This window comes from Candidatus Palauibacter sp. (assembly GCF_965222475.1).
Classification (GTDB): domain Bacteria; phylum Gemmatimonadota; class Gemmatimonadetes; order Palauibacterales; family Palauibacteraceae; genus Palauibacter.
This window is the reverse complement of record NZ_CBDCUB010000003.1, coordinates 1-204,152: the sequence shown is the minus strand read 5'-3', so window position 1 is coordinate 204,152 and position 204,152 is coordinate 1. Positions and strand designations below refer to the sequence as shown.

Here is a 204,152-nt window from a genome sequence, read left to right as displayed (position 1 = left end):
GGGGCGCTGCGGTTCTACCCGGACGAGGAGTACGGCTACGAGTACCCGGAGATGTACAACCGGATCTTCGGCGAGGATTACGTCCCGCCGGACTACATCAAGCAGGCGGCCGAGTACGCCGCGAAACACCCGTTGTACGTCTCGGCGCGCATGATCTGCGTGAACGACACCTACGCGTTCCAGGATGACATGGAGGTCTCGCTCGACCCCTTCATCGACATCATCGGACGCCATTTCAAACAACCGAAGGAGGGTCTGGGGTACGACAACAGCCCGGTCGCGCACATGTGGCGCTCGATCGAGATGCCCTGGGCGCCTCTGTAGTACGACCCATTCGAGGAGTCGCGGGCTCACCGGCTCGGGCCCGCGGGCGAAGTGACGACGGAGCCGGATCGTGGCAACGACCAAACCGCAGGAGACAAGTATGCTGAAACGCGCATTGACCATTCTCGCCTTCCTGGCGACACCCGCTGCGGCCCACGCCCAGGGTTCAATCGAGGGCCGGGTGACCAACGCCCAGAGCGGGGCGGGGCTCAGCAACGCGCGGGTCGCGATCCCCGCCCTCGACATCTCGGTCGGTTCGGGCCCCGGAGGTGCGTACATGATTCCCGATGTCCCGGGCGGCGACCACGTGGTCGAGGTCCGGCTCATCGGATTCGCGGTGCAGACCCAAACGGTCACGGTCGCCAGCGGACAGGCTGCCACCCTCGACTTCGAGCTCAGCCTGTCGGCGATCAACCTCGGCGAGCTGGTGGTGGTCGGAAGCCGCGCGCAGCCGCGAACGGTGACCGAGTCCATGGTCCCGGTGGACGTGATCCCGGTGTCCGAGATCACCAGCCAGGCGGAGACGAACATCGACTTCCTGCTCCGCACCGTGGTCCCGTCCTACAACGTCCGCGTCGAGCCCATCAGCGACGCGGCCACGATCACGCGCCCGGCCAACCTTCGGGGTCTCGCGTCCGATCACACCATGGTGCTGATCAACGGGAAGCGGCGTCACCGCGGATCGATCATCACGTGGCTCGGGGCCGGTCTCTCGGATGGCGCCCAGGGCGTCGACATCGGCTCCATTCCCGGCATCGCGCTGCGGCAGGTGGAGGTCCTCCGCGACGGCGCCTCGGCCCAGTACGGCTCGGACGCCATCGCCGGGGTGATGAACTTCATCCTCAAGGACGACCGCGACGGCGGCATGATCGAGGTGAAGAGCGGCAGCTACTATGAAGGCGACGGAGACATGCTCACCGTCTCCGGCAACGTCGGGGTCCCCCTGGGGGCCACCGGCTTCGCCAACCTCAGCGTCGAGTACGGAAACCAGGATCCGACCGACCGGGCCATCCAGCGCGCCGACGCGATCGGACTCCGCTCCGCCGGCAACCTCGCCGTGCGAACGCCCACGGCCCAGATCTGGGGGTCGCCCGAGGTCAACGACGACCTCAAGGTATGGCTCAACACCGGTTATACGTTCAGCGATGACGAGCAGTTCTACGCGTTCGGGAACCTCTCCACCAAGGAGGTGGACGGCGGGTTCTTCTTCCGCAATCCGAACACGCGCGGCGGCGTGTTCAGCGGTGACAGGGGCGAGACGCTCCTCATCGGCGATGTGCTCGACGCGAGGGACGGCGTGAACGACGGGTCGGCGAACTGCCCCGTGGTCCGCATCACCAACAACGTGCCGGATCCCGTGGCGCTGGGGCAGGTCTTCGCCGATCCGAACTGCTTCTCCTTCCAGGAGCTGTTCCCCGGCGGCTTCACGCCCCAGTTCGGCGGCAACGTCACCGACTGGGCTGTCGTCAGCGGTGTCAAGGGCAGCAACGGCCGCGGCTTTTCCTGGGACGCAAGCGCCAGCTTCGGCAGTCACACCTCAGATTTCTTCATCTACAACACGGTGAATGCGGCGCTCGGACCGGAGACGCCCACCCACTTCGACCCGGGTCTCTACACGCAGGAGGAGTTCAACCTCAACTTCGACGTCGCGTACGAGGCGAGCGATCAGGTGCACCTCGCGGGCGGGCTCGAGCGCCGTGACGAGCGCTTCGTCATCGGACAGGGGCAGGACGAGTCGTGGAGGATCGGCCCCTACGCCCAGCAGGGCTTCAGTTCGTCCTCCAACGGCTTCCCCGGCTTCAGCCCGATCGCCGCGGGAGACTGGGACCGCCAGAACGTGGCCGTCTACGGTGATGTTCACCTGGGCGGCAGCGACGACCCGTGGACGATCGGAGCCGCGTTGCGCTGGGAGGACTTCTCCGACTTCGGAAGCCAGGTGACCGGAAAGGTCTCGGCCCGCCTCGAGGTCAGCGACCAGCTCGCTCTCCGCGCCGGTGGAAGCACGGGCTTCCGCGCGCCGACGCCGGGGCAGCAGAACGCCTTCAACGTTTCCACGGTCTTCGACGCGACGATCGGCGACCTCGTGAACCGGGGCACGATCCCCTCCACCTCCGGCGTCGCGGCGCTTCGAGGCGGGGAGCAGCTGTCGCCCGAGAGGGCGTTCAGCCTGACCGCGGGGACCGTGTTCGATGCGGACGCGTTCAAGCTGACGATGGACTACTACCGGATCTCGATCTCGGACCGCTTCGCGCAGACGAAGACGTTCTCGCTCGAGGACGATGAGGTCACACGGCTGCTGTCCGAAGGCATCACCAGCGCCGCCAACCTCGCCGAGTTCCGGTTCTTCACGAACGACTTCAGCACGAGGACGCAGGGGCTCGACATCGTGGCGAACTACACGCCGCCGTCGATGGGCGGCAACACGAGCTTCAGCGCGCTCTTCAACTACAACGGCACGACGGTCACCGAGCACGATCCCGACGTCATCGACCAGGACCGGCTGGATCAGCTCGAGCTGTCCGTCCCCTCGTGGCGGGGGTCGCTCAACGTGATGCACACGCTGGGCGGGGTGCGCGCCCTCGTGCGGGGCACCTGGTACGATTCGTGGGTGGATGTCGGAGGCGTGGTGATCGGTGGTGTCGAGGGCGTCGCCTTCCCCGGGCGGTTCCTCGTCGACATGGAGTTGTCGGCGGACCTCACGGAGGACGCGTCACTCACCATCGGCGCGAACAACCTGTTCGACGCGTATCCGTCCACGCAGACGCCGGACGAGGCCGACGACGTGGGCCTCCTCTATCCGGAGAGCTCGCCGTTCGGCTTCAACGGCGGCTACTACTACGTTCGCGTGAACTATCGGTGGTCGTGGCTGACGGGGTGAGCTCGGAAGCGTAGCCACTGGCACCGGGCAGGACCCGAGGTCGCCGGTAGTCGAGGCGGACCCCGGAAGGTAGGATCGACCCCGGCGGGAGGCAGTTCGCCCCCGCCGGGGTTGCCCGTTACATGAGAGACTCGCTCGCACAATACGCAACGCGCGACACCACAACGCCGCCTGCGGCCCGGAAGGAAATCCGTGAACAACCTTCGGAAGTTCTACATCGACGGGGCGTGGGTCGAACCGTCCACCGCCGAGACACTGGACGTCATCAATCCGGCCACCGAGGAGGTGATCGGGGCCATCGCGATGGGAAGGCAGGCCGACGTTGACGCCGCGGTGTCGGCCGCGAGCGTCGCCTTCGACACTTTCTCGCGGACGAGCCGGGAAGAGCGGGTCGCGCTCCTCGAGCGCATCTGCGAGGGCTACGCTGCCCGTTCGGCGGACCTGGCGGCCACCGTCAGCGCGGAGATGGGCGCGCCGATGAGCCTCGCCGTGCAGGCCCAGGTGCCCTCCGGTCTGGCGCACCTGAGGACGATGGGGAAGATCCTCGCGAACTTCGAGTTCGAGACCGACCTCGGCTCGTCGTTGCTGGTGCGGGAGCCGGTCGGAGTGTGCGCCTTCATCACCCCGTGGAACTGGCCGCTGAACCAGATCGCCTGCAAGGTGGCACCGGCGCTGGCGGCGGGGTGCACGATGGTGCTCAAGCCATCGGAGGTCGCGCCGCTCAACGCGCTGATCTTCGCGGAAATCCTGCATGCGGCCGGCGTGCCGCCGGGGGTCTTCAACCTCGTGAACGGAGCAGGTCCGGTCGTGGGCGCGGCGCTTTCGGCGCACCCGGATGTCGACATGGTCTCCTTCACGGGCTCCACGCGGGCCGGCGTGGAGGTCGCCCGGAACGCGGCGCCGACCGTGAAGCGCGTCGCACAGGAACTCGGCGGCAAATCGGCGAACATCATCCTGGATGACGCGGACTTCGGGCGGGCCGTGTCGCGGGGCGTGTTCGCCGTGTGCAACAACACCGGCCAGTCGTGTAACGCGCCGACGCGGATGCTCGTTCCCCACGCGCGCATGAACGAGGCCGCGGAGATCGCGGCCGCGGCGGCGAAGAAGGTCGTGGTCGGCGATCCCGCGGTCGAAGGCACCGGGATCGGCCCGGCCGTGTCCGAAGTGCAGTTCGACAAGATTCAGCGGCTGATCGAGACGGGGATCGACGAAGGTGCACGGCTCGCCGTGGGCGGGCCCGGGCGGCCGGAGGGGCTGGAGCGAGGGTACTACGTCCGGCCGACGGTCTTTTCGCATGCGAGCAACGACATGGTCGTCGCGCGCGAGGAGATCTTCGGCCCGGTCCTCGTGCTCATCGGATATGAGGACGATGATGACGCGGTGCGTATCGCCAACGATACGCCGTATGGTCTCGCCGGCTACGTGTCGGCGGGGGATCCGGAACGCGGACGGGCGGTCGCGCGCCGCATCCGGTCGGGCCAGGTGAATCTGAACGGGGCGCGCCCGGACTTCCGGGTCCCCTTCGGCGGCTACAAGCAGTCCGGCAACGGCCGCGAGTGGGGCCGTCACGGGCTCGAGGAGTTTCTGGAAGTGAAGGCGATCCTCGGCTACCACGAGGGGGTGAGGTGAGCACGCTGCTTTCTTCGGCGTCCGTCCCTTCGGCGGACGAGGCGGCCAGGGCCGGCGTGGCAGGCGCGCCGAGCGGATTCCACACTGGGTGGGAGGCGAGCCGCGATCCGGGGCTTCCGGCCGGACTTCGCCGGTGTTCAACCCCGCCACCGGCCACCGGACCGGTGAACTGCCCCTGGCCAGCGTCGCAGAGGTCGACGAAGCGATTGCGGCGGCGGCCGCCGCGTTCGAGAACTGGCGGGGCGTCAGCGTCGCCCGACGCACGAAGCTCATGTTCGCATACCGCAATCAGGTCGCCGAACACGCCGAGGAGATCGCCCGGCGGCTCACGGCGGAGCATGGAAAAGTGCTGGCCGACGCGATGGGCGAGGTCGCCCGCGGCCTGGAGAACATCGAGTACGCGTGCGGACTCGCGGAGCACTTGAAGGGGACCTACAACGAGCAGGCCTCAACGGGCGTGGATGTGTATTCCGTGCGGAGGCCGCTCGGCGTCGTGGCGGGGATCACGCCGTTCAACTTCCCGGCCATGGTGCCGCTGTGGATGTTCCCCAACGCGATCGCGTGCGGGAACACGTTCGTGCTGAAACCGTCACCTCGCGATCCCGGCGCAGCCAACTTCATCGCGGAACTCTTCCACGAGGCCGGCTTTCCACCGGGCGTCCTCAACGTCGTGCACGGCGACCATGTGGCCGTGAACCGTCTGCTCAAGCACCCCGACGTGCAGGCGGTGAGCTTCGTGGGTTCGACTCCGGTCGCGCGACATGTGTACGAGACGGCCTCCGCGCACGGCAAGCGCGTGCAGGCGTTGGGCGGCGCCAAGAACCACATGGTCGTCCTCCCGGACGCCGACATCGACCTGGCCGCGGATTCCGCCGTATCCGCCGCGTACGGGTCGGCAGGGGAGCGCTGCATGGCGATCTCCGTCGCGGTCGCGGTCGGCGACAGCGCCGATCCGCTCGTCGACGCGATCCGGGTGCGCATGGAGAAACTGCGCATCGGCCCGGGCGACGATCCCGCCTCGGAGATGGGCCCGCTCATCACGGCCGAGCACCGCGACCGCGTCGCGGACTACGTCCGCCAGGGCGCCGAGGCCGGGGCGCGCGTCGTCCTGGACGGTCGGCAGGCACAGTTCGACGGGGACGGCTTCTTCCTCGGCGTCACGTTGCTCGACCACGTCACGCCCGACATGACGGTCTACCGAGACGAGATCTTCGGGCCCGTCCTCTGTGTCGTGCGGGCAGGCACGTACCACGAGGCCGTCGACCTGCTCCGGGACAACCCGTGGGGGAACGGCGCGGCGATCTTCACGCGCGACGGAGGGGCGGCGCGCCGGTTCCAGGAGGATGCGGACGCCGGGATGGTCGGCCTCAACGTCCCGATCCCCGTCCCCGTGGGATACCACTCCTTCGGCGGCTGGAAGGAGTCCGCGTTCGGGGCGCACGCCATCTACGGCCCCGAGGGCGTCCACTTCTACACGAAACCCAAGGTGATGACGACGCGCTGGCCCGACCCCGCCGGCAGCCGCGTCGATCTCGGCTTCCCGACGAACCGCTGAGGCCCGTCCCAGCGGGGCACCGGACGGCCCCGGTACGCCGCACTCCCCGGCGGCGGTCGCGTCCACGGTGAGTTCAGCGGCAGCGCCATACTTGCGGAAAATCCGTAATATACGTAATATGTGGCATGTCAAATAGGCAGGACTTCCCACCGCATGTGCGCAGGGTAAGCGCGACCGAGGCCGCAAAAAACTTCGGGTCGATCTTGACGGAGGTCCGTGAGCGGGCCGCCGAGTACGTCGTCGAGCACCGCGGCAAAGCCGTCGCCCGGATCAGCCCTGAGGAAGACCGAACGCTGACCTTGAGGGAGTTCGCGGAGATCGCCAGACAGGGAATCATCCCGTCTCCCGGTGAGGAATACCTGCGCGACGTGGAGGAAGGCATCGCCCGCTTCAATCGCGCGGAGGTGCCGGTAGATCCTTGGGAACGCTGATCGACACAAGCATCCTCGTGGCGATCGAGCGGGGTCAACTTGAGGCTGATGCCATCCTCGGCTTCCGCGATCCCGGGACATTCGGGGCCATCGCGGCAATCACGGCGGCGGAACTCCTGTACGGCGTGTACCGGTCAAGTGGGGCCCGGCGGGTCAGAACGGAACGGTATTGCCAAGGGTGGCTCGCGTTGTTTCCGGTCGTTCCGTTCGATCTTGAGGTGGCTCGCGTCCACGCGATCCTGACGCAGCAGCTTGGCCGCCAGGGCACTCCCATCGGCGCACACGACCTGGTCATCGCGGCCACGGCGGTCAGCGGCAGCTACCGAGTCGCCACACGGGACCGGCGGAGCTTTGACCGGATCGATGGACTGGAGGTCGAGTACTGGTAGACCGCCGCGTGGTCTCAAGCCCATGCGCCCACTTCCTCGAGGAACGCCTTCCGGCTGCGCGAGGCGGCGCACACCGGAGCGTCCCGGGACGGCCACGAGGGGTCAGCCGCCCCCGCTCTCGGCTCGGATGATCACGCCCGGGACTTCGAGGTTTCCACTGTCGTCGACGGCCCGGCTCATGATCGAGATCTCGCCGCCCATTGCGGCCGGGTTGTACTCGTAACTCCAGTCGGTTCGGCCACGAGCCGGGTGCCACGTCGTCCCGCCGTCGAGCGACACTTCGACGGCCGCGACCACGCCGCCGCCCGTATCCGACGCCGTCCCCGTGACCGTGACCATGCCGCTCTCCGCATCGGGCTCCGACGGCAGGTTGAACGACGACATGGGCGGGACGAGGTCCGTCGAAGCCGTGGCGGGCACGAGATCCGGCTGCATCGCGGCGGGCTGCACGCCCATGTCCGCGAACAGATTCATCGTCGCCTGCTGCAGGACGAGGTCCGGGCCGTGCGGATCGACGCCGACCCGCGTGTCCGCGCCGTTCTGACGCTCCGGCGGGACGCCCGTCTCGGTGTCGTGGTGCGCGTCGAGGCCCCACGACCACTGCAGCGTCCCCGAGCCGAACACGAGCGCGCCGCTCTCGTGCCGGTACAGCACCGCGTGGTGCGTGGCCGTGCCCGTCTCGCACCCTCGCCCAGGGTGGACGCAGTAGAGCGTGTTGTCGATCGGCGTCGCGGCCACCTGGAACAGCCCCGGCGGCCGGAACCCGTTGTCGATGTCCGAGTCCCACTCGTGGCCCAGGATCCCCTTGATCGACACGTAGCGCTCACCCGGCTGCAGCCGCGCGACCTCCGTATTGCGCCAGAACCTGAGGTCGCCGAACTCCGCGTCGACGATGATGGGGTCGTTCCGCCACGCGTTCACGGTGAACAGCGTCCCCGTGAGCGCGTTCTCCGGCCACGGGCCCTCGGCGTTGATCGAGCGGTGGTCCCGGAACTCTCCCGTCCACTCGACCGGATCGAGCCGCCGGTGATCCTGCGAATCCTTGTAGGTGACGAGCGTCCGATGCGGCTCGCCGGACCCGTCGATGCTCGCCTCCCAGCGCACCTTCCAGTAGACCTCGTTCGAGCTGAAGAAGGCGAGGTGCATCCCGGCCGCCCGGGCCGCCTCCACGTTTCGCCGCTGCTGTCCCGTCCAGTATTCGTCGTGTCCGACCGAGAGGAAGACCCTGTGCTCGAGCAGTTCCTCGCCGCGCCGGTCCGTGTCGATGCCCGAGGAATAGCTCACGTCGTACCCGTTTCGCTCCAGCCAGCGGACCATCGGGTACTCGGAGTTGAAGACCATGTTCACGGCCCGATAGTGACGCGTCTCGAAGGGCCGGTTGTAGCTCACCTTCGGCGCGCGCGGCGGTCCTCCGTGGAGCCGGACCCGTTCCTGGTTGAGCCGTCCGTACACGCTGTGCCCGCCGTACCGGTTGTATGCCTGCCAAGTGAGGTCCGACGTCTGGAACAGCATGTCGGACTCGCCGTCATCGTCCCGCACCACGAAGTAGATGTGGCTGGCGCGCGGCTCGCGCAGTCCGTTCCGCATCACCGCCCGGAATCCCGGGGTCTCCCACAGCGAGTCCTCCCCGGTCGGGGGGAGCGGTGTCGCCCGGAACTGGTCGTTCTTCACCCAGCCATCGATCGGGTCCTCGCGCACGAGCCGGGCGAAGTAGATGCCCGAGGTCGCGTCGGCGGGCGCCTGCCAGGAGGCCGAGACCGCCCAGTTGCCACAGTCGACGAGCGGCGCGGGCCACGTCTCCATCCCGCCCCCTTCGGCCAGCACGGGGATCGGACCCCGGATGCACTCGGGCTGCATCTGGGGCAGCGCCGCGGCCGGCTCGAACGAGTCCACCCGGCGCGCGCCCATGCCGCCGTAGTAGCCCATCCGGTAGATGTCGATCCGGTAGTCGTCCGAATCCGTGTCGATCTTGAACTCGATCGTCTCCCCCCGGTTGATCGCGATGTCCGTGCCGAAGCCCTGGATGCTGGGATCGCCGTAGCTGTTGATGTCCCACTCGGTCGGCGGATGCCCCTCGAGACAGTTCTCCGCCACGATCTCGTTGGCGGGGGCGGCGCACGGATCGCCCGCCGACGTGCCGAAGGACTCACAGCCCCCCGCGACCAGGAGGGTCGCGGCCGGGAAGACGAAGAAGAAGGGACGGACAAGCGGGCGCGGCTCGGTCATGGCGACAGCTCCGGGTCGGAGTCGGCATGCGGACGGCCGACCCTCCGGCCGTCCCGTCCCCGAAACATGACCCAGCCTTCAGATGTCTACAACGGCGACGGAGAGTCGGGGCCTCAGCCGCCCCCGCCCGGCGTCTCCAGATTGCCGCTGTCGTCCACGGCGCGGCTGAGGATCGTGGCCCCGTCTCCCGACGCGCTGGGGTCGAACGCGTAGCTCCAGTCCGTCCGGCCGCGGGCCGGGTGCCATGTCCGTCCGTCATCGAGTGACACTTCCACGGAGGCAACCACGCCGCCGCCGGTATCCGCCGCCGTCCCGGTGATCGTCATCATGCCGCTCTCCGGATCGGGCCCCGAGGGCGCCTCGAACGAGGAGGTCGGCGGAACGTCATCCGTCGAAGCCGTCGCCGGCACCAGGTCCGGCTGCAGCGTGGCGGGCTGCACGCCCATGTCCGCGAACAGGTTCAGCGTCGCCTGCTGCAACACCAGATCCGGACCGTTCGGATCCACGCCGACCCTGGTGTCCATGCCGTTCTGGCGTTCGGGCGGGACGCCGGTCTCGGTGTCGTGGTGGGCGTCGAGACCCCACGGCCACTGCAGCGTGCCGGAGCCGAAGACGAGCGCGCCGCTCTCATGCCGGTACAGGACCGCGTTGTGCGTCGCCGACCCCGTCTCGCACCCCCGCCCCGGGTGCACGCAGTACTGCAGGTTGTCGATCGTCGTCGCGGAGACCTGGAACAGCCCCGGCGGGCGGAATCCGTTGTCGATGTCCGAGTCCCACTCGTGACCGAGGATCCCCTTGATCGACACGTACCGCTCACCGGGCTGCAGCCGCGCGACCTCCGTGTTGCGCCAGAACCTCAGATCGGCGAACTCGGCGTCCACGATGAGGGGGTCGTTCCGCCACGCGTTCACCGTGAACAGCGTCCCGGTGAGCGCGTTCTCGGGCCACGGACCCTCCGGGTTGATCGAACGATGATCGCGGAACAGTCCCGTCCACTCGACCGGATCGAGCTTCCGGTGGTCCTGTGTCTCCTTGTAGGTCACAAACGTCCGGTACGGCGTCTCGGCCCCGTCGATGCTGGCCTCCCAGCGCACCTTCCAGAAGACCTCGTTCGAACTGAAGAAGGCGAGGTGCACGCCGGCCGCGCGGGCCGCCTCCACGTTGCGGCGCTGCTGGCCCGTCCAGTACTCGTCGTGTCCGACCGAGAGGAAGACCCTGTGCTCGAGCACTTCCTCGCCACGCCGGTCCGTGTCGACCCCGGACGTGTAACTCACGTCGTAGCCGTTCCGCTCGAGCCAGCGGACCATGGGGTACTCGGAGTTGAAGACCATGTTCACGGCGCGGTAGTGCCGCGTCTCGAAGGGCCGGTTGTAGCTCACCTTCGGCGCGCGCGGGGGCCCCCCGTGGAGCCGGATCCGCTCGGGATTCAGGCGCCCGTACACGCTGTGGCCCCCGTAGCGGTTGTACGCCTGCCAGTTGAGATCCGAGGTCTGGAAGAGCATGTCGGATTCGCCGTCGTCGTCGCGCACGACGAAGTAGATGTGGCTGGCGCGCGGCTCGCGGAGCGCGTTACGCATCACCGCGTGGAAGCCCGGCGCCTCCCACAGGGAGTCCTCGCCGGTGGGCGGGATCGGGGTGGGTTCGAACTCATCGTTCTTCACCCAGCCCTCGACCGGCTCCTGGCGAACGAGCCGGGCGAAGTAGATCCCCGAGGTCGCGTCCTCGGGGGCCTGCCACGAAGCCGACACCGCCCAGTTGCCGCAGTCGACGAGTGGCGCGGGCCACGTCTCGATCCCGCCCCCCTCGGCGAGCACCGGGATGGGGCCGCGGAGGCACTCGGGCTGGATCTGGGGCAGGGCCGCGGACGGCTCGAACGAGTCGACGCGGCGGGCACCCATGCCGCCGTAGTAGCCCATGCGGTAGACGTCGATCCGGTAGTCGTCCGAATCCGTGTCGATCTTGAACTCGATCGCCTCCCCCCGGTTGATCGCGATGTCCGTGCCGAACCCCTGGATGCTCGGGTCCCCGTAGCCGTTGACGTCCCACTCCGTGGGCGGGTGCCCCTCGAGACAGTTCTCGGCCACGATCTCGTTGGCGGGGCTGGCGCAGGGGTCGGCGGCGGTGCCTCCCGGCTGGCAGGCGGCGACCAGACCGGCGGCGGTTCCCGCGAGCCATGCCCGGGCGCGATGCGGGGGGCGGGCGGCGGTGGGGGGGGCGGGCGGCTGGATCATGGCGGCATCTCCCGGCCAAGGGTCGTTGGGACGCGCGCGTCCGAGCGGTGCGGACGCGCCTGTGGAACGTATGCCCAGGCCAACGGGTCCGGTACGCCCCCGTCGACCGCGCAGCTTGCCTTGCCAACCGTCTGGGGGGGTGTTGTTGTGTGCATCGGTTGATGCGCAGGCGCAGCGAGGCCGTCAATGCGCCGCACGGCATGGCACAAGGCGGCGAAGAAGGGAGGAGCAGATGAGAGCACGTTGGTGGGGCGCAGGCGTGCCGGTGACCGCAGTCTTGGGCGGGGCTCCGGTGCCCGTCGTCGATTTGTGCCTGAGGAAATGCGTCTAGACCGCTGCCTCGCGGCGCGCCGCGGCAATCGACGCGCACGGGGCGGGGAACCCTGGAAGGGCATGGTCGTCGCCTCGGCGATCCTGTGGCCGTGCACCGTCTCCGCCCAGGACGTGATTCAGATCTCGACGGAACCGCCCGCGTGTGCCGTTGTACTCGATGAAGCGGTCCGCTTGGGCGACATCGATGACCCGGGCACGGTCGGCCCCGCCGGCCAGATCACGCAGCTTGCATCTGGGGACTTTCTCGTCGCGCATTGGGACAACGGCGCGCGGATCATGGTCTACGGTGCGGACGGCCGCTACCGGGAGAGCATCGGTCGAAGGGGGGAGGGCCCGGGCGAGTTCTCGGATCCGGGCATCGGCAAGCTCCGCCCCGCGCCCGGGGGCGGCGCATTCATCCTGGATCCCGGTACGCGTCGCATCACGCATTTGGCCGCCGACTGGAGCCTGCTCGGGACGACGCAGATCGGCGCGATTTTCCCCCTTGACTTCGTCCCACTCGCCTCCGGTCGCGGCTTCGTGGTCGGCGGGTGGGGGCGCGCCGAAGATGGGCGGTTCGGGGCGGTTGCCGAGCATCTTGATGCGGAGGGAGCGGTTCGGGAGACCATTGCGGTGGTTCCCACGGATCGCGAGCTGATCAACCACTTCTTCGCGCCCGCGGCCCGGGACGACGAAGGGAGGGTGTGGCGTTCCTTGCCGGTCGAGTACGCCGTCGAGGCGTGGGATCCGGCGGCTCCCGACCGTTTCCTGCGCCTCGAGGGACAACGCGAGTGGTTTAGGCCATGGCCCCCGGCGGACGGATACCCGCTAGAGGCGCCTCCGTTCTCCGTCATTCAGGGGTTGCGGCACAGGGACGGATTGCTGTGGCTCGCGACGTCGGTGGCCGACGACGGCTGGAGGGAGGCTGTCGCCAACCCCGTGCAGGGCGTGCCCATCGATGGGAATCGGCGGCGCGATACGGTCGTCGAGGTGGTCGATCCCGCCACGGGGGAGCTGGTGGCGCGGTCCGTGCTCGACGATTGGTTGTGGTGGACGGGGGACGGCGGATACCTCTACGCGGCGCGCGACGAAGGCCTGGTCTCGAAGGCCGCGCTCTTCACCGTGCGCCTGGAGGGCGAGGACTGCCCCTAGCCGGCCCGAACGCCAGCGACTCGGCGTAGACCCGGCCAAATCGGTCGGTGGCCTCCACGCGCACCTCCGCCACGCCCGGGTCGACGGTCGCGTAGAACATGTGGTTCGTGACGCGGGGCTCGACCCACGGCCGGTGTGCGGGCAGGTCGTCGCCCGAGTGAAGTGCGACGCTCAACGGGTCGCGTCCCGGCCGCCGCGCCATGAGCCCTCGCGGCTGGCCGTCCTCGAACCAGCGCACCGTCCACTGGGGATCCCAGTCCCAGACGTTGGCCACGATCTCTTCCGGCGCGGCGGGATCAGCGCCTGGAGCGTAGAGGCGCATCTGGTGCGACGCCGGGAACCCCGTGGCCTTGTAGCGCCACGTGATCTCCTCGCCCGCCGCCTCGTACACGCAGTAGCCGTTGGGCGCGCCGTCGTGGCAGATCGGTCCGCTCCACCACGCTCCGCAGACCGCGCCCGCCACGTGCTCGTGCGTCCCGCTCTCGAACACGTGCTCCAGTTCGTGCGTGTGCCCCGTGAGGATGTGCGCCCGGAAGGGTTCGAGCAGCCGGTACAGCGCTTCCCGGTTCATGATTGCCACGGGTGCCTCCGGCGAGTTCCGCCCCTGGCGCGCGTGATAGCTGCCGAGGGCCGGGATGTGCGTGGCCACGACGACGGCCCCCCCCGGCTCGACCCGGCTCAGGTCCGCCCGCAGCCAGGTCAGCGCGTCGGCATCGAGGTAGCCGAGATAGCCGCTCCCGTGCCAGAAGACATCGTCGAGGACCACGTAGTGCACGGTCCCGCGGTCGAAGGAGTAGTACCGCGGCCCGAAGTGACGGGAGAAGGTGTCCGTCGAGGCCTCGTCCGTAGGACTCTCCATGTCCAGGTCGTGGTTCCCGATCACCTGGAAGAAAGGCACGCCGATGCGCCGCACCGCCCGCTCGTACTCGGGATACAGCTCGAGGTGGTCGAACATGATGTCACCGTCCGCGATCCCGACGATCGGCGCGTCGCCGAGTTCTTCAACGGTACCCTGGAGGTCCGGTATGGAGCGCTCGTGGAACCAGCCCATCTCCTCCTCGGTCTCGGTCTGGATGTCGCCGAGCAGAAGCACCGCGTGGCGGTCATCGGACACGCCGAGCGGTTCGAGGTCGAACGCGACCGACATCTCGCTGCGCGAGGGATCGATGGGCCGGTAGAAGCGGGCCGTGCCCGAAGGGTTCGTCGGCACCTGGTAGCCCCCCGGGACTCGCGCCCAGACAAAGCCGCGATCCGTGGAGGTCACCAGCTCGAAACGGCCATCGGAGTCCGAATCCACGACCTGGAGTCCGTCGGAGACGGCGACGCGTCCGAGACCCCGCCCGCCGGCGCGGACGATGCCCTGAACCCGCACAGGCGACGCGACGGTGGGCGCGATCCCGGGGCGCTGCGGGAGCGGATCGTAGGGAGCGGCCAGAAGGCGGTCGGCCAGGGCCACCCACCCGGTCGCCGCCAGGGTCCCGGCTCTCACGAACGTTCGCCGGGTCAGCATCCGCACGTGCTCGTCCGTCTCGATCATCTCGTCCTCCCAAGGGGCTGCGGGGCTCGCCCGAACGCCGTGCGCACGGTATCGGGTCCGGGTCACGCACGATTCAACGACCGGTCAGGCCCGCGCAACAAGCGGTTCCGGCCCGCGGCGGCCGGATCCTGTCGTCTGGCGGTTGAGGCGCCGTATAGACTTTTCCGTGCTCACGCCCGTACTTCTTCTCGTCCTCATCTACTACGCGGAGCGGGAGCTGCGGGCCTATGCGGAACAGGGGATCGCCAAGGCGTTCGACTGCGCGATGGACTTCGCGGTCCAGGCGGCTTGCGTTCACGCTCGCGGTGCCGTCGCCCGCGGTTCGGGCCGTCAGCCTCGTGGCGGCCGCGTTCGCGTTCGCGATCGTATTGCTCGCCGCCGCGCCGCTCTCCGGTCAGGCGGTAGCTGACACTGCGGCCGCGGGCGACACCGTGGCGGCCGGCGCGACCCTGGCGGTGGGCGAGACCATGGAGTTCGGCGTCCAGTTCGGCCCCGTTCAACTCGGGAGCAACCAACTGACCGTCGCGGATAGAGAGACGGTTGCCGGGGAGGACATCTACCGCCTCGAGGTTGATTTCGGGGCCCCCATTCCGTTCTTCAGGATCCACGACCGGCAGACAAGCTGGGTGATGCTGGCGCCGCTTCGCTCCCTGCGCTTCGACCGGTTCATCCAGGAGGGACGAAGGCGCACCAGTTGGCGGGTCCACCTCGATGAGCCCGGGCGGCGGCTGCGTGTCGAACACCTCGGCGGTCAGGTCGCGGATCCGGCGGACCCCGATGCGTCCGATCCACCGCGCGAAGTCATGCTCCCCGAAGCCCCGCTCGACGACGTCGCGATCCTGTACGAAATGAGGCGCCGGATCGCGTCGGGAGAGACCTCTTTCCGCATGGACCGCTACTACCTGGCCGAGGACAGCCCCGCCGTGTTCGAGTTTGAACGCCGGGATCGGACGCGAGTCCCCGCGGGACGGTTCGACGTCTACATCCTGCGGGCGGTGATCCCGGGCATGTCGATGTTCAAGCCGGAGTCGGACGCCCGGATCCACGTGGCCGTCGACCCCCCCCACCCCATCGTCATGGTCACGACCGAGACCCTGCACGGACGCCTCACGCTGTACCTGAGGGATTTCCGTCCCGGCGACGCGTCGGCGGATCCCCCCTCCTGAAACGAGCGACGCTTCGCGGCCGGCCGCATCCAGACGTAGGCGCATCCCGCCGCACCTGGCGCGCCTGCCGCACCTGGCGCGCCTGCCGCACCTCGCGCTCCGTAATCGCGAACCGCACCACCGGCGATTCCTCGAGCGTCCGGGCGATGTCGTCCGCCTCCAGCCCCAGCGCCTCCAGCCGCCCCGGGTCGAGGTACATCTGGTTCTCGGAGCCCTCGTAGAACGCCACCACGCCCGGCCCGCCGGGGTCGACACGTTCGTTCAGCCACGCCGTCACGTCGCCGTAGGTGGCCCACAGGTCGTCGCTCGCGGGGGTGTCGGGCATCCCGTGGTCCGCCGTCACGACCAAAGCCAGGCCGCCGGGCCCTGCCTTCGCCTCGAGCGCTTCCACGATCCGGCCCAGCCACCGGTCCAGTTCCGCCAGCGTCGCCTCCATCTCCGGCGAGAAGGGGCCGTACTTGTGGGACACGTAGTCCGTGCCCTTGAGGTTGGCGAGGAAGAGGTCCGTGACATCGTCCTCACCGAAGGCGCTTCCTTCGATGAGGGCGACCGCCGCCTCTCCCTCGAATCCCGAGAAAAGGGCCGAACGCCGGGCCTCGCCGTAGCTGTCGAGTTCGTGGCCGAGCCAAAGCCGGTCGACGGCGTCGAGTCGCGGACCGAAGTGGAGTTCGCGGGCCGCCGGCGGAAGCCGAAAACACGCCTCGTTCGTAGTCCAGCCGCCGCTGCCGGAGTCGTAGAAGGCCAGCCACACGGAGTGGCCGCCGAGGATGCACTTCCCGTGGCCCGCCAGCGCCACCGCAGGGTAGTCCGTACCCCCCTGGACGACGATCTCCGCCCGCCCGCGCGTCGCCACTCCCCAGCGGTCCGCGACCGCAAGCGCCATGAGGTTGTGAGGAGAGGCACCCTCGTACGCGACCGTCGCCTGGCCCGTCCGGCGGTCGTACAGCGTGTTGCCCACGATCCCGTGTACCGCCGGGTCCGTGCCGGTCGAGAGCGTCGTGTGCGCGGTCGAGGTGTTCGTGGGGACGTAGTCGACTCGGGACTCCGCAAACCGGGCGGCGCCCGCCGCGAGCCGGGTCAAGTTGGGGAGAAGGCCGGCGTAGCGGTCGAGGTAGTCCGCCCGCATCGCATCCAGCACCAGCACGGCCACGAGCCCCGGGCGGGCTCTCGCGTCGCCCTGCCCGCCGTCGGCTTCGTTCCCGGCGTCCGAGAACGCGGCGCGCAGCGGATGTCCGGTCACGTCGGCTCGCGGCGGCAGCCCGAGCAGCGTGGTCAGCGTTGCCCCGATGTCCTGGTGCGAGGCCGGCCCCCGATGCGTGCGGGGCTCGAAGACGCCCGGGCCGTACAACAGGAGCGGCACCGCGGTGTCATGCGACCACGGGCTGCCGTGCATGTACCGGTAGTCGGGGCCCGGCGACGTGATGATGGCTCCCGGATCGGGGATCACGGCGATATCTCCCACGCGGCCCGGGAAATATGCGCGGGCCAGCGCCCGCACGATCGCCTCGCGCCCCGGCTCTCCTCGCGCGACGCGCTCCCCGGGGGTGTCCGCGCGGCAACCATCCTCCCCGCACCCCGCAGAGACGAGCCCGAGGGCCGCCGCCACGCCGAAGAGGACAGGGGCGCATGGGCGCGGACGCATCAGCGGCGAACCCCGGCGCAGGTCGTTTGCGGTCCGGCTCCCGTCAGCTGAAGTCGCGGCCGAGGATCACCGAGACGATGATCGCGCCAACCGCGAGCGGCGCCACCCAGCGGATGAAGAAACGCCACGCCCCGTACCGGAACCAGCGGGGCTCCGTGCCGTCCAGCAGTTCCCGTTCCGTCGCGTTCCTGGTCATGAACCAGCCCGCCGCGAGCGTGATCGCGAAGCCGCCGGTCGGGAGCATCCAGTTGGAGACGAAGTGGTCGACGGTCGAGAACCAGCCGATCTTGCCCGCGAAGATCTCCAGCGTGGCGAGGAAGGGCGTGCCCGTGAACGAGAGCGCCGCGAAGATCGTGAACACGAAGATCGCCGCCCCGCAGAGGATCGTGGCCTTGTGCCGCGGGACGCGTCGCTCGTCGATCATGTAGCTCGAGACCACCTCGAGCAGCGAGATCGTCGAGGTCAGCGCCGCCAGCGCCACCAGCACGTAGAACAGCGGCCCCAGCACGACGCCGAACGGCACCGCGGTGTAGAACAGCTCCGGCAGCGAGATGAAGAGCATCCCTACCGGCGAACCGCTCACCTGGTCGCTCATCCCCGCTACCGAAAAGATGACGGAGAACATGATCACCGTCGCCACGAGCGCGATCAGTGTGTCGAGCCCCACGATCGCCGCCGACGCCTTCACGATCGACTGCTTTCGCGAGATGTAGGATCCGTACGTGATCATCGCCCCCATCCCGAGGGAGAGGGTGAAGAAGGAGTGCCCGAGCGCCTCGAGGACGCCGCTCGTTTCCAGCTCCCCGAAGTTGGCGCGGAAGATGAAGCGCAGCGCCTCTCCCGACCCGCTCATCCCCAGCGCGCTTACGAGAAGGAGAAGCAGAATCCCGAACAGGATGGGGAGGAAGATGCGGGCGATACGTTCGATCCCCTTGCTCACCCCGAAGTAGACGACCGCGATCGTTGCGATGCTGAAGCCCAGCGACAGCATGAGCTGAAGGCCGGCGTTCCCCACCTGCTCGTTGAACAGGTCGCCCGCCGCCATCCCGGCGGGGTAGCCGCCGAACGACCAGCCGATGGACTGGGCGAAGTAGTAGAGCGACCAGCCCGCGATGACCGTGTAGTAGCTGAGGAGGATGAAGCCGGCGAGCACCCCCCAGCCGCCGACGATCCCCCACCAGGGTCCCGCCGCCTCCTTGAGCGCCCCGACCGCGCTCTTCTGGCTGCGGCGCCCAATGAGCAGCTCCGCCATCATGATCGGCAGGCCGACCGCGACGATGCAGATCAGATAGACGAGGACGAAGGCCCCGCCGTTGTTCTGCCAGGTGATGAACGGGAACTTCCACAGGTTGCCGAGGCCGATCGCACTGCCGGTCGCGGCGAGCACGAGGCCGGCGCTGGAACTCCAGTTATCGCGGGGTTGATTCATGGGACATGTCCGGTCGGGCGTGGTCGAATCAGGGGGTCTGCGCCCCGGCGGCGACGTGCGCACCTATTGTACCTTGCCCCGATGATGGGCCACCAGACCACGAGCGTTGCGGACGTCATCCGTGACATCCCCAAGGCCGAGTTGCACATCCACGTCGAGGGCTCGCTGGAGCCCGGGATGATGTTCGACCTCGCCCGCCGCAACGGCGTATCTCTCCCCTACCGGAGCGTCGACGAGGTCCGTCAAGCCTACTCCTTCGCCAACCTCCAGGAGTTCCTCGACCTCTACTACGAGGGCATGAACGTGCTCCGAACGGAGGAGGACTTCTTCGCGCTCGCCGACGCCTATCTGCGACGGGCAGCCGCGGACGGGGTCGTCCACGTCGAGATGTTCTTCGACCCGCAGGCGCACACGGGACGGGGCGTGCCGCTGGGGACGCTGATGGACGGCCTCGAGCGGGCCATCGCTCGCTCCCGGGAGCGGGGCGTGAGCGTCTCCCTCATCCTCTGTTTCCTGCGCCACCTGACGGAGAGGGAAGCGTTCGAGACGCTGGAGGAGGCCGAACCGTACCTGGACCGGCTGCTGGGCGTGGGTCTGGACTCGAGCGAGGTGGGTCACCCACCCTCGAAGTTCGCGCGCGTGTTCGAGGCCGCCCGCGACCTCGGACTCCGTCTCGTCGCCCACGCCGGGGAGGAGGGTCCGCCGGAATACGTGTGGGAGGCGCTGGACGTCCTCGGCGTGGAACGGATCGACCACGGCAACCGCGCCCTGGAGGACGAAGCCCTCGTCGCCCGCCTGCGCGACGACCGCATCCCCCTCACCGTATGCCCGCTCTCGAACCTGGCCCTCCGCGTCGTCGACGACCTCGCCGCCCACCCGATCAGGCGCATGCTCGACCTGGGCCTCCTCGCCACGGTGAACTCGGACGACCCGGCCTACTTCCGCGGCTACATCAACGAGAACTTCCGCAGCGTCGCGGAGGCGCTGGACCTTTCGACTGCGGAAATCGAGCGACTGGCCCGCAACTCCCTCGCAGCATCGTTCACGGCGCCCCTCGCGTAGCTTCTCGGTCTCCCGCCAAGACCGGTGCCGGGACGGTCCCCACGAGAGCAGTTGGGCTCAGCGGCCTTTCGGGAAGGTCATCGCGGGCCGAACAGAAGCTCCAGCTTGTTCACGACCTCGCCCAGCACGGCGGGAGGGGCCTGACAGGCGAACTCAGCTTGCCGGGCCCGCCAGTCCAGACTCTTGACCTGATCGGCCAGAACCACGCCCGTCACGCGGGCCGTGGCTGGAAGGCCGACTTCAAAGGGGTAACCCTTTACCCTGGAGGTGATCGGACAGAGCAGCGCCAGACCGGCTTTGCGGTTGTACGCGCGAGGACTGAGCACGAGAGCGGGACGACGGCCGGCCTGTTCGTGTCCAGCCTGGGGATTGAAGGCGAGCCATACAATCTCGCCGCTGTCGGGGACATGCGGATTCCCTACCAAACCTCATCGCCCACGGCCGAACCCGTATCCACCTCCGAATGCAGGGTTTCCGGCGTGATCCGGTCCAGGATTGTCTCCAGGTCATAGGCTTTCCTGCGCATGACAAGCCGATCACCGCGGGGGATCATCTCTATGCGGGAGCCCTCTCGGACGCCCCATTGCTCCGCGACGGGTTTGGGAATCCGGACAGCAAGACTGCTGCCCCACTTGGCAATATGTGAACGGGCACCCACCGGCTCCTCCCATGTTCAAGATCTACAATAGATATCCGATGACGCGGTCCGGGTGTCAACGTCGAGCTTGACGTAGAGTGCGTTCATGGCAACCGTCGGGCTCGAATCTTCACCCCGAGGCCAACCATCGACTCGTCCGAATTCTGAATCGTGCCTCATCTTCTTCGACCCGCAGGCGCACACCGGGCGCGGCGTGCCGCTGGGGGCGCTGATGGACGGCCTCGAACGGATCGACCATGGGAACCGGGCGCTCGAGGACAAAGCGCTGGTCGCCCGGCTGCGCGAGGACCGCATCCCGCTCACCGTGTGCCCGCTGTCGAACCTCGAACTCCGCGTCGTTGAGGACCGTAAAGCGCACTCGATCAAGCGCATGCTCGACCTGGGCCTCCTCGCCACGGTGAACTCGGACGACCCGGCCTATTTCGGCGGCTACATCAACGAGAACTTCCGCCAGGTGGCCAACGCCGTTGGCCTCTCGATCGAGGACATCGCGGCCCTCGCCCGCAACTCCCTTGAGGCCTCGTTCACGGACCACCCGAGATTCTAAAGGAGCAGCCGATCTTGATCTGGAACTTGTGCACCCTGAAGGACTACGTCAGTCTCATGTGTGGAAGACAGACCCGAGTCACTCGCGACGAGGTCCGGTGTCGTTGAACGACGTGGAACACCTCGAACGAGCGCCCATCGCCGAGGCAATTCTCGACTGGCGAGTGGAACCGGCGGATGGGATCACCGTTGATGCCTTCGCCGAAGCCGCGTCCTGCCTTGCCGACGAACTTCCCAGGAAGACGGTCGGCACGCGAGTCGAAGGGGTTTTCGAAGTTCGAGAGGGCGAGCTTCTTCCATCGGATCCGCCGGAAGCTGTACGGTACGGCTTCCTGCTTGGCAGCGCCGACGGAAAGCGCGCGGCGCAGTTTCGAGTGGACGGCTTCTCGGCCCACCAACTTCGTCCGTATCCTGGGTGGGGTGACCTCTCGTCCGCAGCTCTCAACTGGTGGTTGCTTTATGCCGAGCTCGCGTTGCCCAAACGTGTTGTGCGGCTGGCCGCCCGCTACATCAACCGCTTCACGCTTCCATCGTACACCGAGGATCTTGAAGAATGGCTTGCGGCGCCGCCCCCGATCCCGCAGGACCTGCCTCAGGTGTTGTCACAATTCCTCACACGCGTGACGATTCACGAAGCAGAAACCGGCAACGCGGCGCACGTCACGCAGACCATGGAACACAACCCTGATACCGAGTCGGTTGTTCTGATTCTTGACATCGAAGCGTTTCGAGCCATCTCGGCCCCGGCAGATTCTGACAGGATCGCGGAAACTCTCGCCTCGTTGCGGGTCTTAAAGAACCGGATTTTCTTCGAAAGTGTGACTCCACGCACCCTGGAGTTGTTCCGATGACGACAACCATGTCTGCCTATGCTGTTGCTTCAAGCGGACCTGAGCCCCTGTCCCCCGGGATCGGGGCCGAGGCTTGGGCCGTGAACAGGAGCCTTGGCGAATGGCGCGACACGCGAATGGCCAGCCTCACTCTATCCAGGTTTAGGGCGTGGCTTGATTTGACGGAAGTCCATACGGAGTGCGCGATGCAAGGCTGGGATGGTGAGGAGGCCGAGCCGGTGTCGTCGGCGACGATTGCGCGGGCGCAGGTGTTTCTTTTGACGCTGCCCTCCGGCATCCCCGATCCAGAGGTTGGGGCCGACCCGGACGGCGAGGTGTCCTTCGGCTGGTTCACCGCGCCGGACTGGGGGGTAGCTGTGGCGTTGAGCGCCGACGGTCGCTTGAGCTACGCAGCCATGTTCGGGGCGAATCGGGCTCACGGGACTGAACGATTTCGGCAGGAGATCCCACGGCCGCTCCTTCAGATCTTCCGGCGGTTGTTTGGCTGAAGCAACGTTCGATGAGCCGCTTTCGGAAGCGGAACCGCTGGCCAAGTTCCTTTATGTCCGGAAGGGCCATTTCCGCATCGATCCCCCGGAACCTACATGGCGTGCCTTCCTCCCAAGGAAGGGAGAGCAGGAAGTGTCGGTTTTCCGTACCACCGGTCTCCGGGAAGCCGAAGTTTGGGATCTCGCCGCGACCCACGTTAGGCCGAACCCCAAGGCACAAGCCATCGTGAAACCGCGGGACGTCGTCGCCAGCGGATTGCGCGTTGATCCGGACAACATCCCTCCGCGACCCGCGAACATCGCAGGCTGGCCTTCGACGAAGGATGCCCAGATGAACCATGCGCTGGACTTGGCGAATCGAGGAACCGTGGTGCTGGGGCCGGGCCTGTAGCGCATGCTCGGCCCGGCTCCTCGCGACGGTGGTATCCCGACGCGACCTCACCCAGCGCGCCGAGGCCGTCAGCCTCTCAAGCGGCGGAATTGAAATGCTCGCCCGTAACTCGTTGCAAACGATCTCCGACTCCACCGCCGAGCAGCTTGGGCCTGCCGTTAGTCGGCACAACTCCAACGCGGCCAGTCGTCCCCCCTGCTCTTGTTATTTCGCCAGTGAAGCGGTTGGAGGTTCGAGACATCGTCGCTCCCACCTTTCGAAACGGGCTTGATGTGATCGATCTCCCAGCCCCGTGCGGAAGTCCCGCCGTACTCATTACGGTCCATCACGGTGCCGCAGCGGTCTCGCCGATAGCGGTCACCGTAACCCGGAATCGGTTTACCCCTCCGCCAGACCGACGTCACGACCACCGCGCAGTCGTAAGAGTCGAGCCAGCCGTCATTGAGCGGGTGCACTGCGAGATTCACGTCCGAGCCCTTCTCCCCGGTGCGGATCACTTCGGCCGTGCGTTGGCTTCCGACCGGGTTCACGAGCGGGGCCAGCACCGGATGGCTTAGGAAGTGCCCAAAATACACCTCTACCTCAGCACCTTCTCGAACAGCGCGACCAGATCCAGCCATTTCGATGACGAACCCTTGAGGGCTCCGTAGTACAGATTGAAGCCGTGGCCGTTGACGGCCGGGTCGACCGAGCTTGACGTGGGGCGCGCCGATGACGACCGTCGGGCGTGAATTCAATCCCGACCAAACGACCATCGCTTCGTCCCGGCCCAGACGCGTGCCGCTGACCCTGGTTCGAGCGCCGGCCGCGGCCCCCCTCTGGGAGGCGTGCGTCGACCGATTCCTCGCGGGCGCCGCCCCGCCGACTGGTTCTGAAGAAGGGCAGACCGCGTGGATCTGGCTCAACCACCGGAACCTGCGGGATCTCCTCTACGAAGCGGCGCAGGAACGCGGCCATCCGGGGTGGCTCGACCCGCCCGTCAGCCAATTCGGAGAACTGGCCGCGCGGCTCGATATCCGGGAGAGGTCGGTCGGACTCCTCACGCGGCGCCGCCTGGTGAGCCGGCACGCGGCCCGGCTCGGGCGCCGGATTCTGGGTCGGAAGCCCGGCCGCGGCGACGGGGTCATCCGCGGACACATGCTCGACGCGCTGCTGGGAGACCTGCTGCCGGAGGGTGTCCCCCCGGACGACCTCGAAGAGGCGCTGGGCCGGATGGGTGGTGACGACTTCGCCGTGAAGCGCAACGCGTGGGCGGTGGGGGTCTATCGCGCGTACCTGGACTCGCTCCGCGAAAGGGGCGTCACGGACCCACGCGCGGTGAACGCCGTCATCGCGGAACGGATCGAGGCCGGCGGGCTGCCGGGGGCGCTCGGGGGCGCCCGTGAACTCCACGTGTACGGCATCGCGAGCCCGCGAACCCGGCGCCGCATTTTGGCGGCGCTCGCGACACAGGAGGAGGTGGAGGTCTACCTCTACCTCCCGCTGGAGTCCGAACCCGATCCGTACTTCGACGCCCTCGCCGCCCGCACGGAAGTGATCGGAGGTCCCGACGACGGAAGCGGCGCCGGGCCGCTGCAAGTGCAGCCGGTGCCGGATGCGGCGCGGGAGATGGACTGGGTGGCGCGGCAGGTCAAGGGAATCGTTGCCACCGGGACGGCCGAACCGCATCAGGTCGCCGTCGTGGCGCGATCCGGCCGCGACAACACGCACCGCGCATTCCGGGCCCTGATTCGGGCCGGCGTGCCCGCCAGCGCCCGCGTTCGGACGCCGCTCGTCGAGATCCCGGCGCTCAAGGCTCTCCTCCTCCTCCTGCGCGGGGCGGCGCGGAACTGGGACTACCGGTCTCTGCGCGCCGTACTCGAGCATCCGTACTTCAACACAAGAGTGGACCTCAGGGGCATCGACTGGGTCGCGGCCACCCGGCGGGTCGTGGGGCTCGAGGCGTGGGGGGAAGGCCTCGAACAGCTGCGGGCGCTCGTAGAGCAGAAAGCGCGCGAGATCCGGGGAAAGGGACTCTTCGCCGACCGGGTCGAGAAGGACATCGAGGGGTTCGACGTCATGCGCGAGACGCTCGAGCCCCTCGGCCAGGCGCGCCCGGAAGCCGACTGGATCGACCTCACGCTCGACCTTCTCAGAGAGGATCGCGGCGTCTTCAGACTGAGGCGCCGGGTGTGCGACCCCGTCGAGGAACGATGGGAGGTCGTGCGCTCCGACCAGCGCGGGATGCTCCTCCTCGAACGCCTCCTGGGCGAGTGGCGGGGCCTCGACCACGTCGCCGACCCCGTCGAGCCGGCGGCGTGGCACGCGCTCCTGCGCAAGCTCCTGCAGGCGAACGAACTCGTCCTCTCCACCCCGGGGCAGAAGGGCGTACAGGTCCTTGAGGCGCATGACGCGGCGCTCGTTCCCTTCGCCCACACCTTCGTCGTGAACGCGAACGACCGTGAGTTCCCGCGGCTGGCCGGATCCACGGGTGTGTTCAGCGATGCCGAGCGTCGCCAGCTTGCGGCGCTCGGGCTTCCGGTCGCCTACCGGGACGAGACGCTGCGTCGCGAACGCGGGCTGTGGCGCGCCGTCACGCAGCAGGCGGGCCCGGTATGGATCAGCTACCGGACGACCGACGCCGGCGGTACGCCCCTGCTCCCCTCCCTCATGGTCCCGCGGCACGACCCCGACGTGGAACTGCCGCGCGTTCGCCGGCCGTCCGACGACAGAGAGCCGATCACGCCGGCGGAGGCGGACCGGCGTGCCGCCTTCGCCCTGCACGAGTCTCTGGCCCGGCCGGGCCCGGCGGACTCGGAGGAGCAGATCCGCGTTGCTCCCGCCCGCCCGGAACGGATCGCGCGGGCCATCGTGGCGGCCGCGGCCGAAGTCCACCGCGGCCCCGGACTCGACCGCTACCCGGGATTCCTCCTGTCCGCGCACGAATCGAGCGGCGTACCCGACAGGCACCCCGCGCTGCGGCCGAACCCCTGGAACGGTCACCTCCGCGATCCGGACGTACTCGCGAAGTTGGCCGACCGCTTCGCTGATGACTACCGGTGGTCCGCAGGCCAGCTCGAGACCTACGCGCGGGCGCCCTTCGCCTTCCTCATCCAGCGCGTGCTGTGGCTCGAATCCATGGACGAGGCCGAGGAGGAAACCACACCCCTCGCCTTCGGGAAGGTGGCGCACGAGATCCTCGAGCGCTTCTACGACGAGTTCAAGGACGATCTTCCGGTCTCTCTCTCGGACATCGTCGAGAGCCGTCTCGCCGAGATCTGCCACGAGGCCTGCGCCGAACGCGAGGGCAAGGGAGAGTGGCTCGGCGTTGCCTCCCTCTGGGAACAGACCCGGGAGGGCATCATGGCTGCCGTGCACGACTACGTGGCCTGGGAACTCGAGTACATGGCGGAGAAGGGCGAGCGTCCCCTTCTCACCGAGGTGGGCTTCGGCTTCGACGACGAACGCACCTTCCTCGAGGGCGAAGACGTGCGCGGCAAGCCGGCCCGCCTGCGCCTCTGCGGCCGCATCGACCGCGTGGACCGGAGTGTGCACGGGACCGGGGTCCACCATGTGCTCGACTACAAGAGCTACGGGACGCCGGGCGCGCCGAGCTTCGACGACGCGACCGCCCTCCAGGGTGTGCTGTACGCGCAGGTGATGGCGGATCGCGGCTACGACATGGGCTCCTGCCGCTATCGGTCGATCAGGAGTCCGGGGAAGCCGCTTAACGGTGGTCTCGTCAAGTTCGGTTCGACGAGGTACACTCGCGCTCTCGCGCTCGCCCTTTCCATCCCCGGCCGCGTGCGGCGCGGCTGCTTCGAGGCTGTCGCCTCGCGGAAGGGCCGGTGGGTTAACTGGGATCCGCCGACCGAGGTCCGCCGCAGCGGCGCACAACTGGACGAAGGCCATCGCTTCGATGACTTCGGCGCACCTGCAGGGGAGGGCGCCGGTGGCTGAGATCCGGTGGACCCCCGAACAGGTGCGTGCGATCCGGTCCGAGGACGACACGCTGCTCGTCGCGAACGCGGGCACGGGCAAGACGACGACGGTCGTCGGCAAGATCATGTGGCGGCTGGGGCTCCCCTTCGGCGTCAGCGGGGAGACGGGTCAGCCGATCGAGCCGCCGGCCCGCCCCTGCCGACTGGACGAGATCGCCGCCATTACGTTCACGGAGAAGGCGGCCTACGACCTCAAGCGGCAGCTACGGGCGCGCATCGAGGCGTCCCCGCGAGCGGACGCGCTGCGGTGGGAGATCGACCGGGCCTCGGTCGGCACCATCCACTCCTTCTGCGGCGAACTCCTGCGGGAACACGCGTTGCGTCTGGGAATCGATCCCACCTTCGAGATCCTGGATGAGGACGCGGCGTGGGCCGAGCAGGACGAACTCATCAAGACGCTCTTCCTCGAGAGACTGGCCGAGGAGGATCCCGCCGCGCAGGCGATCCTGAGGCGGATGAAGCTCACGGGCTGGGAACGCCAGAAGGGCGCCATCGACCACGTCCGGACGGTGCTGCGCGACCTCCGCTGGCGGGAGGAGCGGTACCGCAAGTGGCTCTGGCACGAGCCGCCGCCATCGGAGACCCTCGATCTTTTTTCCGCCGAGCGTCCTCCCTCGGTGTTCGACCTCCCCGCCCTGAAGGCCGTGTGTGAGGAGAGCGACGAGAAGGACGAGGTAGCGCTCGCCATCTGCTCGCACCTCGTCGAGCTGGCGCTCGAAGCCCGAAGGCGCTGGGACGCGTGGCTGGAGGAGGAGAACCAGCGCGACTTCGACAGTCTCGTCCTGGGTGCGGCCGAACTGCTGCGCGGTGAGTCCGGGGACGCGGCCCTCGCCGCCATCCGCGACCGCTACCGCATGCTCATCATCGACGAGTTCCAGGACACCGACTTCACGCAGCGCGACATCGCCTTCGGCATCGCGCGCGGCGTGGATCGCCCCCAACTCTTCCTCGTGGGCGATCCGAAGCAGAGCATCTACCGCTTCCGGGGGGCGGACATCTCGGTGTGGAACGCCGTCGCCGCCGACTTCGCCGAAGAGGGTGAGGTCCTGGAGCTTCCACGGAACTTCCGCAGCGCACCTCCCATCGTCGACTTCGTGAACGTCATCAGCGGCGCCGCGATGAAGGAGACGGGGACCTCGCTCGCGGAGGAGCGGTCCGCGAGCCGGATCGACTACGCGGAGCTGGTGGCGGGGATCCCCGACCACGAACAGACGCGGGTGGAGTGGATCGGCGTTGAGGGCGGGAAGGTGGCGGAACGGCGCGAGGCGGAAGCCGCCCAGGTCGCGTCGCAGATCCTCGAGTCGGTCGGCCACGTCGAGATCAGGGATCCCGACACGGGCGAGCTGCGCCCCCTGGCCTGCCGCGACATCGCGCTCCTCTACCGCTCCCGCGCGGGACTCACGCACTTCGAGACGGCGCTCAAGCGCTACGGCATCCCCTACTCCGTCTCCGGCATGACGCACCTCGGCGAACGCCAGGAGATCCTCGATGTCCTCAACGCGCTCCGGCTCGTGCAGAACGAACGGGACGACCTGCGCGCCTTCGGCTACCTTCGCTCGCCCTTCGTCGGGCTCCGGGATGAGACGATCGCCCGCATCCGCATGCTGCAGCGGGGCGGACCGCTCCTCCGCCAGGCGAAGCGGTGGCTGGACGAGGGGACATGGCCGGAGTCGCCCGATCACGCGCGACTTGCCGGGATCGAGCGGCGGGCGCTTGAGGAGGGTCTCGCGGTGCTCGACGAGCTGCGGCAACTCGCGCCGAGGCTCGCGCTCGACGAAGTCATCGAGGAACTGCTCGAGCGCACAGGATACCGGCTGCACGTGCTGCTGATGGAGGGCGCGGAGGAGATTCTCGGAAACCTCCAGAGTCTCATCCACTTCGCGGAATCCCACCGCGCGCACGACGTCTCGACCTTCTTCCAGGTATGGGATCGGTCGACGAACCGCGACATCGGGATCCCGCAGGCCCCGCTTTATTCGAAGGAGGACGATGTCGTCACGCTGTCGACGATCCATCAGGCGAAGGGGCTGGAATGGCCCGTCGTCTTCCTGGTCGGGGTCGAGCGCCCACTCTGGAGGCAGCCTTCGAACGAGTACTGGGCGGATCCCGAACTCGGCCCGTTCTTCTGCCTGAAGACGTCCGACCGCGGGGTGCGCGGCGAGCAGATCCTGCGCCGCGAAGCACTCGAGTCGGCAGCGGAGGAGGCCCGCCTCCTGTATGTGGCGGCGACGCGGGCCCGGGATCGGCTCGTCATCGTGGGTCCGCCGGGTGGGGAGAAGGGGTACGACAAGTGGCTCGCGTCCGGAGGAATCGAGACCCGGAGCGACGTCACGGTGCGCGCGGCGCCGCGGACCGGTCGCCCGCCGACGCTGGAATGGCTGGATCGATATGAGGTCGCGGAGCCTTCGGCGCTGATCGACGCCCTCCCCGAACCCACGCTGCGCTGGACCCGTTCGGCGACCGAACTCATGCTCCGGGACGAGGACCCGGAGGAGTGGGCCCGCCGCTACCGGCACGGTGTGCAGGCTCCGTGGCACTTCGCGCCCGAGGCGTCCGGAGGGGAGGCGGGACTCCCGGCCATGGTCCGCGGGCAGATCATCCACGGCGTGCTCGAACGGCTGGAGGCGGAGGCGGAGATCGCCCGCGTCGTCGAGGAGACGATCGGTTCGCTGGACGAGCCCGAACTCGAAGCCATGCTTCGCCCCGGCACGGAGTATCGGGAACAACTCGAGGAGGAGATCCGGCGCGTGGCCGCGAGCGAGGAGTGGGGCTGGTACACGGAGGGCGATCTCGGCCGCGACTACTGGAAGGAACTCACCTTCATCCATCTCCAGGGTCCGCGCGACTGGAGGTTCGGCGCCTTCGACCTGTACCGGCGTCTGACGGGCGCCGCCCCCGAGCGCCTGGCCCGCGCCCTGGACCTGGGCGAGCGGCTGGACGCGCTGGTGATCGACTTCAAGACGCATCCGATCACGGCCGCGCAGGCCCCGCAGGTGGCCCGCGACTACAGGATCCAGGCCGACGTCTACCGCGCCGCGGCCGAGAGCATGGCCGGCCGTACCGCCGTCGGCCTGCATTTCACGGGGCCCAACGGGCTCGTCCCGATGCGCAAGACGCCGGATCCGACCTGACCAGCTTGGTGTGTCGCGGACGGCTGAGGGTGCGGGGAATCGTGGAACCGCCACACCGGTGATGGTTTTCGGCGCTTGGCGCTCATCTGTGAAGTGGTTCTGCAAATCTGTGAAGCTACCTTTTTGACGTCTACAGATAGTTTGTGAAAGCCGTATCCGGTTGTGGACGCTCCAGGCAGCAGTTCGCACCGGAGACCGGGCCCCTGTCGCGTCGGCACCGCGTGCGGAACAACCTGCCGGGTACGAGGCGGTTCTGCCCGCTGGTTCGACGGACCCCTCAACTTGAGCGCTATGTGAACATGCGCCTGGGGGAGCGTGCTCGAGAAGTGATTGGACGTACCCACCCGGATGTCGTCCGTCGCGCCGCGGCCTTTCTGCTCCTCGAAGACAGCTAGGCGTCGTTTCAGATCGAAGGTGAGCGTCCAACGCTGGATCGGGGGCTCCGTTGGGGCCGAGCGATCGGCGAGGCCGGCCAGCGAGACCTTGCGGTCGATGAACTGGTGCGTCTGCAGGAACTCGTGATCGGTGACTCGAGGTTCGTCGAGCTCGGACTCCGGACCGAGGGCGGGTGGATCGGCGAGCACGACCGGGGGACGCGTGATCCGATTCCGGAACATATCAGCGCACGTCCGGACGACTTGGCCGATCTGATGCGGGGGGTGGTCGAGTATGGTCGGCGGACAGCACAGTTGGCCGTCGATCCGGTCGTATCGGCGGCTGTTCTGTCTTTCGGGTTCGTATACATCCATCCGTTCGAATTCGAAGACGGGAACGGCCGCCTTCACCGCTGGCTGATTCATCACGTGCTGGCCCGTGCCGGGTACAACCCGCCGCATGTCGTGTTTCCCGTGAGTGTCCCCATGCTGAGGCGGATCTCGGAGTACCGTGAGGTTCTCCGCAGCTACTCCTCGCAGGCCCTGCCCCTGGTCGAGTGGCGCGCCACTACACGGCACCACGTCGAGGTCCTGAACGAAACGGTCGACTTCTACCGGTTCTTCGACGCCACGGCTCACGCCGAGTTTCTATATGGGTGTGTCGAGGAGACCGTGATGCGGGATCTCCCCCGGGAAGTCGCATATGTGGAAGGGTATGACGAGTTCTCGCGGCGCGTGCAGGAGGAAGTCGCGGACATGCCGGAGCGGACGATTGATCTCCTGTCGAGGTTCCTCCGGCAGAACCGCGGCAGGCTGTCCAAGCGGGCGCGCACCCGAGAGTTCGAGCGATTGACTCCGAAGGAAGTGGAACGGGTGGAGGCGCTCCATGCGAGTTGTTTCCCACCGGAAGCCCCCAAGGGGGAAGGTGATCGCAACACTGCGGACCCATAGCCGCCGCTGGCGGAAGCTTGCCGAATCGATTGTGAATGGAAGCTCAACGGGCGTCTGCTTCCGCGCCCGTCACCAGGGGGAGTCGAGCCGATGACCGAGAAACTGGAGCGCTGGTTCAGGCTGTCGGAGCGCGGTTCCGACGTTCGGACGGAGGTGACGGCGGGGGTCACGACGTTCCTGACCATGGTCTACATCGCCTTCGTCAATCCGCAGATTCTCTCCGAGGCCGGCATGCCGTTCGGCGCCGTGTTCGTCGCGACCTGTCTCGCGGCGGCGTTCGCCACGCTGGTCATGGGGCTGTACGCCAACTACCCGATCGCGCTGGCTCCGGGGATGGGGCTGAACGCCTTCTTCACGTACGGCGTCGTGCTCGGAATGGGCTACGAGTGGCAGGTCGCGCTCGGGGCCGTGTTCGTCTCCGGCGTGCTGTTCGTCACGTTGAGCCTGCTGCCGGTGCGGCGCTGGATCATCGATGCGATCCCGCGGGGGCAGAAGCTGGCCATCTCGGCCGGCATCGGCTTCTTCCTCGGCGTGATCGCGCTGCGGAACGCCGGCATCATCGAGGGGAGCCCGGCGACGCTCGTCACGGTCGGGGAACTGACGGCGCCGGCGGCCGTGCTCGCCCTGCTCGGCTTCAGCGCGATCGCGGCGCTTTCGGCGCGGCGGGTTCCGGGCGCAGCGATCATCGGGATGCTCGGCGTGACGGTGGTCGGCCTCATTCTGGGCGTCTCGGAATGGCACGGCGTGGCGTCGCTTCCGCCCGACCCGACGCCCACGCTGCTCGCGCTCGACATCGGCGCGGCGCTGCAGTTGGGCATGATTGCCGTGATCCTGACATTCCTGATCGTCGATCTCTTCGAAACGGCCGGCACGCTGATCGGTGTCGCGCAGCAGGCCGACCTCCTCGACGAGGACGGCCGACTGCCGCGCATCCATCGGGCGCTTATGGCCGACTCGACGGGGACGGTGGCGGGCACGCTGCTGGGGACCTCGTCGGTCACGAGCTACATCGAGAGCGCCGCCGGCGTCGGGGCGGGCGGCCGCACCGGTCTGACCGCCGTCGTCGTGTCCGGCCTGTTTCTCCTCTGCCTCTTCCTCGCGCCGCTGGCAGAGTCCATCCCCCCCTTCGCGACGGCCGCGGCCATCCTGTACGTCGCCTGCCTCATGGCCCGCGCCCTGAAGGACGTGGAATGGGACGACATCACGGAGTCCGCGGCGGCGGTCGTGACCGCGATCGCCATCCCGCTCACCCATTCGATCGCGGACGGGATCGGGCTCGGCTTCATCACCTACGTGGCGATCAAGGTGCTGGCGGGCCTTTGGCGCGACTGCTCGCCGATGCTGCTCGTGGTGGCGCTCGTGTTCGCCGCGAAGTTCATCTGGCTGTAGCTCGGACCGTCCGCCCGGTTCGGGGCCAGCTCACCTCGCTCACATTCTGCATGGTCACGGACTTCGCTGCCCGCGGCACCACAGCCACTTTTGCCGACGCAGCGCGTGAGCAGAGCTCTTGCAAGCCCCCCCCCAAATAGGGTGGTGCGGTTCCGGTTTGTGCTCTATAATGAATGAATCCAATCCAAGACTTGCGAAGCGTGAGCCGCCGACCACCAGCGGTGGGGAACGCACAGGCACAGAGGAGGGCAGCATGAGCAGGCGAGGCGATATCACGAACGAAGCACGACCGATGGACGATGCCGCTGCGGAGTCGATCGTCGGGGGCACCGGTGGTTCGCAGGCGGCCACGCACGGGTGCCGGACTGAAGGATGCACTTGCGTCATCGCAAGCGATGGTTCCATTGAGTGTTCGTGCTCAGGTCATGCGCACAACTATGGCTAGTAAGGCGGTGCCGGCGGGAAACTCCCTCCCCTTTGCGTGTCCCGCCACCATCCAGGCTTAACAGCGATGCCGCTCAGCGAGGGAGAGAGAAATGACGCAAGAGATTGGCCGAGGCCAAGAGTTGGAGACCATGGAAGAGACCAGATCGAGCCAGGATGTGCAGGCCATGGACGACGCCGAAGCCGAGGGCATTGTCGGTGGAACGGGGACCGGCTCCGTCTGCGTGTGCGGCTGCGACACGACGAACGGTGGGGACCACACCGGCGGTTGCGAAATCACGCACGGGCACTACACGGGATAGGCAGCAGACTGCATCGCCCTGAACTCGGCCGTGGCGGACGAAATCGGTCGCTGCACCAGAGGACCTGACCAAGCCGTCACGTAGTGGAGCTCCTCGCGAGTTCCGGCTGCCAACCGTTGAATCGCGCAACGCCAGTTCATCCATTTGGGCGCAGGCCTCGGTGCGAAACCCGAGATCCGCGCCCTGACGCGTCATGATCCAATCCTCTTCGGCAGAGCGCATTCAGCCACCGGACGGGCGATGAGCGAGAGGTCGGGGAAAGGGTCGTCCGGCAACGCCCGAACCGAGCGTCTCGGGACACCCGAGCATCTCGACCGGGTGCTCTATGTGACGACACCCAGAGCGTGGCTCGCTCTCGGAGCCCTTGTGGCCATTCTGACCGCCGCGGTGGTCTGGTCCATCGTCGGGCAACTTTCTACCTATGTCCGGGCCGAAGGCATCATCCTCAGCCGTAGCGGCATGGTGCTCGACGTCGTTTCCTCCCGGGGCGGCCGGCTCAACCGCATCGGGGTGGCTACCGGAGACCGGGTCGAGGTCGAAGATGTTGTGGCGGAGACCTTCGATCCCGAGGTCATGGAACGGTACACCGGCGCGCTCGCGGCTGCGGATGAGCGGCTGCGCGCCCTCCGTGACCGGGAAGCCGAAGCTGCTGCGGAGAACGTCCTCTTCGAGCAGAACGTGGCCGATCAGCGCGAGCGTCTTGGGGCCCTTCAGGAGGCTGCCGAGGAGATGGTCGCGCGGGCCCGCGAACGCCTGCGGAACTTCCGGGAACTGGCGGAACGAGGGATCGTCACGCAAACCGCCGTCGAGAACAGCGCGCAAAGCCTCGATGCTGCCCAGAGCAGCCTGTTCGAGGTCATGCGCAGGCGCGATCAACTGGAAGCGGACGAACTCCGCCGCCGCAGCCAGATCAACGAGAGCATCACGAGTGCGCAGGTCCAGCACATGGAGGCGCAACGCCAGGTCAACGAGCTCGCGGCCGTGATCGAGACCTGGAAGATTCGCTCGACGGTTTCGGGCCGCGTCACCGAGATCAAGACCCAGGTCGGCGCGACCCTCGGGGCCGGCCAGGCGGTGCTCAGCGTCGAGAGCGGGGAGACCGGTCTCGATGTCCTGATGTACGTGTCACCCGCCGACGGGAAACGCGTCGAGGCGGGAATGGCGGTGCTCGTCTCTCCGAGTACGGTCCGGCGCGAGGAGTACGGCGCGATGACCGGGACGGTCGAGAGCCTCTCGGAGTTCCCGGCCAGCCTCGAAGGCATCGTCGCGGTGCTCCAGAATCAGGATCTCGCCGCCTCCTTCTCGAGCAACGGGCCGCCCTACCCCGGCCGGGTGGTGCTTGACCCCGACGGGTCTACCGCGAGCGGCTTCGCCTGGACTTCGTCGCGCGGCGTCGCGGTGGACATCACCCCCGGCACCCTCGCATCGGTCGAGATCCGGGTCGAGAGCCAGCCCCCCATTGCGCTCGCCATGCCGTGGTTGAGGGAACTGCTCTCGATGTGAAACGCCGTCACGAGCTTCGCCCCAACCTCAAGGGGTCCGGGCGCCGACGGGTTCCGCCCCTGCTGCAGATGGAGTCGACGGAGTGTGGCGCCGCCTGCCTGGGGATGGTCCTCGCGTATCACGGCAGGTGGGTGCCTCTCGAAACGCTGCGAGTGCGGTGCGGCGTCTCCCGCGACGGGGCCAACGCGGCCAGCATGATGGGTGCGGCCCGCTCCTACGGCCTGTCCGCGCAAGGCTACCGCGCCGGGCGCGAGAAGCTGTTCGACATACCGTTCCCAATGATCGCCTTCTGGAACTACAACCATTTCGTGGTCCTGGAGGGGATCAGGGGTGACCGCGTCTACATCAACGACCCGGGCCACGGCCCGCGACGGATCTCCCTCGAGGAATTCGACGAAGCATACTCGGGCGCGTGCTTCGCGTTCGCGCCGGGCAAGGATTTTCGTCCCGGCGGCGACCCGCCGGACCTCCTGCGCGGTCTGAAGGCGCGCCTCGGGCAGGCGCTGCGACCTCTTGCATTCGCCGCGATCGCGACCCTGGCGATGATCGTCCCGGGTCTGGCGCTTCCGGCGATGCTCAAGGCGTTCATCGATGAAGTGCTGATCCGTCAGGACGGGAGCTGGGTGGTCCCGCTCCTGCTCGGACTGGGGGCGGTCGCCCTGATCCAGGGAGCGCTGACCTGGTTGCAACGTATCCTGTTCGCCCGAATGGAGACGAAGCTCTCCATCGTCGCGACGGCCCGCTTTTTCTGGCACGTGGCGTCGTTGCCGCTGCTCTTCTTCAGTCAGCGCTACGCGGGTGACATCGCGAGCCGCGTCGGATCGAATGACGCGGTCGCGAGGCTGATCTCGGGGGAACTCGCGATCAACTTGGTGAACGTGCTGACGATGGTGATCTACGGCTCCGTCATGCTCTCGTACGACGCGGGGCTGACGATGATCGCCCTGATCGTGGCCGCGCTGCATGTCCTCGTGCTCAAGCTCTCCGGCGGTGCCCGGGAAGCGGCGAACCGTCGGTTGCTGCGGGAAAACGGGAGGCTCGCGGGCGCTTCGATCAACGGCATCCAGATCATCGAGACGCTTAAGTCCAACGCTGGCGAAGGCGACTTCTTCGCTCGCTGGTCCGGGATCCAGGCAAATGCCCTGAGCGCCCAGCAGCATCTCGGAATCGTGGCGGCCGTGGCCGGAATGGCGGCGATGCTGATCTCCCAGCTGTCGGGTGTGGCCATCCTCGGATTCGGAGGACTGCGCGTAGCCGACGGGGCTTTGACCATCGGCGGCTTGGTCGCCTTCCAGAGTCTGGCGGCCAGTTTCGCCCAGCCCGTGCGGGGCCTGGTGCAGTTCGGAGCCAACCTGCAGCGCATCAAGGGGGACATCGCCCGGCTGGACGATGTCCTGAACTACGTTGCGGACGAACGCACGCGGGCAGGCTTGCAGGAACGCGAGCCGGAAACCGCTGCCCCCCCGCCGCGCGGCTCTATCGAACTTGAGGGGATCACCTTCGGATACAACGTGACGGATCCGCCTCTGATCGAGGACTTCAGCCTGTCGATACCGCCCGGGCGACGCGTGGCACTCGTGGGCGGATCCGGGAGCGGCAAGTCCACGATCGCCAGATTAGTCTGTGGCCTGCTGAAGCCGTCATCCGGCAACGTGCGGATCGACGGAGAGCCCCTCGACGACATCTCTCCGGCGCGGCTCGCCGAAATCGTCTCGCATGTGGACCAGGAGGTCGCTCTCTTCGAGGGGAGTGTGCGCGACAACGTCGCGCTGTGGGATCCCACCATGGAAGAGCGCAATATCGTCCAGGCGCTGCGCGACGCTTCCATCCACGACCTGTTCGCGTCGCAGCCGCTGCGGTATGACACGCCCGTCGACGAAGGCGGACGCAACTTCAGCGGCGGACAGCGCCAGCGGCTCGAACTCGCGCGCGCCCTCGCCCGCAATCCGGCCGTGCTGATTCTCGACGAGGCGACCGCGGCGCTCGATCCCGTAACCGAACTCGAGATCGACGACAGCCTGCGGCGGCGCGGCTGCACATGCCTGATCGTCGCTCACCGGCTCAGCACAATCCGCGATGCGGACGAGATCGTGGTCCTCGAGGGCGGCCGTATCGTCCAGCGCGGCACGCACGAGACGCTCATCGCTGAGGACGGCCTCTATCGCACGCTCGTAATGACGGATTGATATGATGACCGACGTCTCTGTCATCGAGCGGATCCGCGGTGTCCGCAGCGAAACCGGAGCGAACCGACCGTTCGCGATCGACGATCCCGAGCGGGTTCACTACGTGGAGCGCGGGCACCTCGATCTCTTCGTCGTCGAATCGAGCGACGGCGAGGTGGTCGGGCGACGGCGCTTCGCTGCCCGGATTCGCTCGGGCGAGATGGCCTTCGGCACCAGCCCGCTCGTCGTGTCGGACGAGCCGCAGCGTGCGCTCGGTCTGCTGGCCGTGCCCTCGCAGGACGCCGTGATCATCGAAGGTGAACGCGCCGGCGTCGGATCGGGGAGTTTCGATCTGGCGACGACGGACTGGGTCGACCGGTGGATCTCACACCTGTCGGATTTCCTGGTGCGCGATCTGCCCCCGCAGCCCGATGCCCTCCTGCTCGAAGCCGACCCGGACGTGCCATATGCGGCGGGTTCCGTCCTGACCGCGCAGCATCTGGACGTGGTCTGGGTCTCCGCCAACACGCCGATGCGCCTTCTCGGGCGTCACGACTTGATCGTGACGATCTCGGAGCCGCTGTTTCCGGTCTCGGAGCGGACCTGGCTCGAACTCGACAGCGATGCGAAGGTCTCGGCCGTCTATACGCCGACTGCACTCGTCATGGAGAGACTGTGGCCGGCGTTCGATCACTTCGGCGCGCAGGTGCTCGAATTCGCCCTCCTCACGGAGTTCGAGGAAGCGGAGACACTGATTGCGCGCCGCCGCCAAACGCGCGAAGCCCAGCGGGCGTCGGTAGGCGCGGCACTCCGCGGCCTCGGGCGGGTGCTCCGTGCCACGAGTGAAGACGTCCGGGCCCGGGCGGAAGGCCGTTCGCCTCTACAGCACGCGGTGCACCTGGTCGCCGAGTCGCTTGGTGTAACGCTTGAGATCCCGCGCATCGCGGGAGACGGCACGGCCGACGCCAGCCCCAGGGAGACGATCGAACTCCTGGCCCGACGGTCGCGCATGCAGACCCGGTGGCTGAGGCTCACGCCGGGCTGGTGGAGACGAGCGGGTCCCTCGATGGTCGGCTTCTTCGTCGGCGACGACGGGAACGCGGACGAGACGCGCCCGCTCGCCCTTCTCTCCGACGACCGCGGTACCTATCGGGCCGTGAACCCCGAGACGGGGGCGAGCTTCGTCGTCAGCAGGAGGACCGCGAGCGAGATCGCGCCCGACTCGCTGGGGCTCTACGCGCCGCTCCCGATCCGGATAGAAGGCATCAGAGACGTGCTTCGATTCTCGCTGCACGGCCGGGGACGGGACTTCCGGACCCTGATCGCGCTCGGGGCGCTTGGTGGGCTCAGTGCGCTGCTGACGCCGATCCTCACGGGACAGATCCTCGTCGAGATCATCCCGCGAGGCGACATCTCGCTGTGGCTCGTTACATTTGGCGCACTCGTGATGGTCGCCCTCGGCAGCGCAGTGTTCGAAATCGTGCGCGGGCTGGCATCTCTGCGCATCGAGACCCGCACGGACGAGCGCCTGCAGGCTGCGATCTGGAGTCGCCTCGTCTCCTTGCCGGCGCCTTTCTTCCGCCGGTTCACGGCTGGCGACCTGGCAAGCCGGGCCAACGGCGTCGCAGCCATCCGCCAGGCGCTCACGGGAGCCGCGGTGCAGGCCGCAATGGGCGCCATCTTCTCGGTGTTCAGCCTCGCACTGCTGTTCTACTACAGCGGCTTGCTCGCGCTGCTCGTCACCGGCCTGCTGCTGCTGCTGGCGACCGGGAACTGGTTGCTCTCGCTGGGCCAGCTTCGTCATGACCGAAAGGCCTATCGGGCCCAGGGCGAACTCAGCGGGTTCGTGTTTCAGGTCATCTCGGGTCTCGCCAAGCTCCGCGTGGCACACGCGGAAAGCTACGCGCTCGCCCACTGGGCCCGGCTCTACGGTCAGCAGAAGGGCGAAGGCCTGGCCGCACGGCACTGGGCGGCGGGGCAGCAAGTCCTGGGCGGGCTCTTCCAGTCGATTTCGCTGATCGTGATCTTCGCAGTCATCCAGCGCATGCTATCGCAAGGCACGTCATTCGACCTCGTCGATTTCCTGAGCTTCAACGCCGCCTTCGGGCAGCTCGCGGGGGCGGTGACCGCCATCTCCGGAGCTGTAACCACTGTCGTCGGGATCATTCCGCTCGTCGAACGCGTGCGACCCATTCTCGATGCCGAGCCGGAGCCCGCCCGCGGCATTGACCCGGGCGAACTCAAAGGCGACATCGAATTCGAGAACGTGACGTTCCGATACCAGCCGGACCGGCCGAACGCGGTCGACGGTGTTTCCTTCAAGGTCCGGCAGGGCGACTACGTGGCGTTCGTGGGTCCTTCCGGCTGCGGGAAGTCGACCCTCTATCGTCTGCTGGTGGGCTTCGAGGCGCCGGACTCGGGAACGGTGTTCCTGGACGGTCACAACCTGACCAGCCTGGATCTGGCCCGGGTCCGAGGGCGTATGGGCGTCGTCCTGCAGCACGGGCAGATCGTGGCCGGCACCATATACGAGAACATCGCGGGGGTGTCTCCGCTCGGCACGGAGGAGGCCTGGGCTGCGGCTCGCGACGCGGCGTTGGAAGACGATATCCGGGCCATGGCGATGGGTATGCGTACCGTACTCTCGGAGGGCGGCACCGGCCTCTCGGTGGGACAGAAGCAGCGGCTCCTCATCGCCCGCGCGCTCGCGCGCAAGCCTCGCGTGCTGCTGTTCGACGAGGCCACCAGCGCCCTCGACAATCGCGCCCAGGCGATGGTGCAGGAGTCGCTGCGGAAGCGTGGCGTCACGCGTCTCGTGATTGCGCACCGGCTCAGTTCGATTCGCGATGTCGACAGGATCTTCGTCATGGATGCGGGACGCGTCATCGAGAGCGGCACGCATGACCAACTCCTCAAGCGCGATGGCATGTTCGCCGCCCTGTCCCGCCGCCAGCTGGTCGAAGCGTAGGGGTCCAGCAGAGAGGAGGTGCGAGGCTGGCGTGACAAGGTGTTCTTCGCGAACGTTGCTTCGCCACTAACCAGTTCCACGGGCCGGCGGGCGACTCGCCCGACGGCGTAACTCCAGAGATCACGTTGCGCCCCAGAACCTCCAGACCTTCCGGATTCCTCGCGCCCCCGCCCCCTCCGCATGCCGTTGGGCGCCGCGTAGTCGGCCGTGCCGTGGTCGGGCTGACCGTCTCCCAGCTGGCCGCGGCGGGGCTCTTTCTGACAACGCCGGGGGCTGCGGCCGGACAGACCGAGTTCCACCTTCAGATGGGCAGCCTGGTGAACCCCTTCGCGGAAACCAGCGACGGGACGATCGTCGTCACGTTCCAGAACGCCGCGCAGTGGGCCTGGGGGGACCATTTCCTCTTCTTCGACTACGCCGCGGACGGGGGGAACGACGAGTTCAACGAAAAGGACCTGTACGGAGAGTGGTATCCCACGCTCAGCCTCGGAAAGATCACCGGGAGCCGGGTGGGGTTCGGGCCGATCCGCGACTTCGCCCTGCTGGGCGGCGTGAACTACGGCGCGCAGTCGAAGGTGCTCAAGTACACGCCGGGGTTCCGGGCGTCGTGGGACATCCCGGGGTTCATCTTCCTCAACACGGACTTCGCCCGCATGGTCGACGCGAGCAGCGGGCTCGGCGGCGGTGGCGCCCCGAGCACGAGCGACGGATTCATGTTCGACGTGAACTGGCTCGCCACCTGGGAGATGCTGGGGCAGGCGTTCACCTTCACGGGCCACGCGGAGTACATCAGCGGGGTGACGACCGAAGAGGGCAACGACGACCGCGGCTGGATCCTCGCGCAGCCGCAGCTGACGCTGGACGTCGGCCGGGCGCTGGGTGGCGGCGGCGGCCGGCTCATGACCGGGATCGAATACCAGTACTGGCGCAACAAGCTGGGGACGGACGTGACGGAAAGCGCGGTCCAGTTCCTCGTCGTATGGCGACTCTGAGGTCCGGCTCCGTCTTACCGGCGAGGAGCCGGCGGCTCGGGCGCACCCTGCTCGCGAGTTCGTTGCTCGCCGCCGCGGCGGTTGTCACCGGAGATCCTGTCCGGCTTTCGGCCCAGACACCGGAGCAGCGATACACCGACTGGGCGCGGCCGGGGTTCCGTCCGCAGGAGTACGAATTCCGCCGCAACCGGATCATCGACGGCCTGCGCGCGACGGGGGGCGGTCTCCTCCTCGTCCCCTCCTCGGATGGTCTCACGCACGGGGAGACGTTCCGGCAGCTCGAGGACTTCTGGTACCTGACCGGTCTGGAGGTCGTCCAGTCGATGCTCGTGCTGGACGCGGAGCGCGGCCTCTCGACCCTCTTCATGCCGCAGCGGGATCCGCGTTTCGAGAACCCCGGGCGGCCGAACGACTTTCCGGGCCGTCCCCTCCTCGACGACTATCCGCTTCGCGGCTTCGGCGGGGCCGACGTCTACCGGGACATCGCCGAACTCGACCGTTTCCTTCGCGAGCGGCTGGGCGCGGGTGCTCTTCTGCGGGTCAACGCCGGGGCGTCGGGTCCCGTGCCGGATCCCGTCGTGCCGCTGATCGGGAGTCTCGACCCCACGGCCTCTCTCATCCGGCGTTTGCGGGACGACCATCCCGAAGTCGAGATCGTCAACGCCTTCGACATCATCGCCCGGCTCCGGATGGTGAAGTCGCCTGCCGAGATCATGCGGATGCGGCGCGCGGCCGCCGCGACGATGGCCGGGATCCGGGCCGCCGCGTCCCTCGTGCGGCCGGGGATCGACGAGCGCTCCCTCCAGGGCGAGTTCGAGCGCGCCTGCCGGGACGCAGGCGCCCAGTCCATCCCCTTCACCCCCATCGTCAAGTCGGGTCCCAACAGCCTGTGGCCGTGGCGGGTGCTGGCGGCCCACTACGACCGCCGCAACCGCGCCCTGCAGGACGGCGACCTCGTGATCCTCGACGTGGGGTGCGAGGTCAACGGCTACGTGAGCGACGTCGGCCGCACCTTCCCGGCCAACGGGGCGTTCACCGAGGTCCAGCGGGAGAAACTCCTCGTGAGCACGCGGGCGGCGGAGGCCATCATCGCCGCCGTGCGCCCAGGCGTCACGCTGCGCGAACTCACCGAGGCGGCCTACGACGCGATCCCGGACGAGGAGGAGCCGTACATGCAGACCCCCTCCTTCTTCGGTCACCATATCGGGCTTTCGTCGGGAGATCCCGCGCTCCTCGACGAACCGCTCGCGCCCGGGATGGTCTTCACCGTCGAACCGTGGTACTACAACCACGACCTCGGCGTCTCGGTGTTCGTGGAAGAGGTCGTCCTCGTCACCGAGGACGGCGCCGAGGTCCTGACCGCCGCGCTCCCCCGCGACCCGGAGGCCCTGGAGGCGCTGGTCCCCTAGGGCTAATCGTCGGCGGCAGGCAATCGCGTACCCTATCCCGGAGGTTCCTCCGTCCCCTCTCTCAGCACGCCGAGATAGGTGTCGTAGGCGAAGATCTTGCCCCGCTGTCGCCCCGTGACCTCGCTAACGAACCCCAACCCCTGGAGCAACTTCAACGCGGCTGCGACCGTCGGACCGGAGAGACCCGTTCGCTCGGCGAGTCCGTTGATGCTGTCGACGGGGCGTTCCACCAGCGCCCGATGCACCCGCAGAGCCGAACTTGCTCGTCGTCCCTCCTGGATCCGGGCACGGTTGGCCGCAACCAGGTCAAGTGCGGATCGGGCGGTCGCAACGGCACCCTCCGCCACTTCGTGCACGCCTTCGAGAAAGAAGCGCAGCCACGCCTCCCAGTCCCCCGTGTGTCGCACTTCGTTGAGAAGCTCGTAGTAGGTGTTCCGATGCCGCTTGAAGTAGAGGCTGAGATATAGCAGAGGTTCACGCAGGAGCCCCGCATCACACAACATTAGAGTGATCAGGAGGCGACCCAACCGTCCGTTTCCGTCAAGAAAGGGGTGTATCGTCTCGAACTGCACATGGGTGAGCCCCGCCCTGACGAGCGCCGGCAGGTCGTCGTCCGTCGCGTGGATGAACCGCTCGAGCGCGGCCATGCACTCTTCCACACGATTCGGCGGCGGAGGAACGAAAGCCGCGTTGCCGGGACGCGAGCCCTCGATCCAGTTCTGCGATCGCCGGAACTCACCAGGCATCATTGCTGCCCCGCGACCGCTCGCGAGTAGCTTGGTGTGCATCTCTCGCATGAGGCGATTCGAGAGCGGGAAGTCGTCGCGCAGACGCCGAATCCCGTGATACAATGCAGCTACGTAATTTGATGTCTCTACGACATCGTCCCGTAGAACACCGGGTACCCCTCCCGCTTCGTGCAGCATGAGGTCGGAAAGGGAAGACTGCGTGCCTTCGATCTGGGAGGAGAGCACGGCTTCCTTCCGCACGTATCCGTACACGAAGTGGGCGGTATCCGGAAGAAGCTCGGTCACCGCATCGAGTCGCCCCAGCGCGGCGGCCGCCGCCTCGAACGGTTGCCGCAGCCCCTCCCGAAGGTCGATGTCCGGCGAGGGTGGCAGAGCCATGGGGGTGAAGGCCCGCACGGTCTCCCCGCCGGCTACGGTAACGTCGTAGGTGCCTGTCGCTTCGCGTCTCATTTTCGTGATCCCAACGGGTTCTGGTCTTCCTCGATTTGCGTTGAGTTGCTCCAATAATCTTGAGGCAGCTTCCGTTTAGCAAGATTTTTCGCCGTTCGCTTTCCTTGCGTCTCGGCTAACGAAGAAACTTTTGCTTACGCCCTCTCGGCGCGCCGCTAAGAAAGTGAAGCGGGGTTTCTTTTCCTTGCGTCTCGGCTAACGAAGAACTCTTGCCTGCCCCCCTCTACGTCGCGCCACCAGCAAGCGCGCAGCAGCCTCGGAGTCGCTGCCGCGCGGTTGCACGAAACCGGGTGCCGGGCGCATGCTAGCGACATGAGAACGGCGAGGGGTTGACCGGCTTTGCCGGCAAGCGGCGTCGTGTCCAGAAGGCGCGATCCGCCGGGGGCGGTCCCGTGCTGGTGGTCGCGGCGCTCGGTGCCGTGGTGGCGGGCTGCGTCGGCGAGGCGTGGCCCGATCCGCCTCCGGTCGAACCCGACATCCTGATGATCGAGTACGAGGAATGGCGCGACGGGCGCCGAAACAACCTCGCGAACCCCAACGCGGGCGTCATCAGTTGGGACGGGCTCTTCGCGCTTGCCGAGGGTGCGAACACGTTCGGCTCCGACCCGTCGCTGGCCATCGTTTTGCCCGAAGAAGACGCGCCTCCCCTGGCCGGAACCCTGCACCTCGAGGGCGGGGCGGTTCGTCTCGTCCCGGAGGCCGAAAGCGGCCTGCGTGTGAGGGACCGGGAGTCCGGTGCGGCCGGTGAGTCGGTCACGGAACCGATCCCGTTGCCGGACGACCGGAGCGAGGGGACGATCCGGCTGGCGCTGGGGTCGCTCGGGATGCGGGTCCACGCGGAACCGGGGACGGAGCGGCTCTGGCTGCGGGTCTGGGACACCGACGCCCCACGCCTCGAGACCTTCGAGCTTCCCGAGTACTTCCCGGTTGGGAACGAGTGGCGGGTGACGGCACGCTTCGAGCCCTATCGGGAGCCGCGCACCGTGTCGCTGGCCGACGTGAGGGGCGGGACCCTCGAGAACAGCGCCCCCGGGGACCTGGTCTTCCGGGCGAACGGCGGCGAGCATCGCCTGATGGCCTTCGCTACGGCGTCGAGCAGCTCCTACTTCATCAGCCTGTGGGACTCGACCGCCGTCACCGACACCTATCAGGCGGGCCGCTATATGCGCGCGCCGCTCCCGGATGACGACGGCTGGACGACGATCGACTTCAACCGGGCCTACAACGCGCCCTGCGCCTTCACCCCCCACTCGGTGTGCAGCCTGCCGCCTCCCGAGAACTACCTCCGCTTCCCCGTGACCGCTGGCGAGAAGCGGCCGTAACCGCCGGCGACAAAGCGGCGGTAACCGACGCCGATGTGCTACTCCCAGATCTGACGGACGACTACTACGACGCCTTCAAGCATTTCGGGGCGCCGGTTGGCGGCCCGTTCCGGTGCCGATGGCTCCGGGATCTACCATTCTAAGAGGCAATATATAGCCGTGTATCGTCGCTTTTGGCCATTAGTCGGCAAGATATGGCCTCTTGATATTTCGTCGGTTTAGCGACAATATGGGGCCCGGACCAACGGAGGCTTGCGAGCATGGGAGCTAAATCCTGGCTGCTGGCGTGACGCATGAAAGTCTGACATCCCGTGCGCTGCGAACCGAACTGGGGCGTCGCCTGGCGAAGCTGCGCCTTGCGAGGAACGTGACGCAGCGGATGCTGGCCGAAGACGCCGGAATAGGACTGCGCACGCTTCGCCGCATCGAGGCCGGCCAGCCGTGCAGTCTGGACAGCCTGCTGCGCCTCGCGATTGCCCTTGGCTTGGGGGAGGGTCTGTTGAGCGCCGTGCCGCCGGGAGAGATCCGACCCATTGAACGCATGGACTCCGGCGGCCGGGAACGGCTCCGCGCTCGCCCCCGGAAGGGCGCGTCGCCGGAAGAGCCCTGGTCGTGGGCCGAAGACTTGAATGACTGACGCCAACGTGAACCTGTGGGGCCGCCGAATCGGCGCGGTGTCCTGGGATGCAGGGCGGAGAGTCGGCGTGTTCCAGTACGATCCCGCGTTCGTGTCGGCCGGCATCGAGGTCTCTCCGATGGCGATGCCCGTGCGCGAAACTCCGTATGCCTTCCCCGCGCTCGGGGAGTCGTTCAAAGGCTTGCCCGGCCTGCTTGCGGACGCGTTGCCGGACAGTTTCGGCAACCGGCTGATCGATGTCTGGCTGGCGGAGACCGAACGCCGCCTCGAGGACTTCAGTCCGGTGGACCGGCTCTGCTACATCGGCAAGCGCGGCGTCGGGGCGCTGGAGTTCGAACCGGCGCTACGAAGCGGGAACCGGGGCGAGGTTGAGATCGCCCAACTGGTCGATCTCGCCAACCGGATTCTCGACGAACGGGGCCGACTCTCGGGCAGGCTCGACGGCGGTGACGACGGCGGAACGCTCGAGGACATCTTCAACGTGGGGACCTCCGCAGGCGGCGCACGGGCGAAGGCTGTGCTCGCCTGGAATCCGGAGACGGGCGAGTTCCGGTCCGGCCAGGTGGACGCGGAGGCCGGGTTCGAGAACTGGATCCTGAAGTTCGACGGCGTCGCCAACAACCGCGACCGGGAACTGGCGGATCCGCTCGGTTACGGACGGATCGAGTACGCGTATCACCTGATGGCGCGCGAAGCCGGGATCGAAATGTCGGAATGCCGCCTGCATCACGAAGGCGGCCGGAGCCACTTCATGACGCGCCGCTTCGACCGCGACGCGAAGGGACGGAAGATCCACATGCAGTCCCTCGCGGCGCTCCGGCACTTCGACTACAACGTGCCGGGCGCGTATGCGTACGAGCAGGCGGTGGAGACGATCCGCAGGCTCGGGTTCGGCATGGCGGTGGTCGAGGAGCAGTACCGCCGGGCGGTCTTCAACATCGTCGCGCGGAATCAGGACGATCACGTGAAGAACATCGCGTTTCTGATGAACCGTGGCGGGAAGTGGCGACTGTCGCCGGCATACGACGTGGCGTACGCCTACAACCCGCACGGCCTGTGGACAGGCCAACACCAGATGAGCATGGTCGGCAAGCGCAACGGTTTCGAACGCGCCGACCTGCTGAAATTCGCGGAGACCTCCGGGCTCAAGATTCCAGCTGCGAGCCGCGTCGTCGACCGGGTACTCGCCGCGGTCGGTAGCTGGCCGCGTTTCGCATCCGAGGCGGGAGTCGAGGATCCGCATGCCCGGCGGGTCGGGAAGACGCATCGTCTTGTACTGCGGTGACGGGAGCTGACTCGGGTCGCGCCAAACCCGGATCGTTCGCAACCGGGTTCCTTCCGGCCCCTCAAGCTGACGGCAGTTCCTTCTCCATCTCCTCCGCGGCCATGAGGGAGAGGGCGCAGAAGGTGAGCGTCCCGTTCGCGCAGCCGCTGGAGACGATGGTCGGGGCCCCCGCCACGAACAGGTTCTCGTGGTCGTGGGTTCGCCCCCAGCGATCCACCACGCTCGTGCCCGGATCGTCGCCCATTCTGCACCCGCCGCCGGGATGCTCCCACAACTCGGATGGCGCCCCGGTGCTCCTCATGGCGCCCCCCGCCGCCCGGGCCAGCTCCTCGAAGCGGCCTGTGATCGTGTCGTACGTATGGCGCTCCAGGTCGATGCTGGCCTGAGCCGGGCGGAAGTCGATCCGGGGCATCGGGTCGCCCAGCTCGTTCGTGGATCCGGGTTTCAGAGTCAGGCGACTCTCGCGGTCCGGGAGCAGGTCGTAGTAGGCCCGGATGCGCGCGGTGGACTCGGACTCGGTGCGAGCCCGCCAGTCGGCCATGATCTCGTCGCCCCACATGAGCCGCCCGTCCTCGTCCATGAGCCTCCCGGTGCGGCCGACGGCCGACTCCCACAGCCGAAGGTCGTGGCGCACGTAGCGGTCCAGCGGCCCCGGACTGGCGAAGCGGTGGGACAGGAGGCTGTTGTAGACGAAGATGCCGGGATAGAGGCGCATGGGCAGGTTGATGAAACCGCTGATGTACCAGTGTCCCGTCATGTACCGCCCCACGTTTCCGGTGCGGTTGGCGAGCCCGTCCGGGAAGCGGCCGTTGGCCGAGAGCAGGAGCAGGTGGGAACTCCAGGCGTGGCCGGCGGCGATCACAAAGGTTCCCGCGCGGAACTCGACTGGCTCATCGGGCGCGTCCCGGTCGACCGCTTCGGCGAAGGCGATCCGGTCCGAATCCGGCTCGAGGGACAGGCGCCGGACCAGGGTGCGGGTGACCAGGTCGATGCGCCCGTCCGCCATCAGCCGGTCGAAGGCGAAGTCGGGCGTGTACTTGGCTCCCGTCGGGCAGACGGAGCAGGTGTCACACCGCCGGCAGACGTTGCGCCCCTGATAGGGCTCGGTGTTGCGCGCCCAGGGCTGCGTCCAGAACGGGATATCCGTCTTCTCGGTCCACTCCCGCATGCGCGCGAGGTTGTACGACAGCGGCAGCGGAGGCATGGGGTAGGGCTTCGACCGCGGGTCGCATTCGTGGGGACCCTGCTCGCCCGCCACGCCGATCCGCTCCTCGGCCTCCTGGTAGTACGGCTCCACGTCGTCCCACGAGATGGGCCAGTCGAAGCCGACCCCGTACAGGGACTTGAGACGGAAATCCTCCGGGGAATAGCGCGGGGTCGCGCCGCCCCAGTGCATCGCCGATCCGCCCACGACCATGGAACTGTACATGGCGCCCGTGCCGGTCTGGCCGGGGATATGGTCGTTCGGATAGGGGTTTTCGCCGTACGCCAGCATCCGCGCCCGGGTCTCACGCCGTTCCTGGAGGGACGCCGTCCGCTCTCCCGCCTCGACCACGGTGATGGTTGCCGTGGTCCGCTCTGCGAGCCGTTCCGCCACCATGGCGGCGCTGATCCCGCCGCCGATGATGCAGACGTCGCTCTCGACGACGCGCGTCACGGTCCGGCTCCCGGCGCGGGGGGCTCGTCTTCGGCCCCGTCCAAGGTCCGGCACCGCACTTTCCTGATGGCCCGCCCGTAGCACAGGTCGGTCGCGGTCGGTGAGTCGAAGAAGTGCGCCATGAGAGCCAGCGCGACGTGGTCCGCATTCCCGGGCGCTCCCAAGGCGGTCCCGGCTTGCCCGAGCGGCCGCGCGAGCAGCTTTCGGCGGCCGGGCACGTCAAGCTCCGACAGGGACACCCCGTGGCGGCGCGTGCACTCCTTCTCGAGCCCCTGAAGCTGCGCCGCCCACCCCGGTCTCGGATCCGGCCCCGAATACCGGATCTCCGGCACCAGATACGGGTGGCCGAGTTCGGCGACGGGTTCCAGTCCTTCGGACCACCGCTCGAAGGCGGCTACGGCTCGTTCGCGACCGTCGCTGCCCAGTTCGCCGGGGAGAACGGCTTCGGCGACGGCTCGGAGAGTCTCGGCCGGGAGGGCGGAGGTGTCCCCGTCAATCTCCCCCGCCGCCTCGCGGCCCGCCCCGGGAGCACAGCCGGTCAGAGACACGGCGGCCACCGTCGCCGCAGACTGCTTCAGGAATGACCTGCGAGATTCCGCCATGGCCGACCGGCCTTCCGGAGGTTGGGCTGCCCGAGTCTTCAACAGAGCGTAGACGTGAAACCCGAACCGTCGCAAGACGCTACTATTGTGCCTTGCACGAACCGGCTCAGTGCAGGAGGACATCGATTTGAGATCCGCCGTCTCGAAAACCTCGGTGCGGACCATCTCCTTCAAGCCGAACTTCGCGAAGGACCTGCGGCGGCTTCCGAACACCCAGGTCGGGCGGGTCATGAACAAGGTCTCGACTCTCGCGATCCACGCCGAGCCCGACGCGAAGGTTCGAAAGCGGATGAAGGGCGAGTGGGCCGGGTTTCATCGCCTCCGAAGCGGCGACTACCGAGTCATCTACGCCTTCGACGAGACGTCCGTCAGTCTCTATTCCGTGCGCCTCCGTTCCGACGACACGTATGACTCGATCCCCGCCACGGAGACCTTCTCTCACGGAACCTTCCCTCCAGTTGGCCAGTCCGCGGCCGACGCCGCGCCGATCCGGCGCTGGATGCAGCCGGCGGAGCCTCGGGAGGAGGTCACACGGCTTCCCGAGTCCGTGACGGAGGCCCTGCTCAAAGCCCTGGACGTGCCACCGCAATATCACGAGCGGCTGACGCGAGTCGGAACACAGGAGGCGCTCCTCGGGTGTCCGGGGGTGCCGGCTGAGCACCTGTTGGCCCTCGACGCGCACATGTTCGAGAAGCCGATCGCTCTGGTCGACGCGGAACCCAGCTACGTGACGCCCGGTGGGGTGGACGACCTGCTCCGGTACGCGCAGGGAGAACTCGTCCCGTTCCTGCTCAAGCTCAGTCCGGAACAGGAAAGACACGTCGCGTGGACGCCGGACGCGGCCGGCCCGACCCTCCTGAAAGGCGGACCGGGGACGGGGAAGACGACGGTCGCCCTCTACCGCGCGCGGGAGATGATCCGGGCCCTGAGGGAACTGGGCCACTCCGAGCCCCGCATCCTGTTCGCGACGTTCACGAAGGCGCTGGGGACGTTCGCCAGGGAGCTGCTGGAGTCACTGCTCGGCGACGACGCGCAGCTAGTGGACGTGCGGACCGTGGACAGCCTCGCATGGCAGGTGCTCACGGAGTCGGGCGCGCTCCTGCGCCGGCCCGAGCCGGGGGAGAAGACGGAGATACGGCGCCGCATCGTACGGGATCTTGCCACGCCGGGAGTCGCCTTCCTGTTCACCGAGATCGAGGTCGTGATCCAGGGGAGGGGCGTTCGCACTCTGGCGGAGTACCTGGCGGAGCCCCGGCCCGGTCGGCGCGTGCCGCTGGACGAGGCGTCCCGGCGGGTCGTGTGGACGGCGCACGAGGCGTACGAAAAAGCGCTCGCCGAGGCAGGGTGCCGAACGTGGCAGCAGGCGCGGGCTACCGCCGCGACCCTCGTGGCGTCCGGCAAGAGCCCGGTGCGGCCCTACGACGCCGTGATCGTAGACGAACTGCAGGATCTCGGGGCGTCGGCGATCCGTCTGCTGATCGAGTTGTGCGCAGAGCCGAACCGTCTCTTCGCCGCGGCGGACGAAAACCAGTCCATATATACGGCGAGCTTCTCATGGGACGACGTGCTCACGCACCGGACCGTCGCGGGCGTCGGGGGCCACGTCGAGACCCTGACCGCCACGCACCGCTCGACGGAACAGATCATCGAGGGCGCGCGCGACTACCTCGCGGCCGGTCTCGCCGAAGACCTCGCTCCCGACCCGCAGCGGTATGTCCACTCGGGCCCGCTGCCGATCGTCCGGACTCTGGACGATGTCGACGAGGAGGCCGGCCTCCTGGCCCGGTATCTGCGCGGAGCCACGCGCCATCTCCATTTCACCGTGGGGTCGAGCGCCGTCCTGGTGCCCCATTCGAACGAGGGACGGAGGATCGCCGAGGCGCTCGAGAACCGCGGTGTCCCGGCCGTGTTCCAGAACTCCCGCAACTTCGAGTTCGACGACAACACGGTGCAGGTCCTCCCGCTGCGTGCGGCGAAGGGGCTGGAGTTTCCGGTGGTGGCGGTGGCGGGCTTCATCGGGTCCACCTACCCGGATCTCCCGAGCGGGGTGGACGACGACGCGCAGACCGACCTCCTCGTCCGTGAGCGGCGCACCCTCTTCGTCGCCGCCACGCGCGCCATGCGGGCCCTGCTCGTGATCACGCCGAAGGGGGATGACTCCGTGCTCTTCGATGGGTTCGACTCGAAACTCTGGAACACGGACTGACGCCGCACCTCTCTTTGCTTCTGAAAGCGGGAGACCTTCGGCAAAACTGGCGCACAGGTCGTACGCGGCGCATCCTTCAGCCCTCCGGGGCGCCTCACGTCCCGCCAGTATCGAGGGGCCGTAGCTCAGTTGGGAGAGCGCCTGCTTTGCAAGCAGGAGGTCGTCGGTTCGAATCCGATCGGCTCCATCCCCCACCGCCGGACCGCCGGTTCAGCGGGCCTCGATGAAGAGGTCTGCGATCTCGTAGATCATGTCCCCGAAGACCAGCGCGCCGCCCTGCGGATAGCCGAGGTCCGCGATGTTCGCGGCGACGGCGACGGCCACCCCGTCGTCCGGGTAGATCACCAGAAGCGCGTTGCCGCCGATCGCGCCGCCGGCGTGTCCTACCGCGCGCCGCCCACCCACCCGCGACGGCGGGAAGAGGCGCCAGCCGATCCCCACACCGATTTCCTCGCCGGTGGCCGTGCGCTGGGGCGTCCACAGCAGATCCAGCGTCTCCTGCCGGAAGAGACCCGGCTCGAGGTGGCCGTGGGCGAAGCGGAGCAGGTCCTCCGTCGTGGAGAGGAAGCCGCCCCCGGCCCACTTGTGGGAGTTGTCGATGTGGCGGGCGTTGATGAGGCGGCCGTCCGACGCGCGGTCGTAGGGGCGCGCGCGGTTCACGACCAGGCTGTCCGTGTGGTCTCCGCCCGTGTGAAGCATTCCGAGCGGCCGGAAGACCTCCTCGTCCAGGTATTGCAGGAACCCCCGCTCCGAAGCCGCCGCAATCACCGCGCTGATGAGGTTGAACCCGTAGCTCGAATAGGACCATTCGGTCCCGGGAGCGGCGACGAGCGGGTCGTCGCGGAAGAGGTCGAGCGCCTCGAACACCGTCTCGTAGCGCCGCGTGAGGTAGTACTCCGCCTCGATGTCCACATAGTGCCGGATCCCGCCCATGTGTCCGGCGAGGAGACGCGTCGTGATCTCGCCTTCCGGCTTGCGGGGGAAGGAGGGGACGTACGCCTGCACGGGCGCGTCCAGATCGAGTTCGCCCCGCTGGTGAAGGAGCGCGACGCCGGCCGCGGTGAGGATCTTGGAGACGCTACCGATCCGAAAGCGGGTGAGCGGGGTGGCGGGGCTCCGAAGCTCGAGGTCCGCGTGGCCCATCCCCTCGGACCACACGACCCGGCGGTCCACAGAGACGGAGATGGAGAGGCCGGGGATGGACATCGCCCGCCGCAGCGAGTCGAGCTTCCCGCGCGAGGCCGCGATGACGTCCGCCCAGCGGCCCTGGTCCGTGCGGGCAAGGGGCAACTCCTGGCCCGCGACGTCGGCCGTCACGTGGCTCAGCGCCGCCATGATGCCCAGCGCCAGCCCCGCGTACCGTCCCCTCCACGCGCTCACTCTCACAGGTCGGATGCTGGCTCGCCCCACGCATCCGCGCCAGCCCTGCACCGCCCGTTCTGCAGTCCGGGTGACGGGAAGGTGGTCAACAGGCTCATACAGTGGGACTGGCGGCGTCGGAGGTGCTGGAATCCTGCGCATCTCTCGCTGCCGCGATCTCGGGGCGACTTCCGGGAATCACTAGAGCGACGCGGCGAGAACCTCAAGCTGATCGATGGCCCTGCCCCAACCCTTGCGAAAGCCCATCCGCTCGTGCTCCTTGAGCGCCGCTTCGTCCCAATGCATGGCGCGAGCGGTGTAGCGGGTCCTCCCTTTGCCCGCATCTTCGAAGAGCGTCGTGAGTCAGTTCATGGCACGCGGGAGACGCTTCACGACTACGGTCTGGACATCGAGTTCGTCCCGCTCGATGAAGGCCGCCAGCCGTCCGGGCCCGAACGCGTCGGGAAGCTGCGTCGCTCCGGCGCGGTAGCTGCCGAGGTAGCGGCCATCCGGTGCGAGGATGTCGATGGGGCCGTCGCTGACAGGCTCGTCGCCCCGGCGCTGGACCCATATGCGGCCGCTCCAACTCGTGCGCAGGTCTCGCACCACCGGGATCTCTTCAGCGAACTCCAGCGTTTCGATCCGCTCGCGCGCACGGGCTCCACCGCCGGTCCCGGATACCGTCATTCTGTCCCCGGACCGGGAGACCGAACTTTCCGGACGACCTTCGAGATCCCTCAACCTGCGGTCCTTTTCCGCCCTCATCACGCGTTCCGTGACGGGCTCGGGTGAGAGAGGCCGGGTCAGTATCGCACTGATTCGGCCATCCTGCTCCGCGATCTTGATCGCGTACGCCGACGAGTCCGAAAATGCGATACGTCCGCCGGGGAGCACACCCGCGAAGAGCTCCGGTTCAAACCCTCTCCGGGGGCCCCTGCTCATGATCTTTTGCGGGCCGCCAGCAAAGGGGCGTTCGGTCAGCTTGGTCCACGCGGGGCCCCAGACCTCGGCCGCGGTCTCCACTGCTGCCTCGTCACCCGTGAGGAAGATTCGCTCGATCGTGCGTGTGTCGGGAAAGACCATTATGGAATCGCGCAGCACGGACTGAAAGACAGCGCCTAGCATCTTTGCACCCCTGACCACGGATTCGCCACCGGTCTCCGGGTACATCTCTCGGACCTGTGCAAAACCGCCCATGCGCACCATCCGCTCGAGATTCCCGCCGGGGTCGAAGAGGTGGTACGCGCGATGTCCCATGTCCGCGATCACGACCCTGCCATCGGACATGACCACCATGTCCATGGCCGACTGGAATTCGCCCGGCCCTTCGCCTTTGCGGCCGAATTCGCGAACGAAATCTCCGTCCGAACCGACGACGACGACGCGCGCCGCCAGGCGATCGAACAGGTAGAGGTTCCCGGCATCGTCGAACCCCACCCGGCCGATCGTGCCGAACTCCTCCCACGCTTCTCCAAGCGCGGAGCCGACGCGGTAGACCTCCTCGAAATCGGCCTCCAGCCAGCGGTCTTCTCCCGGGAGTTCGATCACCTGCTGGGCTCCCGCGATCCCGGGCGCCGCCGAGATCGCCATCGTCGCCAGGAGCGCAGGGGCGATTCCGGCCGCTCCTGAACGGATACGTCGCGTCGCAGGATTCAAACCGGCGGGCATGGGGCACCATCCTTTCCGGCCGCCTCGGCGTACGCCTTCACGGCATCGAGATCCGCTGCAATCGCCTTGGCCACGACTCCCTTCATGAGCGGCGTGACGAGTTTGGCGACAAGCCTGTAGGGCCTCGCCTCCATCACCATGACCAGCCGCGTCCCTCGGCCATCCGGGCCCGGCTCGACGGTGAATGTCGTGTCCCAGACCGTGCCACCCTGGTCGGATACCAGGCGAACACGCTCGTCCTGAACGTATTCGGTCACCTCCAGCTCCGTGGTTGCCCTTCTGCTCCCCATGAGCCGCGTCTCCCGGAAGCGGGCACCCACGCCCCACTTTGCCTCTGACAGGAACTCCACACGCTCGATGTGCGGCACTGCCTCGGAAAAGTTGGAGATGTCGGCGACGGTCGAGAAAACCACTCCGACCGGAGCGTCAACGGTACGCCTGAGTTCGGTGCGCGTCATGGTGAGAGGTTGTCTGGTCCATGGTAGATCACCCTGCTTGCTTCCTTCGGACCGACACCATAGGTATCGCCCCCGCTCATCATACCCGTCTCCCCAGCCGACAAGCCACCTTGCGATGACCGCGGCCTACTTCACGCCCCACACCTTCAGCTTCCTGAGCGATCTGGCCGCCAACAACAACCGGGAGTGGTTTCTCGCCAACAAATCACGATACGAGGCGGACGTCAAAGAGCCGGCGCTCCGTTTCATCTCCGATTTCTCCATGCCCCTCGAGGGAATGAGCCCCCACTTTCGCGCCGACCCGAGGGCGAATGGCGGCTCGCTCTTCCGGATCTACCGCGACACCCGCTTCTCCAGGAACAAGACCCCATACAAGACCGCCACCGGCATCCAGTTCCGACACGAGGCGGGCAGGGACGCCCATGCTCCCGGCTTCTACCTGCACATCCAGCCTGGAGATTGCTTCATGGGTTGCGGCTCCTGGCGCCCCGGCGGGCCGGCGCTCCGGCAGATCCGCGAGTCCATCGACGAGGATCCGCAAGCCTGGAAGCGGGCGTCGCGCGGCGCCGGTTTTCGCACGACCTTCGAGCTCTCGGGCGACTCGCTCATCCGGGCCCCGCAGGGCTTCAGCGTGGATCATCCGCTGATCGAGGACCTGCGGCGCAAGGACTTCATCGCGGTGGTGCAACTGAGCGAAGATGACCTGATGTCGGACGACTTCCTGGACAGGTTTACCGCCCTGTGCCGCACGGCCGCGCCCTTCCAGCGATGGCTGTGCCGAGCGACCGGTGTGTCGTACTGAGGGCGTTGGCCGGGCTGCCGGACCGTAGCACCGCCCTCACGGGATCGTGGGGTTCGGGTATCGGGGGACTCTCGTCAGCCCCGGGATCCCGAACGCGCGCGACATGCCGACCACGATCTCGACGTTGGCGTTCCCCTCGTCCCATTCGTCGAGCCTTGTGGCGAGGCCGAGGTCGAGGACACTCCAGTTGCTGACCTGGAGGCGGGTACCGATCTCGGCCCAGACCCGCGCTCGACCCGCGGAAACCGGAGCCTCCACGTAAAGGTCGGCCAGGATCGCGCGGCTGAACAATCCCAGGGGGTAGTCCGCGCCGAGGCCGAAGCGCCAGTAGTCGCCGCCGTCGGCCGCGCCGGCGAGCCGGTAGCCGCCGTTTCCGTGCAGGCGGAGTCGACCCAGTGAGCGCGTGGCGATCCCTGCCACACCGAGCTGCCAGTCGTCGTGGCCGATGGCGCCCGCGCCCGGCGTGCTTGCGTCGAGGCGCAGGCCCAGCGCGGGGAGCGAGACGGTTTCCCGGGCCACTCCATAAAGCAAATGAACGGAAGCGGCTTCAATCCCGCCGCCCGTGCCGTCCCCATCCGGGCGCTCGATGCCCCCTTCGATCTCGACGCCCACCTGTCCGTTGCGGAACAGCCCGGTCTTGAACTCGATCAGGCCGAGCAGGCCGCGGTCGCCTTCGCCGAGGGAGCCGCGCACACCGCTCTGAAACTCCCACTCGCGGAACTTGATCGGGTGCGCATCCTCGACATGGATCGGCCGGTCGAGTTCGGCGGCGCGAAAGTCCTCCTGAGCGGCAACTGTCCCAGGGAGGGCGGCGGCTCCCGGTCCCAGCGCGATGCCCAGCGCGACGACCCGCGCGGCGGCCCTCACCGGTCACCTCCGTTCCGGGCGCCCACTGGCAGGTCGCGTCTCGGTGCGGGGAGGGGTCGCATGAACTCGCCCATCGGTGCCATCCGCGCCTCGGGGTGCCCCTGCGGCAGCCACTCGCCCGTCGGAAGTTCCGTAGGCACGCGCATCGCGTGCGGGCTCATGCGGTGGTCCCCGCCCATCGGCATCCCGGGCGCTTCCACCGTGTCCTGGCCCGCGTACATCATCTGACCGCGCAATCGCTCGATCTCCGCCGCCTTCTCCGGCCGGGAATACGAGGGATCGGCCATGATGTCGTTCACGACATCGTGCATCATGTGGAGGTTGTCGAAGATGTGCGCGGCGGCCGGGAACATGCGCGAGAACCGCGGCGCGACCTCTCCCGTCAGCGGCATGACGTGTGGAAGTTCGGCGAGCACGGAATCGGTGAAGACATCGATGACCCGGTCGAGTTCCATGCCGCGCCGCTCGGCGTCCGGCTCCATCAGCGCCTCGTACACGGCCGCGTGGTGCCAGTGGTAGGCCCACAGGATCCCGTTGATGTCCGGATACGCCGCGTAGAAGTTGCCGGCCCACTCCCCGCCGCCCTCCATGAAGCGGTGTCCGTAGCCGCGAGTGGAAAACGCGGCCTCCGGCTCCGACAGGTAGTAGGCGATGGCTCGTTCTCCAGCGGCCCGTTTGTCGGCGATCCGGTCGTCCGTGAGGATGTCGTACAGCTGGGAGTGCAACATGTGCGTCCAGTCCATCGCCTGGGCGGTCTCGAACGCGAGGCGCGTCCAACCCGGCGCGATGATCTGCGCGGGCGGCTCGAACCTGGGCGGATCCGCGATGTACGCCCGGACCTGCGCCTCGAACTCGGACATTTGCCTCGGCGTGTCCTCCCCCGGGCTCATCAGGATCTCGTACGCGGCGAAGTGCGTGAAATGGGCGGCGTAGAACGATCGCGCCGCCTCTTCGTGCGTGTCGTAGAACGCGAAGTTGTAGGGTGCGGCCAAGCGGTAGACGCCATTGCGCTGCGCCGACCCGCAGGCGGCTGCGGAGGCCGCGGCGAACGCGGCGAGCCCGAGGATCCCTGCTGGATGCCGGGCGAAACTTACGGATGGCATGCGATGCCCCCTCGTCTGAACGGGTGGCACCCGGCCGCGGCACGTCTGCGTGACGGCGGTCGGAGTGCCTCTGCGGCTACGTCCGTTCAGATGGTTCTCGGAGGGGGTGTGTCCGGAGAGGCGCGCGACAAGATCGGGGCCGCGCTGCCCTGAAGCGCGGGATCCCAAGCCTGCGAGAAGGCGCGGAAGCCCGGCCCGGCCTCGGCGAGCGAAGTCTGCAGCACGACGGTGCAGCCCATCAGCGAGTGGCAGTCGCCCGCGGCGTCCGATCCGTTAGTGGGTGCGTCCGCGAACGCAGCGACCATCCCTGCGTGATGATCTTCGGGGTGCTCGTGCGATCCCGCCTCGCAGAGCGGGGCGCGCGCATACGGCAGGACGACCGCAACCAAGATTAGGTAGTTGGCAAACCGGCGCATGGTCTCAGTCTATCCAGCCCAGCCCACTGTGTCGATTCGTTCATGTGGCCGCCGGTTCCAGACGGGCGGCGAGCAGGCGGTGGAAGTGGTGCACCGCCGGCTCCTGACGCGAGGAGTAGCGGCCGTAGCGGTACGGGCGCGACTTCGTGCCGATCTGGACGACGTCGACGATCTGGACGACGTCGACGATCTGCTCGTCCTCGCGTTCCACACGGTCGATGCGCGCCGCCTCCCCGGTGTGCGGGCGGTCCTGGTCGAGCACGTAGCCGAAGTAGCTGTGCGTCACAAGGACGTTGGTGACCGGTAGCTCCACGAGACGCCGGAAGGGAGTACGGCGTCCAATGCGCGTGTGCCGCCGCCCATCTGCCGACGCCCGGCACCGCCCGAGGGAGCAACCTGAGGCGCCCGGGGGTTCCTGGGAGTCCCTGTGAAGCGTTAAGCCAATTGAAGATTGAACTTTCAATTGGCTTAAGCCGATGCAGGGGCGCTGACTCCTCCCACGAGTGCTTGAGATCTCGCACCGTTGCTCAGGCGGGCCGCGGCCAGCCATGCCCGTTGTGACACTGGTGTGAGGTCCTTGCCGGAAACTCTCTTCCTACTCGCGAGCGCCGCGATGTCCCCTCCGTACCAGCGTGACGACTCCGGCCACTCGAACGTCTGGCACGGCTCTGCGTCTGGCCCACCTGCAGGCGCTGCCCCGAGGGAAGAGTTCGATCTCCGACCCGCGCGGCACAGAACGGTTGTCTTGCTGCCGCCGCTGCTCCGGGACCAGCTTCCTGCAGGCTGCCAGGCTCATCTCAAGGAGGTTCCCGTGTCGAAGTCACGCCACACCCCCGTCCTCGTTTCCGCCCTCGTCGTCGCTGTAGCCGCAAGTCTCTGCCCCGAAAGCGGGGGTGGGCTGCTCGCGCAGGAGGCCGATCCGGGCGGGCCCCGGAGTCGCGTCCAGGATGCCGGTGCGTGGGATGTCACGGGTGCGTACGGCGAGACGCGCGAGATCGACTTCACGACCCGCGAGGGGACCTGGATGTCGGTCGATGTCGCCCCCGACGGCGGCTGGGTCGTGTTCGACCTCCTCGGGCACGTGTACCGCGTGTCGGCGGAAGGAGGCGAAGCCGTCGCCCTTACGCAGAACAGCGGCGTGGCGATCAACTTCCACCCCCGCATCTCGCCCGATGGCGCTTTGATCGCCTTCGTGTCGGACCGTGGAGGCCAGAACAACCTCTGGGTGATGGACGCCGACGGCGGAAACCCCCGGCCCGTGTTCGAGGATATGGACGTGCGCGTGGTCGAGCCCGCGTGGACGCCGGATAGCCGCTACATCGTGGTACGCCGCTACGAACTGGACGGCGCGCGGGCGCGCGGGATCTGGATGTACCACCGGGACGGCGGGGCAGGCGTGGAACTCGTGGGGGACGAGGTCGAGAACCCCTCTTGGCCTTCGGTCTCCGCGGATGGCCGCTCCCTGTACTTCCACATCAGTACGCCGGGGCAGGGGGTGGCCTTCGCCGATCCTGGGTTCGATGGGTTCGACGACCACGCGGGGCCGCCGGCCGCCGAGCGCGACGCCCTCCAGGGAGCGTACAACCTGCGCCGCATGGACCTGCGGAGCGGCGACATCATCTCTATCACGCACGGGGAGCCGTCCCGTCAGTACAGGCTCTCGAGCGGAGGCGCGTGGGCGCCCGAAGTGTCGCCGGATGGGCGCTGGCTCGCCTTCGCGCGGCGGATTCCGGACGGCACGATCGTGTGGAAGGGGCACGAGTACGGCCCGCGCACGGCACTCTGGCTGCGCGACCTCCGCACCGGCGCGGAACGCGTGATCATGGACCCGATCGAGCGCGACATGGTCGAGGACACGAACACGCTGCGCGTCCTGCCCGGCTACGCGTGGTCTCGCGACGGGCGGTCCATCGTCCTCGCCCAGGGCGGGAAGATCCGCCGCCTGGACGTCGAGAGCGGGGAAGTGGAGACGATCCCCTTCGAGGCGCGCGTCCACCGGGTGATCTCGGAGCAGGCATACGCCCCCATCGACATCCATGAGGGCGAGTTCCGCGCTCGCTTCACGCGCTGGCAGGTCGGTTCGCCCGATGGCCGCCGGCTGGCCTTCCAGGCGGTGGGCAAGGTGTGGGTCATGGACGTTCCCGCGGGAACGCCGCGCCGGCTGACGCCGGACTCGTTCACCGATTTCGAGTACTCCCCGGCGTGGTCGCCCGACGGCGAGTGGATCGCGTTCACGAGCGTCGACGAAGCGGGCGCGGGCCATGTGTGGAAGGCCCGGGTCGGGGACGGCGGCGCGGAACCGGTTCAGTTGTCGGAGGAATACGGGGAATACAGCCAGACGGTGTGGAGCACGGACGGCGAGCGGATCTTGGTCGTCCGCGGCTCGGGCGTGACCGCCCGCACCCGCACCTACGCGCACGGCCCCTGGTTCGACATCGTCCTCCTCCCGGCCAATGGGGGTCCTGCGGCCGAGGTGACCCGCGTTTCCGGACCCACCCTCTCCACGCGCACACAATTCGTGCGCCCATCGTTCGGGCCGGACGGCAGGATCTTCTATCCCCAATTGGGAATGGAACGCGGCGAGGCCTCCACGCTGGTCTCGGTGCGCCGCGACGGGAGCGACCGGCGGGAGCACGCAAGCTTCCCGTTCGCGGATGAGATCGTGATCTCTCCCGCCGGAGACTGGATCGCCTTCAACGAGGGGGACAACGTCTACCTGACCCCGTTCCCCGAGTCGGGGACAGGGGGCGGGACGGTCGAGATCGACAAGAAGAAGGGGACGCTGCCAGTCCGCCGCCTGAGCCGAACGGGGGGGCTCTTCCCGTCGTGGCGGGACGCGCGTACGGTCCAGTTCGGGAGCGGCCCGACGTACATCGCGTACGACGTCGACGCGGAGCGGGCCGACACGGTAGAGGTCGACCTGCGCGTGCAGCGGGACTTCGCCGCGGGGACGATCGCCCTCACCGATGCCCGGATCATCACGCTCGAGGATCGCCAGGTGATCGGGTCCGGGACCGTGCTCGTAAGCGACGGGCGGATCGCCTGCGTCGGCGAGTGCGACACCTCGCGGGCGGACCGCGTCACGTCGCTGGCGGGGAAGACGATCATCCCCGGTTTCATCGACATGCACTCGCACTTCTTCCGCGAGTACCGCGGCATCATCCCCATGAAGGCGTTCGAGGCGGCAGTCCCGCTCGCCTACGGCGTCACGAGCAACATGGACAACTCGATGTGGTCGCAGGACGTCTTCCCGGCGGCCGAACTCATCGAAGCCGGGATGCTGATCGGCCCCCGCACGTACAGCACCGGCGACCCGCTCTACCTCGGCGACGCCGCACGCCAGAACGACATCACTTCGTACGAAGTGGCGGAGGAGGAGATCGAGCGGCTCCAGTCGTGGGGCGCGGTCTCCATCAAGCAGTACCTGCAGCCGCGGCGCGACCAGCGGCAGTGGGTCTCGGACATCGCACGCCGCCGCGGCCTCATGGTGACCTCGCAGGGGAACGACCTGCTGCACAACCTGACCAAGATCATGGACGGCCAGACGGCGTGGGAGCACTCGCTGACCTACGCGCCGATCTACGGGGATGTGGCGAAGTTCTTCGGCCGGGCGGAGGCGGTGTACTCCCCCACCTTCAACACGCGGGCCGGGCCCTGGAGCGACGAATACTGGTTCGGCGAGAGCGACGTGTGGCTGAGCGAGAAGCTCCGTGCCTGGATGCCGTGGCAGCAACTCGTGGGCCACACGCGGCGGCGGGCGCTGCGCCCGAAGACGGACTACATCTTCCCCATCGTCGCGCAGGGTCTGGCCGACATCATGGCCGAGGGCGGCCGGGGCGCGATCGGCGGGCACGGCCAGCAGCACGGCATCTGCTCCCACTGGGAGGTGTGGATGGCGGCCACCGCCCTCGGGCCCATGGGTGCGCTCGAACTCGCGAGCGTAGAGGGGGCCTATTTCCTCGGAGCGGAGGACGACCTGGGGACGATCTCGGTGGGGAAGCTCGCCGACCTCATGGTGCTGAACTCGAACCCGCTCGACGACATCCGCAACACGGAAGACATCGCCTACGTGATGAAGGACGGGCGGCTCTATGTGGGCGAGACGCTGGACGAGGTGTGGCCGCGGCAGCGGCCGTACGGCGCGCGGCCGTGGGTGAACCCGGACGCGCTCAGGATCGGCCCGGTGCCGGTCGAGGTCTGGGACTCCCGAGGCTCCGGACGCTAGTCACGGCCGGGCATGAAGAACGCGTCGTTGTCCGTGATGACCGGTCCGCGGCCGATGTAGCGCGTGAGGTCCGAACCGACCATCGAGACATATCCCGCGATCGTCTCCGGCGATCCGAGGTCTCGCACCACGGTCGGGTTGGCGGCCGCGCGCGCGAGGATCGACTGCATCACCACCGCCGTCATCGGTTCCCGCGTCGCGACCACGTACGTGTGCGTCGACCCCGTAGACCACAGCACCATCTGCGGGAAGATATCCCAGACGGTGCGCAGGATGTCCCGGTAGTCGCTCTCCCGGACGCCGTGGATGGGTATCCACTGCATGAACACCCCGTCCTCGGCGAGCCGACTCTCGATCAACCGGTAGAACTCGCTCGTGAACAGCGCCCACGAGCTCGCGTTCGCGGGATGCGTCGCGTCCACCGAGATGATGTCGTAGCGATCCTCCGTCCGAAGGAGGAAGTTGCGCCCGTCCTCCACGTGCAGGCGGAGCCTGTCGCTCTCGAGGACGCTGTAGTTCTCCTCCGCATAGACGGCCGCGGCCTCGATCATCTCCGGCGAGAGGTCGACGGCGTCGATCACAGGGATCGCGTGCGTGTCCATGGTGCCCGTCGCGATCCCGTTCCCGAAGCTCAGCACGAGCGCGTTGCGGGCCCCCGGCCGGATGAGCGGCGGCAGGTGACCCAGCAACCGGAAGGCCGCCATGCTCTGCCGGTCGGTCGGCACTTCGTCGCGGCCGTTGACGAAGGAGATCTTCAAGTCGTCCTCGGGGACCTCGAGTACGGCGACCGTCGTCTCGACGCCCTCCTTGTAGAAGATGAGGCGGTCGGCCTCCTCGTAGTACGAGCCGAGGTAGTAGCCGGTCGGCAGGACGGCCACCCCCAGGATGAGGGCGGCGGCCGCCCCCGCCGGCGCCCAGCGGAGAATGCGCCCCGCGCCGCGATCGAGCAGGATCCCGCCCGCCCCGATCAGGAGGTTCAGCGCCGCCAGCGCCACCGTCGTGTTGCGGAGGCCGAGGAGGGGCACGAGCAGGAACCCCGTCCCGATCGAGCCCACGATGGCGCCCACCGTATTGAGCGCGTTCACGCGTCCGATGCGCAGGCCCACGGATTCCGCGCGCTCGCGCGTGTAGAGACTGCCCACGACGGGGAACATCGCCCCCAGCAGGAGAGTGGGCGGAAAGATGGTGACGAAGGCGATGAGAAACTCGTACGGGACGGTGTAGCCGCCGAGCCTCTCCTGGAAGTGGAAGGACGGGAGCCGCGCGAACACATACAGGATGAGGATGGCCAGCAGCCCGACCGCCAGCTGGAGGGCTCCGAAGTCTCGCAGCGCCGCCCGTCGCCGCCGCAGGATCCAGCTGCCCCCCGCGCTTCCGAGAGCCAGCCCGGCCAGAAAGACCGTCAGCATGAGAGCGAACGAATAGGCCGCGTGCGACGTGTGGATGTAGAGGATTCGGGCCCACACGACTTCGTAGCCGAGGGCGATGAAGCCGGACAGGCCGTAGGCCACCGCGATGTACCTGAGCGCCCGCGCCGAAATCGGAGGTCCCGGGCGCCCCCGCGTGGCGTCCGGATCTCCGGCTCCCGCCTCAGCCCCGCCCGGTGCCGGCTCGGCGGCCGCCGTCCCCGCTCGCGCGAGCCGGGGGAGGGCGAGGGCGCCCGCGGCGACGAGGAGGTTGATCGCCACCCCGAGGAAGATCGTCTCCAGAGCCCCCAGGTAGCGGAGGAACACGAGCCCCGTTAGGACGCACCCTGCCGCGGCGCCCGCCGTGTTGACGAGGTAGAGCCACCCCACGTCGCTCCCGATCCGGCCTCCGTGCGTCGCGTAGACGCGACTCATGACCGGGAGCGTGGCCCCGATCAGGAACGTCGCCGGCGTGAGCACGGCCAGCGAGAAGACGAGCCGGATCAGCGTGAGCCAGAAACCTCCGGCCGGGAGGGCGTTGCTGAGCCCGGGATATGCACCGTGCAGCGCGCCGAGCAGGAACGGCGACAGCGCGGCCAGGACGGCGATCCCCACTTCCAGCAGCGCATAGGTGCCCAGCGGCCGCGCGTGGGCGTCGATCCGCCGGCCCATGACGTAGCTGCCCAGTGCGAGGCCGATCATGTACGCGCCGATGACCGCGCTGTAGGCGTAGACGCTGACCCCGAACGTGAAGATGGACTGCCGCACCCATGCGATCTGGTACACCAGCCCGCTGATCCCCGACAGGAAGAAGAGGACGAGAAGCGACGCCCGCCGCACGGAGCTATCCAGCTCCGGGTCCCGATAGCGGGTCGGTCATCAGCTTGCAATCCGAACCCATCACGTACCCGATGGCACCTATGACGTCAGCCATCCGGGGCTGGCTGAGTATACCCGCATACGAAGTCGGTTGGGCCATGTCGAAGCGGCGAATTACCGAAAGACCTTCCGCCTGCGCCACGCACGACTTGCGAAGTCCAAACGAGCCCTGCTGGAAAAAAACGCAGTTTCTCAAGACCTGCCTCTCCGAGAGCTTCTTGGACGTTAGGGGCACGGCTAAGCAGTAACGGCCTCTATTGAACTGTTCTTGAGATACGATTATGAACGGACGCCGCTTGCGCGATGCGTCCAGGACATCATGTATTTCGCCAGGCAGAATCTTGTTCAAAACGGGTTTTCCGCACACCATTCGGCACGAGCCGCCGCCGCCAAATCAGCCCACGACTCCTCCTCATCGCAGGCCTCCACACGATTGTCCTGATCGGGATCCGTGATTCCCGATCGGTTCCAGGTGCACAACCACTTCCCATGGCTCGGTAGCCAGTGTCCAGTTGCTTCGCCTGCGGATGGACTGTTGCTCGCAGGCGGCAAGCTGTCGACTGGGGCCGCACGCATGTACTTCGTCGCATAGCTCACAATCCCACCCTTGCTTAGATCTTGTCGAGGTGAGGAAGGACAACCGATTCTGTGTAATCGATGGTGTTGCTTAGGTACTCGCTGGGGGGAGACCGGAAGCTACGAATCCGGCTGGGATCGATGCTTACTGCCCCCTCGGAAGAGAGTGTGACCTGAGGCCACTGTGACATCACTTCGACGTACAGCGAGCGCGGATCTTCGCGGAGAACTTCTACCGATACGTCCCGCTTCGGATTCGAGAGTTCATCGCCCTGAGCAAACTGCGCAGCGGCGGTCTCGTATTTCAGAGATACGAAGGACAGCCGGTCGTGGTGGAAACGCGGATCGCTCCTGGAAAGACGAAGCACATCTCTGCTCAGAAACGACACTGCCGAGCCGTCCGGCGCATGTGCCTGCCCACGAATCCGAGCCTCTGCCAAGACTCGCTGCCACGAGTCGCCCAATGCAGTGAACGCAGCCTCACATGCCCAATCGAAATCCTCGAAGACGACATCGTTTGACGTCGGCCAGCTACATCCGAGGAACAGGCGCACCGGATCGTCCCGGGTTTTTCGGTCGATCTTGATCGTTAGACTCTTGCGTTCATCCTCACGCGCCAAGCTTATCGAGAACAATCTCTCACCGCTCCGCTGCCGCTCACCGGGTTGGTATTGGAATGAGACGTCGTCGACACCAAGAGCCTCGCACACGGCCGAGTGAATGCTCATCCCGATCTGCCGCGTGAGGTTCCTGGGCGGACCAATCAGAAAGGCGAAGCTCAGGCCTCGAGTTTGGTACGAGTTCTTCAGCATGCAAGGCGACTAGTCGGGATGTGACCCAATGGCCGACGACGGTTTCGTCCGGCCACACGAGGCGCCGAAGGTAGTCTCGTCCGGCAGGTTCGTCCAACGCGGAGATGCCCGGAAGCGTGTTGCAACCCGGCGTGGAGATCGTGATCGAAGTCGATCTTGACGCACCGGCGTGCGGACGCACCGGCCGGTGTTACGACGGGCTGTCGACCGGGCTCACCAGCTGATCGATTTCGACGTGTGGACGTGATCGGGCATCTTGTAGCTCAACCCTTCGTCGTCGTACACGGAGATCTGGAGAAGCTGGGTGAAGTTGTGTGCCCGTACCCGCTGGATACCTGCCAGCGTTCGCAGGAAGCGCTGCTTCGACCGATATTGGAGCAGTGTTCCTCTCTCCCAGAAGGACCGCTTTGGAAAGTCGAATGCGGTAGCGAGTCTCTCTCCTATGAGCGCCCGCGAAAGGCGGTATGCCAAACCCACCAGTTGCTGCTGCTCTTGCGGATCCTGAACATTCGCAACGCTCGGAATCGCCTTGATCAGCATGTTCGCCACGGTGATCGAATCGATGTCCGCCTCCGGTTCGCACATATAGCTGGTCTTGTAGATCCTATTTGCATCCTCGGCGGAGGTATAGAGGATGGTTTCCGGGATGCCCATGACGTATCCGGCGTAACGCCAGACCTGGAGAATGCTCCGTTGTTCTTCTTCGTTGAACTTCGCGCCCAGCATCAGCGAGTATTCAATCAGGCGCTGAGAAAAGACGGAAATCGCGAAGCCAAGGTGCGCCGCGCTTACCGGCGTACCCCAGGCGTCGTGGTCCCATTCCTCGGACTTGTTGAGCAAACCCCTTATCCGGGTATGCACGAAACGAATGCGCGCGGACAGCTTCCACCCGTCGCCTTCTCGCTGCAGGCCGCCGGGGAAGAAGATGTCCATCATGTGGCGGTTGTTCTGCTGCAGTCGCCGTCGGGTTGACGCCACCCGCCCGGTGATGTTGAACGACTTGGCGATCAGCGTGGAAAAGCCCTCCACGAGCACCCCGGTGACGAATGCGGCGAGCATGAGGTGCACATTCCCATGGAAGGCACGGATGCCGGGACGGAGGGCCTCGTAGTCGAGCCAGGGCGGCTCCTCGAGGTTCTTGAAGAAATTGCGCAGGGGCTCCGGCGCGGTCTTGAGAACGTCATCGCGCCCCTCGATGCCGGCGCCGATGAAGCGGTGCAGTTCCCCGGGAGGTATGGAGGAGAGTTCCTCCATGATCGGATCCAGTTCAGGATCGCCGATGCGCGTGTGCTTGACGTAGTTGTCAACAGCCTCGGGATCGGTTGCCCGAGCTGTCCCGTAGCCCTCCGCGTACGCCGTCGGAACGTTCACTGGATCCCTACCTCCTGAAAACTCTCCTTCAGGCTCGCCTAAGCCTCTGAGCGACACAACATTCCAACATAGCACCCGCCCGCCCGCCCGTGCCAACGCTGGGCGGATCCGGCGCCGAGCCGGGTGGCCGCGTTGGCTCCGCCGCGACAGTTTGCGCGGGTCCCGTCCACCTGCGATCGAGGAGTCTCCGATGCGAACCAGGCTGACTACCCTGCTTACCGCCTCGCTGGCCGCGGCTTCCGCCGTCCCGGCCACCGCTGCCGCGGCGGCTACGGCCCAGGAGGTGACGGCGATCCGGGCCGGCCGTCTCATCGACGGATCCGGGGCGGCGGCGCGTGACGACCAGGTCATCATCGTCCGGGGCGAACGGATCGAAGCGGTGGGCGACGCGTCGGCGGTCTCGATCCCGGCCGACGCGCGGGTCGTCGACCTCAGCGGACACACCGTGATGCCCGGCATCGTCGACGCGCACGCCCACCTTTCGATACGGCCCGACATCCGCACTCTCCAGGGGCAGCTCGAGGGGATGGAGCAGCATGACGCGCTGCAGATGGCGCGCATCGTGCGGAACATCCGCGTCCAGCTCATGTCCGGCGTCACCAGCGTCTACGTAGTGGGCGAAGTTCACTACAACGACATCCAGGCCTCGCGGGCGGTGGCCGAAGGCGTCCTCCCCGGGCCCCGGATCTATCCCAGCGGCAACTTCATCTCGACGACGGCGGGCCACGGCCCGGCCGAGTACCGCACGACCAACGGGCCGTGGGAGATGCGCACCTTCGTCCGTCAGAACTACGAGATGGGCGCGCATCATATGAAGCTCACGATCACGGACCGCGCGCGGGTGGGCCCCAACAACGGCACCCCGTACGCGCCCGGCGAGAGCAACTACACCAAAGAGGAGATCGACGCGGCCGTGAACGAGCTGCACCGCCTGGGGATCGAGGCCACGGCGCACGCCAACGGCGAGTCGATCCGGCTGGCCGTCGAGGCGGGCGTGAACTCGATCCAGCACGGGGGCAACCTCGACGAGGACCTGATGGACCTCATGTTGAGTCACGACGTGGGGTTCGTGAACACCTACACCATCGGATACCAGAGCGTCTTCAACGAGTGGGGCTTCCTCGACAATGAGGCGGAGAACATCCGCGACTGGCTGGAGCGCGGGCGCCAGGTGCACGGGCGGGCGCTGACCGAGAATGAGAGTCGCGCGCAGCGACGTGTCGACCGCCTGGGACAGCTCATCCGATCGAAGGAGAAGGGGGTCAAGGTCGGGGTCGGGACCGACAGCATGCACGGGTACATGCCGCTCGAGATGGAGAACCTCGTCGCGGCCGGGTTCACGCCGCTCGAGGCGATCACCGCGGCCACCGGCCTGAACGCGGAGATCGTGGGGCTCGAGGATGAGGTGGGGACGATCGCGGCGGGCCTGTTCGCCGACATCATCGCGATCGACGGCCGGCCGGACGAGGACATCCGCGACATGGGCAACGTCGCCTTCATCATGGTCGGCGGGCGCGACCAGACCGGCCTCAGCTTCCGGTAGCCCGGTCTGACGCGAGTGGCTTGGAAGACCTGACCCGGGGGTCGATCCCCCGACACATCGTTCGGTTGGCCATCCCGATCGCGATCGGGATGGTCTTCCAGACGCTCTACTATCTGGTCGACGTGTACTTCGTCGGCCGGATCGGCGAAGCGGCGGTGGCGGGTCTGACCTCGGGCGGCAACGCCTGGTTCCTCGTCATGGCCCTCACGCAGGTGCTCGGCGTGGGCACCATGGCGCTCATCGCGAACGCCAGCGGCCGCAAGGATCGCGCCGACGCGAACCTCATCTTCAATCAGAGCCTGGGTCTGGCCGCACTCCTGGCCGCAATCACGCTGGTCGGCGGCTACACCCTGACGGACTGGTACATGGAGACGCTGGCGGCTGACGCCGAGACCGTCGCGGAAGGCAGCCTCTATCTCCGCTGGTGCCTTCCGGGGCTCGCGCTGCAGTTCGCGCTCGTGTCGATGGGGTCCGCGCTCCGAGGCACCGGAATCGTGAAGCCGACCATCTTCGTGCAGGTGTTCAGCGTCGCGCTCAACGCGGTGCTGGCTCCCTTCATGATCGCCGGCTGGGTGACCGGGCAGCCGCTGGGCGTGCTGGGCGCCGGGCTCTCCACCACGATTTCCATCACGGTCGGCGTGCTGATGATGCTCGCTTACTTCCTTCGTCTCGAACGCTTCGTTCGCTTCGACTTCGCCCGCGTCCGGCCCTGCCCCGAGGCGTGGTGGCGCATCCTGCGCGTAGGACTTCCGCCCGGCGGGGAGTTCGCCCTCATGTTCGTCTATATGGCCGTCATCTACTGGTGCATCCGGGGGTTCGGGGCGGAGGCGCAGGCCGGTTTCGGCATCGGCAGCCGGGTGATGCAGGCCGTTTTCCTGCCCGCGATGGCGATCGCGTTCGCGACGGCGCCGGTGGCCGGACAGAACGTGGGGGCCGGCCAGCCCGGTCGCGTGCGGGAGACGTTCCGCTGGTCGGCGATGGCCGGGGGCGCGATCATGCTCACGCTGACCCTGCTCTATCAGATCGCGCCCGCCACGCTGGTCGGCGCCTTCTCCGGGGATGGCGCCGTGATCGGGGTGGGCGGCGAGTTCCTCCGCATCATCTCGTGGAACTTCGTGGCCACGGGACTGATCTTCACCTGCAACGGCATCTTCCAGGCGCTGGGCAACACCGTGCCGTCACTCGTGGCGAGCGGGATGCGCATCGTCACCTTCGCGATCCCGGCCGTGTGGCTCGCCGGCCGACCGTGGTTCGAACTTCACCACCTCTGGTACCTGTCCGTCGCGACCATCGGGTTCCAGGCCCTCGTCAGCTGGATCCTCCTGCGCCGCGAACTCGCCCGAAAGCTGGCCTGAGCCTCGATGCCGGGCACCGTAGACCGTAAGATCCGTTAAACGAAGGACGACATCCCCGATGAGAACCGTGTGACTGAAGACAGCCGCCTGAAGAGTCGCGGGGGCCCCATCGGCTTCATGGCGAAGAACAGCATCGCGGCGAACGTCGTCATGCTGTTTCTCGTCCTTGCCGGACTCAGCGCGGCCCGCAATCTGGTCCAGGAAGTTCTGCCCGAATTCTCGCTGGATCGCGTTCAGATCGTCGTCCCCTATCCCGGCGCCACGCCCGGGGAGGTGGAGGAGTCCATCGTCCGCAGGATCGAGGAACAGATCCGGGCGGTCGAAGGCCTGAGGCGGATCGAATCCACCGCTTCCGAGGGACTTGCGTCGGTGACCGTGGAGTTCAAGGCGGGCACGGACATCGGCCGAGCCCTCAACGAAGTCAAGGCGGAGGTCGACCGGATTCCGACTTTCCCGGCCGCTGCGGAACGCCCCGAAGTGCGGGAGATCACGAGTCGGCAGAGCGTCCTCCGCCTCCTCGTGTACGGCGATGTCCCGGAACGTACGCTGAAGGAACTGGCGCACGGCATCGAAGAGGGGCTCTCGTCTCTTCCGGAGGTGTCCCTGGCCGAGACCAGCGGCGCCCGCCCGTACGAGATCTCCATCGAGGTGCCGCTGCGCCGACTCCGAGCCCTTGGCCTCACTCTGGACGACGTCGCGTTCGCCGTGCGGCAGAGTTCGCTGGAACTGTCCGCCGGCAAGGTATCCACGGGTGGCGAGGAAATCCTCGTTCGCACGCTGGGACAGAACTACGACCAGGCGGACTTCGAGGACATCATCGTCCTCGCTCGGTCCGACGGCACGGCGGTTCGGCTGGGCGACATTGCAACCGTACGTGACGGTTTTGCGGACACCGACCTGGACGTGCGCTACAACGGACAGCGCGCGGTGCGCGTCGATGTCTACCGGACGTCGGGCGAACAGGTGCTGGACATCGTCGCGGCCATCAAGAACTACCTCGCGGCCGACGTGGTGCCGAGCCTCCCCGAAGGCGTCTCCGTCGAACTGTGGAAAGATGATTCGGAGCAGGTCAGCGGGCGTCTCGGCCTCATGATCAAGAACGCCCTGCTCGGACTGCTTCTGGTCTTCGGGGCGCTGGCGCTGTTTCTCGAGATCCGGCTGGCCATGTGGGTGGCCGTGGGGCTGGCCGTCTCGTTTCTCGGCACGTTCCTGGTGATGGGATTCCTGAACATATCGATCAATATGTTCTCCATGATGGCGCTCGTCCTCGCCCTGGGCATCGTCGTGGACGATGCGATCGTGGTCGGAGAGAGCGTCTTTGCCGAACGGGAGCGGGGCGCTCGCGGGCTGGAGGCCGCCATCCGGGGGACGCGGCGCGTCAGCGGTCCGGTCATCTTCTCGGTGCTCACGACCATCACGGCCTTCGCCGCGTTGCTCAACGCACCCGGCCCGCAGGGGCAGCTCGGCCGGGGCATCCCGCTGGTGGTCATCACGGTGCTCCTGATTTCGCTGCTGGAATCGCTGTTCGTGCTACCGAACCACCTGTCCCATCTGGCCGCGCCCGGTGAGAGGCCGCAAACGGCCGCATACCAACTGCTGGACCGGATTCGGCGAGCCGTGGACCGCCTCGTGAAACGGATCGCGGATGGCCCGCTCGACCGCGGGCTGCGGATCGCGACCGCCCGCCCCTCCATCGTCCTCGCGTCCGCGGGCGGGCTAATGGTCCTCTCGTTGGGCGTCCTGGCATCGGGCATCGTCCCCAACCAGTTCCTTACTCCGATCGAAGGCGAAGTCGTCTCGGCGAATGTGGAGATGCCGGTGGGTACGCCGGCCGAACGCACCGCCCGGGTGGTCGCGGAACTCGATGCGGCGGGACGCCGGACGGTGGCGCGCATGGCGGAGGATCGGGGCGAAGACGCCGAGCCGCTGGAGTTCGGCGTGGCCGTCACGGTGGGGGAACTGGCGACGCTCTATGATCCGCTGGGAGGGGATGCGGTGGAGGCCCCGCGGGGTCACCTGGGGACCGTACAGTTCAAGCTTCGCGCCTGGGACAGGCACGGCATCGCCTCTTCCGCCTTCGAGCGAGCCTGGCGGGATGAAGTCGGAACTCTCGCGGAAGCGAAGTCCCTCTCGATCTCGTCGAACGTGCTGGGCCTGGGCCTGCCGGTCCACTTCGAGCTTTCCCATCCGGATCCGGAACGCCTGGAGGCCATCACGGACGAATTTACCGCCGACCTGGCCGCGATCGACGGAGCATTCGACGTTCGGAGCAACCTCGACGACGGGTTCAGGGAGCTGCAACTGGAGCTCAAGCCGAGGGCCCGTTCCCTGAACCTGACCCTCGATCATTTCGCGACCCAGGTACGGTCGGCCTTCTTCGGGGCGGAAGCGCTGAGGGTCCCGCGCGGCCGCGAGGACATGCGGGTATATGTGCGGCTCCCCGAGGAAGAGCGTAACTCCGCGACGGATGTGGAGAGGTACCTGGTGCGGACGCCCGGTGGCGAGGTGCCGCTGGGGCAGGTCGCGTCTGCGGGGTTCGCCCGCTCGTCCGCCGCCATCCACCGCGTCGACGGTCGACGCGCCGTTACGGTCACCGCCGATGTGGACCCCGGGAGCGCCACGAGCCAGCAGGTGAACGCCAGTCTGGACAGCGATGTCCTGCCCCGGCTGACCGCCCGGAACCCGGGACTCGTTTACACCTACGGCGGCCAGAGAAAAGACCAGGAAGAGGCGATCGCCGTGCTGGGCAGGTCGCTCGTTCTGGCCCTCCTCATCATGTACGGCCTGATGGCGATCCCGTTCGGTTCGTATTCCCAGCCCCTCATCATCATGACCGCCGTTCCGCTGGGTGCGATCGGCGCGCTGGGGGGACACATGCTGCTTGGCCTCAGTTGGGGCCTCTGGTCGCTGTACGGGCTGATCGGCGTCTTCGGCGTGGTCGTGAACGATTCGCTCATGATGATCAGGTTCATAAACGACCTGAAGGCCTCGGGCCTGGGGCCGGCGGAGGCGATCATCTCCGGAGCAAAGGAGAGATTCCGGGCGATCATGCTTACGTCGATCACGACGTTCCTGGGTGTGTCCCCGCTGGTGTTCGAGACCAGTACGCACGCTCAACATCTCGTGCCGCTGGCGACCTCGGTCGGGTTCGGCGTCCTCTTCGCCACCCTCCTCCTGATGCTGGTCGTGCCGGCGCTGGTCATGTCGCAGTACAACCTGGCCGGTTGGAGAGAAAGCCGCCGACCGGGGCGCGCCTAACCCCCTACGCGCCTCGTTCGGCGAGGCGCCGGCAGTACCGGTCGATCCAGCGATTCGAGAAGCCCAACACCCTGGCGCGGCGGGTGATGGTCACGACCTCGCGGCGGGTCATCTTCGTCTCGCGGTCCAGCACCTCGGGGTTGGCCCGGCTGATCGCCAGAGTGCGGACGGCGAAGAGGAGCGGAAGCAGGCAGAAGAGGCGCACGCGGTGATGCCGCCTCGGGATCATGCGCATGTAGGCGCGCGCCGCGGCCAGGTGGCCGTCGGCCTTGCTGACGAGCCGGCCGAGAACCTTCATCGCCGCGTCGTGGTTGGCGGGTTCGAACAGTTCGCCGGCGTCCATGCCCGCATCGGGGAGGAAGGAGGCGGGCACGTACACCCACCCGCGGTCGCGGTCTTCGTGCAGCCCCCGAATCACGTTCACAGTCTGCAGCGCCAGGCCGAACTCGCGCCCCAGCGCCATCATGCGCTCCCGCTCGCTACCCAACCCGGAGAGCCGGAGCACGAACAGTTCGGTCAGCAGGTGCCCCACGCGTCCGGCCACCTCGTGCATGTAGTCGTCCAGATCCGACTCTGTATGGAAGACCGGCCCCCGAAGCGTCCAGCGGGCCATCCCGGCGCTCGATCTACGAACGTGGCGCACCAGGATTTCGCGCGCGGCGGGCGCCAGCCGGTCCAGTCCGTCGAGCACGCTCAGGGCGTGGCGGGCCACCAGGGCGTCGGGTGTGTCCTCCCCGGCCTCCCCAAGGCGCTGGATCAGGGCTTCGCGGTCCCCACCACCGTCGAGGACGCGCCTCCATTCTTCCAGCAGGGCGACCTTCTCATCCTCGCCGAGTTCCTCGTTGTCCTCGAGATAGTCGGATACGCGAAGGAGCAGGTAGGCGACGGTGATCTCGCCACGAACCGGGTCGGGAAGGAGCTCGATCCCCACCGCGAAGGTGCGGCTGGACCGCACGAGAAGCTCACGAAGAGTGGCCATGGCCGGGTTGTTCAGGACACGGCCCGGGCCGCGACAGGATCGGACTTGATCAGGAGCAGGCGGCTGTTCGCGGGATAGAGCCACTCCGCACCCCGTTCCGTAACCACCGCGTCATCCTCGAGCGGCACCCGCAGCTTCGCGCCGCCCCATTCGGGGATCGCCGTGTACGCGAACAGTTCGATCGAGAGCAGGTTCGACGGCACGACCTCGAACGTGAGACGCCGCGGGTTCCAGGTTGCGATCGAGGGGCCGATTCCGTGGCCGAGGTTGCCGACCGAATGATGTCCCTCCCACGTGACGTCCGTCAGCGGGCCGTCGGTCGGCTCGTTGAACGGAATGGGATTGAACCCGGCCCCCCGCAGCGCGGCCCCGATCCGATCCATGTTCTCGCGGGCCGTGATCCCGGGCCGGATCGCGCGTCGCGATACCGCTCGCGCGGCCATCGCCTGGTCGAAAGCGTTCTGCACGCCCGGCATGGCTTCGGTTTCGCCCGGCCGCAGAACGTAGGCGACGCGCTTCATGTCCGTGCAGAAGTTGAGGTGACAGACGCCCCAGTCGATCATCATCACGTCGCCGCCCTGGATGATGCGGTCGCTCGACACCGCCTCGATTCCGTCGGGTCCCGTGATGTAGATCGACGGGAAGCCGAAGGACGAGCCGAGTCCACGCTCGAGAAGCCGGTCCATGAGCCACCAGGCGACGTCCTTGAGGGAGGTGACGCCGGGCGTGATGACCTCGTTCGAGAGCGCACGCTCGGCGAGTTCCCTGGAGATCTCGCCCGCCTCCGCGAAGCCCGCGATCTCGGAGGCGACCCGCCGCGCCCTGAAATCGGACACGAGCTTCTCGGCGGAAACGAACCGCGACGCCCAGGGTTCGCCCAGCGTCTCTGCCAGATGGTGGTAGCTCGTGTAGGAGAGCCCGTCCGCCGCCCCGATGTTCTCTCCCATGTTGAGGCCGATCCGCTCCGGGTCGCGTTCGGCGACGAACGCCCGCAGGTCGAAGTTGCCCGTGACGATGTCGTAGGCCCCGTTCCCGGCCAGGAGGTAGCCGCTGATCCCGAGCGCGGCGCGCTCGATCCGGTCCCCGCCCCGGTCCGTGAAGATGTAGTAGCCGATCGGGTTCACGTAGCCGACGCCGAGGTCCGGCGTGAGCGGGTCGTCGAGGCCTTCCTTGCGGACGGTGATCCACATGTCGATCCCGTTCTCCCGCATCACCTCGGGCAGCACGACGTCGAACTTCTCGCGCCGCATCTGGCCCATCCGCTCCCACCGCCGCCGGGCCTCCTGTGCCTCCAACGGGACGGGAGGCAGGAGAAGCAGCAGTACCGCCCAGAGCCCGGCGCGCGCGATCCGACCCTTCAGCCTGACGTGCGACATGAACCCTCCCGGTTGTTCCTAGAGATCCCTCGGCCAGAGCTGTGGCTGCCCGTCGAGGGATACCGCTCCAAAATCGCGGAGGTCGATGGTCACGATGGCCCGGGCGCGGAGCCGCTCGGCTACGGCCATGACCGCACCGTCCACCAGCCCCAGGCGCAGGGAGCGGTAGGTTGCGTGCAGGTCCGCTGCCCGCCGCAGATCAGCGAGTCGCCCCCACTCGATCATGAACCTGCCTTCCGCCAGGTCCTCTCGCAGCGCGGCGGCTACGACAGCCCCCAGTCTGGCTTCTACGATGTAGTCCAGTTCCGGGAGGATGGCCCAAGGCAGAATCCATTCCCCGGGCCGGTTTTCGTAGGCGTTGCGGATTGTTTCGTGGTCCCGGGCCCCGCGGTCGAGGAGTCCTACGATCGCGCTGGTGTCGGCGACGATCACGGTCCGTCGCCGTCGCCTTCGTGCGGTTCCCTCTCCGCTTCACAGGCGTCCCCGGCAGGGTCGTCCTCCCCGAACCCGTCCAGGTATTCCTCGTACCGCTCGGCCAGATCAGGCATACCGCTGTCGCCCATGCCGATGCTGCGCGGCAACCGGGCGCGTACCTTGCGGGTGGCATACTCCGCCACCGCCTCCCGGATCAGTTCGGCCGCGGAGCGGTTCTCGGCGTCCGCGATCGATTTCAGCTTGCCGTAGTCGGTCGCGCGCAGGTAGACCGTCGTCTTGATCTTGTCCATGCAGCATATGGTATATGGTTGACAGCTATGCGGCAACCCGCTCGCCCGAGGCGGGTTTGTAGCTCCGCTTCGCGGCTCTTCCCCTGCATCTGCTCAACGCTGCCGGTCAGCCCACGGGTTGACGACTTCGATACCGGTGTTGCGAAAGTCTCGCTCATTCCGCGTGACCAGGGCGAGGCCGTGACGTACCGCCGTACCGGCCAGCATGGCGTCCGGCAGATGATCGTCGAGCGGTTCTCCCCGCCGCCGCTTCGCTTCCATGATGCGGGCGCAGGCCCGAGCGTCGGCCAGAGTCCAGTCGAGGATCCGTCCGCGGAAGAGTTCGTCCAGGACGCCCTGGAACCGCTCGGACAGATCCTCCCGTCGGCGGCCAGCCTCCATGCGGCCGATTCCGTTGAGGACCTCCCACACCGTGATGGATGCCAGACCGATTCCCTGGGGGGAGATTCCGTCGAGGAACCCGGCCACTCGCGGTTCGGGAGCCGGCCGCATCATATCGGAGACGACGTTGGTATCAATGAGCCACCCGAGCGGCCGGGTCACGCTTCGCCCGTTCGCTCGTCCTCGAACGCGAACGCCTTGTATCCGTGACGAGGCAGCGGCGGCAACTCGACCCCGTACTCCGGCCCGAAGTGCCGCTCGAACACCTCCGAGGGCCTCGTCCCGCCTTCCGTCTTTTCCCGCTTCTCACGAATCAGGCGGCGGACGAACTCCTCCATCGAAATGCCGGTGTAGCGTGCCTCGCGCCGAAGCCAGGCCTTGTCCCCCGGGTCGATATCCCGGACGGTAATCGTGCTTCCCACAATGCTCCACTCTCCGCGACAGCGTTCCAGCACGAGAAAACTAGTGCTAGCAGTCATTGCTTGCAAGCGGCACGAAGTCCAGCGTCTGCTCAACCGATCGACTGGCACCGGGGGGGCGGCCGGGACATTATCGGGCATGCCTGTTCTAGCGCGACGCCTCGCCGATCTGGGGACCGAGAACGCGTTCAAGGTCAACGATGACATCCGGGTCTGTCTCGACCGCGGGATGGATGTCATCCGCTTCAACATCGGCGCCCCGGATTTTCGCAGCGCGCCCCACCTGAACCGGGTCGCCGTGGCCGAACTCGAGGCGGGGAACTCGGGGTACTGCGACGCGGCCGGGCTCCCGTCCTTCCGCGAGGCGATCGCGCGACACGTCTCGAGGACGCGCGGGATCGAAGTGGGACCGGACCGAGTCGTGGTCACCCCCGGGGCCAAGCCTCCGATCGGGTACACCTTCCAGACGTACGTCGACCGGGGCGACGAGGTCGTCTATCCTAGTCCCGGGTTCCCGATCTACGAGTCGTGGGCGACTTTCGTGGGGGCGCGCCCGGTCCCGCTCCATCTCTCCGGGGAACAGGGGTTCGGGTTCACGGCGGACGACCTCGCGGCGCTCCTCACCGAGCGCACCCGGCTCATCATCCTCTGCTCACCATCGAATCCGACCGGGGGCGTGCTTTCGGCCGAAGATCTTGCGGGAATCGCGGAGGTGGTCCGCGAACGCTGCCACCCGGATGTGCGGATCTATTCCGACGAGATCTACGAACACATCCTCTTCGACGGAGCGGAGCACCACAGCATCGCCTCGCAGCCGGGGATGGCGGAGCGGACGGTGATCGCGAGCGGCCACTCGAAGGGGTTCGCCATGACCGGGTGGCGGCTCGGATGGGCCGTCCTGCCGACGGGTGAAGAAGCCGAGGTCTTCAAGCAGCTGAACATCAACATCATGTCGTGCGTGCCGCCCTTCCTGCAGGAAGGGGGACGGGCCGCGTACGAGGACCCGGCCACGGCCGGCGTCGTGGCGCACATGGTGGGAGAGTTCGAGCGGAGGCGGGACTTCATCGTGCCCGCGCTCAACGCGATCGACGGCCTGCGCTGCCGACTGCCCAAGGGTGCCTTCTACGTCTTCCCCAACGTATCCGGCATGTGTCGGCGGCTGGGCGTGTTCGAGGCGCACGAGGCGATGCCCGCGGAACCGCGGGCGCGGACGACTCCCTCGGGCATGCTCCAGATGTTCCTCCTCTACCGGTACGGCGTCGCGACGATGGACCGGGCCTCCTTCTGCCGCATCGGCTCCGAGGGCCAGCACTTCCTGCGCATCTCGATCGCGAACGGCATGGAGGACATCGAGCGCGGCGTCGCGCGGATCGAGCGGGCCGCCGACGACCCGGACGGATTCCGGGATTTCGTCGAGACCGAGCGTCTGTGGGACTGAACCCGGAGAGGGAGCGGACCGCGGGATCCACCGCCGCACGGGCCGCGGTTCCCCTGCTGCTCGCGGCCTTGGCAAGCGGAGCGGGCCCGGGAGGGGGCGCGGCACAGTCCCACCCGGCGGGCCACGGCGCGCTCCTGCTCGAAGCTCCGGCCAGCGTGGAGGCCGCCGCCTACGGGAACTCACCCTACCTGCTCGGCGGCGGCGCGGACCTCCTCTTCTACGCGCCCGCCCTCATCTCCCGCGTGGACGGCATGGCCGCCGGTCTGCATCGCTACGGCTCGGAGGGCACGCTCGCGACGATCGCCGGGAAGGGCGCCGTCGGGCTTGGCGACTTCGCGGTCGGTCTCCGGTATCTGCGGTACAGCGGCCGCGGGATCGCTCCGGGCCCGGATCTTCAGGGCGCGGCTGTCACGCCGGACGGCTCCCCCGTGACCGAATTCGCCGCCTCGCTCGGCTACGCGCGCGAGCTGTTCGGCGTTTTCGGCGCGGGCATCGTCGCCAAGTACCTGGAGCTTCAGTTCGCGCGCGGGATGGACCGGGCCGTCGTGCTGGATCTGGGCGTCGCGCGCGAGTTCGGGCCCACCATGGTCAGCCTCGCGGCCCGCAACCTGGGATCCGACCTGGAGCTTCACGGACGGGGGGTCAGGATCCCGACCCAGCTGGCGCTCGGCGTCTCCACCGAGCGGTTCGAGGTCGGCGAGCTGGACATGTTCCTCACCAGCCAGCTCCTCCGCCGCAGGGACGGCGAAATCATCCCGGCCGGGGGCGTCGAACTCTCATACTGGCCCGTTCAGGGATACACCTTCCGCCTCCGCGCCGGGCTCCAGCGCGTGGTCGAGGACGAACGGAGCCCGTTCACCTTCGGTTTCGCCTTCACCGGAGACGCCCTCACGGTCGAATACGCCTTCCAGGCCTTCGACGTGGACGGAAACGCCCACCGCTTCGGCCTCAGCTTCCGCTGATCTTGCCGTCCCGCGACTGATCCGGAGCCGACGGCCATCCGTCCGATAACATGACAAATCTTACACTCGATGTTGGATTTGCATGGCTATGATGCGGTTCCGTGAGGGGCGTCAGGTTGGGTCTTCGCCCATGTAGAAGGCGGCCACCCGATCGGCCGCGGCGCGGGCGGCTTCTTCGTCGGCGCCCAGGGCGATCGACGCCTCACACCAGGCATCGCTGCTTCGGCGAGTGAAATCCCCCCCTTCGGCGGAGGCGAGCCACTCCGCCGCCGTATCCGGGACGACTGCGGGGTCTGAAGAGAAGTGCTGATCGAGGCCGTACATGGCCTGGTCCCAGCCGATACCGACCGCGCCCGGCCCGAACTCCTCCCAGAACTCCGGCGGGAACTGTGCGAGATGTTCGAGACGCACCTCGGTGCGGCCTTCCGACATTTCCGAGAGCGTCACGGTCACCCTACTGACGTCTCCGTGCATGCGCCACGTCAGGACGAAGTGCTCCGGCGGCTCACATTCCGTGATCTCGCCCCCGGCGTTTCCTTCGAACTGGTACCTCCCGCCCGGGCGCAGTTCTCCGGAAATCGGCAGGAACCACTGCGGAATCCGAGCCGCGTTCGTCAGTGCGTTCCAGAGATCGTCTCGGTCCGCGCCGTACACCCTCGCCGCAACCAGCGCGTGGACGGGTCGGCCCTCATGCTCGCGTTGGCTCAGTTCACGCCTGACCGAGCCGACCTTCCCGGCGTTGTCATGACTCATGCTGATTCCGTGGTGAGAGCGGTGTCGTCAGCTGCCGGGCCATCGGTCGGAGAATCCGATGTCGTCCACGACGACGGTGCCGGCGGCGGTGCGCTCGAAGAGGAGGCGGATCTCGCGGGGGCGGGCCGGATCGAAGGCGGGATTGGCCTCCACCAGGTCGTCGAGCGGGATGGAGAAGGACTGGAGCACGAGTTCCCACTGATTGTCGAAGGACTCGGCGTCGTTGCGGCGCCGCACCACCGTCTCGAGGGGCCTCCGGATCGGCCCGTAGTCCGACAGCCGCACGCTCGCGGACTCGCCGTCGGCGTCTGTGACCACGACCGAAAGATCCACCGGCTCCTCGTCCTCCTCCCCCTCCTCGCGCGCGCCGTCGTCCCGTTCCCGGCCGGCCCGCGCCGCGTCGTCGCCCTGCCCCTGGTCTTCGTCTCCGGGTCTTCGCGGGCCCGGCCGGCCCTCCACGGCCGCGAGCTGCAGGTCCAGGCGGGATGTCGCGCTCAGTCCCCACTCCGCCCCGAGGGCGTCGGGCAGCGAGATGGCGTAGCTCGCCGGCGTCCCGAGCGCGTCCCCGTCCCCGGCCGCGCGGTTGTTCCAGCCCAGCCAGAGGGCGTTGTTCTGCTGCGAACTCGACGTCGTGGGCCGGTTCTGCGACCGGAGGTCCAGCAGATCCTCGCGCCACACGCCGAGCGAGTCACCCCGCAGCTTCACGCCGTGCGCGGTCCCCGTCGTGACGTCGATGTCCTCCTCGAAGGTGGCGAGCGGCCGGAAACTGCTCGATTCGAACTGCGTGATGTACATCGTCTCCGGCAGCCAGCCCCCGATCGCGCGGTGGTCCAGGAACATCGGCATGTAGTCCGGATTGTCGCGCAGCGTCGTCTCGAGGAAGGCCGAGATATGGATCCTCGCGAACTCCCGCTGCGCTTCGCCGTCTATGAGTCCCCGCAGATCGAGCCGCCGCGCGCTTCGGGGCCCGTTGTCCTTGTTCCCCCACACCGTGTTCCATTGGCCGTGATTGGCCCGGTACATGTAGATCGCGGTCTTGAAGTAGTCCGCGCCGTCGGTGAACTCGAGCCGGTTGAACAGCCGCAGTCCGTGGAAGCTCGTGACGTCCCCGTCGTGCGAACCGTGGAACACCATGTAGTTGACGTTCTCGACCGGCACGAGCCGGCCCGTGGGCAGGTACTGACCGTCCACCGGGGCGATCGCGATGATCCCGCGGATCCCGTGATTGAAGTCGAATTCCAGCGAGGCGTCGTCCGGATAGCGAGACAGCCGGTTGAAGGCCGCCGCGTGTCCCACCGCTTCGCCCCCGCGCGAATGTCCGATGAGGGCGATGCGGTCGAAGTCGAGCCTGCCGAAGAAGGGGGTGGAATCGTCCGCCGCGAACCCCTTGAACGCATCGATGTGCTTGAGGAGAAACCAGCCGCGCCCGTCGTTCTCGTTCCGGATGCTTCCGTTGATGAAGTTCATGTCGACGGACGCGAACACATAGCCGCGGCTCGCCAGCAGCTCTCCGAGGTACCCGTAACCGGGGTCGGAGAAGTCCTTCATGTTGTGGTTCCCGTGCACGATGAGGACGAGGGGGAAGGGACGATCGTCCTGGCCCTCGCCCTCGGGATACCAGACGCGGCCGTTGATGGGGAACTCCTTCGGCGTGAAGCCCCAATAGCCGTTGCGCTCCTTCGCCGTCGCGCCGAGCGACACGAGCTTGGAGGCGTCCACGGTCTCCGTCACGATGGAGACGGAATCCCGGAACTCGGGCCGGCGCCTGTCGGTCCCGCTCCCGTAGTAGAGCCGCCGCACCTCGTAGGGGCCCGGAGTCGCCGGGTGCTCGGCCTGCAGCCTTTGATCGGCCAGGACCGAGGCGTGGTCCGAGGGCGTCAGCCGGAGCGGACCGTAGCATCCCGCTGTCGCGACTGCGGTGACGACCGTCAGTACGGCCGCCGCCGCGAGGAGTGGTCGCGTCTTCAACCGCCGAGGTCCTCCGACTGCGGGTCCGGCTCCCGCTCCCCGCCCTCCGGCGCCTCGAGGGAGAACCTGAACTGCTCGGCCAGTTCCGGATCGTTCTCGATCTCCAGCACGCGCTTGGCGATGTACTCGCCGAGGACCGGACCCTGCTTGAAGGACTCGGCGGTTCCGAGGCCGGCGAGCCACACGTTGTCGAAGTCGGGGTGCTTGTCGACGAGGAAGTTGCGGCTGGGACCGAAGCAGTAGTGGCAGGCGCGCGTCTCGTTGACCGCGGCCCCGATCATGTCGGGGAAGTAGCGCTCGAGGACCTGGCGGGGGCGTTCGTGCGCCTCGGGCGGCACCCAGCGGTCGCTCGTGTCCGGATCGTCTCCCGTCTGCCCGCCCGTACGCACGCGGAAGCCGCGGTGGTCCGGGCCGAGAGCGGGCCAGCCGGTACACCCCGGCACCCCGTAGCTCGGCATGTTGGGGAACATGAAGCGCTGGTCCGGCACCGCGAAGTAGAACACGTTGCCGATCGGGATGCGGACGCGGTCGCCGAACAGTTCCGGGAACGTCTTCCCGATCCAGGGGCCGACCGCGAACACGAACGTCGACGCCGCCAGCGCCTCCTCCCCGCCCAGCGTCACGTCGTTGAGCTGGCGACCGTCCGATTCTCCGAGAGCGGCCCGCGCGATTCGGATCTCGCCGCCTTCCATCTCGAACCGCTTGGCCACCGACTCGATCGCCCGCCGCGCCCGGACCACGCCCGCGTTGGGTTCGTAGAGTCCCAGCGAGACCCCCTCCTCCGTCCGGATCCACGGCCAGCGGTAGTCGATCTCCTCCACGTCGAGCAACTCGTAGTCGACGCCGAGCCGATCCCACTGGGCCATCGTGTCCTCGAGATACGGGATCATCTCCTCGCGCAGGATGAGATCGCCCGACTGGTAGAAGACACGCGGGAGGAGGAGTTCCCGACCCTCCTCATCCCATTGGATCCAGCGCCGGATGGCCTCGTTGGCCCACCGGTTCCAGACGAAGCCCGAGGGGCGGCCGCCGTACGAGGAGCGCACCCCGCGCGTCTCCCCGCCGGAGGTGGAGCGAGAGTTGCCGGGGCCGTACGCGTCGAGCACGGTGACGGTGGCGCCGAGCCGAACGAGGTTGAGCGCGGTCCAGATGCCGAAGTTGCCCGCCCCGATCACGACCACGTCGGGGGCCTGGCCGCCGCGTCTGCGGAGGGGTGTGGCGCGGGGCGCCGGGACCGAGCCCTCGAACAGGGGGGCGCCCGCCAGCGAAGAGGCGTTGCCGAGCGACAGCCCGGCCGCGCCGGCGGTGGCCGCCCTCAGAAAGTCGCGTCGATCGATCGCCAAGTGCGCCGTCCCTTCCCGAAGCGGATCCAGGGCGTCAAAGCTGTCTCACGCGACGCGCCCCGTGCAAGCGCTATCGTCCTGCCCCGCGACGCTCGAAGTCCGCATCCATGAGAAGCCAGGTGTGCGGATCGAGGACGACGTCGCGCGGCTCCGCCTCGACCGGGATCGTGAACCGGTTGCGACGTGCGTCGACCTCGACCACCTCGATGCGGGGCGGCTCGGCGGCTCCGTGTACGCCGCGCTCGCCCGGCGCGTCCGGCGGGAGGTGGATCCCGATCTGGAAAGGCGTCCGAAACGTGTAGGCGTCGTCCTGCACCTGATCGATCTCGACGTGGATCGCCCCGGCCTCGGCGTCGTAGCTCCAGCCGCCCTCGACCTTCAGCCACCCGCCTCGATACAGCCACTGGTCGAAGAACTCGCGCAGATCGAGGCCCGAAGCCTCTTCCATCGCCCGCCGGAAATCCGCCGTGGTCGCGTTCCGGTCCCGGAACTCCCGGTAGTAGTCCTGGATCCCGGCCCGGAACGCGTCCTCGCCGACCACCCCGCGCAGCATGTGCAGCGTCCATGACCCCTTCTGGTACGTCCCGGCCCCGCTCGTGACCCGGCTCATGTCGGCCAGGTTGTCGTGGACGATCCGATAGTCGGGGTTCTCGGCCATGAAGGCGCGGATCCCGTCCCGGCTCACCTTCAGTCGTTCGACGAACTCGTCCCGCCCGTACTGGTGTTCGATGAAGAGGAGGGTGAAGTAGGTCGCGAAGCCCTCGCTGAGCCACACGTCGTCCCAGTCGTATTCGGTGACCGCGTTCCCGAACCACTGGTGGGCCACCTCGTGGATGATGACGTTCCGCCAGCGGATCGAGCGCTCGCCCGTGACCGAGTCGTCGCCGTAGAAGATCGCCGTCGCCGCCTCCATCCCGCCGCCCACGCTGTTCGACTGCACGTTGGCGAGTTTCTCGTACGAATACGGTCCCACCCGGTCGCCGTAGAACTCCATCGCCTGCTTCGTGGGGACCGCGAAATCATGGAAACCCGCGTCACGGTCCTGCGCGTAGACCCACGTCTGGATCGGCACCCCGTTGTGGTGGTCCACGGTCTGCACCGCGAAGCGGGCCACGCCGAGCACGTAGAGCCAGGTCGCGATCGGGACCGACTGCTTCCAGTGCGTGCGCCGGGTGCCGGCCGGGAGATCCGTCTCCTCGATGAGGAGCCCGTTGGAGATGACCTGGTAGTGGGCCGGCGCCGTGACGATCAGTTCGTTCGTGGCCTTGTCGTACGGATGGTCGATCGTCGGCAGCCAGTTGCGCGCCCTGTCGGGCCAGTTGTCGCTGAAGAAGGTCCGGTCTCCGTGCTTGTTCGGACCGATGATGAGGCCGGTGGCCGGCACCCCCTCGTAGGCGACCGTGATCCGACGCCGCTCGCCGGCCTCCGTCGGGCGCGCGAGCGAGATGAACAGCGCGTCGTCCGCGTGCTCGAACTCGAGCGCACCATCCGTCCCGGTCACGGCCCCGGCACGCATGCCCGTGCCATCGGGCCGCTCCTCGATCAGGTCGAGGCGCACTTGCTCGATCCCCGCCTCCAGGAACCGGAGGTCGATCGTCGCCTCGCCCGAGATCGTGTCCGTCTCGTCGCTCAGCGTGAGCGCGAACGCGTAGTTGAGCGCGTCGATGGCTGGGTTCTTCGGATAGGTGTCCGGCGCCCGCTCGGATGGCATCGTGCCCCGCGCGGCGCTCGGCATCGACCCGGTGTCCGGCAGTACGTGCGGCCGTATCCCGCCGGTGCCCGCCGCGAGCGGCGCGATCAGTAGTAGGGAAGCGATGTGTTTCATGGGTACTCCGGCGGCTATGGCGTCGGTTCACGTTCCGGCGCCGCCATCGCACGACGCCCGCCCGCGTTCCACTTCCCCGGAGAATGCGCCGAACCCTTACCCGCTTCAACCCGCTCCGCCTAACTTGGGGGCCGCCAACGGACCAAAGTTCGGAGAAATGAATGAGTGTTCAGACGAGCCTCTCGTTTTCCTCCCCCGTGCAGGACCTCCTCGACGGTCTACTGACGGCTCATACCGAGGCGGAGGTTCACGCCTGTCTGGATCAGCGGGGGTACACATGCGATGAGCACTGGGCACCATACGGAGGTGTGGAAAACAACGGCGGACAGTTCCTGAACCAGCAGGCGAGTGCCAGGGGCGCGCTCGTCGAGAAGGTGGTCAACAGCATAGACGCAGTGCTGATGGCCGGAGCCCACGAACGCGGAGACCTGCCGGGTTCGCCGCCCGCTTCCATGTTCGCGGCCGCCGAACGGTACTTCGGCGTGCCCGGCGGGCGCCTCGCCGAGATCACCGCGACCGACCGCGGCCGGCTCGCGCGAAAATCGGTTCAGGTCGTCTTCTCGGGCCGAAAGCTCCCCGGAAGGCCGACCATCACGATCACCGACCGCGGAGAGGGCCAGGCTCCGGACGACTTTCCCCGCACCTTCACGTCCCTGGCGGCCAGCAACAAGCTGCACATTCCGTTCGTTCAGGGGAAATTCAACATGGGCTCGACGGGCGCCGTCCCGTTCTGCGGCAAAGAGCACAACTACCAACTCATCGTTTCCCGGCGCCACCCCGCCGCGCCCGGCGACTCCGAAGCGTGGGGGTTCACCGTAGTGCGGCGCCTGCGCCCGCGGGCCGACGAGCGTCTGTCCCGGTTCCAGTACCTCGCCCCCGGCGGGAGGATTCTTCGCGTCGAGACCGACGCCCTGCCCATCTGGGCCGCGGCGACCCGCGGCCCCCGGCGTATCGAGTGGGGCTCGCTGGTACGCCTTTATGAGTACGATCTGCCGGAGAAGTCGAAGGCGACGCTGGATTTCACGCGCATGCTCAACCGTCGGCTGTACCGTACTCCGGTGCCCATTCAGGTCGTCGAGACCCGCTCGTTCAAGATCGACCGGGAAGCCATTGTTTCGGGGCTCGACACTCGACTCGCGGTGGACGCCGCCGACGTGGTGGAAAACGGCTTCCCGGTCGAGGACGAACTGACGCTTCGGGGCGGCCCCGCGGTCCGCGTCTCGCTTATCCCGTTCAAGGAAAACGCGAATACGGCACACTGGGTGCGCGCCTCGGAGGCCGTGATCTTCACGGTCAACGGGCAGGCGCACGCCTTTGAACCGCGGGATTTCCTGCGTCGGCGGGGGGCGCGCGGCGTCGGGTTCCAGTATCTGGCGCGAAGTCTTCTCGTCGCCGTGGATTGCTCCGCGCTGCCGTCCGGTCTCATCGAACAACTGTTCATGGGATCGCGCGACCGGATGCGCGACATCGACGAGAAGCGGGAGCTGCTCGAGGAGTTGGCGGGTCACCTGCGCGGGCACGAGGGGCTGCGGACGCTGAACTATCGGCGGCGGGTGACCGCGATCCGGCGCTCCGCCGAGAGCAGCGAGAAGACCGACGAACTGTTCCGGCGCATGATCGATTCGTCGGCCGCCCTCGCCGCCATCCTCCGCGGCGCGGGAAACATCCCGGCCCCCGTGCGGGCCAACGGGCGCAGGGGCGCGGCGTTCGAGGGCCGGCGCTTCCCGACCTACCTCCGGTGGCGAAAGGGCGGCTCCTTTCTGCGGAAACGTTGTCCGGCGAACTCCTGGTGCGACATTCAGCTGGAGACCGATGCGGAGAACACGTTCCTGTCGCGCCCGGTCGAACGCGGAGAGTGTATCGTCGCGCCGGAAGGCTGGATGAAGAGCCGCAAGCTGTGGGACGGGCGGCTCTCCATCCGGCTCCAGCCTCCGGAAGGCACGCCCGCCGGCACCGTCCTCCCGCTGCGCGTGAAGTTCACGTGGCCCGCGTGCCTGCGGCCGTTGGAGGCGCACGGCGAACTGACCGTCGATCCGCCCCGGGAGGTCGCCCCGAACTCTCCGGGTCAGAAACCGAAGCCCGGAAAGAGTTCCGTGCAGCCGCCCGAGATACGCGAGGTTAGGCGGGACGGTTGGAGCGACCACGGTTTCGGCGAAAGATCGGTGGCCCGGGTCGACTCGGAGGAGGGCAGGACCATCGTGTTCGTCAACATGGACAACCGCAGTCTCACCGGCTGCTGCTACGCGGAGCCGGCGAGGGCGGAGGAACTGCGGGAGATGTACAAGCTGGCCACCGCGGCCATGGCCGTGTCGCTGGAGCGCGCCGTTCAGGAAGAGGAGGTCGGCCAGGCGGACGCAGATCAGGCGTTCGAGGCGATCGGAGATGTTCTTGTCCCCGCCGTCGACTTCGCCGGCCGCATCGCCTACGCCGACGGATCGTGATAAGGCACGGCTCAGGGTCCGCGACCAACCCGGGGCGCGACGCCGCTCCGCCGCACCTCCTGGCTTGGCCGGGGGCCGCCGGTTCAGGGTCCGGTTGGCTTGACGCTTGTAGGGAACGCGACCATCGTTTGCCACATGGCTTTCCGGTTCGACGAGACAAAAACAACGCAGGCAGCCGCCCGGCTGCTCGACCACGGCGGCGGTCGCATGAGCGTCCTCAAGCTCGTCAAGCTGCTCTATCTCACGGATCGCACGGCCCTGCTGGAATGGGGCCGCCCGCTCACGTTCGATACGTACTTCTCCCTGCCCCAGGGACCGATTCTCAGCGCGACGCTCGACAAGATCAACGAACCGGTTGCGCCCGAGGGCCCTTCCTGTTGCCACACGGTCATCTCCGAACGAAGTGGCGACCATGTCCGGCTCCTGGGGCCCGACGCTCCCCCGCAAACCGAGCTGTCGCCGGCTGACGAGGAATTGATCGATCGGATCTGGGATGAGTTCGGGGCGCTGAGCGGTTGGGATCTGCGCGACTACTCGCACAGTCTTCCGGAATGGCAGGATCCCGAGGGATCGCGGCGACCCATCCACCTGCGGGACATCCTGATGAGCGAAGGCTTTTCGAGGGATACGGCTCTGGAAATCAAGCGCACGATGGAGATGGAGGCTGAGTCGGCCTTCGCCGATCGCTACGGTGCGTGAATGTTCTCGGCGCCTGATCGAAGTGGGAGGCTCACAATGCTGACTCGCCGATTCGTCGCTCTACTTGCCGTGGCGTTAACCGTTTGGGCGCCGCCATCGCCGGGCCTCGCGCAGGAGACGGTGGCGATCGTCGGGACGACGGTCATCGACGGGAACGGCGGCGACCCGCTGCCGGAAACGACCGTGGTGGTAGAAGGAGCCCGGATCATCGCCGTTGGCCCCAGTGCCGCGATCACCGTGCCCGATGGCGCGCGGGTCATAGACGGGGCGGGGAAGTACGTCACCCCCGGCTTCGTCGACACGAACGTGCACACGAGCCTCTACGGCGCCGGCTTCGGGAAGCACCGGAAGGAGAATGCCGTCTTCTACTGGGAGCGCGGGGCGGAGATCGCCCTCGAGGCCGCGCAGATGCACCTCAAGCACGGCGTGACGCACCTGCGCGACAGCTACGGCCAGCTCCCGCAACTCATCGAGGTGCGTGACGCGATCGCGGACGGGCGGGAAGTGGGTCCCCGGATGCAGGTCGCCGGCAACATCGTCGGCTGGGGCGGCGCCTTCTCCGTCACGTTCTCCCTGATCGCCGACTCGGATCTGTCGCTGTGGGAGGAGCAGTTCTCCGACCACCTCGCGCAGGGTGCCGGCGAGGACCTCATGGACATGTATCCGGAGGAACTCCGCGTTGCGATCAACGACTATCTCGACAAGGGCGTCGACTTCGTGAAGTACGGGGGCAGCAGTCACTGGTCCTACCCCACGATGATCGGCTTCTCTCCCGAGGCTCAACGCGTGATCGTGGAGGAGACCCACCGGCGCGGACTCGTCGCCGAGACGCACGGCACCAACCCGGAAAGCCTGCGCCTCGCCGTCGAAGCGGGCATCGACCTCATCCAGCACCCCGAACTCCTGGCTGGCCGTCCGTATTCCGAGGCGTTGCTGGCGCAGATCCGGGAGCGGAGCGTGATCTGCTCGATGCTGGTGAACACGATCACGGGTGAGGCGTGGGAAAAGCACCTGGCCGATGTCGCGGCCGCCGAGGCGCGTCTGGCCGACCCCGGGAACTCAGCGGAGTGGGGGCGCCTGCGACGGCCCGTCAAGCGGGAGAAGACGTCGTTCGAACTGCGCCGGGAGCGCAACGCCCTGGGCCACGGCAACGCCATGCGCCGCCAGAACGCGAAGAGCCTCATCGACGCCGGCTGCATCGTCACCCTCGGCACGGACAACTTCCCGGCCGCCGACGTCCAGTTCCTGCGCGAACCGAAGCCGATCTGGCAGGAGCCGGGCATCGGCACGCTGATGGCGATCGAAGGCCTCGTCGAACTCGGCATGACGCCGTCGGAGGCGATCGTGGCTGGAACCCGCAATGGCGCCCTCGCCGCCCGCGGCCTCGACGATTTCGGAACGATCGAGGTCGGCAAGTTCGCGGACCTCGTCCTCCTGGACGCGAACCCGCTGGAGGACATCAAGAACATCCGCCAGCAGACGATGGTCATGAAGGAGGGGAAGGTGATCGACGTAGACGCTCTCCCCGCCCGGCCGGTCATGTTCGTTCCTTAGCGCGCGGGGGCGGACTGCGGCACCTGGTATGCAGGGATGAAGACGACGCTCGACATCGACGACGAATTGCTCGCCCGTGCTCGGCGCCACGCCGCGAACACCGGCCAGTCGCTCCGGAACGTGATCGCAGACGGACTCCGAAGCGTGCTCCCTTCAGATCCGCCGTCACCGGACTCAGAAGAGTACCAGCTCCCCGATCTCAGCTACGGCGATCCCTCCGCCGAATACCCGCTACCCGCAGATTTCGGGCGGGATTCCGCTGAGGAATTCGCAAGCCGATTCCTGGAGCACGGCTTGGGGCTGAGCGGGGAGCGGATCCCGTTGTCGCCCGAAGGATTCACTCGTGTGGTTGAAATGGTGGAGCAGCCTCCCGAGCCGACACGTGAGTTGAGAGAACTGATGGAGGATGCCGGCGAGGACGCTCCCGCCGATTGATCAGTCAGCGGCTACGGGAGCGGGACCGTCGAAGGGCCTCCGCTTCCGGTGAATGGCGCGCCAGGAAGGTGCGGCCCGAGTAGCTTCCGCAGCGTCGCCATCACTTCACCGTGCGGCGAGGGACCGGGTCCAGCGTCCGGCTTGGGTGCGAACGGAACTGCACCGACGCCCTCCAACCGGCGGGGCAAATCCGTCGGCCGGATCACCGGTCTCGAGTTCGAGGCGTCAAAGAAACGGAACTCCGTGCCGGGGTACAGGATCCACACGGAGCGGGCGTTCGGAATCGCGTCCCGGTAGGTGTGCATCTTGTAGAGGTCGCCGCGCGTGAACACGCCCTTCCGCTCCTCGGCGTCGGCCCGCCGCTCTTCCCCCTTCCCCGTAACGAGCCCCGCGTCGGAGAGTCTCCGCACGCTGAACTTCGCGTCGAACAGGTGAAGATCGGCATTCGATCTGCCGGGCAGATAGAGCGCGATGTCCGGGCGCAGCCGTACCGAGTAGGAATCTCTCGACGGAGAGAAAGTCCGGTTGTAGGCCAGGCGAACGCCGGAGGCCCACTCGAAGGTTTGGTTCCAGCCCAGAGAGACCTGAAACGAGTCGCTGCGGGCCGGTCGCGCGCTTCGAATCGGCGGTCCGAGGAGGGCGCGCACGAGGTCCGCGAGGCGGAAGAAGGTCCACAGTTCGTAGAGGGTGGCGATGTCCTTGAGTTCGAGCAGATTCCGCAGCTCCCGGCTGTCCAGCGGGATCCGGGGCGCGAGCCGGATCCTGGCGAAGTGCCGGAGCACATGCCTGTAGCCGCGCCGCCGCTGGAGGACCGTGGAGGAAAACGGGATCCGCACCATCCTTCCGACTTCGTCCCACATCGAATGGCGTGCGATGGGCATCAGTGCCGCGCCCAGCCGGTCGCAGTCGTCGATCAGATTCTTCTCGAACACGCTGCGCCCGCCTTCGACCGCCGCCCGGGTCCGGCCGATGATCCCTTGGGCCTGGCCGATGAAGGCCTTAACAAACCGATTCTCCGGCGTGTCGATCGTGGCTCGGATCCGGCGCTCAGAGACCGCTTCGGGAAGCTGCCCACCGAGGCGCGAGGCGAGTGCCGCCCCCGGTACGGATAGGGACGCCGCCCGCACCGGCGTCCCGGTCCGTGTCACAAGGTCCAGCAACGTGGGCGAATCCACCCTGGTGAGCGCTTCGATTCGGACCTCTCGCCGCTCCGTTCGCCAGCGCCGGTACGGCGTGCGCTGAATGAGTTCCAGAGCGGGGATCAACCGCGTGTCCGCCGGCGCATCCTCCGAGAGGATGTAGCGCAGGTAGACGAACGCGTGGTAGAGAACGTGATCGGGAGGCGCCGCCCCGCTGTCGTACTGCGCCGACCCCGGGTCCCGGGCCGAGAACGGCAGGCTGGTGGCGAGCGCCGTCAGATCCGCGAGAAGCGCTTCGAAATCTCGGCGTCCGAATTTGCCGCTGTACAACTCCACGCGTCCGACGTGAGGCAATTCGAGGATTCCGACGGAGTTGACCAGGCTCAGGACGAGCGCGCCGCCTCCGGCCCGGTTCCAGGTCGAGGTGGGCAAGACCGCTCCAATCTCGGCGAGCTGCTTGCGCGGGCCCTCGACCACCCAAGGCCGCTCGCTCTGCAACCGAATGCACCCGTCTGGATCCGGCTCCGGGTCTTCCGATCCCCATCCGCGGACACGGACGGCCGCATCTGCTTCTCCGACCTTGGGGCGGGTCCCTTCGGATGGAGCGATCACTCGATGAACGAAGTGAAGCCTCGCTGCTCCAGCCGCCTCAGCATGCGCCAGATCTTGGCCCCGGTCCGTGGAAACGCCGGAGCCCGGCCGTGCCCGCGAGTGGCAACCGCCCCGTCTGATCCGGGTCCGGCGTCCGCTGTCTTGGACCCACCGGTATCGGACTCCGACGCTCCGGGCCCGCCCAGTCCGGACTCGTCGCTCGGCGTCAGACGACCGTCCACAACGCTCCAGCCGTCCAGTCTGACGGCATCGCTCCTCCGGCGGCCGCGATCCCGCCCGTGCACGGCGAAGTCGAACAAGCGCTTGAGCAGATCCTCCAATTCCTGCTGGGTGCCATGGAACTTCGGGAGGACCTTCTGGAGCAATGCGAGGTCGAACGCTGCGGCGGCGGCATTGTCCTTATCCGCCGACTGTTCCCTCGCGAGGTTGACGAAGCGAGCGATTTCGTTCGCCACCCGGTAACCGAAATGACGGTGTTCTCTCTCCAGGATGCCGTGGAGCTCAGCGAGCGTTTTGTAGAAGCGGCCCCCAGCCAGCTCGGTGAACTTCAACCATTCATCGCGCCCCGGCTTCGTGTAGGGCTTGAGACGCAACCTTTCGTCATCCGCGCTCAGATCCAAACCGGATCGCTCCTCGGAACCCTCGCCCGCCGTGTAGCCTTCAAGGTTCACGCGGTCGAACTCGATCGTGAACGCCCGATCGAGCACCTTCGGGCTGAACATGTACGTCGTCTCATCGACATTCACCGTGCCGGTAAAGAAGACGTTGCCTGGGACCCTCAACTTCCGCGGTACCTGGGTGCCGGATTTCGTCTCGCCAGCCTCGATCTTCTGGCTGTCGTGAAGGGGTATGGCTTCGCCCGACTCGAGCGCCGACAGGAAGTCCGAGAAGTAGTGCTCCACCCGGGCGAGGTTCATCTCGTCCAGCACGACGAAGAATGGATGGGCGTCGCGTTCCTCTCTCTTGGCCCTCATCTCTTCCTCTTGCGCATCGAGAAGAAGAGAAAGGAAGGGGGTGGTCGAATACTCGTTCGTGAGCGGGTTGAGGTATCCCAGCAATCCCCGGTTATCCATCCAGTCCGGTCGCACCGGCACCACGACGCTGTTTTCTAGTTCCCGCTCCTCCACCCCACTAGTCTCCGGCGGTTGGGACTCGATCTGCTGTTGGTCAGATTGTTCCTCGGTTTCACCGACCCCGAGGAGATGGAACGGAACCCGGATCGTGTAGCTCCGCCCTTTGCCGAATCGGTGCTGCCCGCCTCTCTCGATACTTGGCAGCTGATTCAGACCGTTCGCCCAATTGTGCGCGAAGATGGTATCGGCCATCTGTTCTCTCATTAAGGGCGACTTGTAGCCGATGTAGACCGCCTTCTCGAGCGGCCGCACATGGATGCCCTGGGGTCGGAGCACCCTGTCGTGGTCCAGCCCCGGCGTGCTGAGCACTTCCTTCACGGATAGCTGTGTGCGTGTCGTGCCTTTCTCGATCCACACTCGACCTCCGGCGATTTTCCGAAGGATCTCCTCTCCCTCGGCGTCCGGCTGGCTTGTTTCCCGAAAGCGGACGGCATGGTCCGGCCTGCCCCATCCTTTTGGTTTTCGCGTCCGGTGGCCACCAATCGTCACCCGGAAGGCGAGAGCGACGGCCAGCGCGATCCGTGTTTTTCCCGTCCCCGAGATCCCCGTCAAAATGGCGAACCGCTTTGTCTGCAAAGCCAGCAAGTAGTTGGCGACGACCTCCCGCGGAAACTGGAGCCCCTCACGCCGGAGCAAGTCCGCCAGCTCTTCGAAACGGAGCCCCGACGGGGATGGGGGAGGTGAAGATTCCTCACCATCGCCGTTCTGCCCGTCCGCATCTTCGAGTCGATTGAAGGCGGGGCTGTAATAGAACGCTTGGCGCACCTCCGGACCCCACTCGCGACCGTATCGACGTGGCAATTCGGTCAAAGCGCGCTCGAAGGCCCAGAAACGCTCGCCCAGCGTTGCTTCTTCCGCCAACGGGGGCATGTGCCCGGTCGTCTGGAGCTTGTGCTCCTTCTGCGGCATCGGCAGAACGGCGGACCACTTCTCCGGGTCTTGAATGAAAAGCAGTGCGCTTGGAACAGTCAGCCCTTCTGAAATGAAGATGTTGACGTTATGGCCGGCGGTCCACATAGCATCGACGTTCTCAGCTGGCGTTCCGCCCGCATGGAGCAGCTGAGTTAGCCCCGCCCTCAGATCGGGCAAATCCCGCTGGAGTTTCTTGAACATCGCCGTTTCCGGATTCTTCGGCAAAGGAATACCGAGCCTGAAGACTTTGCCATGACCGCTCACCTCGTTGAAGAAACCAAAGAAAGTCTCGGCAGACAGCGACCGCAGCCTGTCTCCGTTCCCAAAGATCTCGCCGAACCGCTTGCGGGCCCCCTCGATAAGCTTCGCCTTGGCGATCAGAAAAGCGGCGGACTCGTCTTTCTCGAACTGCTCGATCGCCGTGCGGACGTCACGATTGCACTCGAACCCCTCCTCCTCATTGCGTTTCCGCGCCTCTGCCTGCCTTTGCTCCTCGTCATGCGCGACCCAGCCGAAGCTCTGTACGTCGATCATGTGGCGTGGGCCGTACTCCGCCAGAGCTTCGCGCAACTCACGGTAGGCATCGCGGATGCGGGCGTAGTCGTCTCCGGCGGGTTTGGCGTCAAACTGGATGTCCCAGCCGCCGAGCTTCAGGAAGTTCCTGGTGGCCCTGGGTTTGACAAAAATCTCGTTCTCGGTGTCGAGGAAGAAGAGAAAATATGTGGGAAGCGTCCATCGATTCATTGAATCGAGGTCTTGCGACGACACCCAATGCACGTACCGATCAAGGCGAGTCGGAGTATCACCATCGCCGTAAAGGAGGTCGAAGAAAGCCTTGCAGAAGCTGGGCCGATCCAGATCATCATGATGGAGCAGGCTCAGGTCGCCGATCTGAGCCTTCGGCTGCCAAAGAAGATTGTTGTCGCTACCGACGGATATGAGTTGATCGATGAAGCCATCGGCATCTCGGGCGTCGAGCAGCTTGGACAGGGTCTCCTCAGACAAGACATCCTGAGCCTTCTCCCGAGTGGCGAGCTTGTAGCCGACCTCGTCGAGTCGGCCTCCGTTGAAGCGTGGATCCTCAAATCCGTTCCATCCCGGAAACCGCGATCGGACGAAGGCCACGAGACGATGGGCTTTAGCGTCGGCAGAGTTCGAGAGCCACGAAGGGGCGTGTGCCTCAAGAGCTTCGCGCATAACGGGCTCCAGGCGATATCGCCATCCCCCGTCGGCCTTGGTGATCCGCAGGATCATCGAAATGCCGGGTTCGTGGGTCGCTCCGTACCCGGGCGTTCCGTTGATTCGGTGCCCCAGCGCTCCGAGTACGCCGCTCAACTCTGATGCGTCTCGACGGCCCATCGTTGAGACAAGCTCCGGCGTCGTGGCTCCTTTCGATCCTGCCCTGAGCAGCGCTTCATAGAGCTGGCGCTGTCCCGCCGGTACAACTCTTCGAGTTAGCAACCGGAGGCAGTCGCCAATCGTTGGACCGTCTACCGACGTTTGCTCGGACATGTGTTCTCGCTATCGCGACTGGAGTGTGGGATCTGTGGAGTGAGGACACCGTCAGTGTGCGGTGCTCGTCGCGGTTCGCCTTCTGCAACCGATACGAAGAGGCGCTCTGAAGTGACCCCCCAAAGTTGGACACCCGATCTCCGGGTTTATTGTGCTGCTCAGCCCTCGCGGTAGAAGTCCTCGATGATTCTCAGGGGTGGCCGGTCTCCGAGGGAGGAGTGACGGCGCACCCGATTGTAGTAGTTGATCCGGTCCCGCACGACGGCCGCGAGCTCCTCGAGCGAGCCGGCGTCGAGGATCAGCGACCGGTTCTCCACCTTGAACCGGCCGAAGAAGCTCTCCATCTCCGGGTTGTCCCGAGGCCCGCGGAGGGCATGGGAGAGTCGCGCGCCCGCCGACAGCAGCCGGCCGGTCCACGCGTAACCGGTGAACACGGGGTCCCGGTCGTGGTGGACGACGACTCCCCCAAGCGAACTCCGGAGGCGGGCCAGGGTCCGCTCCGCGGCCGTCCAGGCCGAGAGCGCCAGGTCGGAGTTGGCCGACGCTCCAACGGCGAAGCCCGGCACGTACTTCGCCCGGTGATCGAGGATCGGGATCAGCCACGCCTTCCGGGTCCCGCCGGCGTAGACGAGCTCGGTGAAGTCCGTGTAGAAGACCTCCAGCGGCCCGATCTCCACCTTCGGCCGTCTCGACAGCAGGTTGGCGTGCGGACCCGCGGCGTCTATGGTCCGCCGGACCGCGCTCGGCTTCGGGCGCCTAACCGTGCGCCTCAAGGGCAGGTCCCACAGCCGGTGCAGCCGCGCCACCACCTTCCGGTTCACCCGGTATCCGTATGTCTCCCTGAGTTCCACCGCGGCCCGCCGGTACCCGTACTCCGGGTGCGCCTCGGCGATCGCCTTCAGCGGCGCCCCGGGTGCGCGTACTTCTCCGCGTACCCGACCCTCGTCCGGGTGTGGTGGTGCCACGTCGAGCGCGCCAACTCCACCGCCCGCAGCGACGGCCCCAGGCCGTACGCCTCGCGCGTGCCGGAGACCAGGGCCACCTTCGCCTCCACGCTCAGCCGCTCCGGCCCAAGAAGTTTCTTAGCAGCGCGATCTCCACCTCCTTCTTGCCCAGGAGTTGCTCCAGGTCCCGGATCCGGCGCTCGCACTCGTTCACCGCCGTGTCCCCGGCGAAGACCTCCGGCGCCCGCTCCACGAAGCGCCGCTTCCAGAGCTGTACCGAGTTCGGGTGCACTCCGTACGCCTTGGCCACCTGGCCGGGCGTCTTCCCGCCCGTCAGGACCTCCAGCACCACCTGCGCCTTCAGCTTGGGCGTGTACCGCCGCCGTGCCATGACAACCTCCTTCCGGTCTGCCAGGCTCTACCCTGCGCAGCACCGCGCCCGGAGGTCAAACGTCACAAAGGGGGGGTGTCCAAGATCTGGGGGTCATATCCCTCGGTCACCTGAGAAGGCTACGGAACCTTGCCATGCTCCAGAACTCCGGCAAGCGCGTTGCTTGAGCGGGCGGGGGTGGCGGGCGACGGACGTGCCCGGTAGAGTCTCGCGCATGGATCTCGGACTGAAGGGGAAGGTCGCGGTCGTCACCGGCGGGAGCCGGGGGATCGGCCTCTACACGGCGCGGGCGCTGGGGGCCGAGGGTGCGCGGCTGGCGCTGTGCGCGCGCAACCGGGATCCGCTCGAGTCGGCGGCCGAATCCCTGCGGGCGGAAGGTGTCGCGGACGTTCTCACGGTGGCCTGCGATATCGCCGAGGAGGACGGAGCGGCGCGGCTCGTGGACGCGGCCGCCCACCGCTACGGCGCGCTGGATGTCCTCGTGAACAACGTCGGCGGCAACCGGCGTGGGAAGTTCGAGGAGACGAGCGACGAGGACTGGCTGGACATCCTTCAACTCAACGTCCTGTCCGGGTTTCGGGCCAGCCGGCTGGCGATCCCCCACATGCGCGCGGCGGGCGGCGGGTCGATCGTCTTCGTGTCGTCGGTCTTCGGACGCGAGAAGGGCGGCCCGGGACTGTCGATCTACAACACGACGAAGACGGCGCTGATCTCGGCTGCGGGGATCATGGCGCTGGAACTGGCCAAAGACGCCATCCGCGTGAACTGCGTCGCGCCCGGCTCCATCCAGTTCCCCGGCGGAAGCTGGGATAAACGCGTGAAGTCGGACCCGGAGGGGATGCGGGAGTTCGTAAAGGCAAACCTGCCGCTGGGACGGTTCGGACGCGCCGACGAGGTTGCGGACGTCGTGACGTTCCTCGCCTCGGAGCGCGCGAGTCTCATCACCGGCGCCTGCATCGCCGTGGACGGCTCCCAGGGACGATCCCTCGTGTGACTCCCACTGCCTGAACCGGCCCGCGCCCAGGCGCCGCCGGAGACGCGCCCGCGGCGAAGACGGCGCCCCTGCCGCTGGAAGCGGCATCCTGCTTGATACCACATTGATTTCCGCCGCGAGGTTGGTGCGAACACGGAACGCGGTTGGTCAGGCCGCGTCGCACAACCTCGGCCGGAGCCGGGAAGATGGGATTGGACGTGTCTGGAATCATTACCCTGATGCTCACCGTCATCGGCGTGGGCGGAACGATCGGTGGCCTCACCTTCGCCGCCATCCGCAAGCTCAGCGCCGAGATGAAGGAATTCCGCGCCGAACTGGGCGGCGTCCGCGACGAACTTCGGGGTGAGATCACAGGCGTCCGTGACGAACTTTGGGGCGAGATCACCGGTGTCCGTGACAAGCTTGATCGGGAGGTCGCGGGCCTGCGCACCGAGATCATTTCCGTCCGCACCGAGCTCCGGGGTGAGATTGCGGGTGTGCGCACCGAACTCCGCGCAGTCGAGGGCCGACTGGGTCGTCGAATCGACGCCGTCCGCGAGGAACTCGTTGAGACCCGCGTCGCTGTGACCGATCGGGTGGCCCGCCTCGAGGACAAGGTGTTCGGAGTTCCTCTGCCGGATGCGGCCGCCGACACCGCCTGACCTGCTAGACGAAGCGCACCAGCTTCACATCGAGTTCGCGAGTCGGTCCCTTCGGCGCCTTCCACTGGATGAGGATCGGGCTCTGATACGTGCCCCACGGGATCTCGCCCTTGCCGTCCCCGTCCCGGTCGATCACGGGCAGGCTGATCCCCCGCCGCAGTCCCTGGAAGCGGGACACAGGGAGCGCCAGCGTCCGGCTCAGGACGCGGGCGATCACGGATTCGTCGACCCCGATCCGTTTCAGGACCCGGTTCATTATGTGGACCGCCTCCACCGTGGCGGAATCGATGACCGGTCCCGGAGAGCTTCGCAGCACGGTGGTGCCCACCTTCGCGACGTGGAGCGCCTTCCCGGACAGCCGCAGCGCCTTCCCCGGGAGTCGCAGCGCCTTCCCGGGGAGCGACAGCGGCCTGCTCAGAACCTCCCTGCCCTGATCGGCCATGAATCGCAGGGGGCTGAGCAGGGCACCGCGGAGGTCGCTGTCCATCAGAAGCGGCTCGTACTCGTTCACGGTGAGGCTGGCGCCCGCTTCCTGGGGTGCCAACGAGACATCGAGCCGTCCGAACGAGACGCCGTGTTCCTCGACGAGAGCCTGGAGCCGATCCACGAACCCGAATTCCTGCTCCCTGAGGTCGATCGCATCGATGCCGCGCGAGGGGACCTCCACCGTCAGCTGGGCTCGGGCCAGGACTTCCTCCTCGCCGTAGCCCACGATCGTCGTCCGACGCTGACGGGTGCCGCCCCTGTGCACGCCGTCGAGGTCCACGAACCACACCGGCTGGTCCTTCTCGTGGTCGTAGGAGGCCGCGCTCTGGAGTCCCGCGCCGATGAATGTCAGGTGGGAGTCCGCGTTCTCCGGCTCGGTGGCCCGCTGCTCGTCCGACAGTTCGGTGCGGAGGTCGAGTTCATCGTGGACGTAACCGGCCTTGGGCGGAAAGATATCGTGGAAGACCCGGATGAACTCCTGCAGCTTCGCCTGATCGTGGTCGAGGCGCTGCGCGAGCCGCTGGTCCAGGAATCCCGCCGTCGTATGGTCGGAGACGTAGAGCGCCTTGGGATAGCGGGCGAACTCCGACCCGAACTCCTCGGCCAGCTTCGCGCGGACATCGATGAAGTCCGTGCGGAAGGCTGGTTTTATCCAGAGCGTGGCCTTGAACGGCGGGCCGGCCGATTCAGCTGCCACGTTCAACGATCGCCTCTCTCAGATGGGGCGCCAGAGCCAGCCGTGCCGGTCCTCGATCCGCCCGGTCTGAATCCCGTACAGTTCCGCCTTGAGGCGCGCGGCGACCGAATCGGGGCGCGTCGGAAGCAGGACGTCGGTCCCGTCGAGGCCGAGCCGGTCGATCGGCTGCACCGTAGCGGCGGTCCCCGAACCGAACGCCTCCTCGATCGTGCCGGCGGCGTGCGCGTCCAGGAGGTCGTCCACCGAGATCCGTCGCACCTCGCACGGGATCCCGAGATCGGCGCAGAGCTGGATCAGGGAGTCGCGCGTGACGCCGGGGAGGATCGTCCCCTCGAGCGGCGGCGTGATCGCCGTCCCGTCGATGACGAACCACATGTTCATGACGCCGCACTCCTCGACGAACCGTCCTTCGTGCCCGTCGAGCCAGATCACGTTGTCGTATCCCTGCTCCTGCGCGTGCACGGAGGCCAGCATCGTGGGGCCGTAGTTGGCCGCGGGCTTGTGGGCGCCGGTCCCGCCGGGGAATGCGCGCACGAACTTCCGCGTCGCCACGAGACTGACCGTTTGCGATCCGGTGAAGTAGAGCCCGACCGGCGTGGTCATGAGGACGAAGCGGAACGATCGGCCCGGGGTGACGTTCAGGGTCGGATCGGTGCCGAAGTAGCTGGGACGTATGTAGAGCGCCCCCTGGCCGGCGTCCGGCAGCCACGCGCAGTCGACGTCGAGCAATTCCCGCAGCGCGTCGAAGAACAGCTCCTTCGGGAGTTCCGGCATCACGAACCGGGCCGCCGTGCGATTGAACCGCTTCTGGTTCATGTCCGGCCGGAAGACGGCGAGATCGCCCTCCGGCGTCTTGTGCGCCTTGAAGCCCTCGAACATCGAGACGGCGTACTGGAGCGCCTTCGAACTCGGGTAGATCTCCATCGGGCCGTAAGGTCGGATCTCCGAGCCCGTCCACTCGCCGTCGAGGTGGTCGGCCACGAACATGTGGTCCGACCAGATCGACCCGAAGGGAAGGTTGTCGAAGTCCACGGAAGGGCGTCTCGAGTGCTCGACGCGCGTGATGGGGAAGGCAGTGGTGATCGTCGCCATTCATCGTCTCTCATAGCTGGTGATTCGCGCCCCCGGCGCGGCCCTCGGGGCACCCGCACCGACCGCGTACATCCCGCATAGCCTAGCGCGGATTCGCGCGCGCGGCTACTCGGGACCCGAACAATCTGTTAGTCTGAGCGGAGGTGCAGGCCGAAGAGACTGGAGGTACGCCATGTCCCGCCACATCCGCCGCGTTTTTGCCCTGCCGTTGTTCGCTCTCGCCGTAATCCTCGCGGGGCCGGGGGAGGTCGGAGCCCAGGCCACCGCGATCGTGGGCGCGACCCTCATCGACGGGAACGGCGGCTCCCCCATGGCCGATGCGACCGTCGTGGTGGAGGGCGACCGCATCACCGCCGTCGGTCCCCGCGCGGAGGTAGAAGTGCCCCCGGGCGCGCAGGTGATCGACGGGGCCGGCAAGTTCGTCACACCCGGCTTCGTCGACACCAACGTCCACATCTCGCTCTACGGGGGCGGCAACAAGGACCGGAAGGAAAGCTCGGTCTTCTACCGGACGATGGGTCCCGAACTCACCCTCGAGGCCGCGCAGATGCACCTCAAGTTCGGCGTCACCCACCTCCGGGACAGTTACGGCGCGCTGCCCGAACTCCAGCAGGTGCGCGAGGCCATCGCTGCGGGCGAGGCGGTCGGGCCGCGGCTTCAGGTGGCCGGCAACATCGTCGGCTGGGGCGGCCCCTACTCGATCACTTTCGCGCTCATTCCCGAGGACGACCTCTCGCTCTACGAGGAGCAGTTCTCCGATCACATCGCGCAGGGGGCGGGCGAGGATCTGATGGACCTCTACCCGGAGGAACTGCGGACGAGGATCCGCGAGTACCTCGACAAGGGCGTGGACTTTCTCAAGTACGGCGGGACGAGTCACTGGTCGTTCCCCACCCTCATCGGCTTCTCTCCCGAAGCACAGCGCGTGATCGTGGAGGAGACGCACGCGCGCGGCCTCATCGCCGAGACGCATTCCACGAACCCCGAGGGGCTCCGGCTCTCCGTCGAGGCCGGGATCGACCTCATCCAGCACCCCGAGGTCCTCGCCAGCCGGGAGATTTCCGACGCCCTCGTGAAGCAGATCGTGGACCGCGGCATCGTGTGCTCGATGCTGGTGAACACCTTCACGGGTCCCGCCTGGGAGAACCACCTCGCGAACAGGAAGGCCGCGGAGGAGCGCCTCGCGCGCGAGGCGGAGGGAGCCCGGGCGCGGGAGTGGGGGCGGCTGCGGCGTCCCGCCGAGCGGGAGAAGACGAGCTACCGGATCCGCCGTGAACAGCGCGCCGTGGGCCACGGCAACGAGATGAGGCGCCTGAACGCGAAGAAACTCATCGACGGCGGCTGCATCACCTCGCTGGGGACCGACAACTACGCGGGGGTCGCGCCGGAATACGGCCGCACGCCCAAGCCGATATGGCAGGAGCCCGGCATCGGGACACTGCTCGCGATCGAAGGCCTCGTGGAGATGGGCATGACCCCCGGGGACGCGATCGTGGCCGGGACCCGCAACGGAGCCATCGCGTCCGGCGCGCTCGACGAGTTCGGGACGATCGAAGTCGGCAAGCTGGCCGACCTCCTCGTGCTCGACGCCGATCCGCTGGCCGACATCACGAACATCCGGAGACAGTCGGTGGTCATGGCCGCCGGAAACCTCATCGACGCCGACGCCCTGCCGACCGAACCGGTCTACTTCAAGCGATGAGCAGCACCGGTACGCCGAGGGGCGCGACCCGCACCGAACAACACACCCCGACACAGGAGGGCCGGATGTCCTCGACCTCTCGTAACTTCGCGACCGCTCTCGCCTCGGTCGCCCTGGCCGGCGTCGCCCTGGCGCCTGGTGCTCTGGCCGCGCAGGAGACGAAGCCCGCGCTGGACCATGAAGACACCTACCGCTGGAACTCGATCGGCGGGCGCACGATCTCTGCGGACGGCGAGTGGCTGGCCTACGCGCTCCAGCCCTGGGATGGCGACCCCACGCTGGTGATCACGCGCACCGACGGCTCGGCCGAGCGCCGCTTCCGCGGCAGTAGCCCCTCCTTCACGCGGGACTCCCGTCATCTCGCGTTCCGCGTCCCGCCGCTGCAGGCGGTCGTCGATTCGCTCCGGCTGGAAGGGAAGAGCGGGGACGACCTCCCGGGCGACTCGCTCGCCGTCGTGACGCTGGCCGCGGCCTTCGGAGCCGAGGGCGATGACACCGGAGTCACGCGCGCCGGTCCCATCGAGTCCTTCCGGATTCCGGAGGATGGGGGCGCCTTCGTGGCCTATCTCCTCTCCGAGAACCCCGAGGCTGAAGAAGACGAGGAAGAGGACGCCGAGCCCGAAGCCGAGGAGGGTGAGGAAGAGGCGGAGGGAGAAGAGGAAGAGGAGCGCTCCGCCGAGTACGAGAAGCGGCATGAGAAGGACGACGGGACGCCCCTCGTCCTCATGAGTCTCGATACGGGGTCGGAGCACACCTTCGCTGACGTCGTGGCCTACGAAGTCGCGGACTCGGGTACGGGCGTCGCGTATGTGACGTCGACCGAGGACGAGGGCGGAGACGGCGTCCACCTCGTGGATCCGGCGAGCGGAGAGGGCGTGGAAGTGCTCTCCGGCGAAGGCCGCTACGCGCAGCTCGCCTTCGATGAGTCGGGCGAGCGGTTCGCCTTCCTGAGCAACCGCGACGAGTGGGAGATGGACCAGCCCTCCTTCGCCCTGTATCGCTTCGAGGGCGGGTCGCTCGCGCGCCTGGCCGATCGGGAGACGAGCGGCGTGCCCGATGGCTGGTGGGTGAGCGAGAACGGCGCGGTCTCGATCGGTGAGGACGGCGAGCGGGTGTTCTTCGGCACGGCGCCGCGCCCCGAGCCGGAACCGGACGATGAGATCCTGGATGACGACCGCGTGAACGTCGACATCTGGAACTGGCGGGACGACTACCTGCAGCCGATGCAGCTCGTGCAGGCGAACCGTGAGCGGAACCGGTCCTATCTGGCCGTCGTGCACGAAGGTCGCGACGGCGTCGTGCAGCTGGGCACCGCGAACGTTCCCGAGGTGGAGCGGACCGAGACGGGCATGAGCGATTACGTCCTGGCCACGACCGACATGCCGCACCGGCAGGAGATCTCGTGGGACGGCCGGTACGAGGATGCGTACGCCGTCGACGTGGTGACCGGGGAGCGGCGGATGGTCGTGGGGCGGGTCCGTGGCTTCGGCGGCGCCAGCCTCTCGCCCGATGGCAGCTATGCCTACTGGTGGGACGAGGCGGAGCGCGACTGGAAGGCGGCGCCCATGAACGGGAGCGCGCCCGCGCGCAGCCTCACGGGTCACCTGCCGGTCGCGTTCTACAACGAACTCGACGATCACCCGCAGGGACCGCCGCCCTACGGCGGCGCGATGTGGGTCGAGGGGGATGCGGCCATGCTCGTGTACGATCGGAACGATGTGTGGCGCGTCGACCCCAGCGGCGAGGAAGCCGCCGTACGTCTCACCGACGGCAGGGGAGCCGACCTCCGGTACCGCGTCCAGCGAGTCTCGGAGGGCGGTGGCGGCAACTTCTTCGGCTTCGGCGGTGGAGGCGGGGCCGGCGAGGGCCTCGAGGAAGGAGAGGTTCTCTTCTCCGTCTTCGATCTCGGCACGAAGGCCTCCGGCTACGCCCGCGGCCGGACGGACGAGGCGGGTCGGGTCGAGGAACTGATCATGGGCGACGTACGCTACGGGTCGCCGGCGAAGGCCGAGGACGCGGACCGCTACGTGTGGACGCGCCAGACGTTTGTCGAGTTCCCCGACGTGTGGGTCGGCGACGCCGACTTCGAGAACGCCCGCAGGCTGACCGACGCGAACCCGCAGCAGGCGGACTACCGCTGGGGGAGCGCCGAACTCGTCCACTGGATGTCGAACGACCGCACGCCGCTCGACGGGATCCTGATCAAGCCGGACGGCTTCGACCCGTCACGGCGGTATCCCCTGATGGTCTACTTCTACGAGCGCATGTCGGACGGACTGCACAGTTACCAGACGCCGCTGCCGAACCGGGCCTCCGTACGCTTTTCCTTCTACGCAAGCCGCGGCTACGTCGTGTTCATCCCGGACATCCCGTACGAGATCGGGTATCCCGGCGAGAGCGCGCTCGATGCCGTCGTGCCCGGCGTGCTGTCGCTGATCGAACAGGGCTTCATCGATCCGGACCGCGTCGGAGTGCAGGGCCACTCGTGGGGCGGCTACCAGATCGCCTACATGATCACGAAGACGAACATCTTCGCCGCGGCGGAGGCCGGGGCGCCGGTGTCCAACATGACGAGCGCCTACGGGGGCATCCGCTGGCAGAGCGGCATGAGCCGCATGTTTCAGTACGAGCGCACGCAGAGCCGCATCGGGGGCACGCTGTGGGACGAGCGCGACCGTTACGTCCACAACTCGCCCCTCTTCTTCGCGGACAAGATCCAGACGCCGCTCCTCATGCTCCACAACGACGAGGACGGCGCCGTGCCGTGGTACCAGGGGATCGAGATGTTCGTCGCCATGCGGCGGCTGGAGCTGCCCGTGTTCATGCTCAACTACAACGGCGAGGGCCACGGCCTCGGACGCCAGCCGAACCAGGAGGACTGGGCGATCCGCATGCAGCAGTTCTTCGACCACTACCTGGTCGATGCCCCGGCCCCGCGCTGGATGGCGGAGGGCGTCCCGGCCGTCGTGAAGGGCCGCGACCTCGGCCTCGAACTCATCGGCAAGCCGGTGTCCGAAGAAGGCGGCGTCTCAGGCGAGCGCGGCGCCACTGGAAGATGATGGTCCTGAGACAGTTCAAGGGGTCTGCCAGCATCTCCTCCGGGTCGCACGGAAGTCTCCGTCGCGCGGTATGCGCCTCGGCGGTTCTCCTGATCGTGACGAACACCTCGCCCGCGCTGGGGGCGGTGATGCCACACTCCCCGCAGGAAGTGAGCGTCGACACCCTCGAGGGTGGCCGCATCTTCGTGTCAAACCCGCGCCCCGGGCGTGGTGGGGGACCCGACGAGTGGCGCCTCGTCGAGGAACTCCGGCTCGGCCAAGTGGACGGGACCGGACCTGAAGTCTTCGGGGATGTGCACGACGTCGCCGTGGACGAAAAGGGCCACATCTACGTGCTGGATTACGGTTCGAAGGAGGTCCGCGTCTTCGACCGCGAGGGTCGGCATCTGCGAAACATGGCCCGCGACGGAGAGGGACCCGGCGAGTTCCGCTACTCCGGGTTCTCCCCCGTGTACCGTATCATCTGGCAACCTCCGAACCGGCTCTGGATCGCCGACCTCTATCAGCAGCTGAGTTTCGATTCCCTCGGCAATGAACTCACCCGAGTCGGCCAGCCCTTCGGCCCCGGCATGCCGATCAGCAGCCGCGCGATCCGGGACGGCCGGCGTCGCGGCACGATCGTCGCTGCCGACGGGTCGGGCTTCATCTATCAGCAGGTTAGCGTCAGCGACCGCACGACTGCGGGCGATGAGACCGTTTCGCACAGCCGCACGTACGGTGTGCGCATGCCCATATACCCCGAGCATTCCAACCCGGTGCCGCCACGGGACTCGCTCTTGCTCGACAGTCGCATCATCACGAGCACGACGCAGAGTCGAGCGAGCAGCGATGCCAACATTTCGATCGGCGGCATGGTCAAGATCTCTATTCCGCGGCGAGTGTGGGCGTTCGCGGGCGGTGAAACCGTCTGGGTGGCGAACAGGGCCGCCTATCGCTTCCACGAGGTCACGTTCGCCGGAGACACGATCCGCACCGTCGAGCTTGGCAACCCGCCGCCACCCCCGCCGGACGATTCCGACGAGTCGGAATTCGAGCCCCTCGTGGCGGGTCTGGACGTGTCGCCCGAGGGCTGGCTGTGGGTGCTGCGCCACCGCGACGATCCGGGTGACGACCCGATCTGGGATCTGTTCGACAACTGCGGCCGCTACCGAGGCGAGGTCTCCTCGTCAGCGAGGGTCGCGACCGTCCGGTTTGCGGGCGAGACGGTGGATCCCATCGATGTAGGCGGGGGCGGCGTCGTCCATGGGCACGCCCGCGACGCCCTGGATGTGAGCTACGTGCTCCGCATGCGGCTCAAGAGTGCAGGCGGAACGCCGGTCGTGTCGGAGGACTGCCGTGTCCGGCCCTCTCCTCCGTGACTGCACCGTCGGGCCCACGAGGAGCGATGCGATGTCGACATCGTGGATTAGTCACTGGGAACCAAAACGCGCCCGACATGGTCAGTGACCATGGTGACCAAGTACGGGTGAACATGTGACCAAGTACGGGTGACCAAGTACGGCTCCGCCTGACCGCTCGCCAGCGAGCCACCGGCAGGGCTATTCTCCGGGAGGACGGTGGATTGGGCTGAGAAGGAGGGAGGAGCAGTTGGTGACGTCGGCGCGGCGAGCGCTGGAGCTGTTCACGGGCGCGGGCGGGCTCGCCCTCGGAACCCACGCAGCGGGTTTTCGGCATGCGGCGCTGCTGGATTGGAACCGCGAAGCGTGCGCCACGCTCCGCGAGAACATCCGACGCGACACCGTTACCGGAGTGTCGGATTGGACGGTCGTTGAAGGCGATGTCCGCAGTTGTGACTACGCCTCGTTCGGTCCCGTCCGGCTGGTCGCGGGCGGTCCGCCGTGCCAACCCTTCAGTATCGGCGGCAAACACCGGGGGATGGACGACGGGCGGGACATGATTCCGGAGTTCATCCGCGCCATCCGCGAGGTCCAACCCGACGCGTTCATCTTCGAGAACGTGAAGGGGCTGACCCGTACCGCTTTCCGGAACTATCTCTCCTACATTGAGTTGCGGCTTCAGCATCCCGAGGTTGTCGCGCGCCTTGGCGACACTTGGGAGGATCATCTCGCGCGGCTTGAGGACGTGCATACGCGCGGCGACCGCGACGGGCTTCACTACCGAATCGTACGTCGTCTGCTGAACGCGGCCGACTACGGAGTACCGCAGACTCGAGAACGCGTGTTCATCGTGGGCTTCCGGCGAGATCTCGATGCCGACTGGCATTTTCCGGAACCGACCCACTCGCGCGAGCGGCTCCACTACGACCAGTGGGTGTCGGGGAAATACTGGGAAGAGCGCGAGTTGGAGGCACCCAACCCTCCCGCCCGTCTGGCCGGCGCCATCGGTCGGCTTCCTACGCTATTCCCGCCCGAGAAGAAACCTTGGGCCACGCTGCGGGACGCCATCGCGGGCCTGCCGCGGCCGAGGGAGCCCGGAGAGCAGCCCGGCGCGCTGTTCCACCGGCTGCAGCCGGGTGCGAGGGCTTACCCGGGACACACGGGCAGTCCGCTCGACCTGCCCGCCAAGACGCTGAAAGCGGGGGTCCACGGCGTGCCGGGCGGCGAGAACATGATCGCGTTCCCGAGCGGGCGCGTACGCTATCTGACCGTGCGAGAGGCGGCCAGGCTGCAGACGTTCCCTGATGCTTGGCGATTTACGGGCAGTTGGACCGAGACCATGAGGCAACTTGGAAACGCCGTGCCCATGCGGCTCGCCGCGATCCTCGCACGGAGCGTTGCCGCCCGCCTGAATGAGGGCGATGGCTGAACCTGCGGTCTACGATCCCCCTCGACTACGGCAACCTCACCGTCAATCTGGTCCGGGAGCTCATGAGTCGCCCGCCCGTGGGTCTGCCCCTGCCGGACCGGTTCCCCGGACCCGGCGTATACGCGCTGTTCTACGACGGTGACTACGGGCCCTATGCAACGCTACGGTCCGCCGATGCCACGCAACCGATCTACGTCGGGAAGGCAGTGCCCCCGGGCGCTCGAACGGGCCGTAGCGCCCCGGACGAATCCGCGCCGGTGCTCCACCGCCGCATTGCAGAACATGTACGGTCGCTCGAAGCCGCCGAGAATCTCAGCCTCGCGGACTTCACGTGCCGCCACCTAGTTGTCGTTCCACTATGGATCACGATGGCCGAACGTTTCCTGATCGAACACTACCAACCGTGCTGGAACGTCTGCATTGAAGGGTTTGGGCTGCATGACCCCGGCAGCGGGAGACATGCGGGTCGACGTTCGTGGTGGGATACGCTCCACCCGGGCCGCACGTGGGCGGACAATCTGCAGCCGAGAGAAAACGCAGACGCGGAAGCGCGACTTAACGCATTCACCGAGGGCCGAGAGGTTATCCCAGAAACGCCCTGACCCTTTTGGCCAGCGGGTCGAGGTCCTTCGTCTCGCACTCCCAGATGACGAGCACTCCCCAGCCGGTGCGTTGCAGCGTGGCTTCGTTGAGGCGGTCGCGCCGGGCGTTGCCGTTGAGCTTGTCGCGCCAGAAGTCGCGGGTCTCGGGCGACTTCGGAATGCGATTCTTCGAACACCCCTCGTGCCGGTGCCAGAAACAACCGTGCACGAAGATCACCTTGCGACGTGGCCGGAACACGAGATCGGGGCGGCCGGGAAGGTCCTTCGCGTGAAGCCGATAACGGTAGCCCAGACCGTGGACGAGCCGTCGCACTCTCATTTCCGGCTTGGTGTCCTTGGAGCGGATTCGGCTCATCAGTTCGCTGCGTTCGCGAACCGTGAGCGTGTCCAGGCTGCTTCCTTCCATGCGATTGTCCCGGCATCCCGCCACGCGGCGGCGGCAGACTTTGTTCGCGTGGATGATGCCGGATCGATCCCGTCCGAGCCAGAGCGGCGGCGCGTGCGAACCGGGAGCACGCCGCGCCTCGGATTGTCAGACGGGGCGGGCAGCGAACACCTTCAGGATTCATGGCGACATCACGGGCGTTTCACAGACGGATCGGCCAACGGGTGCGGAGGTTGCGTTTTCCGCACCCGCTGACCCTGCTGACGGCGGTAGTTCTCGCGGCTGCAGCGCTGTCGTACGTCTTGCCGGCGGGGGAGTACGACCGGCGGGACGATCCGGAGACCGGGCGCAGCATCGTCGTGCCGGGGACCTATCAAGAGGTCGAAGCCAACCGCATCGGGGTCTTCGATGCGATCGTGGCCATCCCGCGGGGGATGGCGGGCCGCGCCGATGTCGTGTTCCTGATCTTCCTCATCGGCGGGGCCTTCGCGGTGTTCGACGCGACGGGGGCGCTCCGGCGCGGCATCGCCTGGCTCGTCGAGCGGCTGCAGGGCCGCGAGATCCTCGCGATCCCCGTGGTCTCGCTCGCCTTCGCGGCGGGCGGTGTAACGGAGAATCTCCAGGAAGAGATCATCCCGCTCGTTCCGGCGCTCATGCTGCTCACCCGGCGCCTCGGCTACTCGCCCATGGTGGGAGTCGCCGTGAGCGCGGGTTCCGCCTTCGTGGGGTCCGCCTTCAGTCCCATCAATCCCTTCCAGGTCCTGACCGCGCAGGAGGTGGCGGACGTGGCGCCGCTTTCGGGCAGCGGGTTCCGACTGGTCTTCCTGGCCATCGCCCTCGGTCTCTGGATCTGGTGGACGATGGGTTACGCGGCCCGGACCCGGGTTGAGGCCGAGACGGTGGAGGCGGCGGGATCGGAGGCCACGCCGGGATGGAGGGACTTGACCATCTTCGGCATCGTCGCCTCCACTTTCGGTGTCCTCGTGTGGGGCCTGCTGTCGCTGGGGTGGGATTTCGATCACATGTCCGCGCTCTTCTTCGTCATGGGTGTGGTGGTCGGGATCGTCGGGCGGCTGGGCATCACGGGGACGGCCGAGGCGTATGCGCAGGGCTTCAAGTCGATGGGGTACGCGGCGCTTCTCATCGGCTTCGCCAACGCGATCTACGTCGTCATGGACGACGCGCGGATCATCGACACGATCGTGCGCGGGCTGTTCGTCCCGCTCGCCGAGCTGCCGCTCGCGCTCTCGGCCATCGGCATGTCGGCCGCACAGGGGGTGCTGCACTTCGCCGTGCCCAGCGTGAGCGGCCAGGCGGTGCTCACGCTTCCGGTGCTCGTGCCGCTGTCGGACCTGCTCGGGCTCTCGCGGCAGATCACGATCCTCGCCTACCAGTACGGGGCGGGGCTGTGCGAGTTGATCACGCCGACGAACGGCGCGCTGATGGCGATCCTGGCGGCGAGCGGCGTCCGCTACGAGGCGTGGCTGCGCTTCGTCGTCCCGCGCTACCTCATGCTGATGGGGCTCGGGGCCGTGGCGCTGGTGATCGCCATCGCGATCGGGTACAGCTGACGGTCCCCGCGTTCCCGCGGGAACGTTCCCCTCCGCATCTCCAGGTCCGGCCACGTGCCCGTTGAGGGCCGGTTCATACCGCTCTGCATCCTTGGCTTGCGACGGCAGGCGCCGCCCTCAGCCCGATGCCGCCCGCGTCCGTTTCCGGAAACCGCCCCGACCGCGCTAGCTTGAATCAGGGAGGAGGAAGGCTTGACTCTGATGAAGACCCCAGGGCCGCGATGAGCGACGTCGCCCTTGCGGTAGTTACCGCCGCCGGAACCGCTGTCGGAACCGGCGCCTCCGTAATCCTCGTGCTCTGGCGGATCCTTCGAGCCCTTCGTACGGACATGACGACGGGGATCGCCGGCGTGCGCACGGACATGGCGACGGGGATCGCCGGCGTGCGCACGGACATGACGACGGGGATCGCCGGCGTGCGCGCGGACATGGCGACGGGGATCGCCGGCGTGCGCGCGGAGATGAAGGCCGAGATCGGTGGGGTCCGTTCGGACATGAAGACCGAGAGCCGCAGCCTCCGTTCGGACTTGAAGGCGGCGATCGACGGCGTCCGTACGGACATGACGGCGGCGATCGACGGCGTCCGCTCCGACATGAAGGCGGCGATCGGCCAGCTCCGGAACAACGATCTGAAGCATGTGGAGACCCGAATAGAGCGAGTCGACCAGCGGCTCACCGCCGCCATCGGCGAGGTCCGCGAGGAGGTGCGCGGGCTCCGCTCGGACATGACGGCCGAGATCGTGGGGCTCCGCTCGGATATGACGACGGCGGTCAGCGACATCCGCTCGGACATGCGCACGAATCAGCAGCAGGTTCTGGAAGCGATCCGCGCTATCCGGAACCCGCGCTGACACGCCCCTCGCGTTCCCGCGGGAACGTCGCCGTCAGAAACCGCCTCGGTCAGCTTCACAGACAGGGGAGATGCCAAGCCACCGCGTTGCCCAGCCCGCGGGACCGGCGGCGGTCCAGGCTTCGCCCGCTAGCCAGTCCATGGCCGGCTGCCCGATTGGAGCGCCCGGCGGCGCGTTCGGCGTCCCCGGCATCTCGTACGGCGACGACGGCTTGTCGAGGAAGCGCTCGATGTCGCGGTCGATCAGGTGCACGAAGGCGGCGTCCCTCTCCGGCGGCGGGTTCGCCGCCATCTCGGCTCGCAGCTCCACCAGCCGATGCGTGGCGATGGCCCGTACATGCGGCATCGGGGCCCCTTCCGCCAGCGCCATGATTCGGTCCACGAGCACGCGGTAGGCCGCGAGCCGCAGTTCCGTGTGGTACGGCGTCTCGTTCGCCGCGGGCCGAACTCCGTCGACGAGCGCTATCAGAACTTCGTCGAGCCCCGGCAACTCCGGGTCGAGCGCGTGCTGTTCCACCAATCGGGCGGCCCGCGCCGGCTGCAGCACCCGGGAGATCGTATGGTCCGCCGCGACGACTGCGGGCGTGACCGCATCGAAGGCCGGCCCCGTGTAGCGCGGGAACGTCTCCCGGGAGCGACCGAAGCCGGGCGGCCGGGGCGGCAGCAGATCGAGCACCCCCGCCGGAATCGCGAGTTCTGCCGGCCGCAGCGTCGCCGCCAACGCAGCGAGGGCAGCCCGTTGCGCATCGCCCGACACCCGCCGCATGGGCGTCCGCCCGTCGCCGCGGAACGCGTAGATGTATTCCAGCCCCCCGAGCATCGAGGCGGCCGCATCCACCTGATAGCGGTGGTGCATGTAGAGCGGGACCAGCGCCTCCTCGACGGTGACGATCGGCCTGCCGGCGCGGATCGCCGCCTCCCCGAATCGGTCCAGCGCGTGCCGCCGCACCTCCATCATCCGGTCGAGTTCCGCCGCCGCGTCCACCCCGTTCGACCACTGGTCGGCGCGCGCGTGGATCCCGATGTCCTGATTCGTGAAGTAGATGATGTCCTCGTCCCACGCCTCGTCGAGGATCCGCCGCAGCTCGGCGGTTTCGTCGGTCCCGGGCGGGAAGTCCGAGTAACCGTACGTGATCGCGACCTTGTCCCATTCCCCGATGTCCACGTCATAGACCTCGGAGTAGTCGAGCCGTCCATCGTTCCCCAGGGTCACCAGCGGATGGGGATAGTCCAGGACCGAGATCCGGCCGCGGCTGCTGTCGTAGTAGTTGTGGCCGAGGCCGAGCGTGTGCCCCACTTCGTGCGCCGACAGTTGCCGAATCCGCGCCAGCGCCCACTCGGCGATGGCCCCCGGCACCTCGTCGCCGTTCGCGTAGGGGGAGAGCAGACCCTCGGCGATCAGGTAGTCCTGCCGCCAGCGGAGCGACCCGAGCGTCACGACGCCCTTGAGGATCTCGCCCGTGCGCGGGTCCGTGACCGACCCCCCGGTGCTCCAGCCGCGCGTGGAGCGATGCACCCAGTTGATCACGTTGTACCGCACGTCGTGCGAACTCACGCCCTCCGGCAGCATCTCCACCTGAAACCCATCGCGGAACCCGGCCGCCTCGAAGGCCTGGTTCCACCAGCGGGCCCCCTCGAGCAGCGCGGTTCGGATCGGCTCGGGCGCCCCCGCGTCGAGATAGTAGACGATGGGCTCGACCGGATCACTCGCGGCCGCCGATGGATCCCGCTTCTCGAGCCGGTGCCGCCGGATGAACCGCTGCCGCATGTCCTCGCCCAGCGGCGCGGAGTAGTCCGCGAAGCTCATGGCGCCGAAACCGGCCCTCGGATCGAACGCCCGTGGCGTGTATTCGCCCAACTCGGGGAGCTGCACGAAGGAATGATGCAGCCGGATCGTCGCGGCCTCGCCGGTCGAGGCCACGTTTCCGACACCCTCGAACGCTCCGCCCCCGCCCCCGAAACCGCCGAAGCCTCCGCCCCCGGCCCCCGGCTGGCGGACGAAGGTGAGGGAGGCCTCGATCTCGGTGTTCTCCGGGAACCCCATCGTCATCGGGAGGTGGACCGCGCTCCGGCTCGCATCGAACCGGTACGTCCCCGGCCGTAGCCGCTGGGCCCAGTTGATCATGTCCCGGACGACGAAGTCCGTCGCATCGACGAGGACGCGCCCGTCCGTCTCCGCCGCCGCAGTGAAGCCCCACAGCGTGGAGGGCGCGAACGCGTCCGTCACCGCCTGTACCTCGCGCGGGTTCGGGCTGCTTGCCCTGAAGTCGAGGTTGGGCTGGATCAGCAGCACCTTGGGCCCCACCCGCTGGAAGCGCACGAGGCGCGAGCCGGCGAGCGCCCCCCGGTCGAGTCCGATGTCGTTCGAACCCAGCCCCGAGGCGAGCCCCGTCATGTGGAGGATGTCGGTCTCCCAGCGGGAGATCTCCAGCCACAGCTTGCCGCTCGACGCCTCCCAATACATGGGGACGAAGCCGTCGATGGCCCGCATCGAAGCCGTCTTTTCCTCGATCGACGGGAGCTCGCCCCCGGAGTCCTGCGCGGCCGTCGACGCGGGGATGAGGAAGAGAAGAAACGCGATCAGACGCAGCCGGAAACAGGTCACGGAGTACACAAACGCCTCCTGGCGACGGGAACTGGACGACTCCCCCGGAACTTCGAGGGAAAGGACCTACACATTACGATGGCGGACCGTTACCGGTCGATTGCCGCCGTCACCTCACCGATGATGTCCGACATGTAGGCGCCGTGGTCGCCCGGGCTCGGCCCCAGCCGGACGATCACGAGATCCCGGGACGGGATGATGGCCGTGTACTGTCCCATGGCCCCTGCCGCCCAGTACGCGTCCTCCGGGGCTCTCGGAAACGCGCCGCCGCGATTCACCCAGAACAGCCCGCCGTAGTTGCGGAGTGCGGCGCCCGGGGCGGGCGTGCTTACGAAGTCGACCCAGCCCTCCGGGAGGATGCGGTCGGATCCGCCATCGGGCGTCGGCCATACCCCGTCCCACAGGTGGAGGAGGCCGAACCGCGCCCAGTCCCAGGCGCTCCCGTAGTCGTAGCCGGTGATGATGAAGTTGCCCCAGGCGTCCGTCTCGAGGACGTAGTTCCTCGCCCCGATGCGGTCGAACAGGATGCGCTGCGGGTAGGTGAGCCAGTCCTCTCCGCGCGCCTCGACCGCCTGTCGCACGATGCGGATCGCGGTGAGAGGGTCGGAGTTCCGGTACCGGAAGATCGCGCCCGGAAGCGTGTCCATCGGCTGGTCGATGGCGTGCTCGAACACGTCGATGCCCTCGAAGTAGATCCGGGAGTGTTCGTGAGCGTGCGTCCAGCGGAGTTCCGGATCCGAGCCCAGGTTCAGGAAATCGAGCCCGGAACTCATGTTCAGGAGGTCGCGGATGCGGATCTCCCGGCGCGGGTCGTCGACTCCCTGCCATTCGGGCACCGGCGCGGGATCGTCCAGTCCGACATCGAGATGGCCGGCCTGGATCGCCGCCCCGACGAGGGCGCTCGCGATGCTCTTGCCCTGGGACCACGAGATCTGCGGCGTGTTACGCGTGAACCCGGGGGCGTAACGCTCGCCGAGGATCTTCCCGGCGTAGACGACCACCAGCGCGCGGGTGTTGTGTTCGCTCTGGGCCATCGCCCAGTCGAGAGCCGCTCCCAGCGCGGCCATGTCGGCCTCCGAGGGCGGCGGGTCGTGATATGCGGCCACGTCGCCCGTGGGCCACGCGGTCACCGCGGGATCCGGGCTGAGCCGCTCGACGACCCGCGGCTCGAAGGTCACATCCTCCAGTCCGGCCGGCAGAATCGTGCAGCCCTGGTCGCCGTTGTACTCGGCGTACTGCGTGCGGAGTCCGTCTCCCGAGACGGAGGCGGTCCGCGTCTCGAAGTCCACGGCGTACTCGAAATCGTCCTGCCAGTCGAACCGGTCGAAGGGCCGGATGTCCTGCGCCACGACCTCCTCGACAGACCGCTCGTAGTCCCGGCCCCACCACGAAGACGCCGGCGCAGAGGTGGTGCGCGGCCATCCCGGCGGCGTGTCCGCGTATGTGGGCCTCGTCTTCCTCCGTCTGAGCCGGCTCCGGCGCACAGCCCGGCGCCAGGAGGGCAGTCGCCGCTGCGACCATGGTGACATGCCGGGGACGAACTCCCATGCGAACGCTCATGCGAACTCCCATTTCGCGACGAGAAAGCGGGCTGGCAGCCCGTGGCTAGCGATCGATCGCATCCGTCACCTCGCCGATGATGTCGGACAGATACGCGCTGATGTCGCCGGGACTCGGCCCGAGCCGCACGATCACGAGGTCCCGGGACGGGATGATCACCGTGTACTGTCCCATGAACCCGGCGGACCAGAAGGCGTCCTCCGGCGCGCGCGGGAGCGAGCCGCCGCGGTTGAGCCAGAAGAGTCCGCCGTAGTTGAGGAGGTCGGCCCCCGGCGCGGGCGCGCTGACGAAGTCGACCCAGCCCTCGGGGAGGATGCGGTCGCTGCCGCCGTCCGGCGTCGGCCACACCCCGTCCCACAGGTGGAGGAGGCCGAACCGGGCCCAGTCCCAGGCGCTCCCGTAATCGTAGCCGCTGATGATGAAGTTGCCCCAGGCGTCCGTCTCGAGGACGAAGTTCCGCGCCCCGATCCGGTCGAACAGGATGCGTTGCGGATAGGTGAGCCAGTCCTCCCCGCGCGCCTCCACCGCCTGCCGGACGATGCGGTTGGCCGTGAGAGGGTCGGAATTCCGGTAGCGGAAGATCTCCCCCGGAGCGCGGTCCATCGGTTGATCGATGGCGTGCTCGAACACGTCGATGCCCTCGAAGTAGATGCGGCGGTGTTCGTCCGTGTGCGTCCACGACAGCGAGTCTCGCCAGCCCAGGTTCACGAAGTCGAGCCCCGAACTCATGTTCAGGATGTCGCGGATGCGGATCTCCCGGCGGGGGTCTTCAGGTCCCTGCCATTCGGGGACTGGCGCCGGGTCGTCGAGTCCGGCCTCGAGGTGTCCGGCCTGGATTGCCGCCCCGACCAGCGCGCTCGCGACGCTCTTGCCCTGGGACCATGAAATCTGCGGCGTATTGCGCGCGAAGCCGGGCGCGTAGCGCTCGCCGAGGATCTTCCCGGCGTAGATGACGACCAGCGCGCGCGTGTTGTGCTCGCTCTGGGCCATCGTCCAGTCGAGCGCCGCCTCCAGCGCGTCCATGTCGACCTCCGCGGGCGGCGGGTCGTGGTACGCGCCCACATCGCCGGTGGGCCAGGCTGTCACCTCGGGATCCGGGCTGCGTCGCTCGACGACCTGCGGCTCGTACGCGACATCCTCGAATCCGGCCGGAAGGACCGTGCAGCCCTGGTCCCCATTGTACTCGGCGGATCGGGTCCCGAATCCATCTCCCGACACCGAGGCCGTCCGTGTCTCGAAGTTCACGGCATACTCGAAGTCGTCCTGCCATTTGAAGATGTCGAAGCGCCGAATATCCTGTGCCACGACCTCCTCGACCGGGCGTTCGTAGTCGCGGCCGACGACGAACACGCCCGAACAGATGTGGTGGGCGGCCATCCCGGCGATGTGGCCGCGCACATGGGCCGCATCCGAGGCGCCGGACTCCCCGACTTCGGCCGCGTCGGACCCCGCGGGCTCGACCCCCTCCTCCGGCCCACAGGCGGACGAGAGGAGGACGGTCGCGAGGACGGACAGACCCCGGGATGGTTGACGAGCGCGCATGCGAACCCCCATTCGGTTGCTCCGCTTGATCCGGCCGGTCCGGTCCGGCACTTCGGTCCGGCACTCAGTGCCGGCCACCCGTAGCTGAGCGCCTCGCAAGCCCCCGGCGCAAGGGTCCTAACGCTTGCGGGGCCGCGAGTGTCGTGTGGAAAGAGGCCACGCGCGGCGCGTCACGATGCGCGAGCGCATGAGCTCGGGAACGCATGCACGAATTAAAGGTCCGAAGGGAGAAGCTCGATGAAGAAGATGCTTGGGACGTTCGCCGTCGTGTTGATCGCCGCCGCCGCCGCGGCGCCGCTGGAGGCGCAGGCTCAGCGGGGAGGCCGTGGCTTCGGCATGAGCCTCGACGACCGGATGACGGCGCTCACGGAGCGGCTCGAACTCGACGAGGAGCAGGTCGTGAAGGTCCGCGAGATCCTCCAGGCGCAGATGGATAGCCGCCGCGAGCGCTTCCAGGGGGTGCGGGGTTCGATGGACCGGGACGCCATGATGGCGAGGATCCAGGAGATGCGGGAGGAGACGGAAACCAGGCTCGCCGAGGTGCTGAGCGACGAGCAGATGGAGAAGTACCGGGAGTATGTGGCCGAGCAGCGGCAGCGGCGCGGCCCGCCGCCCTTCTGATCGGCGTCCGGGCGGCTACCTCGAGGCCGGCGCCCGCACGGTCGCCGGTCTCGGGCCGCCCTTCGGCGCCCGCCCGCGCTGGACCAGCACGACCGCCGCGACGATGATCACCGTCCCCGCCAGCATCGGCAGCGTGAGCGCTTCGTCCGCCAGCCACCACCCCAGGAACAACGCTACCACCGGATTGACGTAGGCGTACGTCCCGGCCGCCGCGGGCCGGACGTTCCGCAGGAGCCACATGTAGGCCGAGAACGCGATGATCGACCCGAACATCGTCAGGTAGAGCAACGACCACCACGACCGGGCCGAGATGTCGGCGAGAGACAGGCGGCCGAACTCCCCGGCGACGAGGGCGATCAACAGGAGCACCGCGCCGCCCGCGGTCATCGTCAGCCCCGTTCCGTAGAGCGGAGGCGACGGAAGGGCCGCCCGCCGGTTGTACATGGAGCCGACGGCCCAGCTCAGCGAGGCGACGAGGATGACGATGGTGCCCAGCAGGACCTGGTCCGAGGACGCGCCGCCGACCCCGATCTCCGCGTTCGAACCGGTGACGAGGACGACGACGCCCGCGAGACCGAGGAGCAGCCCCAGGATCTCGAGGGGACGCGCCACCTCCCGGTCCGGCCCCCGCCGCGCGATCGCGACGAGCCACAGCGGCACCGTCGCCACGAGGAGGGCGGTCAGCCCCGAGGGCACGTACAGCTCGGCCCAGCACACGAGCCCGTTGCCGCCGACGACCATGAACACGCCCGAGATCGTCGCGGCCTTCCACTCCGCCGGCTTCGGGGCGGGCGCGCCCCGCACGCGCGACACGACCGTGAGGATGAGGCCCGCCGTCAGAAACCGGGCGCCGCCCAGGATGAACGGCGGGATCGTCTCCACCCCGAAGCGGATCGCCAGATAGGTCGATCCCCAGACCAGGTACACCGCCGCGAACGCGAGCAGCGGATCCCGGGTCGAAGCGTTACGGGCGTTCAAGGAAGAACTCGCGCGTGTGTGGCATATGCGTGGGAGAGCGGTCCCTTGAAGAGGAACTCTGCCTCTCTGGAGCGCCGAAAGATTGTCAGAAAGCCACTCTTCTGCGGGTGATCCAAAAGGAGCCCGAAGCGGTCAAGCGCGCGCTCCTCTCAGCGGAGCCGGGATAGCGCCCGGTCGCGGGCGCGCGTGAACGCGTAGATGGCGAGGCCGACGGCTATCAGGCCGAGTCCCAGCCCCGCCTCCAGGGGGCGCTCGATGAGGATGTAGGTCAGCGTCCACCCCGTGACCGTCACGAAGACCAGCGGCGTGACCGGATACCCCCACGCCCGGTAGGGCGGGCCGGCTTCGGGCCCGGTTCCCGCTCGTGACCCGTCGCCCGCTTCCCTATCGGGGGCCGCCGGCGATCCTCGCCGCCGGAGCACGAACACGCCCGCCGCGGCGATCAATGTGTTCAGGCCCATCGTGAACCCCGAGAAGACGAGGATCGTCTCGAACGACTCCGTCAGGATGAAGGCGAGACTGATCGCGCCCTGCGTGTAGATCGCCACGGCCGGAATCCCCCGGGCGTTCAGCCTCCTGAGGAGGCGGAATGTCGGATAGTCTCCTCCGATCGCGTGCAGAACCCGTGGGCCCGCCAGCACCATGGCGCTCACGGTGGAGACCAGCAGCAGGGCGAGCGTGATTCCCATGATGTCCGCGCCCCGCGGCCCGAAGATGTGCGTCGCCGCGATGTACCCGACCTCGAGCCGCCCCACCAGTTCCTCGGCGGGCGCGGCGCGCAGGAAGACGTAGTTGAGGCCGACGTACAGCACCATCACGAGCAGCGTCCCGGCCCCGAGCGCGCGCGGAAGGATTCGGCGCGGGTCACGGAGTTCGCGGGTCACGTAGGTCGCGGCGTTCCAGCCCGAGTAGGAGTAGGAGACGAAGATCAGCGACACCGCGAACCCGCCCGACAGGATGCTCGACACTCCGGCCGCCGAGGGCAGGATGTCGAGCGGCTGCGACTCGGTGACCAGCGATACCCCTGCCGCGCAGAAAGCTATGATGAGTGCGACCTTTAGCGTGGTCGTCCAGCGCTGGAAGCCGCCCGACGTCCGGTGCGTGCTCGCGTGCACGAACGACAGGACCACGACCAGCCCCACGGCCAGCCACCGCGCCGGCAGCGCCGGGAAGACCGACGACAGGTAGGTGCCGAACGTGATCGCGGCGAGCGCGGTCGGGGCCGCGAACCCGATCGTGGCCGAGATCCACCCGGAGACGAAGCCGGCCGCCGGGTGGTAGATGTGGGACAGGAAGGCATACTCACCGCCCGACCGCCGGATGGTGGAGCCGAGTTCGGCGTAGGTGAGCGCCCCGCACACGGCCGCCACCCCGCCCACGATCCACAGCATCAGCAGCGCGAAGCCCGACCGGAGGTCCTCGAGCTGGAACCCGAGACTGGTGAAGACGCCGGTCCCCACCATGTTCGCGACGACGACCGCGATCGCCGTGTGCAGCCCGAAGCCGGCCCTGGGCTCCTTCAGGGGACGGGCTCGGCCAGCCCCGCCTCGCTCACGAGGAGGAGGAGGCCGGCCTGGATGGCAAGGTGACCGTCGCGGTTGATCCACCATTCGCCGGGCGAATGGGCCCCGCTCCCGATGCCGCCGCTCCCGATCGTCACCGCCGGAATCCCGAGCGCGATCGGAATGTTGGAGTCCGTCGAGGAACGGGCGAGCTGCGGCTCTCCGCCGAACAGGCGCACGACTTCGCTGGCCCGTTGAACCAGCGGGTGGTCGTCCGCGACCTCACCCGAGGGCCGGTCCCCGATCTGGTCCAGGTCGAGTTCGATCTCGGGCCCGTCGCGGCGCAACGCGTTCTCCTCGGCCAGCGCCCGCCGCATCGCGTCCCGGAAGGCGGCGTCGATGCGCGCGAGGCTCTCCTCGCTCACGGAACGCATGTCCACTTCCATCCACGCTTCGAACGGGATCGCGTTGACCGAGGTCCCGCCCCCGATCCGCCCCACGTTGTAGCTCGTGCGCGGCCCCGGCCGTGTGAGGGTGTCCGCCACATCCTGGAAGTGGCGGATTGCGCGGCCGAGCGCGTGGGCCGGGTTCGCGAGCCCGAACGCCCCCCACGAGTGGCCGCCGGGTCCCCGGAACGTGACGCGGAAGCGATGGGAACCGAGTCCCTTGTTCACGATTCTCCCCAGCCCGCTCCCGTCCACGTCGATCCAGGTGTGGATCGGGTCCGCCCCCTCCCGGAACAGGTACTTCATCCCGCGCAGGTCGCCGAGTCCCTCCTCCCCGACCGTCCCGATGAAGCGGACGTCCGCCTCGGTCTCGATCCCGCTCGCCTCGAGCGCCCGGAGGACGGTGAGCACCGCCATGAGGCCGCGCGTGTCGTCGCCGACCCCCGGCGCGAAGAGCGTGTCCCCGCGCTGCGTGACCGTCACATCGACGTCCTCCGGGAACACCGTATCCAGGTGTCCCGAGAGGGCGACGGTCCTCCGCCCTCCGCCCGCTGTCGACCCTCGCGCGCCGCCCCGGCCGAAGCGGATCGCGACGGCGTTGCCCTCCTCGTCGATGAACACCGAGTCGGCCCCGGCCCCGCGAAGCCACTCCGCGTAGACCCGCGCGCGCGCCTCCTCCATGAACGGGGGCGCCGGTATCTGGGTGAGTTCGATCAGTTCTCGGATCGTCCTCGGATCGACGCCCTCGATGAAGCCGAGGGCCCGCTGCACCGCGGGATGTTCGGCGAGGCTCCGGACCTCTTCGGCAGGCGTCTGGGCGATCAGACCGGCCGGGGCGGCCGCGAGGAGGGTGCCGCCGGCGAGTGCCGCGGCGATGGACGCGCGGAAGGTTGGGGCGATCGGTACGTGCATGACGTGTGGGTCTCCAGGATTCGGACCTTCGCAGCGGCTGCGATCCGCCGCTCAAGGCGCAAGATGTCGGCTTCCGCGAAGGTATCCGGCGCTGCGCCCCACGCCAGAGCGGGTCCGCGCCGGCCGCCTCCCCCCCGCCGTCGCGGCCGGGGATCAGCTCCCGAAGCGGGCCAGGATCCAGTCCGAGATCGTGTCGAGGAAGCCGTCCACGAAGGCCTTCTCGAGCATGGCGTATTCCGTGTTCGAGCCCGTCGTCGCGGCCTGGAAGAGGTGATTCGCGCGCGGGAGAACTTCGATCGTCGCGTCCGGGTTGCCGGACAGCGCCTCGGCCATCGGTCCCCGGTTCTGCCCGGGGAGCACCTGGAGGTCCAGTTCGCCGAACAGCGCCAGAACCGGAACCCGCGTCTCCCGGAGAGCCTCGGCCGGATCGTAGGTGAGGAAGTACCGGAACCAGGGGGACTGGAGGGCGTTGATCTGCTGGTCGATCTGCATCTGCACGTAGCCGTCGACGTCGGAGATCGGCGCGCGCTGCGCCTCGGAGAGCCGGTCGATCGCTGCCCGGATCTGCGCCGCGAACTCCTCGCGGTGCGCGTCCAGATCCTCGCCCGCCTCCATCGCCGAGAACAGCCGTCGCTGGAACCCGGTCGTCCACACGATGTCCTCTTCGCGCGCCCCGGCGGCCCGGGAGAGAGCAGCGGCCTGCTCGTAGATGATTTCGGCCCCGGGGACGCTCGTGCCTGCGAGCAACACGGCGAAGCGGACCGCGTCCGAGCGCGAGGCGGCGATCGGGGCCACCGACGCGCCTTCGCTGTGGCCCACGAGGCCGATCCGCCCGGGATCGATGTCCGCGTGTTCGGACAGACGGGCGATCCCGGCCAGCGCGTCCCCTGCGAAGTCGGAGGTCGTGGACTGCGCGACGTTCCCCGTGGAGCCGCCGACCCCCCGGTCGTCGTAGCGCAGGACCGCGATCCCGCGGCGCGTGAGATGGTCGGCGATGACCCGGAAGAGGGGGAAACCGACGAGTTCCTCGTCACGGTTCTGCGGTCCCGACCCCGTAATCATGACCACGGCAGGGAACGGCCCCGTCCCCTCGGGCAGAGTTAGCGTGCCCTCCAGGTGGATCTCGCCGTTCTCGAACGAGACCTCCTCCTCGCGGTAGGGGACGGGCTCCACCGGCTCCGGCTCCACCGCCACCGCCCGCTCGATGGCGAACGTCCCTATGGCGACGCCCTGCGTGAAATCGCCCTCGATCCTGTCCCCTTCGAGCGTCCCATCCCAGACGGCGAGTCCGATCGAGGCCCGAAGTTCGAAGTGCACGCGGCCGTCGTCGTATGACACGGCGGTGAGCGGCAAACCGAGGGCGCTCTGGACGGGGATGTCCATCGTCGCCGCCAGCGCTTCGTCCGCCGTCTCGAACGTGACCGAGAACGGAAGCTCACCCGTCGGCAGGACGACGGACCCGGCCCACCTGCCCTCGACGCCGGTGTTCGGTTCCTGCGCCAGCGCCGGCGTAGAGAGTGCGCACCCGGCGGCCGTCCACAGGCCCAGCGTCCCGGGGATGGCGAGGCCCTCGAAACGGCGGCGGGTCGTTCTTCCGACGGTCATGGCTGGTCCGTCTCGACCTTGACCGCAGAGCCGTAGACGACGATCTCGGCCGTTCCTCCCATCACGTAGGAGGTCGAGAAGCGCACGCAGAGGACCGCGTTCGCCCCGAGGTTGGCCGCCTCACGTTCCATGCGGTCGATCGCCTGTTCGCGCGACTCGGCCATCATCTTCGTGTACTCCTGGATTTCGCCTCCGACCACGCTCTTCAGGCCCGCCAGGATGTCTCGGCCCAGGTGGCGCGCCCGAATCGTGCTCCCGCGGACGAGCCCGAACTCCTCCACGATCCGGTGTCCGGAAAGGTCGTTTCGAGAAGAAATGATCATCGGACCACATCCTTGTAGGGGTCACTCTTCCGCATGAACAGGCGCTCGCGAACCACCGACACGAAGAGGATCACGAGACCGGCCAGGAGCGCGAGCATGCCCCAACGAATATAGACGGGCATCGTGGTGTCTCGAATCACCTCGCTCACGAGGGTCCACAGCCCCCACGTCCCCACCGTGATGGTTCCCAGCGAGACCAGGACCCAGCCGAGGCCGCGTTCGAGGCGCCGGTAGACGTGCTCCCAGTAGCTGTCCCAGGTCTCCCCGGGGGGTTTCAACGGAGTCATGGTGTCGGTGACCTCCTTCAGGCGCTGAAACGTCTCCAGTTCATCGCGAAGATCCGGGTCGGCCTCGAGCGCCGACTCGAGTTCGAGCCGCGCCTTCCCCGAGATCTCCCGGTCCACTTCGGCCATCATGAGATGGCGCACTCGCTCTTCGGGCGGCATCCCGTTCCCTTCCTCCATCGTCTCATCCATCGTCGCGTGCCTCCCGCCCGTCGGACCGGGCCCACGCGGTCTCGATCTCCCGCGCCAGGGACCGCCGCGCCCGGTAGAGGCGCGACATCACGGTTCCGATCGGGATCCCCAGCAGTTCAGCGATCTCCCGGTAGCGCAGCCCCTCGAACTCGCGCAACACGAGCGCCTCGCGCTCCCGCTCCGCAAGTCGCTCGATGGCCGCCGCCACCCGTCTCCTGAGTTCCGCGCGCTCGAGCGCCCGTTCGGGACTGAGCGGCTGCACTCCCATCGTCGTATCCGCGAGCCAGCTTCCGGCCTTCTCGAGTTTCTGGCGGCGGGAGCGCTGGTCGCGCGTATGGTTGAAACAAAGCCGTCGGATGATCTGATAGAGCCACGGGAAGAAGGGGCGCTCGGCGTCGATCGTGGCTCGGGCGCGGAAGGCCCTGGCGAAGGCCTCCTGAGAGAGATCGAGCGCATCGTCGTGGTTCCCCACGAGACCGAGCGCCGTATAGTAGGCACGTTGCATGTATCGTGTGACGAGTTCGCCGAAGGCCGCTCGCTCGCCGCTCTGCGCGCGAAGAACGAGCGTCCGGTCGGTCACCTCCGAGCTGTTCAAATATGGCTCCCATCGCCGCGGGCATCCCTCGTTGACCTGTTCGCGTCGCGAGGGATACACGAAGCCGCGTGCTTTATTCGCGGCATGTGCCGCCGGTGGCGGGCGCGGCGCCGCGCCCGGGGATCCGGGAATCGAGCACAGGACCGAAACACAGGATCGAGACACAGGATGAACGAGTTTCCCGTCGGAGCAACCCTGAGGCCCGAAGTGGTCCCGTCACGCTGGACCCTCATCCGGGACGTGGCCGTGTTTCAGCTCAAGCTCTTCCTGGATGGACTCCGCGACGCGGCGCTCATTCCGGTCTCGCTGGTCATCGCCGCGGTGGACTTGTTGGGGCTGGGGCCCCGAGCCGGCCAACAGTTCTATCTGTTGCTGAAGTTCGGCCGCCGTACGGAGTACTGGATCAACCTGTTCGGCGCCGCCAGGCAGGCGGAGGCTCTGGCGTCATCCGCCGCGGCCGGGCGTGGATGTACTGGTCGACCGTCTGGAGCGCCTGGTCGTGCGGGAATACGAGCGCGGGGGGATGACGGCTACGACGAAGGACGCGGTGGACCGCGCCCTGGATGGTCTCACGAAGCGTGGACCTGCGGACCGAACTCCTCCCGAGGGATCGACGTGAGCCGGAGTTCCGCCGAGCGCGCGCGTGCCTCCAGGAGATCGAGCGACGGCACGATCATCGCCGCACCGCAACGCCGAGCCTTTGCAGCCGGTCCTTGAGCCGGCCGATCGACCAGTCGCCCTGGTGGAAGATCGACGCCGCGAGCACCGCGTCGGCGCCGGCGTCGACCGCCGCGGGCATGTGGCCCGGGTTGGCGCCGCCGCGGGAGGCCACGATCGGAACCCGGACCGCCCGGCGGATCGCCCCGATCAACGCCAGGTCGTAGCCGCTCCGCGTCCCGTCCCGGTCGAAGCTCGTGAGGAGGATCTCGCCCGCGCCCAACTCCACCGCCCGCCGAGCCCATTCCGCCGCGTCGAGCCCGGTACGGTTGCGGCCGGAGTGTGTCAGCACCTCGAAGCCGCTCGAACAGGCGTCCGCTGCCGAGCCGGAAGCGTCCAGCGCGAGGACCGCGCACTGGGCCCCGAAGCGCGCCGAGATCTCCGACAGGAGAGCGGGCCGCTCGACGGCCGCCGTATTCGCGGCGACCCGGTCGGCCCCGGCCTGGAGGAGGTCCCGCGCGTCCTCCGCGGTTCGCACGCCTCCGCCCACCGTGAGAGGGATCGAGATCTCGTCCCGCACCCGGCCGATCGTCTCGGGCCGGGCCAGGCGCCCGTCCGCGGTGGCCGAGACGTCGAGGATGACGAGCTCATCGGCGCCTTCGTGCTCGTAGCGTCGGGCCAATCGAGCCGGGTCCCCCTGATCCGCGAGGTTGGCGAAGCGGATTCCCTTCACGACCCGGCCGTCCTTCACGTCGAGGCAGGGGATGACGCGAACGTTCAACATGCCGCGGCGAGCCTCACATTGTTCGAACGCCTCCCGACGGCGCCGGACGCGCCCGGAGCTTCCTCGAGCCAGCGGTTCAAGAGCCCGGCGCCGACCCTGCCCGAGAGTTCCGGGTGGAACTGGCACGCCAGCACGCCGCCGCGTTCGAACCCGGCCACGAAGGGGCTTCCGTGCCGGCCCATCGACGTAACCCAGCCGCTCGGCCCGCCTTCCAGTCGATAGGAGTTGGCGAAGTAGAAGACGCCGGAGCGCAGGAAGACGGCGTCGGCCGGGGCCGTGATCCGGTTCCAGCCCAGTTGCGGAATCCGGCACCCTCCCGCCAGCCGTATCGTCCGGCCGGGGACGCAGCCGAGCCCGGGGATGCCGGGAGCTTCGTCGCTCCATTCGCACAGCAACTGCAGCCCGAGACAGATGCCGAGCGTGGGCCGAAGCTCCCGGACCCGCCGGCGGAGCGCCTCGTCCCATCCCTGCCGCCGCAGATCGGCCATGCCGTCCGCGAACGACCCCACGCCCGGAAGGACGACGTACGCGGCGTCCATGATATCGGCCGCCGAGTCCAGGACGCGCGGCGTCCTCCCCAGCCGCCGGAACGCGGCCACGACCGTCTCGAGGTTCGCCACCCCGGTGGGGACGATGCCGACCTCGTACCCTCCCGTCGCCACGCGTGCGGCGCTCATCGGGGTCCGGCGTGGAGCATCTCCACCACGGTCTGCGGCTTTGAGCAGTTTCGTTGTCTCGTGTGTCATGTCGTCGGCTCTGGGGGCCGACACCGGCGGGGAGGTAGCGACAAAAAAAGCCGGCCACCTCGGGCCGGCATCGATCGTTCGCAACCTGGGTTCAGGATACAGCTAGACGATCACCGGCCTCCGCCCTCGCGGTGGTAATAAAAATAACCAAAAAACGGATGGGTGTTCGTCATGGCCGCAGAGGATCGCACTCTGTCCCACGCGTGTCAAGCGCGTATGCTTGTCGCGTTCCTCCGGCCTGCGCCGGACACCGTGCCACGCCAGCTCCCGGATGCGCGATGACCGACCCCATGGCGGTGGACCCGCAGGCGCCTACGCCCGAGCAGAGTCGGGAGACGCGGGCGCGCGTGTCGCCCTGGATCGAACGAACCCCGGTGAGACGCTGGGTCCCGGACTCCGGAGTCGCACCGCTGCCCGCCGGATCCGAAATCTTCCTCAAGCTGGAACTGTTTCAGCGGACAGGTTCCTACAAGGTCCGCGGCGCCCTGAACAACGTGCTCGGCGCGGACGCGGCGACGCTGGCCCGAGGGGTCACGGCGGTCAGCGCCGGGAACCATGCGATCTCCGTGGCCTACGCGGCGCGGGCCCTGGGCACGACAGCCAGGGTCGTGATGCTCTCCTCGGCGAACCCGGCCCGCGTCGAGCGGTGCCGGAACTTCGGCGCGGAGATCGAGTTCGCGGAGGACGGGGCGAGCGGGTTCGCGCGCATGGGGGAGATCGAGAGGGAGGAAGGCCGGCTCAGCGTCCATCCGTTCGAGGGCGAAGCGACGGCCCTCGGAACGTCCACGGTCGGCCTCGAGATCGTCGAACAACTGCCCTCGCTCGAGGCCCTCGTGGTTCCGATCGGAGGGGGCGGGCTGATCTCAGGCACCGCGAGCATCGTGAAGCAGCTTGCGCCGAAGTGTCGTGTGTACGGGGTGGAACCGGTCGGGGCCGACTCCATGCGCCGCAGTCTCGACGCCGGCGAACCCGTGGCGCTCGACCGCATCGACACCATCGCGGACAGTCTCGGCGCCCCCCACGCCGCACCCTACACGTTCGGGCTCGTCCAGCGGTACGTGGACGATGTCGTGCTGGTCGACGATGACGCGATGCGCGCCGCGATGCGGGCCCTCTTCCTCGACGCGAAGCTGGTCGCCGAACCCGCTTCCGCGGCACCGTTGGCCGCCGCGTGCGGACCCCTGCGCGACCGGCTCGAAGGGCGGCGCGTGGGGCTCGTCCTCTCGGGCTCGAACATCGATCTCGACACCTTCGCCACCCACATCCGGGCGGCCGGGTGACGCCCCGCCTCGGCGCCGGCTCGCTCGAAGACTCGCGGCCGTCGTCCGGGACCGGATCAACTACTACAATCAGGTGCCCGGCACTCCTCCCTCGGAGACCGGCCGCCCCTGAGGATCATGAAGGAGAAACGGAATGAGAGAAGGAGTCGTGAGACGTTTTCCGGCGGTGACCACCCTGGGGCTCGTTGCGCTCCTTTCCAGCGTCCCGCTCCTCCCCGTCGCCGGGCAGTCGATCACCGTCGTGTCCTGGGGCGGCTCCTACGGCCGCGCCGTCAACGAGGGCGCCAACATTCCCTTCACCGAGGCGACCGGCATCCGTATCAGCCTGGAGGACTACAACGGCGGCCTGGCCCAGATACGGGCCCAGGTGGACATCGGCAACGTCCATTGGGATGTGGTCGACCTGGAGATCGCCGATGCCGTGCGCGGTTGCGACGAGGGGCTGCTCGAGCTGATAGACATCGACGATCTGCCTCCCGGACCCGACGGCACTCCCGCCGCCGACGACTTCGTGGCCGAGAGCCAGACCGAGTGCGGGGTGGGCAATCTGTACTGGTCGACCGTGTACGCGTACAACGACGATAACTTCCCGGGCGAAAAGCCCACCACCATGGCCGACTTCTTCGACCTGGAGAAGTTCCCGGGCCGCCGCGGGATGCGGCGGGTACCGCAGGTGAACCTGGAGTTCGCCCTGATCGCCGATGGCGTGCCGCTTGACGAGGTGTACGCCACGTTGGAGACCCCGGAGGGCCTGGACCGGGCCTTTGCCAAGCTCGAAACGATCAAGGACGAGGTGGTCTGGTGGGAGGCCGGCGCCCAGCCACCGCAGATGTTGGCCGACAGGGAAGTGGTCATGAGCACGGCGTACAACGGCCGCATCTTCAATGCCCGGATCCTCGAAAACCAACCGCTCGTGATCGTGTGGGACGGGCAGTTGCTGGACGTGGGTCAGGTCGGGATCGTCGCGGGTACACCGAGGCTGGAAGAAGCCCTGAGATACGTGGCCTTCAGCACCAGCGCCGAGTCTCTGGCGCGGATCGGCCGCCGCATCTCCTATTCCCCGGCGCGCAGATCAGGCATGCCACTGGTGACGACCCATGCGGTCGCAGGGGTCGACATGGCGCCCCACATGCCGGCCGGCGCGGGCAACGTGGATCGTGCGCTTCGTTACGACTGGACGTTCTGGGTCGACTACCAGGACGAACTGAACGAGCGCTTCAGCGCCTGGCTGGCGCGCTAGAGGGCGATGGCGGGAGCACCAAGGCTTGTGTACGCGCGCGTCAGAACACCACCCGATAGCTGACGTTCAGACTCCGCGCGGCCTCCGGCATGATCTCCTTCACCCGGGAGAGGTGGTTGCGGTACTCGGTATTCGCGGCGTTGACGAGGCTCACAGTCAGGACGTTCAGACGCCCGCCGAGCGTAAGCCGCACCCCTGCTGTGGCGTTGAAGACGGTGTACCCACGCGTCGGCGTCTCGAATTCGCCAACCCGGTCTTGCCGGTCCGCCATCTCGGCCTCCGCCCGGACGTACCACGACGGCCTCTCGTACTTCAGGGCCACATGTCCCTTGAGCGGAGGAACGAGAGGCAAAGGCTGACCGGTCCCCTTGAGACTGCCTTTCACCGATGAGGCCACTCCCTCCAGCGCCAGCCCCCGCCCAGCGTCAACGTCCACGCCGGCTTCGAAGCCGCTGAACACGGCGTCGCTGCCCCGGAACTGATAGATGGGGAGGCGCACGCGGCTCAGGCGGCCCGTGTCCTCCCCGTAGATGTGGTTCTTGATGTCGTTGTGGAAGCCGGTGACCTCTGCCCTCAGCCGGTCGGACTCGAAGCGGAGGAAGACATCGAGCCCCGTCCCGACCTCGCTCTCCAGAGACGGGTTTCCGACTTCAAAGACGTAGGCCGCCAGATGCGGCCCTTCCGAATAGAGTTCTTTGACGTCGGGTGTGCGAACCGCCCGGGCAACGCTGGCACCGAGCACCAGCCCCGAGGCGGACTTGTAAAGGATACCCAACGACCCCGACAAGGAGTGGAATCTGCGGTCACGAATCTCACCGATGTCCGAAACCCGATCTTCCCCTGGATCGGCCAGGGTCCAGTCGTAGCGTAGCCCCGACTCGATCTGGATGGCGCCCAGGTCGACCTCCTCGAGCAAGTACAGGGCCGCCTTGAACCGACGCGTGTCTGGCGTGAACAGGGATCCCCCGTATCCGAAATCCTCCCAGGACGCACGGCCGCCCATCGCACCCGCCGTAAACGGTCCCCACCTCCCATGCCGACCCAGGACGTCCCCGCTCGCGCTCTGTTGCTCGAAGAGCGTGCCCAAAATGTCCGGTGCTTCGATCTCGCGGTGCGTGTACGAGGTGTGAGTCGCGTCGAAGCGGAGGTTGTGGAAGGGCCCGACCGGCTCCTCGACCACGGTCCGGAACTTCGATGAGACTCGCTCCATTTCGATGCGCACCCCCTCCTCGTGCCCACCCACGAAACCACCCGGGATGCCGTAGTAGTTGCGGTAGCCGCGGAAGGACGTCCCCAGGCGACCCCAATCGGCCACGTAGGCCGTCCCCGCACCCCCGCTCCACAGTTCGCCGCCGGTGTTGAGAAGCGTGCCGGCGGGGGTCTTCAAATCTCCCGCCGTCCGTGCGGCTACCTCCACACGCAGCGGCACGCGCTCCCCGATGGCGAACACGGTCGTCGCGCTGCCAGCCAGCGAGCCCATCGCGGTCTGCGTCTGCAGTGTCGCCGCGCCCGTCAGGCGGTGCGGCACGGCAGTCGGAATCTCGTCGCGGATGACGTTGATGACCCCGCCCAGCGCGTTGCCCCCGTAGAGCAGCGCGCCGGGACCCCGCACAACCTCGATCCGCCGTGCCGACGACGGATCGAGTGCGGTGGCGTGGTCCGCGCCCGAGTTGGAGGCATCCCCAACCGCAGTCCCGTCCTCGAGCATCAGTACCCGATCCCCGCTCAGTCCCCGGATCACCGGTTGCGCAACCGATGGACCCGTCCTGGCGGCGGCCAGCCCCGGCATTGACGCCAACGTCCCCGCTACGGTCGCCGTCATCTGGCGCTGCAAGTCATCGCCCGTCATGACGCTGACCGGCCGGAGCGCCTCGGCCGCGGTGCGCTCGCTGATTGTCGCCGTCACCACCAAGTCCGCCATTCCAATGGGAGACGGTGCCAACTCGATCACGATCTCTGCCGACTCCGCCACCGCTCGGCGCGCGCGCACGGTCCCCACGGTTACTGCCACGGTGGCGCCCCGGTACCCCAGGCGATCGGCTCGAAGGGTATACACGCCCGCGGCCATCCCGGTCAGGTGGAAGGTACCGTCCGCGCGGGTCACCGCCCTGGTTTCCCTCCCGACCACCGATACGTGCGCTCCCGCCAGGGGGTAACCGGTACTCGCGTCGCGCACACTGCCCTCGAACACATGCGCTTGCTCCGGCTCCTGCGCGGCCAGGTCGCCGATGTTGGCGAGAGCGGGCCACGAGAGGCCCACCGCCGCAAGCATTGGCGCCAGAAGGCGGATCCGCCTGGCGATCGAACGAGCGGACGGCCGGACGCCCGATCGAGCACCGTCGGATCGAGCGGTGCCGGGCCGGCGCGAAACCGGCCCGACGGGACTCTCGACCGGGTACGCTGAGGGCATGGTTCCTCCCACTCCTGCCTGTCCAGGGAGTGTGCAAGGGCCACAAGCTGAATCGCGGGCACGGGACGTTAGGCTGGCGTTGCGGTTTCGGGCAACCTTGTGCAGCGGTGGAAACCCTTTGGTGCCCCCGGGGCGTCAGAGACGGTGTGAGAGACAGCGGAAGGACTCGGCGGTGGCTCCGGCCGAGAAGGACGATGCACAGGGGTCGGTGGCTCATGCTCTTAGCCGCGGCGATTTTCGCCGCCGGCCTCGGCTATCTGGTCTTCGAAGCCCGTATAGCACGCGAGTTCGACGCGCTCGATTCCTCTTCCCCGGCGCGCATCCTGGCGCGACCGTGGACCCTCCGCGCTGGCGATCGGGTCGACCCGCGGCGCCTCATCGGCCACCTGAAGAAAGTCGGCTACCGATCGGTCTCCGGCAGAACGCCGCAAGCCGGAGAGTTCAGCGCACGCGGCCGCGATCTTCTCGTGGGCCGCCGCACGCTTCGTCTCGGTGGCCTCGTCGACCCCGGCGTTCGCGCGCGGGTGCGATTCCGGAGCAACGGACGCATCTCCGCGATTCGGGACGCCGAGGGGAAGAACCTCGCCAGCCTTCTGCTCGATCCCGAGGTGATCGGGACGTCCCTCGGGGAGCGCGGCCGGGACCGGGTGCCCGTCCGCCTCGACGAGGTGCCGGAACACCTGGTCGACGCTTTGTTGACAGTGGAGGATCGCCGCTTCTACGAGCACGGCGCGCTGGATCCTCGCCGCATCGCCGGCGCCGCGCTCTCCAACCTCCGGCAGCGGCGGGTCGTGGAGGGGGGAAGCACGATCACCCAGCAGCTCGCCCGCACGCTCTTCCTGTCGACGGACCGCACCGTGCTCCGAAAGCTGCGTGAGGCGGCGATCGCGGTGGCGCTGGAAAGACGGTTCTCCAAGCAGCGTATGCTCGAGGCCTACGTGAACCATATCTATCTCGGGCAGCACCGAGGGACCGCCATCCACGGCTTCGGGCGCGCCGCGCAGTTCTACTTCGGCCGCGACATCTCGGAATTGACGTTGGGCCAGTCGGCGATGCTGGTCGGGATTGTCAGGGGGCCGAGCGTGTACTCGCCCCATCGCCACCCGGAGCGTGCCCGGGCCCGGCGCGACATGGTGCTGCGGCAGCTGCACGCCGTCGGGCACCTGGACGACGCTCGGCGCGACGCCGAACTCGAAGCCGATCCGGAGATTCGACGTCCTCCGGAGCGGAACTTCGATGCCCGCTGGTATCTGGATTTCCTGCGGCGGGGGCTGGCTGCCGGCGATGCTTCGTTGGAACCGGAGGGTGGCGGTCCAACGGTGATTTCTTCGCTTGCGCCGGAGCTTCAACGCGCCGCCGAGACCGCGGTGTCAAAGGGGATCCGCAACATGGAGCGCCTGCGTCCCCGCCTGAGGGAACAGGCCGGGCCGCTTCAGGCGGCGCTGGTGGCCCTGGACCCGCGGACCGGCGACATCCTGGCGATGGTCGGCGGTCGCTCGTACGGCGAGTCGCAGTTCAATCGCGCGGTGGACGCCCGGCGCCAACCGGGAAGCGCCTTCAAGCCCGTCGTGGCGCTGGCCGCCCTCACACCGGGAGCAGATCCTTCCTTCACCCTGGCTTCCGTGCTGAAGGACGAACCGCTGGCGCTCGATACGCCAGCCGGCGTGTGGAAGCCGGCGAACGCCGACCGCGAGTTCCTCGGACCCATCAGGCTGCGCGAGGCGCTGGAGGGGTCACGCAACGTGCCGTTCGCGCGCCTGGGTCTGGCGGTCGGTCCCGACAGGATCATCGAGACAGCGCGGCGGCTGGGCATCGAGAGCCCCCTCGCGCCGTATCCGAGCCTGGCGCTGGGCGCCTCCGAGGTCACGCTGCTCGAATTGACGGCGGCCTATGCGGTGCTGGCGGCAGAGGGCCTGCGTACTGCTCCGCGCTCGGCGCTAACGGTGCTCGGCCGCGACGGTACCGCGCGCCGTGAGACCATGGCCCGTAGCGAGTCGGTCGTCAGTCCGGCGGAGGCGTACCTGGTCACGTCCGCGCTCCGGGGCGTCATCGAGCACGGGACCGGGAGCGGCGTCCGCGCCGCGGGATATCGGGGTCCGGTGGCGGCGAAGTCCGGGACGACGAACGACTCCCGCGACGCCTGGTTCGTCGGCTACACACCGGAACTGGCGGTAGGCGTGTGGGTGGGATTCGACGACGGGACGCCGGTTGGTCTCCCTGGCTCCAGGGCCGCGCTCCCGATATTTGCCGACTTCATGATCCGCGTTCTGGGACCGCGCGGCGGTCGCGGTTTCCGCTTCCCCGCAGGGGTGGAACGGGTCGATGTCGAGCCTGCGACCGGACGGCGCGCCGGGTGGGGGTGTCGAGGCGAGCCTGAACTGTTCCTCGCGGGCACGGCGCCCGAAGCCTACTGCGGCTACCGCCCCCAACCGTGGCGCCGACGCACGCTGTCTCCCGAGTCGCCGGCGATCACCGACGATCCGGGATCGTTCAGACGTGGGCGTGTCCGGGTCCGTGCTGATGGTCGCGACGGCCCTGATGCAGGATCACGTGCAGCAGCGAGCCGCTCACGAACGCCTGATACATCTCGAGGGCCGAGTGTTCGTCCGGCAGCACTTCCGTCCCCGCGAGCGCCCCGATCACCGTAGCCACGATAATGGCGGCCACCCCGGCCAGGGCCCCCCGAACGCCGTGCCGGGGTTCGAGCAACCACCAGATGAGCAGTCCGACCGCGACGCGGTGAAGGACGATGGCGGAGGTGAACGGAGCGCTCGAGCTCCCGACCAGCAGGGCGCCGCCCTCGAGGAGCGCGTGCACCACCATCGACAGCACGCCGAGCACGATCGTCGCGTTGTCCGTGTACCGGGCCAGCGTTTTGGAGAGTCTCTCAAGCAGATAGAGGAGGCCGATGCCGGCGCCGACTGCGAGGAGGGGTAAGATCCGGCGCTCCAGCCACACGTGGGGAAGCACCTGCCACGCGATCAGGAGTGGAAGCGCGACGAAGACAATCGTATCGATGAGCCGGATGGTGCCCGGCCTTCGGTGCAGCACAACGTACAGCACGGCGCCGAGGGCCGGCGCCACGAGCACTGCGATCAGCTGAAACACTCAGCGTCCGGACTCAGTCCTGCCCGGCCGGTCCGTGATGATCGCAGTGGTCGCCATGCTGATGGTGCAAATGGCCGTCCACGACGTAATCGACGTGCCCGTCGTGTTCCACCGCCTCGTGGCCGCAGCCATCTCCGTGCACATGGTCGTTGTCGTGGTCCGCGCAGTCGTGACCGTGCCCCGGCGCCGGACCGTGGTCGTCGCAGTGGTCGCCGTGCGCGTGGTGCAGGTGGCCATCGACGACATAGTCCATATGGCCGTCATGCTCGACGGCCTCGTGGCCGCAGTTCTCGCCGTGCGTGTGGCCGCTGTCGTGGTGTTCGCAGTCGTGGTCGTGCCCGCCCATGATCTTGCCCCTGTTGGTTCGACCTAATGCGGCCGCGCGGTGGCGACGAGGTGGTCGACGTGGTGGTCCTCGTTGCAGTGCGTGGCCGTGCTCTCCACCTGAACCGTGATGTGTTGAATGTTGAACTTGTTGTACGCGATCTCCTGAATCTCGTGCAACAGCTTCGCCGAATCTCCCTCGCGTTCGGGGTCCACCAGAACATGCGCAGTGAGCGCATCGTAGCCCGGTGCGAGCGTCCACACATGAACGTCGTGGATGACCGTGACGCCCTCGAGATCTTCGATCTGGTGGCAGAGATTGTACACGTCGACGTGGTCCGGCGTCCCTTCGAGCAGGACGTGCACGACCTTGGCCAGCAGGCGCCACGTGCTGAGCAGTATCAGGATGCCGATGAGGACGCTGAGGATCGGGTCGGAGATGTACCATTCGAAGGCCCACACGAGCACACCGGACACGATGACCGCCACCGACCCGAGAATGTCGGCGATCACGTGGGCCAGGGCGCCTTCGACGTTCACGCTGTGCTTCGCGGACCGGTGGAGTACCCAGGCAGCGGCGAGATTGGCCAGAAGTCCGAGAACCCCGATGATCAGCATCAGGCCGCCCTCGACCTCCGGAATCGCCTGGAAGCGGTGGTAGGCCTCGAAGATCACCCACGCGGAGATCAGCCATAGCGTGAGGGCGTTGGTGAGGGCGGCGAGGATCTCCAGCCGGTGGTACCCGAAGGTGCGCTCCACGGAAGCGGCACGCGTCGCGAAGTGCACAGCGAACAGCGCGAGGCCGATCGAGGCCGCGTCGGTGAGCATGTGCCCGGCGTCGGCGATCAGCGCCAGGCTTCCCGACAGGATGCCGCCGATCACCTCGACGAACATGAAGCTGGCGATGATCACCAGGGCGATCGTGAGGTCCCGCTTGCTGGCGTTCCTCAGTTCCTCCGAGTGGTCGTGGGCGCTGAAGATCCCATGGCTGTGGTCGTGATCGTGGCCGTGGTGATGATGGTGGCCGTGTCCATGCCCATGATCGTGGTCATGGTCGTGCCCGTGGTCATGGTCATGATGATCGTGGTGGTCATGGTCGTGATCGTGGTCATGATGATGATCGTGCTCATGGTCGTGATCACTATCTTGACGACCGCCGCCGTGGCTCATGGGAACCATGCCCCTCCGGGGTTGAACATCAGCCTGCAGTCGGGCAGGGAACCTATCCCGCCGCGAGTGGGTCTAACCACCCCCGCAAGAAGGGCGATTCGACAAATATCGTCAAGGGACCGCGGTGTAATGGCCGTGGATGCAGAGCCAGCGGCCGTCCTCCCGCACGAAGATCCTCGTCGATTTCCCCCTGCTCGCGAAACGTCCCCCATCGGTGTAGCCGGAATCCGTCCAGTAATAGGTGATCCAGGCCACATCGCCCCGTATCGTAACTTCGGGCTGGTGCATCTCGGTGTGTACGTCACGCGCACGGGTCAGGTAGTCTCCATAACTCCTGAGTTCAAGCGCGCGACCTTCCGCGAGGTAGACATCGTTCTCCCCGAAAGCGGTGAATTCCGGATGGATGTACTGCGCGTAGGCGTCGAGGTCGCCCGCTTCGATCGCCGCCCACATCGCGACGAGCGTGTCGATGACCTCCTGTTCCTCGTCCTGGGCCCGCACGTACGACGGAGCCAGGGCGGCCAGTGCCAGGGCGAGGGAGGCGGCAAGCCCAACTCGCCGCCCCGGCCTCGGCGCTGTTCGGCGGGTCACGGGAGTCAGCGGCTCTCGTAGACCGACGTATTGCCCTGGGCGTCGAACTGAATCACGTCATACGGATCGACGCGGTCGCCGAACTCCATGCCCGGGGAACCCACCGGCATCCCCGGCACGGCGAGCCCGCGCGCGGAGGGTGCCTCGGCGAGGAACCGGGCGATGACCTCCGCCGGGATATGCCCCTCGAACACGTAGTCGCCCACGAACGCCGTGTGGCACGACTGGAGTTGCAACGGCAGACCCGCGTCCAGCTTGATGGCGATCATGTCGTCGGTGTCCTCGACATCGAGCTGGAAACCGGCCTCTCGCATGTGGTCCACCCAGAGGGCGCAGCACCCGCAGGTGGGCGACTTGTAGACCTTGATCGTCGGCGCATCGGCGATGGTCGCGGCCAACGTCGCATCGACCATGGCGTTTACGGGGGTCGCGGTCGCCGGTTGTCCGCTCTCCGCCGATGCCTCCGGGGCGCACCCGCTGGCGAGCAGCGCCAGGCCGATAGAGGCCACTCCGATGCCCATCTTTCCGAGCTTTCCGTTCAACATCATCACTCCCGGTTCGATTCCTGCCGCTCGATCCCCCAAGTTATCCGCGAGGGGGCTGGCACGGTACCATTACCATACCGTTGTGCGCGGCATCAAGCGGCTATCATGCGCGGGGATGTGGACGCCACGCGGGTGGCGGGCAAAGCCTGAGAGAGGCGAGGCGTGATGGAGAGACTGTCACAACTGTGGAGCGAAGTGGTCGCCTTCATGGCTCCGCGCTGGCTGCCCAGCCTGATCGTGGTTGTGGTCGCCGGCCTCGTCTACCTCGTGGCGCTAATGGTTCTGGGCCGCGCGCAGAGGCATTGGGTAACGCGAACCGCGACGCAAATCGACGATCTCGCCGTGCGGCTGCTCCGCCAGGCTCTGCTGCTCTCGAGCGTGACCTGGGCGGTCTGGCGCCTGCTGGAAATCTGGGGGATGCCCACGGTGGCACAGTGGGTGTACGCGATCTGGATCGGCGTCCTCTTCTTCCCCCTGAGCCGCTTCGTCGGGGACCTCCTGACGGCGATCGAGAGCGAGGTCGTCTCCCGCACCGAGACGTCGCTCGACAAGACGGCGCTGCCGATGATCAACAAGGCGGTCCGCTTCGTCATCGTCGCGCTCGGCGTCGTCGTCGCGCTGGCGGAGCTGGGGATCAACATCGCCCCGCTCCTCGCCGGCGCCGGTGTGATGGGGCTCGCCCTGTCGCTCGCCGCCAAGGACACGCTCTCGAACCTGATCGCGGGCGTGCTGCTCATCGTGGACCGCCCGTTCCAGGTGGGAGACCGGATCGAACTGTGGACGGCGCCCAACGAGACCGGCTCCTGGGGCGACGTGATCGAGATCGGCCTGCGGGCGACGAAGATCCGCAATCCGGACAACCTCGTGATCGTGGTCCCGAACAATCAGATCATGCAGCGCGACATCACCAACTACACGATGTCCGGCCAGGACATCCGGCTCCGAATCCCGTTCTCCGTCGCCTACGAATCGGACATCGACCGGGCCAAGGAACTGCTCGTCGAGATCGCCATCGGCGTCGAGGACGTGAAGAAGGAGCCCGAGCCGATCGTCATCGCGCGCGGCTTCGGGCCGTCGGAGGTGAAGCTCCAACTGCGGGTGTGGATCCTGGAGGCCCGGGCGCGGCGCCGCATCGCGGACGAGATCAGCGAACGGGCGCTTCGGGCCTTCGCGGAGGCCGGCGTGGAGATCCCCTATCCGAAGCGGGAGCTGTACATCCGATCCGGCGGCGACTTGAGCCCCGGTGTCGCCTCGAAGCCCGGCGGCGGCTCCGACTCCGGCGGTGATTGAGATGCGCGCAACAAACCCGGCGGCGGGATGGCGGATCGGGGTGGCCGCGGCGCTGCTGGGTGTCCCGACCCTCCCCGCCGAAGCCGCGGGGGTCGTCCAGGAGCTGTTTCCGGGGCTCCGGTCCGAGTTGTTCGTCAACGTGACGGTCATCGATGGCCGCGGCGGACCCCCGCGACCCTCCTCCGCGGTCCTCGTCACCGGAGGCCGCATCCGGGGCGTCGGAACCCAGGGCTCCATGGTCGTCCCGGAGGGCTCCATGGTCGTGGACCTGTCGGGGAGCTACCTCCTCCCCGGGTTCATCGACGTCCAGGTCTCGCCGCGCACCACGGAGGACCTGCACGCCCTCGTCTCGTTCGGGATCACCGGTGTACGCGACGGGGCAGTCCCGCTGGATCTCTTCCAGGCGCGGGGGCGCGGAGGGTTCGGGGAGGATCCCGCCCCTTCCGTCCACATCGGGGGGCCGGTGCTGGACGCCGGGGACGAGGTGTCCGGCGTGCGGCTGCAGTCGGAGGCCGCGGCCATCCAGGAGGTGGAGCGCCAGGCGCGGGATGGGGCGGACTTCATCTCCGTCTCCCCCAATGTTCCCGCGGCATGGCTGGTCGGGATCACCCGTGCCGCACGACGGGTGGACCTGCCGGTCTGGGCCGATCGGCGCGGAGACGGGTGGCTGCTCGCCCTCCGCGCCGGAGCCGCCGTTGCGAGCCCGCTGGTGTCGGGGGACCCCGAACTCCTGCCGGAGAATCAGCGGGTCGGGTTCGAGGCGCTGGCGGCGAGAGGCGATGCGCGGACAGATGCGGCCTGGCTCGAGCGTCTCGAGTCGCACGGCCCGGAGGTGGACCGCGCCGTCACCGCCATTCTGTCGAACGACGCGACGCTGGCCCCACTGCTTGCGAGCGCCGCGGCGCCTCTCGACTGCACCCCCGATACGGCCGCATGCGCGTCGGTCTCCGAGGCCGAGCGGGCCCAGCTGCGTGCCGCGTGGCCGAGGGCTCAGGCCCTGGTCCGAACCCTGCACGGGCACGGCGTCCGCATGCTCGTCGGCTCCGACGCGCCCCGAACCACCGATTGGGGGAGCGGCTTTCACCGGGAGATGCAACTCCTCGTGGAGGCCGGTATCCCGGAACTGGAGGTCATCGGGATGGCGACGCGCAACGCGGCGATCGCCCTCGGGCAGTTGCACCAACGGGGAACCATCGAACTCGGCAAGCGGGCGGACTTCCTCGTCCTCGAGGCGAATCCTCTCGCCGACATCCGGAACGCGAGCCGGATCTCGCTGGTCGTGATCGGGGGGCGGGCGTGGAGCCTGGGGTCGGACGGCCGCTGGGAGCGCGTCCGCTTCAACTGATCTCGGTGGCTGAAGGCGATCCGGAGGGACGAGCGCCCGGGCGCCGTGGCGTCCTGCGCTGTGCGAGGCCCTGGCAATAGGCGTCGCGACGGCGGGTGAGGTCCTCGATGACCCCGGCCTTGAACGAGTCCGCGCCATACCAGCCGGCCACCCGCTCGCGGTACGTCGCGATGTCGATGACTTCCGCGCCCAGCCACACGTCCTGAAACGGTCTCGGGAAGCGCTCGCCGGGGGCCTGGACGTTGTGAAGCCCCCCGCTGTACGCGATGAACAGTCGCCCCCCCGGCCTCGACGAGAGGATGTCGGCGATTCCGCCGCGGATCGTCATCGGATTCCCGGAGAAATCGAGGCCGGTCCGGCGTTTCATGCGTCCTTCGGGGCAGAGGATGATCAGCGCCTCGGGATCCCGGATCTGGTCGAGCACCTCCTCCCAGGTGTCGTCCCGCTCGCGCGTTACGGGCACGACTTCGCGGGCGATGAGTCGGAAGAGCCGGCCGGCGATCGGTCGCGCGACCGTCTTGTCGGCAACCGGGACGACTCCGTGCGCGGCGATCCGCCAGAGCAGGCGACTAGGTACGATCGACAGCAGTACGGGCTCGAACAGACTCGTGTGGTTGAGCAGCGCGAGCACGCTCAGGCGGGACCACGGCTCGTCGGCCTCGCGGACCCACTCCAGCCGCACCCTGCACAAGACCCGGCTCGCGGTCTTGATCGTGAAGAGAAGAAGGAAGACGATATAGCTGCGCATTTCGCGCAGTGTGCTTTCGGAATCGCCGGGTGGTCAAGGGCACCGCCGGCCGGCCGGGAGCCGACATCGCCCGCACGGGGGGAGGACCGGATGTCCCGAATGTTGCCGAAGCCGCCGAACGGATCGCTGAGACCGTTGATCCTCGCGGCGGTCGCAGCGGTCGCATCCGGAGGGCTCGGGTCGGTCGCCGCCCAGGATCATACGATCATCGCGCTCAGCCATTCCGACTTCACCGCCTACGAACTCGACCCGGCGAGCGGCCGTATCGTGAGCCAGTTCACGGCCATGAACCAGCCCCACGAAGCGGTCGTCACGCCCGATGGTCGGACCATCTTCGTGGCCATCCCGCGCGACCCCGCCTACGTCGTGATTCTGGACGCGGAGACTTTCGAGGAGCGGGGGAGGATCGAGTCGGATTACTTTCACCGTCCTCCGGACCAGCGCCAGTACGGGCCCGAGGTGATCACGAACCGGTCGGCGCTCCCCCACGGCGTCGCGCTCAACCGGGCGGGGACGAAGCTGTACATCGGCGTGGAGTGGTCGGAGGTGCCGGGCGTCGTGGTGTACGACGTATCCCGCGGGGAGGTGAGCGGGAAGATCGATCTCCTCCTGAACGGCGGGCATTTCCTCGCGGTCGACCCGCGCAGCGACAAGCTCTACTACCCTCACCGGGACGATGACCGCGTCGTCGTGATCGACACGCGCACCGACGAGATCGTGAAGATCATCGACGTGCCCGGCGGACCGGTCGGGGTGGACTTCACACCGGGCGGGGAAGCGTGGGTGCATTCGGATTACGATGGAACGGTCACCGTCATCGACACGTCGACCGACGAGGTGGTCGAGACGATCGATACGGGCGGCTGGGGGGCGGGCCGCATCTCGGTCTCGCTCGACGGACGGTTCGCCGCGTCCACCCGGAACGACACCGAGAACGTGGCCATCATCAACGTCGAAACGCGGCAGGTGGCGGGACACGTCACGCTCGGGCCCGGCCCCGGGTTCCCGCTCTTCTCGCCTGACGGCCGCAGGCTCTACGTGATGAACTCCCGGGTCGGCGATGTCGCCGTCATCGAGGTGGGAGACGATGGGGCGGGCGCCGTCGTGGCCCGGCACCCCGTCGGGGTAAATCCGTTCGGCGGGACGCTGCGTCACATCCGCTGAACCAGCTTCGAGATCGCGGATTCCGCGGCCTCCCAGGTGGCATTCCGGCCGCCGCCGCCGCATCTTCGACCCCCGAAATCCCGATGACGCCCGGCAGGCTGTAGCGAGGAGTACACCCATGAGAGTTCGATCGAGAGTTCGACCCCTTTTCCTGGCGGCGCTGTCTACCGGTCTCGCGACGAGTCCGGCCCTCGCCCGGCAGGACTTCTCGGCCGTCCAGATCGAAGCCACGCACGTGGCGGGTACCGTCTGGATGCTGGTCGGGCAAGGCGGGAACATCGGCGTGTCGTCGGGGCCCGACGGCGTGCTGATGGTCGACGACCAGTTCGCCCCGCTGGCGGACAAGATCCGAGCCGCCCTGCGCGAAGTGGGGCGGTCGGAGGAGGCGGCGGAGCCGAGGTTCCTCCTCAACACGCATTTCCACGGCGACCACACGGGCGGCAACGCCGAGTTCGGCGACGCGTCGACGATCGTGGCGCACACCAACGTGCGATCCAGGCTTGCGGCTGGCGGATCGCCCGATGTGGCCCTCCCGATCGTCACCTTTGACGATGCGCTCTCGATCCACTTCAACGGCGAGGAGATCCGGGCGTTCCACATCCCGAACGGACACACGGACGGGGATGCCCTCATCTACTTCATGGACTCCAACGTCCTCCATATGGGGGACGACTTCTTCGCCGGCCGCTTCCCCTTCGTCGACATCGACAACGGCGGAAGCGTGGAAGGACTCGCGCGCGGCATCCAGGGCGTGCTGGACAACGTGCCGGCCGACATCCGGATCATCCCCGGGCATGGACCGCTCTCGGCGGTGGAGGACCTGCGGACGTACCACCGGATGATCACGGAGACGATCGCGATGGTGCGCGGCAAGATCGACCGGGGCATGAGCAGCGAGCAGATCCAGGGCGAGGGCGTCTCCGAGGAGTGGGCGGACTGGGGCGCCGGGTTCATCTCCACGGAGCGCTGGCTCGACACCGTGCATCGGAGCCTTTCCGGCGGGGCGGGCGCCGAGAACACCGAACACGGACACGGGCCGGGCGCGTCGCACCGCTGATGACCGCGGACGGGTATAACGCGGGTTACGCCGAGCGGCTCTACGAACGGGAGCTTCGCGACCGGGGCGTGGTCCCGCCCGCGCTGGCCGGCTGGGACCCATCGGCTGCGCCGCCGCTCGAAGCGCTCCCGCGGATTGCGCCGCCGCCCCCGCCGCCGCCTCCGCTGGCGGAGGCCGAGGTGGTCGCGACAGAGGATCTGCGGCTCGCCGCGATCGCGGGTGCGCTGGTGGAGGCCTACCGCGCGTACGGCCACCTGGGCGCGCGGATCGATCCGCTGGGCTCGGAGCCCCCGAGGCATCCCCTGCTGGAACCGGAATACCACGGCATCCAGCGCGAGGAACTCGCGCGGGTGCCCGCCTCCGCCGTCTGGCTCAAGCATCTGGGCGACAATGCGGCCGAGGTGCTGGATCGGCTGGAAGAGATCTACTGCGGTCCGATCGGCTACGAGCTGGATCAGATGGAGGACCCGGCCCAGCGTGACTGGCTGGTGGACTACATCGAGTCGCACCGTCACCGCCTCCTCATGAGCCGGACGCGGGCGCGCAACTGTCTCGAGTGGCTGACCCGCATCGAGGGGCTCGAGAGCTTCCTGCACCGCACCTACCTGGGGAAGAAGCGGTTCTCCGTGGAAGGGCTCGACATGCTGGTCCCCATGCTGCGGGGGCTCATCGGCGGGGCCGGCCGGCGCGGCGCCCGGCAGGTGTTCCTGGGGATGGCGCACCGCGGCCGCCTCAACGTGCTGGCGCACGTCATGGGCCTCTCCTACGAGTCGATCCTGGCCGAGTTCGAGGAGCAGGCCGAGCGCGGGATCATGACCGCCCTCCCGGAGCACGGGTCCGGGGACGTGAAGTATCACATCGGAGGCAGGTCGCAGGTCGCCGAGGACGAAGTCGAACTCGATGTGCGGCTGGCCCCCAACCCGAGCCATCTCGAGCACGTGAATCCCGTCGTGCTCGGCATGGCGCGCGCGGCACGCTTCACCGGCGAGTCCGCCGATTCCTCGGCGATCCTCCCCATCCTCATCCACGGCGACGCCTCCTTCGCGGGCCAGGGCGTGGTCGCCGAGACGCTGAACCTGTGCCGGCTCTCCGCCTACGAGACCGGCGGCACGCTCCATATCATCACGAACAACCAGCTCGGCTTCACGACGCTTCCCGGGGAGAGCCGCTCGACCCGGTACGCGAGCGACCTTGCGCTGGGCTTCCGGCTCCCGGTCGTGCACGTCAACGCCGACGACCCCGAGGCGTGTATGGCGGCCGTGCGGCTCGCCATCGACTACCGGTTCGAGTTCGGGGAGGACATCGTCATCGACCTCGTGGGCTACCGTCGCTACGGCCACAACGAGGGGGACGAACCGTCCTACACGCAGCCCGTGATGTACGACCGGATCACCGGGCACCCTCGCGTTCGGGAGCAGTTCGCGGAGGTCGTGGTCGAGCGGGGCCTCCTCACCGAGGGTGAGGTCGATGCGATGGTCGGGGGGGTGTACGCCGAACTGGAGGCGGCGCGGGGAACGATCGCGGCGCACAAGGAGGCGGAGGCGCGCACGGGTGCGTCACCGGATGTGGCGTGGCTCACGGACCCGGCCGAGCAGCTGCGGCCGACGGGTCTCGCCGAGGCCCGGCTCCGGGAACTGAACGACGCGATCCACCGCTGGCCATCGGACTTCACTCCCTTCCACAAGCTCGGGCGCCAGCTGGAACGGCGCCGCGCCGCGCTGGACCGGGGCATCGACTGGGGGCACGCGGAAGCCCTCGCCCTCGCGGGTCTGCTGACGGAAGGCGTCCCGGTCCGGCTCACCGGCGAGGACAGCCAGCGGGGCACGTTCAGCCACCGGCACCTGGTCCTCCACGACGCGGAGGACGGCCGGACGTACACGCCCATCGCCCACATCGAGGAGGGGCAGGCACCGCTCAAGATCGCCAACAGCCCCCTGTCCGAGATCGCCACCCTCGGGTTCGAGTACGGCTTCTCGACGATCGCGGCCAACGCGCTCGTCATGTGGGAGGCCCAGTTCGGAGACTTCGCCAACGTCGGGCAGGCGATCATCGACCAGTTCGTCGTGTCGGGCCGCTCGAAGTGGGGTCTGGAGTCGCGGCTCGTCCTGCTCCTCCCGCATGGCTACGAAGGGCAGGGGCCGGAACATTCCAGCGCCCGCCTCGAGCGATTCCTCCAACTCGCGGCCGAGGGTAACATCCGCATCGTCAACTGCACGACGCCCGCACAGTACTTCCACGCCCTCCGCTGGCAGGCGCTCCGCGCCACCTGCCGCCCGCTCATCGTGATGACGCCGAAGAGCCTGCTGCGGCACCCCCGGGCCCGCTCGACGCTCGCCGATCTCACGAGCGCCGGGTTCCGGGCAGTGCTCCCGGATCAGGGGGTGGCCGTCGAGCCCCACCGCGTGGACCGGATCCTCCTCTGCAGCGGGAAGGTCTACTTCGACCTGCTCGCCGAGGCTCCTGCCGAGCGCGACATCCCGATCCTGCGCGTGGAACAGCCGTATCCGTTCCCGGCGGAGGAACTGGCGGCCGCGCTGGCTCCCTATCCCGACGCGGCGGAGGTATGCTGGGTGCAGGAGGAGCCGCAGAACATGGGCGCCTGGACGTCCGTGCGGCCGCACCTGCGCCAACTCATCGGCCGCGAGCCGCTCTACAGCGGCCGCCCCGAGCGCGCCAGCCCCGCCGAGGGCTACTTCGGCAAACACGCCCGCCGCCAGCAGCGCCTGCTCCGGGCCGCGCTTCGCCTGGACTGACCTCCTCACCGAGGACGGTCCCATGCGTCTTGTCGCCGTCACCGGTCCCCGGCAGACGGATCCGTCATCTGGTCGATTTCGTGGTTCAGGGCAGAGAGCCCCTGCCTGAGCAGGACTGGCCGACCGCCGACTTGCTTGCGCTCATTGAGGTCGTCGGGCGAGAGCTGCGTTCGCCATGGGACGAGCGACGAGACTCATCCGCCCAGTTCATGGCCGGCGGGAGCTTCGCCACGGATCTGAAGGCGAATTCTCTCATGAACACCTGGGCCAGGACCCTGGCGGGCCGGGTGGACGAGGGGGCGATTGCCGCCCTTTCGGACCTCGCGGACGACCCGACTCTGAAGAATTGGCACAGGATGCTCCGTCGGGCTCGTGATGAGCAGGCCGCAAAGCACCGGACTTCGGCCTACGAGGCCCCCACCGTACGTCAGGTACGGGATGCGCTTCGTGGCGGTCCGCCGGTCAGCGCGGCCGACCTGTCCGCCCTGGTCGCCGAGAAGCTGGTGAACCTGGCCAGGAGAATCCGCGACGGGAACGCTGATGCCTGGCAGCAGTATTGGCACGCGGACCCGGATGATCCCAAGGGCAGGCTGGTCATCAAGCCGAAGTCCGAAGATCCCTGCCGGAAGGCTCTGCTCTCGGATCTCCAAATCCTGTTGGAGCCGCACGAAGTCGATGCCCAGCCGGAAGGACACCACGCGGAGGACAATCGGTCGGACATCATCGCAATCCACGGCGCCCACGCCGTCGTCGTGGAAGTCAAGAAGACGGACAGCGGTGGACTCTGGAGCGCCATCGAAGACCAGTTGATCGCCAAGTACACGCGTGACCCGAGGTCGGGCGGCTACGGGATCTGCCTGGTCCTCTGGTTCGGCGCCCATCACCTGAAGAGAGCGCCCCCTGTAGGCCCGCGTCCCGAGTCGCCGGATGAGCTTCGAGAAAGGTTGATCGGGCTCGTCCCTCAGGCACAGCGTCGCACCATCACGGTTCTCGTTGTCGATGTCAGCGCGCCGCCGGGCCGTTCAACTCAGGACGCAATGCCATGACGACCCACTCACTTCCAAGCGGAACGGTCGTCGATAACGACCAACGTCCCCTTTTCGGCATCGGGTACGTGGGCGACGGACGCTCCGAAGGGTGCGCCACCAACAGGTCTACGCGGCGCATCCGGAAGTCGGACGCCGACCCCTGGTTGAGACGCCCGCCGTTTGATGGCACCTTGATCGGGACACGGAGGTTCGTTTGCGTCGAGTGACGGCCGATGGGCCGGGCACCGCATGGAAACCTCCAACGGGAGTCGTCAGAGATGGGGCTGGATGTGATCATCGGACTCGTCACCATTTTCGCGGCCATCGTCGGCGTGGGCGTGGCGTTGTTCAGGCTCACGCGGAAGCTCGCAGACGAGATCAAGGGCGTACGCGACGAACTTCGGGGCGACATCAAGGGTGTACGCGACGAGCTTCGGGGCGACATCGCGGGTCTTCGCGGCGAGCTTCGGGGCGACATCGCGGGTCTTCGCAGCGAGCTTCGGGGCGACATCACGCACCTGCGCGATGAGCTTCGGAGCGACATCGCTGGCGTACGGGCCGAACTCGGCGGCCGGATCGACGCAGTCGCGGCCGAACTGGCCAAGACGCGTATCGCCGTGGCCAGGATGGAGGGACATGTGCTGGGAGTCCCGCAGCCGGATACTGCCACGGATGCCGCCTGACCAAGACTGCCGGACCTCGGGGTCAATCGCCTCGGCGTCCCCGTTCGGCGCACCGTAGGCCGCAACACCTGCGGCATGTCGTCGCGGCTCTCCGATCAGTGCCGCCGAGCCGCCTTGCCGCCGCTTCAGGGTCGGCGCAAGGTCGTGCCATGACGACCCACTGGGCCATCGACCTCGGCACGTCCAACACGACCATCTGCGAAGACCGGTCCGGCCGTCCGCACACCGTGAACCTGCCGGACCTCGCGAAGCTCGAACCCCTCACGCAGACCCCGGTCCTGCCGTCATGCGTATGCATCCTGGACCGGGACGGTGAGGAAGTCCTGATCGGCCAGGAAGCCGTTACCTACAACTGGGACGGACAGGCCGCGGGCTTCGCGCGCGGCTTCAAGCGCTATCTCGACACGGAGAGCGGTCGGGCCGTGGCGCGCGTGGGCGGGAGGATCTTCACCGCTCAGGACGTCGCTTCCTTCTTCCTCCGGGAGGTCATCGGAAAGCTCGAGGCGCAATTCGGCGAAGACATCACCGACGTCACCATCGCCACGCCGAGCGGGTTCTACGAGACGTACCGGGCCGAGCTGCAGGCAATCCTCCGCAGTGTGAAGCACCGTGGCTGGTGGGAGCGGATTTGGGCGCGCCTCCGGGGGAAGTCGACCCGGATCGTGTTCCGCACGCTCGACGAGCCCGTGGCGGCCGCGCTCGGCTACGGCGTGGATGTCGGACGCGCCACCACCCTCGTAGCCTTCGATTTTGGCGGTGGATCGATGGAAGCCGCCGTCGTGAGGACCCACGGCGCACGGACGGTGGAGACCGGACGGGCCGACGTGCTGGCGAAACAGGCCGTGGAACTCGGCGGTGACGACGTCGACCGCTGGATTCTGGAGCGGTTCGTTCCGACGGCCCTGCACGATTGGCCCGACTGGGAAGTCGCGCTCCGATGGGAGGCCGAGCGTGTGAAGCTGCTCGCGAGCGCGGGGAGGGAGGGGGACTTCACCTTCCGCAACGAGACGTATGGGAAACTGGACTACAACGTCTTGAGCGATATTCTCGCCGAACACGGCCTCTACGCGCGGATTCGGGAGCTCCTCGACGCCTTGCTCGCCGAGCTGCAAACCCGGCACGGCGTGCCCGCCGCCGGCATCGAAGATGTGATTCTCGAGGGTGGGTCCACCCTGCTTCCGGAAGTGCGCAACGTCGTGGCCGATGTGCTCGGCCGGGAGAAGGTCCGGGAGTGGCTCCCCTTCGCGAGCGTAGCGCGGGGCGCGTGCATCTTCGCGGGCGGCGCGCACGTCGAGGACTTCATCTACCACGACTACGCGCTTCGCGTCTTGCCCCACGACGACGCCGACGCCGAGTACGAGCTGCTCATCCCCGGTGGAACGAGCTTCCCGACGGTCGACAATTTCGTGACGCGCTACTACGCCCCCGGCTTCGATGGCCAGCAACACATCAACCTCTTCATCTGTGAGGTCGGGCGCGTCGCCGGGCGTCCGGTCGACTGGACCGAGCGAGCCAACGGGTCCAGCTATTTCGTGCCCGGGACCGCGGGCGAACGGGCATTCTGCCTGTGCCTCAACGAGGCGGACCCGGCGCTGCCGCTCAACCCGGCCGGCAAGGGAGCGTCACCGCGGCTGCGCGTAACCTACTCGGTGGACGAAAACCGCTGGCTGTGTGTTACCGTGCACGACCTGCACCGGAAGACCGACCTCAGGGTCGAGCACCCGGTGGTACGATTGCGATGAACGGAGGGGATGCGATGAGCGCCGGGGAGTCCTCCGAATGAGCTTGCTCAAGGCCCTCTTCGGGCCGAGCCGGGAGGAGATCTGGCGGCAGCTCTCCGGGGAGGTGGGCGGTCGGTTCCACGAAGGAGGCTTGTTCACCCAATCTGCCGTCCAGGCCCGTACCGACGACTGGATCATCACCCTCGACACGTACACGCAGCACACTGGCAACACGCACCAGACCTTCACGAGGCTTCGCGCTCCCTATTTCAATCCGGAAGGCTTCAGGTTCGAAATCTACCGGGCGGGCTTGTTCAGCGAGCTGGGGAAGGTGCTGGGCATGGAGGATATCGAGGTCGGCCACACTCGCTTCGATCGGGACTTCGTGATCAAGAGCAATGCGCCGCGGCGCGTGCGGCGGCTCTTCGACAACAGGAAGATCCGTCATCTCATCGATGCCCAGCCGAAGATTCACCTGTCCGTCAAGGGGCACGACGGGTTGTTCGGCAAGTTCCCCGCCGGGGTGGACGAACTCCACTTCCGATCGACCGGGACCATCAAGGATCTCGCGCAGCTCCGGACCCTGTTCGACCTCTTCGCCGAGGTTCTGCGGCAGGTCTGTCACGAGGGAAAGGCGTATGAGGACGATGTCCGGATCCACATCCGGCGCCTGCGTGCGCCCGGAGGCCGGATCAAGGACAAGTACGTCCTCTGGGAAGGCGACGGACCTCGCCGCGACGCAGCCGCCGCACTCGGACGGCTGGGGGACCCCGCAGCCGTTCCGGCCCTCGCGTCCGTTCTCGAGGACGAGGACACCTTGCTCGGGGCCCGGGCCATCGAAGCACTCGCCCGGATTCAGGACCGTAAGGCGGTCGCCCCCCTCGTCCGCTTTCTCGGCGATACCCGAGAGGCCGACGGCGCGCCCGTTGGCGACAGGGTCGCGGATGCGTTGAGGAAGCTGGGCGAAGGGGAGTTGGTCGGCATCGTGGCTGGGGCGTTCGGCGGCGACTTCGGGCGTCTCAAGGCGTACGACGGCGAATACAGGGCGCAGATCATCGAGGCGCTCGGCGACGCGCTCGAGCGGTTCTCCGGCACGCACGCGGCGAACGCGCTCGCGGAGATCCACGCCGTTGAAGCGCTGCCCCGGCTCCGCGAAGCCCTCAGGAGCACGGGCTCGGGAAACCCCGCGGGTCAGGCGATCTCGAGTGCGATCAAGGCGCTCGAGGCGCGGGCCGCGCTGCCCCGCGCCGCCGCCGCGTCCGATGTCAACGTTGACACACTGCCGCGGTCCGCACAGGAACCCTTGTGAGAGTGCCGCCGGGCAGCCCCGGAGAAGCAGCCCCATGAGAAGAGGAGCCACCAGCATGAACACCACACCGCGAAACCCCGTCCCGGCGGTTGCGATGGCCCTCGCCGCCTTCGCGGCAGCCTGGGCCGCCTCCGCCACCGGGCTACCGGCTCAGGCGACCCCTGTCCCCGAACCCGGACAGCAGGTCGCCCTCGTCACCGGGTCGACCTCCGGGCTCGGCCGGGAGCTCGCCCTGCGTCTGGGCGCGCGCGGCGACCACGTCATCGTCCACGGGCGCAACGAGGAGCGCGGGGCGGAGGTGGTGGATGCCATCAATGCCGAGGGGCCCGGGAGCGCCCGCTTCTACCGCGCCGATTTCGCGTCGCTGAGCGAGGTCCGGCAGTTCGCCGAGCTGCTGCTGGCCGACTACGACCGGCTGGACATCCTCATCAACAATGCAGGTTTCGGCTCGGCCCCGGACGAGCGGTTGCTCACCGAGGACGGGCACGAGTACCGCTTCCAGGTGAACTACCTCTCCACCTTTCTTCTCACGCACATGCTCATGCGGCGCCTCCTCGCCAGCGCGCCGTCGCGCATCGTGAACGTGTCGTCCGGGGCGCAGACCCCGATCGACTTCGACGACGTGATGATCGAGAAGAACTTCAGCGGGCGTCGTGCCTACGCCCAGAGCAAGCTCGCGCAGGTCATGTTCACCCACGACCTGGCCGAGGAGTTGGCCGGGACCGGCATCGTGGTCGGCTCTCTCCATCCGGCCACCTACATGCCGACCGAGATGGTGCGAAGGGCCGGCGCGACACCGCGCGCCACCATCGCCGAAGGTGCCGACGCGACGATGCGGGTGGTCGACTCCGACGATTTCGAGAGCGGGCAGTACTTCAGCGGCCTCAGGCCCACCCGCGCCAACGACCAGGCTTACGACCCGGAGGCGCGCGCCGAACTCAAGCGGCTGAGCCAGGAACTGACCGGCATTCGCTGCCGGATGGGCCGCTGCCGGTTCGTTGGCGGGTCATCGGAGTAGCGAGTCGCCGCGCCAACCTGCCGGGGGTTCCGGGTCGTGTCGCGGGTGTCCGGGTCAGCGGATCCGGGTCTGGATCGTTCGCTTCATGTCCGACAGCTCGGAGACGACCTTCTGATGAAGAGCGCCGAGCGCACGGCTGCTGCCCTCGTTCTCGGAATCGGAGAGTTCGTCCAGCCGGGTCTTCGCCCCGTCGTACTTCCGCTCCAGCCGGTCGATCATGGCCATGATCTGGACCTTCCGGCCGGCCCGGGCCTCGCGGAGCTTCGTCCTCAGCTCCTCGGCCCCTTCGCGGTACTTCTCGACCGTCGCGTTCGTTCGTTGCAGCAGTTGTTCGTAGTTCTCGGAAAGCTCCATCCAACTCGCCTTGGTCAGAAACTCCGCGCCGCGAGGTCACACCGGGTCGGCACGATCGGCGCCGTCAGGTCATGCCACAGCTTCGAAACATAGAAGCCGGAGGTCGGCCGGGGCACCCCTGCCCCGCGGGCGGCGCGGTGGAGGGCGGCCTTACGGCCCGCGCCCGGGGCTACCCACGGCGATCGTCTCGCGCAACGGGACCTTGGGGAACGTCGTCGAATAGGCGCCGTACGCGAGCGCGAACAGCCCCAGGAATCCGACCGAGATCATCGCTTCCGGCGGGCCGAGCGGCAGGCCTTCCCCGTGCCAGATCGACGGCGCCACCATGTTCCAGCGCTCCACCCAGAAGCCGGTCAGGATCAGCGAGCCGACGAACGCGAGCCAGCGGGAACTCATCTTCGGGCTTCGACCCAGCAGGAAGGGGAAGGGAAGAGCGAAGATGAGCACCATCTGGAGCCAGAACATGAAGCCGAAGCCGCCCGTCGAACGCGGCATGAAGAAGTTCGTCTCGCGCGGGATGTTGCCGTACCAGATCACGAGGTACTGGGCGAACCAGAGGTAGGTCCAGAAGGCGACGAAGGCGAAGGTCAGCTTCCCGAGGTCGTGGAAGTCCCACTTCCCCCACAGCTGGAGCCCGTCGAAGCGCCCGTTGTAGGAGTGGGCCATGATCGCGACGAGCGCGAGCATGCCGAGCCAGCCGCCGATGAAGTAGTACGGGCCCCACACCATGCTCACGAACCCCGGCGTGAGCGACATGCCGAAGTCGAACGAGAGGAGCGAGAAGATGATCGCCCAACTCAGGATCAGCGCAGCCGACAGGCGTCCGATCCGGTTCCGGCAGCGTGTGACCTCTTCCTCGTCCCCTCGCCAGCGGCGGGCCAGGAGAGAGACGACCGTCTTGCGCCAGCCGCGATGTTCGCCGGCGACCAGCGGGGCATCGGCCCGGACCGAATAGAAGAGCCACAGGAAGCCGAAGGCGTAGAGCAGCGCGATCAGGACCCCGTTCCGCAGGAAGACGCCGTCGAGCGTGAGCCAGTCGCGGTTCAGATGTTCCGTCTCCACGGGCCCGAGCCAGGGGAAGATGTGCTCGGCGCCGAGGCGCAGAGTGAAGAAGAGCGCGAACGAAACGGGAAGAAACGCCCCCGCCGCCTCGGCCAGCCTCCGGAAGCTCTTCCCCCAGTGCCCTTTCGCGACCTGGAGCACGGCGCCGAACACGATCCCCGCCATCGAGATCGCGGTCCAGAAGAGGAAGTTCGACCACACGCTCATCCAGGCGCGCTGGGCATCGCCCCCCACCGTCGTCGCGAACCCCACCGCGCCGATGGCGACCGCGGCCCCCCACACGATGAGCCACGGCATCGGGATCCGGCCGCCGATCGTCTTCAGCGCCTCGCTCGTGGCGACGCTCGGGCGATCGCCGCTCACTGGCCGCCTCCCGTGCTTCCGGTGCCGCCGGTCTCTCCCGGCGTCTCCTCCGCCTCCGCCTCCTCGGCCGCTGCCGCTTCGGCCGCGGCCGCCGCCGCTTCCTCGGCCACCGCTTCGGCCTGCAGGCGCCGCACGTGCGCGACGAGGTACCAGCGGTCCATGGCCGGGATGCGCGGGTAGGCGGGCATCAGCCCGCGCCCGTTCGTGATGATCCCCCAGATGTACCCGTCCGTGTAACCGCGCGTGAGTTGGCCGCGAATGTTGAGGAGAGGGATGGCGGGAATCCGGTTCTGCCCCACCACCGAGCCGTCTCCCACCCCCGTCACGCCGTGGCAGGGGGTGCAGAACTGGCCGAACAACTCCTCGCCCCGCGCCAGGTCCGCCTCGGTCCCCGCGATCGGGCTCGACATCATCGTGTCGGCCGCCATCAGGTCGAAGGTGCGCTGCCCGTTGATCGGCATCGTACCGGGCACGGGCAGCCGCGCCTGCTCCTCGAACGCCTCGACGGAGCGCTGCCAGGACATGGTGCTGAACAACGGCGTGCGCTTCTCAATGTGCTTGATCTGGTCGTCGCAGGCGCCGGCCGCGAAGGCGGCCAGCAGCACGACCACAGCCCCGCGGCCGGTCATCCCTGCACCTCCACGTCGACCGCGGCGGTCTCCCGCACCAGCGCCTCGGCGGCGGTGCGGCCCTGGCCCTCGGACGGGACGAAGATGCCCCACCGATCCACCGAGAAGGACGTGCGATACGCCGGGTCGAGCTTGATCACCGGCCGCTTCGTATGCACGAGCAGCGCCACGAGCCCGAAGATCCCCGTCAGCAGCACGGTGAGTTCGAACATGAACACGACGAACGGCGGCAGCGACACGAGCGGCTTGCCCTGCGTGACGAGCGGGTAGGCCAGCGACGTGCCCGCCGTGAGCAGCACGCCCAGCGTACAGCCCGTGATCGCCCCCGTCAGCGCCCACACGCGCACCGGCGAGGAGTGGATGTCCATCGCCTCCTCGATCTCGGGCGACGGGATCGGCGAGAACACCTCGATGTCCCGGTGCCCCGCGTCCCGCAGCCGCCCGATGGCGTCGAGCGTGCCGGGCAGCGTGTCGTACTGCCCGAGGACGCCGCTACTCATGGTCGTCCCCGTGCTCATTCCCGTGCCCGTGCGCGAGATGTTCCTTCACCTCGGCGATCGAGATCACCGGCAGGCTGCGCGAGAAGAGCAGGAACCAGAAGAAGAACCAGCAGAAGCTGCCGACGAGGATCGACAACTCCACCCAACTCGGCGTGTAGAGGCCCCATCCCCCCGGTTCGTACTCGTGGGCGAGTGAGCTCACGATGATGACGAAGCGCTCGTACCACATCCCGATGTTGACGAAGATCGTGAGCGCGAAGAGGGCGGGCAGCGTCGTTCGCATCCTCTTGAACCACAGCGCCTGCGGCACGACCACGTTGCAGAACACCATGACCCAGAAGGGCAGCGCGTAGTCCCCGAGCGCCCGCCAGCGGAAGCTCTCGAGCTCGATCGGGTCGGCCGAGTAGTAGGCGAGGAAGAACTCCGTCCCGTACGCAAAGCCGACGATGAGCGACGTCAGGAGCACCAGCTTCGCCATGTTCTCGAAGTGCTTCTCGGTGATGTACGCCTCGAGCCCGAACGCCCACCGCAGCGGGATCATGAGGGTAATCACGAGCGCGACCCCGCTGAAGATCGCTCCCGCGACGAAATACGGCGCGAAGATCGTCGAGTGCCACCCCGGCACGATCGAAAGGGCGAAGTCCCACGAGACCACGGAGTGCACCGACAGCACCAGCGGCGTCGCGATCCCGGCCATGTAGAGGTAGATGCGGCGGTAGTGCCGCCACTCGCTCACCGTTCCCTGCCACCCCAGCGAAAACGCTCCGTAGATCTTGTACGCCCACCCCTTCGCCCGGTCCCGCAGAACCGCGAAATCGGGGATGAGGCCGGTGTACCAGAAGAGCGCCGAGATAATGAGGTACGTCGAGACCGCGAACACGTCCATCACGAGCGGGGACCGGAAGTCCGGCCAGATCTGCCGCTGCGACGGGTACGGCATCAGGTAGTAGAAGTACCAGACGCGGCCCAGATGGATGAGGGGGAAGAGTCCCGCCGTCAGCACCGCGAAGATCGTCATCGCCTCCGCGGTGCGGTTGATCGTCGTCCGCCATCCCGAGCGGAAGAGGTAGAGGATGGCCGAGATCAGCGTCCCGGAGTGGGCGATCCCGACCCAGAACACGAAGGTCGTGATGTAGACGCCCCAGAACACCGGATGCGTGATTCCGGCGACCCCGATCCCCGCGCCGATCTGGTAGAACCAGGCCCCGAACATGAGCGCGACGCCCGCCGCCGCGACGCCGAGCACGAGGAAGAAACGCTTCTCGGGCAGCGCGATCGGTCGCGTGATATCGCGGTTCGCGTCGGCCAGCGTCGGGTGGGCGGGCGCCTTCGCCTCCGGGGTGGCCATCAGTGCGCCTCTTCGCCTTCCGCGGCCGGCTCGCCGTGCCCACCGGCGGCCATGTGCCGGTGCGTGACGTCCTCGAGGTAGGTGATCGCGGGTCGCACGCCGAGTTCACCGAGTGCATGGTAGCCGCGGGCGCTCTTCGCCTTGCGCGAGACCTCGCTCTCCGGGTCCTTGAGGTTGCCGAAGGTGATCGCGTTGCTTGGACAACTGGACTGGCAGGCCGTCATCACCTCGCCGTCCCTCACCGTCCGGCCCTCCTCCTTGGCGTCGATCTTCGCCTTGTTGATCCGGTGCACGCACATCGTGCACTTCTCCATGACCCCGACCTCGCGGACGGTGATGTCCGGATTCAGCTGCAGGTTCAGAGGCCACGGGAAGGCCTGATCGTCACCGCGGCCGGGCGCGTCGTAGTTGAACCAGTTGAAGCGCCGGACCTTGTAGGGACAGTTGTTCGCGCAGTACCGCGTGCCGACGCAGCGGTTGTAGACCTGGACGTTGAGCCCCTCGGGGCTGTGGTACGTCGCGTACACGGGGCACACCGGTTCGCACGGCGCATCGCCGCAGTGCTGGCAGAGCATCGGCTGCTGGACCGTCTGGAAGCCGCCGTCGTCCGTCTCCTCCTCGAAGCGGTGGATCCGCATCCACGACATCTCCCGCCTGAGGGCCGCCTGGTCCTCGCCGACCGTGGGGATGTTGTTCTCGGAGTAGCAGGAGGTGACGCAGGCGCCGCAGCCGGTGCAGGCGTTGAGGTCGATGGCCATGCCCCAGCGGTACGGGCTGTTCGGATCGGAGTCCCACGCGGCCTCGACCAACTCGACGAGATCGATGTCGTGCGCCTCGATCTCGTGGAACGCGTCCTCGACGTTCATCGCGTGGACGATCTCGCGGTCCTGGTCGTCGTGAGACCCCTGGGTGACGACGAGCCGGGCCTGCTCGCCCGTCGCGTTGACCGTGACGGTCGTGCCCGCGTAGGCGAGGGCGCCTGAGCCGGGGTCCGCGGCCGGCCCCAGCAGGTCGAGCGGGTTCACCCCGCGGCCGCGCGCGTGGCGACCGTATTCCGTGTGCCCCTGCCCGAGCGGGATCGCCACCGTATCGGGGCGGATGCCGCGGTACACGTAGACCGGGGCTTCGATCGCGCCCTGTTCGGACTCGACGCGGACGAGGTCGCCTCGCTTCACCCCGAGCGACTCGGCCATGTCGGGGTGCATCTCCACCCACGAGTTCCACACGGCCTTGGTGATGGCGTCGGGCTGCTCCTGCATCCAGGAGCGGTTCGCGCCCCGTCCGTCGTAGAACTGGGCCGTCGGGTAGACGACGAGTTGCGTGCCCGAGGGCGCCTGCGGGGAGGCGAAGCCGCCGGTGCCGCCGGCCCCCGCGGTCGGCACGCCGTTCCCCTGCGCCGCCGGCGTCTCCGAAGCCGCGCCACCGGCCCACGCCGCCGCCGTCGCGCCTCCGAGCCGGAGCGCGTCCAGCCAGGCGTCGTGGCTCCCGAGGCGTGCGGTCCAGGCGTTCCTGAGCACGGTCCCGTAGTCCGCCGCACCGAACGCGGCCTCCTGGCCCACGCCGTTCGCGACCTCGAGGAGCAGGTCCTCGCGCTGCCGGGTGTCGAACACCGGGTGCATGAGGGGCTGTCCCAGCGCCATCGCGCCGTCCGCGAGTTCGGCGTCGCACCACGACTCGAGGGCGTGATGGCAGGGGAGGATCCAGCCGCAGGCCGCGGCCGTCTCGTCGAGGTGCGGCGCGATCGCGACGGTGTTCGCCACGTCGGCCATCGCCTCCGCGAACCCGGCCGAGGCGGGGAGCGCGTAGGCGGGGTTGCACCCGGCCACGATGAGCGTGCGAACCCGACCGGCCCGCATGCGCCCGATCAGCGCCTGCATGTCGGCGAAACCGGCCGTCGTGCCCTCCGGGGCGCCCGCGCCCGGGAAGACCGCGGGGCCGACCGCGCCCAGCACCTCGTTCAGCGCCGCGACCGCCGCGTGCGCCTGCCGGGCGTCCGCGCCCTGCGACTCGAGCCCGGGCGGGATCGCGACCGGGCTTTGCGCGACCGCGAGTTCCTCTCCGAGCGCGCGGATCGCGTCAGCCGAAACCCCCGCCGCGTCCGCGACCGACTCCGGCGCCACGTTCGGCAACCCGGCCGGGAGCGCCACGCCCCGAGCCGCGGCGGCCACGCCCGCCACGGCGAGCGCCACCGCGCCCTCCGTTCCTCCGCGCGCCTCGATCCAGTCGTCCGCGTTGGCGCCCGTGAGCGACAGGCGCGGGCCGACGAAGGTGAACTTCGCGTGGCGGTGCGCCTCGACATCCCGCGCCGCCGCGAATCCCGCCGAGAGCTGCGTGGGGGCGAGCCACGTACCGAGGAAGTCGGCCCCGAAGCAGACGATCCGGTCGGCCCCGGAGAGGTCGAAGCGAGGCATGCCCGCCCCGCCGCTCACGTCGGCCGTGCCGGCCGCCAGCGCCCCGTTCCCGAACGGCTCCCACGCGATGTGCTCGACGCCCATCACGCGTGCCCACTGGGCGATGAAGCGGGCCGTCGTCCCCGTCACCCGGCCGGTCAACAACACCGCACCGCCGACCCGAACCGCGTCCGTGAGGGCGGCCGTCGCATCCTCCCAATTCGCGTACTGGAAGGGGGGCGCCCCCGCCTCGGTCAACGGATTGCGCCGCACCGGCTGGCTCACCCGATCCGGGTCGTAGAGATCCTGCAGCGTGGAGTGCGTGAGCGACGAGAGCCCGCTCGTCCCGCCCCCGAAGCGGGTGTTGGGGCTCAGGCCGAGCACGCGGCCGTCGCGCACCTGCGCATGGACCGGCACAGCTTCCGGCCCCGCGTCGGGAAGGACCGTCGCGTACGTGTCGGAGACGCCCGGCGTGATCCCCTCTTCCTCGACGAGGTGGGGGATGAGCTTGTCCGCGAAGTCCGGCGGACCGCACGCCGCCATGGTCGCGGCCCCGGCCCCCGAGGTCCCGAGCACCTGGAGGAAGCGGCGGCGCGACGTGCCGTTCACCGCCGACGGCTCGGACCCGGGCCGGGCGCCGCCCGGGCAGGCCCCGCCGCAACCGCAACCGCCGTCGCCGTTCAGTAGTGACATGCCGCGCAATCCGTGGGGGCCCGGGTCTTCCCGTAGTCCGTGTCGATGTCCCGCGGGTAGAATCCCTCGGGCTGCCGAGGCGCCGGCGCCCGCGGCGGCGGGTTGTCCCGCGAAAGCGTGTGGTCGGTCGCGACGTCACTCTCGAGCGGCGGCTGCCGGTGGCACTCGAGACACCAGCCCATCGTCAGCGGCGCCCACTGGTAGACCCGGTCCATCTCCTCGACCGGACCGTGGCAGTCCCGGCATTCGAGGTTCCGCAGGTGAGCCTTGTGGCTGAACTGCACGAACTCCGGCAGCTTGTACACCCACTCCCACTCCACGGGCTCGCCGCGCGTCTCGTAGGCGCGCAGTTCCTCGACCGGAGGGAGCCCCGTCCCCGCGATGCGGTGGCAGCCCATGCAGACCGCGAGCGACGGCACGACCCCGGAGACCGACCGTTCCGTCCCCACATGGCAGTACATGCAGTCGATCCGCAGGTCCGTCACGTGGAAGCGATGGTTGAACGGGACCGGCTGCTCGGGCCCGCGGGTCGCGTTCTCGTGGTCGTAGATCGCGCGCCACTGCGCGGGCATCGTCGCGAGGTCCCGGTCTCCCGCGTACTGAGCGGCCTCCGCGGCGGTTTCACCTTCGCCGGCCGCCTGCGCGTCCGTGCTCTCCCGCGCATGCAGGAACGCGGACGGATCGAGGCTCGCGGAGACGATCTCGATATCGCCGGTGGAGGGCCGGTACAACGCCGCAGCGGCGGCGCCGAGGGCCACGGCAACGACGACCGCGGCCGCGCGAGAGCTTATCTTCATCCGCCTCTCTGAGGGGGAATCGACGATGTGAGTCACCCGGCTGGCCCCCCGCGTCGGGGGCGCGGGACGCGAACAAGGTATACCGCGCCCCGGCTGATGCAACCGTCTTTCCGGGCCACCGATCCAACCCCAGTTCGGGTTGACCGATTCGGGCCGTTCGTTTAGCATGTAGCGTCCGAGCGGGCTCCCCCCCGGGGTCCGCTCGTCTTGTCTTCGGCGGGGCCTTAGCTCAGATGGCTAGAGCGCTACGTTGACATCGTAGAGGTCACTGGTTCGAGTCCAGTAGGCCCCATCGAAACACCGCTACAGGGGGCTGTAGCTCAGCCTGGTTAGAGTGCCGGTCTGTCACACCGGAGGTCGCGGGTTCAAATCCCGTCAGCCCCGTTTCCCCAAACCGTGTCGAACGAGGGGCCGTAGCTCAGTCTGGGAGAGCGCTTGAATCGCACTCAAGAGGTCGCGGGTTCGAGTCCCGCCGGCTCCACTGCCGTCGTACCTGACTCCAAGCGGTAGCGGGGGGCGGCTCGCCACCGTAGCTCAGGGGTAGAGCACCGCATTCGTAATGCGGCGGTCGTCGGTTCAAATCCGACCGGTGGCTCTGGCAGCACCCCTCCGGCCTGGCAGGCGGCAGGCTGGAGGGAGCAGCACACGCGGGTGTAGCTCAGTCGGTAGAGCGCAACCTTGCCAAGGTTGAGGTCGCCGGTTCGAATCCGGTCACCCGCTCTCGAAAGCCGACTCGCCGACCCCCTCGGCGAGCCCGGCCCCGCGCCATGCGCGCGATCCGCCGTACCCTCGGGGCGTGGCTCAGTCCGGTAGAGCGCTGCGTTCGGGACGCAGAGGTCCCCGGTTCAAATCCGGGCGCCCCGATTGGTCCGCCTGGTCGTTTTGGCTGGGCGGACTGTTAAGTTTGCCTGGTCTGCCAAGCCGCCCCCCGGATTAGGCCGAACTTCCGCGTGAATCGGGGCCGCTGCAGGCCGTAACTCGTTAACGGGGAACCGCATACGCGGCTTCATGCGCGGTTCTCGGTACCCATGTAGCGTAAGATGCATAGCGTTGCCACGATGTGTTGTATGCGTTATGTTTATGTCCATGTACGTCGAGCGCGTCCCCAACCGGAACTCCCCGCCCGCCGTCCTTCTGCGCGAGTCCTACCGCGAGGGCGGCAAGGTCAGGAAGCGCACGCTGGCCAACCTCTCGAAGTGGCCCGACGAACTCGTCGAGGGGCTCCGCATCCTCCTGAAGGGGGGCGTCGCGCTTCCCTCGATGGACGACGCGTTCGAGATCCTTCGCTCCCGGCCCCACGGCCACGTCGCCGCCGTCCTGGGCACCCTTCGCGCCCTGGGGCTCGAGAAGCTGCTGGACCGCCGTCCGTCCCGGGAGCGGGCGCTCGCCGTCGCCATGATCGTCGCCCGCGTCCTCGACCCCCGCTCGAAGCTGGCCACCGCGCGCTCGCTTGGCGGGGAGACCATGAGCCACACGCTGGGCGGGGAGCTCGGCGTCGGGGACGCGGACGCGGACGAGCTGTACCGGGCCATGGACTGGCTGCTGAGGCGCCGGGACCGCATCGAGCGGCATCTGGCGGGGAGACGCCTGGCGGACGGCTCGCTGGTGCTGTGCGACGTGACCTCGACCTACTTCGAGGGCCGCAAGTGTCCGCTCGCCAGGCGGGGCTACTCCCGCGACGGCAAACGCGGCAAGCTCCAGATCGTGTTCGCGCTGCTGTGCGACGGAGAGGGGTGTCCGGTGGCCGTCGAGGTGTTCGAGGGCAACACCGCCGATCCGGGTGTCGTCGGCGCGCAGGTGGCGAAGCTGCGCGAGCGCTTCTCCCTGTCCCGGATCGTCTTGGTCGGCGACCGGGGGCTCATCACCGGCGCCCGCATCCGGGAGGAGCTGCGGCCCGCGGGGCTGGGGTGGATCACCGCCCTGCGCGCCGACGCGATCCGCAAGCTCGCCGGCGGCGGCGACCTCCAGCTGTCGCTCTTCGACGAGCGGAACCTCGCCGAGATCGAGTCGCCCGACTATCCCGGGGAGCGGCTGGTCGCGTGCCGCAACCCGCTCCTGGCCGCCGAGCGCGCCCGCAAGCGCGAGGAACTCCTCGAGGCCACCGAACGCGAGCTGGAGAAGGTCGCCGCGGCCACGCGGCGCGAGCGGAGCCCGCTCACCGACCCCGAGAAGATCGCCGTGCGCGCCGACCGCGCCCTGCGATCCCGCAAGGTCGGCAAGCACTTCGACACCGAGGTCGCCGGGGACGGCCGCTTCGCGTACGCGCGCAACGAGGAGCGCATCGCCGCCGAGGCGGCCCTGGACGGCATCTACGTCATCCGCACCAACGTGCCCGCCGACGAACTGCCGGCCGGGGACGTGGTCCGCTCCTACAAGAGCCTCAGCCGCGTGGAGCGCGCCTTCCGAAGCTTCAAGAGCGTCGACCTCAAGGTCCGTCCCGTCCACCACCGCCTCGAGGGGCGCGTGCGGGCCCACGTCTTCCTCTGCATGCTCGCCTATTACGTCGAGTGGCACATGAGACGCGCCCTCGCCCCGCTGCTCTTCGACGACGACGACCCCGACGCCGCCGAGGCCCAACGCGCCTCGCCCGTCGCGCCCGCGAGACCCTCGCCCGCCGCGCGCGCCAAGGCCGCCCGCAAGCGCACTCCCGAGGGGCTGCCCGTCCACAGCTTCCGGACACTCCTGGCCGACCTCGCCACCCTCACCAAAAACCGCGTCCGACCCGTCGCGCCCGGAGCCCCGGCCGCCGACATCCTCGCCCGTCCCACCCCCCTTCAGGCCGAGGCCTTCCGGCTCCTCGGCGTCAAACCGTGACCCGTACCCAGTAGCACCCACCCCCGAAATCGAGTCATGTGACCACGTCGCAACAACTTGCCGCGTTCCGGGCTGCGGAAGTTCGGATTAGGCGGGCCGCCGAAGGCGGTCGTAGCGAAATCCGGGCGCCCCGGCCCGGTCAAAGCGCCTTTCCCCGCACGTCGTGGTATCGCCTTCTGAGGGGGTGGGGGGGGCGGCGTGAGGGGCTCGGCTTCCTTTCGCTCCGGGCGTGAGTGTTTCTTGCAGGAGTTCACGAAGGCCCTTCCGACTTGCCGACCCCGAGACCATGCAGGATAGCGACCAGAACCTACGAAGCGGACGGATTCCGATGTCCGGGCCGGAGGTAGTCCGCAAACTTGCCGCCCCGACTCTTGTCATGCCGCAGGCGGGTCCGCACGAGGGTTCGGCCACCGCCGATCTGGCAGCCGGAGACGGTGCGCGAGACGAATCGCCGATTGGGACCTCCGGCATCAAGGAAGAGGGCCGGACCGAAGGCGACGGCGTGGAGGACGAAGCCCCGGAAGCCCAGGACGAGACCCGCATCGACCAACCCTTCGACCCGGCCCGGACCCAGTTGTCCATCACGGCTCCAACTGGAGTTTGGCGGGGCTGACCGCAGGGCGCTCCTCCGATTGTCGCAGCAGTAAGACTCGACATGCGGACCATGCGCCAGGTGTTTCAGGGGCTTTGCACCCGGTAGCCGATGTGCCCGGGGTCAGCTGCTTCCCGCTGTTGCGGAAGGGAGGTCTCACGGGCGGCTTTCGGGCGATTTCGGCACCTCCGCCCAAGCGCCAGCCAGCGGGTCCACCGCGGGTCGATGGTCCTTTCCGGCCGTGGGTACGTCCCCCACTGACCGGCGACCCGAGGTCGCAGTTTTATCCACCGTCGATCAGGCGCTATGATCCCTACGTTGGCAGCAGCGTCACCCCAGTTGGGGAGGAGATCCGATCGTGATCCACTTCAAGATCAACGGCCGAGAGTTCGAGTCCGACCGGAGGAAAGTTCGCGCCGCGTGGCTTGCCGAACAGGCGGGGCTGGATCCGACCGGTTTCGAGCTCGTGCGAACAAAGACTGGCGAGACCTGGCGAGATCCATCCGCGACCGTCGAGCTGCTGGAGGGGGACGCATTCGACGCCAAGGGCCGCGTGCGTCCGGTGGAACCAACCATCCGCTACACGGTCAACGGCGAACTGCAAGTCACCAAGGAAAGCCCCTTGACCGTGGAGGAAATCCTGCGCCGAGCGGGGCCGGACGCGGCGATCGACCTCGACCAACTGGAGGACTACTACCTCGACAATGTGCGCACCGGCGTTACGTACGAAAACCTAGGCGACGAAGTTCCCGTGACCGACGACGACCAGTTCGTGGCGCTTTACGCGGGCCCGACACCGGTAGCCTGAGGCTGTGCTCGGCACCGTTGATCGAGAGCTGCGGGAACTCGGTATCGGAAGCCGCGTCGTGCGTTGGAACGGCGCTGGTGGCGAGGCTGTGGTCTTCCCGTTCGTTGTGCTGTCCGGGCGCTTCAGGGGTACCACCCTCGACATCGGCCTGAGCTTTCAGGAGGCAGCCTACCCGGAATACCCACCGCACTTCATCCACGTTCGCAACCTTGACGCCACCAACAAAACCCGGCACTCGGAGCACGAGTTCGAGGGCGCGCTCTGGTGGACCTTCAGTGCTCCTCCGAGCAATTTCTGGGACGCCTTGGAACCGTCACAGAAGAACATGCGCACCTACGTCAGGGGCCATCTGCTTCGTTTTCTGGATGAACTGTGAGCTTCGAGGCCGCGCTGGTCGAGTCAGCCCACCATGCGGCCTGCCGCCACCTCCTTGCGCACCTGCGGAGGGGAGAGCGTCAGGAGGATCTCTGCTTTGCGCTTTGGCGACCTAGCTGCGGGGCGTCGCGTACAACCGCCCTGATCTCCGAGTTGATCCTTCCGGAGGAGGGCGAGCGGACACTCCACGGCGGGGCGAGTTTCACGCCCGGATACCTGTCCCGATCCGTTCGCCTTGCCTGCGCGAGGGGTGCGGGTCTCGCGTTTCTGCACAGCCACCCGACCGAGGGCTGGCAGCCCATGAGTCGTGCGGACGTGACCGCCGAGAGGGACCGCATCGGAGGGCCGGCCCGGGCCACGGGCCTTCCCTTGGTCGGGCTGACGCTCGGCACTGACGAGGCGTGGAGCGCCCGCTTCTGGCGCTGGGACGGCCAAAGGTTTGAGCGGGCGTGGTGCGACAAGGTGCGCGTCGTTGGCCGCCGACTCGGAGTGACCTACAACGCTGAACAAATGCCGCCTCCGCAGCGCCGCCCAACGCTGCGGCGCACGACCGACACCTGGGGCAGCGCCCGTCAATCCGACCTGGCTCGGCTGCGCTTCGGCGTTGTGGGACTGGGAAGTGTCGGCTGCATGGTGGCGGAAGCCCTTGCGCGCATCGGCGTCGAGCACCTCGTGCTGGTGGACGCCGACAGGGTCAAGCCCCACAATCTCGACCGCCTAATGTATGCCGGCGAAGCGGATGTGGGTCGGCTCAAGGTGGAGCTTGCGGCCGAAGGCCTGCGGCGCTCGGCGACCGCCGCACGATTCCAGGTCGACGCCATCGCCGGTTGGATCCAACAGGAAGGCTGTTATCGTACCACACTCGACTGCGACGTATTGTTCTCGTGCGTTGACCGCCCCCTGCCGAAGGACCTGCTGAACCATATTGCCTACGCTCACTGCATTCCCGTCGTGTTCGGCGGCGTGTTCGTGGACACGAAGAGGGACGGTACGCTTGGCCAGGCGGCGTGGAGTGTGGTCCGGTCGGGGCCCGGGCGCCGCTGCCTGCGCTGCGACGGACAGTACACGACATCGGATGTCGTGCTGGAACGCGATGGGTCGCTGGACGACCCGAGCTATGTCGCGAGGCTGGCGGGTGGGCGACCCACGAACCAGAATGTCTTCCCGTTCAGTGCCAACCTCGCCAGCCTGATGACGTTGGAGATGTTGCGCATGGTCATCGGTGCCAGTTGGTGGCCGGAATCTGGCGGCAAGCTCCATTACAGCTACGTGCCTGGAACCCTCCACGCAGTGGCGGAACCGTGCCGGGACCACTGCGAAGTCGTGGCGCGGACCGCGTTGGGGGACCAGGCGGCTTACCCGTTCCTCGTGGCCGGGCCGGAACACTTGGATCGTTCGCCGCCATCCTCGGTCGGGATGCGGCTGTTGGCCCGGTTGCGCAACTTGACCCAGAGACTTGTCGGCGGGAGGAGTTCATGAGCCGCATCACCAGCCTTGCGCTAACCGATGTCCGCTGCTTCGCCCAGACGCAGCGGACCGAACTGCCTCGCATCACGGTGCTGGTGGGCGAGAACAGCTCGGGCAAGTCGACGTTTCTTGGATGTGCCCGCACGATCGCGCGACTGTCGGATCTCGTTGACCTAAGCGACAAGAACCCCTTTGACGACCCGCCGTTCTCTATGGGCAGCTTCAAGGCGATCGCCCACTCGGGGGCCTCGAAGTTCGCCATCGAGGCCACGTTTGAGAGTCACCGCTACGACCGCGTTCGCGTGGTCTACGACCGCGGACCGGGGGGCGAGCCCCGGGAACGGGAACTGGAGTTGAGCCTCTCAGCCAAATCGGGCCAACGTGGCACCTTCCGTGTGACGCGCCCTGACGCGCCCCGATCCGGCGGCCCTGAGATGTGGCGCGTCACCGGACCGGAGTTCGAGTTTGAGTTCCCGCAGTCGATGGTCTCCTTTCGGCAGTTCAGCACATGGCTTTCCAGTTCGGTTCGCCGCGGCAACCTGCCGCACGAGGGAGACACCACGCTTTGGCGGAAGCGCACCGGCGAAGCATCGGCCGAAGCGGTTCGGATGTTCGCCCGATTCACCAACTTCTTCCGGCGGAGCGATCTCTTGCCGGGCCCCGAACATCGGCTGTCCGTTTCGGCGGACGACCCCAACGGTTGGCCGCGCGAGCGCGAGTACGCATCGAACCCGTTCGGCAAGAGACTCGACGAAGCGACGCTCGAGAGGATCGTTGCGCTTGGCAGGCGGCTGAACCTTTTCGGCAGCCTCGATGTCCGGCGTGGCCCAGGAGGAACGTACGAGATCCGGGTCAATGCCTCGGGCGAGGAATACAACGTTGTTGATGTCGGCTTCGGTATCCACAGCGTGCTGCCCCTACTTCACGCCATCGCGTCTGCGCCCAAGGAAGCCACGTTGCTCCTGCAGCAACCGGAGACCCATCTTCACCCCCAGGCCCAAGCGGCCCTAGTCCGCTTGGTTGCGCAGCAGGGGCACCGACTCCTCGTGGAAACGCACAGCGATCACTTTCCGGATTGGTTCCGCATTGCGGTGATGTCCGGCGATATCGATGCGAACGACCTGGGAATCGTCTACTTCGACCGCATTGACGACGGCGCATCCACGATCCTGCACAACATTCGAGTGGACGACCAAGCGAACCTGATCGACACGCCCCCACGGTTTCGCCAGTTTTTTCTCGACGAGACCGAACGCCTTCTCGGCTTTCGGCGGTAGCGAGTCTCGTGTGCACGCCCATCGTTCTGGATGCAAGTGCGTTCGATGTTCTCAAGGAGATGTCCTCCAATTCGGCTGGGGTGCAGCTTCGAACGTGGATCGATGACGGACACGGGCGCGTCGCATACTCGACGTATGACGAAGTCGGTAGGCAGCTCCAACACGACGCGAAAGTGTTCCAGCTCGTCCTGTCATACCGCCGGAGTGGCTTGGCGGAGCTGATCGAAGAGGCGGTGATTCGCCGGGAAGAGAGTCGGCTGGACGCCCTGGAGACTCGCTCCGGCGAGAGGGATAAGCAGGTGCTCGCGCTGGCCGCAGCTTCCCAAGCGCAGGTGATGGTTGTTCGTGACAAGCGCTTACGGAAGGACTTCGAGGATGCAAGGCTGCTCCCGACGGTGCCGGGGTCTCGGAGGTGGGCGTATCCCGTCGATCAGCCACCGGCATGGCGCAACGACTTCCTCCACCGTCGCCGATGCCCACGTCGGCTGAAGTGATCAAGGTCGGCTTACCGAGAACATGACCCGTGCCGCGCTGCCGTACACGCTCCCGGTCGGAGCATCGAGCAAAGGCGGTTGGTCAAGACCGGGGCGTAAGTGTACCCTCAGAGCCGGTGATCACCTTGCCGGACGTGGATCGGCGAGCGGCTTTTTTCGAGGAGCGACGATGCAGCAAATGCCGCAATTCGGCCCCTTAATGCAGAGCATCATGGCGTTGGATTCGTTCGACAAGCGGCGACGCGAATACAAGCGCGTCGGGTGGATCTATGCGGCGCGGAACCCTTCCTTCGTGGATCCGGTGTTCAAGATCGGGCAGTCGAAGGTCTCTCCGGTGAAACGAGTGGACCAGTTGAGCAATTCGTCCGTCTACAGGCCCTTCGAACTCGTGTATTGGGTCCACGTCTCCGACCGTGACCGGGCCGAGGGACACGCGCATCAGCTGCTGAACCAGTATCGCGTGAATCCGGCACGGGAATTCTTCCAGGCGTCGGTGATGGAGGTCGCAAGGGCTCTCGACCGAGCGGCCGCTCACTTCCCGATTCCTCTTGGACGAACCGCTCGATCGGGGTTCCTGGGGCCCGGGCTGGTGCCGGTCACGGTTCGCTGCTCACGCTGCGGCACCGCGAATCGGGTGCCCCGGCTGCTCGTTTCAATCCGTATCAGTTGCGGCAACTGCGCCAAGATGCTGACCTTTGCGGCGCCGGCGAATCCCGGCTGAACCTGCCGATTGACTCCGGCGGAGCGGCCGCGATCCGAGAGGCCATCGCGGCGCTGACGTTCGGCGGTCGGCCCAGCCTTCCAGAACGCCGACAAGTTGATGGCGACGCCGAACGAGTTCATCTGGACCCGATCTTCGTATTTTGCGTATACTTTGGCCCGATGCTGTGGTATTCCCAGCGAACGTAACGTGCAAACATGAGGCGAGTGTGAGTCCGGAAACGCCGGAACGCGAGGAACAACGGCAGACCCGCGAGGGGGCGGAGTATCGGTTCACGATCGACGCGTTCACGCCGCGTACGCTACCGATGGCGCGTCTCGCCCAGTATCTGGCGAAGCTGGCGGACGTCCTCGGAGAGCGGAACCACGTCCACCTGGTGGGCATTGAGGAGGGTAGCACCGCGCTCGTGCATGAGATCGAGCCAACGGCCGTGCGGAACGTCCGTTCCCGTGTGCAAGCCGTCGGCCGTGGCGAGGCGCCGCGCGACGCCCAGGAAGCCTATCGGAGTTTGGACGGCTACCTGCGAGAGGACCGGGCTCGCGCCGTGTTGAGGGAACAAGACAACGATCACGGAATCCTCGAATTCCCGGGTGCCGATGACGCGGAGGACCCCTACCCGTTGGTGCGCGAGCGCGGACGCATCTTCGGTGTCGTCATTCGAGTGGGCGGAACCGGCGACCGGATTCCCATCCTCATCGAGTCTGACGGCGAACCCATCTCCGGATGCCATGCGAGCAGGGACGTCGCAAAGACGCTAGCCCATTACCTGTTCGAGCCCGTCCGTTTGATGGGGAAGGGTTCCTGGCTGCGCGATGCCGAAGGCCGCTGGAACGTGCAACGCTTCAACATCGACGCGTTCGAGCCGATCGAGAGTACGAAGGTTTCCGAGGCCCTCTCCGAACTTCGGGCGGTAGCCGGGGACTGGACCGAAGAAGATTACCGGGATCTGGAACGCATCCGAGAAGGGCCGAAACACAATGGTGGTGATTGACGCCACCACGTTGCTTCTGTTCCTCCAACCCGGCATTCCCGGGCCGACGGACGCGGAAGGGAAACCTCTTCGTCACGCCCGAGAGCGCATCGAGTATCTGATCGACAGGCTGGACCGGAAGCCCCGCGAGACCATAGCGATACCAACGCCTGTCCTCTCCGAAGTGCTCATGAGGAGGAATCCGGCGGACGCCCGGCGTATCGTGGATCTCCTGAATCGACGCGCAGTATTCAGCATCGAACCCTTCGACCAGCGGGCCGCAATCGAGTTGGCGCTGATGGTGCCAACGCCGCCGCGGGAGGGGCCTGGGACGTGGGCGAAGTTGAAGTTCGACTGCCAGATCATAGCCATAGCGAAGGCGCGCGGAGCCACGACGATATACTCGGACGATGGAGACGTATATCGACTGGGGAAGGCCGCCGAGATTCCTGTCGTACGGACCCGCGATCTGGAGCTGCCACCGGGGTTGGATCAAGCCGATCTGTTCGCGGAGGATGAGGGGACGCCTTGACGCCGCGCCGCCGCGAGGCCGTCGGCCGCGCCCGCGATAGGGATGGAAGCCCAGCAGAGCCGAGGCTCGGTTCGACGCCCGGTACGAATGACAGCCGGCCCGAAGGGATCGTCCAGCGACGAGGGGGAAATGGTTCGGCGTGCCGGGCTGATGCCGGCTGGCGCGCAACGTGGGCGCGCGGGTGAGTAGCGGAGTGTCGGCATGTGAACAGCCCGGAGGCGCATCGATGAATGGCGAGAGCGTGGCGAGCCCCGTTTCGACGGGGGGAGGCGGCGACCAGTTCGAGCAGCACGTCGCCGCGTTGGCGCTCGGCCTACTGCTCGTGCGAGGGATGCCGCCGGTTCTGACCGACACGTCGGTGGTCGAGGTGCATCTCCAGACCCGACACCGGGGGTGGCGCACGGACGACCTGCTGGTGATCGGCGAAAGGAGCGACGGGTCGCGCCGGCGGCTGGCGCTGCAGGTGAAGCGCAGCTTCCGGGTCTCGGCCGCCGACGAAGATTGCCGCACGACGATCCTTGGCATGTGGAACGACTTCTTGGCGGATCGATTCGACGAGTCGCAGGACCAGCTGGCGGTCGCCACGCTGCATGGGACATCAGTGCTGTTGCGGGACTTTCGCGCGCTGCTGGAATGTGCCCGGGCATCCGTCAACGCGGAGGACTTCGGGCAGCGGCTGTCGCTCGACGCGTTTCTCTCGCGACGGGCGAAAGAACAGAATCGCAGCATCCGTCAGATCTTGACCGACGGAGGCGTCGAGCCGTTGGACGAGAATGCCTATTGGCGGTTCCTCCGGGTGGTCAATGTCCTGAGCTTCGACCTCAATACGGCGACGTCCCAGGAAAAAGCGCGGGTATTGTCGCTACTGGCGGCCTGCACCGCCGATGGGAGCGGCTCCAACGAAGCGGCACAAACGACTTGGGCGAAGCTGCTGGAATGCGCGGGCGAGGGTCGGCCCGTGGCGAAGGGGTACGAGAGAGGGGACCTGCCGGCCGAACTGCGGGAGCGGCACAAGCCGGTTTCGGGCGACGACCGCAGTGGACTGACGGCGCTGGTCGAGCACGGACAGACGGTCCGCGACAGCATCCGCTCGACGATCGGCGACGACTACGCCATTGAACGGTCCACGCAGGTGCAATCGCTGGCGGAGCAGCTTGCAGAGCACCAGGTCGTGATCGTGTCGGGAGTCGCGGGATCGGGGAAGTCGGCGCTGGCGCGGGAACTCCTTACGCAGCTGGAGGACCGTTATCCCGTGCTGTCGTTCCAAGCGGTTGAGTTCGCGACCGCACACGTGGACGAGACACTGGCGAATGCGCAGACTTCCCTCAATTGGCAGCGGGTACTCGCCTTGCTGGCGGGGCACGACAGGAAGGTCGTCTTGGTGGACGGCGTCGAGCGGTTGCTCGAACGCTCGGTGAGGGACGGGTTTTCCCAGTTGCTGCAACTTGCCAGGAAAGACCCGTCGACCCAAATCGTGCTCACGGTGCGGGACTATTCGCTGGAGACGGTGCGGCACGCGCTGATTCCCGCCGATCTCAGTCCTGAGATCTTTGAAGTACCGGCGTTGACCGACGCCGAACTGGACGCTGTAGGGGATGGCGTGCCGACGCTTGCGCAGGCGCTCGGCAACGCGCGGCTGCGTGCGTTCCTCCGAACGCCCTACCTCCTGGACCTCGCCTCGAGGCTGCGATGGGGCGAGGCTCCCTTCCCGGCCAGTCTCCACGAATTCCGCAGGAAGGTCTGGCGGGAGCTGATTCGGGACGATGGTCACGCGGCCGGCGGGATGCCTATGCGTCGCGAGCGGGCGTTCCTCGACATCGCGTGGCGCCGGGCGATGGAACTCCGCCCGTTTGTGGCGCCCGGGGTGGAAGACCCGGAAGCCTTCGAAGCGTTGAGCCGAGACTCCCTGGTGGCGACGTCGCCCGACTCGTCAGCCGTCTACGCGGTGACGCACGACGTGCTGGAAGACTGGGGTGTTCTTCGAGGGCTCGACGACCGGTTCATGGAGAACGACGGCTCGCCGACGGTGCTCGCGGAAGCCATCGGCGGGTACCCCGCGATCCGCCGGGGATTCAAGCAATGGCTCGCGGAACGGTTCGTAATCGATGCGGGCGAAGCTCAGGCGTTGGTGTTTCGTGTGATTGGGCAGGAAGGGCTGGAAGCTCACTTCCGAGACGACTGTCTAGCGGCGGCTCTGCTATCGGAGTCCGCGGCCGGCTTCGTCGAGGCGTGCGGGCCGCGGATCGTTCGGGGGGACCTCGACCTGCTGACCCGGGTTACGCACGTCCTACGCGTGGCATGCAAGGAGTCGCCGAAATGGCTCGATGAGCCGGGGCTGCCGTCGCAGATGCTCGTGCCGAAGGGGGTCGGTTGGGCGCCGACCCTCCGGCTTGTCTTGGGTTTGATCGACGAACTCCTGCCGGAGCGCGGGCAGTTCGTGCTCGGCCTCGTGGAGGACTGGGCCGGACAGGTCGACTGGCGAAACCCCGCGCCCGAGGGAGTTGCGGAGGCCGGGGCGATCGTGGACAGGCTGCTCCCGGAGTTCAAGTGTTACGGCTCCGAGGACGCGCGCGAACGCACGCTAAAGGTGGCCGTGAAGATCCCGGGGGCCGTTGCGCAATTCAAGGACCTGATGGAACGGGCGAGAACGTGCAGCCACGACGACCTGCTGGCATTCGGTCTGTTGGACTTGGTCCTTATGAAGCCCGGAGGCGCCTTCGTGTGTCGGGAATTCCCCGACGAAGTGATTACGCTGCTGGACGCGAGGTTACGGCTGTCCGACGCCGACCGGGAGCGCGAGCGCAGCCACATGGGGTGGTCGATCGAGGTCGACGCCGATTTCGGGATCCGCCGCCTATCGATGGGCTCGTACCATCCGCCCAGCGCGCTGCATGGGCCTTTCGCCGCGCTCTTGCAATACCACCCGAGGAAGGCGGTCGCGTTCATTCTGAGCCTCCTCAACCACGCGGGCCGCTCGTATGCCACGGGGGGACTGTCGCCGGGGCGCCGTCTGGCGTCGGCATGGAAGACATCGTTGGCGATCCCGAACCGTGGGACCGTGGAGCAATGGGCGAACGGGCGGTTGTACGGTCTCTACCGGGGCAACACAGTGGGGCCGGACAGCATCGTTTCGATGCTAATGGCGTTCGAGCGTTGGCTCCTGTGGCTCGGAAAGATGGACGGCGTCGATCTGGAGAGCTGGCTTATGCACGTGCTGGAAAACAGCAACAACGTGATGGCGACCGGCGTTGTCGCAAGCGTGTGCGTAGCGTACCCGGGCAAGGCGGGGCAAGCCGGTCTGGTGCTTCTGTCGAGTCGAGAGATCGTGCAGCTCGACCTTGGACGCCGGGCGCAGGAGGCCAACTCCGCATCCGGGATGTTCTTCGGGCTCAACCCAGGCCAAAGGTTGTTCGAACAGGAACGGGTAGCGTCCAACGGACTACCCCATCGGCAGGAGGATCTGGAGTCTCTGGCGGTGAGAATGCAACTCGGGAAGGATCGAGAGGAGGTTTGGGCGGTCATCGACCGTCATCGGGAGCGTGCCTCGGCGGAATCCGGTGAGGACACCCGGGTGTGGCGATTGGCGCTGCATCGCATGGACGTCAGGGGCTTCGAACCGCAGGACGCGCCCGACGGGGCGGAGACAGGGGATAGCGACGAGAAGCGGATCTATCTCGGTCCCGGGAAGGTGGAAACCGACATCCAGGAGATGGTGGACGAGTCGGTTAATTCGTCGGGCGTCCTCGGCCGCCACTTGGGGCTTCAGAGCCTCGCCAGGAAGATGTGGGAAGGGGACGCCTCGGTCCGCGAGGTAGATTGGCGCACGTCTCTGCTGGCGGATGCGCAAGCGGTAGTGGAACTGGATGAGCCGGAGGAGTTCTATCGCGACGGACCGGGATTTGCTGCCGCCGTGTGCATTCGTGACCACTTAAACGAGCTCAATGAGGAGGAGTTCGAATGGTGCGCCAGGCGTGTGGACTTCGAGGTTCGCCGCCAGTCGGCTACTACAGACCGCGTGGACCGACTCGGGAGGTCGCTGGGCGCGGATCGCGTGTGTGCAAGCGTCGTGCCGTTGGTGGCGGTCCACCCGGCGCGGGCGCACGGGATTGACCCGACCGCCCTCCTTTCCTTGGCGCTGACGCATCCGATCGACGAAGTATCGCAATACGCGTTCAGCGGTCTCGGAGCGTTTGTCGGCGACGAGCACAAGCCGCTGGCGCTGCAATGCGTGGCGACGGCGGTGTGCCGATCGCGGTTGGAGCTCGAAGCGCGAGAGGCGGCACGGCACCAGCGAGCGGCTGGAATCGACGACGGACGGGATCCGTTCGCGTCGATCGTGTCGGCGGTGCGGCAGGGAATCGAGGACGGGAGCCTGGACGCCGAGGCAGAACTGAGACTGCTGGATTTCGGTAGTCCAGTGGCCGCTACAGCCGTTAGAGCGGTGCTGGCGGTCTTCGAACACCGACCGGACTGGGAGGAGTCACGCGGGCTGTATTCGAGGATTGCACAATGGCTTGTCGATCAGTGGCGCAAGGACGTGCGAGACGCCGAGCCCGCGTCACGGAACTATGAGTTCGAAGGCGAGGCGCTCCGATCGCTGGCGAGGCTCGCGCTTCGTCTCCCGTCGGCGGTGGCGCTGGGGATCATCGCTCCGACCGTGGAGGCGGTTGCCGACCAGCGGCAGAACGTCCAGTGGTTCGTCTCGGAACTGATCAGCAACGCGAATCGCAACATCGACGACTGCTTCTGGGACCTTTGGCAGCGGTTGGCCGACGAGATCGCGCGTTCGCGATGGGGAATGGGACTGAAGGACGAAACGTCGTTCGGGCTCGGTTTGGTGCACATGATTTTCCTCGGCCCCTACTGGAATGAGGACGCCAGACACTGGCACAGGCTGGAGGGTCATGCTCACCGCGTGGACGAACTGGCGAGCAGCCTACCGGCGACGGTGCCGGTGATGCGTGCGTACACGGACTACTTGGGTCGAATCGGCCACGGATCCCTTCCGGGGTCTTTCGAGGTCTTAGGTCAAATGCTGAAGCAAGGGGATGCCATGCGCATCGCGTCGGATTCGAACGTGGCCTTCAATCTCGAGACGTTGCTGCCACCGTTCGTGTACTCGCAGCCGCATCGCATCAAGACCGACCCGCCGCTCCGGGAGGCGGTCCTGTTCATTCTGGATGCCCTCGTGGCGGGAGGGTCGCCCTCGGCGTACAGGATGCGCGACGACTTCGTGACGCCCTCATCGGGATCGTGAGAGCACATCTCTCTAAATCCCGTCAACGGTAATCTACTACGTCTACATCCGGGGCTTCGCCGTCCTCGATACGGATACGCAGCGCCTCGACCCGCGCTCGCGATCGCGGGTCGTTCAGCCCCAAGCACATTCCCGCGGGAACGTGTCCCGATCGGATCGTCGGGCCGGATCGGCGCTAGGGTCACGTTTCTTGTCGGGCTCCCGGCACCAGTAAGCCGGACGACCTCTGCCCCCGGCTCGAATCTACCGACCGCGCCCCGTTTCAGCGCCGCGGGGTGACTCACCGCGTCATGACGTCTCTTAGGACGTCACGCTCCGTCCGAAGCCGCTTGTTCTCACACTTCAGGCGCGACATCTTCCTGCGCGCCTCCGTCGTCAGCCCGCGGGCTCCGCTCCCTCTCGTCCAGCTCCGCCTGCCTGACCCAGTTGCGGATCGTCTGCTCCGAGGGCTCGAACTCCCGAGCTAGGGATGGTCTGAACAAGTCACCACCGCCAGATTGATGGACAGGGGAGTTGAACGGGCGGTTTGGACCAGGCGGCTCGGGGGTGGGGGCGATGGATCAGGTGACGTTTTCGGACGTGGAGTACGAGGGGAAGAAGCGGAAGACGCGGCGGGAGGTCTTCCTGGAACGGATGGACGGGTTGATCCCCTGGGAGCGTCTGGAGACGCGCATCCGGCCGTTCTATCCGAAGGCGGGCCGTGGCCGGCGGCCGTATCCGCTGTCGGTGATGCTTCGGATCCAACTGCGTGCAGCTGTTCTACGACATGAGCGATCCGGGCATGGAGGACCTGCTGTACGAGGTGGAGTCGGTGCGCCGGTTCGCGGGCGTGAGGCTGTCGGGACCGATTCCGGACGAGACGACGATCCTGAACTTCCGTCACCTTCTGGAGTGTCACGGTCTGGGGCGGGGTCTGTTCGAGGAGATCAACGCTCACTTGGCGGGCCGTGGCTACCGGGTACGGCGTGGGACGATCGTGGACGCGACGATCATCGCGGCGCCCTCCTCGACGAGGAACCGTGAGGGAGCGCGGGATCCGGAGATGCACCAGACGAAGAAGGGCAACGAGTGGCACTTCGGGATGAAGGCCCACATCGGGGTGGACGCGGAGACGGGCCTGACGCACAGCGTGCGGACGACGCCGGCGAACACGCATGACCTCAGGGAAGCGGGGTCGCTGCTGCACGGCGGTGAGGAGGAGGTGTGGGCCGACTCGGGCTACCGTGGGATCGAGCGCTGGGTGGAGACGGCCGGCCGGGACGTGAAGTGGACGGTGGCGATGGCTCCGGGGCGGCGGCGGCGCCTGGATCCGGAGGGTGCGCAGTGGCAACGGGAGCGTCGGAAGGCCTCGGTCAGGGCCAAGGGGGAGCACCCGTTCCTGTACCTGAAGAGGCACTTCGGCTACCGGAAGTTCCGCTACCGGGGGCTGGCGAAGAACACCGAGCGGATCGCGCTGTTGCTCGGCTTCTCGAACCTGCTGATCGCGGGTCGTTATGCGACGGCGTAGCGGGCCGCGGCGGGAGACATCCGTCCCGGACGGACGGAAACGGGGGGTCGCAGGCCCAAAACGCCCGTTTTTCGCCTCTCCGAGCCCCTTCAGGGGCCGGCAGACGGCCACGTCGGCGTCATTCAGCCCGACACCGACCGATCTGCCGACCTGTTCAGACCTTCCCTAGCGACCCCGGCCTACGACCGGCCCGTGCAAGCTCGACCAGCCGCTCCCGGTACTCCGGCGGGTACCGCCCCGCTCTTGCCGCCACGACACACCTCCTTGGTTGGCCCAATGGAAAGGTGTCCGTGAAGGCGGGGCAGCTCCAGAACTGCCATACGCGGGCGGCTACGTCAGGCCGAAAGTAACGCCCAACTTACAACCGTCCGGGCCCAGGCCTTGCGGAGGTCGAATCCCGTCCGCCGCCCTCGCTTGACAGGCTCACAACGGCTCTCGTACCTTCGTCTCAATCCCAACTACCATCTCATATAGACCTGATCAATGCCAATGCCTACATATAGACCCGTAACTGAAGATACGAAAACAAAATTGGAAGCTATGCCTCAACTCCACAAGACCATATTCCGTTGTCCAACCTGTTCCATCATGGCACAAATGCAATGGGTAGGGTTATCCCTAGCGACTGTCTCCGCTGGTCGTAAGAGCGAATATCTTAACAATATTGCCATTGGGATAGACCGATCATTTTTCGCTGCTTTTTGCCAAGCCAAGGGGTGTGTATCTATCTGGATGACGCAAAAAGATACGAAGCGAGTAGAGAGAGAAACAGACGTAACCCCAATTACTAATCGTATGATCTATCCTCGTACAAATGCCGCACCCCCCCCACCTAATGATCTACCAGAAAGCGCGAAGCTCTTGTATGTTGAGGCCGGAAACGTAATGGCAGACTCTCCCCGTGCCGCTGCCGCTTTGCTACGAATGTGCACAGAAGACATCATTAAGGGGCTCTCCAAGAACCAAGATGTCGATAAACTACTCCCGACCAAAGCAACCCTGTACCAGCATATCGAGTTTTTGCGAAAGAATGATGAACTGTGGCCCGGTGGCGTTATCGATACGGGATTGGACGCGCTCCGCTTCATCGGAAACGATGCGGTTCATTCGACAGAAATACGTGGCGATGACGACCGAGGTACGGTTGAAGGCTTGTTCCGTGTCATTCTTATGATTACCGATGCGTTGATAACACGACGCCGCGAGGTGCATGAGTTTGAGCAGCTAATCGCAAAGCCGACTCACGGAAAGGAAACCTGAGGTGGTCTTACTTCGTTGGACAGTCGAGGGCAAAGCTAAGGTGGATTCCGAGTGATTGTGAGGGGATTTATACGTCTGACTTGATTTTCGTTAGGTCTTCGTTAGCTTCGATGTGTGAGACGGAAACCGATGAACACACAAGGAGCTAACGGACAGGACGATGGCGAAGGGCAAGAAGGGAAACGGAGACGGCGGACAGGCACCGGGCCGGTCACATCGCGAGGGTGTGAGCGTGATCGAGCTGGGCCGGATGTTCGACACCGAAGAGAAGGCGATTGACTGGTTCGAGCAGTGGCGGTGGCCGGATCGCCAGCCGGTGTGCCTGAAGTGCGGCAGCGTGAACGCTTACCGCGTGAAGAGCGGCAAGCCGATGCCGTATCGGTGCCGTGACTGCAAGGACTACTTCAGCCTGAAGACGAACACGCCGATGCAGGACTCGAAGCTACCGCTTCGGCTGTGGGCGTGGGCGATCTACTTGGAGATGACGAGCTTGAAGGGCGTTTCTTCCATGAAGCTGCATCGCGACCTGAAGGTAAGGCAGGCGACGGCTTGGTACATGCTGCACCGCATCCGCGAGGCGTTCATGGACGTGGCGTACCAGTTCGAGGGTCCGGTTGAAGTTGACGAGGCGTATTTCGGCGGGCTGGAGAAGAACAAGCACGCGAAGAAGAAGCAGCGTGCCGGTCGTGGCCCGGTCGGCAAGACGCCGGTAGCGGGCATGCGCGACAGGAAGACGAAGCGTGTTGCAGCGAAGGTACTGGACGACACGACACACGCCAGCCTTCGCGAGTTCGTCGATACGCACCGCAAGCCGGGCGTGAAGACGTACACGGACGAGAGCAGGGCTTATGACGGCATGGAGAACAGGGAGAGCGTGAAGCACAGCGTTGGCGAGTACGTGCGCGGCATGGCGCACACGAACGGCGTGGAGAGCTTCTGGAGCACCCTGAAAAGGGCGCATAAGGGCGTTTACCACCAGTTCAGCCCCCGTCACTTGCAGCGTTACGTGAGCCAGTTCGCGGGTCGTCACAACGTACGCGACATGGACACGCTGGAGCAGATGCAGCACGTTCTGGCCGGTATGGTAGGACGGAAGTTGCTGTACAGGGATTTGGTGGGCCGTACCGAGTGCGAGTTGCTTACCGCCACAGGAACACGGGAAACGAATTGAACATGAGCGGGGCTTGCGCGCGTTAATGCTTAGGGGTGTATATTTATGAATGGCTACGACACCGAATCGACAACTCGTCACGAGCATCATCCTAGCGATGATGTTCATTTTCTTGTCGTTTGCGGCTGAGAAAATGTTCTTTTCGGAATGGCCCGCGTGGGTTTGGCTAATGAATGCGGCGATTTGTGCCGTGCTTGTCATATGTATCAATCTTCCCGTGAAGGAACGACGGCAGTGGTCGGCAGCGCACGGCGAATTATTGGGGCTGTTGAGTATCTATAAGGATCGTACAGTGGTCCTCGGAGTCTTTTATACGCTACTCATTTGGTTCATAGGTTGGTTGATTCTGTTTTGATGGGTTGTCTTGCAAGGACCATACCACAAGAATACGAAAAGAACGTTATATGGCTGAACCCAACTTCGCGAATCGCACCGTTTGGACCGGTGACAACTTGGACGTGCTTCGGGGGATCAACTCGGAGTGTGTGGACCTGATCTACTTGGACCCGCCATTCAACTCGAACCGCAACTACGCCGCCCCGATAGGATCTGAAGCGGCTGGCGCGGCTTTCAAGGATACATGGACGCTGGACGACGTGGACGAGGCGTGGCACGACGAGATCGAGGAACGTAACGCGGCGCTTCACGCGGTAATAGAAGTAGCAGGACTATCGCATGGCGATGGCATGAAGTCATACCTCATCATGATGGGTTCGAGGTTGCTTGAATTACACCGTGTCCTCAAGGCGAACGGGAGTATCTACTTACATTGTGATTCCACGGCTAACGCATATCTGCGCGTTCTTATGGACGCCGTATTCGGCCCAGCCCAGTTCCGCACCTCTATTTCATGGAAACGTTCGATAGCGCACAGCGATACGAAGCAAGGGCGGATGAGGTGGTCCTATTTCGTTGGACAGTCCGAGGGCAAAGTTAAGGTGGATTCCGAGTGATTGTGAGAGCCCTCGGGAGCATTCTCCGTGAGTTGTCTTGGGGTGGATTGAAGTGACCCCCAAAAGTTGGACACCCGACCTCCGGGTTTATTGTGCTGCTCAGCCCTCGCGGTAGAAGTCCTCGATGATGGTCATGGGTGGCCGGTCTCCAAGGGAGGAGTGACGGCGCACCCGATTGTAGTAGTTGATCCGATCCCGCACGACGGCCGCGAGCTCCTCGAGCGAGCCGGCGTCGAGGATCAGCGACCGGTTCTCCACCTTGAACCGTCCGAAGAAGCTCTCCATCTCCGGGTTGTCCCTCGGTCCGCGGAGTGCGTAGGAGAGCCGCGCACCCGCCGCCAGCAGCCGGCCGGTCCATGCGTAGCCGGTGAACACGGGGTCCCGGTCCTGGTGGACGATGATCCCGTCCAGCGAGTTCCGGAGGCGGGCCAGGGCCCGCTCCGCCGCCGTCCAGGCCGAGAGCGCCAGATCGGAGTTGGCCGACGCTCCAACGGCGAAGCCCGGCACGTACTTCGCCTGGTGATCGAGGATGGGGATCAGCCACGCCTTCCGGGTCCCGCCGGCGTAGAGGAGTTCGGTGAAGTCCGTGTAGAAGACCTCCAGCGCTCCGATCTCCGCCTTCGGCCGTCCCGACAACAGGTTGGCGCGCGGACCCGCCGCGTCGATGGCCCGCCGGACCGCGCTCGGCTTCGGCCGCGTGACCGTGCGCCTCAAGGACAGATCCCACAGCCGGTGCAGCCGCGCCACGACCTTCCGGTTCACCCGGTATCCGTATGTCTCCCGGAGTTCGGCGGTGGTCCGCCGGTACCCATACTCCGGGTGCGCCTCGGCGATCGCCTTGAGCGGCGCCTCCAGGTGCGCGTACTTCCGTGCGTAGGCGACCCTCGTCCGCGTGTGGTGGTACCACGTCGAGCGCGCCAACCCCACCGCCCGCAGCGATGGCGCCAGGCCGTACGCCTCGCGCGTGCCGGAGACGAGCGCCACCTTCTCAGCCACGCTCAGCCGCTCCGGCCCAAGAAATTTTTTAGCAGCGCGATCTCGACCTCCTTCTTGCCCAACAGCTGCTCCAGATCCCGGATCCGGCGCTCGTACTCCTTCACCGTCGTCTCCTCGGCGAAGACCTCCGGCGCCCGGTCCACGAACCGCCGCCTCCAGAGCTGTACCGAGTTCGGGTGCACCCCATACGCCTTGGCCACCTGCCCAGGCGTCTTCTCGCCCCCCAAGACCTCCAGCACCACCTGCGCCTTCAGCTTGGGCGTGTACCGCCGCCGTGCCATGACAACCTCCCTCCGGTCTGCCAGGTTCTACCCTGAGCAGCACCACGCCCGGAGGTCAATCGTCACAATGGTGGGGTGTCCAGGATCTGGGGGTCATATCCGATGCTCCACCCGCGGGTCCTCCTCCGGCGGGGGAAGGACAGGTTCCAACATGGGCCCCGGTGGCCGGGAGGGGAACCCGGCCGGTGACCGGGGCTTGGCCGCCGATGGCGCGAGGCGTCCGGGACGGGCGGATCCCGGGTTTCCGCTCGGCCGCGGCGACTCGGGAGGGCGCGCTCCGGCAGGTGCGGAGATCCGCCGTTCACACCGCCCCCGTGCCGTTGCGGTAGGCCTCGCCCGGCGTCCGCCCGCCGAGGGACGAATGCGGGCGCACCTCGTTGTAGAAGTCGAACCACGAGCCGATGATGCGCTCGGCGTCCGGCCCGTTCCGAAGCTCGTGGAGGTACACCGCCTCGTACTTCAGCGACCGCCACAGCCGCTCGATGAAGATGTTGTCGAGGAAGCGGCCCCGGCCGTCCATCGAGAACGCCGCGCCCGCACCCAGCACGCGCTCGGCGAACGCCTCGCTGGTGAACTGGGCGCCTTGATCCGTGTTCAGGATCTCCGGAGCCCGCCGGCCCAGCGCGTCGTCCAGCGCGTCCACGCAGAACGACGCGTCCATGGTGTTCGACAGCCGCCACGCGAGCACGTGCCGGGTCGCCCAGTCCATCACGGCCACGAGGTAGAAAAAGCCCTGCGTCACAGGAACATAGGTGATGTCCGCACACCACACGTGGTCCGCCCGCGAGATCGCGAGGCCGCGCAGCAGGTAGGGAAAGACCCGGTGCTCCGGACTCGCCACGCTCGTGCGCGGCCGCCGGTAGGTCGCCTCCATCCCCATCAGCCGCATGAGCCGCCGGATCCGGTGCCGGCCCACGACGACGCCCTCGCGGCGGAGATGGCGCATCATCTGCCTGCTCCCGTAGAACGGGTAGTCCATGTGGAGCTCGTCCATGCGCCGCATGAGCGCCAGGTTCTCCGCGCTCTCCCCCTTCGGCCGGTAGTACCGCGAGGACCGGCTCACCCCCAGCAGAGCGCACTGCCTTGAAAGACTCGGCGGCCCGTCCCGCTCGATCATCCGCACCCGCTCCGACCGGCTCAGCGCTTGAGCCCGCGCCGAAAAAAATCCCGTTCGACCGTGAGCTCCCCGATCTTGGCGTGCAGCTCCCGGACCTTCGCCTCGTGCTCCCTGGCGAGCTTGCGGCCCGCGCCCCCGGCGAACACCTCCGGCAGCCCCTCGAGCAACTGCCGCTTCCACGTGCTCACCTGGTTCGGATGAAGCTCGTGCCGCCTCGCGATCGCCTGCACGCTGTCCCGCTCGCGCAGCGCTTCCAGCGCCACCCGCGCCTTGAACTCCGGCGTGAACCGCCGTCTCTTCCCGGCCATCTCGGTGCCTCCCGTTCCTTCCTGGAATCCACCTTAACGACCTGTCCGAAAAACTGGGACCACCTCAGGAAGCAACATGGTCGAATTCACGATAGGTTGTTGTTCTATACGAAAGGAACTACATGGACGTGGAATCCAGTTTTCGTTGAGTATGATCCCAAATACGTCGAGACGAATTACAGAAATGTCGAGCCGGAGACTGGACGACGCTACCAAAAGGACAATTTGACCGCCGCGAAGCCGGGTGGAGATACATCGTATGAGTGGCGAGTGAAGCGCCCCGAGGGAGGCGAATGGGAGGCGGATCTGACCGATGAGTGGAAGACTTCGCCCCGTCCCGGTTGGGAGTACCGTGGCATTGGCCCCTACCGAAACCGTTATTGGGCTTATTCAAAAGAGAAGATGCGCCAATTCGTACACGAGGGTCGACTCCATTACGTTTCCACGGGCATGCCACGTTACAAACGGTATCTCGATGAGATGCCGGGTGTGTCCTTGCAAGACCTGTGGATGGATATTTTCCCCGCACTCGGCAAGGAACGAGTTGGTTACCCAACGCAGAAACCCCTCGCCTTGATGGAACGCATCATCCAGTCAAGTAGTAATCCCGGTGACATCGTGTTAGATCCCTTTTGCGGCTGCGCCACGACCCTCGTAGCTGCTGAGGCATTGAGTCGCAAATGGATCGGAATAGATCTGTCGTCACTCGCGGCAAAACTTGTGAAGAGGCGGCTGCGCGATCAACATGGTCTGTTCGGCCAGATCATCGACCGGACGGACGTACCCGCCCGGACGGACTTGGGCGACGAGGTTGTGCTGGCGGAATACAAGGGCACTCTGTACGGTGAACAGGAGGGCAACTGTAACGGCTGCCGTCATCACTTCCAGTATCGGAACCTTGCGGTGGACCATATCCACCCGCGAGCGAAGGGCGGCAGGAATCACGCGCACAACCTGCAACTGTTGTGTACGTCGTGCAATTCCGCGAAGGGTGTGGGCACGCAGGAGGCTTTGGTGGCGAAGCTGAAGGAGCAGGGTGTGCGATACGACTACGGTGGATCGAGATGATGATGGAAAAGCGGAAAGTGACGTTGCGAGTGAAGGAAGAACCAGAGCCGTTCGACGTGGAGGCGGTGAACCCGCGTTACGGTACGGCACGTATGTCGGACGTGGCGCTGGCGCTCATGCGTCCAAAAGACCCGAAGGTGGCGGGGATCATCGAGGCGCGACGTGACGAGTTGGAGGATATCTGATATGTCTTGGTACAGTGTTATAAAGGATATCATTGGATGTGTCATTGGATGGAAAAGGTCTGAACAAGAATCGGCGCTTGTTTATTGGTTGTTGAAGTATAACGGGGATGTGAAACTGGTGGCAGAAGAGTTGGATGCTCCGCGAACAACCGTTTTCGCTTGTCGAAGGCGGTTGATTGACGAGGAGTACTTTCTAGATGCGGGCACGATGGGCAATCCCGATGCATACGTCCGATCAATAAAGGGTGACGCATTGTTTGAGGCGTTAGAGGTGGATCGCGGGGATTGATACGGTCAAAGTAAGAAGCCAAACCCTGCGATCTAGACAGGCGTATAATGCCCTTGTCTTGGAGTGGGTGCTCCACCCGTAGGTCGTCCTCCCCCGGCAGGGGAAGGACGGGTTCCAACATGAGCCCCGGTGGCCGGGAGGGAAACCCGGTCGGCGACCGGGGCTTGGCCGCCGATGGTGCGAGGCGTCCGGGACGGATCGACAGAAACCCCGACATCCTGGGCGGGACTCCCGTGTTCTCCGGCACGAGGGTTCCAGTGCGGATACTCATGGAGCATCTCGAAGCGGGCGACCGACTAGACGATTTCCTAGACGACTACCCTACGGTCTCGCGCGATCAGGCGGTCGAACTGCTTGAGCTCGTTCAGCCCCACCCGCCTCACTGACCCTCCAGGACGGGCAGTCCGAATCGGACAGCTTCGTCCAACTCCTGCACCGCACGCTCCTCGACGAACCGAGGTCGGCGGGACACGCCGGCCGCCTCCGCTAAACGGCCGCGTCCTCCGCGACGAGCCGCCGCCCCACCTATCACGAGCGCTCTTTCGTAAGCCCCTGCTCCCGCATGGCGGTGTAGAGAGCGAGCTTCGCCGCAACGACCAGTGGAACCGCGACCATCTCCTGCTCGCCCGCCACGGTGTCCGGCACCGGAATGTCCTCGCGACACTGCATGTACGAGCCGAGCGCCACGGTCAGAGCGTCCTCGGCCATCGCCAGGGCTTCGTCCCGGTCGTCGCCGCATGTCAGCGCCGCCGGCACATTCGGGAACGACACCGAGTAGCCGCCGTTCTTCTCAGGCGTCAACTCACACGGATAAACATACCGCCTCAGAAGTCCTCCTCACCGATTCCCAGTTGCTTCAACATGCCCCGAAGCATGCCCGGAGTTCCCCACACCTTGACGACCGTGGGCCGGTCTCCCACCCGGCGCTACCCTCTAAATTCGTACACGAGGTCGCCGCCGGACACACCCGTGACTCGAAGAACGACCGTGCCCGAACCCGATCCGTAGAACTGCTGATAGCGCGTCCTGACCAGGGCGAGGTCGAAGACGAGGGACTCGGTGATCCACGCCTCGCAGGAATCGCCGTTCGCCTCATGAGCGAGCACGGCCGGGAGTTGCACGGGATCCGACTCCAGGAACGTCTTCGAGATCACCAACGTGAAGTCGTGCCTCCGGCAGCCGCCGGCGTACGAGACTTCGATGGTCAGCCCGTGTCCGTCGACGGCGGCCGAGTTCACGACGTAGGGGTCGTCTCCCCGGTTGCGGCCGTCGGCGACCACCACGTTGCCTTCGGGGACACCCGGAGCGACCATCGATTCACGGCAACCGGCCGCGGCGATCAGGCCGAGCAGAAGCCCGATCGAGGCCAGGCGTCTCGCGGCGGAAACCGGGGAACCGGAATATCGGCCGCTCAATCGTCCGCACGCAGATCGTCGAAGAGGTCCTCTACGGTGGCGAACTGCGGGAGGTTGCCCCGGCGGGCTTCCCGCGTCGCTTCAATGGTGTCGTCGTCAGGAACCAGCGGCGCGAACGGCAGCGCTTTCATGTCGAGCATCCGTCTTTCGGGTTGACGTACAATACCATGCAGCCTCGCAGGCTGGCCGGCCACGGGCGGGACGATCCCTTTGCGTGGCAGCGAAAGGGCGTCTACGATGGCGGTAGCCCCACGCCCCGACACGAGAACCTCTTGGGACTGCGCTCGGTTATGAGACTCATGCACGCCGCAATCGGACTGTCGGTTGGGATTTCGCTTCTCGGCTGTGAGCTTCACGCGCAGCAGGAGCCCGACCACCGCCTGTACCAGTATCACTACGGAGAGATCTCCATTCCGCCGGCGTCGGAGGATGAACCGATTGCGGAGAATCTCTCCATCGAGCGGGCGGTCACCTACCTGGAGAGTGGAGCCAGGGCCTGGGCAAACAACCGCGGCTGCGTCTCGTGTCACACCACGGGTTGGTACGGGATCCTTCGTCCGCAACTCGCCGAGAGCCTGGGTCAGCCAGATGCAGCCTTCCGGGCCTTTCTCGAAGAGCGTCTTCAAGAGAGGCTCACCGAGGACCCCGAAGAACTCGAGCAGGGAGTGAACCCTGCAGAAGTCGTGCATCTGGCCGCGTCTCTGGCATCCTGGGACGCGTACGTGGACCAGCGGCTGTCTCCCGAAACCGAGCAGGCTCTTCAGCTCATGTTCAGCCTTCAGCGCGACGACGGGGCCTGGCACTCGCCGGATACATGGCCGCCGTTCGAGTCCGACGCATTTCAGCTCGCGACCGTTGCGGCCATGGGTGTGGGCCTGGCTCCGGGATGGCTTGAGCAGGCAACCTCTCCCGAGTTGCAGAGGCAGATAGCCAGTCTGCGAGAGTACCTGCGGCGGGTCCCTCCTCCCCATGACTACGCTCGGGTGGCGTTGCTCTGGGCGGACCCGTATCTCCCGGGCGTGATCGGCGCCGACAGGAAGCGGGACATCGTCAGGATGATCCTGGACCGTCAGCGCCCGGACGGGGGATGGTCGATTCGCTCTTTCGCTCAGCCCGAGCAGTGGGGCCGGGGTAACCGCGCGGAACGCTTGCGAGCCGAGGCGGACTTCGGCGATCCCGCGAGTGACGGCCACCAAACCGGTTTGGCGGTTGTAGTGCTGTCGTCCGCGGGGGTGCCGCCAACGCACCCGGCCGTGCAGCGAGGCGTTGAGTGGCTCAGGCGGAACCAGAGACAATCGGGCCGCTGGTGGACCAAGTCACTCAATACGGAGACATGGCACTTCATCACGTATACCGGGACGCTCTACCCGGTGATGGCTCTAGCGGTGACGAGTTCTCTGGCTAGTCCCTCGTCCGAGGAGCGTTAGGGGAATCGCGTCGGCATTCGTCAGCCTAAGGCTGGCTCGCCTATTGCCTCGCTGTACGTGAGCGCCAGAGCCACCGCCAGATCACCGGTGACGTGCTCGGGCGTCGAGCCGAAAGCCTTCGATAGCCGGGTCGCCATCTCGACCGACACCCCCGTGTGCCCGTTCAACAAGTCCGAGAGCGGACAGATGTCCTTTTCGAGGGCGGCGGTACAGGCACGGCCGCCTCCGCTAAACGGCCGCGTCCTCCGCGACGAGCCGCCGCCCCACCTTCTCAAGCGCTCTTTCGATCGGCCCGATGTGTGAGCGGTGATTCGGGCTCAGGAGCTTCCGAACCGCACCCTCGCTCAAGCCCGGGCGCCGGGCCAGACCGACCTTCGTAAGCCCCTGCTCCCGCATGGCGGTGTAGAGAGCGAGCTTCGCCGCAACGACCAGTGGAACCGCGACCATCTCCTGCTCGCCCGCTTCGCCAGGGCGTCGTCCCCGCCGCGTACGATGGTCGATGCGCACCGGCACGGCATCCGGTATCGAGCACTGGCCGTGCCGAGAGAGATGCGGAGCCCTGGCGGATGGGGCTATCGTTAGACGGGATGGGCGCTCGGCGTGAGCGAAGACGAAATCGCCGACTGTTGGCGTTCGAGCCGAGCATCTCGAACGTGCGGGCTCGGGACCTTGGCGAAGGGCAGGAACGGTGACATCCAAGACTCCAGGCAGTGCTCGGGAAGCGCGGGCGGAGGCAATCATGACGGACAAGCTTATCGACAGGAACCCCGACATCCTGGGCGGGACTCCCGTGTTCTCCGGCACGAGGGTTCCAGTGCGGATACTCATGGAGCATCTCGAAGCGGGCGACCGACTCGACGATTTCCTCGACGACTACCCTACGGTCTCGCGGGATCAGGCGGTCGAACTGCTTGAGCTTGCCGCGACGATGCTGGTGGGCGGTGGCAATGAGAGTCCTGTTTGACGAATCCACGCCGAAGCGACTCGCGTCGTCCTTTCCGGATTCGTTCGAGATTCGCACGGTGCAGCAGATGGGTTGGGCTGGCGTTGGAAACGGGGAGTTGCTGCACCTTGCGGTGGAGCATGCTTTCGATGCCCTCGTCACGGTCGATCAAGGATTCGAGTACCAGCAGAACGTCTCCGAACTGCCGATCCCGGTCGTCATCATGATCGCCGTCCGCACTCGGTTGCAGGAATTGCAACCCCTTGTCGCGGACGTGGTCTCAGTCCTGTCAAACGATCCCGAGTGCCGGATCCACCGCGTGGCGGCCCGGCGTATCGGAGGGCGGAGCCGCCGTTGACGGTCGCCGTTGCGGGCGGCCGCCTCCGCTAGACGGTCGCGTCCTCCGCGACGAGCCGCCGCCCCACCTTCGCGAGTGCTCTCTCGATCTGCCCGATGTGTGAGCGGTGATTCGGGTTCAGGAGCTTCCGAACCGCACCCTCGCTCAGGCCCAGGCGCCGCGCCAGGCCGACCTTCGTAAGCCCCTGCTCCCGCATGGCGGTGTACAGAGCGAGCTTTGCGGCAACGACCAGTGGGACCGCGACCATCTCGTGCTCGCCCGCCACGGTGTCCGGCACCGGAATGTCCTCGCGACACTGCACGTACGAGCCGAGCGCCACGGTCAGAGCGTCCTCGGCCATCGCCAGGGCTTCGTCCCGGTCGTCGCCGCACGTCAGCGCCCCCGGCACGTTCGGGAAGGACACCGAGTAGCCGCCGTTCTTCTCAGGCGTCAGCACGCACGGATAGACGTACCGCATCAGAAGTCCTCCTCACGGATTCCCGGTTGCTTCAACATGCCCCGAAGCGTGCCCGGCTTGAGTTCCCGCCTCGCTCGCCGCACGAACTTCGCACCGTTCACTCCCCCCAAGATCGCACCCAAAGGTACGAAGGTCGAGTGCCTTGATCCGGGCGGACGACGACTGGTTCGGAACCGGTCGGGCTGGGAGCGCCACAAATGCATTTGACCAAGGGAGCACCGGGCGGACATGTTGTATCGTGATTGAGATACAGGAGGCTCGGATGAAGACACAAAGCTCGATGCTCCACGTCCGGATGGATACGGAAATGAAGCGGAAGGCGACCGAAGCGCTCGCCGCCATGGGGCTGACGGCCTCCCAGGCCGTCCGGCTGTTGTTCCATCGTATTGCGGTCGATCAAGCGTTCCCACTCGAACTGAAGGTTCCCAACGCGCAAACTCGAAGCGCCATGGCGGAAGTCGACGAGATGGTGAAGTCGCGCGCCGCACGATTCGCGAGTGCGGACGAGATGTTTGCGGAACTTGAAGAAGCCGGCAACCAGTAAACGGACCCACCCGCCACGCCGGGTTGACTACGCTCGGCGATTCCTGAAGGACTGGAAACGGCTCTCGCGTTCAGGCCGATACGACATGAATCGACTGAAGGCGGTCATGCTCCACCTCATCGCCAACGATGCCCCGCTCGGCCCCGAACGGAGGGATCACGCGCTCAAAGGGTCGCGGGCAGACTACCGAGAATGTCACAGAGGAAGTCGAGGAACATCCTCGTCGCGATCCTGTCCCGGTGCCGGACCCGCTCCACCTTGGTGGGCGTCACCTCTTCACCGTAGATGTCAAAGAGCTTCTCCAGCGTGAGCGGCTCGGGCTCGGCTTCCGCCTTTCCCCCGATCTCCGGGCCGACGAACCTGGCCGCTTGCCGCTTCGCCCTCACCCAGTCGCGGTGCCCCAGCGAGCCGCACGATCTGCGTACGCATCACGACCGCCGAGGCCGCGGCGATCGCCGAGCGGGCCGGAGCGGCCCGGCTGACGAAGGGCGGCTACATCCGCCGGAGGGCGCTGGGGCAGCCGATCCGCGAGGCGGCCGTTCACCGTCTCGGCGCCAGGGAGCGGGTCGAGCTCCACCGGATCGGCGTGAACCTCAACCAGATCGCCCGGGCCCTGAACTCCGGAGCGTCGGCGCCGGCCGGGACGCTGGAGGCGGTGGAGCGGGTGGGCGAACTCGCGGCCGATCTGCTGAGTGGCGAGGGGCTGGGCTGATGGTCCCGAAGATCAACGGACTGGGGCGGTCGTTCGTCGGCGTCGCTGCGTACTGCCTGCACCGTGCCCCGGAGCCGGACGACCGGAGTCCGGAGACCTCCGAGCGGGAACAGGGCCGGATCCGGTGCGAGGCACGGGCCAAGAACAACGCGCGGCGGCGGGCGGGCGAGGAGGTGGTTCGCATCCCGTGGAATCGGCCGCTTCACTGGGCGCGCTTCCGCCACGAGGGCATGCAGCCCGGACGGGCGCGGCGGGCGACACCGCCGGGCGGCGAGGAGCGGGTCGACATGACGGTCTGGCGGCGTGCCGAGGCGCAGCTTTGGGAGAATGCCGAGGACCGGCGCTGGCTGGAGTTCTGGCGGCTCGAAAGCCGGGCGCGGAAGGAATGGGCCGAGCTGCACAAGCGGCGGGAGGACATACGGCAGACGCTCGACCGGGAGAGCCGCACCGTGCTCGGCCGACTCCGGATCTGGCGGACCGACCGCTCGTTGCGAGACCTGGCCGGGGCGGTCCGGGGCCACCGACAGCGCCCGGCAGATCGAGCGGCAGGTGCGCGAGGCCTACCGAAGCGGGCTGCGGGACTCGGAGCGGCGCGAACGGCCGACCCTGCCGGACCTCGTCGACAGGGACGTCGAGCGGGCGGCGCGGGAGACGAAGCAGCGGGAGCGCTGTCGGAGCATCACCCGCATTCCGCCCCGGCCCCGAGGCCTCTAGCGTGGCGGGGCAGGGTTCGAGCGATGACCCTTGACGTCGGCATCGCAATGTGAGACCGCCATACAATAAGGTGCGGGCACCGGAACAGCGGGCTCCAGGATCGCCCAGGATCGACGATCGGGGCTTCCCGAGGCGTATGGGGTCGGGTGGAAATCGAGTTGCCGCGTCCGCATTCAGCTGTCTCGCGGCCGGGGAACTTGCAGGTCTTTGCAGATCTTTCTGGCGAGGTCCCGGTTGATCTCATTGTGCCGGGGAATCGTCGAAACCTTCTGGGCCATCTGGTTGATGTAGAGGGTGTGGTTCCCGCCCTCACGCAGGAAGGAGCACCCGTGCTGCGCCAAGTGCGACAGCAAGTCCCGGCGCTTCACGCCGTGACGGTGATCGGCTCTCTGATGACCGCCCCGCCGCCGGAATCTTTGCGGGCCATGACCCGGTTGGCTTCGACGACCAAAGCGACGGCTTCGCGAAGGTTCGTCCGAGCTTCTTCGAGGGAAGCGCCTTGGGTGTTGGCACCGGGAAATTCCTCGATGAAGGCGATGTAGCCTTCAGGCACTCTCCGGAACACCGCCGTGCATTGCAGGTCCACAACTGACCTCCTAGTGTAGTGTCGCTAAAGTGGCGTTCGCACGGCTCACTTTCGCCAGGATGTCCTCCACGGCGGCGGTCCACTTGAACGGCGCCGGGTCCCGGTTCCGGTCGTCGATGTAGGCCGTGATCGTGTCGGTCAGCTGCTTCACGCTGGTCACGGCGAGCCGCTTGAGCTGGCGCTGCGTCAGCTCCGAGAAGAAGCGCTCGACGAGGTTGAGCCACGAGGACGACGTGGGGATGAAGTGGAACTTCACCCGGGGGTGCTTCTCCAGCCACGCCTCCACCTTCCCGTGCTTGTGCGTCGAGTAGTTGTCGAGGATGACGTGAAGGTCCAGCTCCGGATCGACCCGCGTCTCCACCTCGGCCATGAAGCGGAGGAACTCCCGGTGCCGGTGGCGGGGCATGCACTTGTGGATCACCTCCCCGGTCGCCACGTCCAGCGCCGCGAACAGGGTCGTCGTCCCGTGGCGCTTGTAGTCGTGCGTCATCGTGCCGCACCGGCCCTTCTTCCACGGAAGCCCCGGCTGCGTGCGGTCCAGCGCCTGGATTTGGCTCTTCTCGTCGAAGGCGAACACGACCGCCCGCTCCGGCGGGTCCACGTACAGCCCCACCACGTCGCGGAGCTTCTCCACGAACTCCGGGTCGGTCGAGAGCTTGAAGGTGCGCGTGAGGTGGGGCTTCAGCCCGTGCGCGCGCCACACCCGCGCCACCTGGCTGTGGTGCACCCCGGCCGCCTCCGCCATCAGGCGCGTGCTCCAGTGCGTCCCCCGCGGAGGCTTCTCCTCCAGCGTCCGGCGCACGATCTCAGCCTCCACCTCCGGCGTGATGCTCGTTCGCGGACGGCCCCGGCGGGGCCGGTCCTCCAGTCCGGCGAGACCCTCGGCCTCGTACCGGTCCAGCCACCGCTGCACGGTCGGCAGCGAGAGGCCGAACTTCCGGGCCATGGCCCGGCCCGACAGGCCGCTGGCCGAACCGAGGACGATCCTGGCGCGCTCGGCGCGCCGCTGCGGGGTCTTCCGGGCTCGAACCCGCCGTTCGAGCTCCTCGCGGTCCCCGGGCCGCAACCGGATCCTTCGTATCTTGGGCATGCGCCGAAGATAGCACGTGTTTCCCCCATTGACCATCTCATCTCTGCGACACTACACTAGCGATTTGGGTTGCCGACTAAGTGGTGCGGGTCGGGTGAAAATCGGGCTCCGGCGCAGCCTCGACGAAGAAACCGTGGGATTCCGAAGCGCACCGCGATGGCTGCCGGGCTCTCGCCGCGAGCCGCCCGCTCCCGGATTGTCGCCCTGCCTAGACCCAAGACAAGCGCGATTCGCTGCGGACCCCTGTCAAAAAAAGTACCGGAAAGGCCTATCCTGATTGTCGATAGCGGATTCGGGCGCGGACGCCCGGTCCCAACCAGGAGGCCTTTCCGGTAAAGAGAATATCGCACGGCCAGAGCCGAAGGAACAGTGCCCGGCGGAAGCGGAGGGTGAAGGCCCGGCACGCGAGGGCGAGGCGGCGGGGCTGCCGGCCGAAGCCGGTGTTCGGGGCGGGCATGGTGCATTACGAGATCGGGGCGCGGACGAGCGCGATGAGCTACGGCGGCATCGGCGCGGTGCGGCGCCTGGTGGCGAAGCTGGGGCTGGCGCGGGAAGATCGACCGGCGCCTGGAGCTTCTGCAGCGGCACCTGCCGTACCACGAGTCCGACCATGTGCCGGACATCGCCTACAACCTGCTGTGCGGGGGCGCGCGGCTGGAGGATCTGAACGGCCCGCGCCACGACGCGGCGTACATGGACGCGCTGGGCGCGGAGCCGATCCCGAGTCCGACGGCGGCGGGCGACTTCACGCGGCGCTTCTCCGAGTCCGGCGTGATCGAGCTCATGGAGTGCGTCAACGCGGCCGGGCCCAAGCTGTGGCGGGGGCGGGGCCGGGATCTGCCGGGGCCGGTGGCCTACGTGGACGTGGACGGGACGCCGGCGCCCACGCTGGGCCGCAAGAAGGCGGGCATGGACATGTCCCACAAGGGGGCGCGATCCTGCCAGCTTCCGCGACAGGGTGCTTCGAGCGGCGGACAAGATCGGCCCATGAGCATCCCCGCCGATCTGCCCGGCGCCGTCCTGGTGGCTGCGGGTATCGAAGCCCTGAAGCGGGGCGAGGCCACCGTGGAAGCACTGCTCGTTTCCGTGGGATCGTCTCGAATGCGGGCTGCCGGATTCGACATCCCTTCGCCGCCGCCGCTGGCGCACACCCCCGAAATCGAACTCTATCTCGCCATCGGAGACGAACACCCGGGGGACGCCCACTCCCGCTACAACGCGCTGATTCGCCGTCTCGTCAGCTTCGAGCGGGCCCTGGAGCGCCGGATGAGCACGCCGGAGTCGCGGCGAGACTTGGCGGACCAAGCATAGCCGCTGCGACTAAAGCGATGCAGTGAACCCGTTGGCGCATCACTCCACACTTCACAGCTAGCGCGTCCGACTCAGGAGAAGAACCCGCGCAATGACGCCAGGACTTCCTCCATCTTCTCGATCCTGAGAGCGCAGATTCGCTTGGCAACGAGCGAGGAGTGCATCGTAAACAGCTTCGTCGTCTTCACCATCGATGCCTTGGGAAGTCCACCTTCCGCGAAGTCGCCCCGCCGGAGATGCACGGCGTTCGGATCGTCCGTGATGTGGGAGGTAATGGCCGCCAGCACGAGATCCTCTCCGGCGGCGCTGAAGGAATCCGGGGAAAGGATCAGCGCGGGGCGTCGCTTGGATGAAGTCAGATCGGTGAAGGGGAAGGAGACGAGAACGATGTCGCCCCGCCTATAGGCTATCGTAGACGGCATCCTCCTCGTTCTCCCAGAACTCGAAGCTGCGCTCCGAGCCCTTCAGCCACGGAACGTCCGCCGCAAGCCGTTTCAGCTCGCCCTCGGAGAAGACTTCGTAGACCTCGCCGGGCGTGGGCTCCTCGACCTTCTGCAGGGGCGCGAAGACCCCATCCCGGTATTCCGCCTTGATGCTCATGGTCCTTCGACTCTAGCAGGCGACCGGCAGCACCGCCACCTGCCCGGAGTAGCCCACCGGCCTGCGGGCTACGCGAGTTCATCGAACGCCGCCAGCTTGACGACGGTAGGCCATTAGCCTACAACGCGACGCGAGCCTGCTGCGTGCAAGTCCAACCGGAAGAAGGTCGGAAACATGAGCGCGGACCCGCCGGCCTCGGCGCCCGCAGTCCGTGCGCAAACGGCATCCGACGGCCAGCCTCGCCGACCCCCCAGGACGGGTCGTCCGAGTCGAGCGGCTTCATCGAGCCCTTGCACCGCACGCTCCTCGACGAACCGAGGTCGGCGGTACAGACCGGCCGCCTCCGCTAGACGGCCGCGTCCTCCGCGACGAGCCGCCGCCCCACCTTTACAGGCGCTCTTTCGATCTGCCCGATGTGTGAGCGGTGATTCGGGTTCAGGAGCAGCTCGGACGGGAGTTAGAGACCCAGTGCCGAATGGGAGCCCAGACGCACCAGACGCAGAATATCGGTCCCGGACTTCTGGTAAATCAGCAACAGGTCCGGCCTCAGGTGGCAGTCGCGGAAATCTCCCCACTCGCCGCTCAGCGCGTGGTCGTGGTGCCGGGGCTCCAGCGGCCGGTCGTTGGCCAGGGTATCCATGACTGCGGCCAGGATGGCGTCGAGGTATGCCCGGTGCCGATCCCGCGACTCGCGCTTGTAGTCGCGCTTGAACCGGCTGGTCCGCTCAATCGTCCGCACGCAGATCGTCGAAGAGGTCCTCTACGCTGGCGAACTGCGGAAGGTTGCCCCGGCGGGCCTCCCTCATCGCTTCAATGGTGGCGGCGTTGGGAACCAGCGGCGCGAACGGCAGCGCTTTCTCGTGGGCGACCTTGGTCAGCAGCAGGCGCAACGCGCCGGAGACGGTCAGGCCCATGGCCGCCAGCACCGTGGCCGCCTCCTCCTTTATGGCTCCGTCAATGCGGGCCTGGACGAGCTGGTTCGGCATGTCTGGCATCCGTGTTTCGGGTTGACGTACAATATCATGCAAGCTCGCAGGCTGGCCGGTCAAGGCGCCTATCGCTCCGACTCATCCATCCGCGGGCCTCGATCAATCTGCAAAAATCCTTGCCGCTGAGAGTCTTCACACCGCAATCTCGACAACCCTGTCCGTATCCGAGACGGGGATGTCGAGCAAGTCCACGGACAGGCAACCCTCAACCGCCCGCGATGGCCGGGACTTCCGCCCAGTAGCCGCCTTCCTCCGCCTGATGAACGACGATCTTGAGTTTCATGAGACCTCCACCTCATCCCGGTCTTGTCCAAGGTTTGCCGCAGTGGCAAACCAACGTAATACCTTCGAGCGCACTCGGTTGTCAGGTAAGCGCCGTCCCGCAACGCGCTGGCGGCGAAACCGGCCGTTCACGCCGTTTGGATGCGTCTACTCATTCTACCAACCCGTACACTACGACGTTCTCCACGTCCAATTCATCCCTGAGCACGCCGAGGACGAGCCCTCCGGCCACGTCGAGGATGCGGAACCCGGGCGGAGTCTCAACCTGTCCCAGCCACTCCCCGTCCGGGGAAATGACGGTGTACGGCGACCCCTCTTCCGGGTAGGCCGGCCGGTAGGAGGGCAGCCATACGTTGCCGTCGGCGTCGGCGAAGGGGGAACCGAAGCGCGGTATCGGCTGGCCGATCATGGCGCGATACCGGGACATGTCTTCCTGGATCATCTCATCGAGCCGGGCATCGGATACTCCGTAGTGCCTCCGGCCGATCATCCGGTTGTAGGCCTCGCCGCCCTCCAGGAGTTCCTCGGTCAGCAGGGTGGGCTCGGGCCGCCAACGCACGATCCGGATTACCTTGCCGTCCGGCATACGCCAAGTGATTTCGGGCCTGTCGGACCTCGTGTAGACGAACCGCCCGGCAGCGACCGTGACCTCGCCAACGGGGCGGATGATCGGCCGCGGCTGCCCCGATCGCTCTCGGTGGAAGTGGTCGTACGACGCGACCGTGTCGAGGGCGCCGGTTTCGATATCGAACAGGGTCATGTGCCCGGCGAGCCACTCCTCCTCTATATCGACCCGGGAACGGTAGGGGAATCGGTCCATGAGCAGCAGCTCACCGGATGCACCGATCCCCGCCACACCGAAGTGCGCTGCCCGAGGCAGGCTCGCGATGCGCGCGACCGAATCGCCGACGAAGAGAGTGAGGCGAGACTGACGATCGTCGGGCACGAGGACGCTGTCCTGGCCCAGGACGAACACCGAGTAGGGGGAGATGACTTCGCCCGGCCCCTCTCCAACCCTGGCGAGCACCTCGTGCGTCGTCCCGTCCGGACTCAAGACGACCACTTCGCTGTACCAGGCAACGACAGCGCTTCCATCCGGGAAGAGTCGTCCGGCGTCGACGAACTGGAATTCGTAGTCGCCGGGGTTCGCCCCGTGCCGGTACAGCGGTTCCGCTGCAAGGGCGAAGGGCGGCTCGACCTCCGGCACTGTCACGTACTCGACGATCCGCACCCCGGCGCTGTCTCGGACCTGAACCTGGGCCTCGCCGGTGAGTAGGGGGTCTCCCCCGCAGGCAGCGAGGGCCGCCGCGGGAATCAGAGTTGGCTGATATCTGCTCCGCATTTCAATTCAACTCTCCCTTGCTGCTGCACTGAGAAACCCGCCACGCAGGGCTGCCCCGGTGCTCCAAGGTATCCCGAGGCTAGGTACCTAACTTGCCGTTGGGTCGCGCAACCTGTGGTGAAGGGGAAGGAGACGAGAGCGATGTCGCCCCGCCTATAGGCTATCGTAGACGGCATCCTCCTCGTTCTCCCAGAACTCGAAGCTGCGCCCCGAGCCCTTCAGCCACGGAACGTCCGCCGCAAGCCGTTTCAGCTCGCCCTCGGAGAAGACTTCGTAGACCTTGCCGGGTGTGGACTCCTCGACCTCCTGCAGGGGCGCGAAGACCCCATCCCGGTATTCCGCCTTGATGCTCATGGTCCTTCGACCCTAGAAGGCGACCGGCAGCACCGCCACCTGCCCGGAGTTGCCCACCGGCCTGCGGGCTACGCGAGTTCATCGAACGCCGCCAGCTTGACGACGGTGGGCCATTAGCCTACAACGCGACGCGAGCCTGCTGCGTGCAAGTCCAACGGGAAGAAGGTCGGAAACATGAGCGCAACTCGCGTGACGATTGATCCGGACGATCCTGGAAGCCTGCCCGAGGGGAGGGTCGATCACGCAGTGCTGGACGGCGCCACCGAGGCGGATCTTGTCTCGCAGGAGCGGGACGATGACGCTGAAGCGATGAGCGACATCGCGTGGTTTGCCCGCCTCAAGGCGCCGAACGCCCGGACCCAAAGGGCCATGGCCGAGTAGGCGTCACGACCTCTGAATACGGCCGAGACTTCCGGCTGGGCTACAGCCTGGCCGTTCTGCGGGGCGGGGCCGTGAACTTCCACTTGGGCCTCGACGCCCAACGCCGGGAAAGCCAGCCTACCCCCTCGGCCTCGACCCAGCGCATCGCGCGCTTGCTCAGCCGGATCGCCGGAGGGAAGCGCCCCTCGGCCGACCAGTCGTAGATCGTGCTCCGCGACAGGCCCGTCCGGGCCTCCACCTCCGACACCCGCAGGAATCGGGGCGCCGGCTTCGTTCTCCTCTTGCTCTGTCGCTTGGTCATCGCTCGACTCCTCCTGGTCTTCCTCGCCCACGCCGGATGCCTCCGCCGCCGATGGGCGCGGCGCCGGTCCCAAGTGCCGCCCGCGCCGGTGCCGTGGTCCGCGATGAACGCCAGAACCCGGTCCGCCGTCCTGAGCGACGGCGAGCGGCCGCCCGCGATCTGGCGCATCAGGTTCGGGTCGCCCACGGCCCTCATTCCGAGCGTCGTCGGACTCATGCCCGTCTCTTCCGGGAACGCATTCACCCGTGTGTTGAATTGATCCTCCAGCGTCTGCATGACTGCCGTTCCAACCGTGTCAAGACCCCTAACGGTGAAAGGGCCTCTTCGAGGAAGTCAATTCTTAGGAAATCTCCTAAGTGTCTGTCCCGTCCGATGTTGTCCGACGTGTCCGTCCTGTCCGGGAGGCCGCCGCCAATGCGGTGGCGGAGCACCCCCGCGAGCACTTTGGGGGAACCCGTTGAACGGGTGTCGCGAAGCGCGGCCGGCGGGGGGATGGGCACCGCCGACGCCGGGCCGTCCGCGCGGTGCGGCGGAAGGGGAGTGCCGGGGCTTCCGGCGCCGCCGTCGCGGGCAGCCGGGACCGGGCGTGGGGCCGGGTGTCAGGGGTCCGTGGGGGCCGGACCGTCCTCGAGGACCGGATCGGGGGCCGCGGGCGAGGCGGGGCGAGCCGGTTCCCCGGGAACACCAAACGGAAAGAGGGGGCGCGCCGGCCGGCGCGCCCCCTCTCACACCATCCTTCCCTCGACGCTTCTCTGCTTCGTCTCGGGCGCCCCGCGCCCTACCGCCCGATGGCGACCGCGTAGTCCTCCGGGTCCCCAAGCGTGAAGTCCTCGGCCGCGACTTGGAGCAGGCTGACGCGGTAGCGTGCCTGGTCGCCCCGGTGGGGCACCCAGACCCGCAGCACCGGCGCGTCCGGCGGGAGCGCTCCGGCGATGACGACCTCGCGCCGCATCGAGGACGATTCGTCCGTCTCGAACATCTCGAGGCCCGGCGCCCGCACCGAGTCGATGGCCGGACCCTCGATCACGAGCATGGCTCCGATGTCGCGGGCACCGGCCGGGGCCGTCAACCGGACGTGCAGGGGGCCGGGATCCACGACCGCCGCGATGGGTCCGTCATGCCGGGGTGCGTCAGCCCGCGGGCCGACGATGCCGTCCCCGCAGCCCCAGGCCGAGACCAGCGCGGCCAGCAGCGCCGTCCGCAACCACCCGGACCGCCGGGTCCGGGAACCGGCGGCGGGTGTCTCGGGAGCCTTCCGGCGCCTGCGGGCGGGGCCGCGCGCGCCCCTTCGCCGGCGGCTGGCCCCTTTCTCCGTCCGCGAAGGGGGCAGCGCGGGGGGCGGGGAGGACGGTCCCGCGCCGTCGGCGGCCGACCCGGGTCCTTCGCCCCGCCGGCAGCGGTTCATCCAGGCGAGCAGATCGCCGAGGTCATAGCTTCCGTTCCCGTTCCCGAGACTGTCCAGGGCCGCAAGCCGGTCATCGCTCATGTCCCCGTCCCCCCACAACGCCGCGGCCACCGTTGCCGGGGTGATGTCGTCTCCGCCGGCCAGCGCGGAGCAGAAGCCCGCGGCCCGGTCTTGCTCCGTGGTCCCCGCCGGGCCGCGGAGCATCGCGGACAGCGCGTGCGACAGCGGGCGGCCATCTCCGGTGCAGATGGCGCCGTCCGCGCCGCAGTCGGTCGTTGCCGGCAACGTGATCGTCACCGGGCCGTTCGAGTTCGGCTTGACTGTCATCTCCCACATCCTGTTGCTCCCTTTCTCCAGGCGCCTGGCGTCGCGCACCGCGCCGCCGCTCGCCTCGAACGCATGGTCGCGCATGTCATCCGCGCTCGTCGCCACGTCTTCGCTGAACGCGATCCGGAAGCTGAACGCGGTCTCGCCGCCGCCGTGTCCCTCCCGCGGCAACCCCTCGAACTCCGCCGTCAGCCCCGCCGCATCTCCGCTTTGGGAGCTCTGCACCACCGTCACCGTCACCTTCGGCAGCGGCCACCGGTCGTAGGCGTAATACGCGCCATCGGCGGCGTGGGTCAGCTTCGCCGTGCCGGACGCCGAGGCCGTGGCGCGCACCGTCACCGTCTGGCGCCGAAACCAGTCCTCCTTCGTGAAGCTCAGGGTCGCCGGCGACACCGTGACCGCGCTCACGTCCGAGCTTACCGTCACCTTTACGGGCTTGGAGGTGCTGGCGTTGGTCGTGGCCATCAGGCGCACCCGATACGTCGCCGTGCCTCCCGCCGCGACATCGAGGCTTGCGTCGCCCTCGCCGCCGTCCACCTGGAGCTTCCTGCGGCCCTTCAGGTCCACCGGCAGATAGGTCAGGTCCGGCAGCGCCTCGAACTCGTCGTAGGGGAGCGACCGCAGTGACGGATTATCGTGTAGTTTCAGACTCTCCAGCGATCGCAGGTCCGAGAACACCCCGGTCGGCAGCGACCGCAGCTTGTTCTCGTTCAGCTCGAGCTCCTCCAGTTTCGTCAGCCCGTCGAACACCCCGGCGGGCAGCGACCGCAGCCCGGTTTCCCTCATGTACAGTCGCTTGAGGTTCACCAGCCCCTCGAAGTCGTGCCCTTGCAGGCTCATCGTGAACTCGTCCTCGGTGCTCGAGTTGCGGCCCAGGTCCAGCGACTCCAGCTTCGCCAACTGCTCGTCGGTCACCCTGGAGCAGTCGCCCTTGTAGCTGTGCCGGTTCTTCAGCAGCGCCACGATGCGGTCGCGGACGCGCGGCGTGCGGTCGCAGATGCCGCCGCTCGGGGGGCTCGCCGTCCTGCCACTGCCCGCATCCGACCACGAGCCGGTCCCCTCGGCGTTGGTGGCCCGCACCTGCACCTGATAGGAGGTGTTCCCCGACAGGCCCGTCAGCGTCGCCGTGACCCCCGTCCCGTTGTGACCCCAGCCGCTCCAACTTCCGCTCGTGCCCGCCCGGTACTGCACGTCGTAGTCGGTGATCGCCGGACCCGCGTTGGACGGCACCGACCAGTTCACCATCAGCCTCGTCCCCGACGCCGCCGACACCGTAGGCGCGCCCGGCTGGCCCGGCGCCTCGCCGCCCACGTCCGTCACCGTCACCGTGATCGTCTGTGTGGCGGTCTTCACCCGCGTCCCCGTGCCGCTCGTCGCCGTCACCTCGACCACGTAGGTGTTGTTGCTGCCCTCGTCCTTCGCGTCCTCGTAGTTCGGCGCCGCGTCGAACGTCAGCGCCCCGTCCGTCGCCCCGATCGAGAAGAACGCCTCATCCGCGCCGCCGGTGATCGCGTAGCCCGTGATGTTGTCGCCCGCGTCGCTGTCGGTCGCCCGCACGGAGCCCGCCACGGTCTGGTTCTCCTCCATGCTGAACGTCGCCGGTGAGCTGAACGACGGCGCCGCGTTGGCGCCCGCAGTCGCGCCACTGCCCGAGTCCGACCACGAGCCCGTGCCCTCGTCGTTCTCGGCCCGCACCTGCACCTGGTAGGACGTGTTCGCCGAGAGGCCCGTCAGCGTCGCCGAGGTGGCCGTGCCGCTGTGGCCCCCGTCGCTCCAGCCCCCGCTGGTGCCTTCCCGGTACCGCACGTCGTAGTCCGTGATCGCCGGACCCGCGTTGGACGGTGCCGACCAGTTCACCGTCAGGCTCGTCACCGCCGCCGCCGACACCGTAGGCGCGCCCGGCTTGCCCGGCGCCTCGCCGCCCACGTCCGTCACCGTCACCGTGATCGTCTGTGTGGCGGTCTTCACCCGCGTCCCCGTGCCGCTCGTCGCCGTCACCTCCACCACGTAGGTGTTGTTGCTGCCCTGGTCCTTCGCGTCCTCATAGTTCGGCGCAACTCTGAACTCCAGATGCCCCGACGACGCGATGACCAACAAGAACGCCTGGTCCGCCCCACCGGTGATGTCGTAGCGCTCGATCTTGTCCTCCGAGTCGCTGTCGGTCGCCAGCACCGTGCCCGCCGTCCTCTGGTTCTCCGCCGCGTCGAACGTCGCCGAGGAACTGAACGACGGCGCCGCGTTGGAGGACGCGCCCGTCGCGCCACTGCCCGAGTCCGACCAGTCGCCCGTGCCCTCGGCGTTGGTGGCGCGCACCTGCACTTGGTACGACGTGTTCTCCGACAGGCCCGTGAGCGTCGCGGTGACCGCCGTGCCGGTGTGGCCCGCGTCGCTCCAGTCCCCGCTGTTGCCTTCCCGGTACTGCACGTCGTAGCCGGTGATCGCCGGGCCCGCGTTGGACGGCGCCGACCAGTTCACGCTCAGGCTCGACACCGACGCCGCCGACACCATCGGCGCGTTCGGCTTGCCCGGCGCCTCCGTGTTCACGTCGGTCACCGTCACCGTGATCGTCTGCGTGGCGGTCTTCTCCCGCTCCCCCGCGCCGCTCGTCGCCGTCACCTCGACCACGTAGGTGTTGTCCGTGTTGGCGTCCGAAGGTGCCTCGAAGTTGGGCGCATCGTCGAACGTCATAGTCCCGGAGGTCGCCCCGATCGAGAAGAGGTTCCGGTCCGCGCCGCCCGTGATCGCGTAGCCCGTGATGTCGTCGCCCGCATCGGAGTCGGTCGCCAGCACCGTGCCCGCCGTCGTCTGGTTCTCCGCCGCGTCGAACGTCGCCGACGAGCTGAACGCCGGGGCCGCGTTCGCGTCCGTCGCGCCGCTGCCCGAGTCCGACCAGTCGCCCGTGCCCTCGGCGTTGGTGGCCCGCACCTGCACCTGGTGGGACGTGTTCTCCGACAGCCCCGTCAGCGTCGCCGTGACCGCCGTGCCGGCGTGGCCCGCGTCGCTCCAGTCCCCGCTCGTGCCCTCCCGGTACTGCACGTCGTAGTCGGTGATCGCCGGACCCGCGTTGGGCGGCGCCGTCCAGTTCACCGTCAGGCTCGACACCGACGCCGCCGCCACCGCCGGTGCGGCCGGCTTGCCCGGCGCTTCGCCGGCCACGTCGGTCACCGTCACCGTGATCGTCTGCGTCGCCGTCTTCTCCCGCTCGTCCGCGCCGCTGGTCGCCTGCACTACCACCACGTATTGGTTGTTGCCGGCGGCATTGGCCGGATCGACACTCTCAATGTCCTTGGCGTCCTCGAAGTTCGGCGCCGTCTTGAACGTCAGAGTCCCGGAGGTCGCCCCGATCGAGAAGAGGTTCCGGTCCGCCCCGCCCGTGATCGCGTAGCCGGTGATGTCGTCTTCCGTGTCGCTGTCCGTCGCCAGCACCGTGCCCGCCGCCGTCTGGTTCTCCGCCGCGTCGAACTCCGCATCCGACGTGAACGCCGGGGCCGCGTTCGCGTCCGTCGCGCCGCTGCCCGAGTCCGACCAGTCGCCCGTGCCCTCGGCGTTGGTGGCCCGCACCTGCACCTGGTGGGACGTGTTCTCCGACAGCCCCGTGAGCGT

General features: G+C 67.3%; 173 protein-coding genes, 7 tRNA genes and 5 pseudogenes. 96 read left to right on the top strand and 89 right to left on the bottom strand.

From position 1 onward, the window contains the following. From ACOQPP_RS08730 to ACOQPP_RS08705, 6 genes and pseudogenes are all read left to right on the top strand, one after another. A pseudogene (locus tag ACOQPP_RS08730) lies at positions 1 to 324 on the top strand (hypothetical protein); the annotation flags it as partial. A 100-nt stretch (positions 325 to 424) separates the two neighbouring features. After that, the gene (locus ACOQPP_RS08725; RefSeq protein WP_419164908.1) at positions 425 to 3,202 is read left to right on the top strand and encodes a TonB-dependent receptor; all 2,778 of its coding nucleotides are present in this window, start codon (positions 425 to 427) and stop codon (positions 3,200 to 3,202) included. 192 nt (positions 3,203 to 3,394) lie between these two features. After that, the gene (locus ACOQPP_RS08720) at positions 3,395 to 4,831 is read left to right on the top strand and encodes an aldehyde dehydrogenase family protein (RefSeq protein WP_420636326.1); all 1,437 of its coding nucleotides are present in this window, start codon (positions 3,395 to 3,397) and stop codon (positions 4,829 to 4,831) included. Between the two features lie 76 nt (positions 4,832 to 4,907). Next, positions 4,908 to 6,386: a CoA-acylating methylmalonate-semialdehyde dehydrogenase gene (locus tag ACOQPP_RS08715; protein ID WP_420636331.1), complete on the top strand. Its 1,479-nt coding sequence runs from the start codon at positions 4,908 to 4,910 to the stop codon at positions 6,384 to 6,386. 203 nt (positions 6,387 to 6,589) lie between these two features. Further along, positions 6,590 to 6,817 carry a hypothetical protein gene (locus ACOQPP_RS08710; protein ID WP_419164910.1) on the top strand — a complete coding sequence of 76 codons (228 nt, stop codon included), beginning with the start codon at positions 6,590 to 6,592 and terminating at the stop codon, positions 6,815 to 6,817. Continuing rightward, positions 6,805 to 7,206 (top strand): PIN domain-containing protein, encoded by a 402-nt coding sequence (locus ACOQPP_RS08705; RefSeq protein ID WP_419164911.1) that lies wholly within the window; start codon positions 6,805 to 6,807, stop codon positions 7,204 to 7,206. The genes ACOQPP_RS08710 and ACOQPP_RS08705 overlap by 13 nt, the downstream gene beginning before the upstream one ends. A gap of 102 nt (positions 7,207 to 7,308) precedes the next feature. Here ACOQPP_RS08705 and ACOQPP_RS08700 read toward each other — a convergent pair whose 3' ends face one another. Further along, the gene (locus tag ACOQPP_RS08700) at positions 7,309 to 9,114 is read right to left on the bottom strand and encodes a N,N-dimethylformamidase beta subunit family domain-containing protein (protein WP_420636330.1); all 1,806 of its coding nucleotides are present in this window, start codon (positions 9,112 to 9,114) and stop codon (positions 7,309 to 7,311) included. 431 nt (positions 9,115 to 9,545) lie between these two features. Beyond that, positions 9,546 to 11,663 carry a N,N-dimethylformamidase beta subunit family domain-containing protein gene (locus ACOQPP_RS08695; protein WP_420636325.1) on the bottom strand — a complete coding sequence of 706 codons (2,118 nt, stop codon included), beginning with the start codon at positions 11,661 to 11,663 and terminating at the stop codon, positions 9,546 to 9,548. Between the two features lie 393 nt (positions 11,664 to 12,056). Here ACOQPP_RS08695 and ACOQPP_RS08690 point away from each other — a divergent pair, with 393 nt between their 5' ends. After that, the gene (locus ACOQPP_RS08690) at positions 12,057 to 13,127 is read left to right on the top strand and encodes a hypothetical protein (RefSeq protein WP_420636324.1); all 1,071 of its coding nucleotides are present in this window, start codon (positions 12,057 to 12,059) and stop codon (positions 13,125 to 13,127) included. Here the strand turns inward: ACOQPP_RS08690 and ACOQPP_RS08685 are convergent. Beyond that, complete coding sequence (locus tag ACOQPP_RS08685) at positions 13,093 to 14,664, bottom strand: calcineurin-like phosphoesterase C-terminal domain-containing protein (RefSeq protein WP_420636323.1); 1,572 nt, start codon at positions 14,662 to 14,664, stop codon at positions 13,093 to 13,095. The two genes, ACOQPP_RS08690 and ACOQPP_RS08685, sit on opposite strands and share 35 nt — an antisense overlap. A gap of 338 nt (positions 14,665 to 15,002) precedes the next feature. Here ACOQPP_RS08685 and ACOQPP_RS08680 point away from each other — a divergent pair, with 338 nt between their 5' ends. Further along, positions 15,003 to 15,830 (top strand): DUF3108 domain-containing protein, encoded by an 828-nt coding sequence (locus ACOQPP_RS08680; RefSeq protein ID WP_420636322.1) that lies wholly within the window; start codon positions 15,003 to 15,005, stop codon positions 15,828 to 15,830. On the opposite strand, the gene ACOQPP_RS08675 is transcribed toward ACOQPP_RS08680, so the two are convergent. Both ACOQPP_RS08675 and ACOQPP_RS08670 read right to left on the bottom strand, forming a co-directional pair. Further along, entirely contained in the window at positions 15,772 to 17,472 is a 1,701-nt protein-coding gene (locus ACOQPP_RS08675) for an alkaline phosphatase family protein (protein ID WP_420636321.1), read from the bottom strand. The two genes, ACOQPP_RS08680 and ACOQPP_RS08675, sit on opposite strands and share 59 nt — an antisense overlap. Positions 17,473 to 17,515: 43 nt before the next feature. Continuing rightward, a complete protein-coding gene (locus ACOQPP_RS08670; protein ID WP_420636320.1) occupies positions 17,516 to 18,901 on the bottom strand; it encodes a sodium-dependent transporter in 1,386 nt (461 codons plus the stop codon). Between the two features lie 81 nt (positions 18,902 to 18,982). On the opposite strand from ACOQPP_RS08670, the gene ACOQPP_RS08665 reads away from it, so the two are divergent. Further along, a complete protein-coding gene (locus ACOQPP_RS08665) occupies positions 18,983 to 19,963 on the top strand; it encodes an adenosine deaminase (RefSeq protein ID WP_420636319.1) in 981 nt (326 codons plus the stop codon). Between the two features lie 77 nt (positions 19,964 to 20,040). On the opposite strand, the gene mazF is transcribed toward ACOQPP_RS08665, so the two are convergent. Both mazF and ACOQPP_RS08655 read right to left on the bottom strand, forming a co-directional pair. Continuing rightward, positions 20,041 to 20,388 (bottom strand): endoribonuclease MazF, encoded by a 348-nt coding sequence (gene mazF, locus ACOQPP_RS08660; protein ID WP_419164919.1) that lies wholly within the window; start codon positions 20,386 to 20,388, stop codon positions 20,041 to 20,043. Beyond that, entirely contained in the window at positions 20,382 to 20,621 is a 240-nt protein-coding gene (locus ACOQPP_RS08655; RefSeq protein WP_419164920.1) for an AbrB/MazE/SpoVT family DNA-binding domain-containing protein, read from the bottom strand. Before ACOQPP_RS08655 ends, mazF begins: the two co-directional genes overlap by 7 nt. A gap of 85 nt (positions 20,622 to 20,706) precedes the next feature. Between ACOQPP_RS08655 and ACOQPP_RS08650 the strand changes: the two genes are divergently transcribed. The 4 genes from ACOQPP_RS08650 (at position 20,707) to ACOQPP_RS08635 (ending at position 22,897) form a co-directional block, all read left to right on the top strand. Next, a complete protein-coding gene (locus ACOQPP_RS08650) occupies positions 20,707 to 21,168 on the top strand; it encodes an adenosine deaminase family protein (RefSeq protein ID WP_419164921.1) in 462 nt (153 codons plus the stop codon). Between the two features lie 112 nt (positions 21,169 to 21,280). Next, a complete protein-coding gene (locus ACOQPP_RS08645) occupies positions 21,281 to 22,018 on the top strand; it encodes a TIGR04255 family protein (protein ID WP_419165038.1) in 738 nt (245 codons plus the stop codon). A gap of 185 nt (positions 22,019 to 22,203) precedes the next feature. Next, a complete protein-coding gene (locus ACOQPP_RS08640) occupies positions 22,204 to 22,506 on the top strand; it encodes a hypothetical protein (RefSeq protein WP_419164922.1) in 303 nt (100 codons plus the stop codon). Then, a complete protein-coding gene (locus ACOQPP_RS08635) occupies positions 22,499 to 22,897 on the top strand; it encodes a hypothetical protein (RefSeq protein WP_420636318.1) in 399 nt (132 codons plus the stop codon). The genes ACOQPP_RS08640 and ACOQPP_RS08635 overlap by 8 nt, the downstream gene beginning before the upstream one ends. 158 nt (positions 22,898 to 23,055) lie before the next feature. On the opposite strand, the gene ACOQPP_RS08630 is transcribed toward ACOQPP_RS08635, so the two are convergent. Further along, on the bottom strand, positions 23,056 to 23,223 hold the full coding sequence (locus tag ACOQPP_RS08630; RefSeq protein WP_420636329.1) for an HNH endonuclease: 168 nt from the start codon (positions 23,221 to 23,223) through the stop codon (positions 23,056 to 23,058). A 385-nt stretch (positions 23,224 to 23,608) separates the two neighbouring features. Here ACOQPP_RS08630 and ACOQPP_RS08625 point away from each other — a divergent pair, with 385 nt between their 5' ends. The 10 genes from ACOQPP_RS08625 to ACOQPP_RS08580 all read left to right on the top strand — a co-directional run bounded on the left by ACOQPP_RS08625 (position 23,609) and on the right by ACOQPP_RS08580 (position 42,505). Beyond that, the gene (locus ACOQPP_RS08625) at positions 23,609 to 26,836 is read left to right on the top strand and encodes a PD-(D/E)XK nuclease family protein (protein WP_420636317.1); all 3,228 of its coding nucleotides are present in this window, start codon (positions 23,609 to 23,611) and stop codon (positions 26,834 to 26,836) included. Next, complete coding sequence (locus tag ACOQPP_RS08620) at positions 26,829 to 30,008, top strand: UvrD-helicase domain-containing protein (protein ID WP_420636316.1); 3,180 nt, start codon at positions 26,829 to 26,831, stop codon at positions 30,006 to 30,008. The genes ACOQPP_RS08625 and ACOQPP_RS08620 overlap by 8 nt, the downstream gene beginning before the upstream one ends. A 500-nt stretch (positions 30,009 to 30,508) precedes the next feature. After that, positions 30,509 to 31,333 carry a Fic family protein gene (locus ACOQPP_RS08615; RefSeq protein WP_420636315.1) on the top strand — a complete coding sequence of 275 codons (825 nt, stop codon included), beginning with the start codon at positions 30,509 to 30,511 and terminating at the stop codon, positions 31,331 to 31,333. A gap of 90 nt (positions 31,334 to 31,423) precedes the next feature. Then, positions 31,424 to 32,722 (top strand): NCS2 family permease, encoded by a 1,299-nt coding sequence (locus ACOQPP_RS08610; protein WP_420636314.1) that lies wholly within the window; start codon positions 31,424 to 31,426, stop codon positions 32,720 to 32,722. Positions 32,723 to 33,297: 575 nt separating this feature from the next. Continuing rightward, positions 33,298 to 33,468 carry a hypothetical protein gene (locus ACOQPP_RS08605; RefSeq protein ID WP_419164928.1) on the top strand — a complete coding sequence of 57 codons (171 nt, stop codon included), beginning with the start codon at positions 33,298 to 33,300 and terminating at the stop codon, positions 33,466 to 33,468. A gap of 240 nt (positions 33,469 to 33,708) precedes the next feature. Next, positions 33,709 to 34,971, top strand: a complete 1,263-nt coding sequence (locus ACOQPP_RS08600; protein WP_419164929.1) for an NHLP bacteriocin system secretion protein — start codon at positions 33,709 to 33,711, stop codon at positions 34,969 to 34,971. Further along, positions 34,968 to 37,157, top strand: coding sequence for an NHLP family bacteriocin export ABC transporter peptidase/permease/ATPase subunit (locus ACOQPP_RS08595; RefSeq protein WP_419164930.1), 2,190 nt, complete (start codon positions 34,968 to 34,970; stop codon positions 37,155 to 37,157). Before ACOQPP_RS08600 ends, ACOQPP_RS08595 begins: the two co-directional genes overlap by 4 nt. A gap of 4 nt (positions 37,158 to 37,161) precedes the next feature. Next, on the top strand, positions 37,162 to 40,104 hold the full coding sequence (locus ACOQPP_RS08590; protein ID WP_419164931.1) for an NHLP bacteriocin export ABC transporter permease/ATPase subunit: 2,943 nt from the start codon (positions 37,162 to 37,164) through the stop codon (positions 40,102 to 40,104). Between the two features lie 212 nt (positions 40,105 to 40,316). Beyond that, positions 40,317 to 41,096 carry a nucleoside-binding protein gene (locus ACOQPP_RS08585; RefSeq protein WP_420636313.1) on the top strand — a complete coding sequence of 260 codons (780 nt, stop codon included), beginning with the start codon at positions 40,317 to 40,319 and terminating at the stop codon, positions 41,094 to 41,096. A gap of 62 nt (positions 41,097 to 41,158) precedes the next feature. Next, the gene (locus ACOQPP_RS08580) at positions 41,159 to 42,505 is read left to right on the top strand and encodes an aminopeptidase P N-terminal domain-containing protein (protein WP_420636312.1); all 1,347 of its coding nucleotides are present in this window, start codon (positions 41,159 to 41,161) and stop codon (positions 42,503 to 42,505) included. A 32-nt stretch (positions 42,506 to 42,537) separates the two neighbouring features. Here the strand turns inward: ACOQPP_RS08580 and ACOQPP_RS08575 are convergent, their stop codons facing one another. Then, a complete protein-coding gene (locus ACOQPP_RS08575; protein ID WP_420636311.1) occupies positions 42,538 to 43,704 on the bottom strand; it encodes a Fic family protein in 1,167 nt (388 codons plus the stop codon). 329 nt (positions 43,705 to 44,033) lie between these two features. Between ACOQPP_RS08575 and ACOQPP_RS08570 the strand changes: the two genes are divergently transcribed. The 3 genes from ACOQPP_RS08570 (at position 44,034) to ACOQPP_RS08560 (ending at position 46,948) form a co-directional block, all read left to right on the top strand. Then, entirely contained in the window at positions 44,034 to 45,026 is a 993-nt protein-coding gene (locus tag ACOQPP_RS08570; protein ID WP_420636310.1) for a DUF1684 domain-containing protein, read from the top strand. Between the two features lie 286 nt (positions 45,027 to 45,312). Further along, positions 45,313 to 45,663: a helix-turn-helix domain-containing protein gene (locus ACOQPP_RS08565; protein WP_420636309.1), complete on the top strand. Its 351-nt coding sequence runs from the start codon at positions 45,313 to 45,315 to the stop codon at positions 45,661 to 45,663. Continuing rightward, positions 45,656 to 46,948, top strand: a complete 1,293-nt coding sequence (locus tag ACOQPP_RS08560; RefSeq protein ID WP_420636308.1) for a type II toxin-antitoxin system HipA family toxin — start codon at positions 45,656 to 45,658, stop codon at positions 46,946 to 46,948. Before ACOQPP_RS08565 ends, ACOQPP_RS08560 begins: the two co-directional genes overlap by 8 nt. Positions 46,949 to 47,009: 61 nt before the next feature. Here ACOQPP_RS08560 and ACOQPP_RS08555 read toward each other — a convergent pair whose 3' ends face one another. After that, positions 47,010 to 48,605, bottom strand: coding sequence for a GMC oxidoreductase (locus ACOQPP_RS08555; protein ID WP_420636307.1), 1,596 nt, complete (start codon positions 48,603 to 48,605; stop codon positions 47,010 to 47,012). Then, positions 48,602 to 49,207, bottom strand: coding sequence for a twin-arginine translocation signal domain-containing protein (locus ACOQPP_RS08550; RefSeq protein ID WP_420636306.1), 606 nt, complete (start codon positions 49,205 to 49,207; stop codon positions 48,602 to 48,604). The genes ACOQPP_RS08555 and ACOQPP_RS08550 overlap by 4 nt, the downstream gene beginning before the upstream one ends. A gap of 127 nt (positions 49,208 to 49,334) precedes the next feature. Between ACOQPP_RS08550 and ACOQPP_RS08545 the strand changes: the two genes are divergently transcribed. Continuing rightward, positions 49,335 to 51,413 (top strand): UvrD-helicase domain-containing protein, encoded by a 2,079-nt coding sequence (locus ACOQPP_RS08545; RefSeq protein WP_420636305.1) that lies wholly within the window; start codon positions 49,335 to 49,337, stop codon positions 51,411 to 51,413. 114 nt (positions 51,414 to 51,527) lie between these two features. After that, positions 51,528 to 51,600 (top strand) — tRNA-Ala (locus ACOQPP_RS08540). Between the two features lie 23 nt (positions 51,601 to 51,623). On the opposite strand, the gene ACOQPP_RS08535 is transcribed toward ACOQPP_RS08540, so the two are convergent. From ACOQPP_RS08535 to ACOQPP_RS08520, 4 genes and pseudogenes are all read right to left on the bottom strand, one after another. Further along, entirely contained in the window at positions 51,624 to 52,793 is a 1,170-nt protein-coding gene (locus tag ACOQPP_RS08535; protein ID WP_420636304.1) for a serine hydrolase domain-containing protein, read from the bottom strand. Between the two features lie 180 nt (positions 52,794 to 52,973). Continuing rightward, a pseudogene (locus ACOQPP_RS08530) lies at positions 52,974 to 53,120 on the bottom strand (SRPBCC domain-containing protein); the annotation flags it as partial. Between the two features lie 15 nt (positions 53,121 to 53,135). Beyond that, positions 53,136 to 54,362 carry a 6-bladed beta-propeller gene (locus ACOQPP_RS08525; protein WP_420636303.1) on the bottom strand — a complete coding sequence of 409 codons (1,227 nt, stop codon included), beginning with the start codon at positions 54,360 to 54,362 and terminating at the stop codon, positions 53,136 to 53,138. Between the two features lie 62 nt (positions 54,363 to 54,424). After that, on the bottom strand, positions 54,425 to 54,898 hold the full coding sequence (locus ACOQPP_RS08520; protein WP_419160966.1) for an SRPBCC family protein: 474 nt from the start codon (positions 54,896 to 54,898) through the stop codon (positions 54,425 to 54,427). 115 nt (positions 54,899 to 55,013) lie between these two features. Between ACOQPP_RS08520 and ACOQPP_RS08515 the strand changes: the two genes are divergently transcribed. After that, on the top strand, positions 55,014 to 55,700 hold the full coding sequence (locus tag ACOQPP_RS08515) for a DUF2461 domain-containing protein (RefSeq protein ID WP_419160965.1): 687 nt from the start codon (positions 55,014 to 55,016) through the stop codon (positions 55,698 to 55,700). A 36-nt stretch (positions 55,701 to 55,736) separates the two neighbouring features. Here ACOQPP_RS08515 and ACOQPP_RS08510 read toward each other — a convergent pair whose 3' ends face one another. The 4 genes from ACOQPP_RS08510 to ACOQPP_RS08495 form a co-directional block, all read right to left on the bottom strand. Then, positions 55,737 to 56,567 (bottom strand): hypothetical protein, encoded by an 831-nt coding sequence (locus tag ACOQPP_RS08510; RefSeq protein ID WP_420636302.1) that lies wholly within the window; start codon positions 56,565 to 56,567, stop codon positions 55,737 to 55,739. After that, positions 56,564 to 57,670: a hypothetical protein gene (locus ACOQPP_RS08505; protein WP_419164945.1), complete on the bottom strand. Its 1,107-nt coding sequence runs from the start codon at positions 57,668 to 57,670 to the stop codon at positions 56,564 to 56,566. Before ACOQPP_RS08505 ends, ACOQPP_RS08510 begins: the two co-directional genes overlap by 4 nt. An 86-nt stretch (positions 57,671 to 57,756) precedes the next feature. After that, positions 57,757 to 58,086 (bottom strand): hypothetical protein, encoded by a 330-nt coding sequence (locus ACOQPP_RS08500; RefSeq protein WP_419164946.1) that lies wholly within the window; start codon positions 58,084 to 58,086, stop codon positions 57,757 to 57,759. A gap of 40 nt (positions 58,087 to 58,126) precedes the next feature. Continuing rightward, the gene (locus tag ACOQPP_RS08495) at positions 58,127 to 58,399 is read right to left on the bottom strand and encodes an SRPBCC family protein (RefSeq protein ID WP_420636301.1); all 273 of its coding nucleotides are present in this window, start codon (positions 58,397 to 58,399) and stop codon (positions 58,127 to 58,129) included. Positions 58,400 to 58,897: 498 nt separating this feature from the next. On the opposite strand from ACOQPP_RS08495, the gene ACOQPP_RS08490 reads away from it, so the two are divergent. Then, a complete protein-coding gene (locus ACOQPP_RS08490; RefSeq protein ID WP_420636300.1) occupies positions 58,898 to 62,311 on the top strand; it encodes an amidohydrolase family protein in 3,414 nt (1,137 codons plus the stop codon). On the opposite strand, the gene ACOQPP_RS08485 is transcribed toward ACOQPP_RS08490, so the two are convergent. The 4 genes from ACOQPP_RS08485 to ACOQPP_RS08470 all read right to left on the bottom strand — a co-directional run bounded on the left by ACOQPP_RS08485 (position 62,308) and on the right by ACOQPP_RS08470 (position 67,355). Further along, positions 62,308 to 64,557: a fused MFS/spermidine synthase gene (locus tag ACOQPP_RS08485; RefSeq protein WP_420636299.1), complete on the bottom strand. Its 2,250-nt coding sequence runs from the start codon at positions 64,555 to 64,557 to the stop codon at positions 62,308 to 62,310. The genes ACOQPP_RS08490 and ACOQPP_RS08485 overlap by 4 nt on opposite strands. Before the next feature lie 4 nt (positions 64,558 to 64,561). Then, a complete protein-coding gene (locus ACOQPP_RS08480; protein WP_419164950.1) occupies positions 64,562 to 64,966 on the bottom strand; it encodes a type II toxin-antitoxin system PemK/MazF family toxin in 405 nt (134 codons plus the stop codon). 241 nt (positions 64,967 to 65,207) lie between these two features. Beyond that, positions 65,208 to 65,984 (bottom strand): hypothetical protein, encoded by a 777-nt coding sequence (locus ACOQPP_RS08475; protein ID WP_419164951.1) that lies wholly within the window; start codon positions 65,982 to 65,984, stop codon positions 65,208 to 65,210. Positions 65,985 to 66,197: 213 nt separating this feature from the next. Next, entirely contained in the window at positions 66,198 to 67,355 is a 1,158-nt protein-coding gene (locus tag ACOQPP_RS08470; protein WP_420636298.1) for an oxygenase MpaB family protein, read from the bottom strand. Positions 67,356 to 67,545: 190 nt separating this feature from the next. Between ACOQPP_RS08470 and ACOQPP_RS08465 the strand changes: the two genes are divergently transcribed. The 3 genes from ACOQPP_RS08465 to ACOQPP_RS08455 all read left to right on the top strand — a co-directional run bounded on the left by ACOQPP_RS08465 (position 67,546) and on the right by ACOQPP_RS08455 (position 73,511). Beyond that, positions 67,546 to 68,898, top strand: coding sequence for an amidohydrolase family protein (locus ACOQPP_RS08465; protein ID WP_420636297.1), 1,353 nt, complete (start codon positions 67,546 to 67,548; stop codon positions 68,896 to 68,898). A 20-nt stretch (positions 68,899 to 68,918) separates the two neighbouring features. Then, on the top strand, positions 68,919 to 70,253 hold the full coding sequence (locus ACOQPP_RS08460) for an MATE family efflux transporter (RefSeq protein ID WP_420636296.1): 1,335 nt from the start codon (positions 68,919 to 68,921) through the stop codon (positions 70,251 to 70,253). 69 nt (positions 70,254 to 70,322) lie between these two features. Next, a complete protein-coding gene (locus ACOQPP_RS08455) occupies positions 70,323 to 73,511 on the top strand; it encodes an efflux RND transporter permease subunit (protein WP_419164955.1) in 3,189 nt (1,062 codons plus the stop codon). 4 nt (positions 73,512 to 73,515) lie between these two features. Here ACOQPP_RS08455 and ACOQPP_RS08450 read toward each other — a convergent pair whose 3' ends face one another. The 6 genes from ACOQPP_RS08450 to ACOQPP_RS08425 form a co-directional block, all read right to left on the bottom strand. Then, the gene (locus tag ACOQPP_RS08450; RefSeq protein WP_419164956.1) at positions 73,516 to 74,490 is read right to left on the bottom strand and encodes a phytoene/squalene synthase family protein; all 975 of its coding nucleotides are present in this window, start codon (positions 74,488 to 74,490) and stop codon (positions 73,516 to 73,518) included. Between the two features lie 11 nt (positions 74,491 to 74,501). Further along, entirely contained in the window at positions 74,502 to 75,866 is a 1,365-nt protein-coding gene (locus ACOQPP_RS08445) for a M24 family metallopeptidase (RefSeq protein WP_419164957.1), read from the bottom strand. A gap of 18 nt (positions 75,867 to 75,884) precedes the next feature. After that, the gene (locus ACOQPP_RS08440; protein ID WP_419164958.1) at positions 75,885 to 76,298 is read right to left on the bottom strand and encodes a type II toxin-antitoxin system VapC family toxin; all 414 of its coding nucleotides are present in this window, start codon (positions 76,296 to 76,298) and stop codon (positions 75,885 to 75,887) included. Beyond that, the gene (locus ACOQPP_RS08435; RefSeq protein ID WP_419164959.1) at positions 76,295 to 76,591 is read right to left on the bottom strand and encodes a ribbon-helix-helix protein, CopG family; all 297 of its coding nucleotides are present in this window, start codon (positions 76,589 to 76,591) and stop codon (positions 76,295 to 76,297) included. Before ACOQPP_RS08435 ends, ACOQPP_RS08440 begins: the two co-directional genes overlap by 4 nt. A gap of 93 nt (positions 76,592 to 76,684) precedes the next feature. Beyond that, positions 76,685 to 77,134, bottom strand: coding sequence for a type II toxin-antitoxin system VapC family toxin (locus ACOQPP_RS08430; protein WP_419164960.1), 450 nt, complete (start codon positions 77,132 to 77,134; stop codon positions 76,685 to 76,687). Further along, positions 77,131 to 77,394, bottom strand: a complete 264-nt coding sequence (locus tag ACOQPP_RS08425; RefSeq protein ID WP_419164961.1) for a FitA-like ribbon-helix-helix domain-containing protein — start codon at positions 77,392 to 77,394, stop codon at positions 77,131 to 77,133. Before ACOQPP_RS08425 ends, ACOQPP_RS08430 begins: the two co-directional genes overlap by 4 nt. Before the next feature lie 136 nt (positions 77,395 to 77,530). Here ACOQPP_RS08425 and ACOQPP_RS08420 point away from each other — a divergent pair, with 136 nt between their 5' ends. Both ACOQPP_RS08420 and ACOQPP_RS08415 read left to right on the top strand, forming a co-directional pair. Beyond that, entirely contained in the window at positions 77,531 to 78,829 is a 1,299-nt protein-coding gene (locus tag ACOQPP_RS08420) for a pyridoxal phosphate-dependent aminotransferase (RefSeq protein WP_419164962.1), read from the top strand. Then, positions 78,820 to 79,791: a hypothetical protein gene (locus ACOQPP_RS08415; protein WP_419164963.1), complete on the top strand. Its 972-nt coding sequence runs from the start codon at positions 78,820 to 78,822 to the stop codon at positions 79,789 to 79,791. Before ACOQPP_RS08420 ends, ACOQPP_RS08415 begins: the two co-directional genes overlap by 10 nt. A 111-nt stretch (positions 79,792 to 79,902) precedes the next feature. On the opposite strand, the gene ACOQPP_RS08410 is transcribed toward ACOQPP_RS08415, so the two are convergent. The 4 genes from ACOQPP_RS08410 to ACOQPP_RS08395 all read right to left on the bottom strand — a co-directional run bounded on the left by ACOQPP_RS08410 (position 79,903) and on the right by ACOQPP_RS08395 (position 85,680). Next, positions 79,903 to 80,544, bottom strand: a complete 642-nt coding sequence (locus tag ACOQPP_RS08410; protein ID WP_419164964.1) for an SRPBCC family protein — start codon at positions 80,542 to 80,544, stop codon at positions 79,903 to 79,905. Positions 80,545 to 80,571: 27 nt separating this feature from the next. Further along, the gene (locus ACOQPP_RS08405) at positions 80,572 to 82,512 is read right to left on the bottom strand and encodes an alpha/beta hydrolase family protein (RefSeq protein ID WP_419164965.1); all 1,941 of its coding nucleotides are present in this window, start codon (positions 82,510 to 82,512) and stop codon (positions 80,572 to 80,574) included. After that, positions 82,509 to 83,855, bottom strand: coding sequence for an NAD(P)/FAD-dependent oxidoreductase (locus ACOQPP_RS08400; protein WP_420636295.1), 1,347 nt, complete (start codon positions 83,853 to 83,855; stop codon positions 82,509 to 82,511). The genes ACOQPP_RS08405 and ACOQPP_RS08400 overlap by 4 nt, the downstream gene beginning before the upstream one ends. Before the next feature lie 70 nt (positions 83,856 to 83,925). Continuing rightward, complete coding sequence (locus tag ACOQPP_RS08395) at positions 83,926 to 85,680, bottom strand: M1 family aminopeptidase (RefSeq protein WP_420636294.1); 1,755 nt, start codon at positions 85,678 to 85,680, stop codon at positions 83,926 to 83,928. A gap of 161 nt (positions 85,681 to 85,841) precedes the next feature. Between ACOQPP_RS08395 and ACOQPP_RS08390 the strand changes: the two genes are divergently transcribed. The 4 genes from ACOQPP_RS08390 (at position 85,842) to ACOQPP_RS08375 (ending at position 90,809) form a co-directional block, all read left to right on the top strand. Beyond that, entirely contained in the window at positions 85,842 to 88,121 is a 2,280-nt protein-coding gene (locus tag ACOQPP_RS08390; protein WP_420636293.1) for a hypothetical protein, read from the top strand. Between the two features lie 207 nt (positions 88,122 to 88,328). Further along, positions 88,329 to 88,820, top strand: a complete 492-nt coding sequence (locus tag ACOQPP_RS08385) for a Panacea domain-containing protein (protein ID WP_420636292.1) — start codon at positions 88,329 to 88,331, stop codon at positions 88,818 to 88,820. Positions 88,821 to 88,856: 36 nt separating this feature from the next. Next, positions 88,857 to 90,374 (top strand): amidohydrolase family protein, encoded by a 1,518-nt coding sequence (locus tag ACOQPP_RS08380; protein WP_420636291.1) that lies wholly within the window; start codon positions 88,857 to 88,859, stop codon positions 90,372 to 90,374. A gap of 36 nt (positions 90,375 to 90,410) precedes the next feature. After that, positions 90,411 to 90,809, top strand: a complete 399-nt coding sequence (locus ACOQPP_RS08375; protein WP_420636290.1) for a hypothetical protein — start codon at positions 90,411 to 90,413, stop codon at positions 90,807 to 90,809. Positions 90,810 to 90,820: 11 nt separating this feature from the next. On the opposite strand, the gene ACOQPP_RS08370 is transcribed toward ACOQPP_RS08375, so the two are convergent. From ACOQPP_RS08370 to ACOQPP_RS08350, 5 genes are all read right to left on the bottom strand, one after another. Continuing rightward, on the bottom strand, positions 90,821 to 92,425 hold the full coding sequence (locus ACOQPP_RS08370) for a DUF2357 domain-containing protein (RefSeq protein ID WP_420636289.1): 1,605 nt from the start codon (positions 92,423 to 92,425) through the stop codon (positions 90,821 to 90,823). 131 nt (positions 92,426 to 92,556) lie between these two features. Next, positions 92,557 to 95,940 (bottom strand): hypothetical protein, encoded by a 3,384-nt coding sequence (locus ACOQPP_RS08365; protein ID WP_420636288.1) that lies wholly within the window; start codon positions 95,938 to 95,940, stop codon positions 92,557 to 92,559. 335 nt (positions 95,941 to 96,275) lie between these two features. Further along, entirely contained in the window at positions 96,276 to 97,082 is an 807-nt protein-coding gene (locus tag ACOQPP_RS08360) for a transposase (RefSeq protein ID WP_420636287.1), read from the bottom strand. Continuing rightward, positions 97,016 to 97,171, bottom strand: a complete 156-nt coding sequence (locus ACOQPP_RS08355; RefSeq protein WP_420636286.1) for a hypothetical protein — start codon at positions 97,169 to 97,171, stop codon at positions 97,016 to 97,018. The genes ACOQPP_RS08360 and ACOQPP_RS08355 overlap by 67 nt, the downstream gene beginning before the upstream one ends. Positions 97,172 to 97,173: 2 nt before the next feature. After that, positions 97,174 to 97,452: a transposase gene (locus ACOQPP_RS08350; RefSeq protein ID WP_420636285.1), complete on the bottom strand. Its 279-nt coding sequence runs from the start codon at positions 97,450 to 97,452 to the stop codon at positions 97,174 to 97,176. Between the two features lie 214 nt (positions 97,453 to 97,666). Between ACOQPP_RS08350 and ACOQPP_RS08345 the strand changes: the two genes are divergently transcribed. Continuing rightward, complete coding sequence (locus ACOQPP_RS08345) at positions 97,667 to 98,446, top strand: SDR family NAD(P)-dependent oxidoreductase (protein WP_420636284.1); 780 nt, start codon at positions 97,667 to 97,669, stop codon at positions 98,444 to 98,446. Positions 98,447 to 98,643: 197 nt separating this feature from the next. Then, positions 98,644 to 99,087 (top strand): hypothetical protein, encoded by a 444-nt coding sequence (locus tag ACOQPP_RS08340; protein WP_420636283.1) that lies wholly within the window; start codon positions 98,644 to 98,646, stop codon positions 99,085 to 99,087. Between the two features lie 4 nt (positions 99,088 to 99,091). Here ACOQPP_RS08340 and ACOQPP_RS08335 read toward each other — a convergent pair whose 3' ends face one another. Both ACOQPP_RS08335 and ACOQPP_RS08330 read right to left on the bottom strand, forming a co-directional pair. Continuing rightward, positions 99,092 to 100,270: a hypothetical protein gene (locus ACOQPP_RS08335; protein WP_420636282.1), complete on the bottom strand. Its 1,179-nt coding sequence runs from the start codon at positions 100,268 to 100,270 to the stop codon at positions 99,092 to 99,094. A gap of 18 nt (positions 100,271 to 100,288) precedes the next feature. After that, on the bottom strand, positions 100,289 to 101,362 hold the full coding sequence (locus tag ACOQPP_RS08330; protein WP_420636281.1) for a branched-chain amino acid aminotransferase: 1,074 nt from the start codon (positions 101,360 to 101,362) through the stop codon (positions 100,289 to 100,291). A gap of 172 nt (positions 101,363 to 101,534) precedes the next feature. On the opposite strand from ACOQPP_RS08330, the gene ACOQPP_RS08325 reads away from it, so the two are divergent. The 5 genes from ACOQPP_RS08325 to ACOQPP_RS08305 all read left to right on the top strand — a co-directional run bounded on the left by ACOQPP_RS08325 (position 101,535) and on the right by ACOQPP_RS08305 (position 109,491). Continuing rightward, positions 101,535 to 103,064 (top strand): amidohydrolase family protein, encoded by a 1,530-nt coding sequence (locus tag ACOQPP_RS08325; RefSeq protein ID WP_419164980.1) that lies wholly within the window; start codon positions 101,535 to 101,537, stop codon positions 103,062 to 103,064. Positions 103,065 to 103,129: 65 nt separating this feature from the next. After that, positions 103,130 to 106,123 carry a prolyl oligopeptidase family serine peptidase gene (locus tag ACOQPP_RS08320; protein ID WP_420636280.1) on the top strand — a complete coding sequence of 998 codons (2,994 nt, stop codon included), beginning with the start codon at positions 103,130 to 103,132 and terminating at the stop codon, positions 106,121 to 106,123. 95 nt (positions 106,124 to 106,218) lie between these two features. After that, positions 106,219 to 107,481 (top strand): 6-bladed beta-propeller, encoded by a 1,263-nt coding sequence (locus ACOQPP_RS08315; RefSeq protein WP_420636279.1) that lies wholly within the window; start codon positions 106,219 to 106,221, stop codon positions 107,479 to 107,481. A gap of 232 nt (positions 107,482 to 107,713) precedes the next feature. Beyond that, positions 107,714 to 108,889: a DNA cytosine methyltransferase gene (locus ACOQPP_RS08310; protein WP_420636278.1), complete on the top strand. Its 1,176-nt coding sequence runs from the start codon at positions 107,714 to 107,716 to the stop codon at positions 108,887 to 108,889. Positions 108,890 to 108,951: 62 nt separating this feature from the next. Then, a complete protein-coding gene (locus tag ACOQPP_RS08305; protein WP_420636277.1) occupies positions 108,952 to 109,491 on the top strand; it encodes an Eco29kI family restriction endonuclease in 540 nt (179 codons plus the stop codon). Here ACOQPP_RS08305 and ACOQPP_RS08300 read toward each other — a convergent pair. Beyond that, positions 109,472 to 109,897 carry a very short patch repair endonuclease gene (locus ACOQPP_RS08300; protein WP_420636276.1) on the bottom strand — a complete coding sequence of 142 codons (426 nt, stop codon included), beginning with the start codon at positions 109,895 to 109,897 and terminating at the stop codon, positions 109,472 to 109,474. The two genes, ACOQPP_RS08305 and ACOQPP_RS08300, sit on opposite strands and share 20 nt — an antisense overlap. 203 nt (positions 109,898 to 110,100) lie before the next feature. On the opposite strand from ACOQPP_RS08300, the gene ACOQPP_RS08295 reads away from it, so the two are divergent. Together ACOQPP_RS08295 and ACOQPP_RS08290 are read left to right on the top strand one after the other, a co-directional pair. Continuing rightward, positions 110,101 to 111,447 carry a YfcC family protein gene (locus ACOQPP_RS08295; RefSeq protein ID WP_420636275.1) on the top strand — a complete coding sequence of 449 codons (1,347 nt, stop codon included), beginning with the start codon at positions 110,101 to 110,103 and terminating at the stop codon, positions 111,445 to 111,447. 329 nt (positions 111,448 to 111,776) lie between these two features. Then, positions 111,777 to 112,298 (top strand): hypothetical protein, encoded by a 522-nt coding sequence (locus ACOQPP_RS08290; protein ID WP_420636274.1) that lies wholly within the window; start codon positions 111,777 to 111,779, stop codon positions 112,296 to 112,298. A gap of 33 nt (positions 112,299 to 112,331) precedes the next feature. Here the strand turns inward: ACOQPP_RS08290 and ACOQPP_RS08285 are convergent, their stop codons facing one another. From ACOQPP_RS08285 to ACOQPP_RS08275, 3 genes are all read right to left on the bottom strand, one after another. Then, positions 112,332 to 114,902 carry a zinc-dependent metalloprotease gene (locus tag ACOQPP_RS08285; protein ID WP_420636273.1) on the bottom strand — a complete coding sequence of 857 codons (2,571 nt, stop codon included), beginning with the start codon at positions 114,900 to 114,902 and terminating at the stop codon, positions 112,332 to 112,334. Between the two features lie 89 nt (positions 114,903 to 114,991). Further along, complete coding sequence (locus ACOQPP_RS08280; RefSeq protein ID WP_420636272.1) at positions 114,992 to 116,251, bottom strand: serine hydrolase domain-containing protein; 1,260 nt, start codon at positions 116,249 to 116,251, stop codon at positions 114,992 to 114,994. Between the two features lie 256 nt (positions 116,252 to 116,507). Continuing rightward, a complete protein-coding gene (locus ACOQPP_RS08275; RefSeq protein WP_419164990.1) occupies positions 116,508 to 118,016 on the bottom strand; it encodes a serine hydrolase domain-containing protein in 1,509 nt (502 codons plus the stop codon). A gap of 225 nt (positions 118,017 to 118,241) precedes the next feature. On the opposite strand from ACOQPP_RS08275, the gene ACOQPP_RS08270 reads away from it, so the two are divergent. Next, positions 118,242 to 118,625 carry a hypothetical protein gene (locus ACOQPP_RS08270; protein WP_419164991.1) on the top strand — a complete coding sequence of 128 codons (384 nt, stop codon included), beginning with the start codon at positions 118,242 to 118,244 and terminating at the stop codon, positions 118,623 to 118,625. 15 nt (positions 118,626 to 118,640) lie between these two features. On the opposite strand, the gene ACOQPP_RS08265 is transcribed toward ACOQPP_RS08270, so the two are convergent. The 7 genes from ACOQPP_RS08265 to ACOQPP_RS08235 all read right to left on the bottom strand — a co-directional run bounded on the left by ACOQPP_RS08265 (position 118,641) and on the right by ACOQPP_RS08235 (position 125,462). Next, positions 118,641 to 119,603, bottom strand: a complete 963-nt coding sequence (locus tag ACOQPP_RS08265; protein ID WP_419164992.1) for an EamA family transporter — start codon at positions 119,601 to 119,603, stop codon at positions 118,641 to 118,643. Positions 119,604 to 119,752: 149 nt separating this feature from the next. Then, a complete protein-coding gene (locus ACOQPP_RS08260) occupies positions 119,753 to 121,099 on the bottom strand; it encodes an APC family permease (RefSeq protein WP_420636328.1) in 1,347 nt (448 codons plus the stop codon). A 23-nt stretch (positions 121,100 to 121,122) separates the two neighbouring features. Further along, positions 121,123 to 122,463: a M20/M25/M40 family metallo-hydrolase gene (locus ACOQPP_RS08255; RefSeq protein WP_419164993.1), complete on the bottom strand. Its 1,341-nt coding sequence runs from the start codon at positions 122,461 to 122,463 to the stop codon at positions 121,123 to 121,125. A 153-nt stretch (positions 122,464 to 122,616) separates the two neighbouring features. Next, positions 122,617 to 124,068 (bottom strand): alpha/beta hydrolase family protein, encoded by a 1,452-nt coding sequence (locus tag ACOQPP_RS08250; protein WP_419164994.1) that lies wholly within the window; start codon positions 124,066 to 124,068, stop codon positions 122,617 to 122,619. After that, positions 124,065 to 124,391, bottom strand: coding sequence for a YbjQ family protein (locus ACOQPP_RS08245; RefSeq protein WP_419164995.1), 327 nt, complete (start codon positions 124,389 to 124,391; stop codon positions 124,065 to 124,067). Before ACOQPP_RS08245 ends, ACOQPP_RS08250 begins: the two co-directional genes overlap by 4 nt. Continuing rightward, positions 124,388 to 124,867 carry a hypothetical protein gene (locus tag ACOQPP_RS08240; protein WP_419164996.1) on the bottom strand — a complete coding sequence of 160 codons (480 nt, stop codon included), beginning with the start codon at positions 124,865 to 124,867 and terminating at the stop codon, positions 124,388 to 124,390. The genes ACOQPP_RS08245 and ACOQPP_RS08240 overlap by 4 nt, the downstream gene beginning before the upstream one ends. Next, entirely contained in the window at positions 124,860 to 125,462 is a 603-nt protein-coding gene (locus tag ACOQPP_RS08235; RefSeq protein ID WP_419164997.1) for an RNA polymerase sigma factor, read from the bottom strand. The genes ACOQPP_RS08240 and ACOQPP_RS08235 overlap by 8 nt, the downstream gene beginning before the upstream one ends. A 463-nt stretch (positions 125,463 to 125,925) precedes the next feature. Here ACOQPP_RS08235 and ACOQPP_RS08230 point away from each other — a divergent pair, with 463 nt between their 5' ends. Continuing rightward, positions 125,926 to 126,081 (top strand): hypothetical protein, encoded by a 156-nt coding sequence (locus ACOQPP_RS08230; RefSeq protein WP_420636271.1) that lies wholly within the window; start codon positions 125,926 to 125,928, stop codon positions 126,079 to 126,081. Positions 126,082 to 126,135: 54 nt separating this feature from the next. Here the strand turns inward: ACOQPP_RS08230 and hisF are convergent, their stop codons facing one another. Both hisF and hisH read right to left on the bottom strand, forming a co-directional pair. Then, a complete protein-coding gene (gene hisF, locus ACOQPP_RS08225) occupies positions 126,136 to 126,903 on the bottom strand; it encodes an imidazole glycerol phosphate synthase subunit HisF (RefSeq protein ID WP_420636270.1) in 768 nt (255 codons plus the stop codon). After that, positions 126,897 to 127,580, bottom strand: a complete 684-nt coding sequence (gene hisH / locus ACOQPP_RS08220) for an imidazole glycerol phosphate synthase subunit HisH (RefSeq protein ID WP_419165000.1) — start codon at positions 127,578 to 127,580, stop codon at positions 126,897 to 126,899. The genes hisF and hisH overlap by 7 nt, the downstream gene beginning before the upstream one ends. A 347-nt stretch (positions 127,581 to 127,927) precedes the next feature. On the opposite strand from hisH, the gene ACOQPP_RS08215 reads away from it, so the two are divergent. Next, entirely contained in the window at positions 127,928 to 128,929 is a 1,002-nt protein-coding gene (locus ACOQPP_RS08215) for a threonine ammonia-lyase (RefSeq protein WP_419165001.1), read from the top strand. Positions 128,930 to 129,095: 166 nt separating this feature from the next. Further along, positions 129,096 to 130,169 (top strand): ABC transporter substrate-binding protein, encoded by a 1,074-nt coding sequence (locus ACOQPP_RS08210; RefSeq protein ID WP_419165002.1) that lies wholly within the window; start codon positions 129,096 to 129,098, stop codon positions 130,167 to 130,169. 40 nt (positions 130,170 to 130,209) lie between these two features. Here the strand turns inward: ACOQPP_RS08210 and ACOQPP_RS08205 are convergent, their stop codons facing one another. After that, a complete protein-coding gene (locus ACOQPP_RS08205) occupies positions 130,210 to 132,441 on the bottom strand; it encodes a TonB-dependent receptor (protein ID WP_419165003.1) in 2,232 nt (743 codons plus the stop codon). A gap of 332 nt (positions 132,442 to 132,773) precedes the next feature. Between ACOQPP_RS08205 and ACOQPP_RS08200 the strand changes: the two genes are divergently transcribed. Then, a complete protein-coding gene (locus tag ACOQPP_RS08200) occupies positions 132,774 to 135,227 on the top strand; it encodes a PBP1A family penicillin-binding protein (protein WP_420636269.1) in 2,454 nt (817 codons plus the stop codon). 473 nt (positions 135,228 to 135,700) lie between these two features. On the opposite strand, the gene ACOQPP_RS08195 is transcribed toward ACOQPP_RS08200, so the two are convergent. The 5 genes from ACOQPP_RS08195 to ACOQPP_RS08175 form a co-directional block, all read right to left on the bottom strand. Continuing rightward, a complete protein-coding gene (locus ACOQPP_RS08195; protein ID WP_419165005.1) occupies positions 135,701 to 136,033 on the bottom strand; it encodes a hypothetical protein in 333 nt (110 codons plus the stop codon). 23 nt (positions 136,034 to 136,056) lie between these two features. Continuing rightward, positions 136,057 to 136,962 (bottom strand): cation diffusion facilitator family transporter, encoded by a 906-nt coding sequence (locus tag ACOQPP_RS08190; protein ID WP_420636327.1) that lies wholly within the window; start codon positions 136,960 to 136,962, stop codon positions 136,057 to 136,059. Next, on the bottom strand, positions 136,959 to 137,141 hold the full coding sequence (locus ACOQPP_RS08185; protein ID WP_419165045.1) for a hypothetical protein: 183 nt from the start codon (positions 137,139 to 137,141) through the stop codon (positions 136,959 to 136,961). The genes ACOQPP_RS08190 and ACOQPP_RS08185 overlap by 4 nt, the downstream gene beginning before the upstream one ends. Before the next feature lie 151 nt (positions 137,142 to 137,292). Further along, complete coding sequence (locus ACOQPP_RS08180) at positions 137,293 to 137,772, bottom strand: YybH family protein (protein ID WP_419165006.1); 480 nt, start codon at positions 137,770 to 137,772, stop codon at positions 137,293 to 137,295. 5 nt (positions 137,773 to 137,777) lie between these two features. Further along, a complete protein-coding gene (locus ACOQPP_RS08175; RefSeq protein ID WP_419165007.1) occupies positions 137,778 to 138,317 on the bottom strand; it encodes a DUF411 domain-containing protein in 540 nt (179 codons plus the stop codon). A gap of 165 nt (positions 138,318 to 138,482) precedes the next feature. On the opposite strand from ACOQPP_RS08175, the gene ACOQPP_RS08170 reads away from it, so the two are divergent. Together ACOQPP_RS08170 and ACOQPP_RS08165 are read left to right on the top strand one after the other, a co-directional pair. Continuing rightward, positions 138,483 to 139,607, top strand: coding sequence for a mechanosensitive ion channel family protein (locus ACOQPP_RS08170; RefSeq protein ID WP_419165008.1), 1,125 nt, complete (start codon positions 138,483 to 138,485; stop codon positions 139,605 to 139,607). Between the two features lies 1 nt (position 139,608). After that, the gene (locus ACOQPP_RS08165; RefSeq protein ID WP_419165009.1) at positions 139,609 to 140,952 is read left to right on the top strand and encodes an amidohydrolase family protein; all 1,344 of its coding nucleotides are present in this window, start codon (positions 139,609 to 139,611) and stop codon (positions 140,950 to 140,952) included. On the opposite strand, the gene ACOQPP_RS08160 is transcribed toward ACOQPP_RS08165, so the two are convergent. Further along, the gene (locus ACOQPP_RS08160; protein WP_419165010.1) at positions 140,945 to 141,700 is read right to left on the bottom strand and encodes a hypothetical protein; all 756 of its coding nucleotides are present in this window, start codon (positions 141,698 to 141,700) and stop codon (positions 140,945 to 140,947) included. The two genes, ACOQPP_RS08165 and ACOQPP_RS08160, sit on opposite strands and share 8 nt — an antisense overlap. A 90-nt stretch (positions 141,701 to 141,790) precedes the next feature. Between ACOQPP_RS08160 and ACOQPP_RS08155 the strand changes: the two genes are divergently transcribed. From ACOQPP_RS08155 to ACOQPP_RS08120, 8 genes are all read left to right on the top strand, one after another. Then, positions 141,791 to 142,864: a hypothetical protein gene (locus tag ACOQPP_RS08155; RefSeq protein ID WP_419165011.1), complete on the top strand. Its 1,074-nt coding sequence runs from the start codon at positions 141,791 to 141,793 to the stop codon at positions 142,862 to 142,864. A gap of 118 nt (positions 142,865 to 142,982) precedes the next feature. After that, positions 142,983 to 143,921 (top strand): MBL fold metallo-hydrolase, encoded by a 939-nt coding sequence (locus tag ACOQPP_RS08150; protein ID WP_420636268.1) that lies wholly within the window; start codon positions 142,983 to 142,985, stop codon positions 143,919 to 143,921. Then, complete coding sequence (locus ACOQPP_RS08145) at positions 143,921 to 146,674, top strand: 2-oxoglutarate dehydrogenase E1 component (protein ID WP_420636267.1); 2,754 nt, start codon at positions 143,921 to 143,923, stop codon at positions 146,672 to 146,674. Before ACOQPP_RS08150 ends, ACOQPP_RS08145 begins: the two co-directional genes overlap by 1 nt. A gap of 80 nt (positions 146,675 to 146,754) precedes the next feature. Continuing rightward, a complete protein-coding gene (locus ACOQPP_RS08140; protein WP_420636266.1) occupies positions 146,755 to 147,720 on the top strand; it encodes a hypothetical protein in 966 nt (321 codons plus the stop codon). Between the two features lie 260 nt (positions 147,721 to 147,980). Beyond that, positions 147,981 to 148,385: a hypothetical protein gene (locus tag ACOQPP_RS08135; RefSeq protein ID WP_419165015.1), complete on the top strand. Its 405-nt coding sequence runs from the start codon at positions 147,981 to 147,983 to the stop codon at positions 148,383 to 148,385. Positions 148,386 to 148,534: 149 nt separating this feature from the next. Then, positions 148,535 to 150,127: an Hsp70 family protein gene (locus ACOQPP_RS08130; RefSeq protein ID WP_419165016.1), complete on the top strand. Its 1,593-nt coding sequence runs from the start codon at positions 148,535 to 148,537 to the stop codon at positions 150,125 to 150,127. 37 nt (positions 150,128 to 150,164) lie between these two features. Beyond that, positions 150,165 to 151,415 (top strand): HEAT repeat domain-containing protein, encoded by a 1,251-nt coding sequence (locus ACOQPP_RS08125; protein WP_419165017.1) that lies wholly within the window; start codon positions 150,165 to 150,167, stop codon positions 151,413 to 151,415. 55 nt (positions 151,416 to 151,470) lie between these two features. Continuing rightward, positions 151,471 to 152,433, top strand: a complete 963-nt coding sequence (locus ACOQPP_RS08120; protein ID WP_420636265.1) for an SDR family oxidoreductase — start codon at positions 151,471 to 151,473, stop codon at positions 152,431 to 152,433. Between the two features lie 54 nt (positions 152,434 to 152,487). Here ACOQPP_RS08120 and ACOQPP_RS08115 read toward each other — a convergent pair whose 3' ends face one another. From ACOQPP_RS08115 to ACOQPP_RS08085, 7 genes are all read right to left on the bottom strand, one after another. Then, entirely contained in the window at positions 152,488 to 152,787 is a 300-nt protein-coding gene (locus tag ACOQPP_RS08115) for a hypothetical protein (protein ID WP_419165019.1), read from the bottom strand. A gap of 150 nt (positions 152,788 to 152,937) precedes the next feature. Next, entirely contained in the window at positions 152,938 to 154,212 is a 1,275-nt protein-coding gene (locus tag ACOQPP_RS08110; RefSeq protein WP_419165020.1) for a hypothetical protein, read from the bottom strand. Further along, positions 154,209 to 154,841 (bottom strand): c-type cytochrome, encoded by a 633-nt coding sequence (locus tag ACOQPP_RS08105; protein ID WP_419165042.1) that lies wholly within the window; start codon positions 154,839 to 154,841, stop codon positions 154,209 to 154,211. The genes ACOQPP_RS08110 and ACOQPP_RS08105 overlap by 4 nt, the downstream gene beginning before the upstream one ends. Beyond that, positions 154,838 to 155,341, bottom strand: a complete 504-nt coding sequence (locus ACOQPP_RS08100) for a DUF3341 domain-containing protein (RefSeq protein ID WP_420636264.1) — start codon at positions 155,339 to 155,341, stop codon at positions 154,838 to 154,840. Before ACOQPP_RS08100 ends, ACOQPP_RS08105 begins: the two co-directional genes overlap by 4 nt. Then, positions 155,334 to 156,689, bottom strand: coding sequence for an NrfD/PsrC family molybdoenzyme membrane anchor subunit (gene nrfD / locus ACOQPP_RS08095; RefSeq protein ID WP_420636263.1), 1,356 nt, complete (start codon positions 156,687 to 156,689; stop codon positions 155,334 to 155,336). The genes ACOQPP_RS08100 and nrfD overlap by 8 nt, the downstream gene beginning before the upstream one ends. Then, complete coding sequence (locus ACOQPP_RS08090) at positions 156,689 to 159,772, bottom strand: molybdopterin dinucleotide binding domain-containing protein (protein WP_420636262.1); 3,084 nt, start codon at positions 159,770 to 159,772, stop codon at positions 156,689 to 156,691. Before ACOQPP_RS08090 ends, nrfD begins: the two co-directional genes overlap by 1 nt. Continuing rightward, on the bottom strand, positions 159,760 to 160,569 hold the full coding sequence (locus ACOQPP_RS08085; protein ID WP_419165023.1) for a cytochrome c3 family protein: 810 nt from the start codon (positions 160,567 to 160,569) through the stop codon (positions 159,760 to 159,762). Before ACOQPP_RS08085 ends, ACOQPP_RS08090 begins: the two co-directional genes overlap by 13 nt. Before the next feature lie 218 nt (positions 160,570 to 160,787). Between ACOQPP_RS08085 and ACOQPP_RS08080 the strand changes: the two genes are divergently transcribed. The 17 genes from ACOQPP_RS08080 to ACOQPP_RS08000 all read left to right on the top strand — a co-directional run bounded on the left by ACOQPP_RS08080 (position 160,788) and on the right by ACOQPP_RS08000 (position 175,876). After that, positions 160,788 to 160,861: transfer RNA gene (locus tag ACOQPP_RS08080), tRNA-Val, on the top strand. Positions 160,862 to 160,878: 17 nt separating this feature from the next. Then, positions 160,879 to 160,953: transfer RNA gene (locus ACOQPP_RS08075), tRNA-Asp, on the top strand. A gap of 23 nt (positions 160,954 to 160,976) precedes the next feature. After that, positions 160,977 to 161,050: transfer RNA gene (locus tag ACOQPP_RS08070), tRNA-Ala, on the top strand. Between the two features lie 42 nt (positions 161,051 to 161,092). Beyond that, positions 161,093 to 161,164: transfer RNA gene (locus tag ACOQPP_RS08065), tRNA-Thr, on the top strand. 52 nt (positions 161,165 to 161,216) lie between these two features. Continuing rightward, positions 161,217 to 161,289, top strand: a tRNA-Gly gene (locus ACOQPP_RS08060). Between the two features lie 70 nt (positions 161,290 to 161,359). Then, positions 161,360 to 161,433, top strand: a tRNA-Pro gene (locus tag ACOQPP_RS08055). 222 nt (positions 161,434 to 161,655) lie between these two features. Next, positions 161,656 to 163,383 (top strand): IS1634 family transposase, encoded by a 1,728-nt coding sequence (locus ACOQPP_RS08050; RefSeq protein ID WP_419164016.1) that lies wholly within the window; start codon positions 161,656 to 161,658, stop codon positions 163,381 to 163,383. Positions 163,384 to 163,669: 286 nt separating this feature from the next. After that, positions 163,670 to 163,996 (top strand): hypothetical protein, encoded by a 327-nt coding sequence (locus ACOQPP_RS08045; protein ID WP_420636261.1) that lies wholly within the window; start codon positions 163,670 to 163,672, stop codon positions 163,994 to 163,996. 337 nt (positions 163,997 to 164,333) lie between these two features. Then, positions 164,334 to 164,783, top strand: coding sequence for a hypothetical protein (locus ACOQPP_RS08040; protein ID WP_420636260.1), 450 nt, complete (start codon positions 164,334 to 164,336; stop codon positions 164,781 to 164,783). Between the two features lie 4 nt (positions 164,784 to 164,787). Further along, entirely contained in the window at positions 164,788 to 165,159 is a 372-nt protein-coding gene (locus tag ACOQPP_RS08035) for a hypothetical protein (RefSeq protein WP_420636259.1), read from the top strand. A gap of 368 nt (positions 165,160 to 165,527) precedes the next feature. Further along, on the top strand, positions 165,528 to 166,637 hold the full coding sequence (locus tag ACOQPP_RS08030; RefSeq protein WP_420636258.1) for a HesA/MoeB/ThiF family protein: 1,110 nt from the start codon (positions 165,528 to 165,530) through the stop codon (positions 166,635 to 166,637). After that, positions 166,634 to 167,902, top strand: a complete 1,269-nt coding sequence (locus tag ACOQPP_RS08025; RefSeq protein ID WP_420636257.1) for an AAA family ATPase — start codon at positions 166,634 to 166,636, stop codon at positions 167,900 to 167,902. The genes ACOQPP_RS08030 and ACOQPP_RS08025 overlap by 4 nt, the downstream gene beginning before the upstream one ends. A gap of 8 nt (positions 167,903 to 167,910) precedes the next feature. Then, on the top strand, positions 167,911 to 168,396 hold the full coding sequence (locus tag ACOQPP_RS08020) for a hypothetical protein (RefSeq protein ID WP_420636256.1): 486 nt from the start codon (positions 167,911 to 167,913) through the stop codon (positions 168,394 to 168,396). A 22-nt stretch (positions 168,397 to 168,418) separates the two neighbouring features. After that, on the top strand, positions 168,419 to 169,117 hold the full coding sequence (locus ACOQPP_RS08015; protein WP_420636255.1) for a GIY-YIG nuclease family protein: 699 nt from the start codon (positions 168,419 to 168,421) through the stop codon (positions 169,115 to 169,117). Positions 169,118 to 169,325: 208 nt separating this feature from the next. Beyond that, positions 169,326 to 170,108 carry a hypothetical protein gene (locus ACOQPP_RS08010; RefSeq protein WP_420636254.1) on the top strand — a complete coding sequence of 261 codons (783 nt, stop codon included), beginning with the start codon at positions 169,326 to 169,328 and terminating at the stop codon, positions 170,106 to 170,108. Beyond that, the gene (locus tag ACOQPP_RS08005) at positions 170,095 to 170,619 is read left to right on the top strand and encodes a type II toxin-antitoxin system VapC family toxin (RefSeq protein ID WP_420636253.1); all 525 of its coding nucleotides are present in this window, start codon (positions 170,095 to 170,097) and stop codon (positions 170,617 to 170,619) included. Before ACOQPP_RS08010 ends, ACOQPP_RS08005 begins: the two co-directional genes overlap by 14 nt. A 226-nt stretch (positions 170,620 to 170,845) precedes the next feature. Beyond that, positions 170,846 to 175,876, top strand: a complete 5,031-nt coding sequence (locus ACOQPP_RS08000; RefSeq protein WP_420636252.1) for an AAA family ATPase — start codon at positions 170,846 to 170,848, stop codon at positions 175,874 to 175,876. A gap of 335 nt (positions 175,877 to 176,211) precedes the next feature. On the opposite strand, the gene ACOQPP_RS07995 is transcribed toward ACOQPP_RS08000, so the two are convergent. Continuing rightward, positions 176,212 to 176,358 carry a hypothetical protein gene (locus ACOQPP_RS07995; protein ID WP_420636251.1) on the bottom strand — a complete coding sequence of 49 codons (147 nt, stop codon included), beginning with the start codon at positions 176,356 to 176,358 and terminating at the stop codon, positions 176,212 to 176,214. A gap of 73 nt (positions 176,359 to 176,431) precedes the next feature. Between ACOQPP_RS07995 and ACOQPP_RS07990 the strand changes: the two genes are divergently transcribed. From ACOQPP_RS07990 to ACOQPP_RS07975, 4 genes are all read left to right on the top strand, one after another. Continuing rightward, a protein-coding gene (locus ACOQPP_RS07990) for an IS5 family transposase (RefSeq protein ID WP_420636250.1) occupies positions 176,432 to 177,383 on the top strand; the annotation gives its coding sequence in 2 pieces (ribosomal slippage) (positions 176,432 to 176,623 and positions 176,625 to 177,383; 951 coding nt in all). Positions 177,384 to 177,923: 540 nt separating this feature from the next. Continuing rightward, on the top strand, positions 177,924 to 178,643 hold the full coding sequence (locus ACOQPP_RS07985) for a DUF4145 domain-containing protein (protein ID WP_420636249.1): 720 nt from the start codon (positions 177,924 to 177,926) through the stop codon (positions 178,641 to 178,643). Positions 178,644 to 178,803: 160 nt separating this feature from the next. Then, the gene (locus ACOQPP_RS07980; protein WP_420636248.1) at positions 178,804 to 179,814 is read left to right on the top strand and encodes an IS1595 family transposase; all 1,011 of its coding nucleotides are present in this window, start codon (positions 178,804 to 178,806) and stop codon (positions 179,812 to 179,814) included. 485 nt (positions 179,815 to 180,299) lie between these two features. Continuing rightward, complete coding sequence (locus ACOQPP_RS07975) at positions 180,300 to 180,767, top strand: DNA methyltransferase (protein WP_420636247.1); 468 nt, start codon at positions 180,300 to 180,302, stop codon at positions 180,765 to 180,767. A 99-nt stretch (positions 180,768 to 180,866) separates the two neighbouring features. Here ACOQPP_RS07975 and ACOQPP_RS07970 read toward each other — a convergent pair whose 3' ends face one another. The 3 genes from ACOQPP_RS07970 to ACOQPP_RS07960 all read right to left on the bottom strand — a co-directional run bounded on the left by ACOQPP_RS07970 (position 180,867) and on the right by ACOQPP_RS07960 (position 183,469). Further along, a complete protein-coding gene (locus ACOQPP_RS07970; protein WP_420635831.1) occupies positions 180,867 to 181,763 on the bottom strand; it encodes an integrase core domain-containing protein in 897 nt (298 codons plus the stop codon). A gap of 2 nt (positions 181,764 to 181,765) precedes the next feature. Then, positions 181,766 to 182,044: a transposase gene (locus tag ACOQPP_RS07965; protein WP_420635576.1), complete on the bottom strand. Its 279-nt coding sequence runs from the start codon at positions 182,042 to 182,044 to the stop codon at positions 181,766 to 181,768. Positions 182,045 to 182,345: 301 nt separating this feature from the next. Then, a protein-coding gene (locus tag ACOQPP_RS07960; protein ID WP_420636246.1) for an IS3 family transposase occupies positions 182,346 to 183,469 on the bottom strand; the annotation gives its coding sequence in 2 pieces (ribosomal slippage) (positions 182,346 to 183,193 and positions 183,193 to 183,469; 1,125 coding nt in all). A 270-nt stretch (positions 183,470 to 183,739) separates the two neighbouring features. On the opposite strand from ACOQPP_RS07960, the gene ACOQPP_RS07955 reads away from it, so the two are divergent. The 3 genes from ACOQPP_RS07955 to ACOQPP_RS07945 all read left to right on the top strand — a co-directional run bounded on the left by ACOQPP_RS07955 (position 183,740) and on the right by ACOQPP_RS07945 (position 185,397). Next, positions 183,740 to 184,537, top strand: a complete 798-nt coding sequence (locus ACOQPP_RS07955; RefSeq protein WP_420636245.1) for a DNA methyltransferase — start codon at positions 183,740 to 183,742, stop codon at positions 184,535 to 184,537. Continuing rightward, positions 184,534 to 184,722, top strand: a complete 189-nt coding sequence (locus ACOQPP_RS07950) for a hypothetical protein (protein ID WP_420636244.1) — start codon at positions 184,534 to 184,536, stop codon at positions 184,720 to 184,722. Before ACOQPP_RS07955 ends, ACOQPP_RS07950 begins: the two co-directional genes overlap by 4 nt. A gap of 408 nt (positions 184,723 to 185,130) precedes the next feature. Further along, a complete protein-coding gene (locus ACOQPP_RS07945) occupies positions 185,131 to 185,397 on the top strand; it encodes a DUF433 domain-containing protein (protein ID WP_420636243.1) in 267 nt (88 codons plus the stop codon). Between the two features lie 142 nt (positions 185,398 to 185,539). On the opposite strand, the gene ACOQPP_RS07940 is transcribed toward ACOQPP_RS07945, so the two are convergent. From ACOQPP_RS07940 to ACOQPP_RS07930, 3 genes are all read right to left on the bottom strand, one after another. Continuing rightward, positions 185,540 to 185,812, bottom strand: a complete 273-nt coding sequence (locus tag ACOQPP_RS07940; RefSeq protein ID WP_420636242.1) for a type II toxin-antitoxin system HicB family antitoxin — start codon at positions 185,810 to 185,812, stop codon at positions 185,540 to 185,542. 125 nt (positions 185,813 to 185,937) lie between these two features. Continuing rightward, positions 185,938 to 186,426 (bottom strand): hypothetical protein, encoded by a 489-nt coding sequence (locus ACOQPP_RS07935; RefSeq protein WP_420636241.1) that lies wholly within the window; start codon positions 186,424 to 186,426, stop codon positions 185,938 to 185,940. Further along, positions 186,423 to 186,557: a hypothetical protein gene (locus ACOQPP_RS07930; protein ID WP_420636240.1), complete on the bottom strand. Its 135-nt coding sequence runs from the start codon at positions 186,555 to 186,557 to the stop codon at positions 186,423 to 186,425. Before ACOQPP_RS07930 ends, ACOQPP_RS07935 begins: the two co-directional genes overlap by 4 nt. Before the next feature lie 168 nt (positions 186,558 to 186,725). Between ACOQPP_RS07930 and ACOQPP_RS07925 the strand changes: the two genes are divergently transcribed. Next, a complete protein-coding gene (locus ACOQPP_RS07925) occupies positions 186,726 to 187,853 on the top strand; it encodes a hypothetical protein (RefSeq protein WP_420636239.1) in 1,128 nt (375 codons plus the stop codon). 228 nt (positions 187,854 to 188,081) lie between these two features. Here the strand turns inward: ACOQPP_RS07925 and ACOQPP_RS07920 are convergent, their stop codons facing one another. Beyond that, a complete protein-coding gene (locus ACOQPP_RS07920) occupies positions 188,082 to 188,360 on the bottom strand; it encodes a hypothetical protein (protein WP_419166649.1) in 279 nt (92 codons plus the stop codon). 232 nt (positions 188,361 to 188,592) lie between these two features. On the opposite strand from ACOQPP_RS07920, the gene ACOQPP_RS07915 reads away from it, so the two are divergent. Next, positions 188,593 to 188,817 carry a DUF433 domain-containing protein gene (locus tag ACOQPP_RS07915; protein WP_419166650.1) on the top strand — a complete coding sequence of 75 codons (225 nt, stop codon included), beginning with the start codon at positions 188,593 to 188,595 and terminating at the stop codon, positions 188,815 to 188,817. Further along, entirely contained in the window at positions 188,801 to 189,154 is a 354-nt protein-coding gene (locus ACOQPP_RS07910; protein WP_419166651.1) for a DUF5615 family PIN-like protein, read from the top strand. The genes ACOQPP_RS07915 and ACOQPP_RS07910 overlap by 17 nt, the downstream gene beginning before the upstream one ends. Before the next feature lie 28 nt (positions 189,155 to 189,182). On the opposite strand, the gene ACOQPP_RS07905 is transcribed toward ACOQPP_RS07910, so the two are convergent. Further along, on the bottom strand, positions 189,183 to 189,611 hold the full coding sequence (locus ACOQPP_RS07905; protein ID WP_419166652.1) for a type II toxin-antitoxin system HicB family antitoxin: 429 nt from the start codon (positions 189,609 to 189,611) through the stop codon (positions 189,183 to 189,185). Positions 189,612 to 189,891: 280 nt separating this feature from the next. Between ACOQPP_RS07905 and ACOQPP_RS07900 the strand changes: the two genes are divergently transcribed. Further along, positions 189,892 to 190,155: a type II toxin-antitoxin system RelB/DinJ family antitoxin gene (locus ACOQPP_RS07900; RefSeq protein ID WP_419166653.1), complete on the top strand. Its 264-nt coding sequence runs from the start codon at positions 189,892 to 189,894 to the stop codon at positions 190,153 to 190,155. Further along, a pseudogene (locus tag ACOQPP_RS07895) lies at positions 190,124 to 190,360 on the top strand (type II toxin-antitoxin system mRNA interferase toxin, RelE/StbE family); the annotation flags it as partial. The gene ACOQPP_RS07900 and the pseudogene ACOQPP_RS07895, both read left to right, overlap by 32 nt. Here ACOQPP_RS07895 and ACOQPP_RS07890 read toward each other — a convergent pair. Next, positions 190,320 to 190,541 carry a hypothetical protein gene (locus ACOQPP_RS07890; RefSeq protein WP_419167179.1) on the bottom strand — a complete coding sequence of 74 codons (222 nt, stop codon included), beginning with the start codon at positions 190,539 to 190,541 and terminating at the stop codon, positions 190,320 to 190,322. The pseudogene ACOQPP_RS07895 and the gene ACOQPP_RS07890 sit on opposite strands and share 41 nt — an antisense overlap. A gap of 29 nt (positions 190,542 to 190,570) precedes the next feature. Here ACOQPP_RS07890 and ACOQPP_RS07885 point away from each other — a divergent pair, with 29 nt between their 5' ends. Next, positions 190,571 to 190,867, top strand: coding sequence for a plasmid mobilization protein (locus ACOQPP_RS07885; RefSeq protein WP_419167150.1), 297 nt, complete (start codon positions 190,571 to 190,573; stop codon positions 190,865 to 190,867). After that, positions 190,867 to 191,634, top strand: coding sequence for a hypothetical protein (locus tag ACOQPP_RS07880; protein WP_420636238.1), 768 nt, complete (start codon positions 190,867 to 190,869; stop codon positions 191,632 to 191,634). The genes ACOQPP_RS07885 and ACOQPP_RS07880 overlap by 1 nt, the downstream gene beginning before the upstream one ends. 120 nt (positions 191,635 to 191,754) lie before the next feature. On the opposite strand, the gene ACOQPP_RS07875 is transcribed toward ACOQPP_RS07880, so the two are convergent. The 3 genes from ACOQPP_RS07875 to ACOQPP_RS07865 are packed head-to-tail and all read right to left on the bottom strand — an operon-like array spanning position 191,755 to position 193,257. Continuing rightward, entirely contained in the window at positions 191,755 to 191,949 is a 195-nt protein-coding gene (locus ACOQPP_RS07875; protein WP_420636237.1) for a type II toxin-antitoxin system HicA family toxin, read from the bottom strand. After that, entirely contained in the window at positions 191,946 to 192,167 is a 222-nt protein-coding gene (locus ACOQPP_RS07870) for a type II toxin-antitoxin system HicB family antitoxin (RefSeq protein WP_420636236.1), read from the bottom strand. Before ACOQPP_RS07870 ends, ACOQPP_RS07875 begins: the two co-directional genes overlap by 4 nt. Before the next feature lie 10 nt (positions 192,168 to 192,177). Next, positions 192,178 to 193,257, bottom strand: a complete 1,080-nt coding sequence (locus ACOQPP_RS07865) for an IS630 family transposase (RefSeq protein WP_420636235.1) — start codon at positions 193,255 to 193,257, stop codon at positions 192,178 to 192,180. Between the two features lie 290 nt (positions 193,258 to 193,547). Between ACOQPP_RS07865 and ACOQPP_RS07860 the strand changes: the two are divergent. Next, a pseudogene (locus ACOQPP_RS07860) lies at positions 193,548 to 194,187 on the top strand (IS1380 family transposase); the annotation flags it as partial. Between the two features lie 452 nt (positions 194,188 to 194,639). Here ACOQPP_RS07860 and ACOQPP_RS07855 read toward each other — a convergent pair. The 7 genes and pseudogenes from ACOQPP_RS07855 to ACOQPP_RS07825 all read right to left on the bottom strand — a co-directional run bounded on the left by ACOQPP_RS07855 (position 194,640) and on the right by ACOQPP_RS07825 (position 198,135). Continuing rightward, complete coding sequence (locus ACOQPP_RS07855) at positions 194,640 to 194,990, bottom strand: type II toxin-antitoxin system PemK/MazF family toxin (protein WP_419166658.1); 351 nt, start codon at positions 194,988 to 194,990, stop codon at positions 194,640 to 194,642. Continuing rightward, positions 194,968 to 195,168 (bottom strand): hypothetical protein, encoded by a 201-nt coding sequence (locus ACOQPP_RS07850; RefSeq protein WP_419166659.1) that lies wholly within the window; start codon positions 195,166 to 195,168, stop codon positions 194,968 to 194,970. The genes ACOQPP_RS07855 and ACOQPP_RS07850 overlap by 23 nt, the downstream gene beginning before the upstream one ends. Positions 195,169 to 195,625: 457 nt before the next feature. Beyond that, complete coding sequence (locus tag ACOQPP_RS07845) at positions 195,626 to 195,907, bottom strand: type II toxin-antitoxin system YafQ family toxin (protein ID WP_420636234.1); 282 nt, start codon at positions 195,905 to 195,907, stop codon at positions 195,626 to 195,628. Continuing rightward, complete coding sequence (locus ACOQPP_RS07840) at positions 195,894 to 196,154, bottom strand: type II toxin-antitoxin system RelB/DinJ family antitoxin (protein WP_419166661.1); 261 nt, start codon at positions 196,152 to 196,154, stop codon at positions 195,894 to 195,896. Before ACOQPP_RS07840 ends, ACOQPP_RS07845 begins: the two co-directional genes overlap by 14 nt. Positions 196,155 to 196,289: 135 nt before the next feature. Next, positions 196,290 to 196,440, bottom strand: a pseudogene (locus tag ACOQPP_RS07835) (type II toxin-antitoxin system HicB family antitoxin). 150 nt (positions 196,441 to 196,590) lie between these two features. After that, on the bottom strand, positions 196,591 to 197,781 hold the full coding sequence (locus ACOQPP_RS07830; protein WP_420636233.1) for a hypothetical protein: 1,191 nt from the start codon (positions 197,779 to 197,781) through the stop codon (positions 196,591 to 196,593). Between the two features lie 153 nt (positions 197,782 to 197,934). After that, positions 197,935 to 198,135, bottom strand: coding sequence for a hypothetical protein (locus ACOQPP_RS07825; protein ID WP_419166663.1), 201 nt, complete (start codon positions 198,133 to 198,135; stop codon positions 197,935 to 197,937). Between the two features lie 174 nt (positions 198,136 to 198,309). Between ACOQPP_RS07825 and ACOQPP_RS07820 the strand changes: the two genes are divergently transcribed. Beyond that, positions 198,310 to 198,516 (top strand): hypothetical protein, encoded by a 207-nt coding sequence (locus ACOQPP_RS07820; RefSeq protein WP_419166664.1) that lies wholly within the window; start codon positions 198,310 to 198,312, stop codon positions 198,514 to 198,516. A 40-nt stretch (positions 198,517 to 198,556) separates the two neighbouring features. Here ACOQPP_RS07820 and ACOQPP_RS07815 read toward each other — a convergent pair whose 3' ends face one another. Together ACOQPP_RS07815 and ACOQPP_RS07810 are read right to left on the bottom strand one after the other, a co-directional pair. Continuing rightward, the gene (locus ACOQPP_RS07815) at positions 198,557 to 199,033 is read right to left on the bottom strand and encodes a helix-turn-helix transcriptional regulator (RefSeq protein WP_420636232.1); all 477 of its coding nucleotides are present in this window, start codon (positions 199,031 to 199,033) and stop codon (positions 198,557 to 198,559) included. Between the two features lie 562 nt (positions 199,034 to 199,595). Beyond that, a partial coding sequence (locus tag ACOQPP_RS07810) for a fibronectin type III domain-containing protein (RefSeq protein ID WP_420636231.1) occupies positions 199,596 to 204,152 on the bottom strand: 4,557 nt, incomplete at its 5' end.

Excerpts from the sequence above, each read along its gene's own strand:
- ACOQPP_RS08725 (WP_419164908.1), top strand. The coding sequence starts at position 425 with ATGCTGAAACGCGCATTGACCATTCTCGCCTTCCTGGCGACACCCGCT.
- ACOQPP_RS08700 (WP_420636330.1), bottom strand. The coding sequence starts at position 9,114 with ATGGGCGCGCGCCGGGTGGACTCGTTCGAGCCGGCCGCGGCGCTGCCC.
- ACOQPP_RS08695 (WP_420636325.1), bottom strand. The coding sequence starts at position 11,663 with ATGATCCAGCCGCCCGCCCCCCCCACCGCCGCCCGCCCCCCGCATCGC.
- ACOQPP_RS08690 (WP_420636324.1), top strand. The coding sequence starts at position 12,057 with ATGGTCGTCGCCTCGGCGATCCTGTGGCCGTGCACCGTCTCCGCCCAG.
- ACOQPP_RS08685 (WP_420636323.1), bottom strand. The coding sequence starts at position 14,664 with ATGATCGAGACGGACGAGCACGTGCGGATGCTGACCCGGCGAACGTTC.
- ACOQPP_RS08675 (WP_420636321.1), bottom strand. The coding sequence starts at position 17,472 with ATGCGTCCGCGCCCATGCGCCCCTGTCCTCTTCGGCGTGGCGGCGGCC.
- ACOQPP_RS08670 (WP_420636320.1), bottom strand. The coding sequence starts at position 18,901 with ATGAATCAACCCCGCGATAACTGGAGTTCCAGCGCCGGCCTCGTGCTC.
- ACOQPP_RS08665 (WP_420636319.1), top strand. The coding sequence starts at position 18,983 with ATGATGGGCCACCAGACCACGAGCGTTGCGGACGTCATCCGTGACATC.
- ACOQPP_RS08650 (WP_419164921.1), top strand. The coding sequence starts at position 20,707 with ATGGCAACCGTCGGGCTCGAATCTTCACCCCGAGGCCAACCATCGACT.
- ACOQPP_RS08640 (WP_419164922.1), top strand. The coding sequence starts at position 22,204 with ATGCAAGGCTGGGATGGTGAGGAGGCCGAGCCGGTGTCGTCGGCGACG.
- ACOQPP_RS08630 (WP_420636329.1), bottom strand. The coding sequence starts at position 23,223 with ATGGACCGTAATGAGTACGGCGGGACTTCCGCACGGGGCTGGGAGATC.
- ACOQPP_RS08625 (WP_420636317.1), top strand. The coding sequence starts at position 23,609 with ATGACGACCGTCGGGCGTGAATTCAATCCCGACCAAACGACCATCGCT.
- ACOQPP_RS08610 (WP_420636314.1), top strand. The coding sequence starts at position 31,424 with ATGACCGAGAAACTGGAGCGCTGGTTCAGGCTGTCGGAGCGCGGTTCC.
- ACOQPP_RS08605 (WP_419164928.1), top strand. The coding sequence starts at position 33,298 with ATGGAAGAGACCAGATCGAGCCAGGATGTGCAGGCCATGGACGACGCC.
- ACOQPP_RS08600 (WP_419164929.1), top strand. The coding sequence starts at position 33,709 with ATGAGCGAGAGGTCGGGGAAAGGGTCGTCCGGCAACGCCCGAACCGAG.
- ACOQPP_RS08590 (WP_419164931.1), top strand. The coding sequence starts at position 37,162 with ATGACCGACGTCTCTGTCATCGAGCGGATCCGCGGTGTCCGCAGCGAA.
- ACOQPP_RS08575 (WP_420636311.1), bottom strand. The coding sequence starts at position 43,704 with ATGAGACGCGAAGCGACAGGCACCTACGACGTTACCGTAGCCGGCGGG.
- ACOQPP_RS08560 (WP_420636308.1), top strand. The coding sequence starts at position 45,656 with ATGACTGACGCCAACGTGAACCTGTGGGGCCGCCGAATCGGCGCGGTG.
- ACOQPP_RS08550 (WP_420636306.1), bottom strand. The coding sequence starts at position 49,207 with ATGGCGGAATCTCGCAGGTCATTCCTGAAGCAGTCTGCGGCGACGGTG.
- ACOQPP_RS08525 (WP_420636303.1), bottom strand. The coding sequence starts at position 54,362 with ATGGCGATCTCGGCGGCGCCCGGGATCGCGGGAGCCCAGCAGGTGATC.
- ACOQPP_RS08520 (WP_419160966.1), bottom strand. The coding sequence starts at position 54,898 with ATGACGCGCACCGAACTCAGGCGTACCGTTGACGCTCCGGTCGGAGTG.
- ACOQPP_RS08515 (WP_419160965.1), top strand. The coding sequence starts at position 55,014 with ATGACCGCGGCCTACTTCACGCCCCACACCTTCAGCTTCCTGAGCGAT.
- ACOQPP_RS08505 (WP_419164945.1), bottom strand. The coding sequence starts at position 57,670 with ATGCCATCCGTAAGTTTCGCCCGGCATCCAGCAGGGATCCTCGGGCTC.
- ACOQPP_RS08500 (WP_419164946.1), bottom strand. The coding sequence starts at position 58,086 with ATGCGCCGGTTTGCCAACTACCTAATCTTGGTTGCGGTCGTCCTGCCG.
- ACOQPP_RS08480 (WP_419164950.1), bottom strand. The coding sequence starts at position 64,966 with ATGGTGTGCGGAAAACCCGTTTTGAACAAGATTCTGCCTGGCGAAATA.
- ACOQPP_RS08475 (WP_419164951.1), bottom strand. The coding sequence starts at position 65,984 with ATGCTGAAGAACTCGTACCAAACTCGAGGCCTGAGCTTCGCCTTTCTG.
- ACOQPP_RS08465 (WP_420636297.1), top strand. The coding sequence starts at position 67,546 with ATGCGAACCAGGCTGACTACCCTGCTTACCGCCTCGCTGGCCGCGGCT.
- ACOQPP_RS08450 (WP_419164956.1), bottom strand. The coding sequence starts at position 74,490 with ATGGCCACTCTTCGTGAGCTTCTCGTGCGGTCCAGCCGCACCTTCGCG.
- ACOQPP_RS08445 (WP_419164957.1), bottom strand. The coding sequence starts at position 75,866 with ATGTCGCACGTCAGGCTGAAGGGTCGGATCGCGCGCGCCGGGCTCTGG.
- ACOQPP_RS08435 (WP_419164959.1), bottom strand. The coding sequence starts at position 76,591 with ATGGACAAGATCAAGACGACGGTCTACCTGCGCGCGACCGACTACGGC.
- ACOQPP_RS08420 (WP_419164962.1), top strand. The coding sequence starts at position 77,531 with ATGCCTGTTCTAGCGCGACGCCTCGCCGATCTGGGGACCGAGAACGCG.
- ACOQPP_RS08410 (WP_419164964.1), bottom strand. The coding sequence starts at position 80,544 with ATGAGTCATGACAACGCCGGGAAGGTCGGCTCGGTCAGGCGTGAACTG.
- ACOQPP_RS08395 (WP_420636294.1), bottom strand. The coding sequence starts at position 85,680 with ATGAAACACATCGCTTCCCTACTACTGATCGCGCCGCTCGCGGCGGGC.
- ACOQPP_RS08390 (WP_420636293.1), top strand. The coding sequence starts at position 85,842 with ATGAGTGTTCAGACGAGCCTCTCGTTTTCCTCCCCCGTGCAGGACCTC.
- ACOQPP_RS08385 (WP_420636292.1), top strand. The coding sequence starts at position 88,329 with ATGAGCGTCCTCAAGCTCGTCAAGCTGCTCTATCTCACGGATCGCACG.
- ACOQPP_RS08380 (WP_420636291.1), top strand. The coding sequence starts at position 88,857 with ATGCTGACTCGCCGATTCGTCGCTCTACTTGCCGTGGCGTTAACCGTT.
- ACOQPP_RS08375 (WP_420636290.1), top strand. The coding sequence starts at position 90,411 with ATGAAGACGACGCTCGACATCGACGACGAATTGCTCGCCCGTGCTCGG.
- ACOQPP_RS08350 (WP_420636285.1), bottom strand. The coding sequence starts at position 97,452 with ATGGCACGGCGGCGGTACACGCCCAAGCTGAAGGCGCAGGTGGTGCTG.
- ACOQPP_RS08345 (WP_420636284.1), top strand. The coding sequence starts at position 97,667 with ATGGATCTCGGACTGAAGGGGAAGGTCGCGGTCGTCACCGGCGGGAGC.
- ACOQPP_RS08330 (WP_420636281.1), bottom strand. The coding sequence starts at position 101,362 with ATGGCGACGATCACCACTGCCTTCCCCATCACGCGCGTCGAGCACTCG.
- ACOQPP_RS08325 (WP_419164980.1), top strand. The coding sequence starts at position 101,535 with ATGTCCCGCCACATCCGCCGCGTTTTTGCCCTGCCGTTGTTCGCTCTC.
- ACOQPP_RS08320 (WP_420636280.1), top strand. The coding sequence starts at position 103,130 with ATGTCCTCGACCTCTCGTAACTTCGCGACCGCTCTCGCCTCGGTCGCC.
- ACOQPP_RS08305 (WP_420636277.1), top strand. The coding sequence starts at position 108,952 with ATGAGTCGCCCGCCCGTGGGTCTGCCCCTGCCGGACCGGTTCCCCGGA.
- ACOQPP_RS08300 (WP_420636276.1), bottom strand. The coding sequence starts at position 109,897 with ATGGAAGGAAGCAGCCTGGACACGCTCACGGTTCGCGAACGCAGCGAA.
- ACOQPP_RS08290 (WP_420636274.1), top strand. The coding sequence starts at position 111,777 with ATGACGACGGGGATCGCCGGCGTGCGCACGGACATGGCGACGGGGATC.
- ACOQPP_RS08275 (WP_419164990.1), bottom strand. The coding sequence starts at position 118,016 with ATGGGGGTTCGCATGCGCGCTCGTCAACCATCCCGGGGTCTGTCCGTC.
- ACOQPP_RS08270 (WP_419164991.1), top strand. The coding sequence starts at position 118,242 with ATGAAGAAGATGCTTGGGACGTTCGCCGTCGTGTTGATCGCCGCCGCC.
- ACOQPP_RS08255 (WP_419164993.1), bottom strand. The coding sequence starts at position 122,463 with ATGCACGTACCGATCGCCCCAACCTTCCGCGCGTCCATCGCCGCGGCA.
- ACOQPP_RS08250 (WP_419164994.1), bottom strand. The coding sequence starts at position 124,068 with ATGACCGTCGGAAGAACGACCCGCCGCCGTTTCGAGGGCCTCGCCATC.
- ACOQPP_RS08245 (WP_419164995.1), bottom strand. The coding sequence starts at position 124,391 with ATGATCATTTCTTCTCGAAACGACCTTTCCGGACACCGGATCGTGGAG.
- ACOQPP_RS08240 (WP_419164996.1), bottom strand. The coding sequence starts at position 124,867 with ATGGATGAGACGATGGAGGAAGGGAACGGGATGCCGCCCGAAGAGCGA.
- hisF (WP_420636270.1), bottom strand. The coding sequence starts at position 126,903 with ATGTTGAACGTTCGCGTCATCCCCTGCCTCGACGTGAAGGACGGCCGG.
- hisH (WP_419165000.1), bottom strand. The coding sequence starts at position 127,580 with ATGAGCGCCGCACGCGTGGCGACGGGAGGGTACGAGGTCGGCATCGTC.
- ACOQPP_RS08215 (WP_419165001.1), top strand. The coding sequence starts at position 127,928 with ATGACCGACCCCATGGCGGTGGACCCGCAGGCGCCTACGCCCGAGCAG.
- ACOQPP_RS08205 (WP_419165003.1), bottom strand. The coding sequence starts at position 132,441 with ATGCTTGCGGCGGTGGGCCTCTCGTGGCCCGCTCTCGCCAACATCGGC.
- ACOQPP_RS08200 (WP_420636269.1), top strand. The coding sequence starts at position 132,774 with ATGCACAGGGGTCGGTGGCTCATGCTCTTAGCCGCGGCGATTTTCGCC.
- ACOQPP_RS08195 (WP_419165005.1), bottom strand. The coding sequence starts at position 136,033 with ATGGGCGGGCACGACCACGACTGCGAACACCACGACAGCGGCCACACG.
- ACOQPP_RS08185 (WP_419165045.1), bottom strand. The coding sequence starts at position 137,141 with ATGAGCACGATCATCATCATGACCACGATCACGACCATGACCACCACG.
- ACOQPP_RS08175 (WP_419165007.1), bottom strand. The coding sequence starts at position 138,317 with ATGTTGAACGGAAAGCTCGGAAAGATGGGCATCGGAGTGGCCTCTATC.
- ACOQPP_RS08170 (WP_419165008.1), top strand. The coding sequence starts at position 138,483 with ATGGAGAGACTGTCACAACTGTGGAGCGAAGTGGTCGCCTTCATGGCT.
- ACOQPP_RS08165 (WP_419165009.1), top strand. The coding sequence starts at position 139,609 with ATGCGCGCAACAAACCCGGCGGCGGGATGGCGGATCGGGGTGGCCGCG.
- ACOQPP_RS08160 (WP_419165010.1), bottom strand. The coding sequence starts at position 141,700 with ATGCGCAGCTATATCGTCTTCCTTCTTCTCTTCACGATCAAGACCGCG.
- ACOQPP_RS08155 (WP_419165011.1), top strand. The coding sequence starts at position 141,791 with ATGTCCCGAATGTTGCCGAAGCCGCCGAACGGATCGCTGAGACCGTTG.
- ACOQPP_RS08150 (WP_420636268.1), top strand. The coding sequence starts at position 142,983 with ATGAGAGTTCGATCGAGAGTTCGACCCCTTTTCCTGGCGGCGCTGTCT.
- ACOQPP_RS08145 (WP_420636267.1), top strand. The coding sequence starts at position 143,921 with ATGACCGCGGACGGGTATAACGCGGGTTACGCCGAGCGGCTCTACGAA.
- ACOQPP_RS08135 (WP_419165015.1), top strand. The coding sequence starts at position 147,981 with ATGGGGCTGGATGTGATCATCGGACTCGTCACCATTTTCGCGGCCATC.
- ACOQPP_RS08130 (WP_419165016.1), top strand. The coding sequence starts at position 148,535 with ATGACGACCCACTGGGCCATCGACCTCGGCACGTCCAACACGACCATC.
- ACOQPP_RS08125 (WP_419165017.1), top strand. The coding sequence starts at position 150,165 with ATGAGCTTGCTCAAGGCCCTCTTCGGGCCGAGCCGGGAGGAGATCTGG.
- ACOQPP_RS08120 (WP_420636265.1), top strand. The coding sequence starts at position 151,471 with ATGAACACCACACCGCGAAACCCCGTCCCGGCGGTTGCGATGGCCCTC.
- ACOQPP_RS08115 (WP_419165019.1), bottom strand. The coding sequence starts at position 152,787 with ATGGAGCTTTCCGAGAACTACGAACAACTGCTGCAACGAACGAACGCG.
- ACOQPP_RS08105 (WP_419165042.1), bottom strand. The coding sequence starts at position 154,841 with ATGACCGGCCGCGGGGCTGTGGTCGTGCTGCTGGCCGCCTTCGCGGCC.
- ACOQPP_RS08100 (WP_420636264.1), bottom strand. The coding sequence starts at position 155,341 with ATGAGTAGCGGCGTCCTCGGGCAGTACGACACGCTGCCCGGCACGCTC.
- nrfD (WP_420636263.1), bottom strand. The coding sequence starts at position 156,689 with ATGGCCACCCCGGAGGCGAAGGCGCCCGCCCACCCGACGCTGGCCGAC.
- ACOQPP_RS08090 (WP_420636262.1), bottom strand. The coding sequence starts at position 159,772 with ATGTCACTACTGAACGGCGACGGCGGTTGCGGTTGCGGCGGGGCCTGC.
- ACOQPP_RS08085 (WP_419165023.1), bottom strand. The coding sequence starts at position 160,569 with ATGAAGATAAGCTCTCGCGCGGCCGCGGTCGTCGTTGCCGTGGCCCTC.
- ACOQPP_RS08050 (WP_419164016.1), top strand. The coding sequence starts at position 161,656 with ATGTACGTCGAGCGCGTCCCCAACCGGAACTCCCCGCCCGCCGTCCTT.
- ACOQPP_RS08045 (WP_420636261.1), top strand. The coding sequence starts at position 163,670 with ATGCAGGATAGCGACCAGAACCTACGAAGCGGACGGATTCCGATGTCC.
- ACOQPP_RS08025 (WP_420636257.1), top strand. The coding sequence starts at position 166,634 with ATGAGCCGCATCACCAGCCTTGCGCTAACCGATGTCCGCTGCTTCGCC.
- ACOQPP_RS08015 (WP_420636255.1), top strand. The coding sequence starts at position 168,419 with ATGACCCGTGCCGCGCTGCCGTACACGCTCCCGGTCGGAGCATCGAGC.
- ACOQPP_RS08005 (WP_420636253.1), top strand. The coding sequence starts at position 170,095 with ATGGTGGTGATTGACGCCACCACGTTGCTTCTGTTCCTCCAACCCGGC.
- ACOQPP_RS08000 (WP_420636252.1), top strand. The coding sequence starts at position 170,846 with ATGAATGGCGAGAGCGTGGCGAGCCCCGTTTCGACGGGGGGAGGCGGC.
- ACOQPP_RS07985 (WP_420636249.1), top strand. The coding sequence starts at position 177,924 with ATGCCTCAACTCCACAAGACCATATTCCGTTGTCCAACCTGTTCCATC.
- ACOQPP_RS07980 (WP_420636248.1), top strand. The coding sequence starts at position 178,804 with ATGGCGAAGGGCAAGAAGGGAAACGGAGACGGCGGACAGGCACCGGGC.
- ACOQPP_RS07965 (WP_420635576.1), bottom strand. The coding sequence starts at position 182,044 with ATGGCACGGCGGCGGTACACGCCCAAGCTGAAGGCGCAGGTGGTGCTG.
- ACOQPP_RS07950 (WP_420636244.1), top strand. The coding sequence starts at position 184,534 with ATGATGATGGAAAAGCGGAAAGTGACGTTGCGAGTGAAGGAAGAACCA.
- ACOQPP_RS07945 (WP_420636243.1), top strand. The coding sequence starts at position 185,131 with ATGAGCCCCGGTGGCCGGGAGGGAAACCCGGTCGGCGACCGGGGCTTG.
- ACOQPP_RS07930 (WP_420636240.1), bottom strand. The coding sequence starts at position 186,557 with ATGAAAGCGCTGCCGTTCGCGCCGCTGGTTCCTGACGACGACACCATT.
- ACOQPP_RS07925 (WP_420636239.1), top strand. The coding sequence starts at position 186,726 with ATGCACGCCGCAATCGGACTGTCGGTTGGGATTTCGCTTCTCGGCTGT.
- ACOQPP_RS07915 (WP_419166650.1), top strand. The coding sequence starts at position 188,593 with ATGACGGACAAGCTTATCGACAGGAACCCCGACATCCTGGGCGGGACT.
- ACOQPP_RS07910 (WP_419166651.1), top strand. The coding sequence starts at position 188,801 with ATGAGAGTCCTGTTTGACGAATCCACGCCGAAGCGACTCGCGTCGTCC.
- ACOQPP_RS07905 (WP_419166652.1), bottom strand. The coding sequence starts at position 189,611 with ATGCGGTACGTCTATCCGTGCGTGCTGACGCCTGAGAAGAACGGCGGC.
- ACOQPP_RS07900 (WP_419166653.1), top strand. The coding sequence starts at position 189,892 with ATGCTCCACGTCCGGATGGATACGGAAATGAAGCGGAAGGCGACCGAA.
- ACOQPP_RS07880 (WP_420636238.1), top strand. The coding sequence starts at position 190,867 with ATGGTCCCGAAGATCAACGGACTGGGGCGGTCGTTCGTCGGCGTCGCT.
- ACOQPP_RS07865 (WP_420636235.1), bottom strand. The coding sequence starts at position 193,257 with ATGCCCAAGATACGAAGGATCCGGTTGCGGCCCGGGGACCGCGAGGAG.
- ACOQPP_RS07855 (WP_419166658.1), bottom strand. The coding sequence starts at position 194,990 with ATGCCGTCTACGATAGCCTATAGGCGGGGCGACATCGTTCTCGTCTCC.
- ACOQPP_RS07850 (WP_419166659.1), bottom strand. The coding sequence starts at position 195,168 with ATGAGCATCAAGGCGGAATACCGGGATGGGGTCTTCGCGCCCCTGCAG.
- ACOQPP_RS07840 (WP_419166661.1), bottom strand. The coding sequence starts at position 196,154 with ATGCCGAACCAGCTCGTCCAGGCCCGCATTGACGGAGCCATAAAGGAG.
- ACOQPP_RS07830 (WP_420636233.1), bottom strand. The coding sequence starts at position 197,781 with ATGCGGAGCAGATATCAGCCAACTCTGATTCCCGCGGCGGCCCTCGCT.
- ACOQPP_RS07825 (WP_419166663.1), bottom strand. The coding sequence starts at position 198,135 with ATGAGCATCAAGGCGGAATACCGGGATGGGGTCTTCGCGCCCCTGCAG.
- ACOQPP_RS07820 (WP_419166664.1), top strand. The coding sequence starts at position 198,310 with ATGAGCGCAACTCGCGTGACGATTGATCCGGACGATCCTGGAAGCCTG.
- ACOQPP_RS07815 (WP_420636232.1), bottom strand. The coding sequence starts at position 199,033 with ATGAGTCCGACGACGCTCGGAATGAGGGCCGTGGGCGACCCGAACCTG.